Below are 230,686 nucleotides of genomic sequence, written 5' to 3' on the forward strand. Positions count from 1 at the left end.
TGATGGTTGGAGCGGACTGATACTAATCGATCGAGGACTTAACCAAAAAGAAAAAAGCACGTAAACTCGTAGCGTTTTGATTTCTTCGATCCAGTTTTGAGTGAGCAAGACTTACTCAATTGAATAGTGTGGTGGCGATAGCAAGAAGGATACACCTGTAACCATGCCGAACACAGAAGTTAAGCTTCTTAGCGCCGATTGTAGTGAAGGGTTTCCCTTTGTGAGAGTAGGACGTCGCCACGCATTTCAATTTTTCCGGCATAGCTCAGTTGGTAGTAGCGCATGACTGTTAATCATGATGTCGTAGGTTCGAGTCCTACTGCCGGAGTTGCTTGATAGCATCTGCTATCTTTTTTTTTTACATAAAATGACAAAAATAAAGACGTTGCCTTTGATGGGGCAGCGTCTTTTTTATTTAGATGAGATCAGAACGAAAAGGAAGAAGTGTTGCTTGTCCTGCTGTTTTTTTCTATACTATTAGAAAAGGAGACGATGGCATGAGAAAGAAAGTACTTTTTGATTTAGATGGAACGATCATTGATTCGAGTGAAGGAATCTATGGATCGATTCAATATGCGATGGAAAAAATGGGAAAAGAGCAATTAGCGCAAGACATACTGCGAAGCTTTGTGGGGCCACCTTTGATTGCATCCTTCCGTGGCTTGGGCTTAGATGAAGCTGCTGCCCAGCAAGCCGTTGCCTTCTACCGGGAAAATTATCGTCAAGCGGGGATGTTTCAAGTACAACCATATCCGTTCATTGAAGAAACATTGCAGGAGCTGGCGCAGGATCACGATTTGTATATCGCTACGTCGAAACCAGAAGTTTTTGCAAAAGAGATCCTGACCCATCTCAAGTATGATGGCTATTTCAAAGGAATCTATGGGGCGGATCTTGAGAATAAACGTGGCGAAAAAGCGGCGGTTATCCGCTACGCACTTACTGAGATCGAAAAGGAGCAAAAAGCGCAGGAAGCCATCATGATCGGCGACCGTGAGCATGATATTTTAGGTGCAAAAGAAAACCAGTTACCGGCAATCGGTGTTTTATATGGTTTTGGGTCACGAGAAGAATTGCTTGATGCTGGTGCAATCGCTTTAGCCGCTGAGACACAAGAACTTCTTTCGTTGATTTCCCATTCCGTATAGAGAAAAAGAGCTGACAAGCACCTTACAAGGCGTTTGTCAGCTCTTTTGTTATACATTCGTTTGCTTCAACTGCGGAGAGGCTTCCAATAAAAGATTGGTATCCAAATAGCCGCTTTCGTTTTTCAAAATCAAGGTTCCTGAAGTTGGGTGAACATCTAGAATTAGATGACCAGTCAAGAACATTTGATCATAGGTTGATGTAAAAAAAGTAAACTGATTGCTTGAGACTAACTCATTGTATGGGTCTAACGGTTCGTCGATCGGTGTGATCAAAAAACGTTCGCCAATCATACAGCATCCAGCTGCTGAAGAAAATTGGTTCGATCCGTCATTACTCGTCAGAATATATAAGTCGTGTCCTTCTGGAAAGCGAGCAGCGGCATTAGGGGTAATATGTAAGTCCATTTTGCATGATCTCCTTTTTGAAACGAGTGAGCAGCAAGCTGTTCGTTTCGATAATTGTTGATAAACCAAGTGTTTCGCTCCTCTTAGGGATGTGACAGCAACTTGCTTTTCAACAAACCAAGCTTAAAGTTTTAGCAAGAAAAAGGCGATAATACCGATTATCAGCAAGAAAAGCCCTAAGTACAAGAGCACAGTGACTGCAGCATGGAAAAAAGAGCGCATTTCTTTCACCTCGAATCATTGTTCTCCTTATTTTACTGCATAATTGCGGAACCAAGTAAGGACCTTCACAAATCTTAAAGGAAGTTTTAGGTCTCTTAAGAGTAGACCTCGTCCTTTTTTGTAACGCTTCCATTTTTTGTGGTAAAATAAAGAAAAGGAGGCGATTTGGATGTTACGTAATTCTCAAAATGTACTTGTTGCCTTAGATGGGTCGGATCAGTCAGAAAAAGCGTTCCAAGAAGCACTCGCGATTTGTCGTAGGAACAAAGCCAAATTGTATGTCCTCTCTGTTATCAACAATGCTGAGTTATCCACAAGTGCCTATGCTTTTGCGAAAATTTTTGATCAAGAAAAATTACGTGTGGAAACGGATATGTTGAAAAAAATCTATGATGCCAATCAACATGGGGTGGAAGATGTTGAGGTGATCGTTGAAGTCGGTGATCCAAAACGTTTTATCATTCATGCAGCGACTGAATTGTATCCAATTGATTTGATCGTTATCGGTGCAACTGGCAAAGGTACATTGACTCGAGCTGTCGTGGGCTCAACCACCGATTATGTCGTTAATCATTCGAAATGTACGGTGCTGGTCGTGAAGTAAGAAGTTGAATCAAACGGAAAAAATATGTTATTTTTTAAGTCAGCATAAGGCATATCCTTTCAAAAAAATTCAGTTTAGTTGAAAAACCCGCTCTCTTGGCTTTAGGAGAGCAGGTTTTTTGTTGTAAAAAAGAAGTGCCTAAAATGGAGCTGTGAGTAACGATTGAAAACGTCTTTTCGTCGTTTTATCAAAAAAATATTTATGTAAATTGAACTAGGTTGACCGTTAGAAAAGATAGTTTGTTACACTTTTAATAAGCAAAGGATGTAGGAAAAGTATTGGAGAGAGGGGCTGATAATTTACTGAGTTTCCATGATTCAGCTGGTTGCAAGTGGCTATCATTGGAAAGGAGAATGAAATGAAGCGTGTTGCAGAAAACTATTAGGTTGTTTTTTCGATTCTTTTGCTGAGTATATGGTTAGGCTTGATCCAAGTGAAGGAATATTCGCAAGAAGCAGTCCTGTCGATCATTTACTTTATTAATCTTTATACGCTCTTGTTCAAATTTAAAGATGCAGCGAGAATGGTGAAAGCAGTTGTATCTTTCGTACTATTGGGTTTTACGATCTTATTTCTTTTGTATATCGCAAGTAATTAGAGGCAATACGAATTGTTAACTTTAGAAATTATCGCTATATATTGGGAATGAGATGTACAAAAAAAGACAACGTTCGACAAACGTTGTCCTACCAAAGCCACTTGACGGGCTTGAACCGTCGACCTCATCCTTACCATGGATGCGCTCTACCAACTGAGCTAAAGCGGCGTGTTATTTAACACAAGATATAGAATACCGTAAAGGCGCTACTTTGTCAATGAGATTTTCGGATATTTCTTGAGAAAAACGCTTTGCGGGAAGGGAAGTTTCTAAAAGGGGATTTTCTTGAAAAAAAGGATCAAAAAATTGATTTTTGCTCTTGCTAAATTATCTGACTATTTGGTATAGTACAGATAGATTCTTCCGGCATAGCTCAGTTGGTAGTAGCGCATGACTGTTAATCATGATGTCGTAGGTTCGAGTCCTACTGCCGGAGTATCAAAAACGACCTTCGTTTCGGAAGGTCGTTTTTTTGTTGGAAAGAGTCCGTTCTTTTGTTGGTTGTGGATAGCCTGGGGATAATGGGTTCCCCATTTTTTTCCAGAACACTCACTCCGCTGAGGAAATCTTCTGTAATAGTTCCTCGTATAAATCCGTCGTTTCGGCGGCTTTTTTATTTGTGTAAAAAACGGTTGGGCCATCGTTAGTAGTGACTTTTAAAATGGGCGTCACCTTTGTGTCGACGAACATTCTGGCAGGCTCACCGGCAACGGTAAACTGACCGATTTGGTAACTGGCGGTTCCTACACCCATGGTACGAACACGAGGCGATGGCAAAGCTTCGATCAATTCCACCGTTTCTATATCTGCCAAAGAGACCGTTGTTTTCCCGGTCATTGGTGCATCAAAGGTGACTTCTTGTCCTTGCACTTCACCGGTGATCGCATCAGGAGCGAAATCTAAGCGGTACATTGGAATGATGGTCCCGATCATTAACACAAGTAAGAAGACCGCGGTGATGCCTGCGACGATTTGTCCGCTGCGTTTGCCTAGATTGATGCCGATATTCATCCCAACACGGTCAGGAACGAACAGTCGCGCATCATTAGGATTGATGTAAAAACCATATCGCCAGTAAGCATCTTCGCCATAATAGCGCGGTTGTGCTGCCGGTTCTAAGAGCTGATCTTGTTTTTTACGCAGATCTAGCAACAAGAAGAAGGTAAAGACGATCAAGAAAACCACCAAAACAACAAAGAGCACTAAGAGGATAGTACTGAATGCTCCAGTGGCGGACATGGACGCCAGCGGGATAGTCAATAAGAGCAGTGTAATGGTACAAGTGACAGCGATCAATAAGGACCAATAGCGCTTTGTTAAATCATTGATGTGCTGGTCGATAGCTGAATCATCGCTGATCCCGCGAACGGGTAAGCGGCTGATGATCACCCAGAGATAGAGGAACAGCGCAAAAATTGCTAAGGAGACACCGCCCATCAAGTATCCTGTAGAAAGATCAGGCAACTGCCATGCTTGGTACAAACTGATCATCAACAAAATCCCCGCAGGAACGAGGTTATACCACGGCAGCATCCGCTTATTTTTGGTTTGAACGAGTTTCGTATCGATCCGAATCGGATCGATGGGTAGTTCCCATCCATTGGTAAGGATCAATTGCCGCATTTTTCCGATGTAATGTACTTGCACCAAGTAAGCTGTCCCCAGCAAAGCGGCCATATAAAGCCAGAACAGGGTAAGGATGATGGAGTCAGATAAATTGAACAAAAAAAGGAGACTTGCTACACTAAATGTACCAACGATTTGTAAGATACGCTTGCGAAATTCTGTGATCAAGCTGTGGACGCTAGGATCATCCAGATGCTCAGGGGCAAGGGTATTTTCGAGTAAAACATTTTTGTGGGGTTTACTGATCAAGCGTAAACCAAATGCGGTCGTCCCACAGAGGACGAGGGCAATAATGAAAAAAAGATAAGTCATTTGCATTCATTCCTTTCAGGAAATTGGTCCAGAAGTTGTTGAACATCCGTTAAAAGCGCTTGCTTGCTTTTGCCGTGTAAGAGAGCGGTTGCTAGCTGTAGCTGTAAGTTTTGGCGATACTCCGCTTCTTGTCCGGAAGTAAACGGTGGTGGCGCGGCAACGGCGGTTCCTTTGCGGCGATCTGTGACTAACAAGCCTTCTTCTTTGAGGGAATTGTAGGCTTTTGAGATCGTCATGGTATTGATGCCGATCTCTTCGGCTAATTGACGGACGGATGGCAGCAATTCGCCAGCGGCCAAATCGCCTTTTGCGATACCGACAATGATCTGCTCCCGCAACTGCTGGTAGATGGGTTGGTTGCTTTGGGTTTGAATATCAAATATCATCGAAAACAGCTCCTTTGTATTATATATATTAATACAAATTATACAAAATAGCAACTGGTAATCAAATGAACAAGAATCGTTAGAAAAAAGTAAATAGCTTGTTACAGTTCTGTTTCATGGATCAGGTATCCTTTGACAGATACAACTTAGAGGAGGAACTTTTTATGAGCCAATCGCAAAGAACGGCTTACTTTGATAATGCAAAATTTTTACTGATGATCTTGGTCGTCTTCAGTCACTTGCTGCAGCCTTTTATCGGCGATCAGAAGTTTTATCATGACCTATATTATTTTATCTTCACTTTCCACATGCCAGCTTTTGTTTTTCTGGCTGGGTACTTTGCCAAACCGTTGACGAAGGGACACAAGCTTCGTGAGTTGATGAAAAAGTTCTTGCTGCCTTATGTCTTCTTTCAGGTGTTTTACACCGTCTATTACTGGTTGATCGGTCTACGGGAGTCGCTAAAAATCCAACTGTTGAATCCGCAATGGGCACTTTGGTTTTTGCTTAGCATGTTCTTTTGGCAGCTCTCGCTGTTGATCTTTCAAAAAATGTCCAAAAAGCAGGCGATCCTGCTGAGTATTGGCTTGAGCATCTTTGCTGGCTACGTGCCGTTTTTAAATCAAGTGTTGACCTTGCAGCGGACCTTTGTCTTTTTGCCGTTTTTCATTATCGGGTTTTATTTTCCCAAAAATGAGATGCGCTTTTTATTGAAACCAAAGATTCGAACCATCAGTTTGCTTTTCCTACCGATCATCTACACCTTTATCGCGTTTTTTCATGGGATGAACAAGTACATGGTTTTTGGTTCCAAGCCTTATGACGATTACTTGAGCTACCCGTTGTTCGGCGGTCCCTTGCGTGCGGTCTTTTTCGTGATCGGGCTGATGGGGATCATCGGTTTTCTGAGCCTCGTGCCCAGAGAGCACCTGTTTTTTACGAAGTGGGGCAAAAACACACTGCTGGTCTATCTTTTACAGGGGATCTTCATCAAGGGCTTGCGGGCATTAGCCATCACCGACTTGAATCTGTCGGTATTAGGCTTTGTGACGTTGGTGTTAGCCAGTGTTTTACTGACGATCTTGCTAGCTAGTCGCCCGATCCGCTTCCTGTATGCACGATTTGAACGAGGACTATCCTTTGTTTTACTTGGCTTTTTGCTTTTGATGCTAACCCTTTAAATCCTTGATACGAGCAACCGCTCTTAGAAAGATGATCCTTTCATTTTTCTAGGAGCGGTTGTTATTTGAGAGGTTGTTATTTGAGAGGCAGAGGCGTAAAATGGAAGGAACGGAAAGTGAAAGGATGAAGAAATATGTCAGAAATTTCAAAAAAGACCACCGCTGCCTTTGCGCAAGCGTATCAAGACAATAATAAACAAACGGCACTGCAACGGAGTGTTGTGAAAAATGGGATCACCGCTTCTGCAGAAAACGTGTCAGCAAAAGTCAACAATGTGCCAGTTTTTTCAGTTGATGTGACAACCGGGAAAGTCTCAAACCAAAAACAATCAGGCCGCTGCTGGATGTTTGCCGCATTGAATACATTCCGTCATAAGATGTTGAATGATTTCAATTTAAAAGAATTTGAATTGTCGCAAAACCATACCTTCTTTTGGGACAAATACGAAAAAGCCAACTATTTCTATGAAAATATTTTAGCAACTGCTAACGAACCTTTAACAAGTCGCGAAGTTGCTTTCTTATTGCAAACACCACAACAAGATGGTGGGCAATGGGACATGATCGTTTCGATTTTCCAAAAATATGGTGTCGTACCAAAAACGGTCATGCCAGAAAGCAGCAACTCTTCCAATTCTCGTGACCTAAACAATTACTTGAACAAAAAACTGCGTAAAGATGCGGTTGCTTTGCGTCAGCTAGTGGCTGAAGGCAAAACAGCTGAAGACATCCAAACAGCCAAAGAAGCGATGTTGGAAGACATTTATCGTTTCTTAGCGACTTCTTTAGGCACACCGCCAGAAACCTTTGATTTTGAATACCGTGATGAAGACAAAAACTATCACATTGATCGCAACTTAACACCACAAAGCTTTTATGAAAAATATGTCGGGGTGGATCTTGACGATTATGTCAGTATCATCAACGCACCAACTGCCGACAAACCTTACAATCAATCGTATACCGTAGAAATGCTAGGCAACGTGGTTGGCGGCAAAGAAGTCAAATACTTGAACGTCGATATGCCGACCTTCAAAAAATTAGCGATCGCTCAATTGGAACAAGGGGAGTCCGTGTGGTTCGGTTGTGATGTCGGTCAATCTTCTACCAGAGATACTGGGATCATGGCATTAGATGCCTATGATATCAACGACTTATTTGATATCGACTTTACGATGACCAAAGCAGAACGCTTAGATTTTGGCGAAAGCTTAATGACCCATGCGATGGTCTTGACTGGCGTTGACTTGATCGACGGCGAATCAACCAAATGGAAAGTCGAAAACAGCTGGGGTGAAAAAGTCGGAACGAATGGCTTCTTCGTCATGAGCGATGCATGGATGGATGAATACACCTATCAAATCGTGGTTCGCAAAGAATTCCTGACAGCAGAACAATTGGCTGCCTTTGAAGCAGAACCAACGGTCTTAGCACCTTGGGATCCAATGGGCGCTTTGGCGTAAGTCAGCAATTTCTAATGATTGCCTGAATATTTTCTGAAATTTTTCAAAAAGACGAAATGAAAAAATAACGAACCAGTTGCCGCAATCCAACCGTTAGGAAAGCAGAAATCCTAGCAGCATGGGAGTGTGGCAACGGTTTTTTTTTATTTACTGACAAAAAAGCGGTACCATCCCAGAAAAGTGGGAACTTATTTATTGTAAGATGAAGCAAACTTCTTTAAAATGGAATAGTCACTAATGATGCCACACGTCTCATTAGAGTGAACTGTTGAAGAATGGTCACTGGGAACCTTTACTTCCTCTGACAGACTTTGTCATGTTTATTGAACAAAAGGAGGATTCAAATGACAAATCTGTTAACTATTATTGTTGTTCTACTTTTTGCTGCCCTTATTTATGGGTTCTACTTATTGCAAAAGCGTCACGTGAAGTTTTCAACGCGGGTCTTTGCGGCGTTGTTCGTCGGGATCGTTTTTGGTGGTGTGCTACAGCTGATTTTTGGGACAGGCTCTGATGTTGTCACGCAAGCTCTTGACTGGATCACGATGGTCGGTAGCGGCTATGTGGCCCTCTTGCAAATGCTGATCATGCCCTTGATCTTCGTTTCGATCGTTGGTGCTTTCACCAAGATGAAAGAAAGCGAAAAAATCAAGAAGATCAGTTTTACGGTTCTTGCGACTTTGCTAGGGACAACGGCGATCGCTGCCTTGATCGGGATCGTGATGGTCATGGTCTTTGGTCTTGACGGTGCCAGCTTTACCGAAGGAGCAACGGAAACAGCGCGGATCGCAGAATTAGCGGAACGTTCGACACAAGTCCAAGATCTATCGATCCCACAACAAATCGTTTCTTTCATCCCAAGTAATGTCTTCGCCGACTTTGCTGGTACTCGTTCGACAAGTACGATCGGGGTCGTGATTTTCTCAGCTTTTGTTGGGATTGCCTTTCTTGGTGTCAAACGCAAATCACCGAAAGAAGCGGAAACTTTTGCGAATTTGATGGACAGCTTATATAAAATCGTGATGCGTATCGTCACGTTAGTTTTGCGCCTGACACCTTATGGGGTTTTGGCATTGATGACTAACGTATTAGCTTCAAGTGATTTTGAAGCCATCTTGAACTTAGGGAAATTTATCATCGCTTCTTATGCCGCTTTGATTTTGGTCTTACTCGTTCATTCATTATTGCTGATCGCTGTACGGGTCAATCCAGTAACGTATTTCAAAAAGGCTTTTCCAGTCTTGAGCTTCGCCTTTACTTCTCGTTCAAGTGCCGGTGCCTTGCCATTGAACATCGAAACCCAAACCAAAGCGTTAGGTGTTGATGAAGCCACGGCTAACTTTGCAGGCAGCTTTGGGTTATCGATTGGTCAAAACGGCTGTGCGGGTGTTTATCCAGCGATGTTGGCAACGATCGTTGCACCAACGGTTGGGATCAATGTCTTTGATTGGCAGTTTATCCTGCTGCTAGTTGCAGTAGTTACGATCAGCTCATTCGGCGTTGCTGGTGTCGGCGGTGGCGCAACCTTTGCTTCATTGATCGTCTTAGGCTCAATGAACTTGCCGATCGCCATCGTAGGCTTAGTTATTTCTGTTGAACCATTGATCGATATGGCACGGACACTCGTTAATGTCAGCGACAGTATGGTTGCGGGAATGGTGACCAGCAGCCGTATCAACGAACTGGATCGTTCGATCTTAGATGATTCTGCCGCCGTGATCGAAGCCGAATAGAAACATTTTTTTACAAGCGAAAGCAAAGAAAGACTGCGTGTGGTCTTTCTTTTTTTTGTCCGTTAAAGCTCAGCTCATAGAAAAATCTAGGTTTCAGTGCCCTTAATAGCGAAGTTTCTGCTATACTTTTAACTAGAACATCGCGGGAGGGATAAGCAATGACACAATTGATTCAACTAGAACGAGCAGCAAACGTCAGAGAACTTGGCGGCTATCAAACGACAAACGGCACGACGATCAAACGAAAAAAATTGATCCGTAGTGCGGCGATCAATGAATTGACTGCTTCAGATCAAGCAGTACTGGCAAACTATGGGGTCAATCAGGTCATTGATTTTCGCTCCATCGCTGAAGCCAATGCACAGCCTGATCGACCGATCGCCACAGCAAAGCAGCTTTTTTTACCTATTTTCAAAGAAGACGAAACGATGGTTTCCTTGTCGCCAGAAAGCTTGAAGCAGCGCTTGGAAGATGGGGAAGATGCCGAAGAGCAGATGAAAAAAGTCTACCGTCACTTTGTTGAAAGCGACTATGCCCGCCAACAATATCGGCAGTTCTTTGATCATGTGATCGACAATGCGGAAGGCGAAGGAGCAACCTTGTTCCACTGTACCGCCGGCAAAGATCGCACAGGCTTTGGCGCCTTTTTATTGCTGCATGTGTTGGCGGTGGCACCAGCGACGATCAAAGAAGATTATTTAGCGACCAATCGCTATCTAGCCCCAATGCTAAAAGAAAAATTTGCCCCAATGACCCAGCATTTGCCGCAAGAGCTGTTAACGGCGATCACGGTTTTGATGAGTGCCAAAGAGAGTTTTCTTGAGGAAAGTTTGGCTGCAATCGATCAGCATTTCGGTTCGGTCGATCAGTATCTTCTGCAAGGACTAGGGGTGACGAAAGAGGAACAAGCGTACTTGACTGCCCAACTGACTGAGTAAAGAAAGGGAGATCCGTATGGAGGAAGCATTGTTCGCAGCAATCGGGATGACCGGCTCGCTAACGCCCATCAGTGGTGGGGATGTCAATCAAACGTATCGTTTCACGACAGCAGAAAATCGCTATTTTTTAAAGACCCATCCTCATGTTTCATCGATGTTCTTTCAAGCAGAAATCAACGGCTTAGCTGAATTAGCCCCTTTCGTGCGGGTGCCAAAAATCGAACGTCTCGGTCAGACCGAAGAGGGGGCGTTTTTATTGATGGAATGGATCGATAGTGGGGAAGGACAGCAGCGGCGCTTAGGCCAAAGCTTGGCTCGGCTTCATCAGCAGACGCAGGAGACTTTTGGTTTTTACGAAGACAATTACATCGGCTTTTTGCCGCAAGTCAATCCGAAAACCACCGATTGGCTTGATTTTTTCACAGTCTGCCGTTTGGATGTGCAAGTCGAATTAGCGAAGCTGGGTAATCACTGGCATGCCAAACGGGAAGCCGCTTATCTGCGTTTGAAAGAATTTTTGCATGAGAATTGGCGTGATCGCAGCGTCACACCTGCTTTATTACACGGTGATTTTTGGCGGGGGAATGTGCTGTTCGATCAACAAGGAGAACCAGTGTTTCTTGATGCGGCAGTCGCCTATGGGGATCGAGAGATGGATATTGCGATGTCCCAGCTTTTCGGCGGTTTTCGTCAGGAATTTTTGGAAGGCTATCAAGAAGTCTATCCATTAGATGAGAATTGGAAAGAGCGACTGCCAGTGTATCAATTGTATTATTTATTGGTCCATTTGAATCAATTTGGCGAAAGTTATGGACCAACTGTCGATGAAATATTGAGTCGTTTTTAGGAGGCAATTAGAACTATGGCAGCAAAGTATCAAACCACGCATGAAGTGGCGTATTATGAATGTGATGTCAACCAAACGATGACGTTTCCAGCCATGCTAGGCATTGCCATCAAGACATCAGAAGAACAAAGTGCGGCGTTAAACCGCGGACCGGAAGTCATCGCTAGTTATGGCTTGACCTGGATCATTACCAGCTATCATATAACGGTAACTCGTTTGCCGCGCGTAGGGGAGCAGATCCAAGTGGCGACCCAGGCGAGAGAATACAATAAGTTTTTCTGCTACCGTTACTTTTGGTTATTGGCAGAAGACGGAACGGAATTGGTCAAAATCGAAGCGGTTTTTGCGTTGATGGACCCGGAGACGCGCAAAGTCAGCAGTGTTCCGGATGAGATCGTGGTGCCTTTTGGCAGTGAAAAAATCAAGCGAATCAAACGCTATCCGAAGATCACCCCTATCACGCAAGGACAATTTTTGCCGTATCGGGTGCGTTTCTACGATATCGATAGCAATCAGCATGTCAACAACGCCATGTATTTCAATTGGCTGATGGACGTCTTAGGCTATGAGTTTTTAACAAAACATGAAGTGACACAAGTGACGATCCGCTTTGATCGGGAAGTTGCTTACGGCCATTTGATCGAAAGCCATTTTCAAATCAATGAAAAGACAGTCGATGAAGCCGGCGAGGCTGTGCCGCTGCAAACGATCCACGAGATCAAGATCGGTGAGGATACTTACTGCGAAGCCATCTTTACTTGGCGAGAAAAATAAAACAACCCTTTTGCCTCCGTTAACGGAATGGCAAAAGGGTTTTTGTTTGGTCAATTCTCCATGAAATCAGGAAGCTCATCCATGGTCAACCCACGGTTTTTCGCTATCAATAATTTGATGCGGGCTTTTTGGCTATTGATGCTATTGCAGAAAATCACCCCAAGAGCTTGCAATTCGATCCCGCCGCCTAAGTAGTCATAGACCGGCTCGGCAACTCCGTTGAAGCAGCGAGAAACTAAGACGACCGGAATGTTTCTAGCGATCAGTTTTTTCAAAGGCTCAATGGTTTGAGGCGGCAGATTGCCAGCGCCTAAAGCTTCGATCACTAGTCCATCGATCAGCGAGTCGGCTAAAGCATCGAACAATTCCCCGGTCATCCCAGCATAGGCTTTGACGATCGGAAACAAACCATCGACACGATCAACATCCAAATGGCGGTTATTTAACAGCTCTTGCATAAACAAGATTCGGTGCTTTGTGACTAAGCCGATCGGACCTAATGTCGGGGTGCGGAACGTCGCAATATTGGTGGTGTGGGTTTTCGTAACATAACGTGCGGAATGGATCTCATCGTTCATGACGACTAAGACACCTTTTCCTATGGCATCGGGGGACTTGGCGACCCGAATCGCACTTTCAAAGTTATAAAGCCCGTCACTGCCGATTTCATTACTTGAGCGCATGGCACCAGTCACCACGATCGGTAACTGACCGCCGATCGTGGTATCTAAAAAGAAGGCCGTTTCTTCCAGCGTATCGGTTCCGTGAGTGATCACGACCCCATCGACACCGCTTAAATGCGCCAGCTGGATACGTTCTTTCAGCTGCAGCATTTCTTTTGGCGTCATATGAGGACTGGGAATATTAAAAATGTCTTCGACGATCAATTCAACATCGTCATCAATGTGGATCGGTGCATCCATCAGCGGATTGCTGACATCGGGGCTGACGCCGCCTGTCAGGGTATCTTCTTTCATGGCGATGGTGCCGCCAGTGTGCAACACGAGAATTCGTTTCATTTTTTCATCACCTGCAATGATTTATTTACTCTTAACTCAAAACTATTGTATACTATTAAAATAAGAAAACAAGGAGCGATGGGAAAAAATGATTCGAATTGGTTGTACCACATTTAGTGAACATGGCAGTCTCGTGCAAAGAAAAAACTCGAAATTATTTGAGTATGCCCGTTATTTTCCGTTAGTTGAGCTGGATACCACCTATCATTTTTTGCCAAAAGAAAAAGACGTGCGCAATTGGTTGACCCAGATTCCCGAAAATTTCCGCTTTGTGTTGAAAGTCCATCAAAGTGTGACCACCCAAGGGGATTTGCCAGATCAGTTGACCATGACCGAAGCGCTGCAGCTTTATAAAGAAGCGATCGCGCCAATGGTAGAAGCGGGCAAACTGTTTTGCCTATTGGCGCAATTTCCCAACAGCTTTAAATGTACGAAAGAAAATGTCGCCTATTTAGATCAAGTGCGAGAATGGTTTGCGGGTTACCCAGTGGCGATTGAGCTGAGAGACAGCAGCTGGTATCAGCCGAAACTGTATCCGGGAATGATCGATTATATGAAGCGAAAACAGTTTTCCTTAGTAGTCGTTGATCAGCCGAAAAAGCTATCGACCACGATTCCCCTTGATCCAACCGTGACCAATCCTGCGTTTGTCCTGTGCCGTTTTCATGGACGCAACGACAGCGGCTGGACAGCGACGGGGCCAGATGCCAAAAATCTGCGGACCTTGTATCGCTATGACCAAGCCGAACTAACGGAGTTAAAACAAGCGATTCAAGCCATCGAAGCCAATGCCAAAGAAGTCGCAGTGGTCTTCAATAATAATGCCGGTCGTGACGCCGCTGACAATGCTCGCGCATTGATCGATGCGCTGCAGATCGATTACGAAGCATTAAATCCTAATCAGTTGAAATTATTTTGAGGAGTCATATGATAAAAGCAATCTTTTTTGATATTGATGGCACACTGATTGCCAGTAACGGCAAGGCGCTTGCCAGTACCCGTGAAGCCATCAAACAAGCCCAAGCCAATGGCGTCCTCTGCGGCATTGCCACCGGACGTGGTCCGGTTGATTTAGAGAAGGTGATCGATTACTTGTCGTTAGACATGTTTATCACCTATAACGGCCAATATGTTTACACGAAGGAAACCTTGATTTATGCCAAACCTTTTCCAAAACAAACGCTGGAAGCGATCGTAGAATACGCCGATGAAAATTATCGTCAAGTCATGTTTGGCGGAGAAACGCAAGTGGCTGGCAGCTTGACGATCCGTTTAAGCCAATCACCCGTCATGCAGCGCTATTTGCGCTATGTACCGAAAAAATTTCCCGTCGGCTTTTTAAAGAAAGTCTTGCAGCGCTTCAGTCCCAATCGCAACGCCAAACGTTATGAATCATTGGACATTTTACGAGAGCCAATCTATCAGTGCATTATGCTGAGCCCTGAATCAGAGCGCGAAAAATTACGCTCCAAGCTGCCGCAATGTGATTTTAAGCGATCCAATGCCTATTCTGTTGATATCGTGCCGAAAAACGGTTCGAAAATCAAAGGGATCAAAGAATTTTTGGCCTATGAAGGGATCGCGATGGAAGAAGCGATGGCCTTTGGGGATCATTTTAATGATGTGGAAATGTTAGAAGGTGTGGGGATCGGGGTTGCGATGGGCAATGCCCAGCCCATCACCAAAGCCAGTGCTGACTTTGTGACGGACACCAACGATCATGACGGCATCAAGAAAGCCTTGATCCATTTTGGGATCATTGCCGAGGATGCCCAAGCAAGGGATTGAATTAAAAAAAATAAACAAGGTGTAGCCAATCCATGAAGCAACGTAGGAGACAGCGCAGAACCATGAAACAGAACCATTAGAAAAAGCAGAAAGAAGCGAGAGAAATGAGTCCATTTGAAATGACGGAAGAGTTTCATAAAACCTTTGATCCAACACGACCGCCATATCCACAAGCTTTTTCAGCGGAAAAAGCCCAGTTTCGTGCTGGTTTTAAAATTGAAGAATTAGTTGAGTTCCTTTATGCTGCCAGCAACAATGACGAAGAGACCTTTCAAGCAGGGTTGACCCATTTGCATCAAGCAATTGATCAAGCCCAAGCCAAGCTGGCTGCCAAACAACAGCCTGTCAGTGATTCTCTAGTAGAACAAGTCGATGCGCTCTGTGATCTGCTGTATTTTACCTATGGCTCTTTTTCACTGGTAGGGGTCGATCCAGCGCCGATCCTGGCTATCGTTCATGACGCCAACATGGGGAAACTTTTCCCAGATGGGCAGCCCCATTATGATCCTGAGACCCACAAAGTCATGAAGCCTAGCGATTGGGAAGAACGGTTTGCTCCTGAACCGCGAATCAAGGCAGAAATCAAACGCCAATTGGCACAAAAACAAGCGCAAGCCCAAGAATCGTCAGAATAATAAAGGCTCTACAATATTTAGTGTTGGTGGAAAATCTACGGATTTTCTACCAACACTTTTTTTGTAAAAAAAGATAGAAAAAGAGATAGCCTAACTGGTAGAATTTAGTCGTCTAAAACAAAACCAAACCAAGAAAGGATATCTCCATGGATCATTGTACTAGAAAATTGTTAGGTTTAACAGAAGAATGGTTAGAGACTATAGAAGAAGAGGGGTTTCGCACCAATCTTATCCATGCCAAACTTAGCTATATACCAAGCCATTGCCGTAAATGTGGCATCAAAAATGAAGGACAAATCATCAAGAATGGCTCACACAAAACAAAAGTCCAACTTTTGCCTTATCGAGCAACAAAAACAGAATTACGCTTGGTACGTACACGCTTTTACTGTAAAGAATGTCAGTCGACATTCAATGCTCAGACAAACTTGGTGGATGAAAACTGCTATCTTTCAAAAGAATTAAAGATTCAAATCGCCTTGGAGCTGGCCAAGAATACAACAAGAAAAGAAATTGCCGATCGCTATTTTGTCTCTGACGTAACCGTTCTGCGTGTCCTACACACCTGTTTAAAAACGTATCATCCTCGTTTTGATACGTTACCTTCGGTCCTTTGTTTTGATGAGTTCAAATCAATGAAGTCCTGCAGCGGAAAAATGAGTTTTGTCTTTATGAATGGGCAGACCCAACAATTGATCGGTGTATTGGAGAATCGTCGCCTTGCATTCTTAAAACCATATTTCCTTAAATTCACCCGAAAAGCACGAGCGAACGTGAAATACGTCGTGATGGATATGAATGCCCCTTATTTTGAACTTGTAAAGGCGGTCTTCCCAAACGCAAAAATCGTGACCGATCGCTTTCACATTGTCCAACAAATCACTCGTGCGTTAAACCAGTTGCGAATTAAAACAATGAACAGCTTTCAAAAAACGGAACCGACAAAGTATCGACGATTGAAGCGATTCTGGAAATTACTCCTTAAGCATGCCTATGATCTGGATAGTTCCAATTATCAATATGATCGATCCTTTCGTAGACCAATGACGCAAAAAGCGATCGTCGATGAACTTTTGAGTTATGACGAGCAATTAACAAGGGCTTACGAGACTTGTCAGCTCCTCCTCTATCACTTTAAACACAAGGACAGCCAAAGCTTTTTCGATACGATCAACAGCTTAGATCAACGCCTCCCACAATGGTTTTGTAAGAAGCTGACGTTTTTAAATAAATACAAATCAGGGATTCAATATGCTTTAAAAACCAGGTATAGTAATGGGGCATTAGAAGGAACAAACAACAAGATAAAAGTGATAAAACGAGTAGCCTACGGCTATCGAAATTTCCACGACTTTCGAGCAAGAATTTATCTCATTCAAGGCTTAATCTTCCAAGTAAAACAAAAACCAGTTAAGCACGCTGCCTAACTGGTTATGACTAAATTCTCAGTTGTATTTTTCTCTACCAACACTAAATGTCGAAGAGCCATAATAAAGAAACGTGCCAGTTGCCCGTTCCGATTGCTTATTAGCAAAAGGAGTGGTGCAACTGGCACGTTTGGTTTAATCAAAGAAAGTGTAGTAAAGGGTTCTGACAGCGGCTTTTTCTTGTTCTTTGTGGATGCCGAACATGATGCTGACCTCAGAGGACCCCTGGTTGATCATCTCTAAGTTGATATTTTTTCGCGCAAGGGCAGCGGTACTGTCGGCAGTGATCCCGACTCTTTGACGCATCCCTTCACCAACGACGACGACCATGGATAGATCGTGGGTCATTCGCAGTTCATCGGGATCGATCTCGTAGGCGATCTTGCGCAGCAGTTCTTCTTCCAATACTGGATTCAACTGGTTGGAGCGCATAATGATCGAGATATCATCGATTCCTGAAGGCATGTGTTCATAATTTAAATCAAATTCCCGGAAAATCTCTAAGACCCGTAACGTGAACCCAACTTCGCGGTTCATCAAGTATTTGCGGATATAGATCATACAAAAGCCTTCGTCACTGGCAACGCCGATCACCGGCTGATCCAAATTGTCTCTTTGGTTGGTGATCAAGGTGCCGGGATGACTTGGGTTATTGGTGTTTTTGATCACCACGGGAATTTTCGCATGGTATGAAGGCATCAACGCCTCATCGTGCAAAACAGTAAAGCCGGCATAAGACAGCTCCCGCATTTCTCGGTAAGTCACTTCTTTGATGGACTCTGGATGATGAACGTAGCCTGGATGAGCAGAAAAAATCCCATCGACATCGGTAAAGTTTTCGTACAATTCTACTTGCAGACCAGCCGCCACGATGGCACCAGAAATATCAGATCCCCCTCGAGAGAAGGTACAGATTTCGCCGGCTTCTGTGTAACCAAAGAAGCCAGGAATCACTAAGATTTCAGGACTATCGCGCCATTGTGCGATCTTAGCGTACGATTTGTTCAAGATACGGGCGTTTTGGGGTTCATCCGTCACCAGCAACCCAAGTTCTTGTGGATTCATGTAGCGAGCAGCTAATCCACGGCTTTGTAAAATCCCTGCGATCAATTTGGCATTGTTGTCTTCGCCGCTTGCCAAGACCGTATCATAAAGATGCGGATTGTCTTGAGTAGGCAGTGTTTGAAAAGCCGCCAATGATTGCCAGATGCGGTCTAAATGGACTTGTTCGATACCAAAGGGGGCGGCGATCGCTGTATAGCGGGCATAGATTTCTTCGATTAAATCAGTGATTTCTTCTTGGGCAGACAGACGGGTACAGACTGCTAGTAACAGATCGGTGACTTTCTGATCGTCGCTGGAACGCTTACCAGGCGCTGAAACAACAACAAACCGTCTTTTAGGATCACTTTCAATTATCGCAACAACTTTTTCGACTTGTTCGGCTGAGGCAAGGGAACTGCCTCCGAATTTCGCTACTTTCATTTGACATTACTCCTGTTCAAGCTTTTTACTAGAGTACAGTTTCAATAGGGAGAAATCAAGCGGTTTCTTGAAAAAAATCGGAAAAATCAGAAAAAAAGTCACTTGTTGATGTAAATTTCACGATTTGTTTTCATTATCGATGGAAAAGCCGTGAATGATTTTATTCGATGCGAAAAAAGTCGATCTTTTTTGCCTCAATCTAATGCTTGATTTTTTTCTTTATGCTATAATCTAGCGTAGATGCTTTTTTATAAAGGGACTGTCTGTCCTTTTTATACTCAATGAACTTATCAATCAATCTGCTGATCAGCAGATTTTAGACGAAACATGTATATTTGAAAATTGGAGGAACCACAAAATGGGAACTAATATCATCTTTGGAATTGTCATTGCCATCATCATCATCGCAGCGGTCTTGTATGCAATTGGCTTTTTCATGCGGAAGAAAAACCAAGAAAAGCTAAATGACTTGGAAAAACGCAAAGAAAATCTGTTTGACTTACCGGTGATCGAAGAAGTCGATGAAGTAAAAAGAATGCACTTGGTTGGTCAAAGTCAAAATACCTTTCGTGAGTGGAACCAACAATGGACAGATATCTCCACAAAATCTTTTGCTGAACTTGAGAGTCAAATCTTTGAAGTGGAAGAACTAAACGAACGCATCCGCTTTTTCAAAGCAAAAGGGGCGATCGTTCAAGCGGAAGCGACCATGGATGAGATGGAACGCCAAGTAGAAGAGATTCGCGCCGGCTTGAAAGAATTACGAGAAAGTGAAGAACGAAATTCACTGGAAGTCCAAAAAGCGTTGGACGTTTACGAAGACTTGAAGAAGAAGTTACGGGATCAAGGCGAAGAATTCGGTCCTGCTTACAATGAGCTGCAAAAACAAATCAAAAACATTGAAATTGAGTTCACCCAATTTGTTACCTTAAATACTTCAGGCGATCCTGTGGAAGCACGGGAAGTGTTAGACCAAGCAGAAAAACACACCTATGAAGTAGAAGACTTAATGAAACGGATCCCAGCGGCCTACGAAGAATTAAACCGTACCTTCCCAGATCAGTTGAAAGAAATCCAAGATGGCTACAAAAAATTATTAGAACAAAAATATGTGTTCCCAGAAGCAAACTTCCAAGAAGAAATCAACCGTGTGAAAAAACGAGTTGAAAACTCCATGAACGATCTAGCGAAAACAGAAGTCGCTTCCGTTGAAGTGGCAAGTCGTGATACTGCAAGTGATATCGATGCCTTGTATACGGTGATGGAACGTGAGATCAATGCCAAGAAATATGTCATGAAAAATCGCCAAATCATTGAAGACTATATTGACCACGCAACGAAGAACAACCGTCAGTTGTTGATCGAGTTGGATCATACGGCACAAAGCTATACATTGAATCATAATGAATTAGGTCGCGTCCGTGGTTTCCAAACGGAAGTCGACGAATTGGCTCGTCGCAATAACGAGTACCTACCACAATTAGAAAAGCACGAAATTCCTTATTCAGAAGTGCAAAGCTTCTACAAAGATGCCTACAAGATTTTGGATGATGTGGAAAGCCAGCAAGTCGAAATCGATGATTCCCTTGCGGAATTACGTCGTGGCGAAAAAGTTGCACAAGAAAAAGTGGAAAGCTTCGAATTCCGTCTACGCAACTTGAAGCGGTTTGTTGAGAAGCAACGCTTACCTGGTTTGCCAGGTGAGTACTTAGAATTCTTCTTCGTGGCAACAGATCGGGTGGAAGAACTAGGCAAAGAATTGAACAAGATTCGCATCAACATGCAAGAAATCAATAAATTGGTTTCTGTCTGTGAAGAAGATCTTGATCTTTTAGATGAACAAACGAAAGACTTGGTGGATGCTGCGGCATTGACTGAGCAAATGATGCAATATGCCAACCGTTATCGTCATTCTCATCCAGATATCAAGGCAGCGATCGACAAATCACTTTACTTGTTCAGTAAAGAATATCGCTATCAAGATGCGCTAGATGAAATCGGCACAGCGTTGGAACGAGTAGAACCAGGTGCCTTCAAAAGGATCGAAAACTTCTACTTCAATAACCGCGACTTAGTATAATACGAAAGCCAGCAGTGAAAAACTGACTGGCTTTTTTCATGGAAAGAATGGCTCGCTGCATGATTAACGCTTACGAAGGAAGGGAAAGTTTCCTTTAAATAAAGCCAAAGCCAGCGAGTCACCTTGAAACTCAGCCCAAGAGCAGTTATAATGGGAAAGAATTTTTTTAGAGAAAGGGTCCTATCATTGATCTATTTTGACAACAGTGCAACAACCGCTATTTATCCACAAGCTTTAAATACATATGTCCAAGTCAGTCAGCGAATCATCGGCAATCCCTCAAGCCTGCATGATTTAGGAAATCAAGCCAATCGCCTGCTACAACAATCACGTCAGCAGGTCGCCGATCTGTTAAACGTTTCTTCCAAAGAGATCGCATTTACCAGTGGGGGGACCGAAGGAGACAACTGGGTCATCAAAGGGACTGCTTTAGCGAAAAAAGCCTATGGGAATCACCTGATTATTTCCAGTATTGAACACCCTGCCGTCAGTGAAACAGCGGCTCAATTAGCCGAATTAGGATTTGAGGTCAGTGTGGTCCCTGTTGATGCGCAAGGCTTTGTCAACGTGTCAGAATTAGCAAACATGATTCGCAAAGAAACGATTTTGGTTTCGGTGATGGCGGTCAATAATGAGGTAGGATCGATTCAACCGATCCATGAGATCGCAACCGTGTTGGCGGACTACCCAACGATCCATTTCCATGTAGATGCCGTCCAAGCCATCACAAAGGTCCCGCAAGAGCAATGGTTCAATGAGCGAGTCGATTTTGCCGTGTTCTCTGCACATAAATTTCACGGACCTCGTGGCGCCGGATTTATCTATTGGAAACAAGGTCGTAAGTTGGCGCCATTGATGACTGGCGGTGGGCAAGAGCAAAACCAGCGCAGCGGTACCGAAAATGTACCAGCAATCGTTGCCATGGCAAAAGCCCTGCGTTTAGCGACGGAACACAAGGCTGAAAAGCCGAACCATGTTCAATTATTAAAAGGCTATTTGCAAGAAGCACTGGCTGGCTATGAGAAAGTCACGCTTTTTTCTGGCACTGAAGGGTTTGCGCCACATATACTTTGTTTCTCATTAAAAGGGATCAGAGGAGAAGTCTTAGTCCATGCATTTGAAGAAAAGCAGATCTATCTTTCGACGACGAGCGCTTGTTCCTCTCGTAAAAAGATGGCCAGCAGTACGCTTCATGCGATGCACGTTCCGGAACAGTTAGCGACATCCGCTGTTCGTATCAGTTTAGATGAGAGCAATACAATGGCAGAAGTCGAGCAGTTTCTAATCGTCTTCCACCAGTTGTACCAAAAATTTTCGAAAATCAATTGAGCACGACATAGCACTATAAAATCAATCCAAATCAAAGGAGTTTTCTCGTGAATTATTCAGAAATCATGGTTCGTTACGGCGAACTGTCAACAAAGGGCAAAAATCGTCGTAGTTTTATTATGCAATTAGCTTCAAACGTCAAACGTACCTTAGCCGATTATCCCCATGTCAAAGTTCATGCCGAGCGAGATCGCATGCACTTGCTATTGAACGGTGAAAACAGCCAAGAGATCATTCCTAAGCTGCAAAAAGTCTTTGGGATTCAAAACTTTTCCCCTAGTATTCGGGTTGAAAAAGACATTGAGTTATTAAAGAAAGCCGTTCAAGACGTTATGGCAGAGATCTACACCGGTGTTGAGACCTTCAAAATCACAGCTAAGCGCAGCGATCACTCGTTTGTGCAAGATAGCAACCAGTTGAATTTGACCTTAGGTAATGCGGTGATCGACCGTTTTCCTGATATCAAAGTCCAAATGAAAAAACCAGACATCAATCTGCGGGTGGAAATACGGGTCGATGGCGCCTATCTGTCCTATGAAACGATCCAAGGAGCAGCCGGCTTACCCGTTGGCACCAGCGGTAAGGGAATGTTGATGCTTTCTGGTGGTATCGATTCGCCCGTTGCAGGCTACTTTGCCATGAAACGCGGTGTTGAGATCGAAGCAGTCCATTTTGCAAGTCCTCCTTATACGAGTGAACAAGCATTACAAAAAGCCAAAGATTTAACTAAGAAGCTTGCGCCTTATGTGGGAAGCATCCAATTTATCGAAGTTCCGTTTACGGAAATCCAAGAAGAAATCAAAAACCGTGTGCCACAAGGCTATTGGATGACCATCACCCGTCGGATGATGCTGCGTTTGACAGATGCGATTCGGGAAGCTCGTCATGGCTTGATCATCTTAAATGGTGAATCATTAGGACAAGTCGCTTCACAAACTTTGCATAGCATGGTCGCCATCAATGAAGTAACCAATACGCCAATCGTGCGCCCAGTGGCAACGATGGATAAATTGGAGATCATTGAAGTTGCCGAAGCCATTGATACTTTTGAATTGTCGGTTCAACCATTTGAGGATTGCTGCACAATCTTTGCCCCCCCTCAACCAAAGACACGCCCAAGACTGGATAAAGTACATCAATATGAAGAGCGTCTCGATATCGAAGGGATGATGGAACGTGCGATGGCTGGGTTGAAACTAGAAGTAATCACGGCAAATCAAGAAAAAATAGCAACCGAATTCGCTGAATTCTTATAATAAAGTTTCTTTTTTAAACTACGACCACAACTGTTAGGGAACATTTGTGGTCGTTTTTCATCGAGTGAGAGAGTTTGTGAATATTTTCTTGCTATTGAAAATGGAACATGCTACACTCAATATGTGAATCATTTAACAAGGAGGGTGGACAGGATGGAAGCACTAAGAGATAAAAAACTTCCGAAAGCAACGGCAAAACGTTTGCCAGCTTATTTACGACATTTAAAATTACTGGATGCCTCTGGTGTTCAGCGAATCAAATCAAAAGAGTTTGCAGAAATCACGCAAGTTCCTTCAGCCACGATCCGCCGAGATTTTTCTCATTTAGGAGAATTAGGCAGAAGTGGGTATGGCTATGATGTTCCTTATTTGATTGAGGTTTTGAGCTATATTTTAGAAACCAATGAGGAGAAAAAAATTGCCTTGATTGGTTATGGAAATTTAGGAAAAGCGTTAGCTAACAACAATTTTCGCAGAAATGAAAATCTTTCCGTCATCGCGGTTTTTGACAATGATCCAGAAATAATTGGCCAGACCATTAGTGGACGTTATGTCTATGGAATGGACCAATTGGCGGAAGTCGTAGCAGAAAAAGGAATCACCGTAGCGATTTCGACCGTTCCTAGCCGTTATTCACAAATGGCGATCGATGCGATCGTAGATGCTGGGATCACAGCAATTTTAAATTTTGCCCCTGATCCCGTCATCGTGCCAAAAGACGTCAATATCCAATACATTGATTTGACGACAGAATTGCAAACATTGATTTTTTTTGATACGACCTACTCGCAAAAATCGAAAGTCTGAGCAAATCCTTTTCGTTTTTTGACAATCTTTCTTATACTGGGAGAAAATGCTATAGGAGAGATGATATGCAAGTTACACGCAAAGAAACGGTTTATGAGATGCCCGGCAACCAACCAAAAGTAGGGGATAAAGCAGCTGATTTTCGCTTGAAAAGTTTAGAGGACAAGGAATATACACTGACTGATTTTTTAGGAAAACCAACGATCATCAGCGTGGTTCCCGATATCGTGACACGTGTCTGTGCGTTGCAGACCAAGCGTTTCAACCAAGAAGCAAGTCAATTGGATGATATAAATTTTGTAACGATCTCTAACAATACAAAAGAAGAACAAGCACAATGGTGCGGCCAAGAAGGCGTCGACATGATCATGCTTCATGATCCGGCGAATACCTTCGGTGAGGCCTATCAAATCATGATCCCAGACTTCGGTCATTTTGCCCGAGCAATTTTCGTTTTAGACCGTGAAGGCGTGATTCAACATGTTGAGATCGTGCCTGAGATCTCCCACGAACCGGATTATCAAGCAGCCATTGATGCGGCGAAAGCAAACCTCTGATTGACTTTCAAAAAAGTTCATTGTAGAATGTAGCAAGATGAAACAAGAATCTATGATAGCAAGACAATGTTCAAGAGGAGTATCAGTGACCCTGGCGGTCAGAGAGAAGTCGGTCGGTGCAAGACTTCCCCAGACACTGAAAAGGTAGCTTGAAGGTCTTTGATCCGAACCACGGTTTGTTTCTTGCAGACAAAGCCGCACAGTAAGATCAAGCGCGTCGTGAACGTTACCTCACGTCAAAGTGGCAGAGCAATCTGCAATTTAGGTGGTACCGCGTATCAGCGCCCTAATGCCTCGGCATTAGGGCGCTTTTTGCTGTGAATCACTGCGACTGGCCCACAAAGAGGGACAGAGCAGATGATGAACAGTACTCGAAGTCACCAAAATTGGTTCACGAAGCGAGCTAGATCGGTTGCCAAAGGCCCTAAGACACAATAGAGGATCACGGAAGTGAGCCATGACCTCTGTAAGAAACGTACTTTTTACGAACAACAAACGAGGCGTCAACAAACAACGGATAATCATCTCTACCACTGCACTCATCCTGAACGATTCAAACATTTTCGCGCTTTACCCAGCAACAGGCACCAAAAAACCACACCAACCATTACGTTTAAAAAACGTAACTTTAGGAGGACCAACTATGACAGAAACTGAGAATCTATCCACCAAGTACAATCCCCAAGAAGTAGAAGCCGGGCGTTACCAAGATTGGTTAGAGCATGACCGTTTTAAACCAAGCGGCAACAAAGAAGCAAAACCTTATTCTATCGTGATTCCACCACCAAACGTAACAGGAAAATTGCACTTAGGTCATGCCTGGGATACCACGTTACAAGACATCATCATTCGTCAAAAACGGATGCAAGGGTATGACACCTTATGGCTGCCAGGAATGGACCATGCCGGGATCGCTACCCAAGCCAAAGTAGAAGAAAAGCTGCGGGAACAAGGAATTTCTCGCTATGACCTTGGTCGGGAAAAATTTGTTGAACAAGTATGGGATTGGAAAGAAGAATATGCCGGTCACATTCGGGAACAATGGGCGAAACTAGGGTTATCCCTAGACTATAGCCGTGAACGGTTCACATTAGATGATGGATTATCCGAAGCGGTTCGTAAAGTTTTCGTGACGCTATATGAAAAAGGCTTGATCTATCGTGGCGAGTACATCATCAACTGGGATCCGCAAGCCCGCACGGCATTATCTGATATTGAAGTGATCCACAAAGACATCGAAGGTGCTTTTTACCACATGTCTTACGAATTAGCGGATGGCAGCGGCGTGGTGGAGATCGCAACGACTCGCCCAGAAACGATGTTGGGGGATACAGCAGTCGCGGTTCATCCAGAAGATGAACGCTATCAAGCATTGATTGGTAAGAAAGTGATCTTGCCTTTGGTCAATAAAGAGATCCCAATCATCGCTGATGAGTACGTGGACCAAGAATTTGGAACAGGGGTCGTAAAAATCACTCCTGCCCATGACCCGAATGACTTCGAGGTCGGTAACCGCCATGACCTACCACGGGTCAATGTCATGAATGATGACGGAACAATGAATGACTTAGCAGGTACCTATGCAGGCATGGATCGTTTTGCTGCTCGCAAGCAAATCGTGAAAGATTTAGAAGCGTTAGGTCGTCTGATCAAAATCGAAAAAATGGTCCATAGCGTAGGTCACTCAGAACGGACAGGCGTAGTAGTCGAACCTCGTTTATCGACACAATGGTTCGTAAAAATGGAACCATTAGCAAAACAAGCCATCGACAACCAAGAAACCGACGATGCGGTGGACTTTTATCCGCCACGTTTCAACCAAACATTCTTACGTTGGATGGAAAATGTCCATGACTGGGTTATCTCTCGTCAGTTGTGGTGGGGCCATCAAATCCCAGCTTGGTACCACAAAGAAACGGGGGAAATGTATGTAGGACTTGAAGCGCCAGCAGATGCCGAAAATTGGCAGCAAGATCCAGACGTATTGGATACATGGTTTAGTTCTGCTTTATGGCCGTTTTCAACGATGGGGTGGCCAGATGAAAACAATGAAGATTTCCAACGCTACTTCCCAACGAATACATTAGTGACTGGCTATGACATTATCGCATTTTGGGTAAGCCGTATGATTTTCCAAAGCTTGGAATTTACTGGCAAACGACCATTTGAAAATGTCTTGATCCACGGATTGATCCGTGATGAACAAGGTCGCAAAATGAGTAAGTCTCTTGGAAACGGGATCGATCCGATGGAAGTCATTGAACAATACGGCGCTGATGCATTGCGTTGGTTCTTATCAAATGGCTCTGCACCGGGACAAGACGTGCGTTTCAGCTATGAGAAAATGGATGCTGCTTGGAACTTCATCAATAAAATTTGGAATGCTTCCCGTTTTGTCTTAATGAATGTCAGCGAAATGACTGCAGAAGACATTGATTTTTCTGGTGAAAAATCAGTGGTGGATCGTTGGATCTTGACGCGCTTGAATGAAACGATTGAAAAAGTCACTGACCTTTTTGAACGCTTCGAATTTGGTGAAGCAGGTCGTCAATTATATAACTTTATCTGGGATGATTTCTGTGACTGGTACATTGAAATGTCGAAAGAAACGTTATATGGTGACAATGAAGCAGCGAAACAAGTTAACAAGAGCATCTTAGTCCATGTTCTTGATCAAATTTTACGCTTGTTGCACCCAATCATGCCATTTGTTACAGAAGAAATCTGGAGCAAGCTGCCGCATACAGGGGAATCATTAGTCGTTGCTGAGTATCCACAAGTGGCTCCAGAATGGACGGATGAAAAAGCGGCGCAAGGGATGGAAGTGTTGAAAGAATTGATTCGTTCGGTTCGAAACATCCGAGCAGAAGTAAATACACCACTTTCGAAACCAATCACTTTGCTGATCCAAGCAAATGAGCCTGAAATCGAAGAATTCTTGATTGCTAACAAAAACTATATCGAACGCTTCTGTAATCCAGAAGAACTAGAAATCTCTAACAGCTTGCAAGCCCCTGAATTGGCGATGTCTGCCATCCTATCAGGTGCGACGATCTACTTGCCACTAGCTGGGTTGATCAACATTGAAGAAGAAATCGCGCGTTTGGAGAAAGAACTAGCGAAGTTCACCCAAGAAGTTCAACGGGTACAAGGCAAACTGGCGAACGAACGCTTCGTTGCCAATGCGCCTGAGGAAGTCGTGGCACAAGAACGCAGCAAAGAAGCCGATTATCTTGAAAAACAAAAAGCCGTTCAAGAACGGATCGAACAATTACGCACAATCCAATAGGATGAGCACATCACACGCAAACAAGCATCTTTCGGAGATGCTTGTTTTTGCTTATTCAATAGAAACAGGGCGAACAATTTTCTCGTTTAAAGGAAAGAAATTGGGAAAGCCGTTCATTTTTTGTTAAAATAGGAGCGAGGTGAGCGAGATGACAAGCGAAGAAGCAACAGCGTGGATCCATTCGCGTTTGACATTTGGGCAAAGACCTGGATTGATGCGTGTCGAAGCATTATTAAAACGGATGGGTAATCCTGAAAAAAAGGTGACCATGATCCATATCGCCGGTACGAATGGCAAAGGATCGACCGTCAGTTATTTGCGCAGTCTTTTAGAAGAAGCTGGGCAGCAAGTGGGGACCTTTACTTCCCCACACATTGAAGCGTTCAATGAACGAATTGAAATCAACGGACAATTTATATCAGATGAGGACTTGGTCGCTTGGGTGGAAAAAATCCAGCCGCTGGTTGCTGAAATTGATCGCGATGAAACGTTGACGGGCATTACCCAGTTCGAGATCATTACCGCTATGGCATTAGGCTATTTTGAAGAAAAAAAGGTCGATGTTGCGATTATTGAAGTTGGCTTAGGGGGACTCTTAGATAGTACCAACGTTATTTCTCCTATTTTGACCGCGATCACGACGATCGGCATGGATCACATGGATGTCTTAGGGGATACCATTGAAGCGATCGCTGCCCATAAGGCAGGGATCATCAAGCCGCAAACACCCCTTGTTACTGGCAATATCGTTGAAAGTGCGCTTTCGGTGATCGATTTGAAAGCTACAGAAGCACAGGCACCTGCTTATCATGCAGGGCAAGAGTACCGTGTGACCTATCGTCGTCCCGATGAAGAATGGGGAGAATTATTTGATTTTGAAAATGAGCATGGCAAAATCAAAGGCTTGAAAACACCGATGTTAGGCCGCCATCAACCAGAAAATGCCGGTGTTGCGATCCAATTATACAGCCTGTATTGCGACCTGCGGCAACTGCCCTTTTCAGCCAAAGAGATTCGCAATGGCTTGCGAAAAGCCTATTGGCCCGCCCGGATGGAACGAATCAGTAGTGAGCCACTAGTGATTATCGATGGTGCCCATAACGTACACGCCATGGCTCGTTTAGTAGATACGATGAAAGAAGAGTTCAGCGACTATCGCATCCATGTACTGTTTTCAGCGCTTGAAACCAAAAACGTCAATGAGATGCTTCAGCAATTGCTATCGATTCCCCAAGCCGAGATTTATTTAACGACCTTCGATTTTCCCAAAGCACTGCATTTGGCAGACGGCTATCAGGAACTCGATGAAAAACGAATCTCAACCGTTTCTTTATGGCAGTTTGGCTTGGCAGAATTATTAGAAAAAATGACCAATGAAGATTTGCTGCTGGTGACAGGATCCTTGTATTTTGTTTCAGAAGTTCGTGAATTGTTGTTGGCAATAGGAGGAAGAAATGGCTAAGTTACGTGGTGTGATTTTCGATATGGACGGCTTGATTTTTGACACGGAGCTGCTTTATTACCAAGCGACTCAAATCGTGGCTGATCAAATGGGTATTCCCTATACAAAAGAGTTATACCTAGCCTATGTAGGTGTTTCGGATGAAGAAGTCTGGGCAGCTTATCATGAGAGATTCGATGAAGCCTTTGGTCATCAGATGATTGAAGAATTTATTCAAGCGGCTTTTCAGCAAACGTTGGAAATGTTCCAACGGGGCGAGGCTGAATTGAAGCCAGGGATCCACGAGTTATTGCATTATCTTGATGAGAAAAAGATTCCTCGAGTGTTGGCCTCTAGCAACCAGTGCAAAGTGATCGACACCTTGCTGGAAGCAGCAGGCTTAACGGCGGAATTTCCTAAGATCGTCTGCTTTGATGATGTCACACGGGCAAAACCAGATCCTGAGATTTTTGAAAAAGCTCATGCATTACTGGCGGTACCAAAAGAAGAATTGGTGATCCTTGAGGATTCGGCTAACGGTATTCATGCTGCTCATGGGGCAGGGATCTCAGTCATTATGATTCCCGATTTGATCGCGCCGACGACCATCATTGAAGAAAAAGTCTTGAAAGTCTTGCCTTCACTAGAGGATGTCCCAGATTTTCTAGAAACGGCTTTTTCGATTTAACTGTGATTTTTTGCGCATCTTATTCATGAAATACTCTCTCCTTTGCGTATCTTTTATTAGACCGACGCAAAGGAGTTTTTTTATGATCAATGAAACAGAGATTCCCCAAAGCTCGTTTCCACGAGAGCGCTTAGTGCAATATGGGGTTGATGCCCTTTCGAACCAAGAACTGTTGGCAATTTTGTTGCGGACTGGCTCACGGCCCCTAAATGTCTTGGAATTAGCGGCTAGTGTCTTGAATCGTTTTGAAGAATTGTATGAATTAAAAGAAGCGACAATCGATGAATTACAAGAAATTCGCGGCGTCGGACAAATCAAAGCCATCGAGATCAAAGCGATGATTGAATTAGGTGTGCGGATCCAGCGGTCTGTTCAACCAAAGTACGGCAAGATCAACTCCAGTATGGCGATCGCTCATCAGCTGATCCAAGAATTAAAAGACTTTCGTCAGGAGCACTTGCTAGGGATTTATTTGAATACCAAAAATGAGATCATTCAAAAAAAGACGATCTTCATCGGATCGTTGAATCAGTCGATCGCTCACCCACGGGAGATTTTTCATTGGGCGGTACGCTACAGTGCCGCACGAGTGATCGTCGTTCACAACCATCCCAGCGGTAGTCCCCAAGCCTCAGAGGCAGATCTGCTGTTTACACGCCGCTTGATCAAGTGCGGAGACTTGATGGGGATCGAACTACTGGATCATTTAATTATTGGCGACAATGCCTATGTTAGTTTGCGAGAAGAAGGCCTCTGGCATCAAGAAATTTGCTGACACAACGGCTAATTTGCGAACATTATTAAAAATAAAGGTGAATTGTCTAATCGTCTGTCTTGCAAAAAAATACGGGCAAGTGTAAAATATTATTGTAATTTTGTTTGCTGAATAGATGTTGAAACGCACGTTAGGCCTCTATCGCACAAAGGCAATGTTACACATAATTAAGTGCTTATGCACGAGGAGGTTTTTTTATAATGGAACAAGGTACAGTAAAATGGTTCAATGCTGAAAAAGGGTTTGGTTTTATCTCTCGCGAAGACGGTACAGACGTATTTGTACACTTTTCAGCGATCCAAGGTGAAGGATTCAAAACTTTAGAAGAAGGTCAAGCAGTAACTTTCGACGTGGAAGATTCTGATCGTGGACCTCAAGCAGTTAACGTAAACAAAGCGTAAGCTTTCAAACAAACTGCCAGTAAGAGCACTTTGAAATCAAAAACCCAAAAGACCATCGATTCGATGGTCTTTTTTTTGCTTTTTGCAACGGAAAGGAAAAAGGGGAGTTCCCAGTAACCTGAGAACTCCCCTTGCATGTGAAACTATAAATCATCCGGTGTCATGATCATTGAAAGGATCATTGGATGACGCTCGGTTTTTTCAAATAGGAATGGCTGTAACGCCGATGACATCGCTTCTCTTAATTTGTGCTCTGTTGGGTCTGGTTGGTTCAAGACTTCTCGCAACGCACGGAAGAGAATTTGTTGGGCTTCGTTGATCATCTCGCCGGATTCCCGCATGTAAACAAACCCACGAGAAAGGATATCTGGTCCAGCAAGAACTTCTTTCTTCGCCACATCGACTGTCGCTACCGCTAAGACGAGGCCTTCTTCTGAAAGAATACGACGATCTCGTAAGACGACATTCCCGATATCACCGATACCGCTGCCGTCGACATAAACATCATTGGCATTGAAATGACCAGCCAAGCGAGCGGTATCCGCTGTTAAGGCCAACATGTCACCATTTTCCATAATGAAACAATTTTCTTTTGGTACACCGACATCTTGTGCCAGTTGGGTGTGGATGTTCAGCATCCGAAATTCCCCATGGACAGGCATGAAGAATTTTGGCTTCATTAGACGCAACATCAGTTTTTGTTCTTCTTGGCCACCATGACCAGAAGTATGGATGTTGTTCAATTTGCCATGGATCACGTTTGCGCCAGCTTCCAACAGCAAGTTGATCAGCTGATTGACACTCGTGGTATTTCCTGGAATCGGTGAGCTTGAGAAAATCACGGTATCATCTGGGTGAATTTGGATTTGACGGTGAGTCCCGTTGGCAATCCGACTCAAAGCAGCCATCGGCTCTCCTTGAGAACCCGTACAAAGGATCATCGTTTCATTTGCAGGCAAACGATTGATCTCATGAGATTCCACAAATGTACCATCTGGCACCTTGATATAGCCAAGGCGCTGTCCGTTGACGATCGCATTTTCCATACTGCGTCCAAAAACGGCGATTTTACGTCCAGTCGCAACCGCCGCATCTGCAGCTTGTTGGAGCCGGAAAATATTGGAAGCAAAGCTGGCAAAAATGATCCGACCATCGATTTTTTCAAAAATCTTTTGAATCGAGCTGCCGATCGTTTTTTCTGATTTGGTAAAGGTTGGAATTTCTGCATTGGTACTATCGGAAAGGAGGCAAAGGACGCCTTCTTCACCAATTTTTGCCATTTTGTGCAAGTTTGCTGGTTCGCCCACAGGCGTAAAGTCAAACTTGAAATCGCCAGTTGCGACGATATTGCCAGAAGGCGTTTTGACAACGACACCTAAAGCATCAGGGATACTGTGGGTCGTTCGGAAGAAGCTGATGGACGTTTTACGGAAACGAATCACCGTATCTTCATTGATTTCGTGTAATTCCGCGTCCCGCAATAAGCCATGCTCATCTAATTTGTTGGTGATCAAAGCAAGTGCCAATGGTCCCGCATAGATTGGGATATTGGCTTCCCGCAACAAGTAAGGGATTCCGCCAATATGGTCTTCGTGACCATGAGTAACGATCAAGCCTTTGACTTTCGGTAAATTTTGAACGATGTAGCTATAATCGGAAATGACATAGTCGATCCCAAGCAGTTCATCTTCGGGGAATTTGATTCCCGCGTCAATTAAGATGATCTCATCTTGGAATTGAACCCCATAACAGTTTTTTCCGATTTCGCCAAGTCCACCGACGCCGAATACGCCGGTCTCATTATTTTTCAGCGAAACTTTCATCTTAAAACTCCGCTAATTTGAAATCAGCGTTTTCTTTTTCGTAAGCTAAATGTTTTTCATCTAGTTCTTGAACGAACTCGATGTTGTATGGGGTATTTTGTTCCACTAGACGGCGTGCGATCACTGCATCGTCTGCTTCAATGTACAAAGAGTGGGTTTGTTCTCTCTTTGGGTTGCGGTCTTTTGTTTCTTGGTAATAAATTTTGTAAATCATATCTTTTCTCCTTTATCTGCTTTTCGCAGTAGTCTATTTGGTTGATGAATTCGCTGCATCACAAAATCGAGGTCCGAATAAAGTGACCTGAAAAGAAGGCTTCGAGAGCCGCTGCATGCTTTTTTCAGACAATCGTTGTGAGAAAAAAGAGAAAGCCTCGTCTTTGCTTTCCAAATGTCGTCATAAAAAATTCACCGGGTTTGTAAGTCGTTCCACTACAAGTATCCCTAGTTTATCACAGAAAAACGAATAAGTATAGAAACACGTCATTTTTGAAAAGGCTTACTGAAAGAAAATGAAACGACTATTTCCGAAGTTTACTTTTTTTCGTTGAAAGTGCATTACAATAAGAATATTCCTATGCTATAGTAGAAGTAATGAAGTAAAAAAGGAGGGGATTTTTTGAAATTAATGTGGCACTATACGATGAGAAACAAAAAACTGCTGGTTTTTAATTTCATCTGTGTTTTTGGTTTTATTTTGATTGAATTAGGTTTGCCGACGTTATTGGCAAGAATGATCGACAAAGGGATCGCCGCTGGTGATCGCGACTACATATGGAAAATGGGTGCGGCGATGATCGCGATCACCATTGTGGGGATCACGATGAACATTTTGTTAGGCTATTTCACGTCACGTATCACCACTAACATTGTGGCAGATATTCGTGACGATCTTTTTGAAAAAGTCCAAGGCTATTCACATACTGAATATGAAAAAATCGGGGTTTCATCATTGATCACCCGTGTGACCAATGATGCGTATCAAATCATGCTGTTTATGCAAAGCATCTTACGGACGGGTTTGATGACACCCATGATGTTTGTGGTCAGCTTGTACATGGTCATGCGGACAAGTACACAACTAGGGTTATATGTCTTGGGGGCATTGCCGATATTGCTAATGGCAGTCATCGCCATTGCCAAAATCTCGGAACCATTATCCACCAAGCAACAAGCCAATCTAGATAAAATCAATGGCATCTTGCGGGAAAATCTCTCTGGTTTACGAGTGATCCGTGCCTTCGTCAATGAAAAATTTGAAGAAAAACGCTTTGGCAAAGTCAACCAAGCCTATGCGTCTAGTTCTCGCAGCTTGTTTCGCTTGATGGCAACGGCACAACCGGGCTTTTTCTTCTTATTCAATATCGTGATGATCTTGATTATTTGGACGGGAAGTATTCAAATCGATCAAGGGCAACTGCAAGTCGGTGACTTGATTGCGTTTATCGAATACATCTTCCATGCGCTGTTTTCTTTCATGCTGTTTGCGACCGTCTTTACGATGTATCCACGAGCGGCCGTTTCTGCTCGCCGAATCCAAGAAGCGTTAGATGCGACTTCTGAAATCAAAGAGTCAGAACAGCCAGTGACAGAAACTAAGACAAAAGGTTTCTTGGAATTTAAAAATGTTACCTTTGCTTATCCGGGACATGCCCAAAGTCCAGTGATTCGTAATGTTAGCTTTACCGCTTCACCAGGTGAAACTGTGGCGTTTATCGGTAGTACCGGGAGCGGGAAATCGACCTTGATCCAATTGATTCCGCGTTTTTACGACGTCAGTGAAGGCCAAGTCTTGGTGGATGGCGTTGACGTTCGGGATTACAGTTTAACGACTTTGCGCAACAAGATCGGGTTTATCCCTCAAAAAGCGTTGCTATTTACAGGGACGATCGCAGAAAACCTGCGCTATGGGAAAGAAGATGCCACGCAAGCAGAGCTGGAACGAGCAGCCGAGATTGCGCAAGCGGCCGATTTCATTTCTCGCACACCAGATGGCTTTGATGCTCATTTGGCAGAAGGCGGAAGCAACTTCTCTGGCGGACAAAAACAACGTCTAGCGATTGCCCGTGCGGTGATTCGCCAACCAGAGATCTATATTTTTGATGATAGTTTTTCTGCATTGGATTACCAAACGGATGCAAAATTGCGGGCACGCTTGAAAAAAGAAACCACGGAATCGACCGTTTTGATCGTTGCTCAACGAGTAGGAACGATCATGAATGCCGATAAGATCGTCGTCTTGAATGAAGGCGATGTGGTTGGGATCGGTACCCACAAAGAACTGCTGCAAACTTGTCCAGTATACTACGACATTGCGGCGTCACAATTATCAGAGGAGGAGTTGGCACAATGAAAGCAATCTCTTCTTTAAAACGGTTAGGTGCTTACATCAAACCGTACAAAGTACAATTTATCCTAGTCTTGTTGTTTACAGTTGCAACCGTCGGCTTCAATGCGGCAATGCCGTATGTTTCTGGATTGCCGACGACAGAGATCAGCCGCAACATCGCTGCAGGCGAAGGTGTTAATTTTGATTACGTGATCCTTTGCTTGATCTGGATCGCAGTCGTTGGTGTCGGTTACTGTTTCTCACAATTGATGTCAGGGCTGCTGATCACCAACGTTGTCCAATCTGCGATGCGAGATTTGCGGCAAGACATTGAAGAAAAAATCAATCGTCTGCCCGTTTCTTACTTCGACCGCAACCAGCAAGGGAATATCCTGTCAAGGGTGACCAATGACGTGGATGCCGTCAGCGGTGCGATGCAGCAAGCCTTGATCGGGATCGTCAATGCCTTCTTAGGAATCATTATGGCGGTTTCTATGATGTTTTATATCAATACTTACATGGCATTGGTTTCATTGATCATGATCCCAGCCTCCTTATTAATTTCTCGCACAATCGTCAAAAAGTCGCAAAAGGACTTCCAAGGCATGCAAAATGCGTTAGGAGATCTGAACGGCTACGTACAAGAAAACATGACTGGATTCAGTGTGTTGAAAGTGTATGGACGGGAAAAGCAAACACTTGAAGGGTTTAAAAACGTTAACCACCAGTTGCGCTATTACGGCTTTCGTTCTGCCTTTGTGTCAGGATTGATGATGCCACTGGTGCAAATGACCGCTTACTTTACCTATATCGCAATGGCAGTCATGGGTAGTTTTTACGTGATCAGCGGCGTGATCGTTGTTGGTCAGCTGCAAGCGTTCATTCAATACATTTGGCAAGTCAGTCAGCCAATGGGGAACATTACCCAGTTGTCTTCCGTCTTACAAAGTGCCTCAGCAGCAGCAAAACGGGTCTTTGAAATCTTAGATGAGGAAGAAGAGCCAGTCAATCGAACCGATATCCAATTGCCGGAACAAATCAGAGGCGACGTGACCTTTGAACATGTCGGCTTTGCCTATGATCCGAAAAAACCATTGATCAAAGACTTGAACTTTGAAGTCAAAGCTGGACAAACTGTGGCGATCGTTGGACCAACAGGTGCTGGGAAAACAACCTTGATCAATTTGTTGATGCGTTTTTATGATGTCAATGAAGGGGCCATCAAGATCGACGGCATCGACACGAAGAAGATGGAACGTCACGATGTCCGCTCACTGTTTGGGATGGTTTTACAAGATGCGTGGTTGTATGAAGGCACGATCGGCGATAACATTCGCTTCGGGAAATTAGATGCCACCGATTATGAAGTCGTTGATGCAGCGAAAACCGCCAATGTGGATCACTTCATTCGTACGATGCCAGATGGCTACGAGATGATCATCAATTCTGAAGGCGACAATGTCTCTTTGGGACAAAAACAATTGTTGACCATCGCCCGGGCAGTCATCTCTGATCCGAAGATTTTGATTCTCGATGAAGCCACCAGTTCGGTAGATACCCGCTTAGAAGCGCTGATTCAAAAAGCAATGGATAAAGTGATGGAAGGTCGTACCAGCTTTGTGATCGCCCATCGTTTGTCAACGATTCGTGAAGCGGATCTGATCTTAGTGATGGATCAAGGGTCGATCATTGAAAAAGGCAATCACGAGACCTTGTTGGCAGCTGGCGGCTTTTATAGCCAACTGTATCAAAGTCAATTTTCAGAAGAAGCCGAGTAAGCCGAAAAGAGCGTCCAGTCTGACTGGCGCTCTTTTTGCATTGTAGCAAGGGTGGTGCTATAGTGAAAAAAGAAAGCGCAGATCCCTTTATGGATTGGAAGGAGAAGTTGATGGACAAAGAACAATCAGGGAATGAAACCCAAAAAACAGTTTCGCCCGCCTCGCCGCAAGCGACACCTTGTTTTGTGGCAAAAAATGCGACGATCGTAGGAAACGTGACTCTAGGAAAAGATAGTACGGTCTGGTTTCAAGCAGTGATTCGAGGCGATGCCAATCGAATCGAAATCGGCGCGCGTACCAATATTCAAGATGGAACGATCATCCACGTTGATCACGATGCCCCGACGATCGTTGAAGACGATGTGACTGTTGGGCATCAGTGTATGCTCCATGGCTGTACCATCAAAAAAGGGGCGCTGGTCGGCATGAGCTCGATCGTTTTGAATCATGCCGTGATCGGCGAAAATAGTTTGTTAGGTGCCGGTTCGTTAGTGACAGAAGGAACCGTCATTCCTCCTAATGTGTTGGCGTTTGGTCGTCCGGCACGAGTGATCCGCCCGTTGACAGAAGAAGAGATCGCCAAAAATCAGGCAAACATCACGCATTACGTGGAAAATGGGCACGCTTACCAACAAGGCCAATATGGCGAAGTCTGACGATGAACCAAAAGACGCAAAAAGGTGTACGAATTGCTTCGTACACCTTTTTATGCAAGCTTATTTCAATTTGTTTGATTCCATGATCTCGTCGATCAAGCCGTAGTCTTTGGCTTCTTGTGCGGTCATGAAGTTGTCGCGATCGGTATCGCGTTCAATCACTTCGATTGGTTGACCAGTACGTTCTGATAAGATTTTGTTCAGACGTTCGCGGGTTGCCAAAATGTGGCGGGCAGCAATTTCAATCTCAGTTGCTTGACCTTGTGCGCCACCTAATGGTTGGTGAATCATGATTTCGGCATTTGGTAACGCAAAACGTTTGCCTTTTTCACCAGCGGTCAATAAGAATGAACCCATAGAAGCAGCCATCCCCATAACGATGGTTTGGACATCGGCTTTGATAAAGTTCATGGTATCAAAGATCGCTAGACCAGCAGTAACGCTTCCGCCAGGCGAATTGATGTACAAGTAGATGTCTTTTTCAGAATCTTGCGCGTCTAAGAATAAAAGCTGAGCAATGATCGAGTTTGCTAAGTCATCGGTTACTTGACCACTCAACATAATGATCCGGTCTTTTAATAGACGAGAATAGATGTCATACGCTCTTTCACCGCGAGATGATTGTTCAATGACAGTAGGAATTAAATTCATAGTGATAGTCCTCCTAAAAATCGTTATAGATATAGTTTAGCATAAAGTTTTCGCAATATCTAAGAGATAGTATACCGATTAGGTCAAGAAAGGTCAAATAAAAAGTTCGTTATCTTTTTTGCGAAACTTTCAAATATGATACAATATTAAAAAAGGAATGAGGAAGGATCGAAGAATGGCAGTAGCAATAGCAGGTTTGATTGGCGTCTTAGTGGGCGCATTGTTAGTAACCATCATTTTTAATTTACGCATTCGGTATGAGGAACAAAAAGAAAAACAACGCCGTTTGTTGGAGCATAAAGTCAAAGAAATCGAAACGCTGGTTTTATTGAATCAAAAAATCAGTGAGATTCTACAAAAACGGGTCATGTTGATGGATGAGTATGTCAGCTTTGATGCTTTTGATGACTGTTATATCACCATCGATGATTTCGCCTATCTACAATCTTTTGCGGCGCAAAATAGTTTTTATCTACCGAATTTTTTCTTGGAAGAATTTTTCAAAAAAATCGGGACACGTCGGGTGATTTTGTCGCCAGAGGAAACCGTTAAGATCGGTGGTTATACGTATAAAGGCGGTCGGATCATTATGGAAAATTTCCTTGATCAATTGGTTGAAATGGTCAATGAGCGTAAAAACCAAATGAAAAACATGACGAGCGAACCGTTGACCTATTTTTCAAAAACGATTTGATTCTTTTGGTCAGTCGGTCGCCTTGGTTAAGGTAACCAAACCAGAGTATCGACGATTGCACTTTTTCAACTGATCACACACACTCTTACTGCGATCATAGTAAGAGTGTTTTTCTTTGACCGAAACAAAGCGCTGTCCCCTTTAAATGGATCAAAACAAACAGAGGCTTTTTGGTTCTAGCAGATTCCATGGTAAAATAAAGAGTGAGAATGGAGTGAAAGAATGATGGTACAAATCGTTGCCCACCGCGGGAGTAGCGGCAACCGACCTGAAAACACGCTACCGGCATTCGCGGAAGCGGTGCGGGTCAAAGCTGATATCATTGAGTTAGATGTACATCTATCAAAAGATGGCGGCTTGATCGTCATGCATGATGAAACGGTTGATCGAACGACCAACGGCAAAGGTCGGATCTGTGACCTGACGGTTGCTGAACTAAAAGAACTCAATGCCGGCAGCTGGTTTTCTGAGGAATTCCAAGCCGCCAAAGTCCCCACGCTAAAAGAAGTGTTGGATTTACTTGCAGCGAAGAATTATCGTGGCATTTTGACGATCGAATTAAAAACCGATCATTATGAGTATGAAGGAATCGAAGCCAAAGTATCCGACTTATTGAATAGCCAAGAATGGCCTTTTACTCATTGGTATTGTTCCTTCAATATCGAGACTTTGGATCGGATGCATGCGATCGAACCGGATGCGATCCTTGATTTTATTATGGGACGCGGGGAAGACAAACCACCGTTGGCGCTCAGCCGACCGTATATCGAAGGAATTCATCCGGCCTATCGCTGGGTCCAAGAGACAGCAACGGTCTTGACTGATTTTCCGATTGCGATCCGTCCGTGGACTGTCAATGAAGAAGCGGCGATTCGCACCTGCTTGGCTTTGGGGGTGACCGGGATCATCACCGATTTTCCAGAAAACGCTCGGGCAATTGTGCAGCAGGTCCGCGAGGAAACAAAAGGATGAAAAAAGTCTTAGTGATCGTGGGACCGACCGCAGTCGGTAAAACCGCCTTGAGTATCCAATTAGCTCAAAAATACCATGGGGAGATCATCAGCGGGGATTCCATGCAAATTTATCGACAATTAGATATCGGTACCGCCAAAGTGACGAAGGAAGAAATGGCAGGGATTCCTCATCATTTGATCGATATTCGTGCAATGACGGAAACGTATTCTGCGGCTGATTTCCAGCAAATGGGGCGTGAGGCCATTGAGACGATCCAGCAGCAAGGAAAGCTGCCGATCGTTGTGGGGGGGACAGGGCTATACATCCAAGCGCTTTTGTATGACTTTCGTTTAGGGGCAGAAGAAGGCGACCCAAAGATTCGTCAGCGCTATGAACAAGAAGCAGCAGCCATCGGCAAAGAAGCTCTATGGCAAAAGCTGCAGGCGGTCGATCCCTTGGCAGCAGCGAAGATCCACTACAACAATGAGCGGAAAGTGATTCGTGCGTTGGAGGTTTTTGAAATGACTGGCGAAAGTATTGCTGCACCAAAAGAAACACCGCAAGTTTTGTACGATTTCTTCATGATCGGTTTAACCACTGAGCGAGAATTGTTATACCAGCGAATCAATCAGCGAGTGGACTTAATGATGGATCAAGGTTTGATCGAAGAAGCAAAAGCTGTTTTGCAGTATCCAGAAACGCAAGCCGCCAAAGGGATCGGCTACAAGGAATTTTTGCCCTATTTTCACGGGCAGGCCACATTGGATGAAACCATTGAGCAAATCAAGCAAAACTCACGCCGCTATGCCAAGCGGCAGCTGACGTGGTTCAATAACCGAGCACAGCCCCGATGGATTGATTTAGTGAGACAACCTGAAGAACAACGTACCCTTGAAACAGAAATCAACCAATGGTTGGAGGAGAAAAGATGAGCCAAGAACGTGTGATTCTTGTCGGAGTAGAAACGGAGAAAAACTATCTTCATTTTGATTCGTCAATGAAAGAATTGAAAAGCTTAACAAAAACCGCCAATGGTGAAGTTGTTTTTTCACTGGTGCAAAAACGGCAGCAAGTCGATCGACAAACCGTGATTGGCAAGGGGAAAGTTGCGGAATTGCAGCAGTTGGCAGAAGCACATGAAGCAGATCTAGTGATCTTCAATCATGAACTGACACCAAGGCAAAGCCAGTTGATCGGTGATGCGCTAGAAGTGCCAGTGATTGATCGCGTCCAGCTGATCCTCGATATTTTTGCGATGCGTGCCCGTTCCAAAGAAGGAAAGCTGCAAGTAGAATTGGCGCAGCTGGATTATTTGCTTCCACGTTTGATAGGGCAAGGAAAGAACATGTCTCGGCTGGGGGGCGGAATCGGAACGAGAGGGCCAGGGGAAACCAAGCTGGAGACCGATCGTCGACACATCCGCAACCGCATCACCATCATCAAACGGGAATTGAAGGAAGTGGCCGCCCATCGAGACCGGACACGCCAAAAGCGCAAAGACAGCCAAGTCTTTCAAATGGGCTTGATTGGTTATACCAATGCCGGAAAATCAACTATTTTAAATATTTTGACCAGTGCGGATACGTATGAACAAGACCAGCTGTTCGCAACACTCGATCCGTTGACGAAACGCTGGCGGATGCCGGAAGGATTTGAAGTCACCATTACCGATACGGTTGGCTTTATCCAAGAATTGCCGACCCAATTGATCGATGCGTTTCATTCCACACTGGAAGAAAGTCAAAACATGGACTTCTTGCTGCATGTCGTCGATGCCAGTTCCGAAGAACGGGTTCAGCAAGAGGAGACCGTCTTGAAGTTAATGGAAGAACTTTCTTTGACCCAATTACCGATGTTGACGGTCTATAATAAGGCGGATCGCATCGACGCCGATCAGTTTGTCCCAACGCTCTTTCCCAACGTCTTGATTTCGGCAAAGAGTACCAAAGGCAAAGAACGCTTGACTCAGGCGATCAAAATGGAGTTGATGCAGATCATGCAGCCTTATCATCTGGTTCTGCAAGCCGATGAAGGCAATGCGCTGAATCGTTTAAAACGGGAGTCACTAGTTTTGAGCAATGCCTTCGATGAAGCAACACAGACCTATCATATCAAAGGATTTGCGCTTGAGGATACCTATCCACTACGCAGAATGGCGCAAGAACAGGAATAAGCAGAAACGGTGCAACCGATGCACCGTTTTTTTGTCGTGACAAAATTATGAAGTATAAGTGGTTTGGCTTGCTTTGAACGCAAAAACCGAACATTTTTGGCTAAAGCACCATTTCTTCCATAAAAACAACTGCTTGAACATACGATCAAATCAAGGACCTAATGAAAAAATCAAAAAAATTTGCATTCATGTCACTTTTTATAACATGAGGGGTTGACACGCAAAAAAAGAATTGGTATAGTTTCCATAAAGTTACGCAGCATCATTGAAACGGAGGGGAGCCAAGTTATGCGGGAAAAAGAATTGCGGCGCTCAATGTCAGTCTTTCCTATCGGAACAGTCATGAAATTGACCGATCTCACCGCCCGTCAAATTCGTTATTACGAAGAACAAGAATTGATCCACCCGGAACGCAGCGATGGCAATCGACGCATGTATTCGCTGAATGATATTGATACCTTGCTAGAGATCAAAGACTATCTTTCCGATGGACTGAACATGGCTGGGATCAAACGAGTTTATGAAATGAAAGTTGCCAAAGAAAAAGAAGCGAAGAACAAACCGCCGCTGACCGATGAAGATGTTCGTCGAATTTTTTATGATGAACTCTTGGCTCAAGGTGGATTGAATCAACAACAGCCATACCAGCAAAAAGGTCCACGAATGTAGAACATTTGTAGATCATTGCTGTGATATAAAAAAAGAATTGGGAAAAAGGAAGGGATACTATGCCAAAATTTGAAAGAACTGCCGAAGACATCAAACAAATCGTAAAGGATGAGAACGTGCGCTTTTTACGCTTGATGTTTACTGATATTTTAGGAACAAACAAGAACGTTGAAGTACCTGTAAGTCAATTAGATAAAGTACTGGAAAACAAAATGATGTTTGACGGTTCTTCTATTGAAGGATTTGTCCGTATTGAAGAAAGTGACATGTATCTGTATCCTGATTTGTCGACATGGATGATCTTCCCTTGGGAAAGTGAACATGGCAAAGTGGCTCGTTTGATCTGTGATATCTACAATCCAGATGGCACCCCATTTGCAGGCGACCCTCGCGGCAACTTAAAACGGGCATTAGCGGACATGCAATCCCTTGGCTTTACTTCTTTCAATCTTGGACCAGAACCAGAATTTTTCCTATTCAAATTAGATGAAGCAGGCGAAATCACAACGGAATTAAACGACAAAGGCGGCTACTTCGATTTTGCCCCAACCGATCTAGGGGAAAACTGCCGTCGCGATATCGTATTAGAATTAGAAAGCCTTGGCTTTGAAGTTGAAGCGTCTCACCATGAGGTAGCACCAGGGCAACACGAGATCGATTTTAAATATGCGGATGCAGTGGAAGCATGTGACAACATCCAAACCTTCAAACTTGTCGTGAAAACTATTGCTCGTAAACACGGCTTGCATGCAACCTTCATGCCAAAACCATTATTCGGCATCAACGGTTCAGGCATGCACTGCAACATGTCCTTGTTCAAAGGCGATGAAAATGTCTTCTTTGATGAAGAAGGGCCAATGCAATTAAGCCAAACAGCGTATCACTTCTTAGGCGGTTTGATCGAACACGCCCGTGCTTACACAGCTGTCTGCAACCCAACCGTCAACTCCTACAAACGCTTAGTGCCAGGTTACGAAGCGCCTGTATACGTGGCATGGTCAGGACGCAACCGTTCACCATTGATTCGGGTACCAGAATCAAGAGGCTTGTCAACGCGTTTGGAATTGCGTTCGGTTGACCCATCAGCCAACCCATACTTAGCAATGGCTGTTTTACTGCAAGCAGGACTTGATGGCGTTAGACGTGAGTTGACACCACCACCAGCAGTCGACCGCAACATCTACATCATGAACGAAACAGAACGTGCAGAAGCACAAATCGAAGATCTGCCATCAACGATCCACAATGCCATCAAAGCATTGCGCAAAGATCAAGTGATGATCGATGCTTTAGGCAAACACATCTATGCCAACTTTGTCGAAGCAAAACGATTAGAATGGGCAGCCTTCCGCCAAACAGTCTCCGAGTGGGAAAGAGAACAATACTTGGAGCTATACTAAAATCGCAAGAAAACCGCTAGAGATAAACAATCTAGCGGTTTTTTTATGATGAACTCAGCTTTTATCCTAATAATTCTCGGTTTATTTATTTCCGATAGTCAATAACTGGTTGATCAAAATTTGAACAGAAAAACATTGCGAAGCTAGAGCGGTTCTGTCTATAAGGCGCGTAAATTTTGCCTGATCATTGAGAAAAAATAAAAAATACCAGTCGGGCGAGGACTGGTAAGAGGAAGAAAAATAGTTTTGGTATAAAGCTAGCATAGCCGGTCAAAGTAAAATGAACCTTAAAAAGTAGAAAGTTTCTTGTAAGAAGTCCTTATTCGTCAAAGGTTTCCAGCTCAGACAGTATTTTTGCTGGGACTTCTGATTGAGGGACTTCATTGGGACCCGAGATGACACGGGTTTTACTGATCTCTGCTTTGACTAAGGTATTTGGCGCGAATGGCTTCACATTTTCACCAGAAAGATCATAGGTCATGAGTTCTTTCTCGCCGTTTTTCTTAACAAACTCAAACGTGTACTTATACGTAAAGGAGCCATCGATTTTTTCACCGGAATCGCTGTACGTTTGGGTCTTTTCTGGGACTTTGTTGGGCGTGATGGCATAGGCCGTTATCCCTTGATAAGTTGTTGTATAGTAAGTGTAGCCAAAATAGCCACCTACTGCTAAAATCAAAACGCCAAGCGTCAAAAGTAGTTTTTTCATGTGCATCGATCCTTTCAATTACTGGGTTTACTATAGCATGATGGAGCCGAAATCATTCATCGAAATGGATAACAATATTGTAAGTTTACTGTTTATTATCAAAAAGCTTGTAATTTTCTGTTTAACAATTGTGATAATGAAAAACATTTCTGAAACCTTCCTGCAACATTGTAATGTTATTCTCTTACTTGTGCCCGATAGCGGGACAAATAATCAAAAGAGAGGTTTTTTCATTTGAAAAAATTTGCATTTACAGTTGTTGCAGGATTTGGTTTATTCGTTGGAGGAACAGTTGTTTCAGCAGCAGAACAAACCCATGTTGTCGAACCAGGAGACACCCTATCTGGGATCGCTGCTACTTATCAAACAACGGTCGAAGATCTTTTAGCTTTGAATGATTCGATCGAAAATCCAAATATGATTTTTGATGGCGAAACATTGTTGGTTTCTAACGATGGCCAATCAGTAGAAAACAAAGAAACAAGTACGAAAGAAAGCACAGAAAAAAGTGAATCTACAGCGACTGCTAACGTGAGTCAAACCCGTTCAAGCATTCCTGGTGCTGGTTCTGGAGTCTTGAATCCAGTGGATGGGATCAACTACTTCAATGGTGTGAGAGAATCGTACTACTCACAAAAAGTTTTGCCAGGAGGCGGATTGAACATCCCTGGACGCCATGTAGCCTCTGACGGAACCATCCGTGATGCCGATGGGTACATCGTTGTTGCCAGCGACAATCAACCGAAAGGATCGACTGGTCAATCATCTTTAGGTGCCTATAAAGTCTATGACACAGGTGTCGGTCATAGCGGTATTGATGTTTATACGAATTGGTAAGCAAGTAGAATACGAGTAGAGACGAGCTCATTCCAGAGCTCGTCTTTTTTTGATTGGTGATAAAGAAAAAATCGTCATCTGGTCTAGACTAATTATTGTAATCAAACACAACCTGTGGTATTATTGGACTATACCAAATGGAAACGGAGCGCTGATCATGGAAATTATTCGCGTTAAAGATGCTGCTCAAGGCGGAAAGAAAGCTTTTGAATTGATACAAGAAGGTATGGCAAATGGCGCCAAAGTGCTAGGTTTAGCAACAGGAAGCACGCCAGAGACCCTTTATGCAGAAATGACTGCCAGTGAAGTTGATTTTTCAGAAATGACTTCAGTCAACTTAGATGAATACGTAGGACTAGGCGGCGAAGACGAACAAAGCTATCGCTACTTCATGAATGCTCATTTATTCAATAAAAAACCATTCAAAGAAACCTTCGTACCAAACGGCAAAGCGGAAGACTTAGAAGCAGAATGCCAACGCTACGATAGCGTGATTGCGGATCACCCAGTTGATATCCAAATCTTGGGTATCGGTCAAAACGGACATATCGGCTTCAACGAACCTGGTGCATCCTTTGAAGGAACGACCTCAGTCGTTGACTTGACTGAATCAACCATCAATGCCAACAAACGCTACTTTGATAAAGTCGAAGACGTCCCAACGACGGCGATTTCCATGGGGATCGGTTCAATTATGCAAAGCAAAAAAATCATTTTGATGGCATTTGGCGAAGTCAAAGCGGATGCAATCCAAAAAATGATCGAAGGACCCGTAACCAACGAATTACCAGCTTCTGTTTTACAAAAGCATGATGACGTGATCGTGATCATCGATGAGGCTGCTGCCAGCAACCTGTAAAACAAAATCAGCCCTTTTCAGAAATAAGTCAGAAGGAAAACGCGCCATCCTTGCAGCTTCCCCCTGTGCTTGTGCAGTAATGCCAGCGCAGCTGCGAGCGATGGTTCGGATCTATCTTGCTTATTTCTGAGGAGGCTTTTTTTATTTGGCTGCTCTAGCGATGTTTTTTCCTTTTTTCCATCAGAGATGCTATAGTTAAAAGAGAGAATACGAAGAAAAGAGGGATGCAAATGGTTGATATGCATTTATCCATTCCTGAAGTAGCACTGAGGTTGCTGTTGGCGATGGTCATGGGTGGCGCGATTGGGTACGAGCGGCAGTACAAAAGCCGACCAGCTGGTCTTAGAACCCATATCTTGGTTTGCATGGGGGCTTGTGTCATTGCTTTGATCCAAGTGGAGATCGCCACAGGTGCCATGCGAGATGCGCTGGATCATCCAGATTTAGCAGGCGTGATTCGTTCGGACGAAGCACGATTGATTGCGCAAGTCGTCAGCGGGGTCGGTTTTCTAGGCGCCGGAACGATCATTGTGACGAAGCGCTCGGTGACGGGGTTGACGACGGCTGCTTCCTTATGGGCGATCGCCGGTTTAGGAATTGCCATCGGGATGGGCTTTTACACCATCGCATTAAGTAGTTTTATAGGGATCTTCTTTGCATTGACGATCGTTAAGCGGATTGTCCGCGTACCAACAGCAAAGAAATTGGAGATCCAGTACATTCATCGCACCGAGACCAAAGAGTTTTTGACGGAGTACTTCCAAGAGAAAAACATCGTGATCGAAGATGTCAATTTTGATGTCAAATTCATGGAAGACTATCGCATTTATACCAACATTTATACGATTGATCTCCCGCGAGGACTAGGCTTTTCTGAAGTGATCGAAGAATTGTCTGTCTACAAAAATGTCACGAAGATCCGCTTGGTGGATATTGCTTAACGGGTATTGAATCAAAAAGCAGCAAGACACATCACATTAGTGAGATGCCTTGCTGCTTTTTTTATGATGCGTTAGACATTTTTTAAGTAAAAGAAACACACAGTCAAAATAACGATCACTATTGAAGTCAGCAAATTGACCCCTTCATTCGTTACAAAGGAAAGACCGCCGACTTGCTTGGTCGCAACGTCGTGGTGGACTTTTTTTTCGGTGTATTGGTGACAGACTGGGCATTGATAGCGCACCTGAATCGCTGCGCCCAGTAAGCTGTCCAAAAGACTACCGCAAAAGCCTAAAGCAGTCAAAGTCAACCAGAGATCAAGGGAGAACGGCTTGCCGTTCAACCATAAGGCTGCTGCGAATAAACCAGTGATGGCGAGACTCCCTGCTAGGGAAGCGGCAGTTCCCAACCAACTGACACCGCCGGAAAGTCCCGGTGGTAATTTTTTTCCCGTTAGTAAGTGACGCGGTGGACTTGGACTCAGCACGCCGATTTCTGAGCCCCAAGTGTCAGCCGTACAGCTAGCGATTCCCGCCACAAATCCCCAAAGGAATAGCGGTTCTTTCGTCCAAAAGGCAAGCAGTAGAGCAAAGATGCTTGGTGCGATGTTTGCAAAGACTTGTTTTGCATCACGGCGAGCACCTTTGGCAAGCACAGCTAACTCTGGCTGACGGCGCATTTTCTTTAAAAGACCAATGATGCCAGAGCTGGCAAAGAAAAAGCCAATCAAAAAGATGCTGTACCACGGACCAAAGCCAATAACCAGTGTGCCGCAAAGAATCGCAGCCAGTGCGCCAGAAATAGTCAGCCACTGAAAGACGAATGCTGCCGCTGCAACGAATATGCTGGCAAACAATCCTAGCATGAATTGATAAAAGAAAACCATTTGAACACTCCTTTGCGTATAGTGTAGCATAGGTCTCATTTATTTTACCGCAGTTAACAAAATAATAGTAAGGAAGATAGCTTTTTACTCGTCAAATGAGAGCGTTTCATTTAAGCTAAGGGAGAGAGGTGATCCAATGAAAATCATTATCGTAGGCGGGTCCTTTGGTGGTGTCAGCTGCGCCCGTGAAGCACGCCGATTATACCCTGACGCAGAGATTTTATTGATAGAAAAAAAAGCCCATCTTGGGTTTGTTCCAAGCGGTTTGTTATTGCTGATCGAAGGCAGGATCGCTTCACTGGATGAAGCATTCTTTTGTACGAAGGAGCAGCTGGAGGCAGAAACAATCGACGTAGCCTTAGAAGAAACCTTTCTAGAAGTCTTTCCTTCTGATCATCGGATTCGGACGGATCAGCGGGAACTAAGCTATGATCGACTCGTCTTGGCGGCAGGTTCCAGTCAAGATTCCACTGTTTTGCCGCAACCAGAAGAAGCACTACTGACCTACAAAGAATATGAAGCAGCGAAGCATTTCTTACAGCAATTGCCCCAAGCAGAGTCGATTACCATCGTCGGTGCTGGTCAAGCCGGGATGGAAGCGGCGAATACCTTAACGATGATCGGCAAAAAAGTCAGTGTGATCGAATCAATGTCGTATCCTTTATTCAAATACTTTGATCGCGATTTTTTGCAGCCCTTTTTAACGGAGATCGAAAAAATCCCCAACTTGCAGCTGCATTGGTCGGAGCCAACTTTGGCAGTCGTTAAAACGGAAACAGGCTTTCGGATCGAAACCGCCGATCAAGGTTATGAAAGCGATCTGGTATTGACGACAGTTAACGTTCATCCTCGCTTGCCAGAGGCATTTACGGTCTTTGAATTACACAGTGATCAAACTATCTGGACAGATGCCTACTTGGAAACTTCTGCCACGGATATTTTTGCGGTCGGCGACTTGATCCAAATTCCAAATGCTATTACGAAAGACACGGTCTACATGCCCTTAGTCAATAATGCTGTTCGCTCAGGGATTGCGGCAGCTCGCAATCTAGCAAACAAAACGACCCCGTTTCGTGGTGGATTGCGGACAGTCGGTACACAATTGTTTGAGTGGTATTTAGCCAGTACCGGCTTGACCGAGTCGGATCAGTTTTTCTATGAATCACCGATCGTTTGTCACACTTTTACGGCTACCGTTTCCCTTTTTGATTCGACGCAGGTTCATGGAAAAGTGATGATCGAACAAGCCAGCGGCCGAATCGTTGGTGCGCAACTTTTATCAAAAGCCAATATTTTGGAAAAAATCAATTTACTAGCGTTTGCGATCGAGCAGCAGGCAACGATGGAGGAGCTGACCCAAAAAGACTTTTTCTTCCATCCACGATTCACTCATGTGTTGGAGCAAACCTTCATATGGTCGGGAAGTGATGCCGATGAAACTTGATCAGTTATTAGAAAAAAAAGAAGCAAAACAATTGCAGCTGCTCAAAAAACTTTTACTAGTTGGCGGTCAAATGGAGCTACATGAATTAGCGCTCTATCTTGGCATCAGTAAGCCTTCTCTGGAAAAGTATGTGGATGAGCTGCAAGATGAGTTGACGCACTATCATGAGCAGTGTCGATTGTATTACCGAAATGGTTCACTGGTTTTTGAAATGAGCCCCACCTTTTCTCTTAACCAAATTGAATGGGCATTTTATCGTTCGGCATTGAAATTTCAAATTCTCGAGCACCTTTTACAACATCAAGAAGTGACGACTGTCCAGCTGGCACAAAAATTAACAGTCAGCGAGTCATCCTTGTTTCGCAAAATCAAAGAGCTAAATGGTTTGCTAGCAGAATTTGAGTTAGAGATCTGGCAAGGAAAGCTGATTGGAGAAGAAACCCAAATTCGTTATTTCTATTTTGAACTCTTTTGGTATGTTCATTCTTTTGACAGTCAGCCATTGCCGATCGATGAGAAATATGTCGGTCTGATCACTCGCGGCCTGAACATGCGCTTTACGAAAGAAGCCCAGCAGCGCTTGTCCCTATGGCTGAGGATCATGAAGGCGCGACTTAAAATTGCTACTCAATCCTTTCAAGTTTTACGGGAGAAAATGGCACCTTACATGAAAGACCCTTTGTTTCAACAATTACGTGAGTTGGTATTTCGTGGCTTTGGCCATTACGCATTAGAAGTCAGAGAAGAGGAGGCGATGCTGCATTTTGTTTTTTTGTTGTCGTTCTCGGTGTTATCCGAACACGATCTGCAAGTGTATATGCTGCAGCGTTCTCGGTTTACGCCAACTGCCTTGACGGATACATTGATTTTGGAACATATTTTGCATCTTTACCGCCCATCGTTTGTTCCTCGTGAAATGGAAGCCACTTGTTATGGTCACCTGCTGCAGATCCACAGCCGCGTCTATTTTTTCAAAGGGGATGTGGAAGTTTTTGATCGAGAAAATATTTGGCAGCTGGAAGCGCAGTTATCCAGCCGCAACATTCAGCAAATCAGTCACGAATTATTAGATAAGGCCCTAGCAGAGTTAAATATCAAGCCGTCCGAGAAAAATAGTCTACTGATGATGACGATGGTCAAATACTTGAGTGTCATCACGATCATCGATTATCAAATCAATCGAGAATTTCGTGTTGGGATTGCCTTGAAAATGGATGAGCTATTTAAAGAAGCCCTCTATTATATGTGGCTGCTGTATCTCAAAAATTTGAATGGCGTAGTTGTCGAACGCTATCGTCCAGAACAAGAATATGATTTGATCTTGGCGAATTACGCCATCGAGACCAAAACACCGACCTATCGAATCAGTGAATTAGGGACTGCTTATGATCGTGAGACAATCAAAAAAATAATCCGTGAACGCTTTCAATAGTGGATTTCGTCAATTTCTTAGAGATTTGAAAAAAAATTGACGAACCATATAGCAAAAGTTCAGCTAAAATAAAAGTAAGTCAGAAAGCGCTAACAAAAAGGCGTATATAAAATCAAAGGGAGCGAATCAAATGGCAGAAAAAAATTATGTAATGGCGATCGACCAAGGAACCACTAGTTCAAGAGCAATTATTTTTGATCGTAACGGGAAAAAAATCGGCAGTTCACAAAAAGAGTTTCCCCAATACTTTCCAAAATCCGGTTGGGTAGAACACAACGCCAACGAAATTTGGAACTCTGTCCAATCAGTCATCGCAGGGGCATTTATTGAATCAGGTATCCGACCAGAAGCAATCGCCGGCATCGGGATCACCAACCAGCGTGAAACGACAGTGGTTTGGGATAAAACGACAGGGCAGCCAATCGCGAATGCGATCGTTTGGCAATCCCGTCAATCTTCACCGATCGCTGACCAATTAAAAGCAGATGGCCATACAGAGATGATCCATGAAAAAACTGGGTTAGTCATTGATGCGTATTTCTCAGCGACCAAGGTGCGTTGGCTTTTAGACAATATCGAAGGGGCACAAGAAAAGGCGGATAATGGTGAGTTACTCTTCGGAACGATCGATTCATGGCTTGTGTGGAAACTGACAGATGGACAAGTCCATGTCACCGACTACTCCAATGCTAGTCGGACGATGCTTTACAACATTCATAAATTAGAGTGGGATCAAGAAATTTTGGATCTTTTGAACATTCCAAGCTCGATGCTACCAGAAGTCAAAAGCAACTCAGAAGTCTATGGTCACACCCGCAGCTACCATTTTTACGGCAGTGAAGTACCAATCGCTGGAATGGCTGGAGACCAACAAGCCGCCCTCTTTGGACAAATGGCCTTTGAAAAAGGTATGATCAAAAATACTTACGGCACTGGGGCATTTATTGTCATGAATACGGGTGAAGAACCACAATTGTCTGACAATGACCTACTGACGACTATCGGGTATGGCATCAACGGCAAAGTCTATTATGCCTTAGAAGGAAGTATCTTCGTTGCTGGATCAGCGATCCAATGGCTGCGGGATGGTCTACGCATGATCGAGACTTCGCCACAATCAGAAGAACTAGCTGCCAAAGCAAAAGGAGATAATGAAGTCTATGTGGTACCTGCCTTTACTGGATTAGGTGCGCCTTACTGGGATTCAGATGCAAGAGGAGCAGTCTTCGGCTTGACTCGTGGGACGACGAAGGAAGATTTTGTTCGGGCAACACTGCAAGCTGTTGCGTACCAATCAAAAGACGTCATCGATACGATGAAAAAAGATTCCGGTATCGATATCCCATTGCTGAAAGTCGATGGAGGGGCAGCCAAAAACGATTTATTGATGCAGTTCCAAGCGGACATTTTAGACATTGACGTACAACGAGCAGCGAATCTGGAAACAACCGCATTAGGGGCAGCCTATTTGGCAGGACTAGCGGTTGGCTTCTGGAAAGACTTAGATGAATTGAAATCAATGGCAGAAGAAGGGCAAATGTTTACGCCAGAAATGCCAGCAGAAGAAAGAGACAATTTGTACGAAGGTTGGAAACAAGCGGTGGCGGCTACTCAGACCTTCAAATTCAAAGCGAAGAAAGAAGGCGAGTAAGCCATGACCTTTTCTCAGAAAGATCGGAAGGAAACCATTCAAGAAACGGCAAATACCACCTATGATGTGTTGATCATTGGTGGTGGGATTACCGGCGCAGGGGTTGCCGTTCAAACAGCAGCGGCTGGGATGAAGACGGTTCTTTTGGAAATGCAAGACTTTGCCGAAGGGACGTCTTCGCGGTCCACGAAACTCGTTCATGGCGGTATTCGCTATTTGAAAACCTTTGACGTGGAAGTGGTCGCTGACACCGTGCGGGAACGGGCGATCGTCCAACAAATTGCTCCGCATATCCCGAAGCCAGATCCGATGCTTTTACCGATTTACGATGAACCGGGGGCAACCTTCTCCTTGTTTTCTGTCAAAGTGGCGATGGATCTTTATGATCGCTTAGCAAATGTGACAGGCAGTAAATACGAAAATTATCTGCTGACGAAAGAAGAGGTCTTAGCACGCGAACCACAGCTGCAGGCGGAAAACTTAGTTGGTGGCGGAGTCTATCTTGATTTTCGCAACAACGATGCCCGCTTGGTGATCGAAAACATTAAACGAGCACAAGTCGATGGGGCAGCAATGATCAGTAAAGCCAAAGTCGTCGGCATCTTACATGATGAGCAAGGCATCATCAATGGGGTAGAAGTGGAGGATCAACTGACAAACGAGCGCTTTGAGGTTCACGCCAAAGTCGTGATCAACACGACCGGCCCTTGGTCCGATATCGTTCGTCAATTAGATAAGAATGATGAGCTGCCACCACAAATGCGTCCGACAAAAGGCGTCCATTTAGTGGTCGATCGGGAAAAACTAAAAGTACCGCAACCAACCTATTTTGATACTGGGAAAAATGATGGTCGGATGGTTTTCGTGGTACCAAGAGAAAACAAGACCTATTTTGGCACAACCGATACGGACTATACAGGCGATTTTGCCCATCCGACGGTCACACAAGAAGATGTCGATTATCTACTGACCATCGTGAATGAACGCTTTCCACATGCACAGATCACCCTTGATGATATCGAAGCGAGCTGGGCTGGTCTACGTCCATTGATTACGAATAATGGTGGTTCGGATTACAATGGTGGTGGTAAAGGCAAATTATCTGATGAAAGCTTTGAGCAGATCGTTGAAAGCGTCAAAGAATATCTTGCAGATGAGCGGCAGCGACCAGTTGTAGAAAAAGCTGTAAAACAAGCGCAAGAACGAGTAGAAGCCAGCAAAGTGGATCCATCGCAAGTTTCTCGCGGCAGCAGTTTGGAACGCTCAAAAGACGGACTATTGACGTTGGCAGGCGGAAAAATCACCGACTATCGTTTGATGGCGGAAGGAGCAGTCAAACGGATCAATGAATTGCTCCAAGAAAGCGGTGCTTCCTTCGAGTTGGTGGATTCAACCACGTACCCAGTTTCTGGTGGTGAGCTTGATGCGGCCAATGTAGAGGAAGAATTAGCGAAGCTGACTGACCAAGCACAAGCCGCTGGGTTCAATGAAGCAGATGCGACGTATTTGGCTCATCTTTATGGGTCGAATCTTCCCCGAGTGTTGAACTACAAGACGAAGTTTGAGGGCTTAGATGAAAAAGAAAGTACTGCCTTGAACTATTCCTTGCATGAAGAAATGGTTCTGACGCCTGTCGATTATCTATTGCGTCGGACCAACCATATCCTATTTATGCGAGATACCTTAGATGAAGTCAAAGCCGGTGTCGTCGCAGCTATGACCGACTTCTTTGGCTGGAGCGAAGAAGAAAAAGCAGCCTATGTAGCAGAAATGAACCAAGTGATCGCAGAATCAGATTTAACAGCCTTAAAAGGAGGAAAAAAAGATGAATGAAACAACACAGATCTTTAGTGAATTTCTAGGAACGGCTATTTTGGTTTTGTTAGGGGATGGCGTGTGTGCGGCTGTCAATCTGAAAAAGAGTAAAGCAGAAGCCTCTGGCTGGATCGTGATCGCGATGGGCTGGGCAACGGCGGTGACCATAGCCGTATACGTTTCAGGGTACATGGGACCTGCTCACTTGAATCCAGCCGTTACATTAGGCATGGCGATGACAGGGAATTTTTCTTGGAGTTTGGCTATACCGTTTATGCTGGCGCAGATTGCTGGTGCGATCGTAGGAGCAATCCTCGTTTGGCTCAACTACTTGCCATTATGGGATGAAACAAAAGACCAAGGCGCGATTTTAGGTACCTTTGCAACAGGGCCTGCAGTTCGTAATTTAGTATCGAATACGATCACTGAAGTCATTGGTACCTTTGTCTTAGTCTTTGGCTTATTGGCTTTTGGTGCCAATACCTTTACGGATGGATTAAATCCCATCGTTGTTGGGATCTTGATCTTAGCGATCGGACTGTCTCTTGGTGGACCAACAGGCTATGCCATCAACCCGGCACGGGACTTAGGACCACGGATCGCTCACCAAATCTTACCAATCAAAAACAAAGGGACTTCCGATTGGGGCTATGCGTTAGTACCAATCATCGGTCCAATGATCGGTGCAGCGATCGCAGCTGGATTGTTTATGATGTTGCCATTATAAACGATGTTATTTTAAGGATGGTGCCTATTGGTATCATCCTTTTTTAATCTTTAGCGATTGTCATTGAATTTGCTAAAAAAACATGGTTAAATGAAAAAGCTGAAACAGAACGAAGGAAGGAGCTTTTGCGTGAAAAAAATTCTGCGCTTTTTCATGTGGGTGGCGATTGTCCTGATCGGACTCTTAGCTGCCGTTTTTCTGGCTTTTCAACTCTCCCCACGACCGGGGGCTTTTTTGATCGGTCATCTGTTTAACCAAGAAGTGACCATCAAGGATGAGGCGGCTTATCAAAGAAGTTTGCCGAATGTGACGGTCAAACAGGACTTGGCTTATCAATCGGATTATCAACGCAGTACCTTTGATCTTTATTATCCCAAAGATGCACAAGGCCCTGTTCCAGTCATTTTTTGGGTCCATGGGGGCGGATATGTCGGGGGAGACAAAGAAGGCGTCAAAGAGTTTGCGACCTATGTCGTCGATGAAACCAAAGCCGCTGTGATTTCGATTAATTATGAATGGGCGCCAAGTTTGCATTATCCGGGACAGGTCAAACAATTAGCCCAAGCGGTAGACTCGATCAAAGCAGATGCCCAAGCATACCCCATGCTTGATTTCGATCAACTCTTCTTCGGTGGAGATTCTGCAGGTGCCCAAATTGCGGGGCAATATGTGGCGCTGCAAACCAATCCAGCGTATGCGAAGGAAATGTCCTTTGATCAAGACATTCCTGCATCGGCCCTGAAAGGGTTTATTTCCTATTGCGGCCCCCTTGATTTGAAGCAGAGCGTTGGAACTTCTTCGGATGATCGTTTTATGAAATTCTTTGTTAAAACGGTGGCTTGGTCGTTATTAGGCAAAAAAGAATGGCAAGATAGTCCCCAACTGCAGGAGATCTCACTGGTGGATAAATTGACGGCTGATTTTCCACCAACGTATATCACTGATGGCAACGCCTATTCCTTTGAAGACCAAGGCATTGCCTTTGCCAACCAGCTGCAAGCTCTTGATATTCCCGTGACAAGTCGTTTTTACAAAGGGGATTCGGAAACAGTGACCCACGAATACCAATTTGATTATAGCTTGCCGCAAGCACAGGAATGTTTGACAGAAACGTTGACCTTTATCAAAGACCAGCTGGCTAACTAAAAAACACCTTGTTTCTCACCCTCTATTGGCGAGAAACAAGGTGTTTATTTGTAAGCAAATCAATCAAGTCCGATGAAGTAGTCATCGTCTTTCATCGCTTCAACGGAACCAAGCAGATACCCGTTCCCAACTTGTGAGAAGAAGTCATGATTGCTGGTACCAGTTGAAATACCGTTCATGACGATTGGATTGACATCGTTGGCGGTGTCTGGGAAAAGTGGGTCTTGTCCTAGATTCATCAAAGCCTTATTGGCATTGTAACGCAAGAAGGTTTTCACTTCCTCGGTCCAGCCAATCTCATCGTATAATTCTTCGGTATAACGTTCTTCGTTTTCATACAACTCATACAACAAGTCGTACATCCAGTCTTTCAGCTTTTGCTGTTCGTCTTCTGGTAATTCGTTGAAACCTAATTGGAATTTGTAGCCGATATACGTGCCATGAACGGATTCGTCACGAATGATCAATTTGATGATCTCCGCTACGTTCGCTAGTTTGTTATTGCCTAAGTAATAAAGGGGTGTATAGAAACCTGAATAGAATAAGAAGGTCTCTAGAAACACACTGGCGATTTTTTTCTCTAGCGGTGTCCCATTTTTGTAAATCTCATTGATTCGTTCGGCTTTCTTTTGTAAGTAAGGATTGGTATTGGTCCATTCAAAAATATCGGCGATCTCCGCTTTTGTATTCAAGGTGCTGAAAATTGATGAATAGCTTTTTGCATGGACAGATTCCATAAATTGGATGTTGTTCAAGACCGCTTCTTCATGTGGGGTGCGGACATCTTTACGCAGTTGATCCATACCGCTTTCTGATTGAACGGTATCTAATAAGGTCAAGCCGCCAAAGACGTAGCCCACCGTCGTTTTTTCTAATGGTGATAGCGTCCGCCAATCATCAAGGTCATTTGATAAAGGGATCCGCGTATCTAACCAGAATTGCTCTGTTAATTTTTCCCAAGTGGATTTATCGATGATATCTTCGATCTCATTCCAGTTGATTGCTTCATAGTAAGTCTTACCCATAGTCGGTTCCTCCAATAATCGTATCAAGACAACAGCCGACCCGCTCTCAAGAAAGAGCAGGGGCAGGCTATTGGTTCGTTTTCAGGCAAAAGTTGGATTAGATGACACAGCTTTCACATTGGTTGCTGCCGATCTCTTCTGCATCATCTGTAAAGGTCCGTACATAGTAGATCGATTTGATCCCTTTGTGGAAAGCATAGTGACGCAAGATGTTCAAATCACGCGTGGTTTGTTTTGTCGTTTCTTTCCATTCGTAAAGACCTTCTGGAATATCTGAACGCATAAACAAGGTCATACTCATCCCTTGATCGACGTGTTTTTGAGCAGTTGCGTAAACATCGATCACTTTGCGCATATCCATATCGTAGGCTGATTTGTAGTAGCCGATCGTCTCATTGCTCAAGTAAGGTGCTGGATAATAGATCTTGCCGATTTTCTTTTCTTGGCGTTCTTCGATCATCCGAGTGATCGGGTGGATGCTGGCACTCGTATCATTGATATAAGAGATCGAACCATTTGGTGCAACGGCTAAGCGGTTTTGGTGATACAAGCCGGTTTCTTTGACGGTTTGTGCCAAGGCTGCCCAATCTTCACCAGTTGGTAAAAAGACGCCTTCAAACAATGCTTTGACTTTTTCCGATTTTGGTTGGTAGTCACCTTGGATATAATCGGTAAAGTAGCTGCCATCTGCATAAGCTGATTTTTCAAAGTTATGGAAAACTTCGCCTTTTTCTTTGGCGATGGCATTGCTTTCAACCAATGTCCAATAGTTCAACAACATGAAATAAAGATCAGTAAATTCAAGGGATTCTGGTGAACCGTATTCCATTTGATTTTTTGCGAAATAGGTATGCAAGCCCATTGCGCCTAAACCGATCGTGTGGTTCAAGGCATTCCCATTTTGGATCGATGGTACCACGTCAATGTCAGACGCATCAGTAACGAAGGTCAAGGCACGAGTCATTGCTCGAACAGATTTCCCAAAGTCAGGGCTGTCCATCAAGTTCACGATATTGGTGGAACCTAAGTTACAGCTGATATCTGTTCCTAAAACCTCGTATTCTTGTTTGCCGTTGATCTCAGATGGTGCTTGGACTTGAAGGATCTCGGAACAAAGATTACTCATGATGATCTTGCCATCGATTGGGTTGCTGCGGTTTGCGGTATCGATATTGATGATATAAGGATAACCAGACTCTTGCTGCAATTTAGAAATTTCATTTTCTAAATCACGGGCTCTGATTTTAGTCTTGCGAATCCGTGGATTCATGACTAAGTTGTCGTATTCCTTGGTGATATCGACATAAGAAAAGGGTACGCCATATTCTTTTTCGACACTGTAGGGACTAAAGAGATACATCTCTTCATTTTTACGCGTCAATTCGTAAAATTTGTCAGGTACGATCACACCTAATGACAAGGTTTTGACACGAATTTTTTCATCTGCATTTTCTTTTTTCGCAGATAAAAAGCTGATGATGTCTGGGTGGAAGACGTTCAAGTAGACCACGCCAGCCCCTTGCCGTTGCCCCAATTGGTTTGAGTAGCTGAAGCTATCTTCAAACAATTTCATTACAGGCATCACACCACTTGCTGCACCTTCGTAGCCTTTGATAGGCGCGCCAGCTTCCCGCAAGTTTGATAATGTGATCCCGACACCGCCGCCGATCCGTGAAAGTTGCAGCGCGGAGTTGATCCCACGACCGATCGCGTTCATGTCATCAGTGATTTGGATCAAGAAACAAGAAACTAATTCACCGCGACGTTTGCGTCCTGCGTTCAAGAAAGAAGGGGTTGCTGGTTGGTAACGTTGGTAGATCATTTCATCTGCCAAGCTCATGGCTAACTCTTCATTCCCATCCGCAAAGTAAAGGGCGTTGAACGCCACCCGATCTTCGTAACGCTCAAGATACGCGGTACCATCATTCGTTTTTAATGCATATTGTGAATAAAACTTGTAAGCAGCCATAAATGATTTGAAAGTAAAGTGTTGCTCATCTAAGAATTGATACAAGTCCTCAATAAAAGCAGGACGGTACTTTTTGATAAATTCTTCTTCTAAATAATCATTTTCAATCAAATAATTGATTTTGTCCATTGCAGTCGCAAAGGTTAAGGTATTTGGTTCAACGTTTTCTTTAAAGAATGCCACTAGGGCTTCTTTGTCTTTATTTAATGGAATTTGACCATCTACTGGACGGTTGATCTCATTATTCAATTTGAAATAACTGACATCTTTGATTTCTTTCAAGCTCATAAATGGCTAACCTCTTTTCTTGTTTTGTTCGTATAAAAAAGGACTTGCGGTCTGGACGACTGACAAATCCCTCAAAAGCATCACATTGAGAAAAATCTTAGCTCGCTAATTGACGTAGTTGATCTGGACGGAAACCGATGATCGTTTGCGCATCAGAGGTAATGACTGGCACACTTTGAAATCCTTGTTCTTTCAAAAATTCTAATGCTTCAGGCTCATTATCGATATTGATTTCTTCAAAGGCAATCTGATTTTCACTTAAAAAGCGTTTCGCCATTTTACATTGCATGCAGTTGTTTTTAGAAAATAGTTTGATATTCATAATTGTTTCCTCCGAGTTGTAATAGTTATAAACCTAGTATAAATAAGTCTCGGAGAAAGTCAACGAAAAAACACTATATCTTGTGCTTGTGAATTCGGCATACACAATTTATAGTGTTTCTGTGTTTTTTATGCAAATGAAAAAAGCGGAAAATACTTAGAATTACAAGGTTTTTGCGTAATTATTAGAGGGGATATGCAATCAAAATGAGTAAAAAAAATCTCTATTGTGAAGTAAGATTCAAAGTTAAGTCGAAAACAGATTGACTTCCTATGGAAATGGCTCTATTATAATGATAATCATTCTCAATTAAAGTAGGTTAATTAAAAAACACTTCACAAAAGGAGTAAGAACCAATGAAAATGGCGCAAACTTGGGCTTCTGGGACATACAAAATCGACTCGTTGGCAACAACCAAAGAAATCACGGTTCATTTAAACGATCTTGGCATTCGCACGGGGGTTGAAATCGTTGTGGTGCAAAAAGATCGCAAAGGCGGCATCATTTTGCACCAAGGGACGCGGATTGCTTTAGATGCACGGGTCATGGAACAAATCGATGTCACAGAAATCCAGCAGCAAACGGTCATTACCTCTTTGGATCAGCTGCAAATTGGTGAAAGCGGGAAGGTCAATCAGATTGGTGCAAAAGGTGCTTTGCGCCGTCGTTTGATGGATATGGGGCTTACGAAAAACGTTCATTTGGAAGTAGTGAAACTGGCTCCATTGGGTGATCCAATGGAGATTCGGCTCCGCGGCTATGAATTGTCTTTGAGAAAGCAAGAAGCAGCGTTGGTTTTTATCGAAAAAGGAGTCGAAGCTTGATGACCTATCAATTTGCATTAGCAGGAAATCCCAATAGCGGGAAAACAAGTACTTTCAATCAATTGACTGGTGCCAAACAAACAGTGGGCAATTGGCCGGGTGTCACCGTAGAACGTAAAGCGGGGCGACTGCGAAAAGACCGGCACGTGCTGATCCAAGATCTGCCCGGGATCTATTCCTTGTCACCTTATACGCCGGAAGAACTGATTTCCCGCAATTATTTGATGGAAGCATCGCTGGATGCGGTGATCAATATTATTGACGGAACTAATCTTGAGCGAAATCTGTATTTAACCTTGCAATTATTAGAAATGAATGTTCCGACTGTGGCAGCCATCAACATGATCGATCTATTAAAGAAAAAAGGCTTGCAGATCAACTTCGAAAAATTGGCTTACGGATTAGGGATTCCTGTAGTGGGGATCAGTGCTTTGAAACAACGTGGTTTAGCCAAAATGATCGAGGCAGCGAAGCACGCAGTCAACACACAACAGCTCCCTCCCCGCTACGATGATCGTTTAGAAGCTGGCTTGACCGAGATCATGGCGATTTTGCCAGAGACGATCCCTCAGCAGCAAAAACGCTGGTTTGCCATAAAACTCTTTGAAAAAGATGAAGCGATTCAAGCAATGTGTAAACTGACTGATTCCCAGCAAGCAGTCCTTCAGGAGACGATTTCGATTTTAGAGATGATCTTTAAAGACAGCAGTGACGCCATTCTCGTTAATGAGCGCTATGGCTTCATTGAAGAATTGTTGGCGCTGGCAGTCATCAAGGAAACAGATCAGCACTTAGCCTTCAGCGACAAAATCGACCGCGTGTTGACTCATCGCGTATTGGCACTACCGATTTTTGCCTTCATTATGTGGGGAATCTACTATTTATCGATTCAGACGATTGGCACGATCGGCACTGATTGGGTCAATGATGTATTATTTGGCAGCTGGATTCCCGAAACAGCAGCGCATTGGCTAGAACAGCTGCAGGTCGCCCAGTGGCTACAAGAACTGATTTTGGATGGCATTGTGGCTGGGGTCGGTGCGGTTTTAGGCTTTTTGCCGCAGATCTTCGTGTTGTTTTTTTGCTTGGCTATCTTGGAGGACTGTGGATACATGGCACGGGTGGCATTTGTCATGGACCGGTTGTTTCGCAAATTTGGTCTATCCGGCAAGTCGTTTATCCCTATGTTGATTGCCACAGGCTGCGGCGTGCCGGGGGTGATGGCAAGCCGAACGATTGAAAACGAAAAGGATCGTCGGTTGACGGTGATGGTCACGACCTTCATGCCTTGTTCTGCCAAATTGCCGATCATCGCATTGATCTCCGGAGCCTTTTTCCCTCAGTATAGTTGGGTCGCACCATCGGCCTATTTTGTCGGCATGGGCGCTGTGATTTTTTCAGGGATCGTCTTGAAAAAAACGCCGCTTTTTGCAGGTGATCTGGCACCATTCATTATGGAACTGCCAGCGTATCACTTGCCGCAGCTCACAACGATTTTGAAAAGTGCCTGTGATCGAGCCATTGCTTTTGTAAAAAAAGCCGGAACGATAATCTTTGTGGCTTGTATCTTTGTCTGGTTTACCTCCAGCTACAGCTTTGCCTTGCAGCGGGTCAGTGAAGACCAAAGCATTTTGGCCTTTTTCGGTCGACTTTTGGCGCCGCTTTTTGCTCCCCTAGGCTGGGGAACTTGGCGAGGCGCCGTGGCGACGATCACTGGCTTGGTGGCCAAAGAAAATGTGATCGGCACATTCGGGATTCTCTACGGACAAACCGGTGAGTTGTCAGAAAGTGGGACGGAGATTTGGCAAGTGTTGCGCGGCGATTACACTGCTGTGGCGGCATACTCTTTCCTCGTCTTTAATCTACTATGTGCCCCCTGTTTTGCTACCATCGGTGCGATCCACCGTGAAATGGGGGACAGCAAGTGGACGTGGTTAGCCATTGGCTATCAATGCGGCTTGGCATACTGCGCCAGCTTGTTGGTCTACCAATTCGGGCACGTCATCTTTGAAGGCGGACACCTCACGCTCGGTGTTTTCGCGGCAATCCTCATTGCTGGGCTATTGGTATTTGCTCTGTTGAAGAAACCATTCCGCGGGAGTGCACCCTTGATCCAAGTCGTAGGAGGCGAAAAATGATTGCTACAATAATTCTAAGCGGCCTGATTTTTGGCTATGGTACCCGTGTGGTGTACCGCATGGTGAAAAAGGATCATTGTTCTGATTGTCATAGCAGTTGCCCTGTGAAGCATGAGGAAACAAAGTAGCGGATGACAGCAGAAAGGAAAAACTTCTGATGTCAGAACTACTATAGAAACGAATAAAACAACTCAGAAAAGAATAAAGCAGTTCGATCACGATCGGGCTGTTTTTTTATTCTTTACAAAACGACCTATTAAAGGAATCTCAAATATAGTATAATTATTTAATAAAAAGATATTATTTAGTGAGATTCGCAGGAAAGGGAGCAGGGAATCTCGTTAGAACGTAAACGAAGATAGGTTTTTGATAAAGCAGAGTGAAAGGGTGAGGGCATGAGACAACAACGAAGACGGGAGCGTCAGAAACGCCAGCGGATCATTGCTGGGTTAAGTGTAGCATTATTGGCGATCACATTCGGAGTGATTTATCTAGTGATTCAAGCGACAAGCATCCCCGAACAGCGTCTTACAGCAGAATCGACAAAACCGACTAAGCCAATGCAAGAATCAAGTAGTTCTACCGAAACAAAGCCAGAAGTAAAAACCATCACAGTGACAGCTAGTGGCGATATGCTTTATCATACACCTGTTTATTTAAGCGCTTACGATGGAAAGCGTTATGATTTTGACAATGATTTTGAGCAAGTCAAACCGTTAATTGCATCGGCGGATCTTGCTCTGGGTGATTTTGAAGGAACCATCAATCCTAATAAACCGCTTGGCGGTTTTCCCTTATTCAACGCGCCTATCGATGCCGTTGCCAGCATCAAAGATGCGGGCTTTGATGTGATCGATCTTGCTCATAATCATATCTTAGATACGGGAATCGAAGGAGTCAAAACAACGGCGGCTGCTTTTCACGATCAAGGGTTGGCAACGATTGGTGTCACGGTCGACAATAGTGGAATTTTGGTCAAAGAAGTCAACGGGATCAAAGTTGCTCTCTTGGCCTATGCCTATGGCTTCAATGGACTTGAAGAAAGCTTAACTCAAGCAGAGTATGACACCTATTTGAAAGACTTGTCCCTCGATAAGGTGGAAGCAGAGATCAAAGAAGCGGAAACCTTGGCGGATATCACCATCGTGATGCCTCAGTCTGGTGTCGAGTATTCTTTAGAACCAACGGAAGAACAACAAACTGTTTATCGGAAGATGATCGATTTTGGTGCTGATATTATTTTCGGCGGCCATCCGCATGTAGCAGAACCAACCGAAATCATCGAAAAGGACGGTGAAAAGAAATTTATCATTTATTCAATGGGGAACTTATTGTCGAATCAACGTTATGAAACCGTCAATAACAACTATTGGACCGAACGCGGCGTCATTCCAGAAGTTGAGATCACCAAACAGGGAGCTCGGACCTATTTAAGTAAGATTGCCTTACATCCAACTTGGGTCTCCAAAGAGCCGATCCCTGATCGTACCTATTATGATCCAGAATACGGCGTCTTACAGGCCTTTGATTTTCAAGTTTACTTGGCCGAAGATTATCTACCGGATGGACAATACGCCAAACGTGTTCCTGAAGAAAAACGACAGCGCATAGAAACCGCCTACCATGAAATGCTGGAGCTGTTAGATTTGAAGTGGGAGCAGCAAAAAGAAAATCAAAATGACTAATAAGGCAACCTGACCAACAGGTTGCTTTTTTATTAGCTCTCGAGAAAACGAATCATGAAACGAATGGTGCTCCTTCCAACAAAACATGACAGTAGACTATCATTTATGAACAAAAAATGACACCTCAAACTGATAAAAATAAGTAATAATGTCAACATAAAGCATTCAGAAATGAGTCGGAAAGGATTCAGTAGATGATTTCTGAATAAAAGGGAAAGAAAGCAGGATGTGTCATGAGAATTATTATACTGACGAAAAATATATCATATGAGATTGATTTGCAGCGGGAGTTACAGATTTTGAGTCATGAAGTGTTCGTAGGGAAAAATACAGAAGAGGCGGAATGGTTGATAGAAAGCGCCAAATTATTTGACTGCTTATTTGTCAGTGAAACGATTGCAGATCCAGAATTTTTATTGATCAATCAGGCGTTGGCTCCTTATTATCAAAAACGAATCGTCCGTATCTTGCCAGGGAATATTGAACAAGAAGGTAAGATGGAAAAAGCTGAAAATGCCACGTACCTGAATCGCTCTTTTGTCGAGCTGAGAGAATTTTTGGCTGCACTACCACCAATTAGTCGTAAGTTAGAAAAAGCATCCGTCACGAAAGAATCCTTTCCTAAATTTCTTAGTCTACAAGAACAGATCTTTTTTAACAATTTAGGAGAAGAGCAATTTATTAACCGAGAAGACCTGTGTTGGAAAATTTGGGGAAATGGTGGAACAAACTCGAGAAAATCTCAGTTGTCGATATTAGCGAAACGAATCAATGAAAAATTAGATGAATACGACTACACTGAAAAACGGGTTCGTACCGCTTGGGGCAAAGGCTATATCTTACAATAAAAAGAAAATTGTGTGATCAAAAGAGCATCGAAGCCTTATTTCTCACGAATAGACCTCTTTGTAGCTTCGACTGCTTTTCAGGTAGAAACGACTCTGTTTTCAAATTGAGTCGTTTTTTATATAAAAATATTAGTATTAAATAAATGATGGTATCGAAAATTATGATAATGCTTTTTTTTAGTGTTAAAATAGAGATAATCAGTAATGAAAAGGAATACTACAGGATTTAAAAAGCACTTTGGAGAAACGTGCTGTAGTATCTTTCAGAGGAGGAAATGTCGTGAAGAAGATTGAGTGTGTGATATTTGATTTAGACGGAACCCTATTAGATTCGAGAGAATGCAGCATCAAGGCGACAAAAGCAGCTTTTACAGAGATGGGACTCAAAGTACCGAGTGAGGTAGTCATTGAACATTACATGGGGATACCGATCGAAGAATCGTTTTTTAAAATGTCAGAAAAGCCATTGGATCAAGAAACAGCAACGGAACTGATTCGGGTTTTTCGTACCTATTATCAAACATACGAGGAAAGTACCTTGAACGTATTTCCTGAAATTCCCCATGTCCTAGAAATCTTAATGAAACGAAAGGTTCCTTGTTTCGTGGTTTCAAGTAAGAAGACAGCGGTCGTCAAACGAAATTTGGCTGCTCAGAACCTGGTGGCGTTCTTTGAAGAAATCATCGGCTCAGATGCGGTGTCCCACTACAAGCCTCATCCAGAAGGAATCAATAAAGTAGTAACTCAGTATCAGTTTGATCCGACAAGGACGATCATGGTAGGAGATGCTATTTTTGATATCCAGATGGGCAAAGCAGCCGGTGTCAAAACCATCGCTGTTACCTGGGGCAGCCACGATGCGAAAAAACTTTCCGCTGAAAAACCAGATGCTTTGGCAGAAGCGCCGCAGGATATTTTAGATTATATCTATGCTTGATCTATTTTTACTGATACAGTTTAAAAATCATTTCTATTTTTGATCTGTAGCGTGAAAAATAGAATGGACTGAACGTCTTCTTCCAGCAGTATATTTGAGGTTTCGACCAATGATCGATAGATTCGATTATTGTTTTTTTTTGTTGGTATGGATATGGGGCGTCTATTTACATGAAGCAACAATTTTAGCTATCTGTTGATTTTTGTGGATATTATAGTCATTTTCTTGTCATTAGAGACGATCTAGTTGCATTCGGGCACTACTTTTTAGCAGAAGGGAACGGGGCCGCCTCTTTTTCACTCTTATTTCTTTTATTTAATAAAAAGTAATTATAAGAGAATCTGAAAGGGAAACTATAATAGGCGTAACTGATTTTCTTAATGTGTCTGCATTGGTAAGAGCTAAAGACCCAATCATTTTTAGTGGTTTTTGGACAGCTAAGCTTCAATTAAAAAAACTATCGGAAGAAAATCAAAGCGAGCAGAAGGGATAGCGCTACTTTCACCAAAAAAAAATAGATGTAAAGGAGTAAGGATATGATATCAGAAAATATCAAGGAACCGAAAGACTATTTGTGTTATTCAAAAGAAGTGTTGCTAAGTTTAGGGGTAATGACAGATTTCCCCAAAATTTTTCATTTTTATCAAGAACTCTGCAATGAATTTGAGTACATTTATTATGATCGATCAAAAAATTTATTTGATCAGCTCAAAGCACTTCTAGCAATAGATGCGCAGATTCAAATTTTACTGGAACTTTTTGAAAATAGTAGAACAAACCTATGCAAAGAGTTTTGTATGGATGAGCATGAAATTATTTGTATGATCAAAAATGATAAAAAATCTTATTATCGCGAGCTTACAGGTCAAAAAAACAATCAAGTACCAAAATGGAGTTTAATTTATTTAAGTGAGGAGTAAGCATATTTTAGGATAATTCAACCATCTCAAGAAAGAACACATGGAGCAATAACGCGATGAACACGGGAGTAGAGGAATAGAAAGAGGGATCACAATAACAGAATCCCATCTTATGATCTAGTAAAATAGTCTAGCGCACTTTCCTTGTGATTTGTTATACTAATTCTAAGGAGCTGATCTTGACACCTTGTGTTCGGCAAGTACGTTCATGTGAGCGCTTTATTGATTGAGTGAGAAAAGAGGGAATGATTTGACGAAGAAAATTGTCTTTTTAGATGTAGATGGAACATTGTGCGATGATGCGGGAAACGTACCTGAAAGTGCTCGCCAAGCGATCACAGCGGCACATAAGAAGGGGCATGAATTTTTCTTGTGTACGGGTCGTTCAAAAGCCGAAATCACAGAAGATGTACTGGCACTGCCTTTAAGTGGAATGATTGGTGCCGGCGGCGGTTATTGCGAGGTGCACGATGAGGTGATTTTGCACAAAGTTTTTGAAAAGGAAGCCTTATTAAGACTGATCGATTTCTTAAAAGCAAACCAAATCGAGTATTACTTGGAATCGAATCAAGGATTATTTGCCAGTACCAATTTACGAAATCGGTTGATTGAGATCGTCTTAGCAGGTGAGCCTGTTGAAAGTGAAGCAGGAAAACAACGTGTTCAAACTATTCAGTGGTTCCTTGATATATTGATTGAGGACGAAGCGAAAATCGATTACGATGACGTGAACAAAGTTTCCTTCATCAATCATTCCATTCCTTATGAACAGGTTCATGACCAATACCACGAACAATTCCAAATGATTCGCAGTACAGTTCCTGTTTTTGGCAAAGACAGTGGCGAGATCGGCATCAAGAATATCCACAAGAAAACAGCCATCGATTTTCTCTTGAACCATCTAGGGATCGATAACAAAGATACCTTGGCGTTTGGTGACGGCAATAATGATGTCGAAATGTTTGAAGCCGTTGCGACAGGAATTGCGATGGGCAATGCCTGTGAACAGCTATTGGCAGTAGCTGACGAGGTGACGGCTCGTCCAGAAGACGGCGGGATTGCGCAAGCACTCCAAAAGCACGGTCTGGTGTAACCACTAAGAAGCAGATGTCTGCACAATTCTTTTGTTTCCTAGAGGAATTGATCAGGAGTTGAGCAACGTTGTTAAAGTGACCTGTAAAACCAACGATTGACAAGGAGGCTGGGTAAATGAAGGAAACGACCTTTTTTTGTTATCTTGAACAAGCTTTGAAAAACCTGAAGGCGACAGAAGCCCTGCGTTTTAATATCGAAGGCGAAGTCAAGCGGCTGATGAAGGTGTACAGTGAAGCAGAAACTTGTGAGAAAGTAAAAGAGGATCCCTTTAAAAAGTAAGGCCTTTTTCTTATGAAACACAGCGAATAGAACAAACACCCAACCTCGTGAAAGGCACAAAAGCGATCAATGCTTCCTTTCAGGGAGGAATACTCAGGTAACTAGTTGTTGTATCAAAAAAGACTGATTTCAATTGAATCAGTCTTTTTCGTTTTTCTCAAGCAGTCAGATAAGCCACTAAAATAGCAAACAGGTCGAACAAGACATGTGTGCCCCAACTAGTCAGGATCGAGTTGCTCTTGATGGCAGCTTGGTTAAATAGCAAGCGCGCCACCCCTTGAATGAAAAGAATATGGACCAAGGTATGGAAAACATTGCCGTTGTCATAAGTGCTGTAATGAACCAAGCCAAAGATGATCGCGGAAAGGATGCTGGCAACTGGCAAGGTACATTTACTAGAAAAAATCGCTAAAAAGAAGATAGAAAAGAGTTCTTCTCCAAGTAACATGATTGGAATAACGAGCAGAGTCAACCACTGAAAGCCTTCGTTCACCGGATTTCCGTGAAGATCCCACTTTAGTCCATATTGCAAAACGAGAGAAACGAGGAAGCTGATCAGGATGTTTAAAAGAAAATACTTGCTGATCGTCTTCACTGGTGCGATGGGTTTTCCGAAGAGCTGCTTGACTGCTTCTTTACCGTAAACCAGCCGTAATGCCCAATAGCTGGCAATCGATAATGAGAAGATGCTGACGATGGCAGGGGCATACAAAAGACCGACCAAACCGATACCTGCGAGGACTGTTCCTAGTAAAGCGTTGTTCCATGAGATTTGTTTTCCTATAAGTTTGTTCATTTACTTTTCTCTCCTTATTAAGCTATAGAGCATGTACTATTTAGCTGTTTTCTCTGATTCTTCTGCAGTATGTTTTTTGTGCCGCAACATAAGCGATAAGTACGACAATGAATGTTTTGGTTAATTTTCGTTATTATCGATTCATTTGCGCCAATTCTTTGTACGGTACAAATGATAGAGTAATCGATAACGAGTTTCTGAAACAAGATGGTCGTATATTTCGGACTTTTTATGGTTGTGCAACTAAGTGATGGAGGATGCACAAGTACTAAGTTACTTCATTAAGAAAGGAAAACTGACTTCCAGTTTCGATGGAATAATCGTCAACAAAGAAACGACATCGCTATGTTCTCTTGAAATCGACTAAAAATTCCAGAATATTTCGAAAAATACCATTGCTTATTTATGGCAAAACCATTAGTATTATTAGAAAAACTGATGGTGAATCGATGATAAAGCGTGACTTTAGCATTGAGAAAGCCGAATCAGTGGCATGAAATAGGAGTGATAAGTGTGGAAGAGTTATGGAATGTATTGAAACCAGCCGAACAAGTCGAACTGAAATTAAGAAAATTGTATACGCAGCATCATTTTTCACCTTATCACTCGAACAATTTTGAAGAGTATCGCAACTATCAGCAAAATGATCAGTTCTTGCGTGGTTCTTCCATCATCACGTTTACAGGCACGGATGGCAGGACGATGGCGCTAAAACCTGATGTCACCTTGTCGATTGCCAAAAATACACCTTCTGGAGAAGCGCGCAGAGTGTATTATGTGGAGGATGTCTATCGACAGGATCGTCAAGCAGGGGAATACCAAAAGATCGATCAAATCGGTTTGGAGCTCATTGACCAAATCACATGGGAAGATCAACTAGAGGTTGTAAAACTGGCTTGGGAAAGTTTGGCTCAGGTGGGAAAAGGGACTTTAGATCTGTCCCATATGGGGATTTTGGACGGTATCTGCCAACGCTTCCCCGAAGCGGATCGACAAAAGGTACTGCACTGCCTACGGGACAAGAGTTCTCATGGCATGGATGCACTGACCGAAAAGGCTGGCTTGTCAGCAACAGAAGCTGAAAAATTGGCGAAACTGGTACGTTTGTCAGGTGATTTTGAAACCAAGTATCAAAAAGCCAAAGAGCTGCTGGCAGAGTATCCCCAAGCACAAGCTGGTTTAGCAGAACTAAAACAACTGTATCAAGCATTGCAAAAAGAACAACTGTCAGCCTCCATTCGGATAAGGCTGGATTTTTCAATTTTAAATGATGCCGATTATTACAGTGGCTTGCTGTTTCAAGGATTCATCGAAGAAGCAAGAGAGACGATTTTATATGGCGGCCGTTATGATCGCTTGATGAGTCGGCAAGGCAAAGAGCAAGGGGCGATCGGGTTTGGTATGAAGCTCAACCATGTAGGGCAAAAGGTGCCGACTGACAACGAAAGTTCAGGCTATTTGAACATTGCGCTACCTAAAGGCCGCATGGGGGATGCCGTATACGATTTATTCACGAAAGCTGGAGTCGCTGCGCAAGGTGTCTTCAAAGACAATCGCCAACTAATTTTTTGTGATGAAGAAAACAAGCTGCGCTTTTTCTTAGTCAAGCCGAGCGATGTGGCGATCTATGTGGAGCACGGAGTGGCGGATATCGGTGTCGTAGGCAAAGATATTTTAATGGAAAGCAAGGCAGAAGTCATCGAATTTCTTGATTTGCATATGGGGGTCTGCCGTTTGGCAGTAGCTGCGCGTACGGATTTCGAGGAAGATTTCTCCCGCCCGCTGCGGGTCTCCACAAAATATCCGCAGATCACCCGCCAGTTTTATCAAGGGCTAGGTCGCTCGGTGGAATTGATCCAACTGCATGGATCGATTGAATTGGCTCCTTTATTAGGTCTCTCCGATGTGATCGTTGACATCGTCGAAACGGGGACGACACTAAAAGAAAATGATCTAGAAGTGATCCAAGACATCGCGCCGTCTTCAGCGCGTTTAGTGATCAACCACGCCACGTGGCGTTTCAAGCAAGAGCGCATTCAAACAGTGATTGAGAAGGTGAGGGAGCAATTATGAGAATTTTTTCGACCCAAAAAGATACGATCGAAACGATTGTGGCAAGGAAACAGTCGGAAACGAAGGATGTTTCAACCGTTGTCGCCCAAATCATTGCCCGTGTTCAGCAGCAAGGAGATCAGGCGTTGTTTCAATTAATTGAAGAAATCGATCAAGTGAGCTTGACTTCCTTAACCGTCAGTCTTGATGAGGTTGAAATGGCTTTCCAAGCCGTCTCCCCTGAGCTGCTTGAGGTGATGGAACAGGCGAAAGAAAACATTTTGGCATTTCATCAAAAGCAAGTCCAGCAAGGCTTTGTCTTAACGAAGGAAAATGGTGTTGTGATGGGACAGCGGGTCTTGCCATTAGCAAAAGTCGGGGTCTACGTTCCTGGCGGCACAGCAGCTTATCCTAGTACAGTTTTGATGGATGTCCTGCCAGCAAAAATCGCCGGGGTCAAAAAAATCATTATGATCACACCGACGGACAGTCAGGGAAAAGTTCCGGCTGCTATCTTAGCGGCAGCTTCCGTTGCTGGAGTGGATGAAATCTACAAAGTCGGTGGTGCCCATGGCGTAGCGGCATTGGCTTATGGGACAGAAACGATTCCCAAAGTCGACAAAATCGTCGGACCAGGAAATATTTATGTCGCCACAGCGAAAAAAATGGTGTACGGCGAAGTTGATATCGATATGATCGCAGGGCCCAGCGATGTGCTGATCATCGCCGATGCTAGCGCAAATCCTCGTTGGCTGGCAGCGGATCTTTTGGCACAAGCCGAGCATGATATCTTAGCGCAAGCCATCTTAGTCACAACAGAAGCAGCTTTGATTGAAGAAGTACAAGCCGAGCTTGAGTTGCAGCTGAAGCAACTGCCCCGCAAAGACATTGCTGCTGCGGCGCTTGAATCTAGCGGAAAGCTGATCCTAGTCAAAGATTTGACCGAAGCACTTACCATTGCCAATCAAATCGCCCCAGAACACCTTGAATTAGCAGTGGCAGATCCTTTTGCTTTGTTGGGACAAGTAGAAAATGCGGGCAGTGTCTTTTTAGGACATCATACACCAGAAGTGCTGGGAGATTATTTTACTGGACCAAATCATACCCTACCGACGGAAGGGACCGCCCGTTTTTACTCGCCGTTATCAGTGGATGATTTTATTAAGAAAAGCAGCTACTTGTATTACCCAGAAGCAGCCATGAAGGCGGCTGGTCCAGCCGTAGCGTTGTTCGCAGAAACCGAAGACTTGATCGGCCATGCCCGTTCGATCAATGTACGAAGAGAGGGAGAAAAATGACCTTTTTACATCAAAAGTATCACAAGCTGACTCCTTATACACCAGGGGAACAAGTAGACGAGCAAGCCGTTATTAAACTGAACACCAATGAAAGTCCTTATCCGCCAGCGCCAAGTGTTCAAGCAGCGGTTGCCGATGCCGCCCACAAGCTGAATCGTTACTCGGATATTGCTGCTGAAGTGGTGACAACCCCTCTGGCTGCTTATCTTGGCGTTACACCAGCCCAGCTGTTTCTCGGTAATGGCAGTGACGAAGTCTTGTCCTATCTCTTTCAAGGCTTCACGGAAAACGGCATCGCCTTTCCCGATGTGACCTATGGGTTTTATCAAGTGTATAGTGCCTTGTACCAAGTCGCTGCCACCGTTGTTCCGCTGCAAGAAGATTTCTCGATTGCGTTAACGGACTACGATTCGCTCAAAGGGACCGTTATTTTTGCCAATCCCAATGCGCCGACTGGGGTTTATCAAGAACAAAGTGAAATTTGTACCTTTCTAAAACGGCATCCCGATCGCTTAGTGATTGTCGATGAAGCCTATATCGATTTTGGCGGCTCTTCAATGGTTTCTTTGATCGATCAATACCCAAATCTCTTGGTTGTGGGGACGTTTTCGAAATCTCGGCAGCTGGCAGGGGCACGCCTAGGCTTTGCGGTTGCTAATGAAGGACTGATCCAAGACTTGAATCGGTTGAAATTTAGCTTGAATCCTTACAATGTCAATAGTTTGACCCAAGCCGCAGGTGCAGCCGTTTTGCAGGAACAAGCGTATGTCGATGAGAAGATCCAAGCAACGATCCACGTGCGTGAGTGGAGCAAGCAAGCCCTAGCGAAGCTCGGCTTTGAGCAGACCGACAGCCAAGGAAATTTTTTGTTTGCAAGGCACCCTGCGATTGCTGGTGAAGAGTTGTATCATGCACTGAAAGAGCAGAAAATCTTCGTCCGCTGGTTTAACCAGCCCCGCATCAAAGAGTATTTACGGATCACGGTAGGAACGAAGGACCAGATGGAACGATTGATGACGGTGTTAATAACGATCATAGAAGAGGTGAAGGAATGAGAAAAGCAGAAGTTACCCGCAATACGACGGAAACCAAGATCCACCTGCAGTTGACGATCGATGGTACTGGTCAGCAATCAATCAAGACTGGTGTGGGGTTTTTAGACCACATGCTGGAATTATTTGTCCGCCACGGTCGCTTTGATTTGACGTTGGTCTGTGATGGTGATACAGAAGTAGATGCCCATCACACAACAGAAGACGTTGCCATCGCCATTGGCCGAGCGTTTTCAGAAAGTCTTGGGGAGCGACGAGGCATCAAACGTTATGGCAGTATGCTGCTGCCGATGGACGAAGCCTTAGTCATGACAGCGATCGATATTAGCGGTCGTGGCATGGCAGTCGTAGAGTTGGCGATACCGAGCAAAAAAATCGGGCAGCAGTTTGATACGGAATTGGTTGAAGAATTTTTCATTGCTTTTGCCCGTGAATTAGGTGCTACGATCCATCTCCATCAAATCGCTGGCAAAAACAGCCACCACATTGTGGAAGCTTGTTTTAAAGGCTTTGGGCGTGCTTTAGGTGAAGCAGTAGCGATCAATCAAGCAGCCCCAGATGAGATCCCTTCAACCAAAGGGACGATCCAGTGATTCATGAGGGAAAAATGATTACGTATCTTCCACACAGAGGGATGAGATAAGGAAAGGGGCGTATTATGTTAGCAATCATCGACTATGGGGTCGGCAATTTGTTCAGCTTGTCTCGTTCGCTGGACTTCTTGGGTGTTGAGTGCCGAATCACGCGTTCACTAGCAGAATTAAAAGCTGCCGACCGCATTCTTTTACCCGGCGTAGGGGCTTTTGGCGATGCCCGTCAAAAGTTGGCAGAGTTGTCGCTGATCGAACCGATCCAAGAATTGGCAGCAGCTGGTAAACCCTTTTTAGGTATTTGTTTGGGGATGCAGCTGTTGTTTGACAGTAGTGAGGAGTTTGGTACACATGCGGGGCTCGGTTTGATTCCAGGACGGATCGTTTCCATGCAAAGTGCCTTTGAAGAAGCCAAACTGAATCTGAAAGTGCCGCAGATTGGGTGGAATCGTTTGACTGTCAGAAAAGAAAGTCCCTTAGTCAGCGGGCTAGGGGAACAAGACTTTGTCTACTATGTCCACAGTTATTTTGCTACTGATTGCCAAGAGTATGTCGTGGCAGACAGTGACTATGGTCTGGCGATTCCCGGTATCGTGCAAAAAGACAATGTCTTCGGCACTCAGTTTCACCCAGAAAAAAGCGGGGCTGTCGGGTTGAAGATTTTAAAAGCATTTACGGAGGTGCCGCTATGAAAATTTTTCCAGCAATCGATCTGTTAGATCAAAAAGTGGTCCGTTTGTACCAAGGAGACTATGAGCAAAAAGAAGTGTTTGGGGATGATCCTGTGGCATTTGCTCGTTCATTTGAAGAAGCGGGTGCCAACTATCTGCACCTCGTCGACTTAGATGGTGCCAAAGCCGGCAAACTCCATTACTTTGATGTCGCAAAAAATATCGTCCAGCAGACCAATCTGTTTGTCGAAGTTGGCGGCGGGATTCGTGAGGAAGAAACGATCCAGCATTGTTTGGCAGCAGGCGTTCATCGGGTGATCCTCGGCACGATTGCCCAGAAAGACCCAGCATTCACAAAAGCGATGCTCAAGAAATACGGCAATAAGATCGCCATTGGAGTCGATGCCAAGGAAGAAAAAGTGGCAGTGGAAGGCTGGCTCGAGAAAACGGCAACAGACGCGTTTACTTTTTGCCAACAATTGGTGGCATGGGGCGCGCAAACGATCATCTTTACCGAAATCTCGCGTGACGGTACAGGAGAAGGCATCAATCTGCCCTTATACGAAAAACTCAATCAATTGGATTGCGACATCGTGGCTTCTGGCGGCGTGGCTTCATTGGCAGATATCAAAGGATTAAAACAGTTGGGGATCTCTGGCGTGATCGTCGGGAAATCCTTATATAACGGCAGTCTCCAATTGGCCGATGTCTTAGCAGCAGGGGAGGAAAGGTCATGATCGCCAAACGAATCATTCCTTGCCTTGATGTGCGAGATGGGCGAGTCGTGAAAGGGGTCAACTTTGCTGGCTTAAAAGATGTCAATGATCCGGTGACTTTGGCGCGCTTTTACAATGAACAAGGCGCCGATGAGCTGGTTTTTTATGACATTACTGCTTCTGCAGAAGAACGCGGCTTATTCACGGACATTTTGCAGCGTGTGGCGTCAGAAGTGTTTATTCCTTTGACGGTGGGGGGCGGCATCAATCAGGTAGCAGATTTTGAACGAGTCTTAAACTGTGGTGCCGACAAAGTCAGCGTCAATTCGGGGGCGCTTCGCCGACCAGAGTTGATTGCAGAAGGCGCGAAACGCTATGGCAGCCAGTGCGTTGTTTTATCCGTTGATGTTCGCCAAGTCGGTGAGAACTGGCATGTGTTTGCTAAAGGCGGACGGGAAGATACAGGCTTAGAAGCATTGGCGTGGATTCGCCAAGCTGAGCAGTTAGGTGCTGGTGAACTAGTCATCAACAGCATGGATACCGATGGCGTGAAGCAGGGGTTTGATCTCGACTTGCTGAAAGCTGTCAGCGAAATCACCAAATTACCGATCGTCGCATCGGGTGGTGCTGGCAAAAGTACCGATTTTATCGAGCTGTTTCAATTGCCAAATATTGAAGCAGGGCTGGCAGCCTCGATTTTTCACTATGGCGAGGTAAAAATCCCAGAGCTGAAAAAACAATTACAGGCCGTCGATATTCCCGTACGAATCGTATAGAGTAGGCGTTTTGATAGGCAACAGAAGGAGTGGATAACATGGTGCAAGTACGATTTGATGAACAAGGATTGGTTCCAGTGATCGTGCAGGATGTGGAAACGAATGAAGTCTTGACTTTGGCTTATATGAACCAAGAAAGTTTGACCTTGACCTTGAAGGACCGATTGATGACCTTTTATTCCCGCAGTCGTCAAGAATTGTGGCGCAAAGGAGAAACCAGCGGCAATTACCAGCATTTAGTATCTTTGACAGCAGATTGCGATCAAGATGCCTTAGTCGCCAAAGTAAAAAAAGACGGACCTGCTTGCCATACAGGCACAGAAAGCTGCTTTACAGAAGTGCTTTATGGTACAGAATCCTCTCCAACCATCGATGCGTTGTATGAGCTGATAAAAGGTCGTAAAGATACGCCACAAGAAGGCAGCTATACCAGCTACTTGTTTGAAAAAGGCAGTGAAAAAATCTTAAAAAAAATCGGCGAGGAAGCAACCGAGGTCGTAATTGGGGCGATGAAGGAAGACCGTCAAGAAACCGTTTATGAGATTGCTGATTTGGCGTATCATACATTGGTTTTAATGGCAGAAATGGGGATTGATTTAGCGGCTATTCGCCAAGAGCTTGCCAAGCGTCATGTTGTGGATAAGAAAGTCAAACAAGAGCGGATGCAATAACGGTCAGGATTTTTCAGTAGAAAGAAAGTAGCTGACGAAAAAAAAGAAGCCCTTCAGCTATTGCTTGAAGGGCTTCTCATCCGTGAGGAAAAAGTTGATCTGCTGGTTCTTTAAGTGAGCACACAAAATTGCTATTTGTTTTCTAACTCTTCGATCAATTCTTTCATTTCTTTGATTTCTTTTTCCTGTGCGTCGATGATTTTTTCTGCAAGTTCTTTTACTCTTGGATCAGACAAATCGGCATTTTTACTGGTTAGAATCGCAATCGAATGATGGGGAATCATGGCTTTCATCCAGGCTGTATCTCCCACGGCAGTTTGGCTTCTGACCATAAAAAGTGAACTAAAAAAGAGTACAACACTGACAACTAGAATGCTGATATTCATTTTCTTGTTGTCATACATCTTCCACATAAACAATAGCATGATGATCGCCATCATCGCGCCCATCATAAGTGCCATAAACAGGCGGGTTTGGCTGAAAAAAATATGATCGAGGGCATAGACATTGAAATACATCATACAAAACATAATCACCGTCGATACCCCAATCATTACCAAAAATTTCCCATACTTCTTCATTTCTTTCCTCTCCTTTTTGTATACAAAATAAAAACAATAAAGCAATCCAAAACATCATCGTAACAGATGCTTTTTTTTGTTTATTGTTTTGTTAGAATAAATTTACTCCCTAAATCAAGTATAGCGGAGGAAATAGAATGAGAGAAGAGATATACATTTGAACGAAAACAATCGGTTCTTAGAGTAAAAAAGCGAAAACGGGATTACTCGTCTAGGTTTATTTGTTATAATCAACCTAAGAAATGGATGGTGTATAGAATGAATCACAATGATCGCTTGACGCGTTTACGCTATGCTTTGGATATCAAAGATACTGACATGGTGAAAATTTTTGAACTTGGCGGCGCTTCTTTCACGAAAGAAGAAGTAAGACAATTATTGAAGAAAAAAGACCCTGAGACCTACGAGATTGAGTGTACCAATGAAGCCTTTGAGCGTTTCTTAAATGGTTTGATTCGCTCGCAACGAGGAACAAAGTCAGATGCTGCAGAACCTGTCTTAGAGTTGAACAATGGCAATGTGAATAATTTGATGCTGAAGAAAATAAAAATCGCCCTTTCCCTAACAACGGATGAAATGCTGAACATTTTCGAGCAAGCGGGAGTTACGGTTTCAAAAGGTGAACTGGGCGCCATTTTACGCAAAGAAGGCCATCGCAATTACAAGCCATGCTTAGACAAATATGCCCGCAACTTTTTAAAAGGATTGACGATCGAGTATCGGGATAACTAGTAAAAAATCAATAATAGACTGAACTTACAATGGGGCGCCTAAAGAGATGCATGTTATGTGTCTCTTTTTATGTGTGTAAAAATAACAATTTAAATCAGTGATTGGAACGCTGACCGAGTCCAAGCTTGGAGCATGAAGAAGTAGGTTAAGTGAACGATCTGATTGCTTGAATAACCTGTTCGTTGAAACCTGACAAGTTTGGTCATTTCTGATACAAACGTTGACGTGTTCAGAATGATGAACCATGTAATACTATCAAAATGAACAGGAGCATCCTGTGTCTAAAAGTTGTAATTAACAAGTCGTCACCATCATCAGAAGGCGAAGTTTGTAGATAGGTGAAAGATAGGAAAGCGTATCGTATTTAAACGAATATAAAAGGAGAATGTTATGAAAAGGAAATTTTGGGGCTATTTGTCATTGGCGATCTTGTTAAGTCAGCCTGTGTTGGCACCTTTGGCACAAGTTATGGCTGAGGAACAGGAAACCATTCCATCAAACAAGGAAATAACGACACTAGGAACATTAGAAAAAGTGGAGGAGACTACTGAAACAGTCGATTCTTCTCGTATAGAAGAAATCAACGGGGACACCACAAGTAACTCAGAATCGCAAGAAGTGTTTAATGATGATGAGAAAAATGACTTGACGGAAAGGACAGAAAAAAAACTCCCTGATTCAAGTGAAGACACAGCTAGCTCGGCAACCGAATCGTCAGCAGAAATGAAGGAGGCATTCTCTGATCGCAGCGTTTCATTGGACGCTTGGATGCCGGATAAGAATTTGCAAAATGAGGTAGCGAAAGGGCTAAACAAAACAGTTGATACAATCACTCAAGAAGATATGGCGAATCTAAAACAGCTAGATTTTTCTTCTTTAGTTAAAGACACAGTAGTCGATTTTACTGGCTTAGAATACGCTAGCAACTTACAAGCGTTATATACGACGTCTATTATTGCTGCGAATGTTCCTAAAATCACTATGGCGGACAATGCAACATTGTTTACCCGTCCTAATGTACTAGCACAAATTTTTCCAAAAGGATCTTTTTCAAATATCCACATAGGAAATTATGATGCCTATTTGACAGCCCAAGAATTAATTGGGGTTGGTCAATATCTTAGTGGATGGGTTACAGATTATCTGACGGTCTATGCAAGTAGCATGACGGATTTTTCTAAGTTAGAGCTATCTGCAGAACACCATCAAAATTCCCAACTATCTATTATGACTCAGGAGAAAATACTATTAGAGCCAATGTTAGTAAAAGACGGCCAATCTGATGTTCTTTATAAAGACCGTATGATGGTTGATACCCAAGGAAATGCGTTGCTCTCTTCTTTGTCCAACAAAAAGTATTCTTATTCGATTCGGGGGATAGATAAAAATGGCTATATCTTTCCCTTATATGAAAATGATGGGTTTGAACTTACTGAAGAAGGGATTCAATTTAAAAATATTCCCGCCAATGTTGATTATTTATCAATCACTTCTCTTGTTCCTAATCGTTTATCCACCGAGAGAGCTGCTAGTACAGGTACCATTCAATATTTAGTGAATTATCAAATACCAGTGAAGTATGTGAATACTGCAGAAGATGTGACCGTCAAGTATGTTGATGAAAATAAAAAGACATTGTTACCAGACGTCACTTTATCAGGGGTTGTTGGTGAACCGTATACGACACAAGAAGAGCCGATTGCTGGCTATACATTGAAAGAAATCCAAGGGGATAAAACAGGTACTTTCAGTGATACCTCGCAAGAAGTCGTTTATGTATACAAACGCAGTGATGCTGCACCAGTGACAGTAAGATACGAAGATACAGAAGGCAATCAGTTAGCCGAACCAACGATTCTGAACGGCAAAGTAGGTTTGCCGTATGAGAGTGAAGCCAAAGAACTTTCAGGGTGGACGGTGACTCAAACGCCAGCGAATGCCAAAGGCATCTTCAGCGACACCGCGCAAGAAGTGGTCTATGTGTATGAACGTAGTGATGCTGCACCAGTGACGGTAAAATACGAAGATACAGAAGGCAATCAGTTAGCCGAACCAACGATTCTGAACGGCAAAGTAGGTTTGCCGTATGAGAGTGAAGCCAAAGAACTTTCAGGCTGGACGGTTTCTCAAATACCAAGCAATGCCAAAGGGATGTTCAGTACTACCGCACAAGAAGTCATCTATGTGTACGGTGCTGAAAAAGAGAATAAACCAGAGGATGATTCAGGAGCAGATACGCCTGAATCAGAAAACAAAACCCCTGAAGAAGAAAAAGAGGATAAATCAGGAAACAAAGACAATCAAATGAACACACAAACCAACACACAAACCAACGGGAAAAGTAAATTACCTGCCACAGGAGAGCAACTAACAGGTCAACGAATCATGGGCTTTTTGGGAACGATCATTGTTCTATTTTCTTTCTTAGCAATTTGGCGAAGAAAAAGAAAAACTGAGAATTAAAGCTTCTCTATAAAGAGTAAAATATGTCCAGAATGGACGATTGGTTTAAAAAGTTAACCTTTTATGGAGTGGGGCGATCCACTCCTTTTTTGTAGGATGGATTGGACGGTTTCCTCGTCTCCTTAATCTTTGAATGGATTTTATCTGACTATTCCCAGTAGCTCAAAGAATTTCTGATCATTTGAGACTCTGATTCTTTATCAGACTAACGTTCCAAGACAATCTCGAATAACAGAATTATTTAGCAAGAATGTTTCATTGAGAGAAACGAATGAATCAACACCTAGGAAATGAAAATGCACGTTTAAAAGAGTATAATTACTGTAAAACTAAAGTTAAGAGGTATTACTATGTATAAATTTCTTTTAACTAAATTGGATCAAGATGTCTATGAGCTATTTGCGTATTTTTTTGAACATGCCATTGATCGTGAACTATTGAGTGACCTTGCGGATCATGTGCATTTATCAAAAAGAAGAATCGTTTTAGTTTTTGAGCGTGCAAGAGACTTACAAAAATCATACCCTTTTTTTGAAATCGACATGCGAGAAGGAAGGGAGCTAGCCCTTGATTTTGCGCCTAATTTTTTGTTGTCAAAATTCTATTCGGTTATGTTAGCAGAAAGTATGCCCTTTCAAATTTTAGACAGACTCTTTAGTGATAAATACGTGTCTTTGGAAGAAACCGCCCAACAACATTATGTCAGTAATCGCACGGTTCAAAGAAAGCTCAAGGAAGTAGAAACGATTCTTGAGAATTATAAAATCAAATTGAATTTAAAAAAGAAACCGTTATTTGTAGCGGAAGAATACCGAATTCGTCATTTTTTCCATATCATGTATTGGCAGATCTATGATGCGACGAATGTGCGTTATATTGGATTGTCGAAGCAAAGTGTTCGTGCATTGAAGGAGAAGTTGACAAGTTATCCTAGTTTTTATCGCGGTATCGATCAGGAAAAATTTATCCAACTGCTTGCACTAAGTCTTTATCGTTTTAAAAGAGGTTTTCCGGTAAAAGAGATTCCTCAAGAGATGAAGAAAATGGTCCATCACACGATTTCCTACGAGCAATTCAAAGAAGAGCTCATAAAACCATTGCTAAACGCTAACTTGATTCTAAGTGACGTTCCAGAAACAGAGTTTCTCTTCTTATATTATATGTTTTCTGTGATGACGACGTATTTGCCTGAAGAGATTCCTAGCCAACTAAGAGTTGTTGATCACTTCTCGGAAGGATCAATTGCAACAGCAAGACTGTTTGCAAAAACTGCTCAGAAGATCTTTCTCGTCCCTGAAGGGGAGATCGAGTATCTTTTCGTTAATGCCTTGAACATTCATTCTGTGTCACTCCTCTTTGCGTCGAAAAATAAAATTGATGCTTTTGGAAAAACGACAACGGATAAAGATTATCGCAGAGTCTTTCCCAAAATTTTTCCACTCGTGCAGGAGATGTACCAATCGTTAGCCCAACAATCCCCAATTTTTACTACCATGTATGCTTCCAATAATCGACTGCTTTTTCAATACAGCATGCTTCTTTCAATTGTAGCAAAAATCGATCGAACGACAGTCCGCATCTTTCATGAATCAAAATTTGGAAAAATTCAAGAAATCAGACAAAAAGAACGATTGAAACGCTGGTTTGGCTATACCCTCGCTTTCGTTTCAGAAAAACCAGATTTTGTGGTGACCGATTATCCAGTTGATCGGCAAGCCTTTTTGGACCAAAATCCAAACGTCCAATTTTTTAAGTGGAATAGCTTTCCAACCGGTGACCGGTGGCTGGAACTAATTGAAGCGGTGGAAACATTTCAGAATACCTCCAATAAAAAATACAATGAAAATGATTGATTTACCCAAGATTCAGCAAACAGGCAGTATTCTCAAATCTGAGAGGACTGCCTGTTTTTCTTTATAGCCAGAGGATAGAAATTTGCTGAACAACAGTGTCACACCTTCTATAGCTTGCGAAGTATGTTCGGAGATAAAGGTGATTATGTAAATGAACTGTACTAACTAGAATCAGTATTTATATAACAGGACGTATTTTGTATTTAATCAGTCACATATTGACGCGTTTCCAGCTAAAAACCGTGTGATAATACAGACATACAAAACTGGAATAAATCATTTTACATAAGAATCAACCATTAAAATACAGGAGGTGCTGGAGATGGAGGAACCATTTAAAATCCACACATTGCAAGAATATTTGAACTTTTATATTGAGGAATCTGAACGGCTTTTCAGTAAAGATGAGTATGGAAAAATCAAAGAAAAAATCCATAGAAACTGTTTAGAAATTCGCATGGCGATTCAAGAAATCAATCAAAAAAATTTTTTCGAACAGCTTGCGAAAATCAATACCCTTGAAGCAGAGATTTTGATTATTTTAGAGTGTAGTGAGCTTCGAGGCAGTGACAGTGTTGTGCCTTTTACTGAAGCGGAAATCTTGCAAGTGGCAAAAGAAGACAGCAAGACTTACTTTAAAGAAAGGTGCGGGCTGACATTGATCGCCCCAACCCCTCATTCCTTGCATTTTTCGGTGGAGTAGGAATTTATCAGTTGGAATGTACGGATTGACGCTCAAAGACAAAAAAAGCAATAATATGACCAAGTCAATTAACAGACATGGTTTTTATTATGAAAATAAATAGAAAGGGGAAACAAAACGAATGAAGCGATACGATATCAATGAGGACTGGGCACTTTCAGGTGTGATTGAAGCGGGAAATTTTGTTTTCGTGGGCTATTGCGTGGGGAACATCGGGCAGCCAATAGAGCAACAGATTGTAGGGGCATTGAATCATTTAGAAGAACGTTTGAAATTAGTCGATTTGACATTTGCAAATGTGGTTCAAATGGATGTACTTTTTAAAGATGTGTTTGATATTCCAGTGATGGAGAAGCTCTTAAAAGAAACCTTCCATGGGAAATTTCCGGTTAGAAAATCAATTCAGACAGCTTTCGCTCATTCTGGAGAGGTAGGCATTCTTTTTCAAATCGATGCTATTGCTTTTAAGGAAGATCAGGGAAAGTAAGTTCGTAGAAATCAAAAATGGGCTTCGATGTTTTTGCTTGTTAGCCGTAGGATAAAGGGAGAAGATCAAGAGCGTCTTGGCTGTTTCTATGAATAAGAATGATAAACAAAAGGGGCTGAATATCCAGTCTCTTTTTTTGTATCTCTATATAGCTATTATTTCCTTCGAGTTAATTGGATTGATCGGTTACACCCAAAGTTTTTTACGAGGACTCCGAACGCTTTGTAAACATAGTGTGAACCAGTTCTAGGAAGTAAGTTAAACTATATTTCTTTAATTTGTTCACACTTTCAGAGACACAATCATTCATATTCTTTATTTTCGTTTTATAAAATAGGACTTATTTTGTCATATTCATGACAATTATTGTCGTGTTCGTCCCTGAAAACCATGCAATAATGCAGTCATAAGGAATGAGTCAGCGAACGTATTACATAGATGTAAGAAGTAGTTGTCAATGGGCAGCTTTTTTTAATTGGAGAGAGTGTAGCTGATCTTATTTACTTAATTTGAAAGAGGGAAAAGCAATGAAAAAACCAGCGAAGAAAGAACTTTTATCACGTATTCTGATTAGTTCTTCTGTTTTTATATTAGGCAGCCCATTGATCACGCAAGCAATTATCAGTGTTCCGGCAGCAGCTGAAACGATCAGCACTTCAACGACAGAAGAAGTAACACGTAGTACAAATGAATTCATATCTGAACAACAAGAAGGAATAGTCGAACAAGCTACAGGTGAAGAAACCGTCGATTCAGAAACACAAGTAGTAGAAAGTACAGGGGAACAAGGGGCATCGGAGTCATCACAAGCAAGTGAAGATCAAGTGGAACCATCCACAGAGCAAATGACAGAATCCTCCAGTGAGCCAGAAGCCGCTGAGAGCAGTACAACATCTGATGAGGAGTCGAAAACAAAAGTAGCGGAAGCAGAAAATATCCTTTGGTCAGGTAACTGGGGAACCGCTCCAGCCACATTAGATATTGAAGGGGTTTTGACTGTAGGAGCAGGTACATTGACAACGGCGGTGGACCAAGTGGTTCCTTTAACGGACGAACTTAAGAACATGGTCATAAAAAAAGTTATTCTCACTGCGCCCGTCATTTTGCCAGCCGATGTGGCAGGTTTGTTTGAGAGCTACTCTCACAATGGCACTGTACCCTCTCAATTGAATGAGATTGTTGGGTTGACTTATCTTGATACGAGTCAAGCGACCACGATGAATAGTATGTTTTATGGCTATAGCGGATCTACATTAGATTTATCGAATTTTGATAGCTCCGGTGTTATAAATTCTTTAGGTGCCGGGATGAACGAATTTTTTGGACAGGTACGCTACCTAAGAGAATTAACATTAGGACCAAAATTCAGCTTTGTTGGGTGGAACAATTGGTCAAGCAATCCCTATCCAGTGAACTTAGTTGACCCTAGTGGAATGTATGGTTTTCATTCCAGTTACTATACCGGCTATTGGCAAAATGTAGGGGCTGGCACCATAGATGCGCCATACGGTGAACATATATTAAAATCAGAGGAACTAGTGTTGACCTATGATGGCGCGACGATGGCTGACACCTATGTATGGCAGCCTCGGTTTATTGAAGGAGCACCAGTCACAGTCAATTACCTAGATGAAGAGGGTAATGAATTATTGCCACCTAATGTATTGACTGGCGGAAATATTGGCGATTCAATTGAAGTTGTTCCTGAGGATATTCCTAACTATACATTGAAGGAAGTTCAAGGAGAGGAAAAAATTGTCTTTAGCAATGTTCCGCAAACGGTCACGTATATCTATAGTCCTAAAATAGAAAGTAATGAGGAAAGAAAAATTGTCGCACGAGTCATTCACTATTTGCATGAAGACGGTACAGAAGCTGCTCCAGATAAAGTAGACACAGTTGAATTTACTCGAGAAGTAAGGACGAATCTAGCCACTGGCGAAGAAACGTTTGGTGAATGGCAAGCAAGAGATGATGATACGATATTTGATTTAGTCAAAAGTCCAGAGATAGCCAACTACTATACAGATAGGGAGTTTATCGATGAAGTTATCGATGTAAAGGCCGATTCAGAAGATATTGAAGAATTTGTCATTTACTCGCCAAAGATGGTTGAATCTACGGAGACAAAAGAAGTCAAGCGAATGATCCATTATGTGTATGAAGATGGTAAAGAAGCCGCGCCAGACAATGTCGATACGGTCACCTTTACACGCACAGTGACAACGAATGAAGCAACAGGGAAAAATACCTATGGCGAATGGCAAGCCCAAGATGATGATACGACGTTTGACGAAGTGTTAAGTCCAGAAATTGACAAATACAATGCAGATCAAAAAACGGTTGATAAAGTCACAGATTTGACGGCAGAATCAGAAGATCTCGAAATAACTGTGACTTATTTGCCAAACATGATCGAATCTACGGAGATCAAAGAAGTCAAGCGAATGATCCATTATGTGTATGAAGATGGTAAAGAAGCCGCGCCAGACAGTGTCGACACGGTCACCTTTACACGCACAGTGACAACGAATGAAGCAACAGGTGACAAAACTTTTGGCGAATGGCAAGCGAAAGATGATGACACGAAATTTGACGAAGTGAAGAGTCCTGAGATCAAGAACTATCACGCAGACAAAACAAGCATCGAGGAAGTCACAGGTTTGACAGCAGAAGACAAGGATCGTGAAGTGACTGTTACTTACTCACCAAATATGACCGAGTCAACAGAAACCAAAGAAGTCAAACGAATGATCCATTTTGTATATGAAGACGGCAAAGAAGCCGCCCCAGACAAAGTAGACACGGTTACGTTCACTCGAACGGTCACCACGAACGAAGCAACTGGCAACAAGACCTATGGCGAATGGCAAGCCCAAGATGATGATACGATGTTTGATGAAGTGTTAAGTCCAGAAATTGACAAATACAATGCGGACCAAAAAACGGTTGATAAAGTCACAGGTCTGACTGCAGAATCAGAAGATCGCGAAGTGACTGTCACTTATTCGCCAAATATGATCGAATCTACGGAGACCAAAGAGGTCAAACAAACGGTTCATTATGTGTATGAAGACGGCAAAGAAGCCGCGCCAGATAAAGTAGACACGGTCACGTTCACGCGGACGGTCACCGCCAACGAAGCAACTGGTGACAAGACCTATGGCGAATGGCAAGCCCAAGATGATGATACAACGTTTGACGAAGTGAAAAGTCCTGAAATCAAGAACTATCATGCAGACAAAGCAACAGTAGAAGAAGTTACAGGGCTGACAGAAAAATCAGAAAATCGTGAAGTAACAATCACTTACTCACCAAATATGACCGAAACAACAGAAACCAAAGAAGTCAAGCAAACGATCCATTATATGTATGAAGACGGCAAAGAAGCCGCGCCAGATAAAGTAGACACGGTCACGTTCACGCGGACGGTCACCACCAACGAAGCAACTGGTGACAAGACCTATGGCGAATGGCAAGCCAAAGATGATGATACGACATTTGATGAAGTGAAAAGTCCTATGATTAAGAACTATACCGTCGATAAGGAAACGATCGAAGCAGTTACAGGAGTAGCGGTTGATAATCAAGACATCGAAGTCACCGTTACGTATGTGCCAAAAATGGAAACCGCAACAGAAACTGAGGAAGTCAAGCAAACGATTCATTACGTCTATCAAGATGGTAGCAAAGCGGCGGACGATCATACCGATAAAGTCACGTTCACCCGGGTGATAGCAAAGAATTTGGCAACTGGTGTAGTGACCTATGGCGAATGGAAGGCAAAAGACAACGACACGACTTTTGCTGAAATTTCCAGCCCAATGATTGAATATTGCACACCAGATAATGAGTTGATCGAAGCAATTACGAATATTCAACCCGATGCAAAAGATACCGAGTTGACTGTGATCTACAAAGCAAATACGGAAACGAAAGAGGAAAGTAAAGAGGTTTCGCGGACGATTCATTATGTTTATGAAGATGGTAGCCAAGCGGCAGAAAGTTATACGGAAACCTTAACCTATACACGCACGGAAACAACCAATCTGCTGACTGGTGAAGTCGCATATAGTGACTGGACAGCCACAAATGGTGACACGACATTTGATGAGGTGAAAAGCAAGCAAATTGAGGGCTACACGGCAGACCTGACGACAGTCAAAGAACAAACAGGAATGACTGCAGAAGATGAAGATACGGAGCTGACTGTGACGTATATAAAAAATGCAACAGACTCATCAAAAGAGTCAAGCAACACGCCAAATGATCAGACAAAAACAGATGATAACACACCGTCTACTGATATGAAAATAACGACTAACGTATCAGAAACACCAAGAACAGTCACGAGTGAAAAAAGTCTTCCAAAAACAGGAGAGAAAGAGGAACCCTTCATATTATACGCTGGAGTGACTATGGCGGTATCATCCCTGCTAGCATTTTTCTTAAGACGCTTAAGACAGAAACGAAAATAAGAAATCAGAAAAAACTTTCTTATGAAATGAAATAGAATACTGGCGAAGTAGAAGACTGCTGATAAATTCCCATACTAATCTTGGAAATTTGTCAGCAGTCTTTTCATTATGATTTGAAGCTTGTTCAAGTACTGTCACGCACCAAAAATTCTTACCGCTTCAATGGAAAAACTCCTTCGTTTTCTGAAGAAAATTATGATATGATTTTGTGACAGAGACACGCTATGAAAGATAAAGGGAGGGATGGAACTATGAAGATAAAACAAGTGAGTGAAAACTATGATATCACACCACATACTCTTAGGTACTATGAACAAATTGGTTTGTTATCACCCAACTATACTGAGAATGGGTATCGAGATTACTCATACGAGGATATTGAGCGATTAAATACCATTAGAGACCTGCGTTTTTTTGATGTATCACTTGAGGAAATTAAGAACTACTTGGATACAAAGAATAAAGCGCTGACTAAAGAAATCCTTCATTTCGAGATGGAGCAATTAGAAGATAGAATCCATGCGTTAAAAGAGAAACAAGATTTGTTAAAAGAGCGAATTGACTTGCTTGTCTACGCTGAAAAAAAGCAAAACCATGAAATTGAACGTACATTTTATGAAGAACGGTACCTTGTTTTAAGTCAAGAGAAAGACACAATGGGGAAAGACTTGTACTTTGAACTTAAACGCCTGCACAAACAATTTGAAAAAGAACTGCATGCCAATAATCAAAATGTTTTCGGAACGATTTTACTGTCGCACGAAGACGCATTTAGGCATCAAGTTTTCTATTGTCTGACAAACGATTTGGCAGATGAGAAGGGATTTACAATGCCTGCAGGAGAGTATCTCGCTATTTATTATACGGGCACATATAAGCAGCGCTTAGCTGCTTTAGCAGAACTAAAAAGTTACCTAAAGAAAAATAGACTGGTCGCGAAAGGAAATTTTTATGAGTTCTACTTGATTGATTTTCATGAGACGAATTTACCGGAAGAATACGTGAGTAAAATAGAAATTCTCCTTGATCAACCCGATTAAAACGGAATCGATCAAGGAGAAACGTATCTATTGGTACTTAGTGATTCAGCAAGTTTATCGATAAGATGACTTATGAAATAGAACTGTTCTTATTTCTCTACTTTGGTATCCATTGAGTAGGTGGGAGTAGTTTCCTTTAGAATGACTCGTGTTACGTGCTTTTCAGATTCTACTAATAAGAAAAGTAGAGTTGCTGGGATAACACTGATAAGCAGTTCGGATAAAGTTAAAGAGGTGGTCTGTAAGATACTTTGCAATGGTGAAAAATAGACCATTCCTAATTGGAGAATCGCCATAACAAGTAATGAGTAAATCAAGGCTTTATTCTGCTTGATTTTGTTACTGAAGGCTGAATCCGTGATCTCACGACAGTTGATCATGTAAAAAGCTTGACCGAAAACGATCGCATTGATCAAAACGGTTTGTCTGACAGCTTCGTCGCCGAATGCATTCATCGTTAGAAAGCCGAAGAAGGTCAAGAGTAGGCCGACATAAACGATTCGAAAGAGTGTATATTTGGAAATGATTTTTTCTTTCATATCACGAGGTGCTCGATTCATGATCATTTTGTGAGCTGGTTCAAAACCTAACGCATAGGAGAGTGTAATTGACGCAACTAGATTTAACCAAAGAATCTGCACTGTGCTTAGTGGTAAAGGAAGATTTCCCAACATAGAAACGATCAGCAAAAGCCCCTGGGCCAGACAGGTTGGCAAGTAGAAGAGGATCGTCTTTTTTAAATTATCAAAAATTCGACGGCCTTCTTTGATTGCTTTTGCAATCGTTTCAAAATTATCGTCAATGAGGATCATGTCGGCAGCTTGTTTACTAACATCGCTTCCTTTAATTCCCATGGCGATCCCTACATCTGCTTTTCTAAGTGCGGGTGCGTCATTGACCCCATCACCAGTCATTCCAACGATTTCGCCTTGTTCTTGTAAATAAGTAACAATCATCAGTTTATGCTCAGGTGTCGTTCGGGCAAAAATATTAGTATTTTTTACCACTCTTTGCCACTCATCTGTGGATAAACGATCCAATTCAGTTCCAGTGATTGCCCGTTCAGAATGGTCGATTCCTAATTTTTTGGCAATCGCTTTTGCGGTCGTTGGGTGATCCCCGGTGATCATTACGACTCTGACCCCGGCTTTTTTACAATCTGCTACCGCTTCGATCGCTGATTCTTTTGCTGGATCGATAATGCCAGCTAATCCGATGATTACGAGCTCGTCCATCTCTTCATGAGTCAATTCTGTCGTTGTATCTACATCTTTATAAGCAAATGCGATCACTCGTTGTCCCTCTGAAGCAAAAGCCAAATTGATCTTTTCCCACTGTGCATGATCAAACTCCGCTATCTGCCCATCAATATGTGCAGCAGTCGCTTTATTTAAAACGATATCTGGAGCACCCTTTACAAAAATCCGCTTTTTCCCATTGATCAAATGGCTTGTTGCCATATACTTATATTTTGAGTCAAAAGGTAATGTTTCTAGACTCTTGATCCGCGGTGTGCCAATACGATTGGTCCAACGTAATAAAGCTAATTCTGTTGCATTTCCGGTCACTGGACAGTGGCGATCATCGAAACTCTGTGTTTCTTGACAGTTTTGCATGATTTTTGCTAGCAGTTCATTGTTCGAGGAATCTGCTTGGTCTTCATGGCCAATCACAGTTACCTGTTTATTAGAAAACACATTGGTAAGGGTCATATCGTTTTTGGTCAAAGTACCTGTTTTATCAGAACAGATGACTGTCATTGAGCCAAGTGTTTCGACAGTAGGCAGTCCCTTTACGATCGCATTTTGATCCGACATATTTTTCACGCCGGAAGACAAAATAATCGTCAAAATAGAAGGCAATCCCTCAGGAATAGAAGAAACGATCAAAGCAATGATTGCTGACACGATATACATCGGACTCATGCCATAAATGAAGTAGCTGATCAATCCTAATAAGAAGATAAAGACGCCGATCCCTTTAAAAATAGCATGATTCATTTCGTTCACTTTTTTCAATAAAGGGGTTTCTTTCACTTCAATGGTTGCTAAAGAAGCATTGATTTTACCAATCTCAGTGTCCGAGCCAATTTCAACAACGAGCCCTTTTCCAGTTCCTGACTGTACTTGCGTACCTGAATACGCCATATTGGTTCGTTCAGCAAGTGCTATTTGCCCCTCTAAACGAGCACTTGTTTTTACGACTGCATCAGGCTCTCCAGTCAGAATCGATTCATCGATTTTTAGTTCATTCACGGTTTCCATACGCAAATCAGCAGGAATAACATCACCAGGTGATAAATAAACACGGTCCCCTGGAATCAAATCTTCTGCATCGATTGAAAGACGTCCGTTTTCAGATTCGACTGTCGCCTTTGAACTAAGTAATTTTGAAATGCTAGATAGTGAATCATCTGCTTTTCTCTCTTGGTAGTAACCAATCATTGCGTTTAAAACGACAACGAGTAAAACGATCGCTCCTTCAACTAAACTTCCCGTAATAAATTTTAAAACAGCTGCACCGATCAAGACATACATTAACGCATCGTGGAAGTAAGATAAAAACTTCTTCCATTCGGGTGTCTTTTCTGATGCTTGTAATTTATTTTTCCCGTGTTTTTCTTGATACGCTTTACGTACCTCATTTGTGATAAGCGTCTTACTTGTCGCTGACTGCACCTTTTCAATATCCAAATTATGCCATTGTTTCATTATTTTCCCTCCGTTTTCTTTACATGAATAGCATAAAGGTTAGAGTGACTATAAGGTCAAACGTTTTTTGAAAATATTTTTTACCTATAGGCTAATTGCAAAAAAAATTCTTTAGATGGGCTGAAAATGGCGATTTGGATCCGTGTTTCGTTATAGGAGTCAAGGCGCTTGATTGATGAAGGTACCTACAAAAAGGCTAGCAAAACTATTATCAAATGGCTAAATCAATGTCCGCTGGTAAACTTGATGCCCAAAATACCAACTATTAATAAGACGACGAAAACCCAAGTCAGAAGGGATAGCTGGTCTTTAAAGAACACGACCCCCACAATAATCGATCCCACCGCACCTATCCCTGTCCAAACAGGATAAGCGATACTTAATGGTAGGTTTTTGACCGCTAAAGCCAAGAAGCCAAAACTGAAAAGCATTCCGATGACTGTTGAAATACTATACCAAAAGTGGCTAAACCCGTTGCTCAGTTTCATGGTAGATGCCCATACGACCTCAAAAAATCCTCCTAAAAGTAAATAAATCCATGTCATAATTTATTCTCCTCCTCAAAAAAAAATAAGCATTCAGTAAACTCTTCAAGGACCTAATGAGTTTACCAAACACTTCTATCACCCGGTGGTGTTTTGGATATTCAATTAATGTAACAATAATAAAATCTTAGCTGAAAAGAGGCGGAATGTCAACGATAAGCGAAGTCAACTATCAAGTTTTTTTCAAGAACGAAAGGTAATTTTGTCGTCTAGATAGCCAAGGAAATCAAGGTTCAATCAGTTTGTCTTTGACTAGCCATTAAGTTATTTTTTAGCAAGTAATTAAATAGTTGTAAAAAGATAAGATGTTAGGAATACTAGTTATTAATCATACGTAAAGTTATATTATCATTTCTTAATTTAGATTCTAAGCAAAAGATTCAATTCAAAATTACTATATTTTTCTAATAAATAAAAAAAATAAGCAATTTTGTTTAAAAAAGCTTATACTACTTTTTGACTAATCTTGTAAACTTATATAGGGGAGGGCGTATTTCTATGTTGTCAGAAGAACTATTGATTGATAGGTATCGTTATGAGTGGGTAATTCTTAAATACATAGAGAATTATAAAAATCATTATTGTACAGTTTCAGAATTAAGTACGATTTTGGCTATTTCTAGCTATAAAGTTGAAACTTACATAGATGAATTGAATACGTATTTGAGCTTAATTTCCAAGGATACTGAAATTTATATCAAAAAATCAGGAGAAATTACTTGTGCTAATCTGGATTACGTAACAGTAAAGAAAATAAGAATTAAGTTTATGAGAATTTGTGAACTTTTTAATATTTTGGATAATTTCTTCATTAATGAGATTCCTATGAAAAAGCAAGTTAGTTTGCTTCACAGCAGCCAGACCTCTAGCTATGTGAAGTTTCGCCATTTAAAGTCTTTATTAAATGAAGAAAACATTTTGATTAAAAAGAGCAGAATTATTGGGAATGAGTTAAGCGTACGCAGTATTTTTTTTAGTACTTACTATGAATTATTTAACGGCATTGAAAATCCTTTTCCAAAAGAAATTCGTCAAATGACCGATAGAATTATAAAGCAATTTTCATCACAATATATAGTAACTATCCCCAGAACAAAAGAAATAAAACTAGCAATCTTTATTAGTGTTTGGTTCATTCGAATAAAAAATAAACATTTTATACAAGAGACTTATGTGGACTATGTGAAAAATGATTTTACGAAGTGGTTGAAAAAAGCGATAAACAGTGACTCTTCGATCGACGATGAACAGATAGAGAATGAAATTGGTTATTTTTTGATGTTCTGTCATTTTGAAATCGACAATGAACAATTCGTTACGAAGTTTATGACATTTGATTTGTATCAAGAAGCAGTTAAGTTGACTCAAAAATTTATTTCTATGTTTTTTGACACATTCAGTTATGAAATAAGAGATGATTTTATAGAGAAGGAACTAACAAATATACATATAAAATGGTTAGTTTATCGCTTTAAAAATCAGTCATTCATTATCAAAGGGAAGTTTAATTATTTTCAGGAAACCAATCCAGCAATTGATAAATTTATTCAGGATTTTTTTCGGGAAATAGAAAAATCCACTTTTTTCCAATCTAATTCCGAGAAAAACAAGCTTTATTATGACTATCTTTTCTTATTAGTTACGCAGCTACCCATGGAAGAAATTGAGACACCTTTAAATATCTGTATTGATTTTTCTCATGGGAATAATTACAACAGCTATATAAAAATGATGCTACAGTCATTACAATCGATGAATCTTATCTTTGAAGCCAAAATCAGTAATAATACCAAGTTATTTCTTTCGGACTGTGCTATGGATAAATTGAACTGTGAACAACTTATTTGGAAAAAACCGCCTACATCTAATGATTGGAAGGAACTGGGAGAGTTGCTAGTACAACTAAAGGAGGCAGCTTTTGAAAGATAAATATTTTTCATGGGTAGTTTTGCCCTTTTTTCTAATCAATCAAATGAGTTTCTTGCCTAGCGAACATACGAAAGAAGAAGCACCTGTATATGCGTTTGAAGTAGGTTCCAATGAGAATGAAATCGTCGTTGAGAATGATTCAGAAAAATTAGCGAAATACAGAAAACAAAAGGAAAATTTCCTCTCAATTGAGCAACAATTAACAATGTTAACGGAACAACCTTATTTGCTTTCAAATGATAAACCCATCTATTTAGGAAGAATTTTAGAAAGTATGTCTGGGGGAATTTTATATGGAAGAAAGTACACGGAATATTTGCATAAAAGATAGTAGTTGAAATAGATGAATCTTGTAGCAACGGTATAAAAATGTCAGTATGCAACACATTAATAGTATAGAAAAGGAATCGGTGAATATGAAAAGAAGAATTTCTACTTATTTTAGCCTTTTAGTAATTGTAACATCTATCTTGGTTGCGCCATTACACGCGATTGCTGAAATGAGTATTGGTGAAACCCAAGGTACACAAGCCACAAGTGAGACGAGTGATGTAACAAATAGAACAAGTGAGTCTCAAAGTGAAACATCGACCACCACATCAAGTGGATCGGTAGAATCTACAGATTTACAGAATACAGAGGTACAATCAGATCTTAAATCAGAAACTTTACAGACTTCGGAGAAACAATCAAGAGCGCCAACCATTGCTCCATTTTCAGCAGTTGATGATGTGATCACTTCCTTTAGTATCACGGATAAAAATGGAGCTCCTCTGACGGAAGCTGTTGGACAGTGGGAGACATTTCGAATCAATGGGACGTTTGATCTACCAAATAACCAAGTAAAAGAAGGAGATACGACAACGATCACCTTGCCGCCTGAACTTAGATTTGGTAGTAACGAATCCTTTGAATTAAAAGATTCGAACGGTAACATCGTCGCCAATGCAACCGTTTTGTCAGATTCAAAACAGATTATTCTGACCTATACAGATTATGCAGAAATCCATTCAGATATACATGGCTCTTTTTATTTTTACGCGGGCGTTGATTCAACAATTGTTCAAGAGGAACAGATAATAACGACGACGATTGATGTTGAAGGAACGACCTTTCCAATTGAAATTGATTATGCTGGTATAGATACAACCACATATCCTTTAACGAAATCTGGTTGGTTTACAGACGGAAGTGATCAAACGATTCAATATTATGTTGCAATCAATCGAAGTAGCGGTAACTATCCTGATGCTACGATCACCGATGCGATAAATAGTCAGGCTGTCAATTATGTTCCAGGTTCGTTCATTATTTATAAAGGAAAGTGGCAATTAAATGCTGCTGGAAATGATTGGGAATTAGTAAATCGTGTCAACGTGACTGGAGATTATGAAATCAATATTTCTAGTGATCAACGATCATTCTCAATAGATTTTGGAGATATTGGTAGTGAAGATCAATACGCAATTTACTATAAAGCAGAATTAGCGTATACACCTGTTGATGGAGAGAATATCGTTAATACGGCTGTATTGACATCAAATGACGTAGTGATAAAGGATGGCGTTGCCTATACAAATTACCAAAAAGGAGGAGGCGAAGCCGAAGGATATAATTACACGGTAAGTATTCTTAAAACGAATGAATCAGGGGAAGTTCTTTCTGGTGCACATTTTGAAGTTCTACGTGAGTCAACGGGACAAGTTGTAGGAAAATTGATAACAGATGACGAAGGGCGAGCTTCTATCAATGATCTTCTGAAGGATAATTATACGATAAAGGAAATAAAAGCTCCTGCGGGTTATGAATTATTGGATCAGGTACTAACTGTTACTCCAAGCGACTTTGGCAACGATAAAGAAGTGACGAAAAATGTTGTAAACAAGAAAATAGAAAAACCTGTCGCTTTGACTCTAGAAGCAAGTAAAGAATTGACTGGCAAAGCACTAAGTGCGGATGAATTTCAATTCCAACTGTTGGACGAGCAAGGGGAAGTGCTCCAAACTAAGAGCAATGATGCCAAAGGAAAAATTTACTTTGATGCAATCGTTTATGACCAAGCAGGAACATACAAGTATACGATCCGAGAAGTCGCAGGAACAGATAGCACGATCACCTATGATGACACAGTCTATCATGTAACGGTAAATGTGGAGGATCAATCGGGGCAATTAGTGGCAAGTCCAAGTTATGAAGGCAGTGCTGCTTTTAAAAATAGCTATAATCCCGCAAAAGGAAGTGCGGTTCTAGAAGCAAGCAAAGAACTAACTGGCAAAGCACTAAGTGCAGATGAATTTCAATTCCAGCTGTTGGACGAGCAAGGGGAAGTGCTTCAAACCAAGACCAATGATGCCAATGGGAAAATTTATTTCGATGCGATCGACTATGACCAAGCTGGCACATACAAGTATACGATCCGTGAAGTCGCAGGGACAGATAGCACGATCACCTACGATGACACAGTCTACAATGTAACGGTAAATGTGGAAGATCAATCGGGGCAATTAGTGGCAAGTCCAAGCTATGAAGGCAGTGCTGCTTTTAAAAATAGCTATAATCCCGCAAAAGGGAGTGCGGTTCTAGAAGCAAGCAAAGAACTAACTGGCAAAGCACTAAGTGCAGATGAATTTCAATTCCAGCTGTTGGACGAGCAAGGGGAAGTGCTTCAAACCAAGACCAATGATGCCAATGGGAAAATTTATTTCGATGCGATCGACTATGACCAAGCTGGCACATACAAGTATACGATCCGTGAAGTCGCAGGGACAGATAGCACGATCACCTACGATGACACAGTCTACAATGTAACGGTAAATGTGGAAGATCAATCGGGGCAATTAGTGGCAAGTCCAAGCTATGAAGGCAGTGCTGCTTTTAAAAATAGCTATAATCCCGCAAAAGGGAGTGCGGTTCTAGAAGCAAGCAAAGAACTAACTGGCAAAGCACTAAGTGCAGATGAATTTCAATTCCAGCTGTTGGACGAGCAAGGGGAAGTGCTTCAAACCAAGACCAATGATGCCAATGGGAAAATTTATTTCGATGCGATCGACTATGACCAAGCTGGCACATACAAGTATACGATCCGTGAAGTCGCAGGAACAGATAATACGATCACCTATGATGACACAGTCTATCATGTAACGGTAAATGTGGAGGATCAATCGGGACAATTAGTGGCAAGTCCAAGCTATGAAGGCAGTGCTGCTTTTAAAAATAGCTATAATCCCGCAAAAGGAAGTGCGGTTCTAGAAGCAAGCAAAGAACTAACTAGCAAAGCATTAAGTGCGGATGAATTTCAATTCCAGCTGTTGGACGAGCAAGGGGAAGTGCTTCAAACCAAGAGCAATGATGCCAATGGGAAAATTTATTTCGATGCGATCGACTATGACCAAGCTGGCACATACAAGTATACGATTCGTGAAGTCGCAGGAACAGATAACACGATCACCTATGATGACACAGTCTATCATGTAACCGTAAATGTGGAGGATCAATCGGGGCAATTAGTGGCAAGTCCAAGTTATGAAGGCAGTGCTGCTTTTAAAAATAGCTATAATCCCGCAAAAGGGAGTGCGGTTCTAGAAGCAAGCAAAGAACTAACTGGCAAAGCATTAAGTGCGGATGAATTTCAATTCCAGCTGTTGGACGAGCAAGGGGAAGTGCTTCAAACCAAGAGCAATGATGCCAATGGGAAAATTTATTTCGATGCGATCGACTATGACCAAGCTGGCACATACAAGTATACGATTCGTGAAGTCACAGGAACAGATAACACGATCACCTATGATGACACAGTCTATCATGTAACCGTAAATGTGGAGGATCAATCGGGGCAATTAGTGGCAAGTCCAGCGTATCAAGAATCGATTCTTTTCAAGAATACTTATGTATCACCAAAACTTGGGAAAGTAACTCTGAAAAAAGTAGATAGCGAAACAGGAAAGCTACTGGCAAATGCAGAGTTTGAGTTGCAAGATTCGAAAGGAAATATTGTACAGAAAAAAATAGTTACAAATAAAGATGGAAAAGTTGAGATAAGCAATTTAGACATAGGAGAATATCAGTTAGTTGAAACTAAAGCACCAGATGGGTATCAAATCGATAAAACCCCTATCAAATTTTCAATAAATGATCGTTCAATTAAAGCAACCAGGGAAAAAGAGTTGGAGAAAGAAAATAAAAGGATAAAAAAATCAGATAGTGATGCTCTGCCTAAGACAGGAGAAACTGTAGATCAACGATATATACTCGTTGGATTGTTCTGTATCATTTGTTTCATCTTTTTAATAATACTAAAAAATAAAAAGGTCAAGAAACAGTCTTAATTTTGCTTACTATGAATGAGAAAAAAGAACTATCAAAATAAGATTAGTCATATCAACAAAAGGAGCTGGATTCCCCAGCTCCTTTTATAATTGCTTGATACAGCTCAAAAAGTGGTGATAGTCACTTTTTTGTAAGATTGCTTGTTGAATATCTTCACGATCCATCAATTCTAATAAAAGACTATAGATTTCTTCGGTATCTTCATATTCGTCTTTTTGAATCGCAAAGAGAAAGACAAATTTAACCAAATCACCATTTCCCCAATCAACACCATCAGGAATGATCGCCACTGAAACGGCTGAGCGTTTTGCCAGCAATGTCATGGGGTGGGGGATAGCAAGCCACTCGTTAATATTGGTCTGATTGATTGCTTCTCGTTTTTTCACACTGTCATAAAAATCTTGGGGCACAAAATCTTTTTGGTACAATTGCTGCGCCATTTTCTTTAGTAAGGTTTCTTTATCTGCATGATTTTCATGAAGAAAAAATGCTTTTTGAAACAATGAATAGATGCCGTCTTTTGTTTCACTGAGCGTTTCAATGAACGGTTCGATTTTGCCAATTTCTTTATCTAGCTTGGCCATGTTGATGTAAATAGAGGGAACCGAAAACTGTTCTAATGGAACGGTTGTGATCACAAAATCAATCGCAGAAAGATCACATTGTTGTAGCTCGACGTAAGAAAAGCGATCAACGACTTCGATCGTTTCTTGATAGTGCTTGATAATTTTTGCTTCAATAATACGACTCATGGCTCGACCAGTTCCACAAACAAGGATGACGCGATGTTTATGATGATTTCTGATGGAATTCCTTTCCATAGCACCTGCGATGTGCAAAGCGATATAGCCGATCTCATCAGGAGAAAAATAAAAACCGTGTTTCAGGCTTACCGTTTCTAAATGAGTCAAACATAAATCATAAGCCTGTGGAAAAGATTTTTTGATCGTTGTCAGCAATGGATTGCTACGGCGTGCATCCATTAGATTCATATTGATAAAGCCCTCAATATGAGATGTCAGATCTTCTATTAGCATCTTGTCTGTCTCTAATGCATAGTTTGACGTCTGTTTGATCGCAGTTAATAATTCTTCCACAATGGCTTTCGCAGTTTTCGTGGAAGAATCGCTTGCATCGCCTGTTTCAACTAAACGTGGTGCGTTCATCGCGAGATAGTAAATGAAGTATTGTTTTTCTCCAGCAGTCAATTGTATATCAAATGCATGATCGATTTCTTCTAAGAAGTGACCTACAACTTTCTGGGCGTCTTTTTTGAGCGCGGGCACATGCAAGGGAAATTCGTTGATCTGATGACCGGCTATAAAGCGACTGATTGCTAAAGCAAAATGAGAAAGAATGTTTTTATGATAGTAATCAGAGTCTAATAAGTCTAAGGGTGCCAGATGATTTAATGACAATTCTTGCAAGCGGGTTAGATCAATCGTATCAAACAACTCAAGTTCCATTTCCGTGAAGCCGACCAAATACTCTTGGAGATCTTTTTCAATCAACAGATCACTGATTGCTTGGCGTTTGGCGAATTCGTTACCCAAGACTTCAAAGCCAATATTTGGACGATTTACTATTTTTAATTGATAGGTCGCTAAATTGTCTCGAGCCGTTTTTAAGTATGAGTAAAAGGTGTTTTTACTAATAAATAATCGATCAAGAAAATCATCCAAGGATAAAGGGGTTTCATTCTTAAATAAAAGGAAAAGTAGATAAGCTTGTCGTTCTTCACTCGTAGTTAGAAAGGACTCGGTAGTCGACATACTTTCAGTCCACCAGTCATGAAATCGTTCTTTTGAACCAATAGACAACAAATAGCCTTGTCCTCGAATCAACTTAATGGAGGCTCCTACATTTGTTAACAAATCATTCAAATTTGCAATGTCGGTCCGAACCGTTCGCTCAGAAATCGAGAAGCTTTTTGTTAACTCCTTCATTGGTAGCGGCGCCGTTTGTCTAGTTAATACTTCCATTAGATCATCTAATCGTTGATAAGCAAGTTTTGACACTTGTTTCACCTCCGTGCTCTTTCTCATCATACAATAGAAAGAATAAGAATGAAATGCTTCACCAGTACCGAAAGTTTCCAGAAGAGTTGGCAATCATTTTGGAAAACGCTTTACTAATGATTGCCGCTTGAATTGGAAATTTGTTGTGTTTACATGGTGAATCAGAAACCGTAAATTAAACGTGTACAGAAAATAAACCACACGAATTACGCTAATGGTTTCATAATAAAGGAAAGGAGCAGATGAGATGGATTTTCAGGAAAAAAACATTCTCTTGAATGTGGCTGTTACATCAAAAGAAGAACTGTTTCACGTAATTGCGCATCATGCCTATGAATCAGGGATCGTTACCAATGCAGCAGATACATGTGAGGCATTCATTGAACGGGAAGCACAATATTCAACCGGCTTACAAGAAGGCTTTGCTATTCCACATGCAAAAGCTGAACCGGTTTTGGAACCGACCGTTTTGTTTATTCGTTTAGAGCAAGCCATCGAATGGGAAACTTTCGATGATTCGGCAGTCAAAAATGTGTTTGCTTTGATGGTCCCTAAAAAAGATGAAGGAACGGTGCATCTGCAAATGCTGAGTCGTCTAGCAACCGCATTGCTTGAAGAGACATTCATCCAGCAGATTCAACAATCAGAAGACAAAGCTTATTTAGCAGAATTGATCAAAAAGGAAATGATGGGAGAGAAAATTATATGAAAATAGTAGGGATTTCCGCCTGTCCAGCAGGATTGGCACATACACCGATGGCGGCAAAAGCTTTAGAAAAAGCTGGTGCGAAACTTGGCTATGAGGTCAAGATCGAACAGCAAGGCTCGTTAGGGCAAGTCAATGAGATCACTGCAGCCGAAGCAAAAGAAGCAGATTTCTTGCTTTTAGCGACTGACCAAAAAGTTGTTGGGATGGAACGGTTTGAAGGAAAACCGCAAATTCGAGTAAATATCAATACGTGTATCAAAGCACCGGAAGCGGTGCTGAAGAAATGTGTCGCTGCTGTTGAACAAAGAAACGCAAACTAAAGGAAAGAGGCAAGGATGATGAAAAGAGTTCTAGCAGATTTAAAAGGCCACTTGATGAGTGGAATTAGTTTTGTACTGCCATTGATTATTGGTGCTTCACTGGTTGTTGCCATTCCGAAAATGATTGCTCTTGGTATGGGGATCACAAGCTTAGATCCTTATGCTGACACGGAAGGCTTTAAACATGCGCTTTATTTGATTGAACAAGTAGGGTGGACAGGAATCGGCTTGATCAATACTGTCTTGGCTGGTTTTATCGCGTATTCTGTTGGAGATAAGGCTGCGCTAGGTGCCGGCTTTATCGGTGGCGCAGTCGCTTCTAGCACCAATGCTGGGTTTTTAGGGGCAGTTATTGCTGGGTTCTTAGCAGGATACTTAGTGAAGTGGGCGAAAGAACATATCAAATTACCGGAGTCGTTTGCTGGGGTGATGCCGCTGGTAATTTTACCCTTGATTGCTACATTGTCTGTAGCAATCGTCATGGGCGCCTTACTCTCTGAGCCATTGGCGTGGATCAATACTAGTTTGGTTGAATGGATCCGAACCATGATTGAAAATGACGTTAACAAAATTTTACTGGCAGTCATCATGGGGGCAATGATTGGCTCTGACTTAGGGGGACCTGTAAACAAAGCTGCTTGGATGGCAGGAAATGTGTTACTAGCGGAAGGGGTCTTTTTGCCAGCTATCATCGTGAATGTTGCGATTTGTGCGGTACCATTTGGATATGCCTTAGCAACTTTGTTCCACAAAAATCGATTCAACAAAGAGCTACTGGATGCTGGGCGTAATAACTTTATTATGGGGTTCATCGGAATCACAGAAGGAGCAATTCCTTTTACATTAGTCAATCCATTACGGCTTGTGCCGATCAACATGTTGGGAGGAGCAATCGCTTCTGGTTTGGGGATCGCATTAGGAATGTATGACAAAATGCCGCCAGTTGGGGGAATATACGGCTTCTTCACTGTTGGAAACGGTTGGGCGTATTTGATTGGACTATTTGCAGGAGCAGCCTTCATCGGTTTTGTCGCGCCTTTATTCGTGAATTTCAATAAGCAAGAAGAACAAACAGAAGATATTGCCCTCGATGATATTGAAGTGAGCTTTGAAAATTAAGCAACAAGGCTGATTAGCTAAATAGTAGCAAAAGAAAAGGCACGAGCAGGTGATTTTTCAAGAACGCTTTAAGGCATCTGACAATGTCAAGACTTGGGGAAGAAAACGAGAGTATTTGAAGAGAATCGATTTTCAAAATTCGAAGTATTTGTGTAAGAATCAAATTATGTGTACCAGATGGTAAAAAAATTGAGAAAAATTAATAGGCACGAACGACACCCATCGTTACGTGCCTTTTCTAATCACGGGAGAGGAATGATTGAATGAAAAAAACAGTACATGTCGTACCCCACAGTCATTGGGATCGCGAATGGTATTTTACGACGAGTCGCTCGAAAATCTATTTGATGCACGATCTAAAAAACGTCATTGAACAACTAGAAAAGGATGATCCTTATGAAAGTTTTATCTTAGATGGACAGGCTTCTCTGTTAGATGATTACTTGAAATGGCGTCCGCAGGACAAAGAAAGGATTCAACAACTTGTTCAACAAGGGAAGTTGATCATTGGTCCATGGTACACACAAACCGATCAATTAGTGATTTCGGGAGAAAGCATTGTTCGAAATATGTTATATGGCATGAAAATTTGTGAAGCATTCGGAACCTACATGAATGTCGGCTATGTGCCAGATTCTTTCGGACAAGCAGCTAGTATGCCGCAAATCTATCGTGAGTTTGGTATCACTGACACGATGTTTTGGCGCGGTGTCAGTGATGACGATGTTAAATGCACAGAGTACAAATGGCGTGGAGAAGATGGTTCTGTGGTCAATGTTTATCAGATCCCAAGTGGGTACTACATTGGCGGTGCCATTCCTGAGCGAGAAGTAGAATTAGCAAAGTTCTTACATCAAGAACCGTTTAAAACGACTTGGGGACGCAGTGCAACGGATCAAGTGTATTTTCCAAATGGTTTCGATCAAGCACCAGTTAGAGAAAATCTTCCAGAATTGGTTGATCGAATGAATCAACTGTATCAGGATGAGTATGTGTTACAATTTTCAACGATCGAAAAATACATTGCTGCGGTCAAAGCACGCCATCCTGAGTTGGAAGAAATCGCTGGTGAACTGATCAACGGCAAATTGATGCGAATCCACAAAACGATTTTTTCTTCACGTCCTGATTTGAAGGCGATGAACACCCAGATCCAACATTACTTAGTCAATGTCATGGAGCCTATCTTAACCATGGCTATGCAATTAGGATTTGAGTACCCCGTAGAAACAGTCATAGAGATTTGGAAGTTAATGTTTGAAAATGCGGCGCATGATTCGATTGGTTCTTGTGTTTCTGATACGACCAACGAAGATATCTATATGCGCTATAAGCAAGCGCGAGATATTTCTATGAATCTTGTCGAATTGACGTTACGACAGATTTCTACTGCAATCAACAACCCACAAGCAAAAGAAATTACTTTTACGCTTTTCAATACCTATGACACAAAACGTAATGGGGTGATCGAAGCAGAGGTTTATTTGCCGCAAAAAGAGTTTGCGATCCTTGACCAGTCAGGTCAGGCGTTACCTTATACGATTTTAGAGCTTACCGACCAAACGGAGTATGTGTTGAATCAGGGGAACATATTAGATCCAGTCAAGGAGATCTATTTGCCGGAGAAAGTCTATAAAGCAAAAATTGCCATAGAAACGACTGACGTGCCGAGTATGGGGTATACCCAGCTGACGATTGATTTAAAAGGTGATACAAGCGCACCATTGCAGGAGATTACAACCAATACGATCGAAAATGAGTACTATCAGATCACTGTCAATAGCAATGGTTCGTTGGATATTCTAGATAAAACCAATCAAGTGCTTTATCAAAATCAAGGGATTATTGAAGAAAATGGCGACGATGGTGATTCATTCAATTATTCACCACCTGTGAAAGATTTTGTGATTTCATCAATTGATGCGCAACCAACGATCTCGATTCTGCAATCAGCGATCTACCAAAAGATTGATGTGGCATTCACCCTGAGGGTTCCGAAGGATTTAGCTGAACGTGCAGAAAAGAAGATCTCGGCTTCACTGCCGATCCAATTGACGATCGTGTTAAAAAAACAATCGCAACAAATTGATTTCAAATTAACGGTTGAAAATCAACAAGTGGATAGCCATCGGGTATGTGTGCTATTTGATACCGGAATTGCCTCGAAATTTTCGCTGGCTGACCAACAGTTTGGTACATTGCAGCGTCCGGTTATGTTTGAAAAAGAAATGGCCCTTTGGGAAGCCAATAAAGAGCAATGGAATGAGCAACCGATCGCCATAGAAACGTGTCAATCGTTTGTCAGTTTATTCGATGCATCCCATGGCGTAGCAGTAATGCCTCAGGGTGTACGTGAATATGAGATCGTGGGGGAAGCGTTTGATACGATTCGCTTAACGATTTTCCGAACCTATGGCTTCATGGGGAAAGAGAATCTACTGTATCGTCCAGGGCGTGCTTCAGGAGAATCAGTGATTGCGACACCAGCTGCGCAGTGTCACAAAACGATGCATTTTGATTTTTCTGTTGCTTACTTTGCGCAAGGATTTGATCAAGCAAATGTTGCGCAACGTGCCAAACAAGCAGTAACACCGATCACGCTTTATCAATCCGCAGAATTCCTGAATTCCCGATTGATTTTTACTTTAGGGCCGGTTGAACCAACCTTACCGGCAAACTATAGTCTTTTTGAGATCAATGGCAATTTGACCCTAAGTGTATTGAAAAAAGCCGAAGCTCGTCCAGGTTATATTTTGCGTCTATACAATGGGCTTTTAGATGAAGTTGGACACGCGACGATCACATTTAACCATCCAGTGAACGTAGTAGAAACAGTCGATTTAAAAGAAGCTACAAAAGAAGCACTTCTTGTGGAAAAGAATGTAGTCACTCTTGAAAAGATAGGCCATGCAAAATTTGTGACATTGTATGTAGAATAATTGCTAGTGATCGAGAGTAAGGATATTCAAGTGCAGAGTTGAAGAAAATTCATAGTGAAAAGGTCAACCTCCCGTATACATTTTAACCAGATGTGTATGGGAGGTAGGTTTTATTTTTGACTATTTTTAACAGTTTTTGTTGAGAGTCTATCAATTCACAGCAATGAAAGGCAAAGAATTTTCTCAGCCACAGCTTTTCCTAAAATTTCCCCTCCAGTTTGAGAAAAATGCAGATGATCCCCCGAATCAAATGCAGAAGCTAATCTCGTTTTATCAGAAGGATCTCTTACCATATCATTGATATCGATCGTATTTGCTTGAGTCATTATCCATTGATTACACGCAGTTCGGATAGCTTCTTTTTCCTCGGTCCAACTCGGCTTTCCTTGGTTGTAAGAATAGTTAAAAGGGGGAAGCGTGAGGGGAACAAACGGAATGTCTGCTTTTTTTGCCAGATTTATTAGAACTTTGTAGTGTTTGATCAACTCATCTTTGGTAGGTAATTCTGAAAGTGGAGAGCCCGTTCCTGGATGAAATAAGTCATTTAACCCAATCAATGAAACGATCAAATCTGGCTTTTGATCCACGACATCTGCTTGGAACCTGTCGATTCCTGCAACACCAAAGCTGTCTTTCCAACGAGAAATCCCTGAACCAGCATGTGTCAGACGATTGCCTGATATGCCAGCATTAAAGCTTGTTGCAATCAGACCACGTTTGTTTAGATTGTCGATGACACTATCACTAAAATATCCTTGATTCGTCAAAGAGTCGCCAAAAAAAGCAATGACTTTTGCATCAACTTTCGTTTCTAGAGCAACTGAAGTAATCCCAAAAATAAAGTTATTGGTTTCTCTTATATTCGAATGGACTACTTGATCAGATAGTAAGTTTGCCGAGGAAGATACTCGATTGATCTCGTTGGAGAATAATGCCTCTATCAGAATATCGGCTCCTTTGGTTACTGAAAAATCAATGTCATCTGTCCATAAAGTGGATCCAGCTGGGACAATGAATTGTGGTCGATTATCTAAGGTAATAACATTGGATTGTTGGTTTCCCGGATTACTACTGATTTTTATCGACTCTACGTTTAAATCAAAAGAATCATAGCGGTTACAAAGTTCGAGTGCTAATCGTTGTCCAGAAAGCGGCTGCTTGATTCTTAAACGTAATTTACGTCCATTAGGAGAAAAGTTTAGTACTTGGTAATTAGAAAATACTTGATGCCAAATTATTTTTTTCATCATATATCACCTTACAGTTCATCTGCAGCTTTCATTTTATCATTGAAACCAAAAAGCCAAGTCAAAAGAAAGGATAGCAAAAATGTTCCTATATGAGAGAGTAGATAAGCATAGAAGTTTTTATCGATCCCTGCAACCGGGTTGATAAAAGAGGCAAATCCTATAACCCCACCTGCGAATCCATAGTTGACCAAGTGAAGGAAACCTGCTAGAGCACCACCAAAAATATTTGAAAGGGTCACGAGATAGAAGACTTTTTTGTATTTTAGTAGAATACCATAGATTGCAGGTTCGCCAACACCGCATATTTGTGAAAGAGTGGCAGCAAAGGCAACTTGTTTTAGTTGAGCTTTTTTTGTTTTCAATGCGATTGAGCATGTTGCACCCGCAATACCCATCATCAATACAGACGAGAAGGCATTCATCATACTAAATCCGTTAACAGTTAAATCGTTGACGATGATCGGAATCAATGGCCAATGCATGCCGAAGACCACTAAGACTGGAAAAAGTGCGCAATAGACTGCTCCGCCAATAATCGTGTTAAAGTCAAAAATGGTACTAATTCCGAATGCTAGCCCATCACTAATAATCGTTATGATTGGTCCGATGATAAGAAGAACGGCTAAGCTTAGTACCAGAACTTCAACGATTGGTGACACAATGGAAGAAATCACGAGAGGAACAATTTTCTTTAAAAACTTTTCAACATACGTTGCTAACCAAGCAGCGACCAGAATAGGGAAAACCGAAGCTGTATAATTCATAATGGGGAATTCTATGCCCAAAATAGCGACCTTCGCAGCTGTACTTGAAGCAATAGTGACTATATTTGGATGAATGAGTATCGCACCCACGACTGCCAGAACAATAGGATTCACCTTTAATTTTTGAGCTGCAGTAAAACCTAAGATGACAGGTAAAAAATAAAAAATGCCATCTGCAATCGTGCTAATCAATAGATAAGATTGCGAACTATCTTGTAATAAACCAAACGTCACCAACGAAGCTTGTAATCCTTTGATTATTCCAGCTCCTGCAAGAAGACCGATGACGGGCATCATTGAACCTGTAATTATGCCAATAAACTGATTGAAGCCATTTCGAAATAGCTGAAGAAAATCACTATTGGAATCATTTTCCACCACTCCCTCTGTAGAATCAAAGACTTGATCATTGTTTAACTGGCGCATTACTTCCTCGTAAATAGCATTTACTTTGTTTCCAACAACCACCTGATATTGTCCTTGAGCTTCTACTACGCCCATTACATCATCCAACTCTTTTATCTTAGTTGTATCGGCTTTCTCTTTGTCCACTAGATAGAAACGAACACGTGTAATGCAGTGGATCACATTTTTGATATTATTTTTTCCACCAACGTACTCAATCATGTACTCCGCTAACTGTTTGTCACTCATAATAAAACCTCCTCATTTCTTTTAACCGGTTACGCTCATTTTAAATTTGTTTAAACAAATAATCAAGCATTTGTTTAAACAAATTTAAGTTTTTTTGTATAGGTAGAATGATATCATGTTATAATTAACTGAAAGAGTGAGGTGGAACTATGGTGAATAAGTTTCGGGATATTTATGACACTTTGAAAAATGAAATTAATGAGGGACTCTATAACGATACAATGGTTTTACCGACCGAAATGGCGTTAATTGAGCGATTTGGTACTAGTAGAAATACAGTTCGCAGAGCGATTCAACTGCTTAATGAAGATGGATTGGTTTATAGTGTGAAAGGAAGAGGGGTAGTTATTCTTGAAAGAATCGAGATTGACAAGAAGTCTTTCAAGGTAGGAAATTTTCAAGGATTGAAGGCACTATCCGCAGATACTGAGGTCGAAAAAAAAACAATTGTGCAAGAATTTCACGAGTTGACTGTTGATGATTCATTAGCAAAAAAAATTTCATTTCCGGTTGGTGAAAGAGTATACCTTGTGAAACGATTACGCCTCATTGATGGGAAAGCGATGATGTCAGATACGAGTTATTTCAAAAAAAGTATCGTTAAGGGTCTTAATGAGAAAATCATAGCCGGATCAATCTACGACCATATCAAACAAAACTTAGATTTTAAAATCGCTGCATCAAAGTCTATAATGAAAGTTGAATCTGCAAAAGATTCTGACTTTAAAGAATTAGCTTTAGGAAAAAATAATTGTGTGGGAATATTGGAAAATGCGGTCTATAATGATATGGGAAAATTATTCGAATATACGACAATCAGGTATATTCCTAACGAATATGCACTCATTTCATTTGATCAAAATTAAAAACTGGTTTAGCTAAATAACATAAAAGATCATAGCAAAGGGATTTCTAGTACATTGTCTGTATACTTTTTTTCTATTGCACTTGTACAAATCAACTAGCTGTCATTTATTTCTAAGTTGATAAATGAATGTGAGTTATCTAAAACAAGACCGAATAAAAAGCCAAAAGGTGGGAGAATACTATGAGAATTAGAGCTGCTGCATTGTCTGATCATAAAGAACTAGCTCATTTGTCGAAAGTACTAGGCTATCCAATCGAAGAAGAAGTATTGATCGAAGGCCTAAAGAGAATTTTAGCTGAGGAGGATCATCTCTTGCTGGTCGCTGAAATAGAGGGAAAAGCAGTTGGAATGATTGAAGCACAGCCATATTCAACAGTTTATTCTGCCGGGCGATTTTTTAATGTCCTAGGTTTGGTAGTGGATGATCAAGTGCAAAAGCAAGGCGTTGGCGGGAAACTACTGTCGACAATTGAAGCAGAAGCCCGACAGCGAGGAATGCAAGGCATTCGATTAAATTCGAATGTCAAACGCCATGCTGCCCACAAGTTTTATGAAAACCATGGCTACCACAGCAGTCATGAACAGAAACGGTTTATCAAGGAATTATAAAAATGCAAAGACGCTGGAGGAGTGACAAACGACTCTTCAGCGTCTTTTTTGTATCCACGTTTTTATTTGTTCAATTTAAGACAGAAAATCTAGGTTCTAAGGGATCAATGCTAGCTGTAGCCTTCAGATACAAATGCATAGATCATGGAGGAACATTTCTTTAATCTTTTAGTGAAGAGGATAATTTTATTAACTGGTCCACGATTAAATAGATAACATTCTATTTCTATGACTTGAATAGTGGTAAGAAAATCACTCAATCGTTGAGGAAAATGGACGTACACTAGATAAACCCATTTAATTGCTACATTTTTATCCGTCTAATCATAGGAATGTATTAATGTTTGCTAAAGATCAATCAGATACTCAAACTTTTTTAGTTTTTGATAAGCTGATTTTCCTTTTCTTGAAAGTTTCACTTTGCTGAATTTAAATCGTCTTCGATTGGCTGATAGCAAGGATCGATGTAATCGAGTATTGATGATAGATTCAATTTCATTCTCTTCTTCTGTGGTTAATTTGATAGGGGAATACCCGCTTTTAATCAAAGAATATGAATATTCCAGACAGCTCATTTTATAAATAAAAGCAGTCAATTTTACTTTTTCGACCCTCATTTAATCACCCTTTCTTCTTAAAATATAGTAGTAAAGAAGATACAAAATTGCCATTCGATATTTACTTCGTGTTATGCAAATATTGAAAAAGAGATGAGTTTATGATGGAAGTTCCCTCTATTTATGGCCTGTTATTTTAGCAAGAAATTTTTTTTCTTATCTACTGATTTTTAATAACTAGAAGAAATACCCGATATTGATATGAATAGCCTAGCTATATCAAGGGAATGACATAGGAAAGCAACAACTTAAAAAAAGCAAGACCTAAAATTTTTAAAAGCTGCTTTTTTTGTTTTTTTTTTGCACGGTATTTTTGCGAATTTGGTGCCATTTTAAAAATGATTTTTACTATTTTTTTATTAAAAAACAATTGTTTTCTCTGGGGGGGACTTAGTATGCAAGAAATAATAAATGAATATACGGGTTATAAATAATTGTTATTTTTCTCAAAAATGCATGGCGCTATGAAAATTTCGATTTTGATTTTTTCTTACCCACTTGTAATCTATTAGATGCAAGAAGCAAACAGAACGCACCGTTTTTTTTTTCGAAAAGTTGAATCACTAATTTTAAAAGGTAGACTAAAAGATTTATTTTTCAAAAATATCTTTTAGAAGTGATTCAGCTTTTATAAAAGAAAAATACAATGAGTCATCTAAATTGATGGCTAATTTTCACTAAAGGAGGGTGGTGAATGAAATCAAAAATAGGTGAGGGAATGTTGGTCTTTTGCATAGTAGTTTTCATCCATTTTCCAACTATTGTTTATGGTACACAAACTCAAGAAGTGAAGACTGAAGGCATGATTAGTTTCACTGGTACATACGAACCCATTGGCGCGCCAGAACCTAAGCCGCCAGTTCACGTTGTCAAGCCACCTTCAGATGGTAGTTCAAGTTTGGAAAAAACTTTTCCACAAACAAATATGATCACAAACACTTGGTGGAAATCGATTGGATTAAGTTTACTTATCATTGTCGTTTGTTGGTGGGGGAAAGCATTGAAAAACATATATGAATTAAAAGAAAGTAGGAATGAAATATGAAATTTATTCGTTTAGCGTCAATTGCCGTATTATCTACCACTATTTTAGCTGGAAGTGCGACCAAAGCTTATTCACAAGAGGTTCGAGATGTAACCTCGAATGGACAAGTTGAGTTTCGTCCGGCGGGTGAAGAGGATGGAGAGTTAGAGGTGGTGAATCCAGTACCAAATCCAGATGTGGAGATTGAACCCGAAATTCCTGGGACCACTGGAGAATTATCCATCATGAAAGTAGCAACGATGAATTTCGGTACACAAGTAATATCTAATCAAGATAGAGAATATAACATGGTTGCAGAAATGCAGCAAAAATCTGGAACAACGGGTGACGATAATAAAGTACCTTATGTCAGTTTTGCTCAGGTTCATGATCTACGAGGAACAAATGCCGGTTGGGATCTAGAAGTTAGTTTAAGTAATTTTGAGTCACAAACACAAAACAATATTTTGACGGGTGCTTGGATAGAGTTTGTTGGTTCTGAGATTAGGTACGAGGGAAGCAATAATTTAAATTCACCTAGCGCTCATGAAGATAATTTAGAACTACTCACAAACGGGGCTGCTCGTTCAGTGATGAGAGCGATAAAAGGTCAAGGCGCCGGGGTTTCTTCAGTTGTCTGGGGAAATCAAGAAGAACTGACAAATCAATTTTCCTCAGAAGATTTTGATTCTAAAAATGATGTTGTAGAAAATGGTGCCATCAAATTGCATGTTCCGGGTTCTACTGCTAAAGATGCGACCACGTATAAGGCAACACTGTTATGGGATTTGACAACGACTCCTAATGGCGATGTTGGTGATGAAGAAAATAATATTTAGTAAGAGCAGGCACCAGAAAACTTTATGAAAAATTCTCTACAGCGTTGCATGAATGTGTAGCGTTGTTTTTTTTAGAAAGGATGATTCATTTGAACCATACTCATATATCTACTTATTTACAGCATTTGTTCCTTAAATATAAGGTTTTTTTTCTTCTTTCGATTTTCTTGTTTCCAGCATTGGTCCAAGCCGAAGAAAGTAGCCTGAATTTTCATGTTGTACCGGAATTACCTGCTAGCCAAGTAGACAGTACAAATAGTTACTTTGATCTGAATCTAGCACCAGGTTCAAAAGAGAAATTGTCCTTAAATCTTCATAACGGGAGTGAAGAAACCATTCAAGTGCGAATCACCCCTCATACTGCTTATACCAATGTGCATGGTTTCGTGGAGTATGGCAAAAAGGCAGAAGAACCGGACCCAACATTACTATATTCTCTTGACGAATTGATTGAATCACCAGATGTGGTCGAGCTCAGTGGAAATGAAACAAAAACAGTGAACTTATCACTTCAAATGCCAGACGCTTCCTTTGATGGATTTCTAGCAGGTGGGCTGCGTATTAGTGAAGTGAAGGAAGAGACAGAAGAAACGGTTAGTGAGCAAGAGGGGGTTGCAGTAAAAAATGAATTTGCTTATGTCATAGGAGTTGTGGTCAGCAATACTCGAGATTCTGTAGAACCAGATTTAGAACTCTTAGATGTTTTCCCAAATCAATTGAACTTTCGCAATGTAATTAGCGCGACGATTCAAAATGTGACGCCAACCTTTGTGAATCGACTAGCCATTAAAGCGAGTGTTCAGCGCGAAGGTGAAACAGAAATTCTTTATGAGGCAAGTGACGAGCAAATGCAGATGGCACCTAATTCCCACTTTCATTTTCCAATTCCTTTGGGAGGCGATCGTTTTGAAGCTGGCAATTATCTTTTGAAACTGACAGCAACTTCTAAAGGGGAGACGTGGTCTTGGGAACAAAAATTTACGATTGATTCTGAAAAAGCGCGAAGTTATAACCGTACAGATGTCACGATTGACGCAAGCACAAACTGGTGGATGATAGGATCACTTGTTTTATTTTTTGCGTTATTGGGGATGATCGTTTACGAACTCTATAAGAAAAAGCTTAAAAGAAAGTCAGGAGGTGTGAGATCGGATGAGTAAATTATTTAGGAAAGCGGTAATTTATATTATCGCTTTCAAAATGATTGCACAATCATTCTCTGTACCATTGAACATGGCTTTTGCAGAAACGCTTACTGATTTTGATGATGTGTCTGAAACTAATGAATTTCCTTCTATCGTGGAGCAAACAGAAGCGGATGAATTAAAGGATGAAACCTTTCATTTTTCTGATACTTATCTTAAAGGAAAAGTATCAGAACCGATAATCGTAAAGATTTTTTCAAACAGTGAGTATCTATCTGTTCCTATTACTTTGCCAGAAGAGGCACAGATTGTTGAAGAAAAATTACCAGAGGGTATTTCTATAAAACAAGAAGCACAATTAGGTCGGTGGCTAATTGAATCCGTTCGTCCTCAAGATACATTTGACATTCCTTTGTTTTTCGAAGTTCCAGGGAAATATCAAGTATCTGTATTAGAAAAAATACTTGTTCTTGAAATAGAAGAAGAGCAACCTACAAATGAGGCTAGGGACACAGAGTCAGAGGAAAACAATGGTATTTTTCCTGATGAAGATGGAATTGCTGGACAAGAAAGTGTAGAAACGGGTATTGATTATGAAGCATACAGTGAACATCTTGAGTTATTCAATGAAGTTTTTGAAGGCACACCATTAAACGAGAACAGAAAAGTTATCGTAGATGTGAACAATCTGCAAGACTATTTTCATTTTATTGGCAACGCAAAGAATGACGGTTTTGGTCAAGTGACACTCACGGAAGAAGTAACCAATCAAGCCGGTGCCATAACTCTAAAAGAAAAAATGCTCTCTGGTTATCCTATGCGAGTCACTGGCTCGATTAATACTGGACGTCTCAGTAATACGGGTTTAGGTTCGAGTAGAGGTGGCGATGGGGTCGGCTTTGGTTTTCATGCGGATGACTTAGATGCTGTAGGTGAAACAGGTCAGGGGATGGGGCTTGCAGGATTGGCTTCTTCTTTTGGCTTTAAAATTGATACGTATAGAAACAGTAGTGCAACAGCTCTAACTGAAGCGGACCCCTCGTCAATAGATGGAACTTCAAACTCTGCATTTGGTGCATTTGTTTATACAGACTCAAACTCAGGCATCCTGCGAAACTATCAAGGGAATGAAGCGCCTCCTCGAGTCACAACAAATCCCAGTAATAACTCTTTTCGAAATTTCTCATTAGTTTACAATCCCGGTGTCGACAACAAAATACTCAGTATTAGCTATGAAGGAAGAGTATGGCGAGTTGATGTTTCTCAGTGGATAGACACAGAAGACTTATCTTTTATCATTTCTGCTGCGACAGGTGGGTCAGTCAACCTCCATCAAATTCGTCTTGATCGCTTTGAGTATGTGGCAGCAGCTACGGAATATGATTTTATTGAAGGGGATCGGACCAATTTTTTGGACCATTTTCATTTGAGCGGTTCGGCAATTTATAATGACCAGACTGGAATCGTCACACTAACCGAGGATAGGAGCAATCAAAACGGTAGTATTTTACTTAAAGAAAAATTGAGTAATATGCATCCTTTTGAGTTTAAAGGTCGTGTCAATATTGGGAATGGAAACGGAGGACAAGGAGCATCGGGTAGTTCTTTGAGCGGAAGTGATGGCGGTGATGGAATAGGTTTTGGCTTCCATCAATCTGAACTTGATACGTTAGGTCAGTCTGGACAAGGGATGGGCATAGCAGGACTGCAAAACGCTTGGGGATTTAAATTAGATACTTATCACAATCGTGTGGATTCGGGATCTGCCACTGCAGATTTAGACGAGTTTCGATCAACTGGTGTTTGGCCTTTGGTTACCCACAATCCACATGGGTCATTCATCTATACTAGAGACGATGGAATGTTGACTAGCCATGTAAGTAACAATAACGATAGTTCAGCAGCAAAGGCGATCTTAAGGAATAATAATAATTTATTTAGAGAGTTTAAAATGACCTATAATCCCGGAGAGTATGATTCGATTTTGTCAATTGAGTATAATGGTCAGGTTTGGCACCATGATGTCAGTGAATGGCTATCTAGTGGAAATGTTACTGCTTTGTCTTTTATTATTTCAGCAGCAACAGGCGCTCAGAGTAATCTACAACAGATAGAGGTAGATTACTTTAAATATATTGTTGGAGAGGGATCGGTCAACGTTGAATACAAAGATATTGATACACAGGAGAATATTTTGTCTGGGGAATCCTTTACGGGCAAGTTGGGTGACTCCACTTTCATCGATCCTAAAAGTAAAGAAAGTGATGAACCATTTCTTAATGGCTATGATTTTGTAGGAATTAGTGAAGACTCCTCTTCGCTGATTGACGACAAAGGATATTACACATTTTCAGATGAAGAAAAGACAATTGTTTATTACTTTACTAGAGCAAAAAATGAAGTCAAAGTGATGCACGTCGCCGAGCCAGGAACGATTGTTTTTAAAGAAGAAACCGTTGAAATTCCCGTGAATCAACACAAAGAATTTTCTGCAGAATATTTTGAAGGATATGAACTCTTATATATTCAAAATGATGAGGAAATCTTAGAAGATGTGCAATCTCTTACTTTAAAAATTCAAAGAGACGCTCCTAAATGTATCAGATTCGTTTATATAAAAGAAAATGATCGTGTTTCTCCGTTAGATCCACTAGCTCCAGATAAAGAAGTAAATCCTGAAAATCCCCCATCTCTGCCTGAAAACCAGGGATTGTTCAGTATTGATTTTGCATCCAATTTTTATTTTGGCTCCTTTGCAATTTCCGCACAAGACAAAAGATATTACGCTAAGCCACAAAGATTATTATCAGTTGATGGAATGTTCATTGAAGAGGAGATTCGACCAAATTACGTTCAAGTCAGCGATCGCCGTCCATCAAATACTCGTGGGGGATGGGAGCTCTCTGTGAGTCAAAACGAGCAATTCTATAGCGCTGAAACAGGATCGGAGTTAACAGGGGCAAGCTTTATATTCCAGAATCAACAATTAGTTTCAGTACAAGATGGCATCGAACCTGGCTTGCAGCAGACGACACCTATCACACTTATTCCTGGTGGAGCTAAACGCACGGTTTTAAAAGCTCAAGGAGCTGAAGGGACGGGAACATGGATTTATCGATTTGGTGATTTTGAAAGTGCTGGTCGAAGTGTGATTTTAGAGGTTCCTAAGGGTGCCAATCCTGATGCTGCAAGTTATAAAACGACATTAACCTGGGAGTTAAGTTCGGTACCATCTAATTGATTTCTCTCGTGAAAAAGTTTGTTTCTTTGGCTTATATAGGAAAATATCAAGTGAAAAGGTCTGCGATGGAGTTGATAGCTACTATCCATGCTACCGTTCGTTTAAGTTTGGACAAGTATTAAATCGAGAATCAGAATAGCCTATACGTGCATTTTGACAGATCATCTACACGTCATTCAATAATGATAAATCAATGATTCCTCCCTTTTTTATGGGCGCACATAAATTATTCTGACAGATATTAATATAGGTGTCTTTCTTTGTTTAGTTGAAGGCTTACGATACTTTTCTGATCGCTTAACAGGTCTCTTTGTGGTGAAGTCTACAATCAAGGTATGTTTCTAAAATGATCAGTGTTGGATAGGGATCCATTGTTCAAGTGATAGAAATTTCTTAAAACATACCAGAGTTCCTAGGTTCTAAAAGAACTAAATGAATGCTAATAGAGCGAATGATACTTATGAACAAAGCGATACTAAAGCGAGTATTAGCAATCTATTTAAGTACTAGTTAGTAGATGGAAAGATAGAAAATGATTACAAATAAAGCGAGGAATATGATGCGTGAACTTCAAATTGCTTTTATTACAAGTCCTATGATCAGAAGATGGATGCGAATTTTAACTATTATAGAACAAGAAGAGACTTTTACAACTATTACGCTAGCTGATAAATTGGCAATCTCCCAACGTACACTAGTCAAAGATATTCATTTAATAAAAGAACACTTCGGTGATAGTGTTGCTATTTATTCAAATAATACTGGTTTTCGTTTTGCTGAAATCGATCGTCTAATGTACCAAGAGAAAAAAGAGGAACTTTTAGACCAAGATGCACTTTATGAAATATTGGAAAGAATTTTTTATGGTGATTTTGCTGACCTCGATGAACTCGCACATCAGTACAATTATGCAGAAACTACCCTAAGACGTTTTTTAAAAAAGACACAACCAACATTGGAAGAATACGATCTTAGCCTCAGCTTTAAACCTGTAAAATTTATTGGAGAGGAGTCAAACATAAGGAAATTTTTCTTTGATTTTTATTATGGAGGCGAACAAACTCCACAAACGGTTCGCCCCCCAGATGACCTGCATGCAATTATTCGAAAAGAACTTTCAGTAGAGTTGAAAACTTATAAAATAGGAACGGGAATTTCAATTGCTGCCTTCTATTCATTACTTTACTTGACTATGGTAAGAGTAAAACAAGAACAGTTGATTAAGGTTCCCGAATGGGCTAAGAGACTCGTTTATCAGGATGAGGATTACCAGTTATTTGAGTCACTGATCCCAATCATTGATAGAGAATACGGAATTCTCCTGCCGAAAGATGAGTTAGTCTGGCTCTATTTAATGATTGTATCAAAACGTACTACAAGTTGCTTGGAATACGAGCAGTGTTTTTTGCTGCGATTTGATCAATGGCCTCAAACTACTGCAATAGTCACTGATTACTTTTCAAATGAACTCTTTAGTCAATGGGATCGTCCTTTGTTAATAACCTTTACGAGGTCTTATTTCATTGCATGGCAATTAAGTAACGCTCTTTGGCCAATATGGAATAAACAGCAAATAGAAGTGAGACATATTGCCATGCAACAATCATCCTATGAAAAAAATGTAGCGTTCCTGAAAAAACATCAGGAGGAATTAAGATTATCTGCTACAGCACTTGAGGAATTAGCTGTTGGATTTACTTTATTTAGTGAACTTTTAATTCATTCTCATCAGCCTCGTCAAAATATTTTATTTTTATTGGAGGGCGATTCAATGGTGGTTCAAAGTATCCGTCTTCAAGCACAACGTTTGTTAGGCGAAAGCTATCAGCTAAATTTTTTATCCTTACCAGAGTTGACAGAGGAGCGCTTAAAATCTAATAAAACAGATTTAATAGTCACGAATTACCGACCATATATTTTTGATTATGAGTTGGAGAAAGATTATCTCCTTATTAATACAATTCCAAATCAGAAAGATTGGGATCAACTAATGCAGAGGTTAAATACTTTAGTGACAAGTTAACTTGATTAAAAAATACGTTTTGAAAATGAAGATAGATAATCTTATTAAAATACTTACTAGGGTTGATGATTTTACTTATTCAAAGATTAAGTACAAAAAGCAAAATTGTACACAAATCGAAAGATTGGAATTCATCATACTTTTTGTGTGCACTATGATTATTTTAAAACTCGTCATATTAAGGTATTGTGATGTTTCTATGGGGATTCACGAGGGAAATTAATGATGAGTCATGCTCATTAAATCTCATAATAATTACCGATTAATCGATGAGATGGTCAAAATGGAATCCGTTACTGGTAAAGTGAGAACATAAAAATTATTAGCTAGCGAGTAGCAGTTACGATTGCGTAGAAAAGGACGTGAGTTCTTTTCTACGTATTTTTTTGGTTTGCCTCATTGATTGAGTTGAAATATTTGAAGGGTTCATTTGTTATATATGGAAGGGATATTTCTCTTATTACATGAATCGTATTAGGAAGTTTTAAATAAAAGCAGGCAAATTATATAGTAACAAGTTTATATAATGAAGATTTTGATGGCTAATTTATATTAAGCTTATATACCGATACAAAGCGAAATATTCTTTCTTTTTATTAAAATTAACAAAAGATTATGTAGATGGAAACGTTATCGAACCATAATGGGCTTTCTTCTTATTCCAATTTTTAGCGAAGTTTTCAAAAAAGACATATGGTTATTATTTGTTATATTAACGCTAAAAAAATCATCTTTTTATCTGCGTTTCTGAAAAGTGCAATATGCTATGAAAATTTAGATTTTAATTTCTTCACTACCCTGTGTAACCTTATATGTGTAATGAGGATGCGTAATTTCAATACTTTTAATTAGCGATCAAATTCATTGTTTTCGATCGTGGAAATATTCACTATTTGCGGTAAACATCCTTTTTTATTTTATAAAAGCGAAGCAGGTAAGTAATAAAATTTTAGGATCTATAGAAAAGAACGTAGCATGTCATCTTAGCTTTCGAACCAAAACCTTATTTTTCAATGACGCTCCTTAAGAAAAATGGTTCAAGGAAAAGAAAAAGGGGGATGAGTACATCAAATAGTTAGCTATCTCACTACATGTATAAACAGTCATGAGCATTCATTGAAATCATAGCAATGAGTAAAAGTTTAACGCAATGAATGGAAGATTTATCTCAAAAACTGGTCAAACTGATTAAATTGGAGAGTTGTTCAATGTTAAAGCACTCAAAGTTAGTTCAAATTAAAGCAAAACTTAGTAGCTATTATGAAAAAAGTAATATGCAAGGTCAAACGGTCATCTACATTTCGTGGTCAACTGGTCAAAGTAGGGCAGAAGTAAAGTCTTTCTGCTCGAAGGATTTTGATAGAACATGGATTAAGGTTCAAAGATTTTTTGAAAGAAATAATTTGAGTATGGTCAAGTATCTCAAATTTGATGTTGTCATCTACTCAAAGAAAATTCCTTATCAAAAATTTGACGAAATGCTAAAAGAAACACCAAGAAACAACTATTTTCGATATGGGATCGCTTTTGATGAGGAATTACGTATTTCTTTGCTGGAAGAAGAAATTAATGGGAATATGATTTTCCAACCGGATAGAGAGCATAAAATTGGGAAAAATAAACCAAATTTATCTTTCAATCATGTAAATCTGAGCAAATATCTTTTCCGGAAATATAAGAAACCTATTATTTTACCCGATCCCCTCAAGGCTATCACCATTTTTAGAACGAGAGGAATAATGGTGAATGAAGGCTCGGAACTCTATGAGCTTCAGTATCGTGGACCGGGGATCAATGTGAGACAGCATTTGAAGAAAAATATTGTATCTGATTTAGAAAGAGTGATTAAAGATGGGCGCAAATATTTAAGCGACCAAATACTTGATTCAGGAAAATTCATATATGGCTATTTTCCTCAGTTTAATAAAACGCTAATCAACTACAATACGGTAAGACATTTTTCCACTTTGTATGCGTGGTTAGAAGCAGTCGAAGACTTAGAAACCTATGAAGAAGATCTTCCGAAAATTAAGAGTGGGCTTGACTGGGGGATTCAAAACCTAACGACTGATATTGAAGGGCACTTGCTTTTCAAAGATATTATCGATCGAAGAATCGACGCCTTTGAATACAAACTTGGAAGCAATGCGATGGTGCTGTTAGCATTTTCAAAGTATCAAGAAATAACTGGTGATTTACAGTATGAAGAAATTCTTATCAATACGGTGAAAATGATCAAAGAATATTTTATTCAAGATGGAGATACAATTCACGTTCTAAACGAAAAGTTAGAAGTAAAAGAGGCTTTCCGGACAGTTTATTACGATGGCGAAGTACTATTCGGTCTCGCTAGAGCGTATAAGCAAATTCCAGATGATACCACTTTATCATTAGCGGAATCAATTTTGAAAAAATTAGTAGAAAAAAAATATTATAAATACCATGACCATTGGATAAGCTATGCCGTTAATGAGCTATCAGCTTTATTACCTAAAGAGGAATATTATGAGTTTGGTATTCGAAATGCTACAGAAAATTTGAATTTTATCAACAAACGAGACACTGCTTATCCTACCATGCTAGAACTTTTAGTTGCGGCTGCTAAATTTGTTGATCACTTAGATACAAGTGAACAATATTCACATTTGTTAGAGAAGTTTCCTAAAGCGAAGGATATAAAACCAACTATGGATAAGCGAGCGTTGCATGAAATGAACGTAGGGGTGTTTTATCCGGAGGTTGCTATGTATATGGCAAAACCAAATATCATTGCTGGTGGTTTTTTTGCAAGACACGATAATTTTAGAATGAGAATAGATGATGCAGAGCACTTTTTAAGTGGACTAATCAATTATAAGAATTATCTCAAAAGCAATTGAGGTTCACTTAATTGCTAAGTTTATATTTATTTTGAATGTGAACTTAGCAATTAATAGAAATCTTATTAATTACTAAAAGGGAGGAAAAAATGAAAAATCAATTTGATCACGTTCAGTCTTTGAATAGGAAAAATATTAAGAAAAAAAATGCTAAAAATAAGCTAATTTACAATGCTATGATTGCTGGTGTAATTACAAGCGGCTTGTTTGTAGCTGAAACAAAAGTAAATGCCGAGTCTGTAAACGTTACAGATAGCACAGGAGGCTATGAAGAAGTTGCACCTCGAATAGGGATTAACTTTGGCTTCACAGATAAGTTCAATAAATTATCTGCAGATGAGGACGGGATTCACATAGCAACAGCAGGTGAATCTAATACATGGCTAAACATTGGTTTGTTTTCTCAATTTAAGCAAACGATCTATTTAGATCCTGATTTAGCAGATCAATTCTTCTTAACCCCAAATTATACAGACTATATTTCAGGAACGATTTCTCGACCGTCAACTGTCTTCGGTTGGGGTAATGTAACTGAAGACATTAAAGATGTATGGGATGCGAGAACCGGCATTATCTCAGGTTATGAAACGATGGGGTATGATCCTGATACCCATTCCATCACCTATTATACCCCTAACTATTTATTTCAGTTGAGTAGTGTAGATATTGCTATTGATCTAAAGATTGATTTGGCAAGATGGAAAGAAGATAATCCTCGAGACAACATGGTGATTAGGAAGGATAATTACTCTGTTAGAAGTGTAACAACTAGTGCAGACTGGATTGTTATTGGAGGTAGTGGAACAATATCCGGGGAACTTTCTTCTGAGGGGATTTATAACACTTGGATAGAGAACCCGGTAGAGACGACTACATTATTAACTTCTGACGATCAAAATTTCTATGGAAATGGGAAGCAAGATCTCGTTAATGAACATGATACCGATTATTTTGTTGAACTATTAGTCAATGGTGTACCAAGAGATACAATTGGTATGGATGAAGACGGCAATTGGGAATACGATTTTGGTAGTTTTCTGCGAGAGGGTGATATCGTTACCGCAAGGGTAAAAGGAGTTCATCAATACGTATTGCGCAATGGAAAAAGGTATACAAAATATTCTGGTATTACTTACCATAGCACAGGTACAGATATTGTAGACTATGAAGATTGGGTAGTAAGTAATCCAATAGTTCATCAAGCGTACACTGGTGAGTATTTAGTTACTGGGTTAAACTTGCCACAAAATCGTCAAGCGGGAAGAACGTATGATTTAGTATTGACTATTGAAGGGCAGGAAGTCCTAAGAAGAGAAAATATCTCAAATGATTTTGAATTCTCTTCAATGTGGATCGTGGATGGATCACCAGCGCCGCTGCCTGAAGGTGCAGTTGTTGAAGCATATGTCATTGGAAAACAAGATGGGCATGAAGATAAAGTAAGCTCAACAACTACGATGATTGTTGAAAATATCGATGACTATGATCAATGGGAAGTTCAAGCTGCAAGAGTTGATCCATTAAAAGAAGACGATCAACTGATTAGTGGAAGTGTTCCACTTCAGAGTAGAGCGTACGAGAGAAGCTATAACTTAGAACTACTGGTGAATGGCCGTCTCGTTAATACTGAAGAAGATATTCCAGTAACAAGTAGAAGTTATGTATTCGCATATGATGTAAATGAATTAAATCTAGATCTTTCTTATGGCGATGAAGTAACAGTCAGAGTTGTCGGACAACAACCGGATGTTGCTAATCCGAGTCAGATAAGAACTAAGGCAGTTGAGACAACAGTAAATGTCGATGACACAACTGGCTACAATAACTGGGTAGTCAATCAACCAAAACTAAATGATATCTATGTTGGTGACAATGTAATAACAGGAAGTCATGAACAAGATGATACATTTGGTAGAACGTATTCACTTGACGTTTATATCAATGGTGAACTTGTAGAGAAGAATGTACCAATCAATGCTAGCGGTGAATTTGAAATTCCACTAGATGCTGAGCTCAATCTTGGTGATGAAGTAAGTATTGTTGTAAACGGACATCAGGAAAATCGTGATGATAAACAGTCTGATATGGTTGCTGTAATTATACAAGAACCTATTGATACTGACTCAGATTCAGATTCCGATTCAGATTCCGATTCAGACGCCGATGCTGATGCTGATTCCGATTCCGATTCCGATTCAGATGCGGACGCCGATGCGGATGCGGACGCCGATGCGGATGCCGATGCCGACTCAGATTCAGATTCAGATGCCGACGCCGATGCCGACTCAGATTCAGATTCAGATTCAGATGCAGATTCCGACTCAGATGCGGATGCTGATTCCGATTCCGATTCCGATTCAGACGCCGATGCGGATTCCGATTCCGATTCAGATGCGGACGCGGACGCCGATGCTGATGCAGATTCAGATGCTGATGCTGATGCCGATTCAGATTCAGATGCGGATGCCGACTCAGATTCCGATTCGGATGCGGATTCAGATTCAGATTCAGATTCGGATGCGGATGCCGATGCTGATGCAGATTCAGACGCTGATGCGGATGCTGATTCAGACGCCGATTCAGATTCCGATTCCGATTCCGATTCCGATTCAGATGCTGATGCTGATTCCGATTCAGACGCTGATGCGGATGCCGATGCAGATTCCGATGCGGATGCCGATTCCGATTCTGATTCAGATGCCGATTCAGATGCTGATTCCGATTCCGATTCTGATTCAGATGCCGATTCCGATGCTGATTCCGATTCCGATTCCGATTCCGATTCAGATGCCGATGCGGATGCGGATTCCGATTCGGATGCGGATTCCGATTCCGATTCCGATGCGGATGCCGATGCTGATGCAGATTCAGACGCAGACGCTGATTCAGATTCAGACGCCGATGCTGATTCCGATTCAGACTCAGATGCAGATTCCGATGCTGATTCCGATGCTGATTCCGATTCCGACGCTGATGCGGATGCTGATTCAGACGCCGATGCTGATTCCGATTCCGATTCAGATGCCGATGCGGATGCGGATTCCGATTCCGATTCAGATGCGGACGCCGATGCGGATGCCGACTCAGATTCCGATTCGGATGCGGATTCCGATTCCGATTCCGATTCCGATTCCGATGCTGATGCCGATGCTGATGCAGATTCAGACGCAGACGCTGATTCAGATTCAGACGCCGATGCTGATTCCGATTCAGACTCAGATGCAGATTCCGATGCTGATGCAGATTCCGACGCTGATGCCGACTCAGATTCTGATTCCGATTCCGATTCCGATTCCGATTCCGATTCAGACGCTGATGCAGATTCCGATTCCGATTCCGATTCAGATTCCGATTCAGATGCGGATGCGGATGCCGATGCTGATGCTGATGCTGATTCCGATGCGGATTCCGATTCAGATGCTGATGCCGATGCCGATGCGGATGCGGATTCAGATGCCGATGCGGACGCCGATGCTGATGCTGATGCTGATTCCGATGCGGATTCCGATTCAGATTCCGACGCCGATGCTGATTCCGATTCAGATTCCGATTCAGACGCTGATGCTGATTCAGACGCCGATGCGGATGCGGATGCCGACTCAGATTCCGACTCAGATTCCGATTCAGATGCGGACGCCGATTCAGATGCGGACGCCGATTCAGATGCTGATGCCGATGCCGATTCCGATGCAGACGCCGATGCTGATGCCGATGCTGATGCGGACGCCGACTCAGATTCAGATGCTGATGCTGATGCGGACGCCGACTCAGATTCCGATTCAGATGCGGATGCCGACTCAGATTCCGATTCCGATTCAGACGCTGATGCTGATTCCGATTCAGACGCTGATTCCGATTCAGACGCTGATGCTGATTCAGACGCCGATGCGGATGCGGATGCCGATGCAGACGCCGATGCTGATGCCGATTCAGATGCGGACGCCGACTCAGATTCAGATGCTGATGCTGATGCGGACGCCGACTCAGATTCCGATTCAGATGCGGATGCCGACTCAGATTCCGATTCCGATTCAGACGCTGATGCTGATTCCGATTCAGACGCTGATTCCGATTCAGACGCTGATGCTGATTCAGACGCCGATGCGGATGCGGATGCCGACTCAGATTCCGATTCAGATTCCGACGCCGATGCCGATGCTGATTCCGATTCCGATTCAGATGCGGACGCCGATTCAGATGCGGATGCCGACTCAGATTCCGACGCTGATGCTGATTCAGACGCCGATGCGGATGCGGATGCCGACTCAGATTCCGACTCAGATTCCGATTCAGATTCCGACGCCGATGCGGATGCCGATTCCGATGCCGATGCCGACGCCGACGCAGATTCAGATGCGGACGCCGATTCTGATTCCGATTCAGATGCGGATTCCGATTCAGATGCGGATGCGGATTCCGATTCAGGCTCTGGCAATAAGAAACCGGGTAGCAAATTACCACAAACAGGTTCTTCCTCGATTGCAGCCTCAGTTGTTGGTGGTTTAGCATCTGTAGGTGCTGGATTTGGATTGTGGAATAGAAAGAAAAAGAAAAAGAAATAAAAATAGAAAGAAATAAAAATTGGATTGTTGATAGAACACACTCTTCGTGTTCTATCAACAATTTTAAGGATTAATAGTTTAGAGGTCAATGTATATGGCTAAAGACACGCTGAAGAAGTATATATCCAATATACTCATAGTATTTTTAATAATTTTAGGGGCAATAGCTATTTTTAGTGTTCCTCTAAAAAATCAAATCATTAATATGAATGTAAAACAGTTTTCCATCGAAAATATGACAAAGGAACAAGTGAAGGAGAATCATGAAAAATTAACAGAATTAGAAAATGAGCCCAGTGAGGAAAACAGTTTTGATTTTGAGTCAATCTCATTGACAAGTTTGTCTTCGATTGTCAGATTACAGCTAGATGAAAATAACGAAACAGTAGCTAAGGATAGGACGATGGGCGCAATTTTGATTCCAAGCGTAGGTATTGACTTACCTATTTTTTTTGGAGTAACAGATTTTACGTTAAGTTTTGGAGCAGGAACTATGAAACAAGACCAAGTTATGGGAGAGGGAAACTATAGTCTTGCAAGTCATAGAAGTGAAAGTAAAAGCTTATTATTTAGGCCTTTAGAGCATGTGGAAATCAATGATTTGATTTACATAACAGACTTGGAAAAAGTCTATATCTACAGTGTTTCTTTTAAAGAAATCGTAAACCCAGAAAGTACGTATTTAATTGAAGATATCCCCAATCGGAAGATGATTACTCTTGTGACATGTGATGATGCCAGAGGAACAAGAAGACTAGTAATTCAAGGAGAATTGATAGAGACAGTGGAATATCATAATGATTTTTTTGAATCTACTTAAAAATTAAATTAATGCTTACTTTTCCAATGGAACAGACGGTGTACCAAAAAACTCAATTAAGATAGGGTGAAAAAATTGTATATCTATTTATCTGTGCTTCTCGTGAGCATAGCCTTATTAATACTCATCTCATGGAGGATTTTTAAAGAGCGACAATTAAAGAAAACAGAATTAGCAATTGGAAATGATTTGCTGCTAAAAAAAAAATTAATAGTTTTTAAGCAAATACAGCAAAGTGTAAATATCTGGATTATTTTAGGTGTGACTGCCACAATGCTCCTTAGCCTAATTACATTAGGAACATTACAAATGAAAGATAAGAAGTATGTAGAAAATGTTTCGGGAGAATTAACGAAACTAGAAAAACAAGTAGATGAATTATCAAAAGCACAAGAAAAATTTTTGGAACTATCAATCTATAGCTATCCGGAAGAAGGTATTGGTCTTTCTGAGATTGATTGGAAAGATCTCCTTGCACAGATAACGCCAGAAGAGCGTTTTGTTTATGAAGAAAAAATAGGCAGGGATCTTACGCCCTATTTTGGTCGTACTGTGTCAATCATCACTAATAATGTACCTTTACAATACTTAATTTTGTCAATCTATATTGAAGTAAATAATCAACAAGATCTACCAAAGATACAGGAAAATATCGAAGTTTATTTAAGCGAAGTTCAAGACATAAGTTTTTTAAATCAGGCAAACATTCAAATTTTTGATAGCGATACAGAAACTATGATTTCTGATGAAGTATTTTTAAGGACAGATTCTGGTGAACTAGAATTGCTTGAAAAGGGCGATGATAGTGTGGAGCAAGAAAATGAAAATAAGACTGAAGTCAAAGAAAAAGTAGAGCAAAAAGGAGAAGTAATAACGAATGGCTAAGAAAGAAAAAAGTTTTTACAAAAAATTATTAGATGAAATTCAAGAAGTAAATGTTGAGTCTATTGATCTATATGACACTGAGTCTGAGTTAGAAAGCGATAAATTAGTCAAAGAGCACTCTCAGGAGAATAACAATAAGAAACAAGAGCGAACTGAACAACTTGAAAAAAAGGTCAATACATTAGTAGCTGAGAAGAACAATTTGCTTCAAGAACTAGAGATGAGTAAGAAAAACCATCAAAGAATAAATAATGATCTTAGCGCAATAAAAGAAATCCAGAAGCAGCAGGAGAATAATTTAAAAAAGATTACCGAAGATCGAAATAATTTAAAGGAACAATTACGACTAGCTCTTGAAGTAAACGAAACGACTGAAAAGGAATTACAAAAATCATTAAAAGAGAGAAACGAACTTTCAACTAAAGTAAAAGAGATTACAAGCCAAAAAGAAAAAATTGAAAATGACTTGGAATCAAAGAACAAAGAGACTAAAGACGGAAGTAATTTGAAGGAACAATTACGATTGGCTATTGAAGTCAAGGAAACGACTGAAAAGGAACTTCAAAAAGCAATAAATGAAAAAAATGAACTTTCAACTAAGTTAGAAGAAATGGTTAGTCAAAAAAATATGGTTGAAAGTGAATTGAATACACAAAACCTAGAGTTAAGAACAAAATTAGAAGAGATTGAAAATCAAAATAAAAATTCAGAAATAAAAGAAGCGTATCAGGAGTTAAAAAATAAATTCGAAACTAGTAAGAAGGATAACCAATATCTTACACACGAACTAAATAAAGCAACACAAAAAGTAATTGAATTAACACAATCATTAGAGCAATACGGCCCTAATCATTTAAATAGTGAAGAATTAGAAAAAGAAAATACGGAAGATTATCGAATTGAACAACTAAAAAGCCAATTAACCAATGTTATTGCTGATACACAAAAAAGATATGATGAATGGCAGGTCGAGAAAGAGCAGTTAAAGGCAACCATCAACAAAGTTGAAGAAAGCTATGAAGAAAAATTAGAAGAAAAACAACATGAGATTGATACTTTGAAAGATAAGCTTTCTGAGAAAGAAATAGCAGAATTAGTTATTACAAAAAAAGATATTCCAAAAGCAATCCAGGACCTTCAGGAACTAGAGACAGAACTTGAAGAAATTCAAGAAGTTCAAGAATTAAAAAAAGAGTTGAGTAAATTAACAAAAGAAAAAGAGAAGTTGCAAAAAGAGAAAGAAGAGTTCGAAGAGGAAATTGGTGAAGTATTAGCATTCGCAAAACGAAAAGCTAAAAGAACTGTCGAAGAAGCACAGTTAGAAGCCAATAAAATGATTCGATTAGCAGAAGTACGTGTTAGTTCTATTCATGAGAGAGCAAAAGAGATTCTATTCGACGTAGATGAAACAAAAGACGAAGTGACAAATCTTTTTGAAGATTTGCAATTTAAAGTAAAACAGCTAGCACATAATAAATTACAATTTAATGACTTTGAAGAATACAAATAATTTTTGTGAAAGAGCATTCTTGCAACAGTCAACAGAAACAAGATAATCATACCATTTTTATCGGATATCGGTCATGTATGGTCAACTGTTGCAAAATACTAAGAACAAAGAATATTTAATATAGATAAATTTTTGTGTAATAATCTAACATTTTTAAAAAAAGCGTTTATTTGAATAGAAATAGGAAAGCAAGAAACAATGAAAGAGAGAATGAAGCGCGAGGAGGTATTAAGATGAAAAATAAGAAGATAGGTATCACACTAATCAGCCTAGGTGTATTAGCAGCACAAAGTTTTACCACACCAACTTTGTTGGCAAGCAATTTAACTGATCATCTTTCTGATAAATCAGAAGACGCAAGCCAATCCACCTTCTCAAAGGAAAGGAAGCAATCGAATGTTGATTTGCAAGAACCCAACATAGAGTTAGTTTCGAGTATGCGACAAGCGTCTAATGTAACATCGAATATAGCAATGAGTACCAGCTCCAAAACCGAATTGTCTAATGGTTATGTTCCAATAATAGAAGAGTCAAGTGAATCTTCCGATGAAAGTACCGACTTTCCAGAAGAGTCTCATTGGGAAGATGAAGAGTTGGGGGAAGAAAACACTGAAGAACAAGAGTCAGACAAACCTGAAGAATCGCAGCAACCAGATATCCCAATAGAAGAAACGATTCCGTCTGAAGTACCAGAAGCTGAACAAACAGTACCACCTTCTTCTGAGGCACCAGTGCAGCCCGATCCACCAACTTCCTCAACAAATCAAGAGGATCAAAGTTCTGATTCAGGAGCTAATCCATTTCCACCGAGTGCTCCGGTGACTCGACCACCTGCTACAGATCAAGAGATTGATACTATTTTTGAAGGTTTACTCAATAGTGCAGAGAATCAACTTCCAGATGCATTTAGAAGTAGTGAAGTGGCTGAATCAACGTTAGGGAGTTTCACATTACCGTTATTAGCTAGCTTTGACCACTCCTGGCAAGCTGCGTTGGTGTATCAAACAATTCGACAGGTTGGCGCAGATGACTTAGAGAGTAAAGAAGTCGATACTTGGCTGAAAGAACTTTATAACGAAGTACTGGCGACAAATCTAGAAAATCTTGATATGAAAGAATCAACCTATAATTCATTACAGCCTGGTGATATTCTCTATAAGGAAACTGCGGAAGGGAATCAATTATTGGGAATTTGGCTAGGAAACGATTATTATGGGACAATTGGTACACAAGAAATGTCAGAAACATTGGAACAAGAATCTCAAGAAGATGAAGTGAATGAAGACGTTGATTTAAATCAATCAGTGACTTCAGTGGTTTATCTTGAGAAGCTGTCCTATCAACAGGTCGATCAAGAAGAATGGGATGAAGAAAACATTTCATTATTGATTAAACGTGCGCAATCACCAGAGTTAACTGAAGTAGGTAAAGAGTTGGTGAAAAATTATCCAGCACAACTTGATTTCCAATTTAATACTGCTACACATGAATTTATCAAACAAATTAGTGAAAAAGCTCGGAAACTAGGGCAAGAGTATGACGTCTTTGCTTCAGTCTTGATTGCGCAAGCTATTTTAGAAAGTGGCAACGGTAGTAGTCTTTTATCAAAGGCACCCTATTATAACCTTTTCGGTATTAAAGGAAGTTATCGAGAAGGTGCAGTAGTGATGACTACCAAAGAGGATTTAGGAAATGGCGAAATGATTGAAATTCAAGATGCTTTTCGTGTTTATCCAAGTTACGATGAATCGTTAACAGATTATATTGCATTGATTCGCGGAGGCGTTTCCCACGATTCATTTTTTTATAAATCAGTCTGGCGCTCAGAAGCAAAAAACTATTTGCGTGCAACTGATGCTTTAACCGGAACCTATGCAACAGACACTAGCTATAATCAGAAATTGAATTCTTTGATTGCTGTTTACGAGTTGACCCAATACGATGAGGATCAATCACAACAAAGTGGTGTCTTCATTAAAGGATTGGAAGAAGTTCCAAATGAATATCGGGAGTTAATGACTTTCCCAGCTTATAATGGGAAAGATTATAATACTTCTGGTTCTTATCCTGTAGGTCAGTGTACTTGGTATGCCTTTAATCGAGTCACACAATTAGGTGGTCGTGTAGATGATTACATGGGAAATGGGGGAGATTGGGGAACTACTGGTCTTAGATTAGGTTATCAAGTTAGTCGAACCCCAAAAGCCGGGACCTTGATTTCTTTCAGCCACGGGACAGCGGGGTCGGATCCCAGGTATGGTCATGTCGCATTTGTAGAAGCGGTTGGACCGAATGGTATTTTAATTCAAACGTTTATGGTGGTACAACGATTTCTTACCGAGTGATTGGCAATGATCTAGCTCGTTCCTCGTTGGTTCAATATATCACACCGAAATAAGTAATAATAAAAGAGGCAAGTAAAAGATGAATGAATCTTATTATGGAAAGGTGTAACTAAAAGAGTCAATAAGGAAATGAAGGTAGTAAAGCAGGAAGAGAAAATGCTCGATAGAACCTTAACATCAAAAGTCTTACAAGTATTAAAAGAAGAACGTCAGTTGCTCAAAATGAATGCTTAGTGGTATCGGCAGTGATGTAAAATAAAAGTAAAATGTTTAATAGTAGACTGGCGGTTATCAGTATTCTTTGGGGGATCTTCTCTTTCCAACTCGTTCGGATTCAAGGGGGATTCAATGAATCCGACGTTAATAGCATGTTTAAAATCACTTTTACATCTTGATCGTTTTTTGTTGATCAAGAGTGACTCCCATAATGAAGGAGATTTTTATTGGCTATTGTCGCTTCTTCATAAATTACATCTGGAAATTTTTTTAAAGAAGAGGTTTCAAGAGTATCATTCATACATTATCTCACCTATTAAACTACTTTATCGAGAGGCATGTATTTTATTAGCTTCCAAAAAATGTTCACTATTTTTTGGAACGCATTAGAAAGAAATAATCACATAGAGAGGACCTTATGAATCATGCTATTCACAATGAAAGAAGAATATAGCAGCTATTATCAAAAAGAATTTGGGAATGCATCAAGAAAAGAAAAAGATTTGAAAGACTATTTAATTGATTTGTTGCGGCGTTTAAACCAACTAACTGATGAAATCTCAAAAGAAAATTTTTGGAGTGTGCTGCCAAGAATTTTGGGAATTGATGCAAAATTAAACCTATTAGTTGAATTGATTAAATTTGAAGAACTACCAAGCGAAGAAATTATCCGTATCATTGAAAATGACTATCAAAGCTATTTTAAAGAACTATGTGGGTATGATTTAAGTATGGAAACGAGATATTCTTTAGTATTTAACGTCGCATAAATGTATTTTGTTTTTTTGCAAAAAATCGAAGTTGTCTGATTGAAATCCTTTATACTGATTCTGAGAAATTTTCTTAAGAATCAGTATAAAGGATATTTTGTTATCTTCTCGATTCACCAGTACCAGCAGCTCTATTCCTTTCCAACAACAGCCGTTTAATCTCCTCATAAATCTCTCCGGTCTCCGGCGTCGCACGCTGACGATTCTGAATGATAAAAAGATCACGATAGCGGTACTCTGGATCAAGTTCCTGCCAAGGCAACTCTTCTGGTAATGAAAGTTTCGAGATGATCGATTTGCCGATGTTTTGTTTTAGTAGGGACAAAATCACTTCGCTGTTATTGGCTTTGATGATTTGCGGATGCAAGTGCTTTGCGTACAGATAGGTTTCGTTAATGTAGTACATCCCCGAGTCGTTTTCCCGCAAGACCCAAAAATCAGAAGCGAGGTTGCCTGCTAACACCAATTCATCGCGATAGACGAATTCTTTTTGGATCAATGGCGAAACGATTGATTTTTCAATCAGGCCAATATGGGCTTTGTTTGATTCGACGGCATCGATTACTTCTTGAGAATTCATGATTTTGATTTCAAAAGCAAACGTTGGAAATTCTGCAATCAGCTGCGCCATGATGCTGGGCAGTAAGTAGACGGCGGTCGTATTCGAACAAGCGAGCACACACTCTGTTTTAAAATTTTTGGTGTCTTTGGCTTGCGAAAAAATAGTGGACATTGAGCGGAGAGACTCGACCACACGAGGATACAAAAACTCCGCTTGGCTGGTAGGTAAAATCAATTGTTTTCCTTTACGTTCAAAAAGTTTGAAGCCAAGTTCGGCCTCTAAGCGTTGGATTTGTAAGGAAATCGTTGGTTGAGTTTTATAGAGTTGTTTGGCGGCAAGACTAAAGTTTCTCGTTTCATAAACAACAATGAAGGTTTTGAGCAATTCAATCATTTTGGGGACTCCTTTATTATTAATAATATTTATAATTAGTATTTAAAAGTATAATTTTACAAATAGTTATCAGGTGATTATAGTATAAGTGTAGAGAAAAAAGAAAGCAAATTTAGTTGAAATTTTCATACGTTTAGAAAGGATGAGTTGATGAAAACATCGATCCAGCATTTTTTACATTCATTGCCAATCCCGATTTGTGGCTTGATTTTAGGCACTGTGTCTTTGGGGAATTTATTGTATTCAGAAGGAATGGAGACGGTTGGAAATGCGTTTTGCACCCTTGGTATTTTCATCATGGGGCTCTTCCTTCTGAAAGTATGCTTTACATTTAAGCACACGATGTCAGAGTTGCAAAACCCAATCGTTGCTTCTGTGGCGCCGACCTTTACGATGGCGCTGATGGTGATTTCCACTGTTTTTGAACGGGTCATTCCCGATGCAGTGGTGAATGATCTGCTCTGGTGGGGGGCTATCGGCTTACATTTTGCTTTAATGATCTATTTTGTTGTCGTGCATATTTTGCCTGTCGACCTTTCGCTGGAATACATTTATCCGAGCTGGTTTATTACCTTTGTCGGTATTGGCGTCATTCCCAATACTTCTGCTGTCTTTTTTAAAGAGCTGGGGGAAGTGATCGTCTGGATCGCATTGGTATTGTATTTTGCGCTTTTGCCGATTATTTTAAAACGAATCGTCCATCAGAAGCTGACGGAACGTGCGGCAGTTCCTTTGATCACGATTTTAACAGCACCGGGTTCTCTTTGCTTAGCAGGTTACCTTTCCGTATTTGAACAAGGCTCTGCTTGGTTTGTCGCCTTTATGCTGTTATTGTCACAAACGATTTATTTTTGTGTCGTCGCTTATATGAAAAACATGCTGGCAGTCGGCTTTTACCCAAGCTATGCGGCATTTACGTTTCCTCTTGTGATTTCAGCGACTGCTATGTTCAAATCAGCGCTGTTTTTTGCGAATCACCCACTGATATTTGGGTTTCTACAAGCCTTAACGATTATTGAAACAAGCTTTGCCGTGATTGTCGTCTGCTATGTGTTAGGAAAATATGCAATTCATTTGTATCAGCAAGCCAAAGCGCTGATTGCCGGTCATAGTTATTAAGGAAACACAAGAGTACACAAGAGAACATACATTTTTTGAGAAAATACGTAATATACGCAAAACAATAGCACAAGTATTTGAAAAGAAAAGGAAGGGATCGCACATGAAAAGTACAAGCAGAAAAGTTGTCGTTGTCGGAACAGGTTTCGTTGGAACGAGCATTGCGTATTCCATGATCAATCAAGGACTAATCAATGAGTTAGTCTTGATCGATGTCAATCGGGACAAAGCAGAAGGAGAAGCCCTCGATTTGTTAGACGGTATGTCATGGGGGCAAGAAAACATCAAAGTTTGGGCTGGAGAGTACTCGGAATGTAAAGATGCTGACATCGTGGTTATTACCGCAGGGGTCAACCAAAAGCCAGGACAAACACGGCTTGAATTGATTGATGTGAACGCCGAAATTATGGCAAGCGTCACAAAACAAGTGATGGCTTCAGGCTTTGATGGCGTGCTTGTTATCGCTTCAAACCCAGTCGATGTCTTAACTTATCAAGCATGGCGTGTGTCCGGGTTGCCAGCCAATCGGGTCGTTGGTACGGGAACGACCCTCGATACCACAAGACTTCGAAAAGAAGTGGCGGCAAAATTAGCCATCGATCCACGGAATATTCATGGGTACATCATTGGGGAACACGGTGACTCGGAAGTCGCTGTCTGGTCCCATACAACGATCGGTGGGAAACCGATCGTAGAATTGATCAAGCAAAAGGATCGTTTGACCGTTGCCGATCTAGCGGTTCTTTCTGAACGAGTAAAAAATGCTGCCTATGAAATCATCGATCGAAAACAAGCAACTTTTTACGGGATAGGGATGAGTGTTGCAAGAATCGTTCGAGCGATCTTAAATGATGAGCAAGCGATTCTGCCGGTATCTTCCTACCTTAATGGGGAATATGGCATCAACGATTTATTCACAGGGGTTCCTGCAGTCGTGGACCAAAACGGCGTCCGCGAAATTATTGAATTGACGCTTACACCTGAGGAAAAACGGCAGTTTGATACTTCGTGTCATCAGTTACGAGCAGTAATTTCCACAATTGGACAAAGCAAAGTCAGCTGATCTCTAGAACACCAATAATGAAATCCTCGTGTTCGTTTTTGCCAAAGCATGGTTCGACTATTTACGGTCTGCCATGCTTTTTTTCATCTAGCAAAGAATGTTAAAAGGAAATGGCGTATTTTACGCGAAACGCCCAGTATTCAACTCTCTTTATTCACACTCCTTTAGGAAAAAACATCCTCAGTGAATGACAGAAAAAGAATGATCGATCAACCTTACAAACTTTCCGAGTTGTAAAAAGTGACAAAGTGTCACCTTATGTGGTATTCTTCAAAAAGTGACACTTTGTCAATATTTGGAAAGTAGGAGGAAAGAACAATGTTTCTGGCTATAAAAGAAATGCGTTATTCAAAATTAAGATATGGGTTGATCGTAGGAATCATGTTTTTGATCGCCTATGTTGTTTTTATATTGTCTGGCTTAGCTACCGGACTTAACTGGGATTTTAAAAAGGCCATCGTCGACTGGGATTCATCCGCGATCGTTTTATCAGAAGATGCGAATGACACATTTGCGGCTTCACAATTGACGAGAGGGGATCTAGACCGTGTAGCAGGGACTCAAAAAGCCCCGATTGGTTTATACAGCAGTGTCATCACGGTCAACGATGAACAAGTCAATGTGACTGTTTTTGGTACACAAGACGATGCGTTCTTGTTACCAGAAGTCTTAGAGGGCAAGCTGTTTTCAAAAGAAAATGAGATCACGATTTCAGAAAACTTAGCAGAAGAAGGTATCAAGGTCGGAGAGCAAGTGAAAATCGGACGCTCAGATGAAACCTTCAAAGTCGTTGGGATCACCCCAGAAACGTCTTATACGGTGTCACCAGTGATTTATACTTCCCTCGATACTTGGACGAAAATGAAGTTTGCTAATCAACCATTCGCATCTGATAAGGAGCAGCCCATCAATATCATTGTGACCAAATCAAGTGATCCGAAAGTCGATAACCAAGAAGGAACCCAGCTTAAAGTGTTGGCAACGGAAGACTTTATTGAAAAGCTTCCTGGATTTTCTGCCCAAAACTTGACCTTAAATGCCATGATCTACTTCTTATTTGTTGTTGCAACGGCAATCGTGGGGATTTTCATGTATGTGATCACCCTACAAAAAACAGCGATTTTTGGTGTGATGAAAGCCCAAGGGATTCGGACCAGCTTTATTGCCAAATCAATTATTGCGCAAGCATTTATGGTCGGTGTGATCGGGGTAGCCCTAGCCTTTGCGGCGGCATACGGCACCAGCTTGTTTTTACCAGATGCCATGCCATTTTTCTTTGAATTAAAGCAATGGCTGCTTTATAGCGGCATCTTGATTCTCGTGGCAGTTCTAGGCGGCTTATTCTCCATTCGGACGGTCACAAAAGTCGATCCAATCACGGCAATAGGAGGGTAACAAAGATGAAAGACATTTTAGTAATGAAGGATATTATAAAAAAATTTGGCAAGCAGCATACCGAAGTAACGGCATTAAAAGGACTGAATTTTCATGTTCAAGAAGGGGAGTTTGTCAGTATCATCGGTCCTTCTGGTTCAGGAAAAAGTACCTTTTTGACCATCGCTGGCGGCTTACAAAATCCAACAACCGGAGAGATCATCATCAACCAGGTGAACTTTTCCCAATTAAATGAAAAGCAACGAGGGAAGTTGCGTTTTAAAGAGATTGGGTTTATCTTGCAAAGCTCGAATTTGATCCCTTTTCTAACAGTAAAGGAACAATTTTATTTGGTCGACAAAGTTTCAGGAAAAGCCAAGGAAAAGGAACGGATTGATGAATTGCTTGCTTCATTAGATATTCTCGATCTTCAAGACAAGTTTCCCCGCGATTTATCTGGTGGGGAACGTCAACGAGTAGCAATCGGCCGGGCGTTGTTTAATGACCCAAGCTTGATTTTGGCGGATGAACCAACTGCCAGCTTAGACACGGATCATGCGTATGAAGTCGTGAAGTTATTGGTGAAAGAAGCGCATGAGAAAAAGAAAGCGACAGTCATGGTCACCCACGACGAGCGAATGATCCAATGGAGTGATCGCATTTTCCGAATGGAAGATGGCAATCTGATCGAACAAAACGCCCCATCAAGAGAAACTGCACAAGTCTGAGTGGAAAAGTAGAGGGATTTGTTTATAATAGAGGGAGTAGATTGCGAATGATGGAGGAGAATCCCTTGCCAAGTACAACATTTTTTCATTTAAAACAAGAGAAAAAAGAAAAAATCGATGCCGTGCTTTTAGAAGAATTTTTTAGCAAGCATATCAGTCAAGTCAAGGTCTCTGCCATCGTCGAAAAATCGCACATTTCTAGAGGGGCGTTTTACAAGTACTTTCAAAACTTAGAAGATGCCTATGACTATGCGATCACCAACTATTCCAACCAAATCCATTCTGCGATTTTTACGTTTATCAATCGCAACAAAAATGATTTTTTCAAAGGGATCGAAGAATACTTGGCTTGGTGCAGTCAATGGTCACCTGAAGATGATCATTGGAAAATGATCCACTTATGTACCCAAAGCAATGCCTGGACGAAGCGCGATGCGATCCCTGACGATTCGCCCATGATTCGCCAATGGTTGGAGCTGTTGGAAGAAAATCGCTTCACGATCCATGATACGCAAGAAGCCGTCAGTTTCCTTTACTTTATTATGGCGGTCGTGATGGATAGTCTGACAGATTTTATTTCGAATGAATGGACCGCAAAAGAGCTGATCAAAGATTTCCGCTATAAGGTGCAGTGGATCAAGTATGGAATCAAAAAGGACAACAAAGAGCACAACAAAGAGGAATGAACGCTTCAGTAAGAGGATGGACCAAATACCGCACGCGGCGGAGAAGTTCATTTACAAAGAAAGAGGTGCCCGACAACCGAAATAGTTGTCGGACACCTCTTTTTTGAGCAAATGATTATTTTTTATTTACACGTTTCGCAATGATTGGCAAGATCAAGCCAATCAAAAGAAAGGCGATCGGCGTAATGATATTTAAGGCCAATTGGAAGAACCAAGCTTGCGGATCTGCCGCATAATCAAGCTTAGGAACCATCCCTAAAATGCAGGCAAAGGCCGTGAACAAGAAGCACCATAAGCCAATCCCAAAGCCAACTTTGGTGTTTTTCACGAATTTATAATCGGAAGTAAAGCGATTGGCGTGTTTGTTGACTAGCATAAAGGCTAAGAAGACCCATAAGTAACGCAGTGGCATGACAACTGAATTCAAGTTCAGCAACCAACGGTACAGTTCGGTCATATTGCCGATTCCTAGTGCTGGAATAATGATCAAAATGCTTACCAGGATACCAGTCATAATATATCCATTTACTGGTGTTCCTTTTTTGTTTAGTTTTGCTAAGCCATTTGGTACAAATTCTGAATCAGCATCAGACAGTAATATTTTCAATGGGGCATCAATTGAAAAGGCCAAAGCAGAGATTTGCGCCAACGCATTGGCGATGGAATAAAGAATGACAAAGAAGTTGCCGATTCCGTAGAAGTTTCCAAGTCGTTGAAAGGCTTCATAAGCGCCGTTGACCATCAAATCTTCTGGAATATGGTTGGCATCAAAAAGCATCCCCATAGCAATCGAGCCGAGCAAGGCACATAACGCCACCATACCGGCTAAAAAGATCATGCCTTTTGGAAATTCTTTTGCAGGATTTTTTGTGTTATTTACGTAAGGCGAGATTTTTTCACAGCCGCCTACCGCAAATACCAGCATCGAGATCGTGGTTAAATAGGTAAAGTCAAATTTAGGGATATAGGTTGAAACAGATGACATGCTTGGTGTAGCAATTTCAGCACCAGTCATTGCTGGAGCGGTGACTGCTAAAAGAATAAAAAGAATCGACATCACGAACATGGCTGTTCCCGCGATGTTCCCAATCATTTTTAAGGTCGTCAATCCTTTAGAGGCAATCCATAAAAAGAATAGAAAAATAGCTAAACAAATCAACGAGACTTCCATGGAACCCATCGTCGATACAAATGTACCATTTCCTTTAAATAACCAACTCAAGGATACTAAGATTCCTTGGGGTTTTTGTGCCAAGTAGGGCACGTGAACGACCCAATAAGTCCAAGCAGCAAAAAAAGCCAACCGCTTTGTTGAGGTTTCTTTGATCCATGAGGAGACCCCACCACTTGACTCTTTGAAGGTCGATCCTAACTGACCAACACTTAATGCATAGGGTACAAAATAAAGAGCCATAATTAATAGCCACGAAACAACAACAGTCAATCCTTGTTGAGCGTAATTGTTTACAACATTTCCCAGTCCCCAAACAGAGACGAACGCCATCAGCGCAATATTATACCAGCGTAATTGTTTCTCATTCATCGCTTTCTCCTTCTTAAAATGATTTTTCTGACTGGTTAAAATAGAGCGTTTTTTGACATTTAGTGAGAAAAAAATTTCTTTCCATAAGCGCTTGATCACTATCAAGTTTCTTATGCACTTTTTCACAAATGTCAAAGGTCAAATTGAATAAAAAAATTTCAGCTGCTCTTTTTTATCCAGTCATTGATTTTCCATAGTTAGGATAAACCTCTGAATTCTTTTGGTCAAGAAAAATTAAATTGTTATTTAAAAAAAATAATAAATTTCTGATGATAGAAAAAGCAAACATCATCATTCATTAATAATCTGAAAGAAATGCTACTACATTCGGTCAAGGGCGTGGATGAAATAGAGAACGTTTCATTTAAATGAATGGACGCATAAAGATGAAAGAAACCCTTTCGAAAGGCTTTTCACTGGTACTTTTTGGATAGATTTTTAAGCAAAGGAAACAGAAGAGTAGTCGTAGCTTTTTTGTTTTTCTAACAATAACTTTACGCTAACATTCTTTCAAAGAAACACGAAAACAAAGTTAGCCGGATTCTTCATTCCATCGAAATCACTGGTTTTTTTTCTTCAATTTATAGGAGTTGGGTGTTATTCGCTCAAATACTGGCCATAAAAGCAAATAAAAGACGAAGTTTCCACTGGCATGGAAGAAATCGAACAGTAGTCCTTGAAGGTAATAGGCAAGAAACGAAGGAAACTGATACAGCCAAACCTCCATCAACGAAACGATCAAGCCATAAAGAAGTCCGCAAAGAAAGGCAAAGAAAGCTTGCAGGATACGATTTTTCTTGATGATCGGGATTTTTCCAAGCTGTTGAAAAAGAACGATGGTGCCGGTAAGTGCAGCCAATTGACTGATCGTCCAGGGACCCATGCCTAAATAGATATTTGTTCCGAGCAAACTTAGCAAGGCAATCATCAACGCATCGGTTAAGCAGCAAGAAAAAGCCACTAAAAATAAAAGGGCACTCATAGGCTGAACGTTAGGGATAAAGACAAAAACTAACCGTCCAACGATACACGCTGCGGTGAGCAGTGCTAAATGAGAAATTCTTTGAACGGAGAATACCTTGGATTGGGGAGGAAGCATGAAAATCGCCGACTTTCTAATTGATAATCATTCTCATTATACATGGAAAATAATATAATTCAAGATTGGAATACACATTATATAGTACGATAATAAAAACAGAGCACAATATGTTGTGTTTTTAGAAGGAGAGGGAAAGAAATGGACTACAAAAAACAAACGATTGAGAAATTGAACGAGGATATCAAGTTGTTCCAAGAAGTTTCGGCGATCACACCGGAAATGACCAAAACATTTGAGGGAATCGCTCGTTTGATTATGTTGGATCGTTACTCATTCAAGGATCAAACCCATCAAACGTTGGGTAAGGATGATTTGGTGATTTTGACAACGAAAGCTGATCCTAAATATCCTGCACGAGGAATCGGTATTGTGAAAGCAATCGATGGGGAACTAGTCTCTATCGAAGTGGAAGAGGCCTATCGTTCAGCGTTAGAAGATACTGATGAACAAACCAGTGGACTTGTGAAAAGAAGAAAAAGTGACATTGAAAAACCGTTAGAACTCTTTTTTGAGCAAGTGGCGCATCGTGTTGCCAAAGGGATTTCTGCCAACGAGTCCCATGACCAGGAGCGCTTCCTTGAGACGTTTTACCAACAAATCGTGGCGCAAAACCTAATTCCCGCAGGCAGAGTACTTTATGGAGCAGGAACAAATTCTCAAGTTACCTACTTCAATTGCTTTGTGATGCCTTTCATCCATGATTCCCGAAAAGGGATTGCTGTTCATCGACAAGAAGTTATGGAGATCATGAGTCGAGGTGGCGGGGTTGGAACCAATGGGTCGACCTTGCGACCAAAATCAAGTGTGGTCCACGACGTCAGTGGTCGATCTTCTGGAGCAGTTTCTTGGTTGAACGATTTGGCGAACTTGACGAACCTTGTCGAACAAGGTGGTAGTCGTCGCGGAGCGCAGATGATTATGATGGCAGATTGGCATCCAGATATTTTTGCGTTTATTCTTTCTAAAATTCAAAATCCTGCTGTATTGCTTCACCTGAAAAAAACAGTCACGAATACAGCAATCAAACAACTGATCAATGAAAAACTGCAATTTGACCCTTTGACAAAAATGGAAGAAAGAATGTTCACTTATCTAGCGCAACTGCCTGAATCGTCAGATAAGGAACATAATGACATGATCCAAAAGGCCAAAGAAAAATTGCGAATAGGTGGCAGCTATGCGGTAAAAGAAAGTGATTTCTTAACTGGCGCGAATATTTCAGTCTGCTTGACAGAAGAATTCATGGAAGCAGTGAAGACAGATGGATGGTATGAGCTGCGCTTTCCAGATATTGACAATTATTCGGAAGCAGAGATGGCGCAATATGATGCAAAATGGGCGGAAGTTGGTGATGTGCGAGAATGGGGAGCTGCTGGTCATAAAGTCAAAACCTATCAAAGGATCAAAGCTCGTGAGTTATGGGAGTTGATTACTTTTTGTGCAACGTATTCTGCTGAACCTGGTATTTTCTTTATCGATAATGCCAACAAGATGACGAATGCTACAGCATACGGACAAAAAGTCGTGGCAACCAATCCGTGCGGTGAACAGCCCCTAACCCCTTATGCCGCCTGTAACTTGGCAGCCATCAATCTCGCAAACATGGCGGATCGTCAAAAAGGAACCGTCGATTTTGCCAAACTAAAAGAAACCGTGAAGACAGCGGTTCGTTTCCAAGACAATGTTATTGACGCAACGCCTTACTTTTTTGACAAAAATGAGCAGCAGGCGAAAGGGGAAAGACGTGTTGGGTTAGGGATTATGGGCTTGGCAGATTTGCTGATCTACTGTGGGAAAAAATACGGATCAGCAGCAGGAAATCAATTCGTTGATCAAATTTTCGAGGCAATGGCAGTCACGGCCTATGAGGCATCCATTGAATTGGCGAAAGAAAAAGGCAGCTTTCCCTTCCTGATTGGAAAAAATAACCAAGAGACGCAAGCGTTGCGGAAGAAATTTATCGATACAGGATACATGAAAAAAATGCCAGCGCACATCCGCGAAGGCGTGCTGCGATTCGGCATTCGCAACTCTCATCTTTTGACCGTTGCGCCCACAGGATCGACAGGCACCATGACGGGAGTTTCAACTGGTTTAGAACCTTACTACTCCTTTTCTTATTTTCGAAGCGGTCGACTAGGTAAGTTTATTGAAATCAATGCAGAGATCGTTGACGAATACCTGATGGATCATCCTGAAAGCACCAAAGCGGAGTTGCCGGCATGGTTCATTTCCGCTATGGAGTTGACGCCCGAAGAGCATGTCGGTGTGCAATGCACCATTCAACGTTGGGTGGATAGCTCCATTTCAAAAACGGTCAATGCACCAAAAGGATATACAGTAAGCCAAGTAGCCAAGGTTTATCGAGATCTTTATGAAGGAGGAGCCAAAGGAGGGACCGTCTATGTAGACGGCAGCCGAGATTCACAAGTACTTACCTTAGAAGCGGTAGAAAATGAGCTGACCGCACAAGTTGAACCGCTGCCTGTCGTTCAAGTAGATGAACCCGTCGTCTCTGGTGAAATCTGCCCCATCTGCCATGAAGGAACCATTGAGGAAATCGGCGGCTGTAGTACCTGCACAAACTGTAAAATCCAATTAAAATGCGGGCTCTAAGAAAAAACGGGATTGATAAAATAACTCTTATCCGCATATTGGATAGAAAAACGATTAGTATTTTGACTATTGGAGAGGAAGAAATAGATGAAAAAAGTATTTGTCGTATTCATGCTAGTGAGCACACTACTCGTCGCTACAGGATGCCAACAGGCAAGTGTAACGCCAGAAAGCACGCAGCAAAGTTCCTTGAAGCAAGAACAAGGAACAGCTACGATCGTCATCCAAAATCAAGAAGCTGTGACCTCAAAAGAAGTAATGTTCCGAGAAAATGAGTCGCTGCTGGAAGTAATGAAAGAAAACTTTGCGATCAAAGAAAAAGATGGCTTTATCACCTCGATCAACGGCATCAGCCAAGATCAAAAAGCCAATCTATTTTGGGTCTATACCGTCAATGACGAAATGACCGATAAAGGGGCACAAGCGTTGATTTTAAAAAACAATGATATCATTACATTTGATTTGAAAGCATTCTGATTTGTTTGATTCTAAGGATCTTTATTGGTGCAAAAGAACTTGCACATAAAGATCTTTATCTATACAGATAGACTCTTGCGTTGATTTTGGAGGTAGTTTTGCATTCACGTTCTATTCAAGAGTCTATTCTTGTTTTTCTATCATAGTTTGGAGTGGTGGCTTATTTTATTTTAAAATTGGAATAATAGAAATAAAGATACCATTACATACATAAGTTTTAGCCATGATGTTTCTTTCGTATTTTGGCTTGCGTTCCTATTTTTTGTAGAAAATAATTTTTTTATAGTAGAGTGGAAATGGACAAAAATTTGATTTATCCGTTAGCTTAAGTGGCTAACGCTTCTATTCTCTAATATATGGTTTTACTTACTATTTTTCTTGCGATTGTTTCCCAATCTGCTTGTTGTTCATAAAAACAATGTTATCATTGTATCATCAGATGTGGGTGGCGAACAGTGGTCTAAAACACGAGCGTTGATTACAAATAAGGTTTTTTCGTTCTCTTTGTTTATTGATCAGAAAAGGTAGGAGGAGAATAATGGTTGAGGTACTTTTGATGTGTGGCGTTAGTGGTGCAGGCAAAACCACTTACTCAAAACAAAAAGAGCAAGAAGGTTATGTAAGATTAGCAATAGATGAATTAATTTGGGAAGACTATGGCGTTTATGGTGTTGATTACCCTTCGGAAAAATATGCAAAAGTTTCGTCATTATCTTCAGTTAAATTGAAAGAGCTTACAGTAAGGGCTGTTCAAGAAGGAAAAAACGTAGTTGTCGATTCTAGTTTTTGGGCTAAAAGTCACCGAGACGCTTATAGAGAACTACTGGCAGCATATGATGTGACGATTAAAGTAATCTATCTAAAAGCTGATTATGACACTTTACGAAAACGATTAGCGATCAGAAATAAAGTCCAGACTGCAAATTCCGCTTTTCCTATTACAGAAGAAATCCTTCAACGGTTTTTTTCAGGATTCGAAGAACCGATAAATGAAGATGAAGTAGTGATTGAGCAAAAGAATAAATGAAGTAGCATCAAAATGTTTTTACTCCTTTTCAATACATTTAGTCTTATTACTGTGCAGGACACAAAGGACAGTCATACTAGAAGCAAAACAGTGATTGGCAATTTCTTTTCTTGTTGCATTCTTCGATTAATAAACGGATCAAAAAGCAAGCCGCTGAAGACAAAATGACTATGGCAGCTGTTAAAGACCAAGAATCAATACAAGAAACCGCCCATTTGGTAAATAGGACGGCAAACAGTAACCAATTTGAGCAATCGAAACCACAAATTACGGCACAAAAAACGATTACTAAAAGACTTGAAGACTTGTAAGAAAAATTAAGTATATTCTTCCTCTTTATTTACGTACGTTATAATATGCTTAAGATTTTTAAATAGAAGGAGGAGAAAACATGGAAGTAATTACACCAACGAATGCAAGAAAAAACCTTTATGGAATCATTAAGCATGTTGTGGCTGACAGTCAACCTGTAGAAATTGCGAGTACAAAAGAGGAAGAAAGCGTCAGCATGATTAGTAAGAGCGATTGGAACTCCTTACAAGAACCGCTCAACTTACAAAATGTGGGTGTACTTGATCGGATCAAACACTTTGAGAATGAAGAAAGTGAAGACTTAGGTGAAATTGATTGGGATAGAATGTAAAGATCAAAAAGAATGCTCGCAAAGATTTGTCTAAATTGAAGAGTATCAATCTAACTAGTAAGTTTGATGAACTGATCAAAGTCATTAAGGAAAATCCTTTTCAAACACCGCCGCCTTACGAAAAATTACCAGGATTACCTTACTGTTCAAGACGTCTCAATATCAAACACAGGTTGGTTACAGCGTGGAAGAAGAGAGTAAAACGATCACGATTCTCTCTGTTTGGTCACACTATGAACGTGGGATATAATATGCTAAACTATTTCGACTCTTTGTCAACAAGGACTGATGAGTCGTACAAAATCAAATCTGGGTCAGAATGAATAGCATTCTGGCTCAGATTTTTTGTTAGCTTACTTTGATTAATTGATTGATCAAAATGATTCTAATTCTCATGTTCTCAAATGATTTAAATCTGTAGAATACTCGTTTCGTGATCGGTAAATGAGTCATCGTTTGAGTAAGGGAGAGAATCGTATTGAGATGCCTTCTTCATCGCTCAAAAGTTTTTGAAGTTTTACACAGACCTCTTCGAATAAGAAATCTTCTTATCAAAAAAACCCTTTATTCGTAAGGTGATAATTATAAACAAAAAAATGGAACAGCATAAATGTTTTCGAAATGCTTTCGCACCAACATTTACCTGTTCCGTGGGTTTGGCACCCAATGGGCCGTGAGGGGCTCGAACCCGCGACCCGCTGATTAAGAGTCAGCTGCTCTACCAACTGAGCTAACGGCCCGTACCAAAAGTACTTCATTATCTTAGCACTCCGGTGTTTAAAAATCAATCATTCTTTTGAAAAAAATGTGCACTTTTTTCAGTTGAAAATCAGGGGTTATCTTAAAAAAACACCATTCGTTCCCCAATTTCAAATGATAGGAAATTCTTAAAAGATTGATCAGATTGCTTTAAAAACTCAGAAAACCGTGATAAAATGTATCTAGTTATCATAACTAGATGATTAGTTTACGATAATCTAACCTTCTGTTCGTCAAAATGGAGGATGACATGAAAAAATTACAAGCAGACATGAAAAATTGGGGCAATTCATTGCTGAAATTCCATCTGCCGAGATGGGAAGAGTTGCCAACCCTGGAACTGTATATGGATCAGGTAATCACTTTGATTGACCAATATTTATCACCTGTGATCCAAACAGAAAAACATCCGCTATTGACCTCTTCTATGGTCAATAATTATGTCAAAAAAGGGATGATCCCCGCACCAGAGAAAAAACGCTACAACCAAAAGCATCTCGCATTTTTGATTGCGATCACGATGCTGAAGCAAGTGTTGACGATTCCTGAAATAAAGACGGGGATCCTTTTTCAAGGGAAAGTCGTCGGCATCAGAAATGCCTACAATGTATTTTGTGAAGAACAAGAAAAAGCGATCCACCTTGTCGGTAAAGAAGCGATGGGAGAACCCGAACAAATGACGTCGGAACCGATCCCAATTGAATTAGTGGCCATGAAAGGTGCAACGCGTTCCTTTGCTAATAAATTATTGGCAGAAAAAACAATCGAATTAGAAGTCATTTATTTAGAAACACATAAAGGAGAAGCCCATGAATAAAGAGAAAATTGCCCTATTAGTTGATTCAGGTACCGATGTTCCCGCACAGATCATGGAGCAATACGGCATGTATATGCTGCCATTGCAAATAATCTACAAGGATCGAACCTATACCGATAAAGTTGATATTACTGCCGAAGAAATTTATGAGCGCTTGCCACAAGAGATCCCTAGTACCTCGTTACCTGATGGCGCGGCGATCGGGGAAATCTTTGATCGGATCAAAGCCGATGGGTATGAAAAAGTCCTTGCCGTAACCATCTCCAGCGGATTGAGCGGAACGTTTAATGTCGTTCGACTGTTAGGTGAACAACGGACGGATCTTGAGGTTTTTGTACTTGATACGAAAAATATTGGGATCGGTGCAGGGCTGCAAGCGATTCGTGCGGCAGAACTGTTAGAAAAAGGCGTGACTTGGGAAGAATTGCGGGAACAATTAACGAATGAAGTACCGAAAAACAAAGTCTTTTTCAACGTAGCTACCTTAGAGTATTTACAAAAAGGCGGCCGGATCGGTCTTGTCGCATCCATCTTAGGTAATGCTTTGAAATTGAATCCAATTATCTCTTGTAATGAAGAAGGGATCTACTATACGGTCGCAAAATCTCGTGGACGGAAGAAAAGCTTGGACAAAACCGTTGACTTGATCAAGCAATTCATCGGTGATCATCGCCATGTGCGTTTAGCCGTGGCCCAAGGTGATGCACTACAAGAAGCCAAAGAGATGAAAGCAAGATTAGAAGCCGAATTTCCTAAGGTCAAAGAAATCTTGTTTGGGCAAATCTCTCCCGCGTTAGTTGTCCATACGGGTCCTGGGTTGTTAGGGATCGGTATTCAACTCTTAGAAGAGTAAAAAAGAAAGGCCCCGCGCCTTTCTTTTTTTTGTGCTTTCCTTAAGAATGAGGCGGCGGTTTTTGGGAAAGATGAAAAGCCTGTTTAAATAATGTATAATAAGTAAGAAACCAAAAAAATTGAGGTGACATTTTTGAAAAAGATCCTAGTCGTGGACGATGAGAAACCAATTTCTGATATCGTCAAATTTAATTTAACCAAAGAAGGATATGAAGTATATACCGCCTATGATGGAGAAGAGGCATTAGAAAAAGTAGCCGAGGTCGATCCTGATCTGATTTTGCTTGATTTGATGCTACCAAAAATGGATGGGTTGGAAGTTGCACGGGAAGTGCGCAAAACCCATGACATGCCAATCATCATGGTCACAGCCAAAGATTCTGAAATCGATAAAGTACTAGGCCTTGAGCTTGGTGCGGATGATTATGTAACCAAACCATTTTCAAACCGGGAATTGGTGGCCCGCGTCAAAGCCAATCTGCGTCGCGGCTCGGCAGCTGCGAAGGAAGCAGACGACAATGCCAACAGTGAATTAACGATTGGTGATTTAACGATTCATCCCGATGCCTACATGGTCACTAAAAATGGTGCAGCCATCGAACTGACGCACCGGGAGTTTGAATTGATGCACTACTTGGCAAAACATCTTGGTCAAGTGATGACCCGAGAACATTTATTACAAACTGTCTGGGGCTATGACTACTTTGGTGATGTCCGAACCGTTGACGTGACGGTGCGCCGTTTGCGTGAAAAAATCGAAGACAGCCCGAGCCATCCAAATTATTTGGTTACTCGTCGCGGAGTGGGCTATTACTTGCGGAACCCCGAACAGGAATAAGCTATGAAAAATAAAGTTCGCTTTTTTCAATCGGTGAACTTCAAAATCGCCCTGACTTTTATCTTGATCTTATTGATTGCGATCCAGATTATCGGGGCGTATTTTATTCGCGAATTGGAAAGAACAACGGTCGATGCCTTCAAACGCGACATGGAGGCACGGGCCAGCACGTTAGTGGTGACATTAGGCTCTGAATTGAGTCGCATGGATAATGATGACGGATTGGATTGGGATTCCATGAATGCTTCCTTGAATCGAATCTTAACGAGTACCAACTCTTCAGAAATTTTGGAGATGCGGGTGGTGGATGAGCAAGGGATTATTCGTGCAACCACCAATATCAATGATCGTGGCTCGGTGGGTGAAAAAAATGATTACCGTGATTACGATACGAACCGCAGTGAAGTCCTTTATGATGAATCCAGCGGTCAGCGGGTGTTCAATATCGTCCAGTCGATCCAATCACCGACTGGGGATACCGTTTTAGGAACCCTTTATTTACGGAGCAATCTAGAGTCAAAGTACAATGAAGTCAGTACGACGGCTGTCATTTTTGTTACCGCCTCGCTGATTGCGGCAGTGATTTCGATTATTGTGGCACTATTGGTCTCTCGTTCGATTACCCAACCAATTGGAGAGATGCGGGAACAAGCGATTCGCATCGCTAAAGGAGATTATAGCCGCAAGGTCGCGATTCATGGGAAAGATGAATTGGGACAATTGGCGGAAACCTTCAATCAACTAGGGGAACGAATCGAAGAGACTCAAGAGGCGATGGAGTCCGAGCGAAATCGCTTGGATAGTGTCTTATCCCACATGACAGATGGCGTAGTTGCCACCGACCGACGAGGCAAAGTCATAACCATCAATGAGATGGCGATGTCCTTGTTGAATGTCACTAACGAAGAAGCGATCGGGCAGTCGATTTTGACGTTATTGGAAATCGATGAAGAATACACGTTGCGAAAACTTTTGGAGAATCCTGAAGACATGCTTTTGGAACGTCCTAGCAATGATTTGACGGGAACAAATTTGATCTTGCGCATTGATTTCTCCATGATCCGTCGGGAGTCCGGGTTCATTTCCGGTCTAGTTGCGGTAATGCATGATGTCACGGAACAAGAAAAAAATGAGCAGGAACGGCGAGAATTTGTCTCCAACGTTTCCCATGAGTTGCGAACACCTCTAACGAGTATGCGTAGTTACATCGAAGCGCTGAGTGAGGGTGCTTGGAAAGATCCAGAAATTGCACCGAACTTTCTAAAAGTGACCTTGGATGAAACGGATCGGATGATTCGCATGATCAATGACCTATTGAGTTTGTCACGGATGGATAGCGGCAATTCGCAACTGCAATTGGAATATATCAATTTCAATGAGATGGTTAATTTCGTGTTGGATCGTTTTGACATGATGGTGACGAATGAAAGCAAAAAATATTTGATTCGTCGGGAGTTCACCAAACGAGAATTGTGGGTGGAAGTCGATACGGACAAAATGATCCAAGTGATCGACAACATCATGAATAATGCCATCAAATATTCGCCAGATGGTGGGATTATTACGGTGAAATTGATGGAGACTCATAACAACATCGTCCTTAGCATCAATGACCAAGGACTAGGAATTCCGAAAAAAGATCTCACGAAGATCTTTGATCGTTTTTACCGAGTCGATAAAGCTCGAGCCCGGCAACAAGGAGGTACCGGCTTAGGGTTGGCGATCTCACGTGAAGTCATCAAAGCTCATGGCGGTGCGATTTGGGCGGAAAGTCGAGAAAATCGCGGGTCAACATTTTACATTATGTTGCCGTATGAACCGTATGAGGAGGATTGGTGGGTATGAGAATCTCAGAAAAAATCATTCGAGCAGGTTTAATCGTGATGATCGCATTGAGTTTTTATTTCTCCTATATGATTTGGCTAAATCCGACCGGGTTCAACAATGCCAGCACCGAAACAGATACTGGCGTCAATCCTTCGGTTCAAACGTACAAACAAAAAAGCGATTTGTTTTTGCCCCTATATCTAACATGGAATGATGAAGAGGATATCAAAGAAACCAACTCTGAAGCGGTGATTCGAGAGATCCAAGAGGTGATCAACGAGGCAACGATCAGTGATTTGACCCTGCGAACCTATGGTGAAGAACAGGCTTTTTCGAAAGCCCAAGAGGTCGATCAAGGAATATCCTTAAACTACTATACGACATTTTACTTGAAAGATTACGAGAAAACCTTTGATAAAGAACTGTCCTTAGAGGACGAAAGTGAAACAGAGGATTTTCCGTTTTCTCGCATCCAGTTTGATCTCGAAGAAAATACGATCCAATTTGTTGACTTTACCCATCAACGAGTAGTTCGAGGCAAGATCGACTGGGATAAAAGCCAAGTAAAACACTTGCTAGCAGACAATCCTCGGGAATGGACGGCAATGAGGACTGATCAAGAACGATCTAGCAATCAATACTATACGCAGGATTCGATCAAGCTAAAAAAATACAGCTACTATTCTTCGACACAGTCTCAGAGTTTGTTCCGAGAAGCCTTTTTCAGCAATCCTAAAAATGTCAAGATCAACGACGAAAGTGTCGATACCTACTATTATGAAGGTGGGCAAAACATGACGGTCTTGCAAGATCAGCAGCAAGTCAAGTTTGAAACCACCACAGACGGTTCCGATGAAATGGATCTGGCAATGTTGAGTGCGGATTACATTATTCGTCTAGGCAATAACTTTGGGACGATCCGCTATTTTGATCAACAAGACAAACACTTGGATTATCGGGTTTTCGTCGAAGGCTATCCAGTCTTTAGTACTGGCGGCCAAGGGGTGATCAGTGTCGCTTTTTCAGAAAGTGGTCAGACCGGCAGTCGTGAAATGACGATTTCTGCCAGCTTGAACGCAATTCAAGTGCCGATTCCTTCTGAAACGGAGATTGAATTGCCTTCTAGTTTGTCAGTCAAAAATGATTTGATTGCGGCAGGGGCTGACCCAGAGCTGTTGCAACAGATCATCGTCGGCTATCAATGGGGGGAGATCAAAGATGCACCACTGGTTGATTTGACACCTGCTTGGTATGTCAATTATGACTCGTCTTGGATTAGCTATGATGCATTAATGACAAAATTAGCAGAAACGGAGGAGAATTAATTGGATTTTAAACGAATCGAATGGATTTTTTTCCTCGCTTTTCTTGGTCTGAATGTCTTTTTATTCAATGTTTATAGTGAGGCTCGCAGCGAGCATCAGATGGTTTCACAATCAAACCAAACGATTCCTATCGAACAACGACTCGATTCTGAGGACATTCGGTATTCTGGTGAATTATCAGACGAGGTCTTGAGTGGCTATTATTTGAGCGGTGAACAGACGGATTTTGAGGCAGAACTACGAAATCCGCAACTCAATACTCAGTTCAAAAGAGGGTCGACGGTCAAAGGGCAGCAGTTGATCCATGTCTCAACCAATGGCTTTTATATCAGTGATGATTCTCAAACGGAAGAAACCGTCAATGGTTTCTTGCAACGTAAAGACCAAGTCCTGTTTGGGGATGAATATGACTATTTGGAAAACCTCTCTGTCTTGAACGCCAATCATCCGACGGTGGTGGCGGTCCAGTCGTATGAAGGCATTCCTTTCAATGACAGCTCAAGTCGGATCGATATCACCTTAGAACAAACGGATGATCTACTGCAGATTGCCCGTTATACGCAAACACATATCTCCAATATTACGCCTCTAAGGGAAAAGATGACGGTCTATTCAGAAAAAGAAGCAGTAAATACGCTTTATCTGAACAACAAGCTGCCAAGTCACTCGAAAATTCTCTGGACGGAATTAGCCTATACGATGATTTTGAAGGTTAGGGAAAAAAATGTGTATATTCCTGCATGGTTTATTGCTTTCCAATTAGATGGCGATGACACCATCCAAATCGAAACGGTCAATGCCTTTAGCAATCGGATCATCACGAATAATGCCGTTCAAAAGGTAGAAAATCCATAAAAAAGCGGGTATAATGGAACTCGTTGAAACAACCAGAGAGGAAGTCACGTAAACCATGATGAAGGAAAATGCCTTTCAAGTAAGTATTCTAGCCAGCGGAAGCTCAGGGAATTCGCTCTATATCGAAAGCAATAAAAAGCGGATCTTAGTGGATGCCGGTTTGAGCGGCAAGAAGATCACTTCATTATTGGATGAAGTAGGGCGCAAACCAGAAGACTTGGACGCCATTCTTGTGACCCACGAACATCGGGACCACATCCACGGTGTTGGAGTACTGGCACGAAAATACAAACTTGATGTCTATGCGAATACAAAAACATGGCAAGCGATGGATCCAATGATCGGTAACGTCGCTGTCGAACAAAAACATATCTTTGAAATGGGAAAAGTGCTGACCTTGGGTGACTTGGACATTGAAAGCTTTGGCGTCTCTCACGATGCTGCAGCGCCGCAATTTTATCGTTTCCATAAAGACGGCAAATCATTCGTGATGTTGACGGATACCGGTTATTGCAGCGATCATGTGCGAGGCATTATCAAAGGCGCCGATGCGTACCTTGTGGAAAGCAACCATGACCTAGAAATGCTGCGAATGGGTCCTTATCCATGGAGTCTCAAGCAGCGGATTCTTGGAGATCGCGGTCACTTATCGAATGAAGATGGCGCACTTGTCATGACGGATATCTTGACCGACAACACCAAACGGGTCTATCTTGGTCATTTAAGTAAAGAAAACAACCTGAAAGAGTTGGCGCACTTAACGATGGTCAACACCATGAAAGAACATGATCTAGGTGTTGGAGAAACGTTTGAAGTCTTTGATACCGATCCTGACAAAGCGACGGAATTATTTGCGATCTAATCGATCATCAGAGCGATGAATTTGTTGGGTGGAGGCAGTGGGATGTTTGATGAAGAAAAAATCAAGACTTTGAACGAGCTTGAAATGGCAGTTTATAAATACATTGTCCAGCATTTTGAAGAGATCGATCAGCTGACGATTCGCGAATTGTCAGCTGCATGCCACGTCTCAACGTCGACGATTTTACGATGTATCACGAAATTGGGCTATCGTGGATATTCAGAGTTAAAGTATGCAATCTGTCAAAAAAAGGAACAAGACGCACGAGCGTTTGATCTTTTCTATGATGCAACGATTCAAGTCAATACATTCTTAAAAAAAGTCAATAATGAAGATTACCGTAAGTTTATCCAGCCGGCAGTAGAATTGATTCTTTCCGCACGCCATGTGGCGTTTTCCGGTATCGGCACAAGCGGCATTCTGGGCACCTATGGCAGTCGCTATTTTGCCAACTTAGGCATCAATGCTTATAGCATCGTTGATCCCTTTTTGCCAGTACCGCCCCGCGGAATGGAAAATACGTTAGCGATCATTTTATCGGTGTCGGGTGAAACCATTCAAATGATCAAGCAAACGGAGGACTTCAAACGCTATGGAGCAAAAGTACTCAGCATCACCAATGATGAAAAATCGACGATCGCCCAAATGGCAGACTACAATATATCGTATTATATGCCCGTCGTAAGTGGCGGAAAAGAAGTCGATTTGAACCTGACAACGCAAGTCCCGGTGATTACATTGATCGAACTTCTAGCCCATCAAGTCTACAAGCAAATCTAAGCGATCGTAAAAAAACAGCTTCGGCTGTTTTTTTTGTTGGAACATGTTTCATAACTTAGAAAAGCTATAGGCAAGGGGAATATTATCCATTAAGATTTATTTGTAAGCGAATTCACTGGCCGGTGGATGGAATTTTATTTTAGGAGTGATGTGAGATGAACGAATGGATCAATGAGAAATTATTACCCCCAATATTAAAATTTGTTAATACGAAAGCAATCACTGCATTAAGAAACGGTATGCTTTATACGATGCCCTTTTCAATCGTAGGATCGATTTTCTTACTGTTAGCAAACTTTCCCGTCCAGTCGATTGCGGATTGGGTAACGAATAGCGGCTTAGGTGAATACTTCAACCAAGCCTATGGCGCCTCTTTTGCAATTATGGCCTTTTTCGCCGTAATGGGTATCGCCTATTCGTATGTAAAAGCAGAAGGTTACGAAGGACTCCCAGCAGGAATGATTGGTTTAGTTATTTTCTTATTAACTATGGAGTCAAGTGTAACGGATGCTGAAGCAAATGTGACCATCGCAAATGTCATTGATAAAACATGGACTGGTGGACAAGGCATGATCAGTGCCATCTTAGTAGGGCTTTTTGTGGGTTGGGGCTATACTTGGTTCTTAAAACGCGACATCCGGATCAAACTGCCAGAACAAGTACCGACCAATGTTGCAAACTCATTTACAGCGTTGATTCCGGCAGCTGTTTTGACGACCATCGCATTAGGCATTTATGTTTTCTTTGATAAAGTCTTTCAGACAACCGTGGTCGAATGGATCTACACCGTGATTCAAAGTCCAATGCAAGGTGTGACGGATTCTCTTGGCGGTGCAATGATGCTAGGCTTCTTAGTACCATTCTTGTGGTTCTTCGGGGTTCATGGTTCGACGATCGTGGGCGGCATCATGGGGCCGATTTTACAAGCCAATTCATTAGCAAATACGGCTATTCTTGAATCTGGTAAAGCATTGACATTGGAAAATGGCGGACACATCGTGACCCAACAGTTTTTAGATCAATTTATGACGGTAACTGGTGCAGGAATGACAATTGGCATCGTGCTATACATGGTGGCTTTTGCCCGTTCAGCGCAGTTCAAACAATTAGGACGTCTCTCCCTGATCCCAGCATTCTTTAATATCAATGAACCAATTATTTTTGCGACACCGATCGTCATGAACCCAATCATGGTCTTACCATTTATTTTGACACCGATGGTTTCAGGCGTGATCACGTATTTTGCACTTTATACTGGTATCGTACCGTTATTTACTGCTGTGCAAGTTCCGTGGACGACCCCGCCGATCATTTCAGGATTTCTAGTAGGGGGCATCCGGACCGCTATTTTACAATTTGTTGTTTTAGCAATCGGCTTCTTTATTTACTATCCTTTCATTCGTAAGGTCGATAGTTTGAACTATAAACAAGAAACAGAGATCGTTTAATACCAAGGAAGCAGGTTGAACAGAAATGAATAAACTTAGAAACGATTTTTTATGGGGTGGCGCAGTCGCTGCTCACCAATTGGAAGGCGGCTATCGTGCGGGTGGAAAAGGCGTGAGTGTCGCTGATGTCATGACTGTAGGAGGCAACGGAATTTCTCGCCGAATCACGGAAGGTATCCAACCGGGCGAAAGCTATCCCAATCATGAAGCGATCGATTTTTATCATCGGTATCCTGAAGACATCAAGCTTTTTGCCGAATTAGGGTTGAAGTGCTTCCGAACATCGATTGCCTGGACCCGTATTTTTCCAAAAGGTGATGAACGCGAGCCGAATGAGGAAGGCTTGGCCTTTTATGATCAATTATTCGATGAGTGTTTAAGCTATGGCATTGAGCCGGTTATTACCCTTTCTCACTTTGAAATGCCCTATCATTTAGTTACCGAATACGGAGGTTGGCGTAACCGTAAGTTGATCGATTTGTTTGTCCGCTTTGCAGAAGTTTGTTTTACGCGCTATCAAAAGAAAGTGAAGTATTGGATGACTTTCAATGAAATCAACAATCAAGCAAACTACAAAGAAGATTTTGCGCCGTTTACCAATTCCGGTCTGTTCTTTACCGAAGGAGAAGACCGAGAAAAAATCATGTACCAAGCAGCCCATTACGAACTCGTTGCTAGTGCGAAAGTGGTGGCGCTAGGGCATGCAATCAATCCTGCGTTTCAAATCGGATCGATGATCGCGATGTGTCCAATCTATCCGTATTCTTGCGATCCCAAAGACATGATGGCAGCCACGGTGGCCATGCAGCGCCGCTATTGGTTTTCAGATGTGCATGCCCGTGGACACTATCCGAGATATATGCGTAGCTATTTTGAGAGAAAACAATTTGATTTAGATATCACCCCTGAAGATGAAGCAATTTTGGCAAACGGCTGTGTTGACTACATCGGCTTTAGTTACTATATGTCTTTTGCGATCAAAGGTAAGGAAAATGATCCAACCTATGACTATGATGAGAGCCAAGATCTGGTGGATAATCCCTATGTTGATGCTTCCGAATGGGGCTGGCAGATTGATCCCGTGGGCTTACGCTACGCCATGAATTGGTTCAACGAACGCTACGAATTGCCGCTCTTCATTGTAGAAAATGGCTTTGGTGCCGTAGATACAGTGGAAGAGGATGGACAGATCCATGATGACTACCGTATTGATTACCTGAAAGCCCATATCGAAATGATGAAAGAAGCAGTAGCTTATGATGGCGTCGACTTATTGGGTTATACACCGTGGGGCATCATTGACTTGGTTTCTGCTGGTACAGGGGAAATGAAGAAACGCTATGGTGTGATCTATGTGGACAAAGACAATGAAGGAAATGGGACCCTTGATCGTCGGAAGAAAGATTCATTTGCATGGTATCAGCAAGTGATTGCGTCCAATGGCATGAAGGTATAAAGAAAAAAACGTTACGCAAAATTTCTGCGTAGCGTTTTTTTCTTTAGGGCATTTGGATATAGCCGTAATGAAGCAACAACTGAATAATAATAACTAAAGTGTTCATTCCCACATGGGTAATCATGGAAGTCCAAATGCTGCCGGTCAAGGCATAAAGCCCAGAAAAGAACAGTCCTAAGAAAATATAGACTAAGAGATGATTGTCATTATGGGCAAAGGCAAAGGCTACAGCGCTGACCACTACACCGACCCAAACATTGCTGTATTTCCCAATGATGCCAACTAAGGCTCTGCGGAAGACAAATTCTTCCATAATTGGTCCACCAACCATTGCCGCGAGGGCGAACAGTGGGTTTTGCAGCACAATAGCAATGATATTTTCGGTATTTTGCGAAGCACTGACTTCACCGAAAAGTGATTCGATAAAAATGGCTAGATTTTGTAACAAGATCGCTGCAATAATACCTGTCAGTCCATAAATAAGAATCGATGAAATTTTTGATCTTTTGTGTTCAAACGATAACGGTTCCGTTTGTTTGAAATACAAGAAAAACATGATCGCAGCACCAACTAAATAACCAATCGTTGTTGCGGCCACTTGATGTCCGCTAGGGATGAAGGCGATCGGTAGAAAAAAGACGATGCCGTAAGTAAGAATCGTGGACAAAGAATATTTTGATAAAGACATAGTTGTTTCCTCACACTCCTTTGCTTCATTATAGACTAGGTTGCTTCTAGAAACAAAAAATCCTACTATTTTTATCAATCAAATAGAAATGCAAAAAAAATTTAGCAAAAGGCTTGCAAAAATTTGGGAAAATGAGTAATATTGAAACTGTAAGTTAGCACTCGATACAAGAGAGTGCTAATACTAAATTCTATAACATTCATTGGAGGGATTTATCGTGTTAAGACCATTAGGTGATCGTGTGATTATCGAAGTCGCAAAAGAAGAAGAAAAAACTGTAGGCGGAATCGTGCTTGCATCAGCAGCAAAAGAAAAACCACAAACGGGTACCGTTATTGCAGTCGGCGAAGGACGCACGCTCGAAAACGGTGAAAAAGCTCCTGTTGCTGTCAACGTTGGCGAACAAGTAATGTTTGAAAAATACGCTGGCACAGAAGTGAAATATGAAGGAACAGAATATTTGATCGTTGCTGCAAAAGATATCATTGCAGTAGTAGAATAAGAAAAATAAAAAATACTTGAGGTGATGAAATCATGGCAAAAGAAATCAAATTTGCAGAAGACGCACGCGCAGCAATGCTTCGTGGGGTAGATAAATTAGCAGATACAGTAAAAGTAACCTTAGGTCCTAAAGGTCGTAACGTGGTTTTAGAAAAATCTTACGGTTCACCATTGATTACAAATGACGGTGTAACGATCGCTAAAGAAATCGAATTAGAAGATCATTTTGAAAACATGGGCGCAAAACTTGTTTCTGAAGTCGCTTCAAAAACAAACGATATCGCTGGTGACGGAACAACGACTGCTACGTTATTGACACAAGCAATCGTTCGTGAAGGATTGAAAAATGTCACCGCTGGTGCGAACCCATTAGGTATTCGTCGTGGGATCGAAATGGCAACAAAAGTGGCTGTAGAAGAGCTACACAACATTTCATCAATCGTTGATTCAAAAGAAGCAATCGCACAAGTTGGTGCTGTTTCTTCTGGTAGTGAAAAAGTTGGTCAATACATCGCTGATGCAATGGAAAAAGTCGGGAATGACGGTGTTATCACTATTGAAGAATCAAAAGGGATCGAAACAGAATTAGATGTTGTGGAAGGAATGCAATTTGATCGTGGGTACTTATCACAATACATGGTAACTGACAACGACAAAATGGAAGCAGCGTTAGAAAATCCATACATCTTGATCACTGACAAAAAAATCTCTAACATCCAAGATATCTTGCCATTGTTAGAACAAATCTTACAACAATCAAAACCATTATTGATCATCGCTGATGACGTTGATGGCGAAGCATTACCAACACTTGTCTTGAACAAAATCCGTGGAACATTCAACGTTGTCGCAGTGAAAGCACCAGGATTTGGTGACCGTCGTAAAGCAATGCTAGAAGACATTGCGATCTTAACTGGTGGTACAGTGATCACTGAAGACTTAGGTCTTGAGTTGAAAGATGCAACCATCGATAACTTAGGTCAAGCAAGCAAAGTGGTTGTGGATAAAGACAACACAACGATCGTTGAAGGTGCTGGTGAAAAAGAAGCAATTGACGCACGCGTTCAATTGATCAAAAACCAAATCGCTGATACAACTTCTGACTTTGACCGTGAAAAACTACAAGAACGCTTAGCAAAACTTGCTGGTGGAGTTGCAGTGATCAAAGTTGGGGCACCAACTGAAACTGAATTGAAAGAGTTGAAATTACGTATTGAAGATGCATTGAACGCAACACGTGCCGCTGTTGAAGAAGGCATGGTCTCTGGTGGTGGAACTGCCTTAGTCAATGTCATCAACAAAGTTGCAGAAATCGAAACAGATGGCGATGCAGCAACAGGTGTCAAAATCGTTTTACGTGCATTAGAAGAACCCGTTCGTCAAATTGCTGAAAATGCAGGCTACGAAGGTTCAGTCATCATCGACAAATTGAAAAACGCTGACTTAGGTGTTGGTTTCAATGCAGCAACTGGCGAATGGGTAAACATGCTAGAAGCTGGGATCGTTGACCCAACAAAAGTTACGCGTTCTGCATTACAAAACGCAGCTTCTGTTGCCGCATTATTGTTAACAACTGAAGCAGTCGTTGCCGACAAACCAGAACCAGCAGCGCCAGCAGCTCCTGCAATGGACCCATCAATGGGTATGGGCGGCATGATGTAAGCAAGCCTTGAGAACTCCTCTTTTGAGGGGTTCTTTTTTTGTACGCTCAAAAAATACTTTAACACAGTAAAAGACAAAAAACCTCTCTTCTTAGTATTCTAAGCACCAAAGAATTGGTTCATTGCTTGAATAAAAGGAGAAAGGACTGGTAGATATGATCTATCTATTTGTCTTGTAAATACAGCGTGTTTTCTAAGGAACCGTCAATTACAACCGTTCCCAAAATCCCTGGGCAAACCCAGTAATAAATTCATAAAGAGCCGGCAGTATCACAGAAACACATAGGACGATAAAGACCATTTTCTGAACAGGTGTTAATTGTTTGAGGAAATGGTCTTTTGTGAACAGTAAATACACGATACAGATAACAGCAAGTAGTTGCAATAGATCAAATAAAATGGACAAGAAGATCACCTTTTCTAATTAGATTATATGGATGTTAGAATGATGGATTGTCTTAGTATAGAACAAAGATTTGAATGATATTGTTCTGAGAAAAACGTGAAGATCAACGTTTATAAAGAAACGGTATTTCGACACCGAAGAATGCGAAGATACCGCTTAAAAGAAAGTAAGTCAATAAGCCTAAATAAAAAAGGACTTTCCAATTCAATTTCTTTTTCATTTGATCCACTCCTTTTGTGTATCATAGCATAAAAAAACGATAATATAAATAAATAATGTTAAGATGCAAATATGCATTTTTAGCAAGTGTAAGCTCTCTCAAGCTACATTTTCGCTATCTTGAAAAACCTGAGCTAAAATAGAAAGAGGAACAAAATCATGGCTCACTTTGATTTTTTAAATGAACAACGAGTCGAAAGAAGGAGACATTTCTTTGAAAAAACCATGGATAAAACGCAAAAAGAAACAAAACGAAAATGAATTATTAACGGAACAGTCCGTTCAAGTCGAGCAAAGTCAAACGGGAGAGGAGCTGCAAGAAGAAGCGGAGTTTACTTCTTTTTTTGCGGATGTCATGATGCGAATGCCGAAAAAATCGGCTGCCCTTGTGATGAAAGGCTATGACGGATCAAAAGCCCAAGCGGAAAAAGTGTTAGCGAAAAGCAAGGATCAATTTGATCAGGTGTTTGAAGAGTTTTTGGTTGGCGTAGATGATGAAACGCGGAAAAAAGCCCACCGCACGATCCATGCGGCTTCTTTGACGGCGGCGATCATCGGCTGTTCACCGATTCCTTTTTCAGATGCAGTGTTACTTGTGCCGGTTCAAATGACGATGATGGCACGTTTGTATCGCATTTTTGGGCGAACGTGGCGTGAAGGGTTAGCGAAGAGTATCTCGAAAGAGTTAGTGGTGGTGAGTTTTGGACGCAGTGCCGTTGGCAATATCTTGAAATTTGTCCCAGCAGTCGGCACCGTTGCTGGAGCTGCGATCAATGCCAGTGTGGCTAGTGGTATCACCGAAGCATTAGGCTGGGTGACTGTCAAGATGCTGAATGATGGGGAAGATGTGTTTGAGCAAGTGATGTCCTTTAAAGGCCAATTTCACACGCTGTTCAATGCGTTGAAAGTTGGCAAGAAATCCAAGTAGGTCAAAAAGAAGAACGAAGCAGGTCCATCAAAAGACGACTTGCTTTTGTTGCTTCTTTTTCTTCACAGCAAAAAATACTTTTTAAGGAGTGAGTAAAATGAAACAACGAGTGACACGGGAAGAAGTCAAAGAACGGTTGGTCACCGATGCGTATTTTCAAAAAGGTCGTTCTGCTTTGAAGACCCGCCAAACGATTTTGACGATTCTTGCTTGGCTGATGGTCTTGGTTCCGTTTGTCTGGCTGGCCATCCCGCTGACTTTACCGAATCTAGCGGATCGGATCGCCTTTCGGACATATCTGGAAGAAGCAGTGACTTTTGATTTTTTGGCGTTGTTCCTAGGAATTTCTTTTTTGGTCTCGGTTCTGACATTTACTTTGTTGACCTTGAGGAACAACCGGCGTTTCAAACGATTGTTGCAAAAGCAATCGATGCATGACGAAGTTGCCTTAGAAAAACGCAAAGAAGTATTAGAAGCTTTTTACGAAGAACGCTTCGGAACGAAAGAAGAGCGTCACGCTGCCAAGTACTATGCCGTTACTCCTGAGCAAAACATTGGAGAAACGGAGATCCAAGAACTTTTCCGTAGAAATGGGGTGGGCTGATGGTTGTCAATTTTGATACTGGGTTCCCGTGGTTGGATACATTTTTAACGGTTGTTTTAATGATTCTGTTCACGTATCCCATTTTAGGCGGCTTTGCTTGGTTCATCGGGGTGATCTGCAATCGTTTTTTGTTCCGCTATCGTCAGTTAGAGTGGATACCGATCCCCGAAGAAATCGAGCCGATGATCACCATTATGGTACCGGCTCACAATGAAGAAGTCGTAATTGAAGACACGATTCATTATTTAATGAACAATCTAAACTACAGCAACTATGAGGTGTTGGTGACGGATGATGGCTCAACGGATCAAACTCCTGTGATACTAGATCGATTGATGGAACAGTACCCGAATCTAAGGGTTTTGCGTATCGAAAAAAACCAAGGGAAAGCCCATGCCTTTAATATTGGTGTAGGGTTTGCTAAAGGGGAATTGATTTTGAGCAACGACGCAGATACGGTCCCTGAACCTGATGCATTGTGGAAATATGTCAATTATTTCATCCGCCAAGATTCCATCAATATCTCTGCCATTACGGCGAATATGGACGTTCAAAATCGCACAACGATCGTCGGGAAATCGCAAACCGTTGAATTTTCAAGTATCGTAGGAATTATCAAACGAACCCAGCAAGCCGTTTTCGGCGTCATCTATGCCTATAGCGGTGCCAACACAATGTATCGTAGAGCCGCATTGATGGATGTTGGTCTCTTTCGACAAAATCGTGCCACGGAAGATATCAGTATTGCCTGGGACCACCAATTCCATGGTTGGTTGTCATTATTTGCGTCACGAGTGATGTTTTTCATGGAGGTGCCAGAAACACTCAAGATGCTCTATCGGCAACGGAAACGTTGGGCGAAAGGCGGAACGGAAGTGTGGTTGACCAATTTTAAAAAAGTTTTCTTACACCCTTTTGAAAATATCGGACGAACCGCCATGTTTGTGGATCAGTCCTTAAGTATTATCTGGTCATTCTTTTTCTGGTTGTCTTCGGCTTTGTTTGTTTTTTATCTGATTTATTATGGGGCAACTGGGAATTACGAGCGGATCTACCATATGTTTACGATGGCCTTTCTCTTTGTTTGTTTTGAGATGATTGCAGGGGTCATGCAGCTATTTACCAGCCTTTTGGCGGATGACAACCGCAGCAAGCTGAAGTATTTCCGCTTTGCCCCTTTTTACATGCTGTTTTACTGGATGATTAATGCCATAACGATCGTCACTACCTTTATTCCAGCCGTCAAAACCATCCTTGGCTACGGTAGCGGCGTTTGGGTCAGTCCCGAGCGAACGGCGAAAAAAAACGAAGAATCTTAACGAGTTCACCTTTCCTAGACAATAAAAACAAGTCTGAGTTTTCTTCAGACTTGTTTTTTTGCCATTAAGGTTCAGAAAGATAGTAAATCTCACGATTTTGGTAAGGATAACGAGTTTGTGAAAATTCGAAGGGCCGCCCGTCGGAGAGACGAGCAACTTGTTCTAATTCTAAGATCGGATCATTGGGATCAACTTCTAAATATTTGATATCATAGGAATCCGCTTTGTCGGCACGGATTTTACGTATGGCGGGGCCTATTTTGAGGTGTAAGGAATCAGTGATATATCGATAGATCGAGTGTTCAAGGATCGCCATATCAATATCGGGAATGGTTTTGATGGGCATGATCGTGTACTCCAATTCAAAGGGTTCGTTATCAACATAGCGCAGTCGTACGATATCATAAACAGGTTCGTTTTCTCGCAAGGACAAGTAATCCATTTCGTTGGCTTCTGGGAAACGAACATTGAAACTAATGATTTTACTTTGCACTTTATGCCGCCCGCCATATCGGTTGACTAGACCGATATACTCATTGATCTGTCCTTGGTAGGTCGCTGAATTGACATAGGTGCCATGACCTCTTTTGGTGGAAATCAGGCCTTCTTGCTTCAGTTGATTTAGCGCTTTTTGGATCGTCATTCGCGAGGTTTGAAATCGTTTGGCTAACGCCGTTTGTTCCGGTAGTTTTGATAAAGCTGGAAAAACACCTTCATAAATATTCGTCCGCAACTGATCAACAATCTCTTTGTATTTTGTCATAGTCATCACTCCTTATGTAAAGAAATTCATGGACTTGAGTTTTGTTTGAAGGGGATAAAAACAAGGTATATCATTAAAGAATCAACTGCAATTCAAATGTACAGAAAAAGCTTTACATGTGTGTTTGAAAAATTTACATGCCGATTTCACCTAATTATAATAGGTTTTGTAAGCGAATACAAATGATGGAGGAATCACTATGACAACATTTTATTGGGGGAACAGTGTCAGCAGTATGCAGACAGAAGGTGGTTGGAATGAAGGTGGTAAAAGCTTATCCGTTTATGATATACGGGAAGCTTCGGAACAGGCTAGCGATTGGCATGTAGCAAATGATAACTATCATGCGTATACAGAAGATTTTGATTATATGCAAGATTTGGGGATGAACATGTATCGTTTTCAAATTTCTTGGTCAAGGGTCGTTCACGATGGAGATGGTGCCTTTAATGAAGAAGGGATCGCCTATTACGATCGTTTTATTGATGATCTGTTAGCTAGAGGAATCGAACCTATGATTTGTTTGTACCATTTTGATATGCCCCTGCATCTAGCGAAAACCTATAACGGTTTCATCAGTAAAGAAGTGAAGGACGCATTCATTCGCTTTGGAAAAGAAATGGTGGATCGTTTTGCGGATAAAGTCCATTATTGGTTAACCTTTAACGAACAAAATCTTTTCCACCAAGACCATGGTTTTAAGATCAGCGGCTATTTAGAAGGGGAAGAAACAACAGAAGAATTGTATCAAATTTTCCACAATGTCATGGTTTGCCATGCAGAGATCTGTAACTATCTTCATGAAACAACAAATGCGAAGATTGGCGGCATGCTGGCGTATTCTGAAGCGTATCCAGCGACTTGTCGTCCACAAGACATCAAAGCAGCAAGAGAGTTTGATGAATTTGCGAATTTTACTTTATTAGATTGCTATGCGCACGGCAAGTATTCGGCAGCACAAGACCGATACGTGAAAAATCATCAACTCAATATGAATATTTTACCTGGGGAATTAGAAGCGATCGCAGCGCAGAAAAATGATTACATTGCCTTTAGCTATTATGCTTCTTCTACCTTGAACGCTGAAAAAATCCCTGAAGGAACGCCGCCAAATCGGTACATGACTTTTGGAAAACAAGACAATCCGTATATTGAAACGACGGAATGGAATTGGCAAATTGATCCGCTCGGCTTCCGTGATGTCTTAAATAAAGTCTATCAGCGGTACCGGTTGCCAGTGTTTCCGATTGAAAACGGAATTGGTGTCAGAGAGCATTGGAATGGCAACGAACCGATTCAAGATGATTACCGGATTGCCTACCATCAAGAGCATATTCGAGCGATGTTTGCAGCGATGGTGGAAGATGGAGTGGTCTGTCTTGGTTATCTTGGCTGGGGACTGATCGACATTTTGAGCTCTCAAGGTGATATGGAGAAACGATACGGACTTGTGTATGTCAATCGTGGCAATCATGAGTTGCGAGATATGAAACGTGTGCCGAAAAAATCGTATGAATGGTTCAAAGAAGTGATCAAAACGAATGGTAGTACGATCTATACAAACCCATATGCAGAATAGGAGGAACAGAAAATGGCAGCAGAAAAGCGCACGTTTTTAGATAAATTTACAGAGTTTTCGGTCCGTCTCGGCAATCAGGTTCATCTCAAAAGTCTTCGTGATGCGTTTGCGACCTTAATGCCTGCCTTTATTATCGCAGGGATCGCTGTGTTGTTTAATAATGTCTTCTTTCCGTGGTTCTTAGAAGGGGCTGCCTTGGCGCGAATGCAAGTGTTTGGCAATTCCATCACCAATGGAACATTGAATATCGCCGGTTTGCTGATTGCTCCGATGATCGCCTACTTCCTTTGTCGCAACAAAAATAATCCAAGCGCTATCAATGCAACTTTTGTGGCAACGACTTGCTTAGTGGTCATGTTGGCGATGGCTCATGCCGTGATGCCAGAAGGCGCCCAAGCAGAAGTGACCATCAGTGGTGTGATGCTGTTTGATGATGTCGGGACCAAAGGGATGTTTTCTGGAATCATTTGTGGGCTAGTTGCCACGGAATTATTTATTCGGCTATCAGAAAACAAGCACTTAAAAATCAATTTAGGGGATCAAGTTCCTCCTGCTGTCAGCAAATCCTTCAGTACGTTGATCCCTGCTATTTTAGTGATTTCCTTCTTTGCCGTAGTTGCGACCGTGCTAGCAGCATTTGATACCGACCTGATTCAAATCATTTCAACAGTGATCCAAGAACCACTGCGTTTATTGAACACATCGATTTTTGGTTTCTTGATCATCTATTCAACGGGCAACTTTCTGTTTACTTTAGGCATTCACCAAACCGTCATCAATGGCACCTTGTTAGATCCGTTGCTGTTAGTCAATATGAATGAAAACATGCAAGCCGTGCAGGACGGTGCTGCGCCGCCCAATATCTTAAATTCAGCATTCGTGACGGTTTTCGCACAACTAGGCGGGACTGGATTTACGATCAGTTTGATCATTGCAGTGCTCTTATTCGTCCGCAATTACCAACCTTTTCGGGATGTCGTCAATCTATCCTTAGCTCCGGGTATTTTTAATATCAACGAGCCAATCATCTTTGGTTTACCGATCGTCTTCAATTTACCAATGATCATTCCCTTCGTTGCAAGTCCAATTGTTGCGACGTTGATTGGCTACTTTGCTACCGCAGTAGGATTCATTGAGCCACTTTCAGTCATGGTTCCTTGGACGACACCGCCAATTCTTAGTGCATTATTGGCATCAAAAGGGGATTTTAAAGTTGTTTTGGTTCAAGTGATCATCATCGTCGTCTGTGTAGCAATCTATTTTCCATTTCTAAAAATCGCTCAACGGGTTGCAATCAAATCTGCTGAATTGGAGCGGGCAGAATAAAAAAAGGGAATCCTATATTATAGTGACCTACAAAAGTTAGATCAAAATTCTAACGTTTTGGGGTCACTATTTTTTGAGGTGATTTTTTTACTAAGTTTCTATTTTAAATTTTAATTAAATGGTATACTATCCCAAAAGGAGCGACTATGAAACTATCAGAAATGCAAAAAGCGATTTATCAAAACAAGATTGATCACCAATTCAATGTCACCAATATTGAAAAAGAGTTTTTGGCTTTATATGGTGAAATAGGGGAGGCCTTTGATGCCTATCGGAAGCAACAAGAGGTAGGAGAAGAATTGGCGGATGTGGCGATTTATCTTCTTGGGTTAGCAGAAATCCTTTCCATTGATCTCGAAGCAGAGATTCATAAAAAATTGGCCGTCAACCAAAAGCACCGTTATATCAGTTATGGCAATGGCTATGCAAAACGAATCGATGATTGATACACGCACAAAAATTAGTGGATTCTTCGAGTATAGGCTCGACCGAAATAGAAAGGGAAGCAGGAGATAGGATGGAAAAGAACGTAAGCATGCGTGAATTAACAACGGCAGATTTAGCAGAAGTCGTGGACCACTATATTGCTGTATTTTCAGCAGAACCATGGAATGACCAATTGACAGTGCCGCAAATCACCGACTATGTATCATCAATGATGGCAATGAATACTTTTATTGGTTATCGACTAACAAACCGAGCATCGAATGAATTGATTGGTCTTTCATTGGGCTTTATCAAGCCCTGGTATCAAGGAAAAGAGTATGTGGTCGACACCTTTTTAATTACAGGCACGCACCAAGGAAAGGGCTTGGGTTCCACTTTCTTAGAAATGATCAAAGAGGATCTGCTCAAGAAAGAGATTCCAACGATCCTGTTAGATACCGAAGAAAGTATGCCCGCAGCGGATTTTTACAAAAAGAATGGCTTTAAACCGTTACCAGATAATGTGAGCTATTATTTATCTCTAGATTAATTCAAGCATGTCAATAACTAAAAAGTCTGCAAAAAAATCGCAGGCTTTTTAGTTATGCACAGTTTCAACAGGTTTATCCACAATATATTGTAGGAACGTGTTTTCGCCTACTAAATATTGTGTTTAAGACCCGTTGGAATAAGAAACTGTCGCTTCTTTTGAGGAAGAGTTTCCCTTTATTGCATTGATGGTAGTCATTCGGTGATTTTCAAGGTGAATTGACAATGGTTGAGATAGAAAGTATCATAGCCTGCTTTTTTTTCGATTACAATAAAGACGAGACTCGCCACCCTTCGGCGAAGCCTCGTCTTTATACAGATCAACAAAAAAAGAAAACGCAGGATTCTACGCTTTCTTTTTCTGTTCTTCTTTTTTCTTGTCTGTGGTCGGTACGGAATCTAGGGCTTTTTTGAAAATCTCTTCTTTTTTCGTTTTGTAGTTATGTTGTCGTTCAGCATAAACTTTTTCTTTCGTCTTTGTTTTCATACTCGGTCACCTCTTCCTTTTTTTTAGTATAGCATAATTTCACAAACTTATGCAAATTCTTGGTTTTCTCCTTGGTATTATAAACTTTCGTATGAAATACATTGTGAAAATATTTCTTTCGGTAGAAGTGAGGGACTTCTCTATCAAAAAATTCGTATCCAGTTGGAAGCGATGTAACAGGATTTCATCATAGCGTCGATCACACTGGTAAAAGAAGCATTCTTTTTGAAAAAACTTTTTTCACAGAATCCCGTGTGTAAAAAAGGAATGATAAATGGGTGATTTTAGTATCGATTTTTGAAAAAGGGGATCAGGAAAGAAATGTTATTCAAATAACAGTCTTGATTTTCAAAAAGTGGGTTTGTTTGTAAAAAAAATCCTGTTTTTATTCGCGAATTAAAATAACGTTGAATGAAATAGCATTTTTTTGTTGTTTATAGAAATCTTTGTAAATATAGTGCCAACGGTCAGCGTCAAAGAGAAAGTGATTAAAAAGAATAACGCAGGAAAATAAATGACACGTTTTATTAAACGCAAATTAAAAAAATACAAAACGAAAACAATATCAAAAAATATTAATTTTTGTTAAAATGGGGTACAGGGGGTGTTTTATTGGAATCTCGGAAAATCAAACGGAAGCGTTTAGTGAAACAAAAACGGTCCCTTTTCGTACAAAAAGGATTGGGTATCACAGCAGCGTTAGCATCAACATCAGGTGTCTTTACGTCTCTTGCTCATGCGACCGAAACGACGAACGCTTCGTCATCAACCAACACAACTGCTACTCTTGCCAGATCGTCAGCTGAAACGGCGATCAATCGACAATTTAAAACAACAGCTTCACTGAATGTTCGTTCAAATGCTTCAACAAGTGCCTCTATCGTAAGTGGTGTAGGAGCAAATACAACAATCACTGCGGTGGCTCAAAAGAACGGTACCTCAGTGAATGGCAATACAATATGGTATAAGCTATCAACAGGCGGCTGGATCTCAGGGGCTTATGTGAAGAGCACCTCAGGCTCTTCTTCTGCCAATACAGGCTCGTCCAATTCGTCGTCTTCTTCATCGGAAAAAGCAATTTCGAAATCAGTGAAAACGACTACTGCATTGAACGTCCGTTCAAATGCAACGACAAGTTCTAGTGTCGTACGCGGTTTGAGCAGTAATGCGACAGTACAGGTCGTTGCACAAAAGAGTGGGACATCGGTGAATGGCACGACCACTTGGTACAAATTGTCCACAGGCGGTTGGATCACGGCAGCCTATGTCAAAGATGTTTCCAGTAGCTCCACAGGCAATAGTTCTTCTGGCGGCAATACAAGTGTTTCTGCAGAAACGGCTATCAGCAAGAACGTGAAAACAACAGCGGCATTAAATGTTCGTTCGAGTGCGTCAACAAGCGGCAGTGTCGTTGGCAGCCTAAGCAACAGCACGACGGTGAAGGTCGTTGCCCAGAAAAATGGCACATCCGTTGGCGGCACCAATGTTTGGTACAAAGTATCGACTGGTGGCTGGATCACAGCGGCATATGTGCGTGACGTCACGTCTAGTTCTGGAAATACAAGTAATAACAATAATTCAAACACAGGTTCAAACAATACTGGTTCATCAAACGGCTCAAGCAATGCGAGTGAGCAAGCCATCAATAAGACGTTCCAAACAACCACTGGGATGAATGTGCGCTCAAATGCATCGACTTCTGCAAGTGTGGTCAGCAGTTTGGACAGTAATGCGACCTTCAAAGCAGTGGCTCAAAAACAAGGCACGTCAGTCAATGGCAATACCACTTGGTATAAGTTATCAACTGGTGGCTGGGTATCTGCAGCATATGTCAAAGAAGTCAGTGCGACGACTCCTGGCAACAATAACAACGCAGGCAATACTAATGTTCCGATGAGCGTGAACGGAGCAGCGATCGTTGCAGAAGCTAGAAAACATATCGGCACTCCTTATCAATGGGGAGGCAAAGGACCAGATGTCTTCGACTGTTCTGGGTTTACACGCTACGTCTTCTTAAAAGTGACGGGCAAAAACATCGGTGATTGGACAGTCCCACAAGAAAGCGCAGGGACGATCATTCCTGTCTCGCAAGCACAAGCTGGCGACTTGCTGTTCTGGGGTCAAAAAGGGAATACCTACCATGTAGCGATCGCTACAAGTAATACAAGCTATATCCATGCGCCAAGCACGGGTTATACAGTCACCGAAGCACAATCAGGCTTTTCGACTGCTAGCTTCGCTCTACGCGTGAAATAAATATTTTATTGAAAAGGCAAAGGGTTTGTCCTTTGTTAGAAACGCCCCTAAGAAAGCTGCAATCAGTTTTCTTAGGGGCGCTTTTTGTGCTGGGCGCAGATCTTCTAAAAGGTGGGACTTTGCCCTTGTTTTTTTGACAAAAAGGCCGATTTGTCAAAATCACTTGATTTTACTAGTACAAATTTTTGTCAAAAAAAATAGTTACTGATACCATAAAAACGTACCAATATTAGGAGGGATCTACATGAGATATACGAACGGAAATTACGAAGCTTTTGCAAGAAGCAGAAAACCGAAAGATGTCGAAAAGAAAGAAGCCTATATTGTTGGTGGTGGATTAGCAGGACTTGCTGCGGCAGTCTTCTTGATCCGTGACGGCCATATGGCGGGTGAGAAAATCCACGTCCTTGAAGAACTTTCTTTATCAGGCGGTTCATTAGACGGAAAATTCATTCCCCATGATGGATTTGTGACCCGCGGCGGTCGAGAAATGGAAAATCATTTTGAGTGTCTGTGGGATTTATTTCGCTCGATTCCGTCTTTGGAGGTGGAAGATGCTTCGGTGTTAGATGAGTTTTACTGGTTGGATCACGATGATCCAAATTCGTCTAACTGTCGGATCATCCACAATCGCGGCCAACGAGCAGCAGATGATGGAGAATTTACCTTGTCTGCTACAGCACAAAAAGAATTGACTCAATTATTTATGACTTCAGAAGATCAATTGATCGGGAAAAAAATCGAAGATGTTTTTGGCGAAGAATTCTTTGAATCCAATTTTTGGCTATACTGGTGTACGATGTTCGCCTTTGAAAAATGGCATTCGGCGATTGAAATGCGTCGCTATGTGTTGCGTTTTGTGCATCATATCGATGGCTTGCCTGATTTTACCGCGTTAAAATTTACCCGTTACAACCAATATGAGTCATTGGTCAAACCACTACTTGCTTATTTGGAAGAACAAGGAGTCGACTTCCAATATGAATGCACAGTCAGCAATATCGATGTTCGGATCGTGGGCGAGGAAAAAGTTGCTCAAAAACTTGTGCTAGAAAAAGCGGGGGCAATCGAAGAAATTCCTTTGTCAGAAGATGACTTGGTCTTTGTTACCAACGGATCGATCACTGAAAGTTCCACGCAAGGGGACCATTATACTCCAGCGCCTATCTCAAAAGCACCTGGTGGTAGCTGGCGTTTATGGAAAAACTTGGCGGCGCAATCGCCTGATTTTGGTCATCCAGAAGTCTTTTATGAAAACTTACCTGAAGAAAGCTGGTTTGTTTCGGCAACTGTCACTTGGCAAAATTTTGATGTTGAACCTTATTTAGAAAAATTGACCCATCGCAAGTTGCGAACAGGCAGAATCGTCACTGGGGGGATCATCACCATCAAAGATTCCAATTGGATGATGAGCTTTGCGACCCATCGCCAACCGCACTTTAAAGAACAAAAAGACCAACAAACGATCACATGGGTGTATGGCTTGTTGTCAAATACGCCAGGAAACTACATCAAAAAACCAATTGAGCAATGTTCTGGACAAGAAATCGTGCAAGAACTGCTTTACCATTTAGGCGTGCCGGAAGCAGAAATCCAACGCATTTCAAAAGAATCAAGTGTGGCAGTTCCGGTTTACATGCCGTTTATCACTTCCTACTTCATGCTGCGTGAGCCAGGGGATCGGCCATTGGTTATTCCAAATGGCTCCAAAAACTTAGCTTTTATCGGTAATTTCGCAGAGACTGAAAGAGACACTGTTTTTACAACAGAGTATTCCGTTCGGACTGCAATGGAGGCTGTTTATCAGCTATTAGATGTGGAACGCGGGGTACCAGAAGTGTTTGCTTCCGCTTATGATCTGCGTACCTTGGCCAAAGCTGTCTATTATCTGACCGATAAGAAAAAAATCACGGAAATGGAGCTACCATTTATCGAACGGAAACTATTGGAAGGCTTCGTTAAGAAAACCGAACATACCTACATTGGCGATCTGTTGAAAGAAAACCATTTGATTTAATTAAAACACAACGACGACGAGGCGAAAGAAACTGCTCGTGGTCGTTGCGTTTTTTCATTTACTTTTTAGTGTTGTTTAGACGAATCCTTATTCCTCAGATAAAATCCGTACTTGGATCTCTGTCAAATAAGCTTGCTCGTTGCTAAGGGTCGTTTCATGGATCGATCGTTCATAGAAGTAGTCATCGATTTGCCATTGGTGCGCTGCAATCAGCTGCTTGAGTTTTTGATAGAACTGCTTCAATCCTTCGTCATCCCCCTGATAAATGGTGGTAAAATAGCAACCTGCCGGTTTCACGAAGGAAGCTCGTTGTGGTTCTTCTTGCCGCACATAAACGTAGTCGATGTCCTGCGTATTGTCTTTGTTCGTCCGAATCATAAAACCGTATTCGTTATTCGAGAAAAGATAAGGCTGTGCCATCAAAAGGTCGTAGGCTTGGGTGATCATCTCTGGGATGCTGCTGCCGTTTAATCTAGGACTAAGGGAGAAATACTCCTCTGGCAGTTCCTTCAAGGTGAAGGGGGAAGTTTTTTCTGCAGCCAGACGCAAGTCCGCTGCTTTTCGTTCGATGATTTTTTGGATGTTGGTCAACTGCTGAATTTTTTCATCGATGGTTTGCCGCTTGGCTTCCAATAAGTTTCTCATGGTCTCGGCATCCCCCTGCAACGCTGTTTGAATCTCTTTTAAGGGCATCGATAATTCTTTCAATGACAGGATCAATCCGAGATCCAAAAGTTGATCAAGGGAATAATACCGGTACCCGTTCTCGTCTTTGCTGTTTGGTTGAAATAGCCCAATCTCGTCATAATAGTGGAGTGTCCGAGGATTGATTCGCGCTAAGCGTGCCATTTCCGATACTTTTAATTTGGTTTTCATGGCGCTCCTCCTTGACTTTACAGTTACTGTAAACTTTATACTAAAGATAGTCAACTACTGGGAGGAAGATAGAATGAATAAACAAGTAACATATCGACCATTTAAACGAGAAGATCTGCCTGCGCTTGTGCAAGTAATTATTGATAGCTGGAACTACGACAAGCAATTTGACCCGAAGACCGCCAAACACTTTGCTCATGTCTTTTTGTGTTATGAACTTGCCCGTGCTACCTATTCACGTGTGGCTCTTTTAAATGGTGAAGCTGTCGGTATCTTATTAGCAGACAGTAAAAGAGGGAAGAAGCTTCATCCAATGCGCTATTGGGGGAAAACGATGTGGCATGCTGGCTGCTTAATGCTTTCTAATCAAGGGAGAAACACGCTGCTGCATTATGCCAAAGAGGTGGCTGAGTTAAATCAAGCGATGTTGAAAGACTTACAAATTCCTTTTCAGACCGAAGTTGGTTTGTTTGCCGTTAGTCCCAAAACACAAGGATTGGGTGTAGGCAAGCAACTCTTTACTTCCTTCTTAGCGATGGTCCAGCATGATAAAACAGCTCCGTTTTTCCTTTATACCGATACCACTTGTAATTACGGTTTTTATGAGCATATGGGCTTGAAGCGGGCAGCTGCTGTGAAACGCTGGATCAAAAAGCCGATCAAGAAGGAAATCGAGTTTTATATCTATACTTCCTAAGAGTGCAGCGATGCACTCTTTTTTTCATTGGCTAGTATGGTAAACTGGAAGCAAAGAAGGACAAGAAAGCTGTTTTCGTTTTATGGAAACGGCGCTTGTTTTGGTCGAAAGCGATGGATCAATTCGCTTTCGTAAAAAGGATGGGGAATGGGAAAGGATGGTTTATTTGGAAAAAAAGCAGATTGGGTTTATTTTAAGTGATATCGATGGGACGATCTTGGATCATAAACATCAAATCGATCCGGTTTTGATTGAAGAAATCAAACGGTTGAAGCAGCAAGCGATTCCTTTTGTTTTGGCTTCCGCTCGCTCCCCGAAAGGAATGCTACCGATAGCTGAAGAATTAGAGATAGAAGACTGGCCCTTGGCTTGCTACAACGGTGCCCTGATTGGACGGTACGATCATACGGGTACGCTTGTACCAATATTTAGTCATGAGGTCAAAAAAGCAGAAGCAAAGACTTTGGTTGCTCGCATCAAAGCTGATTTTCCTGCCGTTTCGATCAATGTCTACTCTGGTGATCAGTGGTATTGCGAAAGAGTGGATCAGTGGGCACAGGCAGAAGCGGCGATCACCAAAGAGACCCCTTTGGAAACTTCATTGGAACAACTGTTGGCACAAGAAGCTTTTGAGGTACATAAGTTTCTTTTGATCGGCACAACGGCAGAAATCCAAGCGCTTCATGCTGCCTGCCAGAACGCTGACTTTTTAGAAAGCGCCTTTTATTTATCCAAAGAGAATTATTTGGAAGTCACTCATCAAGCTGTGGGAAAAGATAAGGTGCTAAATGAATTAGCGGCCTATTTCCAAGTGCCGCTGGCGCAAACCTTAGCGATCGGCGATAATTTTAATGACCTGCCAATGATTGCTTCAGCCGGTATCGGTGTTGCGATGGAGAATGCGCCCGATTTGGTCAAAGCAAAAGCTGATTTTGTGACGGCTAGCAATACAGACCATGGGGTTGCTGATGCATTGCGGCGATTTGTCACAGAATAAATAAAAAAACTAGGTTTTTTGAACAAATTGATTGACTTTCATTTCTACTCTCCTTAAACTTTTAGCTATACCTAAAAAGGTAAGTGTTTGTTGGAAAGAAGGAGAAAAATGAATAAGAAGATCGAGAAGACATTGACCAAATTTGCCGAGCCGTTGGGGCTCTCAGTTGATACTTCCACCGGGGTGATTTATGGAACGTATCATAGTTATAAACTTTTTTTAGTTCAAGAGAATAACAATAGTTATTCTCTTGTGGCTCATTTTTCCCTTAGCAAAGAGGGGGAACTTCCGAACCAAGAAGAAGTCAAAGAAGTTTTAAGTGAGTCAAAAGAGATCACCGACTGTGTGATCCAAGGATATCAAGTTGCCTATACATTACGCGGAGCGATGACTGCAGGGAAAACTGTGGACAAGATCCGTACTGCATTGGACCAATTGACAAATTTCTTGAAGACGAAAGGTTACCAAAATGCTTGTACCTTCTGCGGAACGATCACTGAGCCGGTTTCGCTGTATGCTATTGGCGGCACTCCCGTCATTGCGTGTGAAGCTTGCTTTAAGAAACAACAAGAAGCGGTCCTTGCACAAGAACGGGAAAAAGGGCAGAAAAAAGAAAATTGGCTAGCTGGAACAGTGGGCGCGTTTCTTGGCTCACTGATTGGTGCCGGCGCAATTATTTTATTAGGACAACTGGGATATGTAGCTGCATTGTCTGGAATCGCAATGGCGATCTGTGCCATCAAAGGGTATGAATTATTAGGTGGAAAACTCAGTACAAAAGGTATTATTAGTAGTATCATCGTCATGATCATTATGGTCTATGTCGGGAATCGTATCGACTGGTCGATCAGTGTAGCGAATTATTACACGGACGTTGATGTCTTCTACGCTTTCCGTATTTTACCTGATTTGATTCGTGAAGGGTATTTGGAAGCGAGTCAATATTACGGGAACTTAGGTCTGGTCTATCTCTTTACGGCGATTGGGGCTATTCCAACTATTATCGCTGCGGTACGAGAGGGTAAAGTGACGCGTCAAAGCTATAAAATGGAGTAATCCACTTTTCTATCCAAAGATAAAAAAACGCAAAGCGCGATCTCTTTCGCTTTGTGTTTTTTGTTTTTGTGTCATAAATAATAACATGCAGCGTTAACATAAAAAATAAATAATAATAAAATGAGAAAAATAGCTTGCTTTTATAATTAATATTTATTAAAATCTTATTTACATTCAGAGTTTTGTAATAATTCTGAAAATTTTGGATTTTCATAAGGGGTAGGTAAGATGAAGAAAAAATGGGGATATGGTGTCATCGCTGTTTGTGGAATCGTATTAGCAGGTTGCTCAACAGGAGGGACATCAAGTACAGGTGAAAGTTCAAGTGGTAGTGGAACAGCAGCTGCCGAACAAATTTTTAATGTTGTGGTTCAACAAGAAATGCCTAGTGCCGATCTATCCTTAGCCACCGATACGATCAGTTTCAGTGCTTTAAATAATGTGTATGAAGGGTTGTACCGCTTAGATGCTGATAGCAAGCCCGAACCAGCAGGTGCCGCCGAATTAGCGGAAGTCAGTGAAGATGGTCTGACCTATAAATTGAAATTACGTGAAGATGCCAAATGGTCAAATGGAGAACCAGTAACAGCAGCGGATTATGTCTTTGGCTGGCAACGCACCGTAAGTGCGGAAACAGGTTCTGAATATGCGTACTTATTTGCGCCCGTAACCAATGCCGAAGCGATAACAGCAGGTGAAAAAGATGCCTCAGAATTGGGGATCAAAGCAGTCAGCGACTATGAATTAGAAATCACGCTGACGACACCTACGCCATACTTCCAATACTTATTGGCATTTCCATCCTTCTTCCCACAAAGCCAAGCAGTCGTAGAAGACAACGGCGATCAATATGCTTCAACAAGCGACAATGCCGTTTACAATGGACCGTTTGTGTTAGCTGGCTTTGATGGTCCAGGAACCGATACAGAATGGTCATATGAAAAGAACGACCAATATTGGGATAAAGATACGGTGAAACTTGATACGATCAATGTCAGTGTCGTAAAAGAATCATCGACCTCTTTGAATCTATTCCAGGATGGGCAAGCGGACGACGTCATCTTAACAGGAGAATTGGCGCAGCAAATGGCCAATGATGAAGCGTTTGTGTCAGAACCATTAGCCCGTACTTCCTATATCGAGTTGAATCAGCGAGAAGAAGATTCGCCATTTCGCAATGAGGATCTGCGTAAAGCAATCTCTTATGCCATCGATCGTGATGCATTAGTGACATCGATTTTAGGTGATGGTTCATTGGCTTCCACAGGATTGATACCAAAAGGAATGACCTTTAACCCAACTGATAATACTGATTTTGTCGATGAAGCGGAAAGTGTCATTGAATACGATCAAGAAAAAGCCAAAGAACATTGGGAAAAAGCCAAAGAGGCTTTGGGAATCGATTCTTTAAGTTTTGAAATTTTGGCCTCTGACACAGACTCAACCAAAAAAGCCATTGAATATATTCAAAGTGCGATTCAAGATACGCTTGATGGGGTGAAAGTTAGCCTAAGTCCAGTACCTTTCTCCGTTCGCCTTGATCGTTCAAACTCAGGTGATTTTGATGTCGTTATGGGTGGCTGGGGTGCTGACTATGCGGATGCCAGCAGTTTTACAGATCTATTTGTAACCGATAATTCATACAACCGAGGTCGTTGGACAAGCGATGAGTACGATGCAGCAGTGAAATCATCTGCCACGACAAATGCTGGCAATCCAGATGCCCGCTGGCAAGATTTGTTGGATGCAGAGAAAATCATTATGGATCAACAAGGGGTTATCCCTGTGTACCAAAACGTTGAAGCTCATTTACGTGCACCAAAAGTAAAAGGGGTCGTTTCTCACGGTGCCGGTGCGCAATACGATTACAAGTGGGCAGTTATTGAAGAATAAGCGCCTAAAGAAGAAGCTGGTTTTGCGTAAGCAAGCCAGTTTTTTTCTTGTGCTTTGTTCTTACTTACACAATGTTAGTAATGAGAGCGGATGCAATTGCTTATAAAAAAACAAAAAAAAGTTGACAAGGATCAATGATCAACTTGTCAACCTCGTTTTTTCTTCATCTATTTCACAGAAATCCAGTGAAAGATTATTCGCTAACTGTTACGTCGCCTGTTACAGAAGCGCCATCTTCGTCAAGTGTTGCTGAATCTTGGAATTCTTTTGAAGTGAATGTTACGTTACCTTCAACTTTTGCACCGTTCAATACAAAGCCGTTTGCATTCACTTCAACGTCACCTTTGATTACACCGTGAACGATGTTGAAGTTTTCTGAGTTAACGATCAATTTAGGAACAGTTACTGTGTACTCAGCTGTTACGTTGCGGTCTTCATCTTGTGAGTACAATGCAAATTTACGGTAGATATCAGCTGAGTCATCGCCTTTATCATGGAATTCGCCATCAACGGTTACATCGTTATCAAATGTCATGTCAGCAGTTACAGCAACGATCCAGTTACCATCTGCACCCAATGCTTTTTCAATGACTGAAGTTTGGTCACTGATAGAAGCAGTTGAAACAACATCATCTGATGATTCAGTTGATGCAGCAGTTGAAGCTGCTGTTGATGATGAGCTTGCAGCTGTGTCGTTATCTGAACTACATGCAGCTAAAAGAGTGCCTCCCATAAGCAATGATGCAGCGATTAAAGTGATTTTAGTTTTTTTCATGTTTCCTTCTCCTTTGTATTCCCATAGTTTTCTTAAAAACAAAATGATTATACCATACCGAAGTGAAGTTTGTGAAACAAAAAACATAAATGAGGAGAAATTTAATAAATATCAGCCTAGGATTAAAAAAATTTCAAAGAAACTAGGAATAAATGCGTGACGCTTACGAATGAATGAGACATCTCATTCACAAAGAACCCTCCATTATGGAAGAAATGCACTTCTTCTATAATGGAGGGTCATTACTACATTCGCTTTCGATCAGTCAACTGCTTGAACTTCGATACGATCAAATCCATGATGAACTGATACATAAAGGCATGGGTTTGGAAATGGGTTTGATGAGGGAAGATGATTGCTTCTTGGACAAAGGGAAGTTCCGAGATCTGTGGGTTGGCGGTGATCACGATGACTTTGGCTTTGGTTCGATCAAAGAAATCTTTTCGAGGCGTTCCATTTCGAATTTGTTGCTTGGTCAGGTAGTCACCGGAATTGGTAAAAATAATAAAAAGCGATTCTTCATCGGCAGATTTGATGATTTCTTCCTGTACGAGATCGTCTTGGAAGGTCCGAATGAACTTGCCGTTGTAAGCTAGTTTGATCTGGAAATCAATAGCAGCCGATTCTGAGAATAATATTCCAAAAGCAAAGACATTTTTATGCGAAACAATTGCTTGTGCGACCCGTTCGATGGCTGGCAGATCAAGATGATGCCGCAGATAATCGATGTCTTGTATCACTGCGTCAAAATAGGAGTCTACGCCTTCTTGCTCCAAAGCAGACAAAATATTCGAGCGATAATTTAGCGGATTGTTGAAGCGGTTCTCGATGAAAGCTGCGTTGTCTTTTAAATCACCATAGTCATCAAAGCCTAAGGTACGGGCGAATTTTGAAACGGTTGACTTTGACACATGGCAAAGAGCGGCGAATTCACCAATACTTAGAGTTTGGATCTGATCGTAATAGTTGATCATGGTCAAACCGATATAGTAGTTGGTGGAATCAGTGGGTGCATTATTTAAAAGATTCAATAAACGAATGATTAAGAGGCCCATTTTCTTTCCTTTCTTGTAAGCAGTTTCCAAATTGCGAACTTTCGCAGGTGTGAGAAAAAAATCTGCTATAGTAACGCCATAAAGCGCTTTATAAATCAAACACGGGAGTGAGTCATTTGGCAAAAGATTATTCAAAACTTGCTAGTGAAATTATAGCACAGGTCGGTGGGGAACAAAATATCGTTAGCCTGTATCATTGCATCACTAGATTGCGTTTTAAGTTGAAAGATGTCGAGTTGGCACGAAAAAATAAGAACAAAATTCAGCAGCTTGATGGGGTATTGTCAGTCATTGAAGGAAATGGCCAGTTTCAAGTCGTGATCGGGAATCATGTGGCAGATGTTTTTCAAACGATCATGAGCAAGTATTCGATCCAAAACGCTTTGGAAAGTGATGGAGATGCCGAAGAATCAACAGAAAAACAAGGCAATGTATTTATCCGATTCTTCAATGTATTGTCTGCGATCTTTAATCCAATCATTGTTGCGCTTGCAGGGGCAGGGATGTTGAAAGCTTTACTAGTTGTTTTTACGACCTATCATTTGATGGACGCAGAAGGAAGCACCTATAAAATATTAGCTGCTGCTGGCAATAGTGTCTTTTATTTCTTGCCTTTATTTTTAGCGATCAGTGCAGCGCGGATTTTCAAAGTCAATATGTTTATTGCTTTAGCAATCGTTGGGGCGTTGCTGGAGCCGAATTTTACAGCAATGGTGACGGAAAACGGTGTGACGGTTGATTTCTTTGGCATCCCAGCTGTGCTGATGGGGTATTCGGGTACCGTGATTCCAGCGATCGTTTCGATCTATATCTACTCGCACTTGGAACGCCTACTCAAACGGATCATTCCTAAGAGTATCGAGATTTTTGCTCTATCGCTAGTGGCTCTTTTGATCATGGTGCCTCTGACCGTTTTGATCATTGGACCGGTCGGTGTAATGCTTGGGGACGGTTTAGGCAATGCCATGAACTTTATCAGCGATAAGAGTGGGCTGTTGGCTGGCTTGTTGATCGGTGGCGGTTGGACATTCTTAGTAATGATCGGGATCCATTGGGGAGTTGTACCAATCATGGTCAATAACCTAGCGGTATATGGCTATGATACGCTGCGCCCGATGATCGCAGCAGCAACATTTGCGAGTGCTGGGGTTGCTTTAGGTGTATTTTTACGCTCTCGCAGAAAAGAAACCAAAGGCCTGGCGCTATCTTCCTTGCTTCCAGCATTGCTTGGAGGAATTACAGAGCCCATCGTCTATGGACTTTCGGTAAAATTTAAAAAGCCGTTGATTGCTCAAACCATCGTTGGTGCCATTGCTGGTGCGTTTATGGGCATGATGCAAACCAAGGCCATCGTCTATGTTTTTCCAGCATTGACGACATTGCCAGCTTTCTTTGGGAACACCTTTGTGTACTATTTGATCGGCATTGCCTTTGCGTTCTTCGGTACTGCTATTTTGACCTATGTATTAGGATTTGAAGAAACGCTAGAACCTGTTTTAGAAGAAGGTGCAGGGCTGCAAGTGATGACACCAGTTGCTGGTGAAGCGATCACGCTTGATGATGTCAAAGATGAAGTATTTTCTTCTCGAGCAATGGGAGATGGATTAGCCGTTTATCCATCAGCCGGCGATATTTATGCGCCACTTACTGGTACGGTTGTGACAGTGTTTCCAACTGGACATGCTTTTGGGATCCAATCAGCTGCTGGGACGGAAGTGTTGGTTCATATCGGCTTAGACACGGTTGATTTAGCAAAAGGCGTGTTTGAGATTTCGGTGAAACAAGGGGATCAAGTCGTGAAGGGGCAAAAAATTGGCACCTTTGACTTAGCAAAAATTATTGAAAAAGGATATGATCCGACAACCATGTTGGTCTTTACCAGTGTGATCAAAGAAGATGCATTGACAGTTGTGGATCAAGCGAAAAAAGACGTTACCGCATTGGTAGCAAATGATTTATTAAAAGGAGCGATTTCATGAGTGTATTTCCAAAAAATTTCCTATGGGGCGGCGCAATCGCCGCAAATCAAGCCGAAGGAGCTTATTTGGAAGGAGGAAAAGGATTAAGCGTAGCAGATATTTTACCAGTTGGTGAAAAACGTATTGAGCAAGTTTCACTGCAGCTTGAAGAGGAAAACTTTTATCCGAGCCATGAAGCCATCGACTTTTATCATCGGTACCCAGAAGACATTGAACTGTTTGCGGAAATGGGCTTGAAGTGTTTGCGTACCTCAATTGCTTGGAGTCGCATTTTTCCGAATGGGGATGAGACGGAACCGAATGAAGCAGGTTTACAATTTTATGATGATTTATTTGATGCCTTGAATGAAAAAGGGATCCAACCAGTTGTTACGTTAGCTCACTTTGAGACACCACTGCATTTGGTAACGAAATATGGTGGTTGGCAAAATCGTGCACTGATCGATTTTTTTGATTGGTATACAAAAGTGGTTTTTGCACGCTATAAAGGGAAAGTGAAATATTGGATGACTTTCAATGAAATCAACCATACCCATACGATCCCTTTACTCGCAGCAGGTATCGATGTGTTTTCTTTCGAGACTGAAGAAGAAAAATTACAGGCACTTTATCAAGCGAGTCATAATATGTTTGTTGCAAGTGCCAAAGCAGTTCTGAATGGGAAGGCAGTAGATGAAAACAATCAGATTGGCTGTATGCTGTCACTGAGTCCGATTTATCCTGCAACGTGCAACCCGCAAGATGTTTTTGAATCGTATCAACTGCGCCGTCGTTCTTTGTTTTATAGTGATGTGCAATTGCGAGGAGCGTATCCTGAATACTTCGACCGCATCGTGAAGGATAATGATCTGTTGCTGGACATTACAGAAGAAGATCTAGCGATCATTAAAGCGGGGACCTGCGATTATTTAGGCTTTAGTTTTTACCGCAGCTCATTGCATGAAGCGGGCATGAAAATTTTAGGCAATACTGGCGGATTATTGGGGAAAAAGAATCCTTACCTAAAAGAAACTGCTTGGGGATGGCCGATCGATCCGTTAGCATTACGCTATGTTTGCAGCGAATTGACTGATCGCTATCAAAAACCATTATTTATCGTTGAAAACGGAATTGGTTTAAAGGATGTTGTCAATGAAGATGGATCGATCGTCGATGAAGAACGGATGGCTTATTTGAAAGACCATGTAAAGGCAATGGCGGAATCGATCAAAGATGGCGCAACGATTCTAGGCTATACATGGTGGGGACCGATCGATATCGTTTCTGCGGGGACAGGAGAGATGGAAAAACGATACGGCTTTATCTATGTCGATAAGCAAAATGATGGTAGCGGAGATCTTTCCCGCAAGAAAAAAGCTAGTTTTGCGTATTATCAGCAAGTGATCGCCACGAATGGGGAAGCGTTGGCGTACGAATCATTTTTGAAAGGAGGCAAGTAAAATGAAAAGTTATTTTCCAAAAGATTTCCTCTGGGGGGGAGCAACAGCTGCCAACCAAGTTGAAGGAGGCTCTGGGATCGATGGAAAAGGCTTGTCGGTTTCTGATGTCTATCTGTTCGATTCCTCAATGCCGAAAGAACGTTGGACTGACCAATGGCATATGATGACTCATCAGCAAGTTGCAGAAGCACAGGATCCTAACAGCACGAAATACTATCCGAAAAGACAGGGCATCGATTTTTATCATCACTTTAAAGAAGATATTCGCTTATTTGCTGAGATGGGCTTCAAAGCCTATCGGATGTCAATTGCTTGGACACGGATCTTTCCAAAGGGGAATGAGGTAGAGCCAAACGAAGCTGGATTGGCATTTTACGACGCAGTCTTTGATGAATGTTTGAAGTATGGGATTGAACCAGTGGTATCACTATCCCATTATGAGATGCCTTTGTATTTAGTGACTGAGTATGGAGGATGGCCGAATCGGCAAGTGATCGACTTTCATGTCCGTTTTGCCAAGACGGTGATTGAGCGATACCAAAAGAAAGTCAAATACTGGGTGACTTTTAATGAAATCAACTGTGTCAAACACCATCCATATGTTAGTGTTGGGATCATTGAAGAAGGCCATCCTAATATTGAACAAGAAAAGTACCAAGGGGCGCACCATCAATTTGTCGCCAGCGCAATCGTGACTGACTATTGCCATCGATTGATTCCCGATGCTAAGGTTGGCTGCATGATCAGCTATCAATTATTAACGCCGTACAGCTGTGATCCGGACGATGTCCAAAAAACAGTCGAAAGTCAACGAACCTCACTCTTTTTCAGTGATGTGCAGGCAAGAGGCTATTATCCAGCATATGCCAACCGCATGTTTGAAGAAAAAGGAGTGGAATTGGTGATCGAACCAGGAGATTTAGAAGTCATCCGGGAAAACCCTGTGGATTTTGTTTCCTTTAGTTACTATATGTCCAGTGCAGTCAGCGCGCATCCAGAACGATTGGAAAGTGCTGTCGGGAATTTGATTACTGGTGGGATCAAAAACCCCTATTTGCCAAGCAGTAAATGGGGCTGGCAGATCGATCCCAAAGGGTTGCGAACAGCATTGAATCAACTCTATGACCGCTACCAAAAACCTTTGTTTATTGCCGAAAACGGTTTGGGAGCAGAGGATGTCGTAAACGAAGATGGCACGATCGATGATTTTTATCGAATCGACTATCTGCGTCAGCATATTGAACAAATCAATGAAGCCTTACATGATGGCGTCGAGGTCTTTGGCTATACGGCATGGGGCTGCATCGATATCATCAGTGCTTCGACCTCACAAATGTCGAAACGCTATGGTTTTATCTACGTCGACCAAGACGATGAAGGCAATGGCACAAAGAAACGCATCAAGAAAGCATCTTTTGATTGGTACAAAAAAGTAATTGCTTCAAACGGCGCAACTCTTTGATTTTTGATTCTTCCAGATAAAGCAATTCCTAGGCTTAATCATAAGGTTTCTTAACAATTTCGCTTATTATCAAGAAAAAAGCCCAAATTTATTTGCTATTTTATTTTAACCGTGCTATGATGAATAGGTAAAGTTCTGATATGTTAATACTTGTTTATCTTTTCTATTGATACACACTTCAATTACACATCATTTTCTATTACAAACAAATAAACACAGTCGATGTGTAATATGGAGGTATACGTTTATGAATAACGGTACAGTAAAATGGTTTAATGCAGATAAAGGTTTTGGATTTATTACAGGTGAAGACGGCAATGATGTATTTGCTCACTTCTCAGCTATCCAAGGCGACGGCTTCAAAACTTTAGAAGAAGGTCAAGCAGTGACTTTCGACGTTGAAGAAGGCCAACGTGGCTTACAAGCAACAAACATCGTTAAAGGTTAATTGACGTTAACAAGCGAGAATCCATTGGGTTCTCGCTTTTTTTTGTTTTATTTTATGTAAATATTGAAATTGATAAGGTTTCCAGGATCTGTTACAAGAGAATAGTTGCAGGCTTTGAGGGCCTGACATGGTAAATAGTACATCTTTGCTTTCGATAGTCAACTAACCCTAAGCGTTGCGTTTTACTTATCCATGATTTCTCATTCGATGATAAGCGTATAAAAAGAGGAAAACAGAAAGAGAGGCTATATACCGTATTTAATAAATAAATGCTTTTCACAGTAAATGAAAAAGTGATTGAACAGGTTTAATAGCATCGCTATCAATAAAATCAATGATCGCTAGTGATTCAAATGGCATGTCTCATTTGAATAGAATAAAGAGACAGGTACAGTGGAAAATGCCACGATTCAATGTATGGTCCCCCGTACTTATACAAGAGTAATTGATGTGCAAGATCGATAATTCTTATTCGTTTCATCGATATTGTCTTGAATCAATTGCAAAAGTAGAATATATTGATACAAATTAGATACTTTTTTTATTGCAGATGGGAACAAAGATGATTACCTATCGAGGGGGAATCTATATGAAGCCAAAAGAAATACTTTGCCAATGGGTTGATGCGTTTAATCAAGCAGATGTAGAATGTATTTCAGAATTATATGATGACAATGCAATAAACCATCAGGTTGCCAATGAGCCAGTTATTGGGAAAGAAGCGATAAAGCAGATGTTTGAGCAAGATTTTTCTAACGCAAAAATGGTTTGTATCGTTGAGAACATTTTCGAAGATGGACAATGGGCAATTTTAGAGTGGCGTGACCCATTAGGTTTGAGAGGCTGCGGTTTTTTTCAAATAGTAAATGATAAAATTTTATTTCAAAGAGGCTACTGGGATAAATTATCTTTTTTAAAACAGCACGACTTGCCTATTGAATAAAAGGAATTCCCGTATAGGAATGGTTAGCAGATATGCATGACAGGAAGGTTAATCGCTTCACGTAAAATTCTTAAAGGGCAACACTGTATGAAAATAAAGCTTTTTGTTTAAGTAATGTTTAAGAATAAGTACGTTTTCTTCCATTTGCACTCTGTCTCGTGGTATAGTTATTGATAAGCGACAAATATTTTTGTACCACACGTTACTTGTTTTGAAGAAATTTATTCAAACCTGGCGTAACTTCAGAGTTACAAGGATACAATAGAGGTTAGGGATTGTATCGTTTAAATGAGAAATAAATAATAGTAGTAATAGTATGCTGCACTTTCAAAGAATAAATATTGACTCGTCAGATAGCCTTCTCGTTTACCCAAACGAGAGGGCTATCGTTCATTAGAAAAGAAAAAGTGTCTTTTTCCTAAAAGAAAGGAAGAAGACACTTTTTGGCTTTATTCTGCTTTGAGGGGGATCGTCAGCTTGCGATCATCGGTTTGATCGTCGAGCATTGAATCGACATATTGCTTCAAAAAGTAAGAATAGGTCGCTAACCACTGATACTCCTCGGAGTCTTTGATGGCAGCTATTTCCTCGACTGAGTAAGTATCATTGCCAGTAAAAAGGGCCGTGTTCAGCTTCGTGACAAACGTGCAAAGTTGTGTGATCTGGGCTTCTGACAGTTCAGACACGGCGGACAATTGGTCGCGGACCAGTTGGTCGGTATCATTTTCAAAAATACTTTTCTGGTAGTTTTGATAGTCCAGTAACTGTTCATCAGTTTGCTTCGTTTCAGCCGCCCAAGCATCGAGATCAATCTGCCGAGCTTCGTAGTCGATATCTTTGTCAGAAAGAGAAAGGACGCCGTAGCCTAATTCTGCTGTTGAATAAGACCCAGTGACTGCTTCATAAAGCGAATCATTCCCTTCGTTAATGTCTTGAATGTGGATATGACCAGAGAAAACGGCTGGCACGTTGAAACGGTCCAACAAAGCGACAGTTTTGGAGGCATTATCGAGAACATAACCGTCTTGTAAGAGTTCATTATGACTGAACAAGTTATGGTGTAAAAAGACCAGTGGTACTTGCTCTGCTTCTTTTGTCAGGGTTAATTGCTCCTCCAACCAGGTTAGAGTAGCTGGTTTCAACTCACCATTCGTTGTGGGCTCATCCCAATTAACCTCAGAATCGTAGATACATGAATCTAGTAAAAAGAGGCGATACTTGTCATTTAACTGAATGCTGTAGCTAAGGGAAGACTTGTCGATACTGTTGGCTTTTTCGTAACCTTCAGCAAAAATCGTTTGAAAATCCTCAGGACTGATTTGATCGGCATAGTATTCCTTTTCACCTTGAAATGCTCGCGCCCAACCATTGTAAATCTCGTGGTTGCCAGGTAATGCTAAAACCATAATGCCAGCTTCTTGCAATGGTTCAAGCAATCTTGCCAACTCTTGAGCACTTGCTTTCTCGCCATTGAGCGTCATATCACCGGTCAAAATAATTCCCGTGGGTTTCTCTTTTAAGGCTTGAGCGGTGAAGGCTTCGATTGATTGTTCTTGATACATCATCTCTTTGCCAGCAGCTCCTTGCGTGAAGGTCTGAAAGGCTTCGCCATTATCATGAAGCGTGGAGGAAAGAAAATGAATATCACTTAAGAGCCAAAACTCACTGTTGCTTGCCTGTTGCAAAGGTGTATCGGCTTCATGCACCTTACGAAATTGAAAGAATAACAGGAAACAGGTGACAAAAAGTGTAAGAAGTGCCAATGGCCAAAACCATTTTTTGTGTGTACGAATCGCGATTCCCTCCTCGCTTGTTTTATTTATTATAGGAAGGAAAAGGAATCTTGTCACATAAAGGGTCTTTTTTTGAAAGATTTCTTGTTTTCATAGTTTTTCTTGTTAAGATAATTCCGAAAAAACTATAAGTGCTCTTATTTAGGTGCTTTTATGTGATAAAAATAACTAAAATAGAAAAAATATCATTTTTTGAAAATGAAAAGAAAACGCGATGTTTTATTCAGAAACATTGATTTAACGGTCTTTAATTGTTCTGTTATTTATCGCTGAGATAAAGGAAGTGTTAGATTGAAACATTTTTGTAACATTTCCTTTATCTGTGTGTCATATCATTATGGTAGAATTCATTTGTCGTTAAATCGAACATTAAACTTTCTTAGACAAAATTAAGTTTTTATAAAGGCAGTTCATCTGTCAAATCAACCAGCTAGTCGGAGGAAAAACGAGTGAAGAATAGTTTGTTATCAGCATTAATGGTGTGTTCACTAACATTAACCGCAGTTGCAGCACCTGCATTAGCATTTGCAGATTCCATTGATGATCAAATCGAGCAGCAAGACCAAAAAATCAATTCTCTTAAAGGTCAGCAAGCTGACGCCCAATCACAGATCGATTCTCTAGAAGCAGAAATTGAAACAGTGAGTGCAAAAGTTGCTTCATTAGAAGCAAAACAAGTTGAGTTAGGTCAAGAAGCTGAGAAATTGCAAGACAAAATCGCAACATTGAAATTGCGTATTGCCAAACGTGAAGAAGCAATTCAAAAGCAAGCCCGTGATGTACAAGTTAACGGTCAAAGCACCAATTTCATTGATGCTGTTTTAGAAGCAGATTCTTTAACGGATGTTATCGGTCGCGTACAAGCGATGACAACGATCGTCAATGCAAACAATGATTTAGTTGAACAACAAAAACAAGACAAACAAGATGTTGAAGACAAAGTCAAAGAAAACGAAAGCAAGATCCAAGAAGTTGCTGCAAACCAAGCAGAACTTAGCCAACAAAAAGATGCCATTGCAGCAAAACAAGCTGATTTAAATGTCTTGAAAGCAAACTTAGCAGCAGAACAAGCAACTGCTGAAAAAGACAAAGATGCATTGAACAAGAAAAAACAAGAAGCGGAAGCTGAAAAAGCCCGTATCTTGAAAGAACAACAAGAAGCTGCTGCTGCTCAAAAAGCAGAAGAAGAAAGACAAGCTGCTGCTTTGAAAGAAGCACAAGAAGAAGCTGCTGCCCAATCAACAGAGAGCACGACAGAAAATACAGTTGCTTCTACTGAAACAGCAACAAGTAGTTCTTCAAGCAACACAAGCTCAAGTTCAAGCAATACTAGCAGTTCTAACAGCTCAAGTTCATCGAACACAAGCTCTTCGAACACTGGTTCAAGCAATTCAAGTTCAAGTAACTCAGGTTCAAACTCTTCATCAAACAATGATTCTACCGGAAATACTTCTACAGGCGGCGGAAAAGATCATTCAAGCTCAGGGAACATGTATGCTTGGGGTCAATGTACTTGGTACGTGAAAAACCGTGCTCCTTGGGTAGGTACTTACTGGGGTAACGGGGCCCAATGGGGTGCGTCAGCTGCAGCTGATGGGTACACTGTCAATGGTACACCAGCAGCCGGTGCTGTTGTAGTCTTTGCCGCTGGTCAATCAGTTGGTGGCGTTTGGACTGCTGATCCAACTTATGGTCACGTAGCCTATGTTGAATCATACAACCCATCAAACAATACGATCACGATCTCTCAAGGCGGAATGGGCTTTGACAGTCCTGGTGGACCAAACACTGCAACATTGAGCGCATCTGGATATACTTACATCCATCGCTAATCAAATCAAAAGCAAAGCATCAACGCAATCGCGTTGATGCTTTTTTATTTGATCGACCGCTTTCTAAATCGGTCAGACAAGAGAATTACCCGGAGAGACAAGACAGGGTTCTCTCAAATCTTATCAACATTCTATAGAAAATAGGAGGTTTCTCGTTCTACTATCAAATAGTGAGAAACGGTGAAAAGGTCGTTTTTGAAGTTACCATCAGTTCTTCCATGGCACGAGAAATCGCCGTATAGAGAATCCGCTGATCTTGATCGGTATGATAATTTTCTGCTGAAACATCATATAAAAGAACCTGCTTAAATTCCAATCCTTTGGCAAGATGAATCGGTAAAACCGTTCCATGAAATGACACGGCCTGTTTATCGAAGAATTGTTTAAGCTCTTCACTGGATCGACTATCTTTTGTGATGATCGTTACTGGCTGCTTAAGTTCCTTTACTATGTCTACCAAGGCAACGTCAGTCAGATTGGCATAAAACTGTGGCAACTTTCCTGCTGGTCGAACGGCAGAGATTTTTAAATTGGTTTCTTTTGGTAGCATTTGAGCAAATAACCGTGTGATTGCACCGCTAGACCGATAACTCGTAGTCAGCTGATACGTTTCGAGGGATTTCGCCTGTTGTTGAAATATCGTTTGAATTTCTGATACGGTGATGGCACTTGTAAAAATCGCCTGTTGCTGATCCCCCACGAGGGTGAAAGCGGTCATAGGAAAAAGACATAATAGAAACTGCAGTTGTGCTGGCGTATAATCTTGGACTTCGTCGATAAAGAGATAGCGCAAAGCAGGGACAGGTTGTTTTTCGGCCACCAAATGACGTATCAGCAATAGACAAACAGTATAATCCAAACTATCTGTTGTTTGCGTCAAAGCGATCTGTCCATGAGTAAAATAGTCGGCACTGTCTGCTAACAATTGTTTCGTATCAAACCACGTAAGGTCGTTGATTTGTTTCGTAACTTTTTCATATTTTTTCTTTAGGAGGCGAAGGGCTGCTTTCTGAATCGTTTTTTCTGAATCATCTTTTAAAACTGTCCCTAAAAGGGATCGTTGTTCATCTTCAGTCAAAGAACGAACTTGGTCGTGAACATTCGCTGCTAAGGCATTTTTTTGCAATCGTTCCTCCCAAGCGTAAGCCAATTTCTTTTTGACAGCTTGGATGCGATCGCGCAAGGGTGCCTGTTTCGGTGTTTCTTGGAAGAAAGTGTCGATCGTTTCTTCAGAAAAAAGGACGACGTTTTTTCTTTTGATTGGTTTAAACTGAAGCACAAGTTCTTCTGGCAGCTGTTTGCTCAAGGATTGAAGAAAGCGGCTGAAGTCAGCACTGCGTAAAAGTTCGATTGCTTCACTGGGTGCTTGCTGGATGCGGTCAAAATAACCCTCTTCCGATTCTAAGTCAACGCTAGGAAATGCTTGGCAAAACTGCCGCATGGTCAACGTCAATGGATTTTTTTCACCGAGGGAAGGCAGCACTTGCGAAATATAATCAATAAACCGCGAATTCGGGGAGAGGATCAAGACATTCTCTGCGGTCATCTCTTCACGAAAATGGTACAGCAAAAAGGCGATCCGCTGCATGACAGCAGAAGTTTTTCCGCTTCCAGCAACACCGTTGACCAGTAGGTTTTTATGCGCTAAGTCACGGATGATGACGTTTTGTTCGTGTTGGATCGAAGCAGTGATATCCTGCATTTTTTGGCTATTATTGGCTTCAAGGGCTGCCAGTAACACGTCATCTTGAATCGCCACTGAGGTATCAAAGGCTTGCTTCAATTGATCTTTTTCGATAATAAATTGACGGCGTTGTTCAAGAACGGCAGAAATCGTCTGATTGTTCACTTGATAAGAGACCGGACCCAGGCGTTTGGCATAGAACAATTCGGCAATTGGGGAGCGCCAATCATAGATCAGCCCTTCCTTATTTTCATTAACAAAACCATTGATCCCAATGTAAAAATCTTCTATCGTTTCCTCATCTTCAAATTGTAGGGAGATTTTACCAAAGTAGGGACTATCCAGAAGACGGTCGATGGCAGCTAATTCACATTCAGCAGATTGAAGAGCGGCGTTCATTTGGTCGATCTCACGATTCTTACTTTCGATGGCAGCAAAAGTATCTAAACGGTCAGCAAAATTATCAAAGTTTAAGCGAATTTCTTCGCCGATGCTTTGCATCGCAAGGCGATCTTTTTTTCTGCCTTCAGTCAAGAAACTGTTCAGCACTGTCTTTCGTGTCAGCAATTGCTGGTACGTGTCTGCGAGATGCTTCTTTTCAGCCTTTAGGTTGTTCATTCAGACTCACATCCATTCTCCAAAGTAACTCAATTATACGGGCATCCACCAAAAATACTAGTCTATTTTTTTGACTCTGGATGCGGTATAATAATAGTGGGAAGAGGCAGCTGATTGTTCCAATGTCATGGGAGCAAGCAGAATGCGTCTATTTTTTTGTTTTAAAAATGAGAAAAAGGGTCATTGCTTGTGTTTTTGAAGGGGCTGTTTATACTGAATATAGAGAAAAATACAAAGCGAAAAATCGTTGAGGGAGTGTCAACATGTCCAAACTATTGTCACCAGTGAAGCTAGCGAATTTAACATTGGCCAACCGCGTCGTTATGTCGCCGATGTGTATGTATGAAGTAAAAAAAGAAGACGGTGTTGCGGAGCCCTTTCATTTTGTTCACTATGGGGCACGAGCATTAAGCAAAGCCGGATTGATCATTATCGAAGCAACTGCCGTTGAACCAGACGGACGAATCACAAACAATGATCTAGGGTTATGGAATGAAGAACAGCAAACAGAACTGACGAAATTGGTGGAACTGCTGCATGGTTTCAATGCGCAAGTAGGCATCCAACTAAGCCATGCAGGACGAAAAGCAGTTGATGCCACCAATCCTTTGGCACCAAGTGCCGTTGCCTTTAACGAACGCTACCCGTTACCGTCAGAAATGACCCTGTCGGAAATCAAACGGGTGCAAGATAGTTTTGTTCAGGCTGCCCAACGAGCAGCCAAAGCGGGTGTCACGATGATCGAACTTCATGGGGCTCATGGCTACTTGATGGATCAATTTCTTTCCCCTCTCGTCAATCAACGCACCGACCTGTATGGTGGTTCCTTAGAGAATAGGTATCGCTTTGTAAAAGAAACGGTACAAGCAGTTCGGGCGGTCTTTTCTGGGGCATTGTGGATGCGCTTGTCACTGACAGACTATGAAGAACCAGGACGCCAAAATTCGTTGGAAGATTGGCAGCAAGTAGCCCAATGGCTTCAAGCAGATGGCATTGATTGTCTTGATTGCTCAACCGGTGGTGTGGTGGATAAAAAGCCTAATATTCCGATCTATGATGGCTACCAAGTGCCCTTTGCTGCAGCCATCAAGCAAGTGGTCGATATTCCCGTAGCAGCAGTCGGTTTATTGGATAATCCTGATCTTTGCGAATATCTTTTGCAAACCAATCAAGTGGATTTGGTTTTACAAGGCCGCGCGTTGATCAGAAATGTCAACTGGTTGGCAGATGCAGCGGCTAAACTTCACGATAAGTCCTTTCAAGCGTACAATGATTCCTATCAACGTGGGGTGAAACGTTGATATATGTTTTATTACATGAGAGTTGATTCGAAAGAATGACTTGTAAGTGTAGAGATCGGGAATGGAAGAAAAGTAGAGATTTACTTACGGTTCTTCTTTTAAAAATTTTTTTAGTATAGGTTAGGAATTAATCGAAATAAGAGAACAATGGACGATGATTTGTCGTTCTTTGTTCTTTTTTTTGACTTTTATAGATCATTTTTATGAACGTATTCCACTTTTTTTCGTCTATTTGCATTAAATAGCTCATAGCATTGAACTGTTTAGTTCACGATGGTATAGTTTAGGCAAGTTTTCGAAAACGATTACAAAAAATGGAGGTGTTGAAATTGGATATCGGTCAACTGATTGATGAACGATTCATTTTATTTGATGAGCAAATTCGGACAAAAGAAGAATTGTTTACTCAAGCATCTGTTTTATTCGAGTCCTCAGGAGTTATCAGTAATATAAAGAAGTACAAAAAAGATTTATTTCGTCGCGAGAAACAAACCTCTACTGGGATTGAAGATCATTTTGGTATTCCTCATGCAAAAAGTAAGGCAGTACTAAGGCCCGCAATCGCCTTCGTAAAGTCGAGTCCAATTACTGATTATCAAGCAATTGACGGAACGGCTGTCACCTATTCTTTTGTCATCGCAGTACCTGAAAAGAGTACTGACGATCATTTAATCATCTTAAGCAATCTCGCACGATTGTTGATGCACGAAGGATTTCGAAATGCAGTAAAGAAGGCAAAAGACGCCTCAGATATTATTAATAATATTCAATCAAATCAATCAGAAAAGAGGGAACCTGTATGAAAATTGTCGGTATTTCTGCTTGTCCGACTGGAATTGCGCATACGTATATGGCTGCTGAAAAACTGGAAAAAACGGCAAAATCATTGGGATATACAATCAAAATCGAGACACAAGGAGTAAAAGTCGAAAACATTTTGAGTACAGAAGAAATTCAACAGGCAGAGGTTGTCATTTTAGCGGTTGACAAAGAAGTACAGACCGACCGATTTGCTGGAAAAAAAGTTAAAAGAGTGTCAACCGCAAGAGCAATCAGAGAACCAGAAAAAGTGATCCAAGAGGCAATTGATGGGTTAGAAGTGACCACGATTGCCCAAGGCGAGCATGTTTCAAACGAATCCGGAAAGAAAGCTGGCATTTATAATCATTTCATGAATGGCGTTAATTACATGTTGCCTTTGGTTATTGCTGGTGGAATTTTAATTGCGTTTAGTTTTGCTTTTGGGATCAATGCAGCTGATCCTAGCGATCCATCATACAATCAAATTGCCGAAGTTTTAAGCACGATTGGTGGGAATACGGCTTTTGCATTGATGGTTCCTGCACTTGCAGCAGGAATTGCCACTTCCGTTGCCGGTAGACCGGGCTTTGCCGCTGGTTTGGTTGCGGGAACGATGGCGGCAAGTGGAGGATCTGGTTTTTTAGGTGGGATGGTTGGTGGTTTACTCGCTGGGTATGCTACGGATTATTTAGCGAATAAAGTAACAGTAGCAAAATCATTTGCGGCACTCTATCAGTTGATTATTGTTCCTTTGATCTCAGTTGCTGTGACTGGCTTTGCCATGTTTTATTTCATTGATAAACCAATCTCTTATGTATTGGATGCTTTGACGAATTGGCTTAATGGACTTGGTTCTACGAGTGGTGTGGTATTCGGCTTACTGATAGGCATTATGATGGCAGCTGATATGGGCGGTCCCATCAATAAATCGATTTCAACCTTTAGTATTGGTTTGATGTCGGCAGGAGTTAATGCACCAATTGCGGCTTGTATGGCTGCCGGGATGACACCTCCTCTAGGCATTGCCTTGGCTTCTATCTTGTTTAAGCAAAAATTTACTCAAGAAGAACGAACTTCTGCTCAGTCTTGCTGGGTTTTGGGATTATCTTATATTACTGAAGGTGCGATTCCATTTGCTGTCGCTGACCCATTACGAGTAATACCTAGTTTGATGGCAGGTTCAGCAACCGCTGCTGCAATATCAATGGGTGTCGGCGTAACTTCATTAGCTCCACATGGTGGTATCTGGATCTTACCGATTCCCAATGTATTGAACAATCCGTTGATGTATGTCGTGGCAATCGTTTCTGGAACGGTGGTTACAGCATTGATGTTAGGGTTTTTGAAAAAATCTAGAACTGAAATGGAACGCCAACCAACCGATGAAGGAAAACTGATTTAGAAACTATTTATAAGTTGAAGCGAAACGAATCAAAAGAAAAGAGGAATGTCACAATGTTAATGACAATGAAAGAATTACTTGCTGTAGCAAAAGAACATAAATTTGCTGTTCCAGCATTTAATATTTGCAGTTTTGATATGTTAAAAGCAATCATGGAAGAAGTTGAGGCACAGGATGCACCAGTCATTTTAGAAATTCATCCTGATGAGATCGAATACTTAGGAGATTGTTTCATAGCGACAGTGCGGGAGTACGCATTAAAAAGTAAGGTACCAGTCGTTATTCATTTGGATCACGGGGGATCAATCTACGATGTCATGCGGGCGATCCGTAATGGCTATACCTCGGTGATGATCGATGCATCATTAGCCGATTACGAAGAAAATAAAAAAATCACGAAAGAAGTTGTTGAACTGGCACATATGGTTGGTGTCAGCGTTGAAGCAGAAATTGGTACGATTGGGAACAACGGTTCCGCAGAAGGGGGAGCTGCAGAAATTATTTACACAGATGTCGACCAAGCCGAAGACTTTGTACGTGCTACCGGCATTGACACCCTTGCCATTGCAATTGGAACGGCTCATGGGTTGTATCCAAAAAATATCACCCCTAAGTTGAACATCGATTTGTTGAAAAAGTTGAACGATCGTATTGCTTTACCATTTGTATTGCATGGTGGGTCAGGAAACCCAGATCATGAAGTGCGAGAGTCTGTAAAATATGGCGTATGTAAAGTAAATCTTAGTTCTGATTTGAAATCCGTATTTTTTGATTCAGTCAGAAAAGTATTGACGGAAAACCCTGCTATGTATGAACCAAATCAAGTATATGTACAACCAATAAAAGATGTGAAAGCTGTTGTACGCCATAAGTTGACCCTGCTGAATACGGTTGACAAAGCACGTTTTTATCAGAGATAATAAATGAAATGATTGATTGGTACAGGATTAAATTGGTGGGAATCTCTTTTTTAAAGGAGTTTAATGTATGGGGAAAGCAAAAGATGAGCGTAAGCAGAAAATCATGATGTATTTAAATGAAACGAAATTTGCTTCTCTGGGGGAATTAGTTGAATTCTTACATTATAGTGATGCTACGGTCAAACGCGATCTGATTGAACTGGAAAACGAAGAACAAATCAGACGTACCCGAGGTGGTGCTGTGCTGATCGATTCAGAGAAGGTCGATGCGGCTTATCTGACAAAAGTGGGGAATTATGTCAATGATGAAGAAAAACGCAGAATTGCAGAACGTGCAGTGACGTATATTGAGGACGATATGACCATTTTCGTGGACAGTTCGAGCACAGCTTTGCACCTGATCCCTTACCTGAAAAAAATTCATGGGTTACGAGTGGTAACCAATAGTGTGCTAACTGCCGCACTACTATCGGAACATACTGCTGCTGAGGTGACCATCGTTGGCGGGACGGTAACGAACAAAAAGTTTACCGTTAATTCAGTTACAGCAGTCAACCAGCTCAGAACCTATCATTTTGATCTTGCACTTCTCTCATGTAGAGGATACGATGAAGAAAAAGGAGCCACTGAGAATACTGAAGGGGAAGCAGTATTTAAACAGGTATTGAAAGACTGCACCGAAAAAATTATTCTAATGGTTTTAGAATCAAAGCGGAATAAAGTATATTTTTACAAGAGCCTCTTACCCGAGGATATCGATATTGTCATCTAGAAAAAAGCATCGGGTTTGTCAAAAACGGTCTTATTTAAAAGGCCGTTTTTATTTCCACTGCTAGTATGCTTTACAAACTAGTGGCAAACACGTATACTAGGTACAACACTAGTTTGTATAACAAACTAGATAAAGGGAACCAAAGGAGGGAAATCGTGAAAGAGACGCAATTGCTAAAAGGGGTTTTGGAAGGGTGTGTTTTGCAAGTGATTGCTCAAAAAGAGATTTATGGTTATGAACTGGTACAGGAACTGAAGCAAAGAGGCTTTGAAACGATCGTTGGCGGCACGATCTATCCTTTGCTGCAGAAGTTGGAAAAACAAGAACTTATTACCTCTGAGATGAAAAAGTCACCTGAAGGACCTGATCGCAAGTATTTCTCGATCACCCCGAAAGGCATAGACTATTTGGCACAATTTAGAGAACAATGGACGAACCTAATGAAGAAAGTCGAAGGATTATTTAAGGAGTGAGGAAACATGGCAAATAAACAAGAGACGACCTATTGGCGAAAGCAAACCAATCTGATCGAGCAACAATTCAATGAGAAAAATCGCCAATTTTTTGATGATTTTCGAAGCTACCTCTTACTTTCCAGCCTTTTTTACGATGAGCATAAAGTCACAGAGCAGGTATACGCGATTGCAATGGATTTATTAGAAGCACAAACTCATGGGGAAGAGGCGCAACACTATTTTGGCAATGATCCGAAAGGGGTGGCAGATGAACTATTGGCAAACACGCCAAAGAGTAATCTCAAAGAGCGCCTCAAATTGGCGTATCTAGCGGTTGGCATCAGTTGGGGAATCAAATTTATAGCTGATTTTACAAATCAAGGACCACTGGTTCTTAACCTTCTGGATTATCTTTTGACAGGATTGGTAACTGTGTTAGCGATCATCGGGATTTTTGCGATCATCAGCAAAACCATCTATCAAAAGAAGGGCACAAGCAAAGTGATTCGTTTCGGCTCCCTGTGGCTCGTTGTGAGTGGCTGGATTGGTCTTTCACTGCTGATCAATCTGCTGACCCCAAACTGGTGGCTCCTGACGATCGCATTTCCATTTGATGTAGTATTGGTTGGCAGTTTGCTGGTAGCGGCGATCGTTTTTGTTGTATCACTCAAAGAAAAAGCTTTTTATCCGATCGTTTTTCTACTGGGGGTATTTGTGTTGCTTGGTTGCCTGCAAAAAGCTTTGGTATTTTATCACATTGGTGAGCGATCGTGGATGACCGGCGGATTTTTGACACTGTTAGTTGTAGGGTTTCTTATTTTTCTCTGGTGGACCCGTCGAGTGATGAAAGAGCAATAAGCAAAACCAGAAACAAGTGTCTTACTTGTTTCTGGCTTTTTTTACATAGAAAAAGCATTATCCTGAGGAATCTTTCTGCTTCATGCTACACTTAAAAAAGAAACGGAGGGAAATCAAGATGTTGACAACAGATCGGTTCTTTCACGGCCACGACAAGCAGACCGCTTTTTTTGAAGGCTGGTACCATAAGCACCAAATCGGTGAAGAAGTCTATGCTTTTATTCCTGGTTTTTCGATTCAAAAAGACGGGACCAAAGAAGTGTTCATTCAAGTGATCAATCATGAGGGCGCGCATTACTTTTCCTTTCCGGAAACTGACTTTCAAGTGTCAGAAGAGGAGCGTAAAGTAACGATTGGTGATAATATCTTTAGTGAAGCAGGCATTCAAGTCTCTTTAAAAAATAACGATCTTCAAGTACAAGGAGCAGTAAAATACAACGACCACAAACCGATTCAGCGGACACGTTATGCGCCGAGTATCATGGGGCCTTTTTCGTATCTGTCATTTATGGAGTGCTACCACGGTGTCTTGAGCATGAGTCATACCTTAGAAGGTACGCTGTACTGGAACGAAGAACCAATCGATTTTACGAACGGGATCGGTTATTTGGAAAAAGATTGGGGAACCTCCTTTCCAGCAGCTTATATTTGGGTTCAGTGCAACAGCTTTGATGCGCCAGATGTTCGGTTCTTTTTCTCCGCAGCCGACATTCCCTTTGCGGGTTTTGCTTTTTTGGGAACGATTTGTGTTCTGCAAGTCGGCAGCCAAGAATATCGTTTTGCTACTTATCATGGCGCAAAGATTCATGATGTCAAACGCACGGAAGACCGTTTAGTGATCCATCTCAAACAAAAACAGTGGCTGCTGACGATCGAAGTTTTGACGAAAGAAGGCCATTCGTTGTTAGCACCTTCTATTGGACAAATGAATCGGATCATTCGCGAAAGCGCCAGTACGGAAATCACCTTAACCCTTTTAGAAAATGGGCAGGAGATCTTAAGGCAGACAGGGATGTCGGCTGGTTTTGAAGAAGTAGCGAATTTGCGAGGATTTCACTATTAAAAAAAGCAGAAAAATTCGTTTCTTTTGATATACTAGTAGATAGTTACTACGAAAACACGTATATTTGGAGGGAAATGGATGAAAAAAATAACGAAAGAGACACTGTTTGAACTGAAAACGATTGCGCAGCCTGCAGTGGGGCAAAATCAGGTTTTTTACTTGGAAACGGTAGTCAACCCAGAGACCAACACGTATGATTCAGCGATTTTTAGTATTGACGCAAAGACCAATGAACGGCGTGAGTGGGGCACCGAAGCGACGACCCACAACAGTCTAAAGGTCTCGCCAGATGAGCAATGGCTCAGTTTTGTGACGACCGATCCAAAGAAAGGTGAAAGTACGTTATGGACGATGGCGGTGTCCGGCGGCAAGCCCCAAGCACTTGTGACTGAAAAAGGTCTGGGCGACTATTTTTGGAAGCAAGACGCAACGGCTATCTATTACCAGCTGGCACAAGAGGAGACGGTTTCAGAGAATCAAGACGACAAAGAAAAGACGGACAAGCAAAAGGAATTTCCACAAGTAAAAGCTACTACGAAAGTCAATTATTTGGCGGATGGCGTCGGCTTTTTAAAAGAAAAAAAACATTCGATCATCAAAAAAACGATCGCGACACAAGAAACGGAACTGATTTTTGAGCATAAGTATCCCTTTGTGTTCTCTGGCTTAGCGGATGATCAAGAGACTTTGTTTCTCACTTTTGACAAAGAGGAAGAAGACGAGTGGGACTATGGATCGAAGGTTTGTCTCCTAAATAGCCAGACGAAAAAGACAGAAAGTTTAGAAAACATTCTGCCAGAAGGATCGTATACTTTTGCTGCAGCGCGCAATGATCAGCTGCTATTATTAGGCAATGACCTCTCTTACGGATTTGTGACCTTGGATGATTTATTTTTGATCGATTTAAAAACGAAAGCAGTCAAAAATCTTTCCAAGGAGTTAGATGTTGCTTTTGGCAATGCGATCATCAGTGATTTTCAACAAAAAAATCGCGGCGTAGCGATCACCTGGTTGACGGATGACACATTCCTTGTACCCGTAACGGAGCATGGCAAGCTACAATTGTACCGCGCCTCGATCCAAGGAGAATGGACCAAACTGCTTGATGAAAAAATGGATATCCTTGATGCGGCGATCTATTCGGAATCCAAACTTGCTGTTGCTTATGCGACCACAACGATCCCTAGTCGCTTAGGCTTGATTGACTTAGCAAGTGGCGAAGTAACTGATCTATACGATCCCAACCAAGCAATTATGTCACAGTTAGCGATCAGTAAACCCGAAGCGTTTTGGTACGAAGGAGCAGATGGTTGGCAAATTCAAGGCTGGTATTTGCCCCCGACCGAAACACAAGAAAGTCATCCAGCAATTTTGTACATCCATGGAGGTCCGCAAGTCTGCTACGGCGAAACATTTTTCCACGAGATGCAAGTCCATGCCGCTAACGGCTATGGGGTCATCTTGTTGAACCCTCGTGGCGGGCAAGGGTACGGTCAGGCGTTTGTCAAATCGATTTTAGGTGATTATGGCAATAAAGATTATCAGGACTTGCTGTTGGGGGTTGATGCCGTGGTGGCAAACCATCCAGAAATCGATACGAACACGATCCATGTAGCTGGTGGCAGCTATGGTGGCTTTATGACCAACTGGATCGTTGGTCATACCGATCGTTTTTGTGCGGCAGTTACGCAACGCTCGATCTCAAATTGGATCAGCTTTTATGGGACGAGCGACATTGGACCTGCCTTTGTCAAATTCCAATTGTTGCGGGAACTTGATGAGACCGAAGGACTTTGGAAGATGTCGCCTTTGGCCTATGCCAGCCAAGTCAAGACACCTACGCTAGTCCTCCATGGGGAAAATGATTTGCGATGTCCGCAAGAACAAGGACAGCAGTTTTACATGGCGTTGCAGCGTAAAGGCGTCGATACGAAGCTGATGCTGTTTCCTCAATCCTCTCATGGTTTATCACGCAATGGCTTGCCGAACTTGCGGATAGAACGCTTGCAAGCGATCAGTGAATGGCTTGCATCACATGAGAACAAATCAGTAAATTAACCGAAAGAAATCACCTGATAAAGGATCACGACGTGGGCTGCTTGAAAAGCCCGACCAGTGATTCCTTAAAGATCAGGTGGTTTTTTTGCGCGATCAAAAGCTACAGGTTCCTGTTACCTTGCCGCCAATGACAGCAACGATTGAAAACAAATTCATATGACGTTTTCTTCACGTGTTAAATAACAAAAAGAAGAAATAGTTTTGCTTGCTTCCTATGTTTGAGTGTGATATGATACAAAACGTAATCGTTACACTTTAACCTTTTTTGGTGTGACGCAAGAGAAAGGAGCTGGTTATTATGAGAAACAATATTATTTTGGCATGTGTGGAGACAGGGGAAAGACTTTATTTGACTAATAAGAACCAGCGCAATACGCCGGAACGTTTAGAATTAAAAAAATATTCACCAAAGTTGCGGCGCAGAGCGATTTTTCGTGAAATCAAGAAATAGGAAGGACAATAACTGAATGGCAAAAAAATCAAAAATGGCAAAATACAACAAGCAAGTACAACTGATCGAACAATACCGAGCAGTGCGTCAAGAATTAAAAGCGCAAGGAGATACCCAAGCATTGGCCAAACTACCGAAGGATTCGAATCCGACTCGTTTGAAGAAACGGGATATGATCGATGGTCGTCCTCGGGGCTACATGAATAAATTCGGCATGTCACGGATCAATTTCCGTAAGCATGCACACCTCGGAGAAATTCCCGGCGTTACAAAAGCAAGCTGGTAACAGAAAGGAGTCAACATGGAAAAAACGGACTTGTCTAGTGCGTATCGACGTTTAAAGAGCCCGAACATCAAAACAAGGAAACGCGCATTAAAAATCATTCATGAATTTAAACGAAACAAACGAAAAAATGCATTGCAGCTGCGTGCATAATGAAAAAGTGAAAGAAAGTTGGAAATGACATGGCAGTACCTGCAAGAAAAACATCAAAAGCAAAAAAGAATAAGCGTCGGACCCACCATGGCGTCAAATCCCCAGCGATTTCGTTTGATGGGACAACAGGAACCTTCAAGCGCAGCCACCATGTATCTTTAGCAGAATACAAAGCACAGCACCCAATCGAAAAGAATTAACGCCGTCTTATGACGCCGTCCAGAAAGCAGGGGGAAAATGGAGATCATCTATCCGTCATTGATTGAAGAAGCCTATCGTCACAGTAAAAAATTTCATCCAGAGATCACCAAAGAGGCCATCTATCGCCATTTTTACGAAGCTGGTTTAATCAAAGAAAATGGCGATCCAACGGAAAAAGCCTTGTCAGAAGGGGTCGTTAAAGATTATACTGAGGACTGGGATCTTACCTTTGAAGAATTTTTGATGATCTACCCCGTGTTTCGTTCCTTTGACCCAAAGCATTTCAAGAAGATCGATCATTTTTGGGAAATGGATTTGGCTTTGCAAGAACAAATTCTTGCCCAATGGGAACGAGAAACCTTCACAGAGGAAGAGATCATTGATCTGACTGCCTTTTTTGAAGAGCGATTACCTTCCGAAAATGAACAGTGAAAGGCGTACATGTGATGAAAAAGACGATCCAGCCATTTTTAAAACTATTAAAGCCCTATGATTATCTATTGTTTGTTCTATTAGTTGTTGGCTCTTTTTTACCGCTTTTTCTATTTGAAGCGCAAGCCCAAAGTGATACTGGGGATCGTTATGCGATCGTGCGAATCAATGGGGAAGAAGTTGACCGTTTCAACTTGGAAGAAATCGATGCGATGGAAAAAACGTATTATCCAGCAGAAGGTCAGTACAATATCGTCGAGATCAAAGATGGTGCGATCCGAGTGCGTGAAGACAATAGCCCGGACCAAATTGCTGTCAAAACCAGCTGGATCTATCGCAATGGACAGACGAGCATTTGCCTGCCTCATAAGCTAGTGATCGAGATCAAGCAAGCTGGTGCTTCTGACTATTTAATTTATTAATCGAACTTCGTGGTAGTTGGAAACTACACTATTTTGTGTTGGTGGGAAATCGTTGGATTTTCTACTGACACTTTTTTATTGAAAATAGAAAATAAGTGCGTCTAACTGGAGACAATCTGTCGATCAAACTCAGTCTCGTTTGATAAGAAACGATGAGCATATGAAAAAGATAAGTTTCTGCAAACATCCTTCAAACCAAAGCTATGTCAATAATGCTGTATTGCCAGAAATGGGGAACGGTGAAGGGGAGAAGAAAGGATCGTTCCGTTTGTTCAACAAATTTTCTTCTAAACCTAGAAAAACAGTTCAGCATTACGAAGCATTGGTTGCGTCTAAATCGCTTGTCCAATAAAGAGGAACGAAAACCCTAAAAATCCTTTTTTATGAAGGGCTATAAGTTGAAGATTTTTTTTATTTGCGATAGGCTATTAGTAAAGCATTCGGGAGATGAAAACACATGAAATTTAAATTGAATCTAAAAGAAAAAGTAACGGAAGTTGCAGAGCATGTCTATGATGTGGTGAAAAAGGAAGATTATGCGATTCGTGTGGCTCCAAAAGGAATCAAAGTAACGAAACAGCGCAAGACGAAAGACACGATCAAATGGCGTTCAAAGAATCACTAATTGAGGAATAAAAAAGAAACTGCACATTCGCAGCTTCTTTTTTTTATTCCTCAATCTCAATCCCCAAGACAGTCAGGTGGCCGTTTGCCACCAGTTTAATGACAAGTTTTGCTAGATGGTCGGGTGTCATCGTTGTTTCTGCCGTTAGCCACCAATGCAAGGTACCAACAAATATCGAGGTCATATAGTCAATGATGAAGTCTAAGGGCACTTCAATGTCTCCTTCGGTGATTCTTAACGTTGAAAAGATCTCTTGGTAACGTTCAGTCAAAATCAGGCCCAACTTTTTACGGATGATCTCAATGGCAGAGGCATCCATGATCGTCAAATAAAAGGAACGATTGTTTTGAATGTGTAAAAAAAGTTCGGTCATGGCCGCTTCGATTTTGCGGATTTTGATGCGATTTCCTTGAACAAAATCTTCAAAATCAAGAATCGCGGTAAATGATTCGACAGCCAAGTCAAATATCTTTTCATACAAGTCTTGTTTGTCTTTGTAATGGGCATAAAAGGTTGCACGGTTGATCATGGCTTCATCGGCGATATTTTGGACAGTCACTTGCTCGAAGCCTTTTTCTTCCACTAAGCGGATAAAAGCTTCAATAATGTACTTATTGGTTCGTTTGACACGTAAATCCAATTTTTTCATATTGTGAATTTCCTTTCAAAATAAACAACAAAAAACGGGTAATTGTTGTTTATCCCACACCTTCCTTAGAATTGTTTGTTGAATTATCAATCAAAAGAATTACAATGAACATAAGTATTATAACAAACGGCTTGTTAGATAATCAACAAAGTGTTGTTTAGATGGAGGCAACAAATGAAAAAATATAAAGCGGGCATCGATGTCGGGTCGACAACAGTCAAGATGGTTCTGTTAGATGAAGGCAATCAAACGTGTTTTTCAAGATATGAACGGCACTATGCAGATATCCAGAAAGCAGCGGAAAAAATCATTAGAGAAGCGCAAGAAGTGATCGAAGATCAGCCGCTTGCGCTGGCGATTACCGGATCAGGTGGGATGGGTCTGGCGGAAGTTTTGCGGATCCCATTTGTCCAAGAGGTCATCGCTTGTACCAAAACAGTTGAGACAGTGATTCCCGAAACCGATGTGGCCATCGAGTTAGGCGGCGAAGATGCGAAGATCACCTTTTTTGAAGGGGCATTGGAGCAGCGAATGAACGGCAGTTGTGCCGGTGGAACGGGTGCGTTTATTGATCAGATGGCGGTTTTATTGAAAACGGATGCCAATGGGGTCAATGAACTAGCCAAAGATTATCAAACCCTTTATCCGATTGCCTCACGCTGCGGGGTCTTTGCCAAAACCGATGTGCAGCCGCTGATCAATGAAGGAGCAGCAAAAGCAGACATTGCGGCGAGTATCTTTCAAGCGGTGGTCAATCAAACGATTGCTGGCTTGGCTGCTGGTCGTAAAATCAAAGGCAAGGTAGTCTTTCTAGGTGGACCGTTGACGTTTATGTCGGAATTGCGTCAACGATTTATCGATACGTTGAACCTGCAAGAAGCAGATATCATTTTTCCCGAGAACCCAGAACTGTTTGTGGCGATGGGGGCTGCACTATATGCAGAAGAAGAGCAACAGCTTTCCGTGCTATTAGCCCGCTTAGCCAACGGAGAAGATGGCAAACTCGCGCCAACTGATACATTAGCCCCTTTGTTTAAAGACGAGGAGGAATTGACTGCTTTTCGTGCTCGCCATGCTCAAGCGGTTGCTGCAGAAAAAGCGTTGTCTGAGCATACAGGCGCTGCTTATCTAGGCATCGATGCAGGATCAACCACAACGAAAGTGGTTTTGATCAATGATGCAGGGGAATTATTGTTTTCTTTCTATGGCAATAATGAAGGTGAACCGTTAGCGACAACGATGGCGGTTTTACAAGAGCTTTATCGTCAGATGCCTTCTGACGTTTACATCGCAAAGTCAACGATCACAGGTTACGGCGAGCATTTGATCAAACATGCACTGAAAGTCGATATCGGTGAAGTGGAAACGATGGCCCATTACAAAGCTGCCGAACATTTCCAGCCGGGGGTTGATTTTATCCTAGATATCGGTGGACAAGACATGAAGGCGATGACGGTTAAAGATGGCGCGTTATCTTCGATTCAATTGAATGAAGCCTGTTCCTCAGGATGCGGCTCCTTCATTGAGACTTTTGCCAAATCTATGAATCAGGATGTCAAAGAATTTGCGTTGGCAGCTACAAAAGCCCAAGCACCGGTTGACCTTGGTTCGCGTTGTACCGTCTTTATGAACTCAAAAGTGAAACAGGTCCAAAAAGAAGGGGCTTCTGTTGGCGACATTTCAGCCGGCTTGTCTTACTCGGTCATAAAAAATGCTATCTATAAAGTCATCAAGGTTCGGCGACCTGAAGACCTCGGCGAGAAAATCGTCTGCCAAGGAGGGACTTTCTATAACGAAGCGGTTCTGCGCGCTTTTGAATTGATCAGCGGCCGTGAAGTCGTTCGACCATCGATCGCCGGTTTGATGGGGGCATATGGTGCCGCCTTGATCGCTTTAGAAGAAGCAGCCCTTGACGATGTTAGTACGTTGTTGTCTCCAGCAGAAATGGCCGATTTCCAAGCAGAAAAAGAATTTACGAATTGCGGTCTATGCGAAAACAATTGCTTGTTGACGGTGACCCTCTTTTCTGACGGTCGAAAATTTATTACCGGGAATCGCTGCGAACGTGGTGCGCGAATCAAAATCAAGAAAGAAGACCGCAAAATCAATCTTGTGGATGAAAAATATCGCCGCTTGTTTAAGTACCGTTCCTTACGTAAAAAAGAGGCCGTCCATGGCGAAATCGGCCTGCCAAGAGTATTGAATCTTTATGAAAATTATCCGCTTTGGCATACCTTTTTCACCAAGTTAGGGTTTCGAGTAACCTTGTCGCCACGTTCCAACAAAGAACTATATGAGCAAGGGATTGAAACGATTCCTAGTGATACGGTTTGTTACCCAGCCAAACTAGCCCATGGACACATCCAAGCACTGATTGATCAAAACGTACCGTTGATTTTTTATCCAGGTGTTATTTTTGAGCGACTAGAGAACACTGCCGCTGAGAATCATTTTAACTGTCCAATTGTGCAAAGCTATCCAGAAGTGATTCGTAATAACGTCGATGCGATTCGTGAAGGGGCGGTTGACTACCGCTGCCCGTTTTTGAATTTGGCGGATGAAGCCTCAATGGTCAAAACTTTAACGAGTACTTTTCAAGATTTTGGTTTTGTAGAAGAAGAAATTGCCCAAGCCCTACGCAGCGGTTTCGAGGAGCTGGATCAGTTCAAGACAGATATTGCGCAACGGGGAGAAGAAACGCTACGTATGCTGATGACGACCAATCAAAAAGGGATCGTTTTATCTGGAAGACCATATCATTTGGATCCTGAAATCAACCATGGGATTGCAGAAGTCATTACCCAAGAAGGCTTCCATGTATTGACTGAGGACAGTATTGCTCATTTAGCAAATGTCGGCGATCTGAGGGTTGTGGATCAATGGGTCTATCATTCGCGATTGTATGCGGCAGCTCGAGTGGTCGCGAAAAACAAACAATTAGAACTGGTTCAATTAAACTCATTCGGTTGCGGGATCGACGCAGTCACTACTGATCAAGTCGAAGAGATTATGGCGCAGTATGGGAAGTTATATACGGTGTTGAAAATCGATGAGGGAGCGAACCTTGGGGCAATTCGGATTCGGTTGCGTTCCTTGAAAGCAGCAGTCAACGAACGGGACAAACAGCACTTTGTACCTAAAAAGCAATACGAGGAACCGGCAAAGATCATTTTTACCAAAGAGATGCGCAAGCAGCACACGCTCTTATTGCCGATGTTGAGTCCCATCCATCAAAGCGGGTTAGTCGATGTTGCTTTGCAAGCTTCTGGGTATCAAGTGGTCTGTCTACCTAGTGAAGATCGTGAGGCGGTTAATGTCGGTTTACGCTTTGTCAATAATGATGCGTGCTATCCGGCGATCATTTCCATTGGACAGCTAGTAGAAGCATTGCAAAGCGGAAAATATGATGTTGAAAATACCAGTGTTTTGATGACTCAGACGGGCGGCGGATGTCGTGCAACGAACTATATTCCTTTGTTACGTAAAGCACTGAACGATGCAGGATTTCCACAAGTGCCGGTGGTATCTATTTCGATGGGCAACACCGGGGTTGAATCAAATCCGGGCTTTCGCTTTACCTTACCGATGATGAAGCGTTTGGCGGTGGCATTTTTATACGGAGATCTCTTTGAACGGGTCGTTTATCGCACCCGTCCGTATGAGCAAGAAGCAGGGGCTGTCGATCGACTCCATCAAGAATGGCTGGAAAAAATTGCCAAAAACGTTCGTAATGGCTCCTTCAGTCTGTTCAATCGAAATATGAAAAAAATCATTCAAGCCTTTGATCAAGTGCCGATAAGAGATATCAAGAAGCCGCGTGTCGGTGTCGTGGGAGAGATTTTAGTGAAGTATTCACCGACTGCCAATAACGATGTCGTTCGCCTGTTAGAAGCAGAAGGAGCGGAAGCGGTCGTACCAGATATTGTCGGCTTCATGAATTATTCCCTCTACAATCAGATTTGGCGCTACGAGCATTTGGGGATGGCGAAGAAAAGTAAAATGATCGCTGATTTTGCGATCATGGCGATTGAAAGGCTCCAAAAACCGATGGATAAAGCACTGAGGGCGTCAACGCGTTTTGATGGTATCCATTCGATCCATCAGCTTGCGGAGCAAGCGAGCGAGATTGTTTCCATTGGTAATCATACGGGAGAAGGCTGGTTCTTGACCGGTGAGATGATTGATCTATTGGAAAATAATGTCAACAATATCATTTGTCTGCAACCATTTGGCTGTCTGCCCAATCATGTGGTAGGAAAAGGTGTTATGAAAGAATTACGTCGTCAATACCCGCAGGCGAACATTGCGGCCATTGATTATGATCCAGGTGTCTCAATCGTCAATCAATTGAATCGTATCCGCTTGTTGATGGCCACTGCCAATAAAGCGTTGGCTGAATAAATTCTCAAGCCAGCGACCGAACCAATTTAAAAGAAAAGCGACTGCTCTTGTTTGGACATTTTGTGATAACTTCTTTCTTCTGCCTATAAAATAGGGAAAGAATTCGCACAAATTGAGAAAAACAGAGCAGTTTTTGCTTTTTTTATTAGCTATTTAGGTATATACCAGTTATAATAGGAGGGGAACGGAGGAATGTGTAGTGGTGGAAAAATTACCTGTTTATATCCAAATTCATGATCAAATTAAAGCCAATATTGAAAACAATACATACAAAATTGGGGATCGTCTGCCCTCAGAGCGCGAGTTGTCGAAACAATTCGGTGTGAGTCGCATGACGTTGCGACAAGCGATCCAAACCTTAGCAGATGAGGGGATTCTTGAGCGTAAAATCGGTTCCGGCACTTATGTGGCTCGCCAAAAAGTACAAGAGAAAATGACGGGCACGACGAGTTTTACCGAAATTATGAATTCTCTTGGTCGTAAGCCTTCCAGCAAAGCGGTCGCTTATTTCTTGACGGCACCTAGCTCCAGTGAGATGGAAAAGCTGCAATTAGAAGGTCACGAAACGATTTTACGGATGGAGCGGATTCGGTATGCGGATGATGTGCCGATCTGTTTTGAAGTAGCGAGTATCCCTGAAAAGTTTATTCATGACTTTAGCAAGGAGGAGATCATCTCTTCCCTCTATAAAGTGTTGGAAGAAAAAGGACAGCGGAAAATTGGCGGCGCTTCACAGACAATCTCAGCCATGGTCGCTTCCGAGCAAATTGCTGATTACTTACAAATCAAACGCGGCGATGCGATTTTACGTATGCGGCAAATCACTTCATTTGAAGATGGTCAACCATTTGAATACGTGCGCACCCAATATGTTGGTAATCGTTTTGAATTTTATATGGAAAAATAACCTGTCTTGAGACGGCTGGAAACAAAAAAGACGCGAAAAGCCGAAAGGACACTGCGAGCATACTTGCTGTTGCTCCGCATCGGTCATTTCGGGTTTTCAACGATAGGGCCGTTCCTGCATTCGCTGCAGCAAACGGCATAAGTGTCCACGCTTTGAGGAAAAGAGCAAACCCGACATGGTGCTTGCCATGCGTAGTTACTCGGTTGGCTCCTCAATGAGGCGCTCTACATATTCGGTCTTGCCTTTGTTTAGCTGCACTTGCCCTTGCAGCAAGTCAATCAGAGCGGCTTCTTGGTCGGCAAGTACTGCTTCAGGAATCATTAAGGTGACAACGATTTTCTCCGTATAAGCAATATCTTTTATATAGATATTCTGCAGTTCTAAGTAGTTTTGGAGCTTGCCTAAAAGGGGATACTCGATGGTCAAGGCAAGTTCTTGATGCAAAATACCCTCGACGATTCCTACCTCTTTGATTCCAGCAGAGGCCGAACTTGAATAAGCGCGAATCAATCCACCAGCACCCAGTTTCGTTCCACCGAAGTAGCGGGTAACAACGGCGATCACATTGATCAGTTCGTTTTTCTTTAACACTTCTAAAATCGGTACCCCAGCGGTGCCGCTCGGTTCACCATCATCACTGCTGCGCTGGATCTCATGATTTTCACCTAATACATAGGCGCTGCAATGATGATTTGCCTTCCAATGCTCTTTCTTGAGGGCTTGAATAAACGCTTTGGCTTCGTCTTCTGATTGAATTCGTTTTAATGAACAGAGGAAACGCGATTTTTTGATTTCTATTTCTGTTTCTCCGTCTTGTCGAATCGTTCGATAAGTCACGCGCACGATCGCCTCCTTTATGTTTCTAGTATAGGCAATCGGAAGGAAAGTTACAAATAGAAGAAAGAAACAGGTACGAACATAGACTCTAAAAAGAGGAGGCAGTTGCTTTGGGTAGACGCAAAAAGTACGATACGATCACTCACTATTTAAAAAACAACGGTGGTTCGCAAATCACCTTAACGTTTACGCAGTTTGATGAATTTCTTTTCCCAGCATCCGGTTTGCCCAAAAGTGCCCGCACCAGTAGCGATTGGTGGGCGAATGATTACCGACATCCAGAAAATGGGGCTTATGCGTGGCTGAATGCCGGCTACGAGGTAGTCCTAGTCAATTTAAAAAAAGAGTACGTCGTTTTTAATCGTTTAGTAAAATCAAACTGGTTGCTGGATAGAAAGCGTTGACAAATTTCAAACTTGTTCTATACTAGAGATAGGAAATGTTATCTTATTCTTAAAATTCAAGGAGTGTTCGATATGGCGAAAAAAACAATTATGTTAGTTTGTTCTGCAGGGATGAGTACAAGCTTATTAGTAACAAAAATGCAAAAAGCAGCTGAAGCAAAAGGATTAGAAGCAGATATTTTTGCAGTTTCCGCATCAGAAGCAGATCAACATTTAGAAAGCAAAGACGTAAACGTTTTACTATTAGGACCACAAGTTCGTTTCATGAAAGGCGATTTCGAGAAACGTCTAGCGCCAAAAGGAATTCCATTAGAAGTAATCAACATGGCAGATTACGGCATGATGAACGGCGAAAAAGTCTTAGATCAAGCTTTGACATTGATCGGCGAATAAGCAAGACCTGCTGTTGAAGCAAACAAGAAACCTGTAATCGGTTCAAGTACTTTTCAAAAAGTACTTGAACCGATTTTTTTGCGTACTTAAAACTGGGGTGTATGTTATGACCAATCAAAAAGGAAGACAATTTTTTGTTTTAGATGAAACAATGAGTGTAGGAAAAACTTTTGATTCTCGACCGGCAATGCTCGAGCAGGGGAAGAGAATCGTTTGTCAGCGTTGCGGTTCTTCCCACCACAAGCCGTCGGTTCTATTGCCGATAGGCTGCTATTACTGTCCAACTTGTATTCGCTATGGTCGGATCACATCAGATGGCCAACTCGTAATTCAACAAACGGATCTTGCAGCCTTTGATCACAAGATCGTTTGGCCAGGAGTGTTGACTTCGTTTCAGCAAAAAATTTCTCAGCAACTAGTGGCAAATTGTCGACAAAAGAAATCGTCTCTTGTTTGGTCAGTCACGGGTTCAGGGAAGACCGAGATGATCTTTGAAACGATCCGCCACATACGGCAAGAAGGTGGTCGTGTGGCGATCGTCTCGCCACGGATCGATGTCTGCCGTGAACTGTTCCCCCGGATTCAACAAGCGTTCCCACAAGAGGAAAGCCTGCTCCTTTATGGGAAATCAGAAGAACCTTATCGTTATACAACGATCCTTATTGCCACCACTCATCAGCTACTGCATTTTTATCGCAGCTTTCAACTGATCGTGGTGGATGAGATAGATGCATTTCCCTACGAGGGCGATGCGCAGCTGCGTTACGGATTATACAATGCCTTGGCAGAAAACGGGTGTCTGATCTATTTAAGTGCGACGCCTTCAAAACGATTGTTGCAAGAAATTCATTCGGAATTTGCAGTGTTAAAAATGCCTCTACGGTTTCATCAGCGTCCGCTGATCGTTCCGAAACCTATTCATTATAGCCGCTGGGCGCAGGCTTATCGCAAAAAAAGTTGGCTGCGACCATTGCTACAGCACTTGCAGCGGTTGGTTAAAAAAAACTTTGTCTTGGTATTTTGTCCAAGTATTCAGCTGATGAAGGAAATGGAAGGGGCTGTCCGCAGGCAAGAAGCATCATGGCTCCTCACTAGTGTTTCTTCACAAGATGAAAAACGGAGGGAAAAAGTCCAATCGGCACGCAGCCAAGTGTACAAGGTGTTGTTTACAACGATGATTTTAGAACGAGGTGTAACGTTTGAAAATGTCTCAGTGGTGGTACTGGGAGCCAATCACCCGGTCTTTACAAAATCGGCGTTAGTACAAATCGCTGGCCGTGTCGATCGCAAAGGTGCGTTTACAGAAGGGGAAGTCATTTTTTTCTACGACCAAATGACAGAAGCAATCCGTCAAGCAATCAAAGAAATCAATGAGATGAACCAATTAGCAAGGAGCTGGTTGACGGATGGAGTGTAGTTGGTGCCAAATATTTTTTTCAAGAGAGGTAACGATCATTGAGCTGTTGGCTCCTTGGCGCATCCCCGAAAAAGAATTATGTCCACAATGCGCTCAGCGATTTACAGTGATCGATTGGCAAAGCTGCTGCCCAACATGTGGCAAAAAGGATACCATTTCCTGCAGTGACTGTCTCTTTTGGGCGAAAACCTGTCCCATGATCCATTTGCAGCATCGGGCACTGTTCGCTTACGATCAAGGGATGAAGGAGTGGATTCACGAATACAAATTAATGGGAAACTATCAGTTGCGAGAGACCTTTGCTGCTGCCATCAGACAAAAGATCAACAACTTTGATTACGATTGTTTGATACCCATCCCGCTATCGGCAGAACGTTACCAGGAGCGAGGGTTTAATCAAGTGACCGCTGTGCTGGACGCAGGCGGAGTTAAGTCGAAAGAATGGCTGGATAAAGTGGTTGATACCGCACCACAAGCTCAACGTTCTCGCAAGCAACGATTAGAGGAGGCGCAACCTTTTGCGGTGAAGCCAGAGGCAACGGTTGAAATAAAAAACAAGAAACTGTTGTTGATCGATGATGTTTACACTACCGGTAGAACGTTATATCACGCAGCTGAAGCATTGCAGACCTTTGGCCCCCAGTCGATTCGATCCTTTTCCTTTGCCCGTTGAATCGTTATTTTGAAAACGCTTAAAGAAATTTGTTCGATTTACTAGGCAAATGAGCAAGAGTTCGATATAATAGAGTTAAGAAGAAGAAAAGAGTGGTCCTTTTCCTTCTTTACTGGTAGACGAAAGGGGTAATTTTTATGTTTAGATATAATGTGCGCGGCGAAAATATCGAGGTAACAGAAGCGATCCGTGATTACGTCGAGAAAAAAGTAGGTAAATTAGAACGTTATTTTAACGATGTGCCGGAAGCAACAGCACATGTTAATTTGAAAGTTTATACTGAAAAAACAGCAAAAGTAGAAGTAACGATTCCTTTACCATTCTTAGTTCTGCGTGCGGAAGAAACCTCACCTGATCTATATGCTAGTATCGATTTGGTTGTTGACAAATTGGAACGCCAAATCCGCAAATTTAAAACAAAAATCAACCGCAAATCTCGCGAGACAGCATTGGTTCCGCCAACAGATGGTGATTTGTTCACAACTGAAGCAAACGATGAAGAAAACAATGGTTCTGAATTAGACATCGTACGTACAAAACGTTTGTCTTTAAAACCAATGGACAGTGAAGAAGCTGTTTTACAAATGAACATGCTTGGACACAACTTCTTTATCTTTGAAGATGCGGAAACGAATGGAACGAGCATTGTGTATCGCCGAAAAGATGGCAAATACGGGTTGATCGAAACCGATTAACAAGTGTTGATATCTTTTTCTCGACACCCCAAAAAAATAGTCTTTTTTGACAGAGTAGCTGAGAAGCTACTCTGTTTTTTTATACTCGTTAAATTGGCTGGAAATCTTTTTTATATAGAGAGTGCCTTGGTTCTTCTTTTGGTTTATTATGTTATACTATAGATGAAATAATACAAGGAGAGTGAATCATGACTACGCTAGCAGATGTTGCTAAAAAAGCAAATGTTTCCGCAATGACCGTTTCTCGAGTGATCAATCATCCGGACAAAGTAACTGAAGAGTTAAAGCAGCTGGTTCATCAAGCGATGCTTGAATTGGATTATCAGCCGAATATTGCTGCCAAATCATTAGTTTCCAAGCGTTCCCATATCATCAAAGTGTATATTTTAGAGGAGATGGATACGACGGAACCTTACTATATGAACTTATTGGTTGGGATCGCTCGTTCTATTGGTAAAGCACACTATTCTTTGCAGCTAGTTACGACTGACGGGGTGGATCGTGGTCCAGCAGATGGCTGCATCATTACGGGCTTTCGCCAGGCTGACATGGACTGGATAAGAAATTTAAGAAAGCCTGTGGTGTTGTTTGGCGAAAATGAAGCTGGGTTCAGTTTTGTTGACAGTGACAACTATCAAGGAATCGTTTCTGCATGCAAACATGCTATCGACACCGGCTATCAACAATTGGTCTATATTGGTTTAGAGTTGGAAGAAGCGTTTACGAAAAGCCGAGAAAAAGGGTACATAGATACAGTCACAAAAGCGGGAATATCACCAAAAATCTATCGTTTTGACAACCGATCTTCCGCCGCCCGCAAGTTTATCCAATCGCAGAATGAGCATTTAATGAAAAACACTTGTTTTATCTGTGCCACAGATCGTTTAGCGTTAGGCATCAATCAAGGCTTACAGTCGATCGGAGTGGAGGTGCCAGATGATTTTGGGATCATCGGCTACGATGGCGTATTCCTTGATCAGGTAAGTTCGCCAAAATTGACAACGATGAAGCAAGCCATTGTGGAAATGGGGGAAGTTTGCGGCGAATTATTGATCCAAAAAATCGAACATAATGATACGAGCCAGCGACAACAGCGCTTTTTACCTCAACTCGTGGTTCGTGAATCCACAAAATGAAAAATTAAGCAAATGGTTGCGCAATTTCTTTTCGATTCCTCGACATCTTAATTTAAAGGCTTTTTCTATTTTTGTTATCGCTAACATTTAGAAAAGGTTTGCCATTTTAAGAAACCGGTTGCATAATGGAGTTACAAATTGCAGGAGGTAAACAGGATGAAAGTGAATTGGAAAAAGGCAGCTCTAGGATTAGTTTCAGGAAGTGCGTTGTTAGCGCTTGCGGCGTGTGGCGGCAACGGTGGTAGTACCGATGGTAGTAATGCAGATGCAGGTTCAGGTAGCGATGAAAAAACGCTCACGGTCTCTGTAGGAGCAGACTATATTGATTATATCAATGAAGTGAAATCTGACTTTGAATCTGAAAATGATGTTACCATCAACGTTGTAGAAATGGATATGTTCGATCAAATGGATGCGCTTCAACTAGACGGTCCCGCTGGGAAAGGTCCAGATGTTACGATGTCTCCTTACGATCGTGTAGGTCAAGTAGGCTCGCAAGGGCATTTGGCAGAAATGACTTTGCCAGATGATGGACGGTACAGCGATACAGACAAGCAACAGGTAACGATCGATGATAAAATCTATGGCGCACCAGCAATGATTGAAGCAGTTGTCATGTTCTATAACAAAGATTTGATCGATGAAGCGCCAGCAACTTTTTCTGATTTAGAAGAGCTAGCAAAAGATGATCGTTTTGCAGAAGGCGATGACAATGTTGGTTTCTTAGCTCGTTGGACAGACTTTTATTATACGTATGGTCTATTAGCTGGTTATGGTGGTTATGTCTTTGGGGATGAAGGGACAGATCCATCTGATTTAGGGATTAACAATGAAGGTTCTGTTGAAGCAATCACGTACGCAACGGATTGGTTCCAAAATGTCTGGCCGCAAGGAATGCTGGATGTATCAGCCAACGAAAACTTGATGTTAGATTACTTTAACCAAGGCAAAACAGCAGCCATCATTTACGGACCATGGGGCGTGAACGGCTTTGAAGAAGCAGGGATTAACTATGGCGTAGCGAAAATCCCAACGCTGAGCAATGGCAATGATTATGAAACGTTTGGTGGTGGAAAAGCATGGGTTGTTTCCAACTACTCACAAAACAAAGACGTTTCTCAACAATTTGTCGAATATTTAACAAACGAAGCTAATCAAGAGAAATTGTATGAAATGCGTCATGATATTCCAGCAAACATTATGGCTCAAGAAACAGTTGCTGCTTCTGATGATCCAGTAGCAAAAGCAGTGATCGAGCAATACAGTGTTTCACAACCAATGCCAAATATCCCTGAAATGTCTGAGGTTTGGGTAGGGGCTGAAAATATGCTGTTTGATGCAGGTTCAGGCAATATGACTCCTCAAGAAGCAGCGGATAATGCTGCCAAAACAATCGAAGAAGCGATTGAGCAGAAATATTAATAAATAGCCGATTACGGTCTGTCATTCATGTCGACGATTCTATAGAGGATGTTTGTCAAAAGGATTCCTTGCAACGTAGCACGCAAGAAATTGCTTGATGAGATTGATTTCTATGGATCGTCGGCCGCTTGGCAGACTTTCGATTTTAAGGAGGATACATATGAGGACGAATTCAAAAGCCACGCAGACAGCGCTTCTTTCAATCATCCCTGGGGTGGGACAATTCAAAAATGGTCAGAAATTTAAAGCGGGACTCTTTTTTGCGGTCTTTCTAATTTTTCTAGGCGAAATGCTTTTGTTCGGTGGACAAGCATTATATAACTTTGTCACACTGGGATCAGTACCGATGGAACACAATTCTTTGTTCTTGTTGATCGAAGGAACGCTACAGGTCATCGTTACCGTTATTTTCATTATCTTTTGGGTTTTAAATATCAAAGATGCCTATCAAGTTCGCCAAAGTATTGAAAAAGGGTTCCCGGTGGCAGTTACGAGAAAAGAGTTTTTCAATAAATTGTATGAGGATGGTTTCGCTTATCTATTGACGATCCCAGCCTATCTGGTGATGATCGTAGCAATTATTTTTCCGGTAATGGTGACACTCTTCATGGCGTTTACCAACTATGATTTTCGACATATTCCGCCAGCAAACTTAATCGACTGGATCGGTTTTTCGAATTTTACGAATATCTTCACCTTAAGTTCTTACCGCGACACCTTTGTAAAAGTGTTTAGTTGGACGGTGATTTGGACCGTTTTAGCAACTACTTTGCAAATTACCTTAGGAATACTGACAGCTGTTGTTGCCAATCAAAAATTTGTGAAGTTCCGTCGGGTCTTCGGGGTGATTTTCTTGCTTCCTTGGGCGGTGCCAGCGTTTATCACAATCATGAGTTTTTCAAATATGTTTAATGATACCGCAGGAGCGATCAATACGCAGGTGATCCCGCTATTGAACAATCTGCCCTTTGTGGATATTGGGAACATTGCTTGGAAAACCGACCCGTTTTGGACAAAGACCGCGATTATTTTGATTCAAGGTTGGTTAGGGTTTCCATATATTTATGTTATGGTCTCAGGGATTTTACAATCCATTTCTGAAGATTTGTATGAAGCAGCCAAAATGGATGGAGCAAATGCGATTCAGCGTTTTCGCAATATTACGTTACCGGCGATCTTTTTGGTGGCAGCACCAACCTTCGTTACGCAATATACAGGGAACTTTAATAACTTCTCCATGATCTATCTCTTTAACGAAGGTGGTCCAGGAAGTTTAGGTGGAAATGCCGGTTCGACGGATATTTTGATTTCATGGATCTACAAATTGACGACGGGCGGCTCGCCACAATACTCGATTGCTTCTGCATTGACCTTGATCATTTCCTTTGTGGTGATTTCCATTTCATTACTGGTGTTTAAAAAGACGAATGCATTTAATATGGAGGATTGAGGATGAAAAAGAAAAAGTTTTCTTTCAGCAAATTATTTACCTACTTGTTTATGATCGCTTTATCGATCGTTATCATCTATCCCTTGTTGATTACCGCAACCTCAGCCTTCAAGGCAGGGAATATGATCGCCTTTCGCTTGGATTTTGATGCGGATTGGACATTGAACAACTTTCGACGATTGTTCAATGAAACCCCCTATTTGACATGGTATAAAAACACCTTGATCGTGGCTGTTTCCACGATGGTGATCCAAGTAATGATCGTAACACTGGCAGGGTATACTTACAGTCGTTATCGCTTTGCCGGTCGTAAGAGCAGTTTGATGGTGTTCTTGATCGTTCAGATGGTGCCAACGATGTCGGCGTTGACCGCTTTTTATGTCATGGGCTTATTAGCAAACGGTCTAGATAGTTTCTGGTTCTTGACACTGATCTATATCGGTGGTGGGATTCCCATGAATACTTGGCTGATGAAAGGGTACTTTGATACGGTACCGATCGACTTGGATGAATCAGCAAAACTTGACGGTGCAGGGCATTTCCGCATCTTTTGGCAAATCGTTTTGCCCCTCGTAAAACCAATGGTTGCCGTCCAAGCATTGTGGGCCTTTATGGGGCCATTCGGCGAATTCTTGCTGGCGCGGTTCTTGCTTCGCTCACAAGAGCGTTTGACCGTCGCAGTCGGGCTGCAGACCTTTATCAACGATGCCCGTAATCAACGGGTCGCACTCTTTGCGGCTGGTGCGATTTTGATCGCCGTACCGATTGCTGCACTGTTTTTCTTCTTACAAAAATACTTTGTTTCAGGTTTGACCTCGGGCGGAACAAAAGGATAGGAATGATAGGATGTCTGAACAACGATTTCCCTTAACATACTTTGGGGCCATATTTTCTCCAACAAAAGTCTATGCATGGCGTAAAAAATTAAATCGCTGGCAGCAAGTGTTTGTCTATATTTTCTTGATGTCCTTGCTGATGATCCCGCTGACCTTGATGATCAGCAAGCAAACGGATCAAGCATTTGCAGCATTTTTCCCCCATGCAAAAACACTCATGACTGCTGAAACAGCAACCGAATACAGTGAACTGCAGCTGGAAGATGGCAAACTTTTAACGGATGAGTCACAAGTCTTTTCGCAAACAGAAGCGGGCATTATAGGCGTTGCGCTTTCAGAAGCGGACCTTGAGGAAGCAAAATATGCCATCAATTTTCGTGAGACAGACTGGACCATCAAAGAGGAAATCGATGGACAAACCTATCATTATGAGATGCGTTACACGGCGGAAATGATGCCTGATCAAGTGCATGATGCGGCTTCGTTTCAGAAAGTGATCGAAGACGGCTTTTATCGCAACAACGAGACGGCGATTTTCTTCAGCCAGACGATCACGGTGGCATTTTTATTGGTGGCAATGAATAGTATCCTCGTCATGGGCGCAGCGTTTTTCCTCTGGCTGACGAAAAAGTCGCGACTGTCGACGATCAGCAGTTTCAAAGAAAGTACCAACGTGATTTTAAATGCACTGGGGGCAGGCTCTCTGGTGGCGATGTTGGCAGGATTTATTGGCGCGGACATCATCTTGATGATTGGGATCCAATCTTTAGGCATGCTGCTGATGCTCTTCTTAGCTTTCTTAAAAACCCGTTTTAAAACGGCCTAATTTGCAAATATTCGCAACAAGTCATTTGGACGTGCGCTGGACTTTGGGCACCGATCGATGGCTTGTTGCGTATTTTTTCCCTTCGTTTCTTTAAAATCTGTGAAAAAAGGTTAAGAATCCGTTTATCACGCAAGATTGATGCGATAGTTCTATCGAAAAATATTTCATTTATGGTGAACTAGTGCTAAAATAGTTAGGAGAGTTTCCAGCTAGGATAATGTAGAAGTAAAAGGAGAATTATTAAGGTATGGCCAATTTTTTTAGAAAATTAATCGAAAACGACAAAAAAGAATTAAAACGTCTTGACCATATTGCGAATCAAGTTGAATCACATGCGGATGAAATGGCCGCTTTATCTGATGAACAATTACGCGGGAAAACCGATGAATTTCGTCGTCGTTTCCAAGAGGGAGAGACTTTGGATAAATTATTACCTGAAGCTTTTGCAGTAGTACGTGAAGCTGCAAAACGCGTTTTGGGTCTTTATCCTTACCACGTCCAATTAATGGGTGGGATCGTCTTGCATGATGGGAATATTCCAGAGATGCGTACCGGTGAAGGGAAAACCTTGACGGCGACATTACCTGTTTATTTGAATGCCTTGAGTGGTCAAGGCGTCCATGTCGTAACCGTCAATGAATACTTGGCAACTCGTGACTCGACTGAGATGGGAGAGCTGTACAACTTTTTAGGATTGACAGTCGGTTTGAACATCAACTCAAAATCAGCAGAAGAAAAACGTGCGGCGTATGCTTGTGACATCACTTATAGTACAAACAATGAATTAGGGTTTGACTATTTGCGGGACAACATGGTGGTTTATCGTCATCAAATGGTACAACGTCCATTAAACTATGCCATTGTCGATGAAGTCGATTCGATCTTGATCGATGAAGCGAGAACGCCATTGATCATTTCAGGACAAGCAGAAAAATCGACCGCGCTATACAATCGGGTCGACAATTTCGTCAAACGCTTGACGGAAGAAGAAGACTACAAAATCGATATTCAATCAAAAACGATCGGCTTGACAGAACGCGGGATCGAAAAAGCGGAAGAGACCTTCGGCTTAGAAAACTTGTATGATATCGAAAACACCGCATTGACCCATCACTTGGACCAAGCGTTGCGGGCGAATTACATCATGATTCGTGACATTGATTACGTGGTGCAAGATGGCAAAGTAATGATTGTTGACCAATTTACAGGTCGGATCATGGATGGCCGCCGCTATTCTGACGGGCTGCATCAAGCGATCGAAGCAAAAGAAAGTGTCGAGATCGAAGATGAAACCAAAACGATGGCGACGATCACATTCCAGAACTACTTCCGGATGTACAAAAAACTGTCTGGGATGACCGGTACTGCGAAAACGGAAGAAGAAGAGTTTAGAGAAATCTATAACATGCAAGTCATTCAGATTCCTACGAACAAACCGATCTTACGGGATGATCGTGCGGACTTGCTTTATCCAACACTTACCAGCAAATTCCAAGCAGTCGTTCAAGACATCAAAGAACGCCACCGCAAAGGGCAACCAGTCCTTGTAGGGACGGTCGCTGTTGAGACTTCTGAATTACTATCATCAATGCTTGATCGGGAGAAAGTTCCACATGAAGTATTGAATGCCAAGAATCACTTTAAAGAAGCGGAAATCATTTTGAATGCTGGGCAAAAAGGTGCTGTAACGATCGCGACCAATATGGCTGGTCGGGGAACGGATATCAAGTTGGGTCTTGGTGTTGCAGAACTAGGCGGATTGGCAGTTATTGGTACCGAGCGTCACGAATCACGACGGATCGACAACCAGTTGCGGGGACGTGCGGGACGTCAAGGAGATCCAGGGATGTCGCAATTTTACCTGTCGCTAGAAGATGATTTAATGAAACGTTTTGGTTCTGAACGAATCAAAGTGTTCTTAGATCGGATGAAAATCGATGAAGGCGATGCCGTGATCCAAAGTAAGATGCTTTCAAAACAAGTAGAATCTGCCCAAAGACGAGTGGAAGGGAATAACTACGATACCCGGAAAAACGTCTTGCAATACGATGACGTAATGCGAGAACAGCGGGAAGTTATTTACGGACAACGTCAAGAAGTAATCATGGAAGAAACGGATCTTTCACCACAATTAATGAATATGGTGAAACGTTCCATCAGCCGTGTCGTTGACAGTCATACGCAATTAGAAGAAAGCAATTGGAATTATGAAGGAATCGTTGATTTTGCTGCCAATGCACTTGTTCATGAAGATACCATCAGTATTGAAGACATCAAGGGCAAATCAGCTCAAGAGATTAAAGATTATCTAAACCAACGGGCAGAAGAAGTCTTTGAACAAAAGAAAACACAACTTAATAGTCCAGAACAATTACTGGAATTTGAAAAAGTAGTGATTTTACGAGTCGTTGATACGAAGTGGACCGACCACATCGATGCCATGGATCAATTGCGCCAATCGGTTGGGTTACGGGCTTATGGACAAAACAATCCGTTAGTTGAATACCAAACAGAAGGATTCAATATGTTTGAAAACATGGTTGGAGCCATCGAGTATGAAGTAACTCGTCTGTTTATGAAGGCAGAAATCCGCCAAAACGTTCAACGGGAACAAGTAGCCCAAGGAGAAGCACAAGGGGTAGAAGAAGCACCGGCTGCCCAAGCGCCAAGTTTCAAAAACGTGGGCCGCAATGATCCTTGTCCTTGCGGAAGCGGGAAAAAATTCAAGAATTGCCACGGGAAAAATATGTAACAAGTTTTGAAAAAGGTGAGAGTAGGCTGGCAGACGTTTTTGTCCAGTCTACTTTCGTTTGTAAGAAAAAAAGAAAGAAGGAATTTTAATGGAAATCGCAGATATTCGGAATCAATTGACCCAGATGAATGAAAAAATAATCAGTTTTAGGGGGTCTCTTTGACTTAGATCAGTTAGAAGAGGACATTGCGGAAGCGGAACACCAAATGGCAGATCCTACCTTTTGGGATGATTCAGAAAAAGCTCAACAAGTCATTAACGCCAACAATGCCAACAAAGAGACTTACGATCAATTCAATCAGCTAGCAGAAGAATTGGAAGAACTCGAAGTGATGTTGGAAATGATTCAAGAAGAAGCCGATCCGGAAATGGAAGCAGAACTTGATGCGCGAATCGGTAAGTTAAATGAGAAAATGGCTTCTTATGAATTGTCGATGTTGTTAGATGAACCCTATGATCGAAACAATGCCATCATCGAGCTGCACCCGGGAGCAGGCGGTACCGAGTCGCAAGACTGGGGCAGTATGCTGTTACGGATGTATACTCGTTTTTGCGAACAACATGGGTATCAGGTGGAAACTTTGGACTATCAAGCCGGTGATGAAGCGGGGATCAAAAGTGTCACATTACTTGTGAAAGGCCACAACGCCTATGGCTATTTGAAGTCGGAAAAAGGCGTGCATCGCTTGGTCCGTATTTCACCTTTTGATTCTGCTAAGAGACGGCATACGTCATTTTGCTCGGTGGATGTGATGCCAGAATTAGATGGGGCGATCGATGTGGAGATCAACTCAGATGATTTGAAGATCGATACGTACCGCGCAAGCGGCGCTGGTGGACAGCACATCAATAAAACCGAATCTGCTGTGCGGATCACTCACATTCCAACAGGTACAGTGGTCGCTAGCCAAGCCCAGCGTTCACAGCTGAAAAACCGTGAGCAAGCGATGGGGATGTTGAAAGTCAAGCTGTATCAATTAGAAGTGGAAAAGAAAGAACAAGAAGCAGCAGCCTTGCGAGGCGAGCAATTAGAGATCGGCTGGGGCTCGCAAATTCGTTCTTATGTCTTCCATCCCTATTCAATGGTCAAAGATCACCGAACGAATTTCGAAACTGGGAATGTACAGGCAGTCATGGATGGCGATTTGGACGGCTTTATCGATGCCTATTTGAAGCTGAAACTGAATCAAAAATAACCTGGTATGACTTAAACAGATTGAAACACAATTGTAATCTGTTGCAAGCAAGGTGAAATATATTCATGCTATAATAAGCCAGAATGAAAATTTGAGATGGAGAGATAGCTGTATGATAGAAATGAAAGATATAATGAAAAAGTACTCTAATGGTACGACTGCTATCCGTAACCTTTCGATTTCAATTGATCAAGGGGAGTTTGTCTATGTCGTTGGACCATCCGGCGCCGGAAAATCAACCTTTATCAAATTGATGTATCGAGAAGAAAGAGCAACAAAAGGCGTTTTGAATGTCGCAGGATATGATTTGGTCGGCATGAAAAACCGTGAGATCCCTTTGATGCGCCGGGAAATCGGCGTGGTCTTCCAAGACTACAAACTTTTACCGCGGAAAACGGTCTTTGAAAATGTTGCTTATGCAATGCAAGTTATCGGACGCAAACCCCGTGATATCAAAAAACGGGTGATGGAAGTTTTGGATTTGGTCGGACTGAAACATAAAGTTCGGGTCTTTCCAAGTGAGCTTTCCGGTGGGGAACAACAACGGGTGTCGATCGCTCGTGCCATCGTAAATACACCAAAGGTATTGATTGCGGATGAACCAACCGGAAATCTAGATCCTGAAAACTCATGGGAAATCATGAAATTGCTTGATCGAATCAATGCACAAGGAACAACGGTCGTTATGGCGACCCATAATAGTACGATCGTAAATACGATTCGTCATCGCGTGATCGCGATTGAGAATGGCCGCATTATTCGCGACCAAGCGGAAGGAGAATATGGTTACGATGATTAGAACATTTTTCCGTCATCTCCTGGAGAGTATTAAAAGTTTAAAGCGTAACGGCTGGATGACTATCGCGTCATTGAGTGCCGTGACGATCACATTAACATTAGTCGGTATTTTTCTAGGTGTAATCTTAAATGCAACAAAACTAGCCGAAGATATTCGTGAGAATGTGGACGTGTCGGTTTTCGTTGATATTGGTACAGAACAAGAAGACATGGATGCTTTAGAACAGGCCTTAAATGATCTGCCGAACGTTTCAGAAGTGACATTTTCTAGTCGAGACGAAGAATTGCAGAAGATCCAGGATGCCATGGGGGATTCATGGAACTTGTTCGAAGGCGACAGTAATCCACTGTATAACGTATTTGTTGTAAGTGCAACAGATCCAGAGTATACGACAGAGATCGCAGAACAAGCTGGGGATTTGCCGAATGTCTTTAAAGCCGATTACGGTGGAGATTCTTCTGACCGAATCTTTGAATTGTCTGCGGCTGTGCGGACTTGGGGCTTAGCTGCTGCTGTCTTACTGATTTTTGTGGCAATGTTCCTAATCTCTAATACGATTCGGATCACGATTTTGTCCCGTCAAAGAGAAATTCAAATCATGCGTCTGGTTGGGGCGAAAAACGGCTACATTCGTTGGCCATTCTTCCTTGAAGGAGGCTGGATCGGACTCTTAGGATCAATTGTCCCAATTGCGTTGATGTACTTCGGGTATCATCAAGTTTATGCAATGGTCAATCCATCCTTGCTACGTTCAAATTACAGCTTAATTGCACCAAATATGTTTCTAATACAAGTGTGCGGTGTGATGGCACTGATTGGTATCGTGATTGGTTCGCTTGGTTCCGTCTTATCAATGCGCCGATTTTTAAAATTCTAAACGTATGTTTTATTAAAGTCGATCGTCAGATCGGCTTTTTTTGTTTCATCACAGTGTTTCTTTACTTTAGGTACTATTTTTTGATATGCTTTAGTAGCGGGAAATCGGGGAAGAGGTGGAAAAATGGTTGTAATGGATAATTTGGTAACCATTTTATTTATAGTTAATATTTTGTTATCAATCATTATCATTTTCAGAGAGAGACGTCAGACTGCTCAGACATGGGCCTGGCTTTTGGTCTTGATGTTCATCCCAATCGTTGGTTTTGTGCTTTACTTTTTCTTTGGTAGAGGAATTTCCAAGGAAAAGATTTTCGATATGCGCTCACAAGCAAAGATTGGTCTAAACGTTGAATTAGAAGAACAAAAACAAGCGCTCGCGCGTCATTTGTTTCCGCATCCGCCGACTGCTCAAGTAGAAGTCCAGCAGTTAGTCTATCTGTTGACGGTCTTTGGTCAATCCCTCTATACGACAGCCAATAGCATGACACTTTATACCGATGGGCGGCAGAAATTTGATGCCTTGATCGCGGATATCGAACAGGCAAAAAATCACATTCATATGGAATATTATATTTATCGCAGTGATGCATTGGGAAATGAGGTCAAAGAAGCATTGGTACGAGCCGCAAAGCGAGGCGTAAAAGTAAGAGTCTTGTTAGATGCTTGGGGCAGTACCCAGGTATCATTGAAGTTTTTTGATGAATTGCGTCTGCATGGCGGGCAAATTGCCTTTTTCTTTCCTTTGTTCGTTCCTTATGTCAATCCGCGAATCAATTATCGGAATCATCGTAAAATCGTGGTGATTGATGGTGAGATTGGTTATACAGGCGGTTTTAATGTGGGAGATGAATATCTAGGACAAGTGGAAAAATTTGGTTATTGGCGAGACAATCACTTGCGAATTGCCGGTTCAGCTGTCTATTCGCTGCAAAATCGGTTTTTGATGGATTGGAATTCACAACATGCCTTGGAGATCAAATATGATCCTTCTTTGTTTCCTGAAATCAAACAAGCGGGGACAGTCGCAGCCCAAGTCATCACTAGTGGTCCTGATACGGAACATGAAGAAATTAAAATGACGTATTTGAAAATGATCAATTTAGCCAAGAAAGAAATCCTAATTCAAACGCCGTATTATATTCCGGATGAAGCCATTCATAACGCCTTAAAGTTAGCACTGCTCTCTGGGGTGAAAGTTCATATACAAATTCCGAACAAACCAGATCATCCCTTGGTTTACTGGGCGACCTATTCCTTTGCGGCTGAGCTGCTTCATTTTGGCGCAATCATTGAAACCTATGAGAAAGGGTTTATGCATGCGAAAACGATGATTATAGATAGTGGGCTTGTATCGATTGGCTCAGCAAACATCGATGTTCGATCCTTTCGTCTGGATTTTGAAGTCAATACGATTATCTATGACGCGCAACTTGCGACTCAAACAAAAGAAGCGTTTCTGGCGGATTCGATCGATTCCAAACCATTAACGATCGAAGCATATCAACAAAGAAAATTGACGATCAAGATCAAGGAAGGCCTGGCACGTCTTGTGTCACCGTTACTTTAAAAAAATGCCCTTTTCCAAAAGATGGAAGCCATCATTTTGGAAAAGGGCATTTTTAATAGGATTAACCCATAATACTTGTGTACGCTGCTAAGAAAATCGAGCCGACAGTGAGAATAAGCATGGTCCAGATCACGACTTGCGTGATTTTTGCAAAGGTACTTTTTGGTTTTTTCTCGTTCATTCTAATCCACCTTTTAGAGTTATTCTAGTGACAGTTTACCCTCAATTTCTCAAGAACTCAAGTTGATCCAAGGAGAAATTAAGAAAATTTCAATTTCACCATAAAAAAATTCGTTAGAATGGCAAGATAGGCTTGTTGAAGCTACTCCCTTCTGTTTTAATAGGTAAAGAAATACATTCTTTAAAACTTTCAAAAGTTAGTTGTTGAAATAAGAGCCTCCTTAAAAAATTTCATGGCTGTCTTATTCCGGCTTAAATTTTTAAAAGAACTGAAACATGGATGTAAAGAAAATAAAGTATAGTGACACTAGTTGTTAGAAAGGATTTTGCTGTATGTCTGGATTTAATCCAATCGTTTTGTTTTGGTATATTTTTCCTGTGCTCGTTTATTTTGCTTGTCGTTTTATCGTTTCTGCACTTTCGTTGAATGATCGTTACCATGTGAAGGCACCGGATTTAGCGGTACCATTTTTAATGGTGGGGATTCATCAATTATCAAAATATACTTTTGATCAAGCAATCACATTGTATTATTTGATCTCCATTTTTTTATTAGGCATTCTACTGGCCGTCTTTCAGGCGTACTACTATGAAGAGATCCAATATGGTCGCTATTTTAAGATGTATTGGCGCAGTATTTTTCTATTTACGATCATTTTTCATGTCGTTTTGATCATTCTAAATATCGTAAGTTACTTATAGTGTTTTGCCCCTTGATAAACGTCCATTTTTTTACTTAAAGTTTTTTTAAAGACTTTAAGGAGTCTGATTTCCTCTTTTTGTTCATTTGGTAAAGAAAAGTCAAACAACTTCCCTTTCAAATTTCATATAATTTGTGGTAGAAAGTGGGGGATTGTGGTAGACTGTGAATATCAGGTGGAGATCGGGGGTTATTTATCGATGTTTATGGGTGAATTTCAACATTCGATA

General features: G+C 41.6%; 193 protein-coding genes, 4 tRNA genes, 2 rRNA genes, 4 pseudogenes and 1 other annotated feature (2 of these 204 only partly in view). Of the genes and pseudogenes, 165 read left to right on the plus strand and 38 right to left on the minus strand.

The genetic code is table 11. The annotated features are described in order from the left end of the window. The 4 genes from IGI92_RS03480 to IGI92_RS03495 all read left to right on the plus strand — a co-directional run. A 23S ribosomal RNA gene (locus IGI92_RS03480) occupies positions 1–46 on the plus strand; it begins 2,869 nt to the left of the window's first position. Between the two features lie 81 nt (positions 47–127). After that, positions 128–243 (plus strand): 5S ribosomal RNA (rrf, locus tag IGI92_RS03485). An 11-nt stretch (positions 244–254) separates the two neighbouring features. Next, a tRNA-Asn gene (locus IGI92_RS03490) sits at positions 255–328 on the plus strand. Between the two features lie 169 nt (positions 329–497). Next, positions 498–1,148 (plus strand): HAD hydrolase-like protein, encoded by a 651-nt coding sequence (locus IGI92_RS03495; protein WP_008376993.1) that lies wholly within the window; start codon positions 498–500, stop codon positions 1,146–1,148. A gap of 48 nt (positions 1,149–1,196) precedes the next feature. Here the strand turns inward: IGI92_RS03495 and IGI92_RS03500 are convergent, their stop codons facing one another. Next, positions 1,197–1,553, minus strand: coding sequence for an iron-sulfur cluster biosynthesis family protein (locus IGI92_RS03500; RefSeq protein WP_008376995.1), 357 nt, complete (start codon positions 1,551–1,553; stop codon positions 1,197–1,199). A 391-nt stretch (positions 1,554–1,944) separates the two neighbouring features. Here IGI92_RS03500 and IGI92_RS03505 point away from each other — a divergent pair, with 391 nt between their 5' ends. Continuing rightward, positions 1,945–2,379 (plus strand): universal stress protein, encoded by a 435-nt coding sequence (locus IGI92_RS03505; RefSeq protein ID WP_005237544.1) that lies wholly within the window; start codon positions 1,945–1,947, stop codon positions 2,377–2,379. A gap of 693 nt (positions 2,380–3,072) precedes the next feature. Here the strand turns inward: IGI92_RS03505 and IGI92_RS03510 are convergent. Continuing rightward, positions 3,073–3,145: transfer RNA gene (locus tag IGI92_RS03510), tRNA-Thr, on the minus strand. Between the two features lie 194 nt (positions 3,146–3,339). Here IGI92_RS03510 and IGI92_RS03515 point away from each other — a divergent pair. Beyond that, positions 3,340–3,413: transfer RNA gene (locus tag IGI92_RS03515), tRNA-Asn, on the plus strand. 113 nt (positions 3,414–3,526) lie between these two features. Here the strand turns inward: IGI92_RS03515 and IGI92_RS03520 are convergent. Then, complete coding sequence (locus tag IGI92_RS03520) at positions 3,527–4,915, minus strand: hypothetical protein (protein WP_430608082.1); 1,389 nt, start codon at positions 4,913–4,915, stop codon at positions 3,527–3,529. Further along, positions 4,912–5,301 (minus strand): GntR family transcriptional regulator, encoded by a 390-nt coding sequence (locus IGI92_RS03525; RefSeq protein WP_005237540.1) that lies wholly within the window; start codon positions 5,299–5,301, stop codon positions 4,912–4,914. Before IGI92_RS03525 ends, IGI92_RS03520 begins: the two co-directional genes overlap by 4 nt. Positions 5,302–5,465: 164 nt before the next feature. On the opposite strand from IGI92_RS03525, the gene IGI92_RS03530 reads away from it, so the two are divergent. The 6 genes from IGI92_RS03530 (at position 5,466) to IGI92_RS03555 (ending at position 12,237) form a co-directional block, all read left to right on the plus strand. Further along, positions 5,466–6,482, plus strand: coding sequence for an acyltransferase family protein (locus IGI92_RS03530; protein ID WP_008377006.1), 1,017 nt, complete (start codon positions 5,466–5,468; stop codon positions 6,480–6,482). Positions 6,483–6,616: 134 nt separating this feature from the next. Continuing rightward, positions 6,617–7,945, plus strand: coding sequence for an aminopeptidase C (locus tag IGI92_RS03535; RefSeq protein WP_430608083.1), 1,329 nt, complete (start codon positions 6,617–6,619; stop codon positions 7,943–7,945). A 344-nt stretch (positions 7,946–8,289) separates the two neighbouring features. Further along, on the plus strand, positions 8,290–9,678 hold the full coding sequence (locus IGI92_RS03540) for an L-cystine transporter (RefSeq protein WP_010747447.1): 1,389 nt from the start codon (positions 8,290–8,292) through the stop codon (positions 9,676–9,678). A 158-nt stretch (positions 9,679–9,836) separates the two neighbouring features. Then, positions 9,837–10,616 (plus strand): tyrosine-protein phosphatase, encoded by a 780-nt coding sequence (locus tag IGI92_RS03545; protein WP_005237536.1) that lies wholly within the window; start codon positions 9,837–9,839, stop codon positions 10,614–10,616. 16 nt (positions 10,617–10,632) lie between these two features. Beyond that, positions 10,633–11,463: a fructosamine kinase family protein gene (locus IGI92_RS03550; protein WP_194188748.1), complete on the plus strand. Its 831-nt coding sequence runs from the start codon at positions 10,633–10,635 to the stop codon at positions 11,461–11,463. Positions 11,464–11,478: 15 nt separating this feature from the next. Then, positions 11,479–12,237, plus strand: coding sequence for an acyl-ACP thioesterase domain-containing protein (locus IGI92_RS03555; protein ID WP_005237534.1), 759 nt, complete (start codon positions 11,479–11,481; stop codon positions 12,235–12,237). Between the two features lie 50 nt (positions 12,238–12,287). Here the strand turns inward: IGI92_RS03555 and IGI92_RS03560 are convergent, their stop codons facing one another. Continuing rightward, on the minus strand, positions 12,288–13,256 hold the full coding sequence (locus IGI92_RS03560; protein ID WP_005237533.1) for an asparaginase: 969 nt from the start codon (positions 13,254–13,256) through the stop codon (positions 12,288–12,290). 88 nt (positions 13,257–13,344) lie between these two features. On the opposite strand from IGI92_RS03560, the gene IGI92_RS03565 reads away from it, so the two are divergent. From IGI92_RS03565 to IGI92_RS03580, 4 genes are all read left to right on the plus strand, one after another. Next, a complete protein-coding gene (locus IGI92_RS03565) occupies positions 13,345–14,175 on the plus strand; it encodes a DUF72 domain-containing protein (protein WP_008377017.1) in 831 nt (276 codons plus the stop codon). An 8-nt stretch (positions 14,176–14,183) separates the two neighbouring features. Continuing rightward, entirely contained in the window at positions 14,184–15,044 is an 861-nt protein-coding gene (locus IGI92_RS03570; RefSeq protein WP_016611697.1) for a Cof-type HAD-IIB family hydrolase, read from the plus strand. Positions 15,045–15,148: 104 nt separating this feature from the next. Then, entirely contained in the window at positions 15,149–15,679 is a 531-nt protein-coding gene (locus tag IGI92_RS03575; protein WP_005237530.1) for a haloacid dehalogenase, read from the plus strand. 146 nt (positions 15,680–15,825) lie between these two features. Next, positions 15,826–17,106: an ISL3 family transposase gene (locus IGI92_RS03580; protein WP_430608086.1), complete on the plus strand. Its 1,281-nt coding sequence runs from the start codon at positions 15,826–15,828 to the stop codon at positions 17,104–17,106. Between the two features lie 135 nt (positions 17,107–17,241). Here IGI92_RS03580 and IGI92_RS03585 read toward each other — a convergent pair whose 3' ends face one another. Next, on the minus strand, positions 17,242–18,591 hold the full coding sequence (locus tag IGI92_RS03585) for an aspartate kinase (protein ID WP_016611695.1): 1,350 nt from the start codon (positions 18,589–18,591) through the stop codon (positions 17,242–17,244). Between the two features lie 358 nt (positions 18,592–18,949). Here IGI92_RS03585 and ezrA point away from each other — a divergent pair, with 358 nt between their 5' ends. The 10 genes from ezrA (at position 18,950) to IGI92_RS03635 (ending at position 31,214) form a co-directional block, all read left to right on the plus strand. After that, a complete protein-coding gene (ezrA, locus tag IGI92_RS03590; protein WP_016611694.1) occupies positions 18,950–20,671 on the plus strand; it encodes a septation ring formation regulator EzrA in 1,722 nt (573 codons plus the stop codon). 186 nt (positions 20,672–20,857) lie between these two features. Continuing rightward, positions 20,858–22,000, plus strand: coding sequence for a cysteine desulfurase family protein (locus IGI92_RS03595; RefSeq protein WP_430608483.1), 1,143 nt, complete (start codon positions 20,858–20,860; stop codon positions 21,998–22,000). A gap of 47 nt (positions 22,001–22,047) precedes the next feature. Next, the gene (gene thiI / locus IGI92_RS03600; protein WP_420658147.1) at positions 22,048–23,256 is read left to right on the plus strand and encodes a tRNA uracil 4-sulfurtransferase ThiI; all 1,209 of its coding nucleotides are present in this window, start codon (positions 22,048–22,050) and stop codon (positions 23,254–23,256) included. Positions 23,257–23,409: 153 nt separating this feature from the next. Further along, complete coding sequence (locus IGI92_RS03605) at positions 23,410–24,063, plus strand: redox-sensing transcriptional repressor Rex (protein WP_016620881.1); 654 nt, start codon at positions 23,410–23,412, stop codon at positions 24,061–24,063. A 65-nt stretch (positions 24,064–24,128) separates the two neighbouring features. Beyond that, entirely contained in the window at positions 24,129–24,620 is a 492-nt protein-coding gene (gene tpx, locus IGI92_RS03610) for a thiol peroxidase (protein ID WP_008377033.1), read from the plus strand. 57 nt (positions 24,621–24,677) lie between these two features. Next, positions 24,678–24,912: a binding site (T-box leader), on the plus strand. A gap of 351 nt (positions 24,913–25,263) precedes the next feature. Beyond that, positions 25,264–27,909 (plus strand): valine--tRNA ligase, encoded by a 2,646-nt coding sequence (locus tag IGI92_RS03615; RefSeq protein WP_430608088.1) that lies wholly within the window; start codon positions 25,264–25,266, stop codon positions 27,907–27,909. 148 nt (positions 27,910–28,057) lie between these two features. Further along, the gene (locus IGI92_RS03620; RefSeq protein WP_008377037.1) at positions 28,058–29,371 is read left to right on the plus strand and encodes a bifunctional folylpolyglutamate synthase/dihydrofolate synthase; all 1,314 of its coding nucleotides are present in this window, start codon (positions 28,058–28,060) and stop codon (positions 29,369–29,371) included. Then, positions 29,364–30,038 carry an HAD family hydrolase gene (locus IGI92_RS03625; protein ID WP_430608090.1) on the plus strand — a complete coding sequence of 225 codons (675 nt, stop codon included), beginning with the start codon at positions 29,364–29,366 and terminating at the stop codon, positions 30,036–30,038. Before IGI92_RS03620 ends, IGI92_RS03625 begins: the two co-directional genes overlap by 8 nt. 82 nt (positions 30,039–30,120) lie before the next feature. Continuing rightward, entirely contained in the window at positions 30,121–30,813 is a 693-nt protein-coding gene (gene radC, locus IGI92_RS03630; protein WP_008377042.1) for a RadC family protein, read from the plus strand. Positions 30,814–31,013: 200 nt separating this feature from the next. Further along, a complete protein-coding gene (locus tag IGI92_RS03635) occupies positions 31,014–31,214 on the plus strand; it encodes a cold-shock protein (protein ID WP_005225155.1) in 201 nt (66 codons plus the stop codon). 143 nt (positions 31,215–31,357) lie between these two features. On the opposite strand, the gene rnjA is transcribed toward IGI92_RS03635, so the two are convergent. Continuing rightward, positions 31,358–33,037, minus strand: a complete 1,680-nt coding sequence (gene rnjA / locus IGI92_RS03640) for a ribonuclease J1 (protein WP_005225156.1) — start codon at positions 33,035–33,037, stop codon at positions 31,358–31,360. Position 33,038: 1 nt separating this feature from the next. Then, positions 33,039–33,251: a DNA-directed RNA polymerase subunit epsilon gene (locus IGI92_RS03645; RefSeq protein WP_005225157.1), complete on the minus strand. Its 213-nt coding sequence runs from the start codon at positions 33,249–33,251 to the stop codon at positions 33,039–33,041. 402 nt (positions 33,252–33,653) lie between these two features. On the opposite strand from IGI92_RS03645, the gene IGI92_RS03650 reads away from it, so the two are divergent. The 3 genes from IGI92_RS03650 to IGI92_RS03660 all read left to right on the plus strand — a co-directional run bounded on the left by IGI92_RS03650 (position 33,654) and on the right by IGI92_RS03660 (position 37,797). Beyond that, positions 33,654–35,387: an ABC transporter ATP-binding protein gene (locus IGI92_RS03650; protein ID WP_008377050.1), complete on the plus strand. Its 1,734-nt coding sequence runs from the start codon at positions 33,654–33,656 to the stop codon at positions 35,385–35,387. Further along, positions 35,384–37,141 carry an ABC transporter ATP-binding protein gene (locus tag IGI92_RS03655; protein WP_005237514.1) on the plus strand — a complete coding sequence of 586 codons (1,758 nt, stop codon included), beginning with the start codon at positions 35,384–35,386 and terminating at the stop codon, positions 37,139–37,141. The genes IGI92_RS03650 and IGI92_RS03655 overlap by 4 nt, the downstream gene beginning before the upstream one ends. A 62-nt stretch (positions 37,142–37,203) precedes the next feature. Continuing rightward, a complete protein-coding gene (locus IGI92_RS03660; RefSeq protein WP_016611938.1) occupies positions 37,204–37,797 on the plus strand; it encodes a gamma carbonic anhydrase family protein in 594 nt (197 codons plus the stop codon). 60 nt (positions 37,798–37,857) lie between these two features. Here IGI92_RS03660 and clpP read toward each other — a convergent pair whose 3' ends face one another. Next, positions 37,858–38,448 carry an ATP-dependent Clp endopeptidase proteolytic subunit ClpP gene (clpP, locus tag IGI92_RS03665; protein WP_005225161.1) on the minus strand — a complete coding sequence of 197 codons (591 nt, stop codon included), beginning with the start codon at positions 38,446–38,448 and terminating at the stop codon, positions 37,858–37,860. Positions 38,449–38,623: 175 nt separating this feature from the next. Between clpP and IGI92_RS03670 the strand changes: the two genes are divergently transcribed. The 6 genes from IGI92_RS03670 (at position 38,624) to glnA (ending at position 44,338) form a co-directional block, all read left to right on the plus strand. Next, positions 38,624–39,142, plus strand: a complete 519-nt coding sequence (locus IGI92_RS03670) for a hypothetical protein (RefSeq protein WP_008377057.1) — start codon at positions 38,624–38,626, stop codon at positions 39,140–39,142. 222 nt (positions 39,143–39,364) lie between these two features. Then, positions 39,365–40,114, plus strand: coding sequence for a glycerophosphodiester phosphodiesterase (locus IGI92_RS03675; RefSeq protein WP_087665118.1), 750 nt, complete (start codon positions 39,365–39,367; stop codon positions 40,112–40,114). Next, the gene (miaA, locus tag IGI92_RS03680; RefSeq protein ID WP_430608092.1) at positions 40,111–41,028 is read left to right on the plus strand and encodes a tRNA (adenosine(37)-N6)-dimethylallyltransferase MiaA; all 918 of its coding nucleotides are present in this window, start codon (positions 40,111–40,113) and stop codon (positions 41,026–41,028) included. Before IGI92_RS03675 ends, miaA begins: the two co-directional genes overlap by 4 nt. After that, positions 41,025–42,269 (plus strand): GTPase HflX, encoded by a 1,245-nt coding sequence (gene hflX / locus IGI92_RS03685; protein ID WP_005225165.1) that lies wholly within the window; start codon positions 41,025–41,027, stop codon positions 42,267–42,269. Before miaA ends, hflX begins: the two co-directional genes overlap by 4 nt. Before the next feature lie 288 nt (positions 42,270–42,557). Then, a complete protein-coding gene (locus tag IGI92_RS03690) occupies positions 42,558–42,938 on the plus strand; it encodes a MerR family transcriptional regulator (RefSeq protein ID WP_005225166.1) in 381 nt (126 codons plus the stop codon). Between the two features lie 59 nt (positions 42,939–42,997). Further along, a complete protein-coding gene (glnA, locus tag IGI92_RS03695) occupies positions 42,998–44,338 on the plus strand; it encodes a type I glutamate--ammonia ligase (protein ID WP_005225167.1) in 1,341 nt (446 codons plus the stop codon). 319 nt (positions 44,339–44,657) lie between these two features. On the opposite strand, the gene IGI92_RS03700 is transcribed toward glnA, so the two are convergent. Continuing rightward, positions 44,658–45,047, minus strand: a complete 390-nt coding sequence (locus IGI92_RS03700) for a DUF1093 domain-containing protein (RefSeq protein ID WP_005237494.1) — start codon at positions 45,045–45,047, stop codon at positions 44,658–44,660. Between the two features lie 234 nt (positions 45,048–45,281). Between IGI92_RS03700 and IGI92_RS03705 the strand changes: the two genes are divergently transcribed. The 3 genes from IGI92_RS03705 (at position 45,282) to IGI92_RS03715 (ending at position 47,684) form a co-directional block, all read left to right on the plus strand. Further along, complete coding sequence (locus IGI92_RS03705; protein WP_016611944.1) at positions 45,282–45,884, plus strand: LysM peptidoglycan-binding domain-containing protein; 603 nt, start codon at positions 45,282–45,284, stop codon at positions 45,882–45,884. Positions 45,885–46,041: 157 nt separating this feature from the next. Then, on the plus strand, positions 46,042–46,743 hold the full coding sequence (nagB, locus tag IGI92_RS03710; RefSeq protein ID WP_005225171.1) for a glucosamine-6-phosphate deaminase: 702 nt from the start codon (positions 46,042–46,044) through the stop codon (positions 46,741–46,743). Positions 46,744–46,973: 230 nt separating this feature from the next. Next, positions 46,974–47,684: an MgtC/SapB family protein gene (locus tag IGI92_RS03715; protein WP_008377072.1), complete on the plus strand. Its 711-nt coding sequence runs from the start codon at positions 46,974–46,976 to the stop codon at positions 47,682–47,684. Between the two features lie 71 nt (positions 47,685–47,755). Here IGI92_RS03715 and IGI92_RS03720 read toward each other — a convergent pair whose 3' ends face one another. Then, the gene (locus IGI92_RS03720) at positions 47,756–48,571 is read right to left on the minus strand and encodes a DUF92 domain-containing protein (RefSeq protein ID WP_254907486.1); all 816 of its coding nucleotides are present in this window, start codon (positions 48,569–48,571) and stop codon (positions 47,756–47,758) included. A gap of 136 nt (positions 48,572–48,707) precedes the next feature. Between IGI92_RS03720 and IGI92_RS03725 the strand changes: the two genes are divergently transcribed. From IGI92_RS03725 to IGI92_RS03750, 6 genes are all read left to right on the plus strand, one after another. Beyond that, on the plus strand, positions 48,708–50,015 hold the full coding sequence (locus IGI92_RS03725) for an FAD-dependent oxidoreductase (protein ID WP_430608094.1): 1,308 nt from the start codon (positions 48,708–48,710) through the stop codon (positions 50,013–50,015). After that, positions 50,005–51,447, plus strand: coding sequence for a helix-turn-helix domain-containing protein (locus IGI92_RS03730; protein ID WP_430608096.1), 1,443 nt, complete (start codon positions 50,005–50,007; stop codon positions 51,445–51,447). Before IGI92_RS03725 ends, IGI92_RS03730 begins: the two co-directional genes overlap by 11 nt. Before the next feature lie 130 nt (positions 51,448–51,577). After that, positions 51,578–53,098, plus strand: coding sequence for a glycerol kinase GlpK (gene glpK / locus IGI92_RS03735; RefSeq protein ID WP_008377082.1), 1,521 nt, complete (start codon positions 51,578–51,580; stop codon positions 53,096–53,098). 3 nt (positions 53,099–53,101) lie between these two features. Further along, positions 53,102–54,931 (plus strand): type 1 glycerol-3-phosphate oxidase, encoded by a 1,830-nt coding sequence (gene glpO, locus IGI92_RS03740; RefSeq protein ID WP_430608098.1) that lies wholly within the window; start codon positions 53,102–53,104, stop codon positions 54,929–54,931. Next, the gene (locus tag IGI92_RS03745; RefSeq protein ID WP_005237471.1) at positions 54,924–55,640 is read left to right on the plus strand and encodes an MIP/aquaporin family protein; all 717 of its coding nucleotides are present in this window, start codon (positions 54,924–54,926) and stop codon (positions 55,638–55,640) included. Before glpO ends, IGI92_RS03745 begins: the two co-directional genes overlap by 8 nt. A 90-nt stretch (positions 55,641–55,730) precedes the next feature. Next, positions 55,731–56,786 (plus strand): alpha/beta hydrolase fold domain-containing protein, encoded by a 1,056-nt coding sequence (locus IGI92_RS03750; protein ID WP_430608099.1) that lies wholly within the window; start codon positions 55,731–55,733, stop codon positions 56,784–56,786. Between the two features lie 59 nt (positions 56,787–56,845). Here IGI92_RS03750 and nrdF read toward each other — a convergent pair whose 3' ends face one another. The 3 genes from nrdF to nrdH all read right to left on the minus strand — a co-directional run bounded on the left by nrdF (position 56,846) and on the right by nrdH (position 60,390). Beyond that, entirely contained in the window at positions 56,846–57,811 is a 966-nt protein-coding gene (nrdF, locus tag IGI92_RS03755; protein WP_005225180.1) for a class 1b ribonucleoside-diphosphate reductase subunit beta, read from the minus strand. Positions 57,812–57,908: 97 nt separating this feature from the next. After that, positions 57,909–60,068, minus strand: a complete 2,160-nt coding sequence (gene nrdE, locus IGI92_RS03760) for a class 1b ribonucleoside-diphosphate reductase subunit alpha (protein ID WP_430608101.1) — start codon at positions 60,066–60,068, stop codon at positions 57,909–57,911. A gap of 97 nt (positions 60,069–60,165) precedes the next feature. After that, positions 60,166–60,390 (minus strand): glutaredoxin-like protein NrdH, encoded by a 225-nt coding sequence (gene nrdH, locus IGI92_RS03765; RefSeq protein WP_005225182.1) that lies wholly within the window; start codon positions 60,388–60,390, stop codon positions 60,166–60,168. Positions 60,391–60,746: 356 nt separating this feature from the next. Here nrdH and IGI92_RS03770 point away from each other — a divergent pair, with 356 nt between their 5' ends. From IGI92_RS03770 to IGI92_RS03810, 9 genes are all read left to right on the plus strand, one after another. After that, on the plus strand, positions 60,747–61,214 hold the full coding sequence (locus tag IGI92_RS03770; RefSeq protein WP_142424959.1) for a FeoA family protein: 468 nt from the start codon (positions 60,747–60,749) through the stop codon (positions 61,212–61,214). Further along, entirely contained in the window at positions 61,214–63,352 is a 2,139-nt protein-coding gene (gene feoB, locus IGI92_RS03775) for a ferrous iron transport protein B (protein WP_430608103.1), read from the plus strand. Before IGI92_RS03770 ends, feoB begins: the two co-directional genes overlap by 1 nt. Continuing rightward, positions 63,349–63,480, plus strand: a complete 132-nt coding sequence (locus IGI92_RS03780) for a FeoB-associated Cys-rich membrane protein (protein WP_430608104.1) — start codon at positions 63,349–63,351, stop codon at positions 63,478–63,480. Before feoB ends, IGI92_RS03780 begins: the two co-directional genes overlap by 4 nt. Positions 63,481–63,747: 267 nt before the next feature. Then, positions 63,748–65,037 (plus strand): CapA family protein, encoded by a 1,290-nt coding sequence (locus IGI92_RS03785; protein WP_244733102.1) that lies wholly within the window; start codon positions 63,748–63,750, stop codon positions 65,035–65,037. 233 nt (positions 65,038–65,270) lie between these two features. After that, positions 65,271–65,885, plus strand: coding sequence for a helix-turn-helix domain-containing protein (locus IGI92_RS03790; RefSeq protein WP_430608107.1), 615 nt, complete (start codon positions 65,271–65,273; stop codon positions 65,883–65,885). Positions 65,886–66,165: 280 nt separating this feature from the next. After that, positions 66,166–66,822 (plus strand): HAD family hydrolase, encoded by a 657-nt coding sequence (locus IGI92_RS03795; protein WP_430608109.1) that lies wholly within the window; start codon positions 66,166–66,168, stop codon positions 66,820–66,822. Between the two features lie 536 nt (positions 66,823–67,358). Continuing rightward, complete coding sequence (locus IGI92_RS03800; RefSeq protein WP_005237452.1) at positions 67,359–67,742, plus strand: DUF7006 family protein; 384 nt, start codon at positions 67,359–67,361, stop codon at positions 67,740–67,742. A 250-nt stretch (positions 67,743–67,992) separates the two neighbouring features. After that, positions 67,993–68,835 carry a Cof-type HAD-IIB family hydrolase gene (locus IGI92_RS03805; RefSeq protein ID WP_430608111.1) on the plus strand — a complete coding sequence of 281 codons (843 nt, stop codon included), beginning with the start codon at positions 67,993–67,995 and terminating at the stop codon, positions 68,833–68,835. Between the two features lie 116 nt (positions 68,836–68,951). Next, entirely contained in the window at positions 68,952–69,116 is a 165-nt protein-coding gene (locus tag IGI92_RS03810; protein ID WP_430608113.1) for a hypothetical protein, read from the plus strand. A 157-nt stretch (positions 69,117–69,273) separates the two neighbouring features. On the opposite strand, the gene IGI92_RS03815 is transcribed toward IGI92_RS03810, so the two are convergent. Next, positions 69,274–69,912: a CPBP family glutamic-type intramembrane protease gene (locus IGI92_RS03815; RefSeq protein ID WP_074536369.1), complete on the minus strand. Its 639-nt coding sequence runs from the start codon at positions 69,910–69,912 to the stop codon at positions 69,274–69,276. A 513-nt stretch (positions 69,913–70,425) separates the two neighbouring features. On the opposite strand from IGI92_RS03815, the gene hisG reads away from it, so the two are divergent. The 8 genes from hisG (at position 70,426) to hisIE (ending at position 77,738) form a co-directional block, all read left to right on the plus strand. Beyond that, a complete protein-coding gene (hisG, locus tag IGI92_RS03820) occupies positions 70,426–71,985 on the plus strand; it encodes an ATP phosphoribosyltransferase (protein ID WP_010747551.1) in 1,560 nt (519 codons plus the stop codon). Continuing rightward, entirely contained in the window at positions 71,982–73,262 is a 1,281-nt protein-coding gene (gene hisD / locus IGI92_RS03825) for a histidinol dehydrogenase (protein WP_430608115.1), read from the plus strand. The genes hisG and hisD overlap by 4 nt, the downstream gene beginning before the upstream one ends. Further along, positions 73,259–74,317, plus strand: coding sequence for a histidinol-phosphate transaminase (hisC, locus tag IGI92_RS03830; protein WP_430608117.1), 1,059 nt, complete (start codon positions 73,259–73,261; stop codon positions 74,315–74,317). The genes hisD and hisC overlap by 4 nt, the downstream gene beginning before the upstream one ends. Beyond that, the gene (gene hisB, locus IGI92_RS03835; protein ID WP_430608118.1) at positions 74,314–74,907 is read left to right on the plus strand and encodes an imidazoleglycerol-phosphate dehydratase HisB; all 594 of its coding nucleotides are present in this window, start codon (positions 74,314–74,316) and stop codon (positions 74,905–74,907) included. Before hisC ends, hisB begins: the two co-directional genes overlap by 4 nt. A 65-nt stretch (positions 74,908–74,972) precedes the next feature. Next, on the plus strand, positions 74,973–75,596 hold the full coding sequence (gene hisH / locus IGI92_RS03840; protein ID WP_430608120.1) for an imidazole glycerol phosphate synthase subunit HisH: 624 nt from the start codon (positions 74,973–74,975) through the stop codon (positions 75,594–75,596). Then, a complete protein-coding gene (gene hisA / locus IGI92_RS03845; protein ID WP_301387969.1) occupies positions 75,593–76,312 on the plus strand; it encodes a 1-(5-phosphoribosyl)-5-[(5-phosphoribosylamino)methylideneamino]imidazole-4-carboxamide isomerase in 720 nt (239 codons plus the stop codon). Before hisH ends, hisA begins: the two co-directional genes overlap by 4 nt. Further along, entirely contained in the window at positions 76,309–77,067 is a 759-nt protein-coding gene (hisF, locus tag IGI92_RS03850; RefSeq protein WP_430608122.1) for an imidazole glycerol phosphate synthase subunit HisF, read from the plus strand. The genes hisA and hisF overlap by 4 nt, the downstream gene beginning before the upstream one ends. A gap of 38 nt (positions 77,068–77,105) precedes the next feature. Beyond that, complete coding sequence (hisIE, locus tag IGI92_RS03855) at positions 77,106–77,738, plus strand: bifunctional phosphoribosyl-AMP cyclohydrolase/phosphoribosyl-ATP diphosphatase HisIE (RefSeq protein ID WP_010747556.1); 633 nt, start codon at positions 77,106–77,108, stop codon at positions 77,736–77,738. A 131-nt stretch (positions 77,739–77,869) separates the two neighbouring features. Here hisIE and IGI92_RS03860 read toward each other — a convergent pair whose 3' ends face one another. Further along, positions 77,870–78,319 (minus strand): DUF305 domain-containing protein, encoded by a 450-nt coding sequence (locus IGI92_RS03860; protein ID WP_430608125.1) that lies wholly within the window; start codon positions 78,317–78,319, stop codon positions 77,870–77,872. Between the two features lie 258 nt (positions 78,320–78,577). On the opposite strand from IGI92_RS03860, the gene IGI92_RS03865 reads away from it, so the two are divergent. The 7 genes from IGI92_RS03865 to IGI92_RS03895 all read left to right on the plus strand — a co-directional run bounded on the left by IGI92_RS03865 (position 78,578) and on the right by IGI92_RS03895 (position 90,075). Further along, positions 78,578–79,051, plus strand: coding sequence for a DUF1456 family protein (locus tag IGI92_RS03865; protein WP_086299161.1), 474 nt, complete (start codon positions 78,578–78,580; stop codon positions 79,049–79,051). A gap of 390 nt (positions 79,052–79,441) precedes the next feature. Then, entirely contained in the window at positions 79,442–81,514 is a 2,073-nt protein-coding gene (locus tag IGI92_RS03870; protein ID WP_430608127.1) for a MucBP domain-containing protein, read from the plus strand. Positions 81,515–81,864: 350 nt separating this feature from the next. Beyond that, positions 81,865–83,367 (plus strand): helix-turn-helix domain-containing protein, encoded by a 1,503-nt coding sequence (locus IGI92_RS03875; protein WP_086299162.1) that lies wholly within the window; start codon positions 81,865–81,867, stop codon positions 83,365–83,367. 322 nt (positions 83,368–83,689) lie between these two features. Then, a complete protein-coding gene (locus tag IGI92_RS03880) occupies positions 83,690–84,070 on the plus strand; it encodes a DUF7006 family protein (protein ID WP_008377151.1) in 381 nt (126 codons plus the stop codon). Positions 84,071–84,191: 121 nt separating this feature from the next. After that, positions 84,192–84,557: a RidA family protein gene (locus tag IGI92_RS03885; RefSeq protein WP_008377153.1), complete on the plus strand. Its 366-nt coding sequence runs from the start codon at positions 84,192–84,194 to the stop codon at positions 84,555–84,557. A gap of 527 nt (positions 84,558–85,084) precedes the next feature. Then, positions 85,085–89,035 (plus strand): mucin-binding protein, encoded by a 3,951-nt coding sequence (locus tag IGI92_RS03890; RefSeq protein ID WP_430608130.1) that lies wholly within the window; start codon positions 85,085–85,087, stop codon positions 89,033–89,035. 251 nt (positions 89,036–89,286) lie between these two features. Next, complete coding sequence (locus IGI92_RS03895; RefSeq protein ID WP_430608132.1) at positions 89,287–90,075, plus strand: MerR family transcriptional regulator; 789 nt, start codon at positions 89,287–89,289, stop codon at positions 90,073–90,075. Between the two features lie 89 nt (positions 90,076–90,164). Here the strand turns inward: IGI92_RS03895 and IGI92_RS03900 are convergent, their stop codons facing one another. Together IGI92_RS03900 and IGI92_RS03905 are read right to left on the minus strand one after the other, a co-directional pair. After that, positions 90,165–92,786, minus strand: coding sequence for an HAD-IC family P-type ATPase (locus IGI92_RS03900; protein ID WP_196044121.1), 2,622 nt, complete (start codon positions 92,784–92,786; stop codon positions 90,165–90,167). 224 nt (positions 92,787–93,010) lie between these two features. Continuing rightward, positions 93,011–93,331 carry a DMT family transporter gene (locus IGI92_RS03905; protein WP_005237430.1) on the minus strand — a complete coding sequence of 107 codons (321 nt, stop codon included), beginning with the start codon at positions 93,329–93,331 and terminating at the stop codon, positions 93,011–93,013. Positions 93,332–93,829: 498 nt separating this feature from the next. Between IGI92_RS03905 and IGI92_RS03910 the strand changes: the two genes are divergently transcribed. The 3 genes from IGI92_RS03910 (at position 93,830) to IGI92_RS03920 (ending at position 99,585) form a co-directional block, all read left to right on the plus strand. Continuing rightward, positions 93,830–95,260: a helix-turn-helix domain-containing protein gene (locus IGI92_RS03910; protein ID WP_196044122.1), complete on the plus strand. Its 1,431-nt coding sequence runs from the start codon at positions 93,830–93,832 to the stop codon at positions 95,258–95,260. Then, a complete protein-coding gene (locus tag IGI92_RS03915; RefSeq protein ID WP_016619463.1) occupies positions 95,250–95,591 on the plus strand; it encodes a hypothetical protein in 342 nt (113 codons plus the stop codon). The genes IGI92_RS03910 and IGI92_RS03915 overlap by 11 nt, the downstream gene beginning before the upstream one ends. A gap of 85 nt (positions 95,592–95,676) precedes the next feature. Continuing rightward, positions 95,677–99,585: a Spy0128 family protein gene (locus IGI92_RS03920; protein WP_430608133.1), complete on the plus strand. Its 3,909-nt coding sequence runs from the start codon at positions 95,677–95,679 to the stop codon at positions 99,583–99,585. 84 nt (positions 99,586–99,669) lie between these two features. On the opposite strand, the gene IGI92_RS03925 is transcribed toward IGI92_RS03920, so the two are convergent. Next, the gene (locus IGI92_RS03925; RefSeq protein WP_244733112.1) at positions 99,670–101,604 is read right to left on the minus strand and encodes a BglG family transcription antiterminator; all 1,935 of its coding nucleotides are present in this window, start codon (positions 101,602–101,604) and stop codon (positions 99,670–99,672) included. Between the two features lie 247 nt (positions 101,605–101,851). Between IGI92_RS03925 and IGI92_RS03930 the strand changes: the two genes are divergently transcribed. From IGI92_RS03930 to mngB, 4 genes are all read left to right on the plus strand, one after another. Beyond that, the gene (locus tag IGI92_RS03930; RefSeq protein WP_005237428.1) at positions 101,852–102,313 is read left to right on the plus strand and encodes a PTS sugar transporter subunit IIA; all 462 of its coding nucleotides are present in this window, start codon (positions 101,852–101,854) and stop codon (positions 102,311–102,313) included. Beyond that, positions 102,310–102,633 carry a PTS fructose transporter subunit IIB gene (locus IGI92_RS03935; protein WP_005237427.1) on the plus strand — a complete coding sequence of 108 codons (324 nt, stop codon included), beginning with the start codon at positions 102,310–102,312 and terminating at the stop codon, positions 102,631–102,633. The genes IGI92_RS03930 and IGI92_RS03935 overlap by 4 nt, the downstream gene beginning before the upstream one ends. A gap of 18 nt (positions 102,634–102,651) precedes the next feature. Then, entirely contained in the window at positions 102,652–103,752 is a 1,101-nt protein-coding gene (locus tag IGI92_RS03940) for a PTS fructose transporter subunit IIC (protein WP_008377165.1), read from the plus strand. Between the two features lie 263 nt (positions 103,753–104,015). Then, complete coding sequence (gene mngB / locus IGI92_RS03945; RefSeq protein WP_194188906.1) at positions 104,016–106,691, plus strand: mannosylglycerate hydrolase; 2,676 nt, start codon at positions 104,016–104,018, stop codon at positions 106,689–106,691. A gap of 155 nt (positions 106,692–106,846) precedes the next feature. On the opposite strand, the gene IGI92_RS03950 is transcribed toward mngB, so the two are convergent. Together IGI92_RS03950 and IGI92_RS03955 are read right to left on the minus strand one after the other, a co-directional pair. Further along, a complete protein-coding gene (locus IGI92_RS03950; protein ID WP_430608136.1) occupies positions 106,847–107,938 on the minus strand; it encodes a GDSL-type esterase/lipase family protein in 1,092 nt (363 codons plus the stop codon). 11 nt (positions 107,939–107,949) lie between these two features. Next, a complete protein-coding gene (locus IGI92_RS03955) occupies positions 107,950–109,359 on the minus strand; it encodes a PTS transporter subunit EIIC (protein ID WP_194188904.1) in 1,410 nt (469 codons plus the stop codon). A 149-nt stretch (positions 109,360–109,508) separates the two neighbouring features. Between IGI92_RS03955 and IGI92_RS03960 the strand changes: the two genes are divergently transcribed. The 14 genes and pseudogenes from IGI92_RS03960 (at position 109,509) to IGI92_RS04025 (ending at position 133,712) form a co-directional block, all read left to right on the plus strand. Further along, positions 109,509–110,225 (plus strand): GntR family transcriptional regulator, encoded by a 717-nt coding sequence (locus IGI92_RS03960; protein WP_005237422.1) that lies wholly within the window; start codon positions 109,509–109,511, stop codon positions 110,223–110,225. Between the two features lie 182 nt (positions 110,226–110,407). Continuing rightward, positions 110,408–110,836 carry a GNAT family N-acetyltransferase gene (locus IGI92_RS03965; protein ID WP_194188903.1) on the plus strand — a complete coding sequence of 143 codons (429 nt, stop codon included), beginning with the start codon at positions 110,408–110,410 and terminating at the stop codon, positions 110,834–110,836. A gap of 1,311 nt (positions 110,837–112,147) precedes the next feature. Continuing rightward, entirely contained in the window at positions 112,148–112,498 is a 351-nt protein-coding gene (locus tag IGI92_RS03970; protein WP_005237418.1) for a hypothetical protein, read from the plus strand. Continuing rightward, positions 112,495–113,316: a WxL domain-containing protein gene (locus IGI92_RS03975; protein ID WP_005237417.1), complete on the plus strand. Its 822-nt coding sequence runs from the start codon at positions 112,495–112,497 to the stop codon at positions 113,314–113,316. The genes IGI92_RS03970 and IGI92_RS03975 overlap by 4 nt, the downstream gene beginning before the upstream one ends. Before the next feature lie 80 nt (positions 113,317–113,396). Further along, positions 113,397–114,476: a DUF916 and DUF3324 domain-containing protein gene (locus IGI92_RS03980; protein WP_430608484.1), complete on the plus strand. Its 1,080-nt coding sequence runs from the start codon at positions 113,397–113,399 to the stop codon at positions 114,474–114,476. Then, positions 114,469–117,702 (plus strand): lectin-like domain-containing protein, encoded by a 3,234-nt coding sequence (locus IGI92_RS03985; RefSeq protein WP_420694629.1) that lies wholly within the window; start codon positions 114,469–114,471, stop codon positions 117,700–117,702. The genes IGI92_RS03980 and IGI92_RS03985 overlap by 8 nt, the downstream gene beginning before the upstream one ends. A gap of 532 nt (positions 117,703–118,234) precedes the next feature. Then, the gene (locus IGI92_RS03990; RefSeq protein WP_016613053.1) at positions 118,235–119,725 is read left to right on the plus strand and encodes a helix-turn-helix domain-containing protein; all 1,491 of its coding nucleotides are present in this window, start codon (positions 118,235–118,237) and stop codon (positions 119,723–119,725) included. Between the two features lie 1,208 nt (positions 119,726–120,933). Next, positions 120,934–122,604 carry a poly alpha-glucosyltransferase gene (locus IGI92_RS03995; protein ID WP_225869261.1) on the plus strand — a complete coding sequence of 557 codons (1,671 nt, stop codon included), beginning with the start codon at positions 120,934–120,936 and terminating at the stop codon, positions 122,602–122,604. A gap of 89 nt (positions 122,605–122,693) precedes the next feature. Then, positions 122,694–127,166, plus strand: coding sequence for an LPXTG cell wall anchor domain-containing protein (locus tag IGI92_RS04000; RefSeq protein WP_430608139.1), 4,473 nt, complete (start codon positions 122,694–122,696; stop codon positions 127,164–127,166). 94 nt (positions 127,167–127,260) lie between these two features. Continuing rightward, complete coding sequence (locus IGI92_RS04005) at positions 127,261–127,986, plus strand: class A sortase (protein ID WP_228100822.1); 726 nt, start codon at positions 127,261–127,263, stop codon at positions 127,984–127,986. Between the two features lie 66 nt (positions 127,987–128,052). Continuing rightward, positions 128,053–128,871: a hypothetical protein gene (locus tag IGI92_RS04010; RefSeq protein ID WP_016613756.1), complete on the plus strand. Its 819-nt coding sequence runs from the start codon at positions 128,053–128,055 to the stop codon at positions 128,869–128,871. Continuing rightward, complete coding sequence (locus IGI92_RS04015) at positions 128,864–130,381, plus strand: hypothetical protein (protein WP_008377200.1); 1,518 nt, start codon at positions 128,864–128,866, stop codon at positions 130,379–130,381. Before IGI92_RS04010 ends, IGI92_RS04015 begins: the two co-directional genes overlap by 8 nt. Positions 130,382–130,551: 170 nt before the next feature. After that, positions 130,552–132,779, plus strand: a pseudogene (locus IGI92_RS04020) (glucosaminidase domain-containing protein). 588 nt (positions 132,780–133,367) lie between these two features. Further along, positions 133,368–133,712, plus strand: coding sequence for a DUF7006 family protein (locus tag IGI92_RS04025; RefSeq protein WP_008377205.1), 345 nt, complete (start codon positions 133,368–133,370; stop codon positions 133,710–133,712). Between the two features lie 100 nt (positions 133,713–133,812). On the opposite strand, the gene IGI92_RS04030 is transcribed toward IGI92_RS04025, so the two are convergent. Beyond that, a complete protein-coding gene (locus tag IGI92_RS04030) occupies positions 133,813–134,667 on the minus strand; it encodes a LysR family transcriptional regulator (protein ID WP_430608142.1) in 855 nt (284 codons plus the stop codon). Positions 134,668–134,817: 150 nt separating this feature from the next. On the opposite strand from IGI92_RS04030, the gene IGI92_RS04035 reads away from it, so the two are divergent. The 5 genes from IGI92_RS04035 to IGI92_RS04055 all read left to right on the plus strand — a co-directional run bounded on the left by IGI92_RS04035 (position 134,818) and on the right by IGI92_RS04055 (position 139,637). Continuing rightward, positions 134,818–135,786: a TDT family transporter gene (locus tag IGI92_RS04035; protein ID WP_086333055.1), complete on the plus strand. Its 969-nt coding sequence runs from the start codon at positions 134,818–134,820 to the stop codon at positions 135,784–135,786. A gap of 103 nt (positions 135,787–135,889) precedes the next feature. After that, on the plus strand, positions 135,890–136,849 hold the full coding sequence (locus IGI92_RS04040) for an L-lactate dehydrogenase (RefSeq protein WP_034878749.1): 960 nt from the start codon (positions 135,890–135,892) through the stop codon (positions 136,847–136,849). 318 nt (positions 136,850–137,167) lie between these two features. Further along, the gene (locus IGI92_RS04045; protein ID WP_430608143.1) at positions 137,168–138,244 is read left to right on the plus strand and encodes an ABC transporter permease; all 1,077 of its coding nucleotides are present in this window, start codon (positions 137,168–137,170) and stop codon (positions 138,242–138,244) included. 5 nt (positions 138,245–138,249) lie between these two features. Then, positions 138,250–138,951, plus strand: coding sequence for an ABC transporter ATP-binding protein (locus IGI92_RS04050; RefSeq protein WP_086333056.1), 702 nt, complete (start codon positions 138,250–138,252; stop codon positions 138,949–138,951). Positions 138,952–138,998: 47 nt separating this feature from the next. Then, positions 138,999–139,637, plus strand: a complete 639-nt coding sequence (locus IGI92_RS04055; RefSeq protein WP_420657451.1) for a TetR/AcrR family transcriptional regulator — start codon at positions 138,999–139,001, stop codon at positions 139,635–139,637. Positions 139,638–139,752: 115 nt separating this feature from the next. Here IGI92_RS04055 and IGI92_RS04060 read toward each other — a convergent pair whose 3' ends face one another. Both IGI92_RS04060 and IGI92_RS04065 read right to left on the minus strand, forming a co-directional pair. After that, positions 139,753–141,180, minus strand: coding sequence for an APC family permease (locus tag IGI92_RS04060; RefSeq protein WP_430608146.1), 1,428 nt, complete (start codon positions 141,178–141,180; stop codon positions 139,753–139,755). 559 nt (positions 141,181–141,739) lie between these two features. Next, on the minus strand, positions 141,740–142,279 hold the full coding sequence (locus IGI92_RS04065; RefSeq protein WP_430608147.1) for a hypothetical protein: 540 nt from the start codon (positions 142,277–142,279) through the stop codon (positions 141,740–141,742). A gap of 141 nt (positions 142,280–142,420) precedes the next feature. On the opposite strand from IGI92_RS04065, the gene IGI92_RS04070 reads away from it, so the two are divergent. The 4 genes from IGI92_RS04070 to IGI92_RS04085 all read left to right on the plus strand — a co-directional run bounded on the left by IGI92_RS04070 (position 142,421) and on the right by IGI92_RS04085 (position 147,045). Further along, positions 142,421–144,898 (plus strand): vitamin B12-dependent ribonucleotide reductase, encoded by a 2,478-nt coding sequence (locus IGI92_RS04070; protein ID WP_430608150.1) that lies wholly within the window; start codon positions 142,421–142,423, stop codon positions 144,896–144,898. Between the two features lie 87 nt (positions 144,899–144,985). Further along, on the plus strand, positions 144,986–145,375 hold the full coding sequence (locus IGI92_RS04075; protein ID WP_430608151.1) for a DUF4430 domain-containing protein: 390 nt from the start codon (positions 144,986–144,988) through the stop codon (positions 145,373–145,375). Positions 145,376–145,913: 538 nt separating this feature from the next. Continuing rightward, complete coding sequence (locus IGI92_RS04080; protein ID WP_005237399.1) at positions 145,914–146,402, plus strand: AAA family ATPase; 489 nt, start codon at positions 145,914–145,916, stop codon at positions 146,400–146,402. A 391-nt stretch (positions 146,403–146,793) separates the two neighbouring features. Next, complete coding sequence (locus IGI92_RS04085) at positions 146,794–147,045, plus strand: type II toxin-antitoxin system Phd/YefM family antitoxin (protein WP_016621797.1); 252 nt, start codon at positions 146,794–146,796, stop codon at positions 147,043–147,045. Between the two features lie 348 nt (positions 147,046–147,393). Here the strand turns inward: IGI92_RS04085 and IGI92_RS04090 are convergent. Both IGI92_RS04090 and IGI92_RS04095 read right to left on the minus strand, forming a co-directional pair. After that, positions 147,394–147,563: pseudogene (locus IGI92_RS04090) on the minus strand (ISL3 family transposase); the annotation flags it as partial. Between the two features lie 149 nt (positions 147,564–147,712). After that, a tRNA-Lys gene (locus IGI92_RS04095) sits at positions 147,713–147,785 on the minus strand. Between the two features lie 269 nt (positions 147,786–148,054). Here IGI92_RS04095 and IGI92_RS04100 point away from each other — a divergent pair. The 10 genes from IGI92_RS04100 to IGI92_RS04145 all read left to right on the plus strand — a co-directional run bounded on the left by IGI92_RS04100 (position 148,055) and on the right by IGI92_RS04145 (position 158,864). Beyond that, positions 148,055–148,621, plus strand: a complete 567-nt coding sequence (locus tag IGI92_RS04100; protein ID WP_275626302.1) for a DUF1836 domain-containing protein — start codon at positions 148,055–148,057, stop codon at positions 148,619–148,621. After that, entirely contained in the window at positions 148,614–149,474 is an 861-nt protein-coding gene (locus tag IGI92_RS04105; protein ID WP_430608154.1) for a DegV family protein, read from the plus strand. The genes IGI92_RS04100 and IGI92_RS04105 overlap by 8 nt, the downstream gene beginning before the upstream one ends. Positions 149,475–149,606: 132 nt before the next feature. Continuing rightward, complete coding sequence (yycF, locus tag IGI92_RS04110; protein ID WP_010747607.1) at positions 149,607–150,311, plus strand: response regulator YycF; 705 nt, start codon at positions 149,607–149,609, stop codon at positions 150,309–150,311. Positions 150,312–150,314: 3 nt separating this feature from the next. Next, entirely contained in the window at positions 150,315–152,156 is a 1,842-nt protein-coding gene (gene walK, locus IGI92_RS04115) for a cell wall metabolism sensor histidine kinase WalK (RefSeq protein WP_008377228.1), read from the plus strand. Beyond that, on the plus strand, positions 152,153–153,463 hold the full coding sequence (locus IGI92_RS04120; RefSeq protein WP_086372670.1) for a YycH family regulatory protein: 1,311 nt from the start codon (positions 152,153–152,155) through the stop codon (positions 153,461–153,463). The genes walK and IGI92_RS04120 overlap by 4 nt, the downstream gene beginning before the upstream one ends. Beyond that, the gene (locus IGI92_RS04125; RefSeq protein WP_005237391.1) at positions 153,464–154,318 is read left to right on the plus strand and encodes a two-component system regulatory protein YycI; all 855 of its coding nucleotides are present in this window, start codon (positions 153,464–153,466) and stop codon (positions 154,316–154,318) included. A 55-nt stretch (positions 154,319–154,373) separates the two neighbouring features. Continuing rightward, positions 154,374–155,180, plus strand: a complete 807-nt coding sequence (locus IGI92_RS04130) for an MBL fold metallo-hydrolase (protein ID WP_005237390.1) — start codon at positions 154,374–154,376, stop codon at positions 155,178–155,180. Positions 155,181–155,222: 42 nt separating this feature from the next. Beyond that, positions 155,223–155,960, plus strand: a complete 738-nt coding sequence (locus IGI92_RS04135; protein ID WP_034872439.1) for a MurR/RpiR family transcriptional regulator — start codon at positions 155,223–155,225, stop codon at positions 155,958–155,960. Positions 155,961–156,115: 155 nt separating this feature from the next. After that, positions 156,116–157,408, plus strand: a complete 1,293-nt coding sequence (locus IGI92_RS04140; RefSeq protein ID WP_005237388.1) for a PTS sugar transporter subunit IIC — start codon at positions 156,116–156,118, stop codon at positions 157,406–157,408. A gap of 25 nt (positions 157,409–157,433) precedes the next feature. Further along, positions 157,434–158,864 carry a 6-phospho-beta-glucosidase gene (locus tag IGI92_RS04145; RefSeq protein ID WP_430608157.1) on the plus strand — a complete coding sequence of 477 codons (1,431 nt, stop codon included), beginning with the start codon at positions 157,434–157,436 and terminating at the stop codon, positions 158,862–158,864. Between the two features lie 43 nt (positions 158,865–158,907). On the opposite strand, the gene IGI92_RS04150 is transcribed toward IGI92_RS04145, so the two are convergent. Beyond that, entirely contained in the window at positions 158,908–159,552 is a 645-nt protein-coding gene (locus IGI92_RS04150) for a CPBP family intramembrane glutamic endopeptidase (RefSeq protein ID WP_008377239.1), read from the minus strand. Positions 159,553–159,769: 217 nt separating this feature from the next. Here IGI92_RS04150 and groES point away from each other — a divergent pair, with 217 nt between their 5' ends. Further along, complete coding sequence (gene groES / locus IGI92_RS04155; protein ID WP_005225291.1) at positions 159,770–160,054, plus strand: co-chaperone GroES; 285 nt, start codon at positions 159,770–159,772, stop codon at positions 160,052–160,054. A gap of 32 nt (positions 160,055–160,086) precedes the next feature. Beyond that, positions 160,087–161,715, plus strand: a complete 1,629-nt coding sequence (groL, locus tag IGI92_RS04160) for a chaperonin GroEL (protein WP_005237384.1) — start codon at positions 160,087–160,089, stop codon at positions 161,713–161,715. 207 nt (positions 161,716–161,922) lie between these two features. Here the strand turns inward: groL and IGI92_RS04165 are convergent, their stop codons facing one another. Next, positions 161,923–162,120: a hypothetical protein gene (locus IGI92_RS04165; RefSeq protein ID WP_194188516.1), complete on the minus strand. Its 198-nt coding sequence runs from the start codon at positions 162,118–162,120 to the stop codon at positions 161,923–161,925. 400 nt (positions 162,121–162,520) lie between these two features. On the opposite strand from IGI92_RS04165, the gene IGI92_RS04170 reads away from it, so the two are divergent. The 3 genes from IGI92_RS04170 (at position 162,521) to IGI92_RS04180 (ending at position 165,190) form a co-directional block, all read left to right on the plus strand. Next, positions 162,521–163,267 carry a YcjF family protein gene (locus IGI92_RS04170; RefSeq protein ID WP_016613772.1) on the plus strand — a complete coding sequence of 249 codons (747 nt, stop codon included), beginning with the start codon at positions 162,521–162,523 and terminating at the stop codon, positions 163,265–163,267. 97 nt (positions 163,268–163,364) lie between these two features. Continuing rightward, the gene (locus IGI92_RS04175) at positions 163,365–163,871 is read left to right on the plus strand and encodes a hypothetical protein (protein ID WP_430608160.1); all 507 of its coding nucleotides are present in this window, start codon (positions 163,365–163,367) and stop codon (positions 163,869–163,871) included. Beyond that, complete coding sequence (locus IGI92_RS04180) at positions 163,871–165,190, plus strand: glycosyltransferase family 2 protein (RefSeq protein ID WP_005237369.1); 1,320 nt, start codon at positions 163,871–163,873, stop codon at positions 165,188–165,190. The genes IGI92_RS04175 and IGI92_RS04180 overlap by 1 nt, the downstream gene beginning before the upstream one ends. A gap of 64 nt (positions 165,191–165,254) precedes the next feature. Here IGI92_RS04180 and IGI92_RS04185 read toward each other — a convergent pair whose 3' ends face one another. Beyond that, entirely contained in the window at positions 165,255–165,953 is a 699-nt protein-coding gene (locus IGI92_RS04185; RefSeq protein WP_034868333.1) for a GntR family transcriptional regulator, read from the minus strand. Between the two features lie 199 nt (positions 165,954–166,152). On the opposite strand from IGI92_RS04185, the gene IGI92_RS04190 reads away from it, so the two are divergent. The 4 genes from IGI92_RS04190 to IGI92_RS04205 all read left to right on the plus strand — a co-directional run bounded on the left by IGI92_RS04190 (position 166,153) and on the right by IGI92_RS04205 (position 169,834). Beyond that, entirely contained in the window at positions 166,153–167,532 is a 1,380-nt protein-coding gene (locus IGI92_RS04190) for a glycoside hydrolase family 1 protein (protein WP_005237367.1), read from the plus strand. A gap of 12 nt (positions 167,533–167,544) precedes the next feature. Beyond that, positions 167,545–168,858, plus strand: a complete 1,314-nt coding sequence (locus tag IGI92_RS04195; protein WP_429946602.1) for a PTS sugar transporter subunit IIC — start codon at positions 167,545–167,547, stop codon at positions 168,856–168,858. A 146-nt stretch (positions 168,859–169,004) separates the two neighbouring features. Beyond that, the gene (locus IGI92_RS04200) at positions 169,005–169,304 is read left to right on the plus strand and encodes a MazG-like family protein (protein WP_430608163.1); all 300 of its coding nucleotides are present in this window, start codon (positions 169,005–169,007) and stop codon (positions 169,302–169,304) included. 71 nt (positions 169,305–169,375) lie between these two features. Then, the gene (locus IGI92_RS04205) at positions 169,376–169,834 is read left to right on the plus strand and encodes a GNAT family N-acetyltransferase (RefSeq protein WP_008377253.1); all 459 of its coding nucleotides are present in this window, start codon (positions 169,376–169,378) and stop codon (positions 169,832–169,834) included. Positions 169,835–170,179: 345 nt separating this feature from the next. Here IGI92_RS04205 and IGI92_RS04210 read toward each other — a convergent pair whose 3' ends face one another. Beyond that, complete coding sequence (locus tag IGI92_RS04210) at positions 170,180–170,320, minus strand: hypothetical protein (RefSeq protein WP_005237363.1); 141 nt, start codon at positions 170,318–170,320, stop codon at positions 170,180–170,182. 612 nt (positions 170,321–170,932) lie between these two features. On the opposite strand from IGI92_RS04210, the gene IGI92_RS04215 reads away from it, so the two are divergent. Together IGI92_RS04215 and IGI92_RS04220 are read left to right on the plus strand one after the other, a co-directional pair. Next, positions 170,933–172,576, plus strand: a complete 1,644-nt coding sequence (locus IGI92_RS04215) for an SH3 domain-containing protein (protein WP_430608165.1) — start codon at positions 170,933–170,935, stop codon at positions 172,574–172,576. A 244-nt stretch (positions 172,577–172,820) separates the two neighbouring features. Continuing rightward, positions 172,821–174,593, plus strand: a complete 1,773-nt coding sequence (locus IGI92_RS04220; protein WP_086299175.1) for an oleate hydratase — start codon at positions 172,821–172,823, stop codon at positions 174,591–174,593. An 87-nt stretch (positions 174,594–174,680) separates the two neighbouring features. Here IGI92_RS04220 and IGI92_RS04225 read toward each other — a convergent pair whose 3' ends face one another. Further along, positions 174,681–175,469, minus strand: a complete 789-nt coding sequence (locus tag IGI92_RS04225) for a MerR family transcriptional regulator (RefSeq protein ID WP_430608167.1) — start codon at positions 175,467–175,469, stop codon at positions 174,681–174,683. A 73-nt stretch (positions 175,470–175,542) separates the two neighbouring features. On the opposite strand from IGI92_RS04225, the gene IGI92_RS04230 reads away from it, so the two are divergent. From IGI92_RS04230 to IGI92_RS04245, 4 genes are all read left to right on the plus strand, one after another. Next, entirely contained in the window at positions 175,543–176,166 is a 624-nt protein-coding gene (locus IGI92_RS04230; RefSeq protein WP_086299177.1) for a GNAT family N-acetyltransferase, read from the plus strand. Between the two features lie 157 nt (positions 176,167–176,323). Then, positions 176,324–177,163, plus strand: coding sequence for a Cof-type HAD-IIB family hydrolase (locus IGI92_RS04235; protein WP_144330729.1), 840 nt, complete (start codon positions 176,324–176,326; stop codon positions 177,161–177,163). 108 nt (positions 177,164–177,271) lie between these two features. Beyond that, on the plus strand, positions 177,272–178,219 hold the full coding sequence (locus IGI92_RS04240; RefSeq protein ID WP_016613784.1) for a hypothetical protein: 948 nt from the start codon (positions 177,272–177,274) through the stop codon (positions 178,217–178,219). Between the two features lie 228 nt (positions 178,220–178,447). Continuing rightward, positions 178,448–180,112, plus strand: coding sequence for a peptide ABC transporter substrate-binding protein (locus tag IGI92_RS04245; protein ID WP_005237349.1), 1,665 nt, complete (start codon positions 178,448–178,450; stop codon positions 180,110–180,112). Between the two features lie 193 nt (positions 180,113–180,305). Here the strand turns inward: IGI92_RS04245 and IGI92_RS04250 are convergent, their stop codons facing one another. Continuing rightward, entirely contained in the window at positions 180,306–180,887 is a 582-nt protein-coding gene (locus IGI92_RS04250; RefSeq protein ID WP_005237347.1) for a polymer-forming cytoskeletal protein, read from the minus strand. Positions 180,888–181,132: 245 nt separating this feature from the next. Then, positions 181,133–181,942 carry a MurR/RpiR family transcriptional regulator gene (locus tag IGI92_RS04255; protein ID WP_008377267.1) on the minus strand — a complete coding sequence of 270 codons (810 nt, stop codon included), beginning with the start codon at positions 181,940–181,942 and terminating at the stop codon, positions 181,133–181,135. Positions 181,943–182,049: 107 nt separating this feature from the next. Here IGI92_RS04255 and IGI92_RS04260 point away from each other — a divergent pair, with 107 nt between their 5' ends. The 5 genes from IGI92_RS04260 (at position 182,050) to IGI92_RS04280 (ending at position 188,213) form a co-directional block, all read left to right on the plus strand. Further along, positions 182,050–183,921, plus strand: a complete 1,872-nt coding sequence (locus tag IGI92_RS04260) for a beta-glucoside-specific PTS transporter subunit IIABC (protein ID WP_196044644.1) — start codon at positions 182,050–182,052, stop codon at positions 183,919–183,921. Next, positions 183,918–185,360, plus strand: coding sequence for a glycoside hydrolase family 1 protein (locus tag IGI92_RS04265; RefSeq protein ID WP_301389142.1), 1,443 nt, complete (start codon positions 183,918–183,920; stop codon positions 185,358–185,360). The genes IGI92_RS04260 and IGI92_RS04265 overlap by 4 nt, the downstream gene beginning before the upstream one ends. A 1-nt stretch (position 185,361) precedes the next feature. Continuing rightward, a complete protein-coding gene (locus tag IGI92_RS04270) occupies positions 185,362–186,822 on the plus strand; it encodes a glycoside hydrolase family 1 protein (RefSeq protein ID WP_301389141.1) in 1,461 nt (486 codons plus the stop codon). 247 nt (positions 186,823–187,069) lie between these two features. Then, positions 187,070–187,270 (plus strand): cold-shock protein, encoded by a 201-nt coding sequence (locus tag IGI92_RS04275; protein ID WP_005225331.1) that lies wholly within the window; start codon positions 187,070–187,072, stop codon positions 187,268–187,270. 589 nt (positions 187,271–187,859) lie between these two features. Further along, complete coding sequence (locus tag IGI92_RS04280; RefSeq protein WP_005237337.1) at positions 187,860–188,213, plus strand: nuclear transport factor 2 family protein; 354 nt, start codon at positions 187,860–187,862, stop codon at positions 188,211–188,213. 449 nt (positions 188,214–188,662) lie between these two features. Here the strand turns inward: IGI92_RS04280 and IGI92_RS04285 are convergent, their stop codons facing one another. Continuing rightward, on the minus strand, positions 188,663–190,063 hold the full coding sequence (locus IGI92_RS04285) for a metallophosphoesterase (RefSeq protein WP_008377278.1): 1,401 nt from the start codon (positions 190,061–190,063) through the stop codon (positions 188,663–188,665). A 392-nt stretch (positions 190,064–190,455) separates the two neighbouring features. Between IGI92_RS04285 and IGI92_RS04290 the strand changes: the two genes are divergently transcribed. Further along, positions 190,456–191,838: a CHAP domain-containing protein gene (locus IGI92_RS04290; protein WP_008377280.1), complete on the plus strand. Its 1,383-nt coding sequence runs from the start codon at positions 190,456–190,458 to the stop codon at positions 191,836–191,838. 163 nt (positions 191,839–192,001) lie between these two features. Here the strand turns inward: IGI92_RS04290 and IGI92_RS04295 are convergent, their stop codons facing one another. Beyond that, positions 192,002–194,140 (minus strand): HelD family protein, encoded by a 2,139-nt coding sequence (locus IGI92_RS04295; protein ID WP_430608173.1) that lies wholly within the window; start codon positions 194,138–194,140, stop codon positions 192,002–192,004. A gap of 263 nt (positions 194,141–194,403) precedes the next feature. Here IGI92_RS04295 and IGI92_RS04300 point away from each other — a divergent pair, with 263 nt between their 5' ends. The 16 genes from IGI92_RS04300 (at position 194,404) to IGI92_RS04375 (ending at position 206,337) form a co-directional block, all read left to right on the plus strand. After that, entirely contained in the window at positions 194,404–195,441 is a 1,038-nt protein-coding gene (locus IGI92_RS04300) for an NADH:flavin oxidoreductase/NADH oxidase (protein WP_430608175.1), read from the plus strand. Positions 195,442–195,761: 320 nt separating this feature from the next. After that, complete coding sequence (locus IGI92_RS04305; RefSeq protein ID WP_225869358.1) at positions 195,762–196,244, plus strand: PTS sugar transporter subunit IIA; 483 nt, start codon at positions 195,762–195,764, stop codon at positions 196,242–196,244. Continuing rightward, positions 196,241–197,644, plus strand: coding sequence for a PTS fructose transporter subunit IIC (locus IGI92_RS04310; RefSeq protein ID WP_008377289.1), 1,404 nt, complete (start codon positions 196,241–196,243; stop codon positions 197,642–197,644). The genes IGI92_RS04305 and IGI92_RS04310 overlap by 4 nt, the downstream gene beginning before the upstream one ends. 53 nt (positions 197,645–197,697) lie before the next feature. After that, entirely contained in the window at positions 197,698–198,564 is an 867-nt protein-coding gene (locus IGI92_RS04315) for a ketose-bisphosphate aldolase (RefSeq protein ID WP_016613798.1), read from the plus strand. A 67-nt stretch (positions 198,565–198,631) separates the two neighbouring features. Next, positions 198,632–199,336, plus strand: a complete 705-nt coding sequence (locus IGI92_RS04320) for a DeoR/GlpR family DNA-binding transcription regulator (RefSeq protein WP_008377293.1) — start codon at positions 198,632–198,634, stop codon at positions 199,334–199,336. Between the two features lie 155 nt (positions 199,337–199,491). Then, entirely contained in the window at positions 199,492–199,809 is a 318-nt protein-coding gene (locus tag IGI92_RS04325; protein ID WP_008377296.1) for a PadR family transcriptional regulator, read from the plus strand. Between the two features lie 6 nt (positions 199,810–199,815). Then, positions 199,816–200,649, plus strand: a complete 834-nt coding sequence (locus tag IGI92_RS04330; RefSeq protein ID WP_016613801.1) for a hypothetical protein — start codon at positions 199,816–199,818, stop codon at positions 200,647–200,649. A gap of 118 nt (positions 200,650–200,767) precedes the next feature. Further along, positions 200,768–201,712 (plus strand): tocopherol cyclase family protein, encoded by a 945-nt coding sequence (locus tag IGI92_RS04335; RefSeq protein WP_086332110.1) that lies wholly within the window; start codon positions 200,768–200,770, stop codon positions 201,710–201,712. 78 nt (positions 201,713–201,790) lie between these two features. Next, a complete protein-coding gene (locus IGI92_RS04340; protein WP_430608178.1) occupies positions 201,791–203,770 on the plus strand; it encodes a prolyl oligopeptidase family serine peptidase in 1,980 nt (659 codons plus the stop codon). A gap of 298 nt (positions 203,771–204,068) precedes the next feature. Further along, positions 204,069–204,221 carry a 50S ribosomal protein L33 gene (gene rpmG / locus IGI92_RS04345; RefSeq protein WP_005225339.1) on the plus strand — a complete coding sequence of 51 codons (153 nt, stop codon included), beginning with the start codon at positions 204,069–204,071 and terminating at the stop codon, positions 204,219–204,221. 16 nt (positions 204,222–204,237) lie between these two features. After that, the gene (rpsN, locus tag IGI92_RS04350; protein ID WP_005237326.1) at positions 204,238–204,507 is read left to right on the plus strand and encodes a 30S ribosomal protein S14; all 270 of its coding nucleotides are present in this window, start codon (positions 204,238–204,240) and stop codon (positions 204,505–204,507) included. A gap of 15 nt (positions 204,508–204,522) precedes the next feature. After that, positions 204,523–204,657 (plus strand): putative metal homeostasis protein, encoded by a 135-nt coding sequence (locus tag IGI92_RS04355; RefSeq protein ID WP_005237325.1) that lies wholly within the window; start codon positions 204,523–204,525, stop codon positions 204,655–204,657. 29 nt (positions 204,658–204,686) lie between these two features. Further along, positions 204,687–204,857 (plus strand): 50S ribosomal protein L32, encoded by a 171-nt coding sequence (rpmF, locus tag IGI92_RS04360; protein WP_005237324.1) that lies wholly within the window; start codon positions 204,687–204,689, stop codon positions 204,855–204,857. Positions 204,858–204,894: 37 nt separating this feature from the next. Beyond that, on the plus strand, positions 204,895–205,290 hold the full coding sequence (locus IGI92_RS04365; RefSeq protein WP_430608179.1) for a hypothetical protein: 396 nt from the start codon (positions 204,895–204,897) through the stop codon (positions 205,288–205,290). A 14-nt stretch (positions 205,291–205,304) separates the two neighbouring features. Then, positions 205,305–205,712: a NusG domain II-containing protein gene (locus tag IGI92_RS04370; protein ID WP_005237322.1), complete on the plus strand. Its 408-nt coding sequence runs from the start codon at positions 205,305–205,307 to the stop codon at positions 205,710–205,712. A gap of 457 nt (positions 205,713–206,169) precedes the next feature. Further along, the gene (locus IGI92_RS04375; protein ID WP_005237320.1) at positions 206,170–206,337 is read left to right on the plus strand and encodes a hypothetical protein; all 168 of its coding nucleotides are present in this window, start codon (positions 206,170–206,172) and stop codon (positions 206,335–206,337) included. A 43-nt stretch (positions 206,338–206,380) separates the two neighbouring features. Here the strand turns inward: IGI92_RS04375 and IGI92_RS04380 are convergent, their stop codons facing one another. Further along, the gene (locus tag IGI92_RS04380; RefSeq protein WP_005237309.1) at positions 206,381–206,986 is read right to left on the minus strand and encodes a TetR/AcrR family transcriptional regulator; all 606 of its coding nucleotides are present in this window, start codon (positions 206,984–206,986) and stop codon (positions 206,381–206,383) included. A 174-nt stretch (positions 206,987–207,160) separates the two neighbouring features. Here IGI92_RS04380 and IGI92_RS04385 point away from each other — a divergent pair, with 174 nt between their 5' ends. Further along, positions 207,161–211,387, plus strand: a complete 4,227-nt coding sequence (locus tag IGI92_RS04385; protein WP_430608180.1) for an acyl-CoA dehydratase activase-related protein — start codon at positions 207,161–207,163, stop codon at positions 211,385–211,387. A gap of 199 nt (positions 211,388–211,586) precedes the next feature. Further along, positions 211,587–212,294 (plus strand): GntR family transcriptional regulator, encoded by a 708-nt coding sequence (locus tag IGI92_RS04390; RefSeq protein WP_005228765.1) that lies wholly within the window; start codon positions 211,587–211,589, stop codon positions 212,292–212,294. Between the two features lie 195 nt (positions 212,295–212,489). On the opposite strand, the gene IGI92_RS04395 is transcribed toward IGI92_RS04390, so the two are convergent. After that, positions 212,490–213,131 (minus strand): YigZ family protein, encoded by a 642-nt coding sequence (locus IGI92_RS04395; RefSeq protein ID WP_430608485.1) that lies wholly within the window; start codon positions 213,129–213,131, stop codon positions 212,490–212,492. A 110-nt stretch (positions 213,132–213,241) separates the two neighbouring features. Between IGI92_RS04395 and IGI92_RS04400 the strand changes: the two genes are divergently transcribed. The 16 genes and pseudogenes from IGI92_RS04400 (at position 213,242) to cls (ending at position 229,576) form a co-directional block, all read left to right on the plus strand. Next, positions 213,242–213,535 carry a DUF7662 domain-containing protein gene (locus IGI92_RS04400; protein ID WP_005237305.1) on the plus strand — a complete coding sequence of 98 codons (294 nt, stop codon included), beginning with the start codon at positions 213,242–213,244 and terminating at the stop codon, positions 213,533–213,535. A 72-nt stretch (positions 213,536–213,607) separates the two neighbouring features. Further along, positions 213,608–213,928: a PTS sugar transporter subunit IIB gene (locus tag IGI92_RS04405; protein ID WP_005228768.1), complete on the plus strand. Its 321-nt coding sequence runs from the start codon at positions 213,608–213,610 to the stop codon at positions 213,926–213,928. Between the two features lie 106 nt (positions 213,929–214,034). After that, a complete protein-coding gene (locus IGI92_RS04410; protein WP_142437487.1) occupies positions 214,035–215,345 on the plus strand; it encodes a DEAD/DEAH box helicase in 1,311 nt (436 codons plus the stop codon). After that, complete coding sequence (locus tag IGI92_RS04415) at positions 215,335–216,018, plus strand: ComF family protein (protein WP_008377318.1); 684 nt, start codon at positions 215,335–215,337, stop codon at positions 216,016–216,018. Before IGI92_RS04410 ends, IGI92_RS04415 begins: the two co-directional genes overlap by 11 nt. A 137-nt stretch (positions 216,019–216,155) precedes the next feature. Then, positions 216,156–216,713, plus strand: coding sequence for a ribosome hibernation-promoting factor, HPF/YfiA family (gene hpf / locus IGI92_RS04420; protein WP_005237301.1), 558 nt, complete (start codon positions 216,156–216,158; stop codon positions 216,711–216,713). Positions 216,714–216,901: 188 nt separating this feature from the next. Next, the gene (locus tag IGI92_RS04425; RefSeq protein ID WP_005237300.1) at positions 216,902–217,849 is read left to right on the plus strand and encodes a LacI family DNA-binding transcriptional regulator; all 948 of its coding nucleotides are present in this window, start codon (positions 216,902–216,904) and stop codon (positions 217,847–217,849) included. Between the two features lie 156 nt (positions 217,850–218,005). Then, entirely contained in the window at positions 218,006–219,271 is a 1,266-nt protein-coding gene (locus IGI92_RS04430) for an extracellular solute-binding protein (protein WP_005237299.1), read from the plus strand. Positions 219,272–219,431: 160 nt separating this feature from the next. Continuing rightward, the gene (locus tag IGI92_RS04435; protein WP_005237298.1) at positions 219,432–220,721 is read left to right on the plus strand and encodes a carbohydrate ABC transporter permease; all 1,290 of its coding nucleotides are present in this window, start codon (positions 219,432–219,434) and stop codon (positions 220,719–220,721) included. Positions 220,722–220,723: 2 nt separating this feature from the next. After that, positions 220,724–221,557, plus strand: a complete 834-nt coding sequence (locus tag IGI92_RS04440; protein WP_005237297.1) for a sugar ABC transporter permease — start codon at positions 220,724–220,726, stop codon at positions 221,555–221,557. A gap of 10 nt (positions 221,558–221,567) precedes the next feature. Next, positions 221,568–222,383, plus strand: a complete 816-nt coding sequence (locus tag IGI92_RS04445) for a DUF1189 family protein (RefSeq protein ID WP_430608182.1) — start codon at positions 221,568–221,570, stop codon at positions 222,381–222,383. 247 nt (positions 222,384–222,630) lie between these two features. Then, positions 222,631–225,015 (plus strand): annotated as a pseudogene (gene secA, locus IGI92_RS04450) (preprotein translocase subunit SecA); the annotation flags it as partial. Between the two features lie 45 nt (positions 225,016–225,060). Beyond that, positions 225,061–225,135 (plus strand): annotated as a pseudogene (locus IGI92_RS04455) (SEC-C metal-binding domain-containing protein); the annotation flags it as partial. 88 nt (positions 225,136–225,223) lie between these two features. Beyond that, positions 225,224–226,331, plus strand: a protein-coding gene (gene prfB / locus IGI92_RS04460) for a peptide chain release factor 2 (RefSeq protein WP_430608183.1) whose coding sequence is annotated in 2 segments (ribosomal slippage) — positions 225,224–225,295 and positions 225,297–226,331 — 1,107 coding nt in all. Because the reading frame shifts where the segments join, the coding sequence is not laid out codon by codon here. A 112-nt stretch (positions 226,332–226,443) separates the two neighbouring features. Further along, on the plus strand, positions 226,444–227,130 hold the full coding sequence (gene ftsE / locus IGI92_RS04465; RefSeq protein WP_005237293.1) for a cell division ATP-binding protein FtsE: 687 nt from the start codon (positions 226,444–226,446) through the stop codon (positions 227,128–227,130). Further along, positions 227,123–228,007 (plus strand): permease-like cell division protein FtsX, encoded by an 885-nt coding sequence (ftsX, locus tag IGI92_RS04470; protein WP_005237292.1) that lies wholly within the window; start codon positions 227,123–227,125, stop codon positions 228,005–228,007. Before ftsE ends, ftsX begins: the two co-directional genes overlap by 8 nt. A 123-nt stretch (positions 228,008–228,130) precedes the next feature. Beyond that, positions 228,131–229,576 (plus strand): cardiolipin synthase, encoded by a 1,446-nt coding sequence (gene cls / locus IGI92_RS04475; protein WP_005237291.1) that lies wholly within the window; start codon positions 228,131–228,133, stop codon positions 229,574–229,576. A 61-nt stretch (positions 229,577–229,637) separates the two neighbouring features. Here cls and IGI92_RS04480 read toward each other — a convergent pair whose 3' ends face one another. Further along, positions 229,638–229,757 carry a DUF4044 domain-containing protein gene (locus IGI92_RS04480; RefSeq protein ID WP_005237290.1) on the minus strand — a complete coding sequence of 40 codons (120 nt, stop codon included), beginning with the start codon at positions 229,755–229,757 and terminating at the stop codon, positions 229,638–229,640. A gap of 332 nt (positions 229,758–230,089) precedes the next feature. Between IGI92_RS04480 and IGI92_RS04485 the strand changes: the two genes are divergently transcribed. Next, entirely contained in the window at positions 230,090–230,458 is a 369-nt protein-coding gene (locus tag IGI92_RS04485; RefSeq protein WP_218193171.1) for a DUF3397 domain-containing protein, read from the plus strand. A gap of 198 nt (positions 230,459–230,656) precedes the next feature. After that, positions 230,657–230,686, plus strand: the beginning of a protein-coding gene (gene mraZ / locus IGI92_RS04490; RefSeq protein WP_005228792.1) for a division/cell wall cluster transcriptional repressor MraZ. 402 nt of this gene lie beyond the right edge of the window; the window shows 30 of its 432 coding nt (coding positions 1–30); the start codon lies at positions 230,657–230,659; its stop codon lies beyond the right edge, outside the window.

The organism is Enterococcus sp. DIV2379 (assembly GCF_050542965.1).
Classification (GTDB): Bacteria; Bacillota; Bacilli; order Lactobacillales; family Enterococcaceae; genus Enterococcus_D; species Enterococcus_D entomosocium.

Excerpts from the sequence above, each read along its gene's own strand:
- IGI92_RS04170 (WP_016613772.1), top strand. The coding sequence starts at position 162,521 with ATGAACAACGAGTCGAAAGAAGGAGACATTTCTTTGAAAAAACCATGG.
- IGI92_RS03985 (WP_420694629.1), top strand. The coding sequence starts at position 114,469 with ATGAGTAAATTATTTAGGAAAGCGGTAATTTATATTATCGCTTTCAAA.
- IGI92_RS03670 (WP_008377057.1), top strand. The coding sequence starts at position 38,624 with ATGGCAGTAGCAATAGCAGGTTTGATTGGCGTCTTAGTGGGCGCATTG.
- IGI92_RS04070 (WP_430608150.1), top strand. The coding sequence starts at position 142,421 with ATGGACTACAAAAAACAAACGATTGAGAAATTGAACGAGGATATCAAG.
- IGI92_RS03715 (WP_008377072.1), top strand. The coding sequence starts at position 46,974 with ATGGTTGATATGCATTTATCCATTCCTGAAGTAGCACTGAGGTTGCTG.
- IGI92_RS03890 (WP_430608130.1), top strand. The coding sequence starts at position 85,085 with ATGAAAAAACCAGCGAAGAAAGAACTTTTATCACGTATTCTGATTAGT.
- IGI92_RS03605 (WP_016620881.1), top strand. The coding sequence starts at position 23,410 with ATGGAAGCACTAAGAGATAAAAAACTTCCGAAAGCAACGGCAAAACGT.
- IGI92_RS03675 (WP_087665118.1), top strand. The coding sequence starts at position 39,365 with ATGATGGTACAAATCGTTGCCCACCGCGGGAGTAGCGGCAACCGACCT.
- IGI92_RS04200 (WP_430608163.1), top strand. The coding sequence starts at position 169,005 with ATGAAACTATCAGAAATGCAAAAAGCGATTTATCAAAACAAGATTGAT.
- IGI92_RS03725 (WP_430608094.1), top strand. The coding sequence starts at position 48,708 with ATGAAAATCATTATCGTAGGCGGGTCCTTTGGTGGTGTCAGCTGCGCC.
- IGI92_RS04105 (WP_430608154.1), top strand. The coding sequence starts at position 148,614 with ATGAATAAAGAGAAAATTGCCCTATTAGTTGATTCAGGTACCGATGTT.
- IGI92_RS03655 (WP_005237514.1), top strand. The coding sequence starts at position 35,384 with ATGAAAGCAATCTCTTCTTTAAAACGGTTAGGTGCTTACATCAAACCG.
- IGI92_RS04250 (WP_005237347.1), bottom strand. The coding sequence starts at position 180,887 with ATGAAAAAAACTAAAATCACTTTAATCGCTGCATCATTGCTTATGGGA.
- hisC (WP_430608117.1), top strand. The coding sequence starts at position 73,259 with ATGACCTTTTTACATCAAAAGTATCACAAGCTGACTCCTTATACACCA.
- IGI92_RS03905 (WP_005237430.1), bottom strand. The coding sequence starts at position 93,331 with ATGACATGGATTTATTTACTTTTAGGAGGATTTTTTGAGGTCGTATGG.
- IGI92_RS03810 (WP_430608113.1), top strand. The coding sequence starts at position 68,952 with ATGAAGGAAACGACCTTTTTTTGTTATCTTGAACAAGCTTTGAAAAAC.
- walK (WP_008377228.1), top strand. The coding sequence starts at position 150,315 with ATGAAAAATAAAGTTCGCTTTTTTCAATCGGTGAACTTCAAAATCGCC.
- IGI92_RS04135 (WP_034872439.1), top strand. The coding sequence starts at position 155,223 with ATGTTTGATGAAGAAAAAATCAAGACTTTGAACGAGCTTGAAATGGCA.
- hisB (WP_430608118.1), top strand. The coding sequence starts at position 74,314 with ATGAGAAAAGCAGAAGTTACCCGCAATACGACGGAAACCAAGATCCAC.
- IGI92_RS03790 (WP_430608107.1), top strand. The coding sequence starts at position 65,271 with ATGAGAATTATTATACTGACGAAAAATATATCATATGAGATTGATTTG.
- IGI92_RS03585 (WP_016611695.1), bottom strand. The coding sequence starts at position 18,591 with ATGAAAGTAGCGAAATTCGGAGGCAGTTCCCTTGCCTCAGCCGAACAA.
- IGI92_RS03635 (WP_005225155.1), top strand. The coding sequence starts at position 31,014 with ATGGAACAAGGTACAGTAAAATGGTTCAATGCTGAAAAAGGGTTTGGT.
- rpmF (WP_005237324.1), top strand. The coding sequence starts at position 204,687 with ATGGCAGTACCTGCAAGAAAAACATCAAAAGCAAAAAAGAATAAGCGT.
- IGI92_RS04195 (WP_429946602.1), top strand. The coding sequence starts at position 167,545 with ATGGCAGCAGAAAAGCGCACGTTTTTAGATAAATTTACAGAGTTTTCG.
- IGI92_RS03700 (WP_005237494.1), bottom strand. The coding sequence starts at position 45,047 with ATGAAAAAACTACTTTTGACGCTTGGCGTTTTGATTTTAGCAGTAGGT.
- IGI92_RS04005 (WP_228100822.1), top strand. The coding sequence starts at position 127,261 with ATGGCTAAAGACACGCTGAAGAAGTATATATCCAATATACTCATAGTA.
- IGI92_RS04430 (WP_005237299.1), top strand. The coding sequence starts at position 218,006 with ATGAAAGTGAATTGGAAAAAGGCAGCTCTAGGATTAGTTTCAGGAAGT.
- IGI92_RS03555 (WP_005237534.1), top strand. The coding sequence starts at position 11,479 with ATGGCAGCAAAGTATCAAACCACGCATGAAGTGGCGTATTATGAATGT.
- IGI92_RS03885 (WP_008377153.1), top strand. The coding sequence starts at position 84,192 with ATGAAGCGATACGATATCAATGAGGACTGGGCACTTTCAGGTGTGATT.
- mngB (WP_194188906.1), top strand. The coding sequence starts at position 104,016 with ATGAAAAAAACAGTACATGTCGTACCCCACAGTCATTGGGATCGCGAA.
- IGI92_RS03615 (WP_430608088.1), top strand. The coding sequence starts at position 25,264 with ATGACAGAAACTGAGAATCTATCCACCAAGTACAATCCCCAAGAAGTA.
- glpO (WP_430608098.1), top strand. The coding sequence starts at position 53,102 with ATGACCTTTTCTCAGAAAGATCGGAAGGAAACCATTCAAGAAACGGCA.
- IGI92_RS04140 (WP_005237388.1), top strand. The coding sequence starts at position 156,116 with ATGAACGAATGGATCAATGAGAAATTATTACCCCCAATATTAAAATTT.
- tpx (WP_008377033.1), top strand. The coding sequence starts at position 24,129 with ATGCAAGTTACACGCAAAGAAACGGTTTATGAGATGCCCGGCAACCAA.
- IGI92_RS03570 (WP_016611697.1), top strand. The coding sequence starts at position 14,184 with ATGATAAAAGCAATCTTTTTTGATATTGATGGCACACTGATTGCCAGT.
- IGI92_RS03870 (WP_430608127.1), top strand. The coding sequence starts at position 79,442 with ATGAAAAGGAAATTTTGGGGCTATTTGTCATTGGCGATCTTGTTAAGT.
- IGI92_RS04355 (WP_005237325.1), top strand. The coding sequence starts at position 204,523 with ATGGAAAAAACGGACTTGTCTAGTGCGTATCGACGTTTAAAGAGCCCG.
- IGI92_RS04030 (WP_430608142.1), bottom strand. The coding sequence starts at position 134,667 with ATGATTGAATTGCTCAAAACCTTCATTGTTGTTTATGAAACGAGAAAC.
- IGI92_RS04485 (WP_218193171.1), top strand. The coding sequence starts at position 230,090 with ATGTCTGGATTTAATCCAATCGTTTTGTTTTGGTATATTTTTCCTGTG.
- IGI92_RS03785 (WP_244733102.1), top strand. The coding sequence starts at position 63,748 with ATGAGACAACAACGAAGACGGGAGCGTCAGAAACGCCAGCGGATCATT.
- IGI92_RS03865 (WP_086299161.1), top strand. The coding sequence starts at position 78,578 with ATGAATCACAATGATCGCTTGACGCGTTTACGCTATGCTTTGGATATC.
- IGI92_RS04435 (WP_005237298.1), top strand. The coding sequence starts at position 219,432 with ATGAGGACGAATTCAAAAGCCACGCAGACAGCGCTTCTTTCAATCATC.
- IGI92_RS03900 (WP_196044121.1), bottom strand. The coding sequence starts at position 92,786 with ATGAAACAATGGCATAATTTGGATATTGAAAAGGTGCAGTCAGCGACA.
- IGI92_RS04120 (WP_086372670.1), top strand. The coding sequence starts at position 152,153 with ATGAGAATCTCAGAAAAAATCATTCGAGCAGGTTTAATCGTGATGATC.
- IGI92_RS04025 (WP_008377205.1), top strand. The coding sequence starts at position 133,368 with ATGCTATTCACAATGAAAGAAGAATATAGCAGCTATTATCAAAAAGAA.
- glnA (WP_005225167.1), top strand. The coding sequence starts at position 42,998 with ATGCCAAAATTTGAAAGAACTGCCGAAGACATCAAACAAATCGTAAAG.
- IGI92_RS04255 (WP_008377267.1), bottom strand. The coding sequence starts at position 181,942 with ATGGGCCTCTTAATCATTCGTTTATTGAATCTTTTAAATAATGCACCC.
- nrdE (WP_430608101.1), bottom strand. The coding sequence starts at position 60,068 with ATGAGCTTGAAAGAAATCAAAGATGTCAGTTATTTCAAATTGAATAAT.
- clpP (WP_005225161.1), bottom strand. The coding sequence starts at position 38,448 with ATGAATTTAATTCCTACTGTCATTGAACAATCATCTCGCGGTGAAAGA.
- IGI92_RS03875 (WP_086299162.1), top strand. The coding sequence starts at position 81,865 with ATGTATAAATTTCTTTTAACTAAATTGGATCAAGATGTCTATGAGCTA.
- IGI92_RS03880 (WP_008377151.1), top strand. The coding sequence starts at position 83,690 with ATGGAGGAACCATTTAAAATCCACACATTGCAAGAATATTTGAACTTT.
- IGI92_RS03525 (WP_005237540.1), bottom strand. The coding sequence starts at position 5,301 with ATGATATTTGATATTCAAACCCAAAGCAACCAACCCATCTACCAGCAG.
- IGI92_RS04330 (WP_016613801.1), top strand. The coding sequence starts at position 199,816 with ATGGCAAATAAACAAGAGACGACCTATTGGCGAAAGCAAACCAATCTG.
- IGI92_RS03540 (WP_010747447.1), top strand. The coding sequence starts at position 8,290 with ATGACAAATCTGTTAACTATTATTGTTGTTCTACTTTTTGCTGCCCTT.
- IGI92_RS03690 (WP_005225166.1), top strand. The coding sequence starts at position 42,558 with ATGCGGGAAAAAGAATTGCGGCGCTCAATGTCAGTCTTTCCTATCGGA.
- IGI92_RS03620 (WP_008377037.1), top strand. The coding sequence starts at position 28,058 with ATGACAAGCGAAGAAGCAACAGCGTGGATCCATTCGCGTTTGACATTT.
- hpf (WP_005237301.1), top strand. The coding sequence starts at position 216,156 with ATGTTTAGATATAATGTGCGCGGCGAAAATATCGAGGTAACAGAAGCG.
- IGI92_RS03520 (WP_430608082.1), bottom strand. The coding sequence starts at position 4,915 with ATGACTTATCTTTTTTTCATTATTGCCCTCGTCCTCTGTGGGACGACC.
- IGI92_RS03720 (WP_254907486.1), bottom strand. The coding sequence starts at position 48,571 with ATGGTTTTCTTTTATCAATTCATGCTAGGATTGTTTGCCAGCATATTC.
- nagB (WP_005225171.1), top strand. The coding sequence starts at position 46,042 with ATGGAAATTATTCGCGTTAAAGATGCTGCTCAAGGCGGAAAGAAAGCT.
- IGI92_RS04335 (WP_086332110.1), top strand. The coding sequence starts at position 200,768 with ATGTTGACAACAGATCGGTTCTTTCACGGCCACGACAAGCAGACCGCT.
- IGI92_RS03965 (WP_194188903.1), top strand. The coding sequence starts at position 110,408 with ATGAGAATTAGAGCTGCTGCATTGTCTGATCATAAAGAACTAGCTCAT.
- IGI92_RS03535 (WP_430608083.1), top strand. The coding sequence starts at position 6,617 with ATGTCAGAAATTTCAAAAAAGACCACCGCTGCCTTTGCGCAAGCGTAT.
- IGI92_RS04205 (WP_008377253.1), top strand. The coding sequence starts at position 169,376 with ATGGAAAAGAACGTAAGCATGCGTGAATTAACAACGGCAGATTTAGCA.
- ezrA (WP_016611694.1), top strand. The coding sequence starts at position 18,950 with ATGGGAACTAATATCATCTTTGGAATTGTCATTGCCATCATCATCATC.
- IGI92_RS03930 (WP_005237428.1), top strand. The coding sequence starts at position 101,852 with ATGGATTTTCAGGAAAAAAACATTCTCTTGAATGTGGCTGTTACATCA.
- IGI92_RS03960 (WP_005237422.1), top strand. The coding sequence starts at position 109,509 with ATGGTGAATAAGTTTCGGGATATTTATGACACTTTGAAAAATGAAATT.
- IGI92_RS04295 (WP_430608173.1), bottom strand. The coding sequence starts at position 194,140 with ATGAACAACCTAAAGGCTGAAAAGAAGCATCTCGCAGACACGTACCAG.
- IGI92_RS04315 (WP_016613798.1), top strand. The coding sequence starts at position 197,698 with ATGTTAATGACAATGAAAGAATTACTTGCTGTAGCAAAAGAACATAAA.
- IGI92_RS04405 (WP_005228768.1), top strand. The coding sequence starts at position 213,608 with ATGGCGAAAAAAACAATTATGTTAGTTTGTTCTGCAGGGATGAGTACA.
- IGI92_RS04055 (WP_420657451.1), top strand. The coding sequence starts at position 138,999 with ATGATGGAGGAGAATCCCTTGCCAAGTACAACATTTTTTCATTTAAAA.
- IGI92_RS04130 (WP_005237390.1), top strand. The coding sequence starts at position 154,374 with ATGATGAAGGAAAATGCCTTTCAAGTAAGTATTCTAGCCAGCGGAAGC.
- IGI92_RS04145 (WP_430608157.1), top strand. The coding sequence starts at position 157,434 with ATGAATAAACTTAGAAACGATTTTTTATGGGGTGGCGCAGTCGCTGCT.
- IGI92_RS04080 (WP_005237399.1), top strand. The coding sequence starts at position 145,914 with ATGGTTGAGGTACTTTTGATGTGTGGCGTTAGTGGTGCAGGCAAAACC.
- IGI92_RS04045 (WP_430608143.1), top strand. The coding sequence starts at position 137,168 with ATGTTTCTGGCTATAAAAGAAATGCGTTATTCAAAATTAAGATATGGG.
- IGI92_RS04240 (WP_016613784.1), top strand. The coding sequence starts at position 177,272 with ATGAATAAGAAGATCGAGAAGACATTGACCAAATTTGCCGAGCCGTTG.
- IGI92_RS03935 (WP_005237427.1), top strand. The coding sequence starts at position 102,310 with ATGAAAATAGTAGGGATTTCCGCCTGTCCAGCAGGATTGGCACATACA.
- IGI92_RS03495 (WP_008376993.1), top strand. The coding sequence starts at position 498 with ATGAGAAAGAAAGTACTTTTTGATTTAGATGGAACGATCATTGATTCG.
- IGI92_RS04270 (WP_301389141.1), top strand. The coding sequence starts at position 185,362 with ATGAAAAGTTATTTTCCAAAAGATTTCCTCTGGGGGGGAGCAACAGCT.
- IGI92_RS03505 (WP_005237544.1), top strand. The coding sequence starts at position 1,945 with ATGTTACGTAATTCTCAAAATGTACTTGTTGCCTTAGATGGGTCGGAT.
- nrdH (WP_005225182.1), bottom strand. The coding sequence starts at position 60,390 with ATGAATATCAAACTATTTTCTAAAAACAACTGCATGCAATGTAAAATG.
- IGI92_RS03975 (WP_005237417.1), top strand. The coding sequence starts at position 112,495 with ATGAAATTTATTCGTTTAGCGTCAATTGCCGTATTATCTACCACTATT.
- IGI92_RS03920 (WP_430608133.1), top strand. The coding sequence starts at position 95,677 with ATGAAAAGAAGAATTTCTACTTATTTTAGCCTTTTAGTAATTGTAACA.
- IGI92_RS04185 (WP_034868333.1), bottom strand. The coding sequence starts at position 165,953 with ATGACAAAATACAAAGAGATTGTTGATCAGTTGCGGACGAATATTTAT.
- IGI92_RS04100 (WP_275626302.1), top strand. The coding sequence starts at position 148,055 with ATGAAAAAATTACAAGCAGACATGAAAAATTGGGGCAATTCATTGCTG.
- nrdF (WP_005225180.1), bottom strand. The coding sequence starts at position 57,811 with ATGGGTAAGACTTACTATGAAGCAATCAACTGGAATGAGATCGAAGAT.
- IGI92_RS03940 (WP_008377165.1), top strand. The coding sequence starts at position 102,652 with ATGAAAAGAGTTCTAGCAGATTTAAAAGGCCACTTGATGAGTGGAATT.
- IGI92_RS03530 (WP_008377006.1), top strand. The coding sequence starts at position 5,466 with ATGAGCCAATCGCAAAGAACGGCTTACTTTGATAATGCAAAATTTTTA.
- IGI92_RS04375 (WP_005237320.1), top strand. The coding sequence starts at position 206,170 with ATGAAATTTAAATTGAATCTAAAAGAAAAAGTAACGGAAGTTGCAGAG.
- IGI92_RS03780 (WP_430608104.1), top strand. The coding sequence starts at position 63,349 with ATGATTGCTACAATAATTCTAAGCGGCCTGATTTTTGGCTATGGTACC.
- IGI92_RS03575 (WP_005237530.1), top strand. The coding sequence starts at position 15,149 with ATGAGTCCATTTGAAATGACGGAAGAGTTTCATAAAACCTTTGATCCA.
- IGI92_RS04035 (WP_086333055.1), top strand. The coding sequence starts at position 134,818 with ATGAAAACATCGATCCAGCATTTTTTACATTCATTGCCAATCCCGATT.
- IGI92_RS03745 (WP_005237471.1), top strand. The coding sequence starts at position 54,924 with ATGAATGAAACAACACAGATCTTTAGTGAATTTCTAGGAACGGCTATT.
- IGI92_RS03560 (WP_005237533.1), bottom strand. The coding sequence starts at position 13,256 with ATGAAACGAATTCTCGTGTTGCACACTGGCGGCACCATCGCCATGAAA.
- hisD (WP_430608115.1), top strand. The coding sequence starts at position 71,982 with ATGAGAATTTTTTCGACCCAAAAAGATACGATCGAAACGATTGTGGCA.
- IGI92_RS03500 (WP_008376995.1), bottom strand. The coding sequence starts at position 1,553 with ATGGACTTACATATTACCCCTAATGCCGCTGCTCGCTTTCCAGAAGGA.
- IGI92_RS04365 (WP_430608179.1), top strand. The coding sequence starts at position 204,895 with ATGGAGATCATCTATCCGTCATTGATTGAAGAAGCCTATCGTCACAGT.
- IGI92_RS04310 (WP_008377289.1), top strand. The coding sequence starts at position 196,241 with ATGAAAATTGTCGGTATTTCTGCTTGTCCGACTGGAATTGCGCATACG.
- IGI92_RS04370 (WP_005237322.1), top strand. The coding sequence starts at position 205,305 with ATGAAAAAGACGATCCAGCCATTTTTAAAACTATTAAAGCCCTATGAT.
- IGI92_RS03995 (WP_225869261.1), top strand. The coding sequence starts at position 120,934 with ATGTTAAAGCACTCAAAGTTAGTTCAAATTAAAGCAAAACTTAGTAGC.
- radC (WP_008377042.1), top strand. The coding sequence starts at position 30,121 with ATGATCAATGAAACAGAGATTCCCCAAAGCTCGTTTCCACGAGAGCGC.
- hisA (WP_301387969.1), top strand. The coding sequence starts at position 75,593 with ATGAAAATTTTTCCAGCAATCGATCTGTTAGATCAAAAAGTGGTCCGT.
- rnjA (WP_005225156.1), bottom strand. The coding sequence starts at position 33,037 with ATGAAAGTTTCGCTGAAAAATAATGAGACCGGCGTATTCGGCGTCGGT.
- IGI92_RS04040 (WP_034878749.1), top strand. The coding sequence starts at position 135,890 with ATGAAAAGTACAAGCAGAAAAGTTGTCGTTGTCGGAACAGGTTTCGTT.
- feoB (WP_430608103.1), top strand. The coding sequence starts at position 61,214 with ATGACCTATCAATTTGCATTAGCAGGAAATCCCAATAGCGGGAAAACA.
- IGI92_RS03970 (WP_005237418.1), top strand. The coding sequence starts at position 112,148 with ATGAAATCAAAAATAGGTGAGGGAATGTTGGTCTTTTGCATAGTAGTT.
- ftsX (WP_005237292.1), top strand. The coding sequence starts at position 227,123 with ATGATTAGAACATTTTTCCGTCATCTCCTGGAGAGTATTAAAAGTTTA.
- IGI92_RS04225 (WP_430608167.1), bottom strand. The coding sequence starts at position 175,469 with ATGAAAACCAAATTAAAAGTATCGGAAATGGCACGCTTAGCGCGAATC.
- IGI92_RS04425 (WP_005237300.1), top strand. The coding sequence starts at position 216,902 with ATGACTACGCTAGCAGATGTTGCTAAAAAAGCAAATGTTTCCGCAATG.
- IGI92_RS04085 (WP_016621797.1), top strand. The coding sequence starts at position 146,794 with ATGGAAGTAATTACACCAACGAATGCAAGAAAAAACCTTTATGGAATC.
- IGI92_RS03645 (WP_005225157.1), bottom strand. The coding sequence starts at position 33,251 with ATGATTTACAAAATTTATTACCAAGAAACAAAAGACCGCAACCCAAAG.
- IGI92_RS03580 (WP_430608086.1), top strand. The coding sequence starts at position 15,826 with ATGGATCATTGTACTAGAAAATTGTTAGGTTTAACAGAAGAATGGTTA.
- IGI92_RS03545 (WP_005237536.1), top strand. The coding sequence starts at position 9,837 with ATGACACAATTGATTCAACTAGAACGAGCAGCAAACGTCAGAGAACTT.
- hisIE (WP_010747556.1), top strand. The coding sequence starts at position 77,106 with ATGGTGCAAGTACGATTTGATGAACAAGGATTGGTTCCAGTGATCGTG.
- IGI92_RS04245 (WP_005237349.1), top strand. The coding sequence starts at position 178,448 with ATGAAGAAAAAATGGGGATATGGTGTCATCGCTGTTTGTGGAATCGTA.
- rpmG (WP_005225339.1), top strand. The coding sequence starts at position 204,069 with ATGAGAAACAATATTATTTTGGCATGTGTGGAGACAGGGGAAAGACTT.
- IGI92_RS04060 (WP_430608146.1), bottom strand. The coding sequence starts at position 141,180 with ATGAATGAGAAACAATTACGCTGGTATAATATTGCGCTGATGGCGTTC.
- IGI92_RS04410 (WP_142437487.1), top strand. The coding sequence starts at position 214,035 with ATGACCAATCAAAAAGGAAGACAATTTTTTGTTTTAGATGAAACAATG.
- IGI92_RS04000 (WP_430608139.1), top strand. The coding sequence starts at position 122,694 with ATGAAAAATCAATTTGATCACGTTCAGTCTTTGAATAGGAAAAATATT.
- groL (WP_005237384.1), top strand. The coding sequence starts at position 160,087 with ATGGCAAAAGAAATCAAATTTGCAGAAGACGCACGCGCAGCAATGCTT.
- hflX (WP_005225165.1), top strand. The coding sequence starts at position 41,025 with ATGAGCCAAGAACGTGTGATTCTTGTCGGAGTAGAAACGGAGAAAAAC.
- IGI92_RS04280 (WP_005237337.1), top strand. The coding sequence starts at position 187,860 with ATGAAGCCAAAAGAAATACTTTGCCAATGGGTTGATGCGTTTAATCAA.
- IGI92_RS03770 (WP_142424959.1), top strand. The coding sequence starts at position 60,747 with ATGAAAATGGCGCAAACTTGGGCTTCTGGGACATACAAAATCGACTCG.
- hisF (WP_430608122.1), top strand. The coding sequence starts at position 76,309 with ATGATCGCCAAACGAATCATTCCTTGCCTTGATGTGCGAGATGGGCGA.
- IGI92_RS04150 (WP_008377239.1), bottom strand. The coding sequence starts at position 159,552 with ATGTCTTTATCAAAATATTCTTTGTCCACGATTCTTACTTACGGCATC.
- IGI92_RS04300 (WP_430608175.1), top strand. The coding sequence starts at position 194,404 with ATGTCCAAACTATTGTCACCAGTGAAGCTAGCGAATTTAACATTGGCC.
- IGI92_RS04380 (WP_005237309.1), bottom strand. The coding sequence starts at position 206,986 with ATGAAAAAATTGGATTTACGTGTCAAACGAACCAATAAGTACATTATT.
- IGI92_RS04180 (WP_005237369.1), top strand. The coding sequence starts at position 163,871 with ATGGTTGTCAATTTTGATACTGGGTTCCCGTGGTTGGATACATTTTTA.
- IGI92_RS03815 (WP_074536369.1), bottom strand. The coding sequence starts at position 69,912 with ATGAACAAACTTATAGGAAAACAAATCTCATGGAACAACGCTTTACTA.
- IGI92_RS03950 (WP_430608136.1), bottom strand. The coding sequence starts at position 107,938 with ATGAAAAAAATAATTTGGCATCAAGTATTTTCTAATTACCAAGTACTA.
- IGI92_RS03910 (WP_196044122.1), top strand. The coding sequence starts at position 93,830 with ATGTTGTCAGAAGAACTATTGATTGATAGGTATCGTTATGAGTGGGTA.
- IGI92_RS04050 (WP_086333056.1), top strand. The coding sequence starts at position 138,250 with ATGAAAGACATTTTAGTAATGAAGGATATTATAAAAAAATTTGGCAAG.
- glpK (WP_008377082.1), top strand. The coding sequence starts at position 51,578 with ATGGCAGAAAAAAATTATGTAATGGCGATCGACCAAGGAACCACTAGT.
- IGI92_RS03895 (WP_430608132.1), top strand. The coding sequence starts at position 89,287 with ATGAAGATAAAACAAGTGAGTGAAAACTATGATATCACACCACATACT.
- IGI92_RS03625 (WP_430608090.1), top strand. The coding sequence starts at position 29,364 with ATGGCTAAGTTACGTGGTGTGATTTTCGATATGGACGGCTTGATTTTT.
- IGI92_RS04015 (WP_008377200.1), top strand. The coding sequence starts at position 128,864 with ATGGCTAAGAAAGAAAAAAGTTTTTACAAAAAATTATTAGATGAAATT.
- IGI92_RS04190 (WP_005237367.1), top strand. The coding sequence starts at position 166,153 with ATGACAACATTTTATTGGGGGAACAGTGTCAGCAGTATGCAGACAGAA.
- IGI92_RS04385 (WP_430608180.1), top strand. The coding sequence starts at position 207,161 with ATGAAAAAATATAAAGCGGGCATCGATGTCGGGTCGACAACAGTCAAG.
- IGI92_RS04235 (WP_144330729.1), top strand. The coding sequence starts at position 176,324 with ATGGTTTATTTGGAAAAAAAGCAGATTGGGTTTATTTTAAGTGATATC.
- IGI92_RS04320 (WP_008377293.1), top strand. The coding sequence starts at position 198,632 with ATGGGGAAAGCAAAAGATGAGCGTAAGCAGAAAATCATGATGTATTTA.
- IGI92_RS04075 (WP_430608151.1), top strand. The coding sequence starts at position 144,986 with ATGAAAAAAGTATTTGTCGTATTCATGCTAGTGAGCACACTACTCGTC.
- IGI92_RS04415 (WP_008377318.1), top strand. The coding sequence starts at position 215,335 with ATGGAGTGTAGTTGGTGCCAAATATTTTTTTCAAGAGAGGTAACGATC.
- IGI92_RS03730 (WP_430608096.1), top strand. The coding sequence starts at position 50,005 with ATGAAACTTGATCAGTTATTAGAAAAAAAAGAAGCAAAACAATTGCAG.
- IGI92_RS04275 (WP_005225331.1), top strand. The coding sequence starts at position 187,070 with ATGAATAACGGTACAGTAAAATGGTTTAATGCAGATAAAGGTTTTGGA.
- IGI92_RS03800 (WP_005237452.1), top strand. The coding sequence starts at position 67,359 with ATGATATCAGAAAATATCAAGGAACCGAAAGACTATTTGTGTTATTCA.
- IGI92_RS03565 (WP_008377017.1), top strand. The coding sequence starts at position 13,345 with ATGATTCGAATTGGTTGTACCACATTTAGTGAACATGGCAGTCTCGTG.
- IGI92_RS03990 (WP_016613053.1), top strand. The coding sequence starts at position 118,235 with ATGATTACAAATAAAGCGAGGAATATGATGCGTGAACTTCAAATTGCT.
- IGI92_RS04230 (WP_086299177.1), top strand. The coding sequence starts at position 175,543 with ATGAATAAACAAGTAACATATCGACCATTTAAACGAGAAGATCTGCCT.
- rpsN (WP_005237326.1), top strand. The coding sequence starts at position 204,238 with ATGGCAAAAAAATCAAAAATGGCAAAATACAACAAGCAAGTACAACTG.
- IGI92_RS03980 (WP_430608484.1), top strand. The coding sequence starts at position 113,397 with ATGATTCATTTGAACCATACTCATATATCTACTTATTTACAGCATTTG.
- IGI92_RS03550 (WP_194188748.1), top strand. The coding sequence starts at position 10,633 with ATGGAGGAAGCATTGTTCGCAGCAATCGGGATGACCGGCTCGCTAACG.
- IGI92_RS04440 (WP_005237297.1), top strand. The coding sequence starts at position 220,724 with ATGAAAAAGAAAAAGTTTTCTTTCAGCAAATTATTTACCTACTTGTTT.
- IGI92_RS04265 (WP_301389142.1), top strand. The coding sequence starts at position 183,918 with ATGAGTGTATTTCCAAAAAATTTCCTATGGGGCGGCGCAATCGCCGCA.
- IGI92_RS04220 (WP_086299175.1), top strand. The coding sequence starts at position 172,821 with ATGAGATATACGAACGGAAATTACGAAGCTTTTGCAAGAAGCAGAAAA.
- IGI92_RS04175 (WP_430608160.1), top strand. The coding sequence starts at position 163,365 with ATGAAACAACGAGTGACACGGGAAGAAGTCAAAGAACGGTTGGTCACC.
- IGI92_RS04065 (WP_430608147.1), bottom strand. The coding sequence starts at position 142,279 with ATGCTTCCTCCCCAATCCAAGGTATTCTCCGTTCAAAGAATTTCTCAT.
- IGI92_RS03860 (WP_430608125.1), bottom strand. The coding sequence starts at position 78,319 with ATGAAGAAGTATGGGAAATTTTTGGTAATGATTGGGGTATCGACGGTG.
- IGI92_RS04480 (WP_005237290.1), bottom strand. The coding sequence starts at position 229,757 with ATGAACGAGAAAAAACCAAAAAGTACCTTTGCAAAAATCACGCAAGTC.
- miaA (WP_430608092.1), top strand. The coding sequence starts at position 40,111 with ATGAAAAAAGTCTTAGTGATCGTGGGACCGACCGCAGTCGGTAAAACC.
- IGI92_RS04210 (WP_005237363.1), bottom strand. The coding sequence starts at position 170,320 with ATGAAAACAAAGACGAAAGAAAAAGTTTATGCTGAACGACAACATAAC.
- ftsE (WP_005237293.1), top strand. The coding sequence starts at position 226,444 with ATGATAGAAATGAAAGATATAATGAAAAAGTACTCTAATGGTACGACT.
- cls (WP_005237291.1), top strand. The coding sequence starts at position 228,131 with ATGGTTGTAATGGATAATTTGGTAACCATTTTATTTATAGTTAATATT.
- IGI92_RS04445 (WP_430608182.1), top strand. The coding sequence starts at position 221,568 with ATGTCTGAACAACGATTTCCCTTAACATACTTTGGGGCCATATTTTCT.
- IGI92_RS04340 (WP_430608178.1), top strand. The coding sequence starts at position 201,791 with ATGAAAAAAATAACGAAAGAGACACTGTTTGAACTGAAAACGATTGCG.
- hisH (WP_430608120.1), top strand. The coding sequence starts at position 74,973 with ATGTTAGCAATCATCGACTATGGGGTCGGCAATTTGTTCAGCTTGTCT.
- IGI92_RS03750 (WP_430608099.1), top strand. The coding sequence starts at position 55,731 with ATGAAAAAGCTGAAACAGAACGAAGGAAGGAGCTTTTGCGTGAAAAAA.
- IGI92_RS03955 (WP_194188904.1), bottom strand. The coding sequence starts at position 109,359 with ATGAGTGACAAACAGTTAGCGGAGTACATGATTGAGTACGTTGGTGGA.